The 224,004-nt window shown below is 58.1% G+C and carries 192 protein-coding genes, 4 tRNA genes and 2 pseudogenes (1 of these 198 running past the window's edge); 68 read left to right on the top strand and 130 right to left on the bottom strand.

The annotated features are described in order from the left end of the window. Positions 1-271: 271 nt before the first annotated feature. The 9 genes from purT to NLK58_RS20515 all read right to left on the bottom strand — a co-directional run bounded on the left by purT (position 272) and on the right by NLK58_RS20515 (position 8,741). On the bottom strand, positions 272-1,462 hold the full coding sequence (gene purT, locus NLK58_RS20555) for a formate-dependent phosphoribosylglycinamide formyltransferase (protein ID WP_117620135.1): 1,191 nt from the start codon (positions 1,460-1,462) through the stop codon (positions 272-274). 87 nt (positions 1,463-1,549) lie between these two features. Next, positions 1,550-1,732, bottom strand: a complete 183-nt coding sequence (locus NLK58_RS20550; RefSeq protein ID WP_117620485.1) for a DUF1289 domain-containing protein — start codon at positions 1,730-1,732, stop codon at positions 1,550-1,552. A gap of 285 nt (positions 1,733-2,017) precedes the next feature. Next, on the bottom strand, positions 2,018-2,575 hold the full coding sequence (locus NLK58_RS20545; RefSeq protein ID WP_117620134.1) for a cob(I)yrinic acid a,c-diamide adenosyltransferase: 558 nt from the start codon (positions 2,573-2,575) through the stop codon (positions 2,018-2,020). 42 nt (positions 2,576-2,617) lie between these two features. Continuing rightward, positions 2,618-4,315 carry a methylmalonyl-CoA mutase family protein gene (locus NLK58_RS20540; protein WP_341581637.1) on the bottom strand — a complete coding sequence of 566 codons (1,698 nt, stop codon included), beginning with the start codon at positions 4,313-4,315 and terminating at the stop codon, positions 2,618-2,620. Beyond that, on the bottom strand, positions 4,302-5,282 hold the full coding sequence (meaB, locus tag NLK58_RS20535; RefSeq protein ID WP_117620132.1) for a methylmalonyl Co-A mutase-associated GTPase MeaB: 981 nt from the start codon (positions 5,280-5,282) through the stop codon (positions 4,302-4,304). Before meaB ends, NLK58_RS20540 begins: the two co-directional genes overlap by 14 nt. Further along, a complete protein-coding gene (locus NLK58_RS20530) occupies positions 5,283-6,704 on the bottom strand; it encodes an AMP-binding protein (RefSeq protein ID WP_341581636.1) in 1,422 nt (473 codons plus the stop codon). 86 nt (positions 6,705-6,790) lie between these two features. Further along, positions 6,791-7,216: a cobalamin B12-binding domain-containing protein gene (locus NLK58_RS20525; RefSeq protein ID WP_117620130.1), complete on the bottom strand. Its 426-nt coding sequence runs from the start codon at positions 7,214-7,216 to the stop codon at positions 6,791-6,793. 15 nt (positions 7,217-7,231) lie between these two features. Then, positions 7,232-7,924 (bottom strand): GntR family transcriptional regulator, encoded by a 693-nt coding sequence (locus tag NLK58_RS20520; RefSeq protein ID WP_117620129.1) that lies wholly within the window; start codon positions 7,922-7,924, stop codon positions 7,232-7,234. Between the two features lie 229 nt (positions 7,925-8,153). Beyond that, positions 8,154-8,741, bottom strand: coding sequence for a CoA pyrophosphatase (locus NLK58_RS20515; protein WP_117620128.1), 588 nt, complete (start codon positions 8,739-8,741; stop codon positions 8,154-8,156). Positions 8,742-8,837: 96 nt separating this feature from the next. Here NLK58_RS20515 and NLK58_RS20510 point away from each other — a divergent pair, with 96 nt between their 5' ends. Further along, positions 8,838-9,389 carry an NUDIX hydrolase gene (locus tag NLK58_RS20510; protein ID WP_117620127.1) on the top strand — a complete coding sequence of 184 codons (552 nt, stop codon included), beginning with the start codon at positions 8,838-8,840 and terminating at the stop codon, positions 9,387-9,389. A gap of 9 nt (positions 9,390-9,398) precedes the next feature. Here the strand turns inward: NLK58_RS20510 and NLK58_RS20505 are convergent, their stop codons facing one another. Further along, positions 9,399-9,710, bottom strand: a complete 312-nt coding sequence (locus tag NLK58_RS20505; protein WP_117620126.1) for a YqfO family protein — start codon at positions 9,708-9,710, stop codon at positions 9,399-9,401. A gap of 415 nt (positions 9,711-10,125) precedes the next feature. Further along, on the bottom strand, positions 10,126-14,031 hold the full coding sequence (gene purL, locus NLK58_RS20500) for a phosphoribosylformylglycinamidine synthase (protein WP_341581633.1): 3,906 nt from the start codon (positions 14,029-14,031) through the stop codon (positions 10,126-10,128). Positions 14,032-14,312: 281 nt separating this feature from the next. Between purL and mltF the strand changes: the two genes are divergently transcribed. Beyond that, positions 14,313-15,830, top strand: coding sequence for a membrane-bound lytic murein transglycosylase MltF (gene mltF, locus NLK58_RS20495; RefSeq protein WP_117620124.1), 1,518 nt, complete (start codon positions 14,313-14,315; stop codon positions 15,828-15,830). A gap of 18 nt (positions 15,831-15,848) precedes the next feature. Here the strand turns inward: mltF and NLK58_RS20490 are convergent, their stop codons facing one another. Continuing rightward, on the bottom strand, positions 15,849-16,319 hold the full coding sequence (locus NLK58_RS20490; protein ID WP_117620123.1) for a regulatory protein RecX: 471 nt from the start codon (positions 16,317-16,319) through the stop codon (positions 15,849-15,851). 174 nt (positions 16,320-16,493) lie between these two features. On the opposite strand from NLK58_RS20490, the gene NLK58_RS20485 reads away from it, so the two are divergent. Beyond that, entirely contained in the window at positions 16,494-18,959 is a 2,466-nt protein-coding gene (locus tag NLK58_RS20485; protein ID WP_117620122.1) for a DUF349 domain-containing protein, read from the top strand. Between the two features lie 13 nt (positions 18,960-18,972). Here NLK58_RS20485 and NLK58_RS20480 read toward each other — a convergent pair whose 3' ends face one another. After that, positions 18,973-19,236 carry a late competence development ComFB family protein gene (locus NLK58_RS20480; RefSeq protein ID WP_117620121.1) on the bottom strand — a complete coding sequence of 88 codons (264 nt, stop codon included), beginning with the start codon at positions 19,234-19,236 and terminating at the stop codon, positions 18,973-18,975. A gap of 188 nt (positions 19,237-19,424) precedes the next feature. Between NLK58_RS20480 and NLK58_RS20475 the strand changes: the two genes are divergently transcribed. The 4 genes from NLK58_RS20475 (at position 19,425) to NLK58_RS20460 (ending at position 26,059) form a co-directional block, all read left to right on the top strand. Continuing rightward, positions 19,425-20,633 carry an acetyl-CoA C-acetyltransferase gene (locus NLK58_RS20475; RefSeq protein ID WP_117620120.1) on the top strand — a complete coding sequence of 403 codons (1,209 nt, stop codon included), beginning with the start codon at positions 19,425-19,427 and terminating at the stop codon, positions 20,631-20,633. Positions 20,634-20,663: 30 nt separating this feature from the next. After that, positions 20,664-22,814, top strand: a complete 2,151-nt coding sequence (locus NLK58_RS20470) for a 3-hydroxyacyl-CoA dehydrogenase NAD-binding domain-containing protein (protein ID WP_341581632.1) — start codon at positions 20,664-20,666, stop codon at positions 22,812-22,814. A 247-nt stretch (positions 22,815-23,061) separates the two neighbouring features. Next, entirely contained in the window at positions 23,062-25,233 is a 2,172-nt protein-coding gene (locus tag NLK58_RS20465) for a carboxy terminal-processing peptidase (RefSeq protein WP_341581631.1), read from the top strand. A 25-nt stretch (positions 25,234-25,258) separates the two neighbouring features. Beyond that, positions 25,259-26,059 carry a helix-turn-helix transcriptional regulator gene (locus NLK58_RS20460; RefSeq protein ID WP_117620117.1) on the top strand — a complete coding sequence of 267 codons (801 nt, stop codon included), beginning with the start codon at positions 25,259-25,261 and terminating at the stop codon, positions 26,057-26,059. Here the strand turns inward: NLK58_RS20460 and mtnA are convergent. Next, entirely contained in the window at positions 26,048-27,112 is a 1,065-nt protein-coding gene (mtnA, locus tag NLK58_RS20455) for an S-methyl-5-thioribose-1-phosphate isomerase (RefSeq protein WP_117620116.1), read from the bottom strand. The genes NLK58_RS20460 and mtnA overlap by 12 nt on opposite strands. A gap of 109 nt (positions 27,113-27,221) precedes the next feature. Here mtnA and NLK58_RS20450 point away from each other — a divergent pair, with 109 nt between their 5' ends. From NLK58_RS20450 to rdgC, 8 genes are read left to right on the top strand one after another with little or no spacing between them, the layout of a single operon-like run. Beyond that, the gene (locus NLK58_RS20450) at positions 27,222-28,574 is read left to right on the top strand and encodes a TRZ/ATZ family hydrolase (RefSeq protein WP_117620115.1); all 1,353 of its coding nucleotides are present in this window, start codon (positions 27,222-27,224) and stop codon (positions 28,572-28,574) included. A 20-nt stretch (positions 28,575-28,594) separates the two neighbouring features. Next, entirely contained in the window at positions 28,595-29,311 is a 717-nt protein-coding gene (ubiG, locus tag NLK58_RS20445; RefSeq protein WP_117620114.1) for a bifunctional 2-polyprenyl-6-hydroxyphenol methylase/3-demethylubiquinol 3-O-methyltransferase UbiG, read from the top strand. Continuing rightward, positions 29,286-29,960, top strand: coding sequence for a phosphoglycolate phosphatase (gene gph, locus NLK58_RS20440; RefSeq protein WP_117620113.1), 675 nt, complete (start codon positions 29,286-29,288; stop codon positions 29,958-29,960). Before ubiG ends, gph begins: the two co-directional genes overlap by 26 nt. A 58-nt stretch (positions 29,961-30,018) precedes the next feature. Continuing rightward, entirely contained in the window at positions 30,019-30,768 is a 750-nt protein-coding gene (locus NLK58_RS20435) for a YciK family oxidoreductase (protein WP_117620112.1), read from the top strand. Then, positions 30,768-31,001, top strand: coding sequence for a glutaredoxin family protein (locus tag NLK58_RS20430; protein WP_117620111.1), 234 nt, complete (start codon positions 30,768-30,770; stop codon positions 30,999-31,001). The genes NLK58_RS20435 and NLK58_RS20430 overlap by 1 nt, the downstream gene beginning before the upstream one ends. Positions 31,002-31,013: 12 nt before the next feature. Continuing rightward, positions 31,014-31,784: a peroxide stress protein YaaA gene (gene yaaA / locus NLK58_RS20425; RefSeq protein ID WP_341581629.1), complete on the top strand. Its 771-nt coding sequence runs from the start codon at positions 31,014-31,016 to the stop codon at positions 31,782-31,784. Positions 31,785-31,831: 47 nt separating this feature from the next. After that, entirely contained in the window at positions 31,832-32,032 is a 201-nt protein-coding gene (locus NLK58_RS20420; RefSeq protein ID WP_058090221.1) for a DUF2788 domain-containing protein, read from the top strand. 19 nt (positions 32,033-32,051) lie between these two features. Then, on the top strand, positions 32,052-32,975 hold the full coding sequence (gene rdgC / locus NLK58_RS20415) for a recombination-associated protein RdgC (protein WP_117620109.1): 924 nt from the start codon (positions 32,052-32,054) through the stop codon (positions 32,973-32,975). Positions 32,976-33,020: 45 nt separating this feature from the next. Here the strand turns inward: rdgC and NLK58_RS20410 are convergent, their stop codons facing one another. Further along, positions 33,021-35,783 (bottom strand): GNAT family N-acetyltransferase, encoded by a 2,763-nt coding sequence (locus tag NLK58_RS20410; RefSeq protein ID WP_341581628.1) that lies wholly within the window; start codon positions 35,781-35,783, stop codon positions 33,021-33,023. Between the two features lie 208 nt (positions 35,784-35,991). On the opposite strand from NLK58_RS20410, the gene NLK58_RS20405 reads away from it, so the two are divergent. Continuing rightward, positions 35,992-36,918, top strand: a complete 927-nt coding sequence (locus NLK58_RS20405; RefSeq protein ID WP_341581627.1) for a histone deacetylase family protein — start codon at positions 35,992-35,994, stop codon at positions 36,916-36,918. Between the two features lie 6 nt (positions 36,919-36,924). Here NLK58_RS20405 and NLK58_RS20400 read toward each other — a convergent pair whose 3' ends face one another. Further along, positions 36,925-37,842: an OmpA family protein gene (locus NLK58_RS20400; protein WP_117620484.1), complete on the bottom strand. Its 918-nt coding sequence runs from the start codon at positions 37,840-37,842 to the stop codon at positions 36,925-36,927. A 225-nt stretch (positions 37,843-38,067) separates the two neighbouring features. On the opposite strand from NLK58_RS20400, the gene pyrC reads away from it, so the two are divergent. The 4 genes from pyrC (at position 38,068) to NLK58_RS20380 (ending at position 40,736) form a co-directional block, all read left to right on the top strand. Next, the gene (pyrC, locus tag NLK58_RS20395; RefSeq protein WP_341581626.1) at positions 38,068-39,108 is read left to right on the top strand and encodes a dihydroorotase; all 1,041 of its coding nucleotides are present in this window, start codon (positions 38,068-38,070) and stop codon (positions 39,106-39,108) included. A gap of 34 nt (positions 39,109-39,142) precedes the next feature. Continuing rightward, positions 39,143-39,799 (top strand): ribonuclease T, encoded by a 657-nt coding sequence (rnt, locus tag NLK58_RS20390; RefSeq protein ID WP_341581625.1) that lies wholly within the window; start codon positions 39,143-39,145, stop codon positions 39,797-39,799. 284 nt (positions 39,800-40,083) lie between these two features. Next, a complete protein-coding gene (locus NLK58_RS20385; protein ID WP_341581624.1) occupies positions 40,084-40,317 on the top strand; it encodes an AbrB/MazE/SpoVT family DNA-binding domain-containing protein in 234 nt (77 codons plus the stop codon). Beyond that, on the top strand, positions 40,314-40,736 hold the full coding sequence (locus NLK58_RS20380) for a type II toxin-antitoxin system VapC family toxin (RefSeq protein WP_341581623.1): 423 nt from the start codon (positions 40,314-40,316) through the stop codon (positions 40,734-40,736). Before NLK58_RS20385 ends, NLK58_RS20380 begins: the two co-directional genes overlap by 4 nt. Positions 40,737-40,910: 174 nt before the next feature. Here the strand turns inward: NLK58_RS20380 and NLK58_RS20375 are convergent, their stop codons facing one another. Beyond that, on the bottom strand, positions 40,911-42,896 hold the full coding sequence (locus NLK58_RS20375) for an SDR family oxidoreductase (protein WP_341582835.1): 1,986 nt from the start codon (positions 42,894-42,896) through the stop codon (positions 40,911-40,913). Positions 42,897-43,281: 385 nt separating this feature from the next. On the opposite strand from NLK58_RS20375, the gene NLK58_RS20370 reads away from it, so the two are divergent. Continuing rightward, complete coding sequence (locus NLK58_RS20370) at positions 43,282-43,581, top strand: hypothetical protein (protein ID WP_341581622.1); 300 nt, start codon at positions 43,282-43,284, stop codon at positions 43,579-43,581. A 64-nt stretch (positions 43,582-43,645) separates the two neighbouring features. Further along, positions 43,646-46,468, top strand: coding sequence for an insulinase family protein (locus tag NLK58_RS20365; protein ID WP_341581621.1), 2,823 nt, complete (start codon positions 43,646-43,648; stop codon positions 46,466-46,468). 5 nt (positions 46,469-46,473) lie between these two features. Here the strand turns inward: NLK58_RS20365 and NLK58_RS20360 are convergent, their stop codons facing one another. Next, complete coding sequence (locus NLK58_RS20360; RefSeq protein WP_117620099.1) at positions 46,474-47,106, bottom strand: TIGR04282 family arsenosugar biosynthesis glycosyltransferase; 633 nt, start codon at positions 47,104-47,106, stop codon at positions 46,474-46,476. After that, on the bottom strand, positions 47,093-47,800 hold the full coding sequence (locus NLK58_RS20355) for a TIGR04283 family arsenosugar biosynthesis glycosyltransferase (RefSeq protein ID WP_117620098.1): 708 nt from the start codon (positions 47,798-47,800) through the stop codon (positions 47,093-47,095). The genes NLK58_RS20360 and NLK58_RS20355 overlap by 14 nt, the downstream gene beginning before the upstream one ends. An 87-nt stretch (positions 47,801-47,887) precedes the next feature. Here NLK58_RS20355 and NLK58_RS20350 point away from each other — a divergent pair. Further along, positions 47,888-47,964: transfer RNA gene (locus NLK58_RS20350), tRNA-Arg, on the top strand. Positions 47,965-48,439: 475 nt separating this feature from the next. Next, complete coding sequence (gene dmeF, locus NLK58_RS20345) at positions 48,440-49,363, top strand: CDF family Co(II)/Ni(II) efflux transporter DmeF (RefSeq protein ID WP_341581620.1); 924 nt, start codon at positions 48,440-48,442, stop codon at positions 49,361-49,363. 24 nt (positions 49,364-49,387) lie between these two features. On the opposite strand, the gene NLK58_RS20340 is transcribed toward dmeF, so the two are convergent. Next, entirely contained in the window at positions 49,388-49,666 is a 279-nt protein-coding gene (locus tag NLK58_RS20340; RefSeq protein ID WP_117620096.1) for a metal-sensing transcriptional repressor, read from the bottom strand. Positions 49,667-49,746: 80 nt separating this feature from the next. Here NLK58_RS20340 and NLK58_RS20335 point away from each other — a divergent pair, with 80 nt between their 5' ends. From NLK58_RS20335 to NLK58_RS20320, 4 genes and pseudogenes are all read left to right on the top strand, one after another. After that, positions 49,747-50,127 carry a hypothetical protein gene (locus tag NLK58_RS20335; RefSeq protein WP_341581619.1) on the top strand — a complete coding sequence of 127 codons (381 nt, stop codon included), beginning with the start codon at positions 49,747-49,749 and terminating at the stop codon, positions 50,125-50,127. Between the two features lie 48 nt (positions 50,128-50,175). Next, positions 50,176-50,910: a HupE/UreJ family protein gene (locus NLK58_RS20330; RefSeq protein WP_376788059.1), complete on the top strand. Its 735-nt coding sequence runs from the start codon at positions 50,176-50,178 to the stop codon at positions 50,908-50,910. Positions 50,911-50,925: 15 nt separating this feature from the next. Further along, positions 50,926-51,624: a hypothetical protein gene (locus tag NLK58_RS20325; protein ID WP_341581618.1), complete on the top strand. Its 699-nt coding sequence runs from the start codon at positions 50,926-50,928 to the stop codon at positions 51,622-51,624. Between the two features lie 67 nt (positions 51,625-51,691). After that, positions 51,692-51,832 (top strand): annotated as a pseudogene (locus NLK58_RS20320) (ISNCY family transposase); the annotation flags it as partial. An 87-nt stretch (positions 51,833-51,919) separates the two neighbouring features. On the opposite strand, the gene NLK58_RS20315 reads toward NLK58_RS20320, so the two are convergent. The 3 genes from NLK58_RS20315 to NLK58_RS20305 all read right to left on the bottom strand — a co-directional run bounded on the left by NLK58_RS20315 (position 51,920) and on the right by NLK58_RS20305 (position 53,926). Beyond that, positions 51,920-52,507 carry a hypothetical protein gene (locus tag NLK58_RS20315; RefSeq protein WP_341581617.1) on the bottom strand — a complete coding sequence of 196 codons (588 nt, stop codon included), beginning with the start codon at positions 52,505-52,507 and terminating at the stop codon, positions 51,920-51,922. A gap of 325 nt (positions 52,508-52,832) precedes the next feature. Then, complete coding sequence (locus tag NLK58_RS20310; protein WP_341582833.1) at positions 52,833-53,522, bottom strand: RES family NAD+ phosphorylase; 690 nt, start codon at positions 53,520-53,522, stop codon at positions 52,833-52,835. Further along, positions 53,522-53,926 (bottom strand): antitoxin Xre-like helix-turn-helix domain-containing protein, encoded by a 405-nt coding sequence (locus NLK58_RS20305; protein WP_376788101.1) that lies wholly within the window; start codon positions 53,924-53,926, stop codon positions 53,522-53,524. The genes NLK58_RS20310 and NLK58_RS20305 overlap by 1 nt, the downstream gene beginning before the upstream one ends. Positions 53,927-54,473: 547 nt before the next feature. On the opposite strand from NLK58_RS20305, the gene NLK58_RS20300 reads away from it, so the two are divergent. Together NLK58_RS20300 and NLK58_RS20295 are read left to right on the top strand one after the other, a co-directional pair. Further along, complete coding sequence (locus NLK58_RS20300) at positions 54,474-55,022, top strand: hypothetical protein (protein ID WP_205422239.1); 549 nt, start codon at positions 54,474-54,476, stop codon at positions 55,020-55,022. A gap of 214 nt (positions 55,023-55,236) precedes the next feature. After that, a complete protein-coding gene (locus NLK58_RS20295) occupies positions 55,237-55,911 on the top strand; it encodes a spermidine synthase (protein WP_117620091.1) in 675 nt (224 codons plus the stop codon). A 3-nt stretch (positions 55,912-55,914) separates the two neighbouring features. On the opposite strand, the gene NLK58_RS20290 is transcribed toward NLK58_RS20295, so the two are convergent. Further along, positions 55,915-57,552 (bottom strand): methyl-accepting chemotaxis protein, encoded by a 1,638-nt coding sequence (locus NLK58_RS20290; RefSeq protein ID WP_117620090.1) that lies wholly within the window; start codon positions 57,550-57,552, stop codon positions 55,915-55,917. 284 nt (positions 57,553-57,836) lie between these two features. Between NLK58_RS20290 and NLK58_RS20285 the strand changes: the two genes are divergently transcribed. Then, a complete protein-coding gene (locus NLK58_RS20285) occupies positions 57,837-58,502 on the top strand; it encodes a hypothetical protein (RefSeq protein ID WP_117620089.1) in 666 nt (221 codons plus the stop codon). A 28-nt stretch (positions 58,503-58,530) separates the two neighbouring features. On the opposite strand, the gene NLK58_RS20280 is transcribed toward NLK58_RS20285, so the two are convergent. Together NLK58_RS20280 and NLK58_RS20275 are read right to left on the bottom strand one after the other, a co-directional pair. After that, positions 58,531-59,154 (bottom strand): L-threonylcarbamoyladenylate synthase, encoded by a 624-nt coding sequence (locus tag NLK58_RS20280; protein ID WP_117620088.1) that lies wholly within the window; start codon positions 59,152-59,154, stop codon positions 58,531-58,533. Next, positions 59,154-59,507 carry a BolA family transcriptional regulator gene (locus tag NLK58_RS20275; RefSeq protein WP_117620087.1) on the bottom strand — a complete coding sequence of 118 codons (354 nt, stop codon included), beginning with the start codon at positions 59,505-59,507 and terminating at the stop codon, positions 59,154-59,156. Before NLK58_RS20275 ends, NLK58_RS20280 begins: the two co-directional genes overlap by 1 nt. A gap of 275 nt (positions 59,508-59,782) precedes the next feature. On the opposite strand from NLK58_RS20275, the gene NLK58_RS20270 reads away from it, so the two are divergent. The 4 genes from NLK58_RS20270 (at position 59,783) to NLK58_RS20255 (ending at position 67,046) form a co-directional block, all read left to right on the top strand. Continuing rightward, positions 59,783-61,966: a DNA topoisomerase 3 gene (locus tag NLK58_RS20270; protein WP_117620086.1), complete on the top strand. Its 2,184-nt coding sequence runs from the start codon at positions 59,783-59,785 to the stop codon at positions 61,964-61,966. Positions 61,967-62,081: 115 nt separating this feature from the next. Continuing rightward, positions 62,082-62,816, top strand: a complete 735-nt coding sequence (locus tag NLK58_RS20265) for a response regulator transcription factor (protein ID WP_117620085.1) — start codon at positions 62,082-62,084, stop codon at positions 62,814-62,816. Next, complete coding sequence (locus NLK58_RS20260; RefSeq protein WP_341581615.1) at positions 62,809-64,446, top strand: FecR domain-containing protein; 1,638 nt, start codon at positions 62,809-62,811, stop codon at positions 64,444-64,446. The genes NLK58_RS20265 and NLK58_RS20260 overlap by 8 nt, the downstream gene beginning before the upstream one ends. Positions 64,447-64,478: 32 nt before the next feature. Further along, a complete protein-coding gene (locus NLK58_RS20255) occupies positions 64,479-67,046 on the top strand; it encodes a CHASE2 domain-containing protein (RefSeq protein WP_341581614.1) in 2,568 nt (855 codons plus the stop codon). A 33-nt stretch (positions 67,047-67,079) separates the two neighbouring features. Here the strand turns inward: NLK58_RS20255 and NLK58_RS20250 are convergent, their stop codons facing one another. From NLK58_RS20250 to rpsB, 20 genes are all read right to left on the bottom strand, one after another. Then, the gene (locus NLK58_RS20250) at positions 67,080-67,457 is read right to left on the bottom strand and encodes a fibronectin type III domain-containing protein (RefSeq protein ID WP_341581613.1); all 378 of its coding nucleotides are present in this window, start codon (positions 67,455-67,457) and stop codon (positions 67,080-67,082) included. Between the two features lie 336 nt (positions 67,458-67,793). Beyond that, positions 67,794-70,451 (bottom strand): AAA family ATPase, encoded by a 2,658-nt coding sequence (locus NLK58_RS20245; RefSeq protein WP_341581612.1) that lies wholly within the window; start codon positions 70,449-70,451, stop codon positions 67,794-67,796. Further along, the gene (locus tag NLK58_RS20240; RefSeq protein WP_341581611.1) at positions 70,448-71,569 is read right to left on the bottom strand and encodes a DNA repair exonuclease; all 1,122 of its coding nucleotides are present in this window, start codon (positions 71,567-71,569) and stop codon (positions 70,448-70,450) included. The genes NLK58_RS20245 and NLK58_RS20240 overlap by 4 nt, the downstream gene beginning before the upstream one ends. Before the next feature lie 198 nt (positions 71,570-71,767). Then, the gene (locus NLK58_RS20235; RefSeq protein ID WP_341581610.1) at positions 71,768-72,988 is read right to left on the bottom strand and encodes a polyhydroxyalkanoate depolymerase; all 1,221 of its coding nucleotides are present in this window, start codon (positions 72,986-72,988) and stop codon (positions 71,768-71,770) included. 123 nt (positions 72,989-73,111) lie between these two features. Beyond that, positions 73,112-73,188 (bottom strand) — tRNA-Met (locus NLK58_RS20230). Positions 73,189-73,388: 200 nt separating this feature from the next. Continuing rightward, entirely contained in the window at positions 73,389-74,075 is a 687-nt protein-coding gene (gene rnhB / locus NLK58_RS20225) for a ribonuclease HII (RefSeq protein WP_117620079.1), read from the bottom strand. Continuing rightward, the gene (gene lpxB, locus NLK58_RS20220; RefSeq protein ID WP_117620078.1) at positions 74,075-75,259 is read right to left on the bottom strand and encodes a lipid-A-disaccharide synthase; all 1,185 of its coding nucleotides are present in this window, start codon (positions 75,257-75,259) and stop codon (positions 74,075-74,077) included. Before lpxB ends, rnhB begins: the two co-directional genes overlap by 1 nt. 18 nt (positions 75,260-75,277) lie before the next feature. Beyond that, a complete protein-coding gene (gene lpxA, locus NLK58_RS20215; RefSeq protein WP_117620077.1) occupies positions 75,278-76,069 on the bottom strand; it encodes an acyl-ACP--UDP-N-acetylglucosamine O-acyltransferase in 792 nt (263 codons plus the stop codon). After that, positions 76,069-76,506 (bottom strand): 3-hydroxyacyl-ACP dehydratase FabZ, encoded by a 438-nt coding sequence (gene fabZ / locus NLK58_RS20210; protein ID WP_117620076.1) that lies wholly within the window; start codon positions 76,504-76,506, stop codon positions 76,069-76,071. The genes lpxA and fabZ overlap by 1 nt, the downstream gene beginning before the upstream one ends. Then, entirely contained in the window at positions 76,503-77,543 is a 1,041-nt protein-coding gene (gene lpxD, locus NLK58_RS20205) for a UDP-3-O-(3-hydroxymyristoyl)glucosamine N-acyltransferase (protein WP_117620075.1), read from the bottom strand. The genes fabZ and lpxD overlap by 4 nt, the downstream gene beginning before the upstream one ends. Before the next feature lie 47 nt (positions 77,544-77,590). Beyond that, positions 77,591-78,088, bottom strand: a complete 498-nt coding sequence (locus NLK58_RS20200) for an OmpH family outer membrane protein (RefSeq protein ID WP_341581609.1) — start codon at positions 78,086-78,088, stop codon at positions 77,591-77,593. 45 nt (positions 78,089-78,133) lie between these two features. Beyond that, positions 78,134-80,452: an outer membrane protein assembly factor BamA gene (gene bamA, locus NLK58_RS20195; protein ID WP_341581608.1), complete on the bottom strand. Its 2,319-nt coding sequence runs from the start codon at positions 80,450-80,452 to the stop codon at positions 78,134-78,136. Positions 80,453-80,496: 44 nt separating this feature from the next. Next, the gene (gene rseP, locus NLK58_RS20190; protein WP_341581607.1) at positions 80,497-81,846 is read right to left on the bottom strand and encodes an RIP metalloprotease RseP; all 1,350 of its coding nucleotides are present in this window, start codon (positions 81,844-81,846) and stop codon (positions 80,497-80,499) included. A 48-nt stretch (positions 81,847-81,894) separates the two neighbouring features. Beyond that, positions 81,895-83,079 carry a 1-deoxy-D-xylulose-5-phosphate reductoisomerase gene (ispC, locus tag NLK58_RS20185; RefSeq protein ID WP_376788100.1) on the bottom strand — a complete coding sequence of 395 codons (1,185 nt, stop codon included), beginning with the start codon at positions 83,077-83,079 and terminating at the stop codon, positions 81,895-81,897. A 2-nt stretch (positions 83,080-83,081) separates the two neighbouring features. Further along, a complete protein-coding gene (locus NLK58_RS20180) occupies positions 83,082-83,921 on the bottom strand; it encodes a phosphatidate cytidylyltransferase (RefSeq protein ID WP_117620070.1) in 840 nt (279 codons plus the stop codon). A gap of 21 nt (positions 83,922-83,942) precedes the next feature. After that, positions 83,943-84,713, bottom strand: a complete 771-nt coding sequence (gene uppS, locus NLK58_RS20175; RefSeq protein WP_117620479.1) for a polyprenyl diphosphate synthase — start codon at positions 84,711-84,713, stop codon at positions 83,943-83,945. 71 nt (positions 84,714-84,784) lie between these two features. Further along, complete coding sequence (gene frr / locus NLK58_RS20170; protein ID WP_117620069.1) at positions 84,785-85,342, bottom strand: ribosome recycling factor; 558 nt, start codon at positions 85,340-85,342, stop codon at positions 84,785-84,787. Between the two features lie 85 nt (positions 85,343-85,427). Continuing rightward, on the bottom strand, positions 85,428-86,156 hold the full coding sequence (gene pyrH / locus NLK58_RS20165) for a UMP kinase (RefSeq protein ID WP_117620068.1): 729 nt from the start codon (positions 86,154-86,156) through the stop codon (positions 85,428-85,430). 184 nt (positions 86,157-86,340) lie between these two features. Next, positions 86,341-87,210 (bottom strand): translation elongation factor Ts, encoded by an 870-nt coding sequence (gene tsf, locus NLK58_RS20160; RefSeq protein WP_117620067.1) that lies wholly within the window; start codon positions 87,208-87,210, stop codon positions 86,341-86,343. 92 nt (positions 87,211-87,302) lie between these two features. Then, positions 87,303-88,055, bottom strand: a complete 753-nt coding sequence (gene rpsB / locus NLK58_RS20155; RefSeq protein WP_117620066.1) for a 30S ribosomal protein S2 — start codon at positions 88,053-88,055, stop codon at positions 87,303-87,305. 254 nt (positions 88,056-88,309) lie between these two features. Between rpsB and map the strand changes: the two genes are divergently transcribed. The 6 genes from map (at position 88,310) to dapE (ending at position 95,506) form a co-directional block, all read left to right on the top strand. Then, the gene (gene map / locus NLK58_RS20150; RefSeq protein WP_117620065.1) at positions 88,310-89,080 is read left to right on the top strand and encodes a type I methionyl aminopeptidase; all 771 of its coding nucleotides are present in this window, start codon (positions 88,310-88,312) and stop codon (positions 89,078-89,080) included. Continuing rightward, positions 89,081-91,726, top strand: a complete 2,646-nt coding sequence (locus NLK58_RS20145; protein WP_117620064.1) for a [protein-PII] uridylyltransferase — start codon at positions 89,081-89,083, stop codon at positions 91,724-91,726. It begins immediately after the preceding gene. Then, complete coding sequence (gene dapC, locus NLK58_RS20140) at positions 91,723-92,925, top strand: succinyldiaminopimelate transaminase (protein WP_341581606.1); 1,203 nt, start codon at positions 91,723-91,725, stop codon at positions 92,923-92,925. The genes NLK58_RS20145 and dapC overlap by 4 nt, the downstream gene beginning before the upstream one ends. Further along, positions 92,922-93,263, top strand: a complete 342-nt coding sequence (locus tag NLK58_RS20135) for an ArsC family reductase (protein ID WP_117620062.1) — start codon at positions 92,922-92,924, stop codon at positions 93,261-93,263. The genes dapC and NLK58_RS20135 overlap by 4 nt, the downstream gene beginning before the upstream one ends. 91 nt (positions 93,264-93,354) lie before the next feature. Continuing rightward, the gene (gene dapD, locus NLK58_RS20130; RefSeq protein WP_341581605.1) at positions 93,355-94,383 is read left to right on the top strand and encodes a 2,3,4,5-tetrahydropyridine-2,6-dicarboxylate N-succinyltransferase; all 1,029 of its coding nucleotides are present in this window, start codon (positions 93,355-93,357) and stop codon (positions 94,381-94,383) included. Then, a complete protein-coding gene (dapE, locus tag NLK58_RS20125; RefSeq protein WP_341581604.1) occupies positions 94,370-95,506 on the top strand; it encodes a succinyl-diaminopimelate desuccinylase in 1,137 nt (378 codons plus the stop codon). Before dapD ends, dapE begins: the two co-directional genes overlap by 14 nt. Positions 95,507-95,566: 60 nt before the next feature. Here the strand turns inward: dapE and NLK58_RS20120 are convergent, their stop codons facing one another. Further along, entirely contained in the window at positions 95,567-95,785 is a 219-nt protein-coding gene (locus tag NLK58_RS20120; protein ID WP_341581603.1) for a SlyX family protein, read from the bottom strand. A gap of 223 nt (positions 95,786-96,008) precedes the next feature. Here NLK58_RS20120 and NLK58_RS20115 point away from each other — a divergent pair, with 223 nt between their 5' ends. Further along, positions 96,009-96,542 carry a cold shock domain-containing protein gene (locus NLK58_RS20115; protein ID WP_341581602.1) on the top strand — a complete coding sequence of 178 codons (534 nt, stop codon included), beginning with the start codon at positions 96,009-96,011 and terminating at the stop codon, positions 96,540-96,542. 46 nt (positions 96,543-96,588) lie between these two features. Here the strand turns inward: NLK58_RS20115 and NLK58_RS20110 are convergent, their stop codons facing one another. From NLK58_RS20110 to NLK58_RS20100, 3 genes are all read right to left on the bottom strand, one after another. Beyond that, complete coding sequence (locus tag NLK58_RS20110; protein ID WP_117620057.1) at positions 96,589-96,963, bottom strand: hypothetical protein; 375 nt, start codon at positions 96,961-96,963, stop codon at positions 96,589-96,591. Then, a complete protein-coding gene (locus NLK58_RS20105; RefSeq protein ID WP_341581601.1) occupies positions 96,935-98,359 on the bottom strand; it encodes a hypothetical protein in 1,425 nt (474 codons plus the stop codon). The genes NLK58_RS20110 and NLK58_RS20105 overlap by 29 nt, the downstream gene beginning before the upstream one ends. A 107-nt stretch (positions 98,360-98,466) precedes the next feature. After that, positions 98,467-98,907: a VOC family protein gene (locus NLK58_RS20100; protein ID WP_117620055.1), complete on the bottom strand. Its 441-nt coding sequence runs from the start codon at positions 98,905-98,907 to the stop codon at positions 98,467-98,469. A 75-nt stretch (positions 98,908-98,982) separates the two neighbouring features. Between NLK58_RS20100 and NLK58_RS20095 the strand changes: the two genes are divergently transcribed. Continuing rightward, positions 98,983-99,879 (top strand): DUF1853 family protein, encoded by an 897-nt coding sequence (locus tag NLK58_RS20095; protein WP_117620054.1) that lies wholly within the window; start codon positions 98,983-98,985, stop codon positions 99,877-99,879. 7 nt (positions 99,880-99,886) lie between these two features. Here NLK58_RS20095 and NLK58_RS20090 read toward each other — a convergent pair whose 3' ends face one another. The 12 genes from NLK58_RS20090 to NLK58_RS20035 all read right to left on the bottom strand — a co-directional run bounded on the left by NLK58_RS20090 (position 99,887) and on the right by NLK58_RS20035 (position 115,708). After that, the gene (locus tag NLK58_RS20090) at positions 99,887-100,471 is read right to left on the bottom strand and encodes an AAA family ATPase (protein WP_227539365.1); all 585 of its coding nucleotides are present in this window, start codon (positions 100,469-100,471) and stop codon (positions 99,887-99,889) included. After that, on the bottom strand, positions 100,449-100,862 hold the full coding sequence (locus tag NLK58_RS20085) for a hypothetical protein (protein WP_117620052.1): 414 nt from the start codon (positions 100,860-100,862) through the stop codon (positions 100,449-100,451). The genes NLK58_RS20090 and NLK58_RS20085 overlap by 23 nt, the downstream gene beginning before the upstream one ends. A gap of 124 nt (positions 100,863-100,986) precedes the next feature. After that, positions 100,987-101,835 (bottom strand): transposase, encoded by an 849-nt coding sequence (locus NLK58_RS20080; protein ID WP_341581600.1) that lies wholly within the window; start codon positions 101,833-101,835, stop codon positions 100,987-100,989. Positions 101,836-102,009: 174 nt separating this feature from the next. Continuing rightward, positions 102,010-103,095 carry a hypothetical protein gene (locus NLK58_RS20075; protein WP_341581599.1) on the bottom strand — a complete coding sequence of 362 codons (1,086 nt, stop codon included), beginning with the start codon at positions 103,093-103,095 and terminating at the stop codon, positions 102,010-102,012. Continuing rightward, positions 103,092-106,469 (bottom strand): hypothetical protein, encoded by a 3,378-nt coding sequence (locus NLK58_RS20070; protein ID WP_341581598.1) that lies wholly within the window; start codon positions 106,467-106,469, stop codon positions 103,092-103,094. Before NLK58_RS20070 ends, NLK58_RS20075 begins: the two co-directional genes overlap by 4 nt. Beyond that, positions 106,466-108,586 (bottom strand): type VI secretion system tip protein TssI/VgrG, encoded by a 2,121-nt coding sequence (locus tag NLK58_RS20065; protein WP_341581597.1) that lies wholly within the window; start codon positions 108,584-108,586, stop codon positions 106,466-106,468. Before NLK58_RS20065 ends, NLK58_RS20070 begins: the two co-directional genes overlap by 4 nt. A 246-nt stretch (positions 108,587-108,832) precedes the next feature. Further along, complete coding sequence (locus NLK58_RS20060) at positions 108,833-109,801, bottom strand: NAD(P)H-quinone oxidoreductase (RefSeq protein ID WP_117620478.1); 969 nt, start codon at positions 109,799-109,801, stop codon at positions 108,833-108,835. Positions 109,802-109,831: 30 nt separating this feature from the next. Then, the gene (locus NLK58_RS20055) at positions 109,832-110,953 is read right to left on the bottom strand and encodes a DUF3524 domain-containing protein (protein ID WP_117620048.1); all 1,122 of its coding nucleotides are present in this window, start codon (positions 110,951-110,953) and stop codon (positions 109,832-109,834) included. 14 nt (positions 110,954-110,967) lie between these two features. Then, the gene (locus tag NLK58_RS20050; protein WP_341581596.1) at positions 110,968-112,698 is read right to left on the bottom strand and encodes a sugar phosphorylase; all 1,731 of its coding nucleotides are present in this window, start codon (positions 112,696-112,698) and stop codon (positions 110,968-110,970) included. Further along, complete coding sequence (locus NLK58_RS20045; RefSeq protein WP_341581595.1) at positions 112,695-113,918, bottom strand: glycosyl transferase; 1,224 nt, start codon at positions 113,916-113,918, stop codon at positions 112,695-112,697. The genes NLK58_RS20050 and NLK58_RS20045 overlap by 4 nt, the downstream gene beginning before the upstream one ends. Positions 113,919-113,953: 35 nt before the next feature. Continuing rightward, positions 113,954-114,757 (bottom strand): HAD-IIB family hydrolase, encoded by an 804-nt coding sequence (locus NLK58_RS20040; protein ID WP_341581594.1) that lies wholly within the window; start codon positions 114,755-114,757, stop codon positions 113,954-113,956. Positions 114,758-114,769: 12 nt separating this feature from the next. After that, a complete protein-coding gene (locus NLK58_RS20035) occupies positions 114,770-115,708 on the bottom strand; it encodes a hypothetical protein (protein WP_117620044.1) in 939 nt (312 codons plus the stop codon). A 77-nt stretch (positions 115,709-115,785) separates the two neighbouring features. Between NLK58_RS20035 and NLK58_RS20030 the strand changes: the two genes are divergently transcribed. Then, positions 115,786-117,240 (top strand): protein adenylyltransferase SelO family protein, encoded by a 1,455-nt coding sequence (locus NLK58_RS20030; protein WP_341581593.1) that lies wholly within the window; start codon positions 115,786-115,788, stop codon positions 117,238-117,240. Between the two features lie 85 nt (positions 117,241-117,325). Here NLK58_RS20030 and NLK58_RS20025 read toward each other — a convergent pair whose 3' ends face one another. Continuing rightward, positions 117,326-118,840 (bottom strand): fumarate hydratase, encoded by a 1,515-nt coding sequence (locus tag NLK58_RS20025; protein WP_341581592.1) that lies wholly within the window; start codon positions 118,838-118,840, stop codon positions 117,326-117,328. 690 nt (positions 118,841-119,530) lie between these two features. Here NLK58_RS20025 and NLK58_RS20020 point away from each other — a divergent pair. Both NLK58_RS20020 and NLK58_RS20015 read left to right on the top strand, forming a co-directional pair. Next, positions 119,531-122,779 (top strand): hypothetical protein, encoded by a 3,249-nt coding sequence (locus NLK58_RS20020; RefSeq protein WP_341581591.1) that lies wholly within the window; start codon positions 119,531-119,533, stop codon positions 122,777-122,779. A 454-nt stretch (positions 122,780-123,233) separates the two neighbouring features. Further along, positions 123,234-124,390: pseudogene (locus tag NLK58_RS20015) on the top strand (transposase). Positions 124,391-124,394: 4 nt separating this feature from the next. Here NLK58_RS20015 and NLK58_RS20010 read toward each other — a convergent pair. Further along, positions 124,395-125,516, bottom strand: a complete 1,122-nt coding sequence (locus NLK58_RS20010) for a CaiB/BaiF CoA-transferase family protein (protein WP_341581590.1) — start codon at positions 125,514-125,516, stop codon at positions 124,395-124,397. Positions 125,517-125,713: 197 nt separating this feature from the next. On the opposite strand from NLK58_RS20010, the gene NLK58_RS20005 reads away from it, so the two are divergent. Then, complete coding sequence (locus tag NLK58_RS20005) at positions 125,714-126,733, top strand: AraC family transcriptional regulator (RefSeq protein WP_117620038.1); 1,020 nt, start codon at positions 125,714-125,716, stop codon at positions 126,731-126,733. 1 nt (position 126,734) lies between these two features. Here NLK58_RS20005 and NLK58_RS20000 read toward each other — a convergent pair whose 3' ends face one another. Further along, complete coding sequence (locus NLK58_RS20000; protein ID WP_117620037.1) at positions 126,735-127,589, bottom strand: hypothetical protein; 855 nt, start codon at positions 127,587-127,589, stop codon at positions 126,735-126,737. A gap of 5 nt (positions 127,590-127,594) precedes the next feature. Beyond that, positions 127,595-129,208 (bottom strand): DNA recombination protein RmuC, encoded by a 1,614-nt coding sequence (gene rmuC, locus NLK58_RS19995; RefSeq protein WP_376788099.1) that lies wholly within the window; start codon positions 129,206-129,208, stop codon positions 127,595-127,597. 314 nt (positions 129,209-129,522) lie between these two features. Between rmuC and NLK58_RS19990 the strand changes: the two genes are divergently transcribed. The 4 genes from NLK58_RS19990 (at position 129,523) to NLK58_RS19975 (ending at position 133,319) form a co-directional block, all read left to right on the top strand. After that, positions 129,523-129,912: a hypothetical protein gene (locus tag NLK58_RS19990; RefSeq protein WP_341581589.1), complete on the top strand. Its 390-nt coding sequence runs from the start codon at positions 129,523-129,525 to the stop codon at positions 129,910-129,912. 146 nt (positions 129,913-130,058) lie between these two features. Beyond that, positions 130,059-130,856 (top strand): RimK/LysX family protein, encoded by a 798-nt coding sequence (locus NLK58_RS19985; protein ID WP_341581588.1) that lies wholly within the window; start codon positions 130,059-130,061, stop codon positions 130,854-130,856. Further along, positions 130,853-132,370, top strand: a complete 1,518-nt coding sequence (locus tag NLK58_RS19980) for an inactive transglutaminase family protein (protein ID WP_117620034.1) — start codon at positions 130,853-130,855, stop codon at positions 132,368-132,370. The genes NLK58_RS19985 and NLK58_RS19980 overlap by 4 nt, the downstream gene beginning before the upstream one ends. A gap of 1 nt (position 132,371) precedes the next feature. Beyond that, positions 132,372-133,319, top strand: a complete 948-nt coding sequence (locus NLK58_RS19975) for an alpha-L-glutamate ligase-like protein (protein WP_341581587.1) — start codon at positions 132,372-132,374, stop codon at positions 133,317-133,319. A gap of 64 nt (positions 133,320-133,383) precedes the next feature. On the opposite strand, the gene NLK58_RS19970 is transcribed toward NLK58_RS19975, so the two are convergent. Next, complete coding sequence (locus tag NLK58_RS19970; RefSeq protein WP_341581586.1) at positions 133,384-134,976, bottom strand: BCCT family transporter; 1,593 nt, start codon at positions 134,974-134,976, stop codon at positions 133,384-133,386. Positions 134,977-135,229: 253 nt separating this feature from the next. Between NLK58_RS19970 and NLK58_RS19965 the strand changes: the two genes are divergently transcribed. The 5 genes from NLK58_RS19965 to NLK58_RS19945 all read left to right on the top strand — a co-directional run bounded on the left by NLK58_RS19965 (position 135,230) and on the right by NLK58_RS19945 (position 139,475). Next, the gene (locus NLK58_RS19965) at positions 135,230-136,873 is read left to right on the top strand and encodes an FMN-binding glutamate synthase family protein (protein WP_117620031.1); all 1,644 of its coding nucleotides are present in this window, start codon (positions 135,230-135,232) and stop codon (positions 136,871-136,873) included. Positions 136,874-136,990: 117 nt separating this feature from the next. Further along, positions 136,991-137,067: transfer RNA gene (locus tag NLK58_RS19960), tRNA-Pro, on the top strand. A 265-nt stretch (positions 137,068-137,332) separates the two neighbouring features. Then, positions 137,333-137,545, top strand: coding sequence for an AlpA family transcriptional regulator (locus NLK58_RS19955; RefSeq protein WP_341581585.1), 213 nt, complete (start codon positions 137,333-137,335; stop codon positions 137,543-137,545). Positions 137,546-137,763: 218 nt separating this feature from the next. Further along, positions 137,764-138,414, top strand: a complete 651-nt coding sequence (locus NLK58_RS19950; protein WP_341581584.1) for a DUF4433 domain-containing protein — start codon at positions 137,764-137,766, stop codon at positions 138,412-138,414. Then, positions 138,411-139,475 (top strand): macro domain-containing protein, encoded by a 1,065-nt coding sequence (locus NLK58_RS19945; protein ID WP_341581583.1) that lies wholly within the window; start codon positions 138,411-138,413, stop codon positions 139,473-139,475. Before NLK58_RS19950 ends, NLK58_RS19945 begins: the two co-directional genes overlap by 4 nt. A 141-nt stretch (positions 139,476-139,616) precedes the next feature. Here the strand turns inward: NLK58_RS19945 and NLK58_RS19940 are convergent, their stop codons facing one another. Together NLK58_RS19940 and NLK58_RS19935 are read right to left on the bottom strand one after the other, a co-directional pair. Continuing rightward, positions 139,617-139,880, bottom strand: coding sequence for a hypothetical protein (locus NLK58_RS19940; RefSeq protein ID WP_341581582.1), 264 nt, complete (start codon positions 139,878-139,880; stop codon positions 139,617-139,619). Between the two features lie 48 nt (positions 139,881-139,928). Continuing rightward, a complete protein-coding gene (locus NLK58_RS19935) occupies positions 139,929-140,018 on the bottom strand; it encodes an ATP-binding protein (protein WP_341582831.1) in 90 nt (29 codons plus the stop codon). Between the two features lie 210 nt (positions 140,019-140,228). Between NLK58_RS19935 and NLK58_RS19930 the strand changes: the two genes are divergently transcribed. Both NLK58_RS19930 and NLK58_RS19925 read left to right on the top strand, forming a co-directional pair. Then, positions 140,229-141,023, top strand: coding sequence for a type IV toxin-antitoxin system AbiEi family antitoxin (locus tag NLK58_RS19930; RefSeq protein ID WP_303284838.1), 795 nt, complete (start codon positions 140,229-140,231; stop codon positions 141,021-141,023). Further along, on the top strand, positions 141,016-141,930 hold the full coding sequence (locus NLK58_RS19925) for a nucleotidyl transferase AbiEii/AbiGii toxin family protein (RefSeq protein ID WP_303284840.1): 915 nt from the start codon (positions 141,016-141,018) through the stop codon (positions 141,928-141,930). Before NLK58_RS19930 ends, NLK58_RS19925 begins: the two co-directional genes overlap by 8 nt. 64 nt (positions 141,931-141,994) lie before the next feature. On the opposite strand, the gene NLK58_RS19920 is transcribed toward NLK58_RS19925, so the two are convergent. From NLK58_RS19920 to NLK58_RS19695, 46 genes are all read right to left on the bottom strand, one after another. Further along, positions 141,995-143,146: a hypothetical protein gene (locus tag NLK58_RS19920; RefSeq protein ID WP_341581581.1), complete on the bottom strand. Its 1,152-nt coding sequence runs from the start codon at positions 143,144-143,146 to the stop codon at positions 141,995-141,997. Further along, positions 143,134-144,507, bottom strand: coding sequence for an NADH-quinone oxidoreductase subunit N (locus NLK58_RS19915; RefSeq protein WP_341581580.1), 1,374 nt, complete (start codon positions 144,505-144,507; stop codon positions 143,134-143,136). The genes NLK58_RS19920 and NLK58_RS19915 overlap by 13 nt, the downstream gene beginning before the upstream one ends. Continuing rightward, positions 144,507-145,976, bottom strand: a complete 1,470-nt coding sequence (locus NLK58_RS19910) for an NADH-quinone oxidoreductase subunit M (protein WP_341581579.1) — start codon at positions 145,974-145,976, stop codon at positions 144,507-144,509. The genes NLK58_RS19915 and NLK58_RS19910 overlap by 1 nt, the downstream gene beginning before the upstream one ends. Positions 145,977-146,007: 31 nt before the next feature. Next, positions 146,008-147,828: a proton-conducting transporter membrane subunit gene (locus NLK58_RS19905; RefSeq protein ID WP_341581578.1), complete on the bottom strand. Its 1,821-nt coding sequence runs from the start codon at positions 147,826-147,828 to the stop codon at positions 146,008-146,010. Next, on the bottom strand, positions 147,825-148,136 hold the full coding sequence (gene nuoK / locus NLK58_RS19900) for an NADH-quinone oxidoreductase subunit NuoK (RefSeq protein WP_341581577.1): 312 nt from the start codon (positions 148,134-148,136) through the stop codon (positions 147,825-147,827). The genes NLK58_RS19905 and nuoK (NLK58_RS19900) overlap by 4 nt, the downstream gene beginning before the upstream one ends. Beyond that, entirely contained in the window at positions 148,133-148,678 is a 546-nt protein-coding gene (locus NLK58_RS19895; RefSeq protein WP_341581576.1) for an NADH-quinone oxidoreductase subunit J, read from the bottom strand. The genes nuoK (NLK58_RS19900) and NLK58_RS19895 overlap by 4 nt, the downstream gene beginning before the upstream one ends. Continuing rightward, on the bottom strand, positions 148,678-149,574 hold the full coding sequence (locus tag NLK58_RS19890; protein ID WP_341581575.1) for a complex I subunit 1 family protein: 897 nt from the start codon (positions 149,572-149,574) through the stop codon (positions 148,678-148,680). The genes NLK58_RS19895 and NLK58_RS19890 overlap by 1 nt, the downstream gene beginning before the upstream one ends. Next, entirely contained in the window at positions 149,571-151,676 is a 2,106-nt protein-coding gene (locus NLK58_RS19885; protein WP_341581574.1) for a heavy metal-binding domain-containing protein, read from the bottom strand. The genes NLK58_RS19890 and NLK58_RS19885 overlap by 4 nt, the downstream gene beginning before the upstream one ends. Beyond that, on the bottom strand, positions 151,673-152,035 hold the full coding sequence (locus NLK58_RS19880) for an NADH-quinone oxidoreductase subunit A (RefSeq protein ID WP_117620019.1): 363 nt from the start codon (positions 152,033-152,035) through the stop codon (positions 151,673-151,675). The genes NLK58_RS19885 and NLK58_RS19880 overlap by 4 nt, the downstream gene beginning before the upstream one ends. A gap of 159 nt (positions 152,036-152,194) precedes the next feature. After that, positions 152,195-152,866 carry an isoprenylcysteine carboxylmethyltransferase family protein gene (locus NLK58_RS19875; RefSeq protein WP_341581573.1) on the bottom strand — a complete coding sequence of 224 codons (672 nt, stop codon included), beginning with the start codon at positions 152,864-152,866 and terminating at the stop codon, positions 152,195-152,197. Positions 152,867-152,900: 34 nt separating this feature from the next. After that, positions 152,901-154,079: an FAD-dependent monooxygenase gene (locus NLK58_RS19870; RefSeq protein ID WP_341581572.1), complete on the bottom strand. Its 1,179-nt coding sequence runs from the start codon at positions 154,077-154,079 to the stop codon at positions 152,901-152,903. A gap of 58 nt (positions 154,080-154,137) precedes the next feature. Next, entirely contained in the window at positions 154,138-154,458 is a 321-nt protein-coding gene (locus NLK58_RS19865) for a P-II family nitrogen regulator (protein WP_092031077.1), read from the bottom strand. Between the two features lie 240 nt (positions 154,459-154,698). Then, positions 154,699-156,135 (bottom strand): NADH-quinone oxidoreductase subunit NuoN, encoded by a 1,437-nt coding sequence (gene nuoN / locus NLK58_RS19860; protein WP_376788098.1) that lies wholly within the window; start codon positions 156,133-156,135, stop codon positions 154,699-154,701. Next, entirely contained in the window at positions 156,132-157,655 is a 1,524-nt protein-coding gene (gene nuoM / locus NLK58_RS19855; protein WP_341581570.1) for an NADH-quinone oxidoreductase subunit M, read from the bottom strand. The genes nuoN and nuoM overlap by 4 nt, the downstream gene beginning before the upstream one ends. Then, positions 157,652-159,514 (bottom strand): NADH-quinone oxidoreductase subunit L, encoded by a 1,863-nt coding sequence (gene nuoL, locus NLK58_RS19850; protein ID WP_376788097.1) that lies wholly within the window; start codon positions 159,512-159,514, stop codon positions 157,652-157,654. Before nuoL ends, nuoM begins: the two co-directional genes overlap by 4 nt. A gap of 2 nt (positions 159,515-159,516) precedes the next feature. After that, positions 159,517-159,825 (bottom strand): NADH-quinone oxidoreductase subunit NuoK, encoded by a 309-nt coding sequence (gene nuoK, locus NLK58_RS19845; RefSeq protein ID WP_303284860.1) that lies wholly within the window; start codon positions 159,823-159,825, stop codon positions 159,517-159,519. Then, positions 159,822-160,346, bottom strand: coding sequence for an NADH-quinone oxidoreductase subunit J (gene nuoJ / locus NLK58_RS19840; RefSeq protein ID WP_303284861.1), 525 nt, complete (start codon positions 160,344-160,346; stop codon positions 159,822-159,824). Before nuoJ ends, nuoK (NLK58_RS19845) begins: the two co-directional genes overlap by 4 nt. An 18-nt stretch (positions 160,347-160,364) precedes the next feature. Next, positions 160,365-160,925 (bottom strand): NADH-quinone oxidoreductase subunit NuoI, encoded by a 561-nt coding sequence (nuoI, locus tag NLK58_RS19835; protein ID WP_339752143.1) that lies wholly within the window; start codon positions 160,923-160,925, stop codon positions 160,365-160,367. A gap of 9 nt (positions 160,926-160,934) precedes the next feature. Then, entirely contained in the window at positions 160,935-161,912 is a 978-nt protein-coding gene (nuoH, locus tag NLK58_RS19830) for an NADH-quinone oxidoreductase subunit NuoH (RefSeq protein WP_341581568.1), read from the bottom strand. After that, positions 161,909-164,665, bottom strand: coding sequence for an NADH-quinone oxidoreductase subunit NuoG (nuoG, locus tag NLK58_RS19825; RefSeq protein WP_341581567.1), 2,757 nt, complete (start codon positions 164,663-164,665; stop codon positions 161,909-161,911). Before nuoG ends, nuoH begins: the two co-directional genes overlap by 4 nt. Before the next feature lie 60 nt (positions 164,666-164,725). Further along, positions 164,726-166,126, bottom strand: coding sequence for an NADH-quinone oxidoreductase subunit NuoF (gene nuoF / locus NLK58_RS19820; RefSeq protein WP_341581566.1), 1,401 nt, complete (start codon positions 166,124-166,126; stop codon positions 164,726-164,728). Continuing rightward, entirely contained in the window at positions 166,123-166,638 is a 516-nt protein-coding gene (nuoE, locus tag NLK58_RS19815) for an NADH-quinone oxidoreductase subunit NuoE (protein ID WP_008169459.1), read from the bottom strand. The genes nuoF and nuoE overlap by 4 nt, the downstream gene beginning before the upstream one ends. Then, entirely contained in the window at positions 166,638-168,416 is a 1,779-nt protein-coding gene (gene nuoC / locus NLK58_RS19810) for an NADH-quinone oxidoreductase subunit C/D (protein ID WP_008169457.1), read from the bottom strand. The genes nuoE and nuoC overlap by 1 nt, the downstream gene beginning before the upstream one ends. A gap of 48 nt (positions 168,417-168,464) precedes the next feature. After that, positions 168,465-169,142, bottom strand: a complete 678-nt coding sequence (locus tag NLK58_RS19805) for an NADH-quinone oxidoreductase subunit B (protein ID WP_341581565.1) — start codon at positions 169,140-169,142, stop codon at positions 168,465-168,467. An 85-nt stretch (positions 169,143-169,227) separates the two neighbouring features. Continuing rightward, positions 169,228-169,635 carry an NADH-quinone oxidoreductase subunit A gene (gene ndhC / locus NLK58_RS19800; protein WP_341581564.1) on the bottom strand — a complete coding sequence of 136 codons (408 nt, stop codon included), beginning with the start codon at positions 169,633-169,635 and terminating at the stop codon, positions 169,228-169,230. Positions 169,636-169,987: 352 nt separating this feature from the next. Then, positions 169,988-170,353, bottom strand: coding sequence for a MerR family transcriptional regulator (locus tag NLK58_RS19795; protein ID WP_341581563.1), 366 nt, complete (start codon positions 170,351-170,353; stop codon positions 169,988-169,990). Further along, complete coding sequence (ihfA, locus tag NLK58_RS19790) at positions 170,334-170,636, bottom strand: integration host factor subunit alpha (RefSeq protein WP_007151838.1); 303 nt, start codon at positions 170,634-170,636, stop codon at positions 170,334-170,336. The genes NLK58_RS19795 and ihfA overlap by 20 nt, the downstream gene beginning before the upstream one ends. 3 nt (positions 170,637-170,639) lie before the next feature. Next, positions 170,640-173,012, bottom strand: coding sequence for a phenylalanine--tRNA ligase subunit beta (pheT, locus tag NLK58_RS19785; RefSeq protein ID WP_341581562.1), 2,373 nt, complete (start codon positions 173,010-173,012; stop codon positions 170,640-170,642). 60 nt (positions 173,013-173,072) lie between these two features. Continuing rightward, complete coding sequence (gene pheS / locus NLK58_RS19780) at positions 173,073-174,071, bottom strand: phenylalanine--tRNA ligase subunit alpha (protein ID WP_341581561.1); 999 nt, start codon at positions 174,069-174,071, stop codon at positions 173,073-173,075. A gap of 149 nt (positions 174,072-174,220) precedes the next feature. Then, complete coding sequence (gene rplT / locus NLK58_RS19775) at positions 174,221-174,574, bottom strand: 50S ribosomal protein L20 (RefSeq protein ID WP_008170485.1); 354 nt, start codon at positions 174,572-174,574, stop codon at positions 174,221-174,223. 50 nt (positions 174,575-174,624) lie between these two features. Then, the gene (gene rpmI, locus NLK58_RS19770) at positions 174,625-174,816 is read right to left on the bottom strand and encodes a 50S ribosomal protein L35 (RefSeq protein ID WP_007151842.1); all 192 of its coding nucleotides are present in this window, start codon (positions 174,814-174,816) and stop codon (positions 174,625-174,627) included. 95 nt (positions 174,817-174,911) lie between these two features. Continuing rightward, positions 174,912-175,451: a translation initiation factor IF-3 gene (gene infC, locus NLK58_RS19765; protein ID WP_205422356.1), complete on the bottom strand. Its 540-nt coding sequence runs from the start codon at positions 175,449-175,451 to the stop codon at positions 174,912-174,914. 2 nt (positions 175,452-175,453) lie between these two features. Next, positions 175,454-177,379, bottom strand: a complete 1,926-nt coding sequence (gene thrS, locus NLK58_RS19760; protein WP_341581560.1) for a threonine--tRNA ligase — start codon at positions 177,377-177,379, stop codon at positions 175,454-175,456. Between the two features lie 153 nt (positions 177,380-177,532). After that, positions 177,533-180,139 carry a TRAP transporter permease gene (locus tag NLK58_RS19755; protein ID WP_341581559.1) on the bottom strand — a complete coding sequence of 869 codons (2,607 nt, stop codon included), beginning with the start codon at positions 180,137-180,139 and terminating at the stop codon, positions 177,533-177,535. 76 nt (positions 180,140-180,215) lie between these two features. After that, positions 180,216-181,199 (bottom strand): TAXI family TRAP transporter solute-binding subunit, encoded by a 984-nt coding sequence (locus tag NLK58_RS19750; RefSeq protein ID WP_341581558.1) that lies wholly within the window; start codon positions 181,197-181,199, stop codon positions 180,216-180,218. Between the two features lie 187 nt (positions 181,200-181,386). Next, positions 181,387-183,771, bottom strand: coding sequence for an MMPL family transporter (locus tag NLK58_RS19745; protein WP_341581557.1), 2,385 nt, complete (start codon positions 183,769-183,771; stop codon positions 181,387-181,389). A 46-nt stretch (positions 183,772-183,817) separates the two neighbouring features. Next, positions 183,818-184,966: a YCF48-related protein gene (locus NLK58_RS19740; protein ID WP_341581556.1), complete on the bottom strand. Its 1,149-nt coding sequence runs from the start codon at positions 184,964-184,966 to the stop codon at positions 183,818-183,820. A gap of 146 nt (positions 184,967-185,112) precedes the next feature. Beyond that, entirely contained in the window at positions 185,113-186,501 is a 1,389-nt protein-coding gene (locus NLK58_RS19735) for a DUF1329 domain-containing protein (RefSeq protein WP_341581555.1), read from the bottom strand. Between the two features lie 182 nt (positions 186,502-186,683). Next, complete coding sequence (gene pepN / locus NLK58_RS19730) at positions 186,684-189,326, bottom strand: aminopeptidase N (RefSeq protein ID WP_117619998.1); 2,643 nt, start codon at positions 189,324-189,326, stop codon at positions 186,684-186,686. Positions 189,327-189,409: 83 nt separating this feature from the next. Then, positions 189,410-190,249 carry a DUF2797 domain-containing protein gene (locus tag NLK58_RS19725; RefSeq protein WP_341581554.1) on the bottom strand — a complete coding sequence of 280 codons (840 nt, stop codon included), beginning with the start codon at positions 190,247-190,249 and terminating at the stop codon, positions 189,410-189,412. Continuing rightward, the gene (locus tag NLK58_RS19720) at positions 190,246-190,536 is read right to left on the bottom strand and encodes a DUF1315 family protein (RefSeq protein WP_341581553.1); all 291 of its coding nucleotides are present in this window, start codon (positions 190,534-190,536) and stop codon (positions 190,246-190,248) included. The genes NLK58_RS19725 and NLK58_RS19720 overlap by 4 nt, the downstream gene beginning before the upstream one ends. 165 nt (positions 190,537-190,701) lie before the next feature. Beyond that, positions 190,702-191,565, bottom strand: a complete 864-nt coding sequence (locus NLK58_RS19715) for a rhomboid family intramembrane serine protease (RefSeq protein ID WP_117619995.1) — start codon at positions 191,563-191,565, stop codon at positions 190,702-190,704. 46 nt (positions 191,566-191,611) lie between these two features. Beyond that, entirely contained in the window at positions 191,612-192,625 is a 1,014-nt protein-coding gene (locus tag NLK58_RS19710; RefSeq protein WP_117619994.1) for a metallophosphoesterase, read from the bottom strand. Positions 192,626-192,627: 2 nt separating this feature from the next. After that, a complete protein-coding gene (locus NLK58_RS19705) occupies positions 192,628-193,512 on the bottom strand; it encodes an NAD(+) kinase (RefSeq protein WP_117619993.1) in 885 nt (294 codons plus the stop codon). A gap of 113 nt (positions 193,513-193,625) precedes the next feature. Beyond that, complete coding sequence (locus tag NLK58_RS19700; RefSeq protein ID WP_341581552.1) at positions 193,626-194,873, bottom strand: DNA repair protein; 1,248 nt, start codon at positions 194,871-194,873, stop codon at positions 193,626-193,628. A gap of 108 nt (positions 194,874-194,981) precedes the next feature. Beyond that, positions 194,982-197,051: an NADPH-dependent 2,4-dienoyl-CoA reductase gene (locus NLK58_RS19695; protein ID WP_341581551.1), complete on the bottom strand. Its 2,070-nt coding sequence runs from the start codon at positions 197,049-197,051 to the stop codon at positions 194,982-194,984. Between the two features lie 144 nt (positions 197,052-197,195). On the opposite strand from NLK58_RS19695, the gene NLK58_RS19690 reads away from it, so the two are divergent. Further along, the gene (locus NLK58_RS19690; protein ID WP_117619990.1) at positions 197,196-198,254 is read left to right on the top strand and encodes an AraC family transcriptional regulator; all 1,059 of its coding nucleotides are present in this window, start codon (positions 197,196-197,198) and stop codon (positions 198,252-198,254) included. Between the two features lie 227 nt (positions 198,255-198,481). On the opposite strand, the gene NLK58_RS19685 is transcribed toward NLK58_RS19690, so the two are convergent. After that, positions 198,482-198,558, bottom strand: a tRNA-Asp gene (locus NLK58_RS19685). A 138-nt stretch (positions 198,559-198,696) separates the two neighbouring features. Beyond that, entirely contained in the window at positions 198,697-199,728 is a 1,032-nt protein-coding gene (locus NLK58_RS19680; protein ID WP_341581550.1) for an AraC family transcriptional regulator, read from the bottom strand. A gap of 274 nt (positions 199,729-200,002) precedes the next feature. On the opposite strand from NLK58_RS19680, the gene NLK58_RS19675 reads away from it, so the two are divergent. After that, positions 200,003-200,878, top strand: a complete 876-nt coding sequence (locus tag NLK58_RS19675; protein ID WP_341581549.1) for a MaoC/PaaZ C-terminal domain-containing protein — start codon at positions 200,003-200,005, stop codon at positions 200,876-200,878. 16 nt (positions 200,879-200,894) lie between these two features. On the opposite strand, the gene NLK58_RS19670 is transcribed toward NLK58_RS19675, so the two are convergent. From NLK58_RS19670 to NLK58_RS19660, 3 genes are read right to left on the bottom strand one after another with little or no spacing between them, the layout of a single operon-like run. Beyond that, a complete protein-coding gene (locus tag NLK58_RS19670; protein ID WP_341581548.1) occupies positions 200,895-202,478 on the bottom strand; it encodes a response regulator in 1,584 nt (527 codons plus the stop codon). A 45-nt stretch (positions 202,479-202,523) separates the two neighbouring features. Beyond that, positions 202,524-203,150: a response regulator FixJ gene (gene fixJ, locus NLK58_RS19665; protein ID WP_341581547.1), complete on the bottom strand. Its 627-nt coding sequence runs from the start codon at positions 203,148-203,150 to the stop codon at positions 202,524-202,526. Positions 203,151-203,189: 39 nt separating this feature from the next. Then, on the bottom strand, positions 203,190-205,598 hold the full coding sequence (locus tag NLK58_RS19660; RefSeq protein ID WP_341581546.1) for an ATP-binding protein: 2,409 nt from the start codon (positions 205,596-205,598) through the stop codon (positions 203,190-203,192). Positions 205,599-205,815: 217 nt separating this feature from the next. Between NLK58_RS19660 and NLK58_RS19655 the strand changes: the two genes are divergently transcribed. After that, positions 205,816-206,193: a PilZ domain-containing protein gene (locus NLK58_RS19655; protein ID WP_117619984.1), complete on the top strand. Its 378-nt coding sequence runs from the start codon at positions 205,816-205,818 to the stop codon at positions 206,191-206,193. 15 nt (positions 206,194-206,208) lie between these two features. On the opposite strand, the gene NLK58_RS19650 is transcribed toward NLK58_RS19655, so the two are convergent. The 3 genes from NLK58_RS19650 to NLK58_RS19640 all read right to left on the bottom strand — a co-directional run bounded on the left by NLK58_RS19650 (position 206,209) and on the right by NLK58_RS19640 (position 208,409). Further along, complete coding sequence (locus NLK58_RS19650; RefSeq protein ID WP_117619983.1) at positions 206,209-206,679, bottom strand: flavodoxin family protein; 471 nt, start codon at positions 206,677-206,679, stop codon at positions 206,209-206,211. Between the two features lie 17 nt (positions 206,680-206,696). Then, complete coding sequence (recA, locus tag NLK58_RS19645; RefSeq protein ID WP_117620475.1) at positions 206,697-207,743, bottom strand: recombinase RecA; 1,047 nt, start codon at positions 207,741-207,743, stop codon at positions 206,697-206,699. A gap of 165 nt (positions 207,744-207,908) precedes the next feature. Next, positions 207,909-208,409 (bottom strand): nicotinamide-nucleotide amidohydrolase family protein, encoded by a 501-nt coding sequence (locus tag NLK58_RS19640; RefSeq protein ID WP_117619982.1) that lies wholly within the window; start codon positions 208,407-208,409, stop codon positions 207,909-207,911. Between the two features lie 82 nt (positions 208,410-208,491). Between NLK58_RS19640 and mutS the strand changes: the two genes are divergently transcribed. Together mutS and fdxA are read left to right on the top strand one after the other, a co-directional pair. After that, on the top strand, positions 208,492-211,122 hold the full coding sequence (gene mutS / locus NLK58_RS19635; protein WP_117619981.1) for a DNA mismatch repair protein MutS: 2,631 nt from the start codon (positions 208,492-208,494) through the stop codon (positions 211,120-211,122). Positions 211,123-211,274: 152 nt separating this feature from the next. Beyond that, the gene (fdxA, locus tag NLK58_RS19630; protein ID WP_117620474.1) at positions 211,275-211,598 is read left to right on the top strand and encodes a ferredoxin FdxA; all 324 of its coding nucleotides are present in this window, start codon (positions 211,275-211,277) and stop codon (positions 211,596-211,598) included. 80 nt (positions 211,599-211,678) lie between these two features. Here the strand turns inward: fdxA and NLK58_RS19625 are convergent, their stop codons facing one another. The 6 genes from NLK58_RS19625 to NLK58_RS19600 form a co-directional block, all read right to left on the bottom strand. Beyond that, positions 211,679-212,317, bottom strand: a complete 639-nt coding sequence (locus NLK58_RS19625) for a LysE family translocator (RefSeq protein WP_117619980.1) — start codon at positions 212,315-212,317, stop codon at positions 211,679-211,681. A 33-nt stretch (positions 212,318-212,350) separates the two neighbouring features. Then, on the bottom strand, positions 212,351-213,385 hold the full coding sequence (locus NLK58_RS19620; RefSeq protein WP_117619979.1) for a hypothetical protein: 1,035 nt from the start codon (positions 213,383-213,385) through the stop codon (positions 212,351-212,353). A 140-nt stretch (positions 213,386-213,525) separates the two neighbouring features. Continuing rightward, entirely contained in the window at positions 213,526-214,476 is a 951-nt protein-coding gene (locus NLK58_RS19615; protein WP_117619978.1) for a DegV family protein, read from the bottom strand. A gap of 110 nt (positions 214,477-214,586) precedes the next feature. Continuing rightward, a complete protein-coding gene (locus NLK58_RS19610; protein ID WP_117619977.1) occupies positions 214,587-215,420 on the bottom strand; it encodes a metal-dependent hydrolase in 834 nt (277 codons plus the stop codon). 242 nt (positions 215,421-215,662) lie between these two features. Further along, positions 215,663-217,039, bottom strand: coding sequence for a solute carrier family 23 protein (locus tag NLK58_RS19605; protein ID WP_341581545.1), 1,377 nt, complete (start codon positions 217,037-217,039; stop codon positions 215,663-215,665). A gap of 95 nt (positions 217,040-217,134) precedes the next feature. Beyond that, the gene (locus NLK58_RS19600) at positions 217,135-218,763 is read right to left on the bottom strand and encodes an acyl-CoA synthetase (RefSeq protein WP_341581544.1); all 1,629 of its coding nucleotides are present in this window, start codon (positions 218,761-218,763) and stop codon (positions 217,135-217,137) included. Between the two features lie 152 nt (positions 218,764-218,915). Between NLK58_RS19600 and NLK58_RS19595 the strand changes: the two genes are divergently transcribed. Together NLK58_RS19595 and NLK58_RS19590 are read left to right on the top strand one after the other, a co-directional pair. Further along, positions 218,916-220,418, top strand: coding sequence for a PAS domain S-box protein (locus NLK58_RS19595; RefSeq protein WP_341581543.1), 1,503 nt, complete (start codon positions 218,916-218,918; stop codon positions 220,416-220,418). Then, positions 220,411-221,067: a response regulator gene (locus NLK58_RS19590; protein ID WP_341581542.1), complete on the top strand. Its 657-nt coding sequence runs from the start codon at positions 220,411-220,413 to the stop codon at positions 221,065-221,067. Before NLK58_RS19595 ends, NLK58_RS19590 begins: the two co-directional genes overlap by 8 nt. A 6-nt stretch (positions 221,068-221,073) precedes the next feature. Here the strand turns inward: NLK58_RS19590 and NLK58_RS19585 are convergent, their stop codons facing one another. Beyond that, a complete protein-coding gene (locus NLK58_RS19585; RefSeq protein ID WP_341581541.1) occupies positions 221,074-222,489 on the bottom strand; it encodes a PLP-dependent aminotransferase family protein in 1,416 nt (471 codons plus the stop codon). Positions 222,490-222,701: 212 nt separating this feature from the next. On the opposite strand from NLK58_RS19585, the gene NLK58_RS19580 reads away from it, so the two are divergent. The 3 genes in view from NLK58_RS19580 to NLK58_RS19570 are tightly spaced (at most 42 nt apart) and all read left to right on the top strand, a layout consistent with a single transcriptional unit that may run on beyond the window. Further along, positions 222,702-222,986, top strand: a complete 285-nt coding sequence (locus NLK58_RS19580; RefSeq protein ID WP_341581540.1) for a hypothetical protein — start codon at positions 222,702-222,704, stop codon at positions 222,984-222,986. Beyond that, positions 222,983-223,789, top strand: a complete 807-nt coding sequence (locus tag NLK58_RS19575; RefSeq protein ID WP_341581539.1) for a PhzF family phenazine biosynthesis protein — start codon at positions 222,983-222,985, stop codon at positions 223,787-223,789. Before NLK58_RS19580 ends, NLK58_RS19575 begins: the two co-directional genes overlap by 4 nt. A gap of 42 nt (positions 223,790-223,831) precedes the next feature. Next, on the top strand, positions 223,832-224,004 hold the 5' portion of the coding sequence (locus NLK58_RS19570) for an NAD(P)/FAD-dependent oxidoreductase (RefSeq protein WP_341581538.1). It continues 1,021 nt past the right edge of the window; the window shows 173 of its 1,194 coding nt (coding positions 1-173); its start codon is at positions 223,832-223,834; its stop codon lies beyond the right edge, outside the window.

Raw genomic sequence — 224,004 nt, 5'->3', positions numbered from 1 at the left:
ATTTTTCGCTGCTTCCGTCTCCGGAAATCGCCGAAAAACTTACCGGCTTACTACCTGTTTCGAGGCGCGCATTCTACAGCGAATCGCTTTCCTGTCAATCGCTTTCTGAAGAATTTTTTCAACTCAATTTCTTCAGCGCTTTCAAGCAGTTACTCCCTCAAGAAGCCCCTGTGTCAGTGGCTTGTCCCTCGAAAGAGAGGCGCATTCTACAGACCTGCTCAGAGGTGTCAACGGTTCGTTATAACTTTTTCGGTAAATCGACAATGTACCGTCAAAACTCGGTTTTTACCGCGGCCGCCGCCCGGGTCGCTTTTTCCCTCGCCTCGGCAATCGAACTACCGGTCGCAAGAGCCACCCCCATACGGCGGCGCCCTCTCAGTTCAGGTTTACCAAACAGCCTGAGAAAGATATCAGGCTCAGCTAACGCTTTTTCAAGCCCGGAGTAGGAAACGGCATCGGAATCTCCCTCAGGCAATATCACTGCGGAAGCAGATGGCCCCTGCTGGCGTATCGCCGGTATTGGCAGCCCCAGGATCGCGCGGGCATGCAACGCAAATTCTGACAAATCCTGGGAAACCAGGGTAACCAGCCCGGTGTCGTGGGGGCGCGGCGACACTTCGGAGAACCATACCTGGTCGCCCCGAACAAACAGCTCCACCCCATAGACCCCATAGCCACCAAGGTTGCCGGCAACAGCTTCGGCGATTTCCCGGGAACGGGCCAGGGCTTTTTCACTCATTGGCTGCGGCTGCCAGGACTCACGGTAATCCCCGTCTTGCTGACGGTGCCCGATCGGATCACAGAACGAAATGCCGTCGCGATGCTTTACGGTAAGCAAGGTGATTTCGTATTCGAAGTCCACGAACCCCTCAACGATCACCCTCCCCTTACCGGCGCGACCACCGGTCTGGGCATAATCCCAGGCAGCCTCAATATCATCGCTAGACCTGACCAGGCTTTGCCCCTTGCCGGACGAACTCATGACCGGCTTCACCACCAGGGGCAAACCGACGGCCTCGACCGCCGCGAGATATTCCTCTTTCGATTCCGCGAATCGGTACGGCGATGTAGCAAGCCCGAGCTCCTCGGCGGCCAGGCGACGGATACCTTCCCGGTTCATTGTCAGGTTAACGGCCCGTGCGGTGGGAATCACGTGATAGCCTTCGCGCTCCAGCCTCACCAGTTCGGGAGTGGCGATAGCTTCTATCTCAGGCACAATCAGGTTCGGCTTTTCCGCCTCAATAATGCGGCGAAGGGCCTCTCCATCCAGCATATCGACAACGTGGCTGCGATGGGCAACCTGCATGGCCGGAGCATTGGCATAACGGTCAACCGCGATGACCTCCACGCCAAAGCGCTGAAGCTCGATGACAACTTCCTTGCCCAGCTCTCCGGAACCACAAAAGAGAACCCTGAAGGCGTTTTCTTTCAGAGGAGTACCAATTCGAACTGTGTCAGTCATGATATTGCCTGTCCTGTGTGGTATCTACGAATGCCCAATATTGCCCGGCGACGCCATAAACGCGATTGCCCTAATGAACATAACAATCTAGACCAAAACCTTGCTTTCACGCTCGGCAACTTTTCGCAGCACGTCACGGCGTTCTTCGTTGCTCATCCGAGACCACCGCGTAATTTCCTCTCCGCTGCGATGACAACCAACACAAATGTCATTCTCGTCCAGCGCGCAAATGCTCACACAGGGCGAGCGTACCTTATCGGCGACTTTCATCCTGCCTACCTCACCTGACTGCTTAACCGTGACCAAGTGGAAAACTATGTGGCCCAAAGGCGCTCACTTTAACCTTTCCTGGCCTCTGCTTCTAATACCTGTTCGGTCAGGGGCTCCTCCAGATGTTGCCATACCCCAGATCCGACAGTGGGTACACTAGTGTCCCGTCTGGCTAATTCGCTAATCTACTGCGAATTAGCCAGACGGGACACTGCGGCGCGGCGCCGGCCACCGTGCTCGGGAGACGAGAATATCAAACCCCAGGACCTTCATCGTTAGCGGATGTCATTCACCGGGTACCCAGAGCACATCGCCTTTTCCCTTGGCATTCGAATAGCGGGCCATCACGAACAGCAAATCAGACAGGCGGTTCATATACTCCAGCACCGAGGGGCTAATCTCCTGCTCTTCCTTCAACTGAACAATGATCCTCTCAGCCCGGCGAGTCACTGTCCGGGCATGGTGAAGATACGTTGCTGCGGGATTGCCCGCCGGGAGAATGAAAGATCGCAGGGACGGAATATCCGCGTTGAACCGGTCTATTTCCTGCTCAAGCTCAAGGGTCTTGGAGTCTGCAAGCCTGAGTGGCGGATATTTCGGATTTTCCACAACAGGCGTGCAAAGATCGGCACCGACATCAAACAGATCGTTCTGGATGCGTGCCAGGATCCTGTCCAGCGTCTCGTCGACATGCAGCCGCGCCAGGCCAATAACGGCGTTTGCTTCGTCCACCGTGCCGTAGGCTTCCACACGCGGATCGTACTTGGCGACCCGGCTACCATCACCCAGGCCGGTATCGCCCTTATCTCCGGTTTTCGTATATATCTTGGTGAGCCTGACCATTCATTTCTCCCGTGACCCGGTTCCATCCATCAACGAAGCCGGTCAGATTACAGGTTTTTCCCGGTAGGTTCCCCAAATGCCTTTCAGGGTTTCAACAATATCGCCCATCGAAGCCCCTTCTTTGACCAATTCAATGGTTATGGGCATAAGGTTTACCGATTCGTCCTCGGCCTGCTCTTTCAACTGCGTGAGCAGACTCTGGACTTTTTCTTCATCGCGATTGTTCCTGACCTTGTTCAGGCGCTCAATCTGCCGGCGCTCGGTTTCCGGATCATGTGGGTGGGTTTCAATCTCAACATCCTCTTCCTCCTGGACGAACATATTGACGCCGATGACCGGTCGCTCCCCGCTGGCCTTGCGTAGCGCGAAATCATAGGCCGAATCGGATATGCCTCTCTGGAAGTAGCCATCGTCAATACACTGGAGGGTGCCACCAAGTTCTTCAACCTCATCAAGGATTTTCCAGACTTCCCGTTCAATCTCATCGGTAAGGCTTTCGACATAGTAGGAACCACCCAATGGATCCACCACCTGGGTGATGTTGGTTTCGTAGGCAATGATCTGCTGGGTTCGCAGGGCGATTCGCATCGCTTCCTCGGTGGGTATGGCAAAGGCCTCATCCATGCCATTGGTGTGCAGCGACTGAGCGCCACCCAGCACAGCAGACAGTGCCTGAAGCGCGGTGCGGATCGGGTTGATCGTATACTGCGGCTTGGTCAGGGTCGCTGCCGCGGTTTGTGCGTGGAAACGTAACCGGCTTGCCTCGGGTTTCGTGGCGCCGAATTTTTCCCGCATGATTTTGGCGTATACCCGCCTGGCCGCCCGGAACTTGGCAATCTCTTCAAAGAAGTCTGCCTGGCTCACGAAGAAGAACGAGAGGCGGGGACCAAACTCATTAACATCCACCCCGGCGTCGATTGCAGTCTGAACGTACTCCATGGTGGTCGCCATTGTGTACGCCACTTCCTGGACAGCGGTCGAACCGGCTTCCGATATGTGGTACCCGGAGATGTTGATGGCGTTGTACCGCTTCATGTTCTCGGATCCGTACTGAATGCAGTCACGGACCAGGCGAACCGACGGCCGCACCGGGAATATCCATTCCTTCTGGGCGATATACTCCTTGAGAATGTCGTTCTGGATGGTGCCCGAGAGGTCATTGAGGTCATAGCCGCGCTTCTGCGCCAGGGCAATGTACATGGCGTAGAGTATCCAGGCTGACGGGTTGATCGTCATGGAGACGGAAATTTTTGTCAGGTCAATGTCGTCGAACAACTCCTCCATATCCGCCAGAGTGTCGATGGCGACACCCTCGCGGCCCACCTCACCCTGGCTCATGGAATGGCCCGAGTCATACCCCATCAGGGTAGGCATGTCGAAGTCGATCGACAGCCCGGTCTGGCCCTGGGCAATGAGGTATTTGAAGCGCCCGTTGGTTTCCCTGGCAGTACCGAAACCGGCAATCTGGCGCATTGTCCAGTTCTTGCCACGGTACATGGTGGGGTAGGGCCCCCGGGTGAAGGGATATTGGCCGGGAAAACCAACGTCCTCAAACGGGGTGTCTTTGACATCCAGTGGCGTATACGTGCGCTTCGTCCGCATCCCCGACGCGGTGGTGTACTCTGACTTACTCTCCGGCGCCCGCTTTATGAAGGACGACACTTCGTTCTTTTCCCACTCGTTGAACTCTTTTTCAATATGCTTGAGTGCAGCGGGGTCATACTGGTCAGTGTGATTCATGAATCGTCTCCTTCATGGCTTTTAGCAAGATCACCGCGGCGCCGTGGGGATCCAGTTCGCGTTGAGTAACCTTTTTGAGCAGCTCTTCGGTTTGCGACCTGCTGTCACGTACAAAATTGTCCCGGACAATCTCTTCGGCGACCTTCACCACCCGGGTTAAAGCAATCTGGCGGCGCCGCTCGGTGATTTCGCCGCTTCGCTCCAGGTGCTCTGCGTGACGGTCAATCGCGGCCATCAGCTCGCCGAAACCGGTGTGCTTTTCAGAACTGGTCGGTACCACCGGCACCCGCCAGATGCCCTCACCCGGCTCCAAGCTCATCATCAGCATGGCCTTGAGTTCCTGGATGGTTTTGTTGGAGTCCGGCCGGTCGGCTTTGCTCACCACATGGACATCGGCTATCTCAAGCACCCCTGCCTTGATGGCCTGAATGTCATCGCCCAGACCAGGCGCGTTGACAACCACCGTGGTATGAGCCGCACGCACGATATCAACTTCGTCCTGGCCCACCCCGACCGTCTCGATCAGGACCACATCAAACCCACCTGCATCCAGGAGGTCGACGGCGTCCAGGGCCGGTCTCGCCAGGCCACCTAGGGTTCCCCGGGTGGCCATGCTGCGAATGAATACCCCGGGGTCGGAAACCAAGTCTCCCATGCGGATACGATCACCGAGGATCGCACCACCGGAAAACGGGCTTGAGGGGTCAATGGCAACGACACCGACCTTACGGCCACTGGCCCGGTATTCATGGACCAGCTGTGTAACGAGGGTCGACTTCCCTGCCCCCGGTACACCGGTAATGCCCACTACATGGGCGCGGCCGGTGCTCTTGTAGAGCGCCGCCAGGGCCTGGCGCACTTCAGGGTCGCCGCCACTTTCAACGCGGGTAATAAGCCTGGCGATGGCGCGGGGGTGTCCCTCCCCCACCCGTTCCGCCAGCGCCATCGAAGATATGCGGTTAATCATCTAACCCCCACGTTTCTGGTTAAGGCTGTGGTAAAGGTCCCGGTCGTCAACCACCCGTTGGGCCTTGAAGTCGGTGCGCGGAAAGGTGTCCGGCTCGACCATCACAATCCTTGCCCGGACACCCAGCACGCGACTGAATTCGGCCTCTACCCGTTCTGACAACGCCCTGACCGCATCCGGGCCTCTGCGCCTGGTCTCCTGGTCAAATTCTGCCTGCACGGCCAGCTCGTCCATTGAGCCACCACGGGAAATGATAATCCGGTGCTCACCACCATAACCCGCAAGGCCTTCCAGAATTTCAGCGATGGCGCTGGGGTAAACGTTTTCACCCCGGATCTGGAACATGTCGTCGATACGGCCATAGATGCCTTTGGGCAATTTCGGATAAGTTCGGCCACAGGGATTGTCTTCCATCACCCAATGGGTCAAATCGCCGGAGACCATGCGGATCATCGGCTGGGAGGTTCGCTCGAGATGGGTATAGATTGGCGTACCCTGCTCACCATAGGGAACTCGCCGGTTGGTATCGGGGTCTGCCACTTCCGTGTAGACAATGTCCTGCCACAGCAGCATACCCTCGGTGTCGGCACTGCCAGAGGCGTGCATCCAGGGCGTCAGCTCGGCCATGGTTCCGCAATCCACCACTTTGGCACCGTAGATATCCTGGATCTTATCCCGGATGGAGGGGATGGAACCGCCCGGCTCGCCGGAAAAGAACAGCACCCTGATACCGAACTCCCTGGGGTCAACGCCTTCTTCTCGGGCCACTTCCGCCAGCCTTAGCGCATAGGAAGGTGTGGAGTAGAGTCCAGCGGGTTTCATCATCCCTAACCAGGTGACCGCTCGCGCCGTCATTCCGGGAGCACCCGCGCCAAACGGGAAGGCTTTGCAGCCTAAGCGCTCAGCACCGATCAACGCGCCCCAGGATCCCATATAGAGACTCAGGATGGCAGCGACAAACACCGTATCTCCCGGCCGCAGGCCCATACCCCACATGATTCGGGCATGGTTGTTGGCAATGGTCTCCCAGTCACGCCGGGAAATACCAAAAGCGGTGGGCCGGCCGGTTGTGCCAGAGGTGCCGTGGATATGATGGATCTCGCTTTCCGGGCAGCAAAGATAGTCCCCGAATGGCGGTTTTTTCGCCTGGGAGTCACGCAGCTCCTGCTTGGTAACGGCGGGAACCTGTTCGAAGTCTGCAAGGGTACGGATGTCGTTGGCCGTTATACCGGCCTCGTCCCACTTGCTTTGGTAAAATGGCGAGTGATCGTAAGCATAGGCCATCACTTCGCGGATGCGCGCAACAATTAACTCATCTCGTTTTTCAGGATCCATCGTTTCGCGATCCCGAAACCAGTAGGGGTTGTTCGGGTCGGGGAAATAGTCGTTGCTGTAACTGGGGGGGAAATTCCACTCTTCCATCGGAGACTCCTGATATTGTTATTGGTTGTCATCTGAGGAAACCTGTTTTGAGCGCCCGGCTTTGCCCGACCGCCATAGTGCCGGATTTATCGGACACCACGGTCTGCGACCAATTGCCGGAACGAATCAATGATTTCCTGGGGAGGAGTGTCCTGCAGAAGAATCTTGTGGACGCCCATCTGGTACAGCTCTTCGACATCGTCGTCCGGAATGACACCACCACCCGCAACGATCATGTCTTCCGCTTCCCTGTCTTTCAGAAGCTCCAGTACCTTGGGGAAAATGTGCATGTGCGCACCCGAGAGCAAGCTGATACCCAGAATATCGACATCCTCCTGGATAGCGGCATCGACTACTTCCTCGGGCGTTCGATGCAGTCCGGTATACACCACATCCATGCCGGCATCTCTTAGAGCACGCGCGACCACCTTTATGCCTCGGTCATGACCATCAAGACCGATCTTTGCCAGCATTACCCGAATCACACCTGCATTATTGTCATTGTTTTGCATCGCATTCTCCTTGGATTAACTAGTTGCGCCACCGCTTCTTTTCAGAGGTTCACGGGAGTCTTGAATTTCTTGCTGAAGCCACTTTGATGCGGTTTCCACATGCTGCCTCGCAAGGGTTTCAGCCGTCCGGGCATCACCGGCCAATACCGCATCGAGTATTGCCGCATGCTCTTCCCAGATCTGTTTCTGGTTTTTTTCCACGATCAGGATGTCACTCATAACACGCCTTACATGGTTCCAATGGGCCTCCATTGAATCCAGAATGAAGGTGTTTCCCGCCAGCTCATAGATGAAGCCGTGAAAGCGCATATCGGCGTCGATAAGAGCGGGAAGGTCGTTTGCCTTTCCTGCTGCATAGCCATCCTCGATAATGGCCTCACCACGTTTTCGCGACCCGGCATCCGCCCGCTGGGCGGCGAGCCCTGCACTGATCAGGTCAATGCCGCATCGAAATTCGTACAACTGCGCCACAAAATTCTCATCAAGTACGGAAACCATCAGGCCCCGACGCCCCACGGCGGAGAGGAAACCGTCATCGCGTAGACGCTGCATTGCCTGGCTCACCGGCAACCGTGAGACATCCAGTCTTTCGGCCAGGCTTTCCTGGGTAACCCGCTCACCCGGCCTGAGCAAACCTTCAACGATGGCATTAACCACCGAATCGTAAATGAGCTCTGGAAGGTTCTTCTCGGTTTGGATTTTCTTCATTGAACAAACTCCACGACACAGCTCCTTCGATATCGTTTGCATACAGTATTCACCATGTAATACCTGTTCACCGATTAACCATATTAGACTTTAGCCTTATCTTTAAGTGTTTTTTTGAGCGCAAACATGCCCCCTCCGTTATTTTTCAAACGGCGGGACCAGAAAACACCTGAGATAGAAAGAGAGGGAGGGAGAAATCAGTGAACGAATAGAAGACCGAAAGATTCGGTCAGCTTCCTTCGGGCGGTTCAAGCAGATCAATTCCGGCATCGTACACAGCGTTGAGAAAATCCACCAGAACCACTGCGGACAGCCCCCATATCCGATAGCGCCCCCAACGGTAGCAGGGCACGTAAAACGTATGGTTCAGAAAATTCAAAGCGTCGGTTCTTTCCCGCCTGTCTTCCAGAAAAAAGGACAGCGGCACCCGGAATACGCTTTCAATCTCATGAGGGTTAGGCTTCAGGGGATGGTCACCGGGAATCACGCCAACATACGGAGTAACCAGGATTCCGTAACGGGACATCACCTGGCTGAGCGGAGCGATAATCTGCACCTGATCCGGCGGCAAACCAATCTCTTCGTGGGTTTCCCGCAACGCCGTCGCCGCAAGGGAGGGGTCGCCGGGATCGCGTTTTCCGCCCGGGTACGCCACCTGTCCCCGGTGCGTGCTCAGATTTTCAGATCTGAGCGTAAAGATCATTTCGGGGTTTCGATGATCATCGGTTACAGGTACCAGAATACCGGCTTCGGGATAATCCAGAGCAAGCTGTCTGGGCGCATAGCCGGCCAGGCGCTCGGCAAGTAGATCACGCAAGTTTTGTCTCCAAAGTACACCCTGATGTTGAATGAGACAGCGGCAGCCGGGATCGTTAAACTGACTACCAAACCAATAAAGTATACGGGGAAAATCATGAAGTACTGCAGCACATGCGGCCACCCGGTTGAACAACGCATCCCCGAAGGCGATAACCGGCACCGCTATGTCTGTGTCAGTTGCGATACCATACATTACCAGAACCCGCGCATTGTTGCCGGCACGGTTCCTGTCTGGGAAGGGAAGATACTCCTGTGCCGGCGGGCCATCGAACCGCGTTACGGCTACTGGACACTACCGGCCGGCTTCATGGAGAACGCCGAAACCACCATTGAAGCCGCGGAACGGGAAACCCTTGAGGAAGCACTGGCAGAAGTAAACATCGAGGGCCTCTACTCCATCATCGATGTTCCGCACATCAACCAGGTGCATATGTTCTATCGTGCCACCCTGAAGGACGGACAATTCGGCGCCGGTGAGGAGTCCCTGGAATCCAGGTTGTTCGAACTGGATGACATTCCCTGGGACGAAATCTCCTTCCCAACCGTGAAGCGAACCCTGGAGCTGTTCCTCACCGATTACAGGAGTGAGTCGTTCGGTGTTCATGTCAGTGATATCCGTCACCCGATGGCAAGAGATCGCCAGTAAAGCAGCCCGCTACAAATCCTCAAGGCGATAAATCTCATAAGCGGGCTCTTCATAAGGATGAGCCCGCTTTAGCGCAGCAAGGGCGTCTTTGATCAGATCATCCTCGCAAACCAGCTCCACCTTGTATTCATCCACCGCTTCAACCTCACCGGCTTTCCCCAGGAAAGGGTCACTCCCTTCCAGCGGGCGAAACTGCCCCCTGCCGAGGCACTGCCAGGCGCAACGATCATAATCACCAATGCGGCCCGCCCCGGCATCAAACAGCGCCTGTTTTGTCTGTTCGACATGAGTTTCCGGGACGAAATAACACATCTTGTACATCGAAGACCCTCCTTCAAATCGGATATTTTTTGTACAGATTAATAGCTTAGATACTTACCCACAGAATCTGTGGATAACTCTGGGGAAAGTTTTTGGGAACAAGCTCTCAAACCCCGCAATCACTGAACTCCCGTCAAATTGGCGACAAAATCACCTGATTGTTTTTTCATTTATTTTTCAATTAGTTATAGCTTTCAAGCAAAAGTTGAACCGAACTCCATGTTTTTGCTCACAGAACAAACAGGAAGGCACCACGAGTGTGCATAAAAATACTCAGTCAAGGGATTTTTTACCAATTTTTTCGTATTTTTATCTTGAAAAACGCTGAAAAACAGAGCAGCAAATAAAAAGCCGGCTTTGGAGTAAACGCTTCTTGCAAGCGCATCCAAAACCGGCTTGTTTTCCGGCCGATTAATCAGCCGAACCAGCGTCTCGCATTCCTGAACATCCGAATCCAGGAACCGTCTTCCTGCCACCCGGAGGGATGCCAGGAATGCTGAACAGCGCGGAACACACGCTCAGGGTGAGGCATCATGATGGTCACACGGCCGTCACGGGTAGTAACCCCGGTAATGCCGGCCTCTGAGCCGTTCGGGTTGTAGGGATAGCGAACAGTGGCTTCACCCCGGCTATCCACATAACGCAGGGCCACCAGTTCATTCTCAGACAAGCCCGCGGCAGATGTCCCGCCAGCGAACTCAACCCTGCCCTCACCATGAGCGACCGCGATAGGCATACGTGAACCGGCCATACCATCCATGAAGGCAGACGGCGACGGCATCACTTCAACCATCGCCAGGCGAGCCTCAAACTGCTCGGACTGATTGCGCACAAAACGCGGCCAGCCTTCACTGCCGGGAATCAGCTCGTGCAGATTGGAGAGCATCTGGCACCCGTTACAGACGCCGAGCGCCAGGGTGTCCTGCCGGTTAAAGAAAGCCGCGAACTGATCCCGGACACGGTCGCTGAACAAAATGGATTTCGCCCAGCCTTCGCCCGCGCCAAGAACGTCACCGTAAGAGAAGCCGCCACAGGCCACCAGGCTGTTAAACCCATCCAGAGTCACGCGGCCAGAGAGCAGATCACTCATGTGCACATCGACAGACTCGAAGCCGGCGCGATCAAACGCGGCCGCCATCTCCACTTGCCCGTTCACACCCTGCTCGCGCAGAACAGCCACCTTCGGACGTGCGCCCTTGTTGATGTAAGGCGCAGCCACATCGTCATTGATATCATAGGAAAGTTCGGCGTGAAGACCTGGATCTTCGGCATCCAGCAGGTTATCAAACTCTTCCCGGGCGCAATCGGCATTGTCACGCAGGGACTGGATACGGTAGCTCGTTTCAGCCCATAGGCGCTGCAACTCAACGCGCGCCTCATCAACAACCGTCGAGCCTTCAAAAGTCAGGCGCAGCCGGTCAGTGTCGTTCGGGCTGCCAATAACGCTGATGTAATCTCCAAGTCCGGCCGCCGAGAACTGCTGCAGCACAAAACCGGTGTCTTCCCGGCGCACCTGGATAACGGCGCCCAGCTCTTCGTTGAACAGCTCCCGTGCAAACTGGGTACGGTCTTCTGCCAGGCCATCAAGCTTGATGTCGACCCCGGAGTGGCCGGCAAAACACATCTCAGCCAGGGTTACGAACAAACCACCGTCCGAGCGGTCGTGGTAGGCCAGAAGCTTGTCGTCCGCATTGAGGCCCTGGATCACAGCGAAGAAGGCCTTGATATCCTCGGGGTCGTCCAGATCCGGCGCTACCGCCCCTACCGCGCGATAAACCTGGGTCAGCGCAGAGCCGCCCAGGCGGTTCTGGCCAGCGGCGAGATCCACCAGGATCAGATCGGTTTCGCCGGCCTCTTTCACCAACTGCGGGGTCAGGGTTTTCGCGACATCAGTGACCGGTGCAAAGCCGCTGACAATCAGCGAAAGCGGTGCGGTTACACTCTTCTGCTCACCGTTATCCTCTTCCCACATGGTCCTCATGGACATGGAGTCCTTGCCGACCGGGATCGTAATTCCAAGCTCCGGGCAGAGTTCCATGCCCACCGCGCGAACCGTTTCATAGAGGTTTTCGTCTTCGCCCGGGTGACCTGCCGCGGCCATCCAGTTGGCGGACAACCGGATGTCGGAAAGCTTGCCGATTGGCGCCGCAGCCAGATTGGTAATCACCTCACCCACGGCCATACGGCCGGATGCCGGCGCATCAATCGTGGCAACCGGCGTACGCTCGCCCATTGCCATGGCTTCACCGGTGCGGACATCAAATGAGCTGGCAGTGACTGCCACGTCGGCGACCGGAACCTGCCAGGGCCCTACCATCTGGTCACGGGCAACCAGGCCTGTGATGGTGCGGTCACCGATGGTGATCAGGAAGCTCTTGGAGCCCACGGACGGCAGGCGGAGAACCCGGCGGATGGCATCGTGCAGATCAACCTTCGTGGAATCAAAAACCGGTTTGGTAAACGAAGCGCGGCTGATACTGCGGTGCATGCGGGGCGGCTTGCCAAACAGCACCTCCATGGGCAGATCAACGGGCTTGTCATCAAAATAGGAATCGCCGAGCTCAAGATGGTGCGCTTCGGTCGCCTCACCAATCACCGCATAGGGGCAGCGCTCGCGGCGGCAGAGGGCATCGAACAGCTCCAGGTTTTCAGGCGCCACGGCCATGACATAACGTTCCTGGGATTCGTTACACCAGATCTCCAGTGGAGACATGCCCGGCTCGTCGCTCGGAATATCCCGCAGCTCGAACTTGCCACCACGGCCGCCATCTTTTACCAACTCCGGCATGGCGTTGGAGAGACCACCGGCGCCAACATCATGAATAAACGCGATGGGGTTTTTGTCACCCATCTGCCAGCAACGGTCGATAACTTCCTGACAGCGGCGTTCCATTTCAGGGTTATCACGCTGTACCGACGCAAAATCGAGATTTTCATTACTGGAGCCGGAATCCATGGAAGAGGCGGCACCACCACCGAGGCCGATCAGCATGGACGGCCCGCCGAGGACAATAAGCTTGGCCCCCACCGGAATGTTGCCCTTCTCCACATGCTCTTCACGAATATTACCGAGACCGCCGGCAATCATGATGGGCTTATGGTAACCGCGCACTTCCTCACCGGCAGCACCGGGCACCTTCTCTTCAAACGTTCGGAAATAGCCGGCCAGATTGGGGCGGCCAAATTCGTTATTGAACGCGGCACCACCAATCGGGCCTTCGATCATGATGTCGAGGGCCGAGGCAATCCGCTCTGGCTTGCCATAATTGATTTCCCAGGGCTGGGGATCATCGGGGAGGTTCAGGTTGGAGACCGAAAAGCCTGCCAGGCCTGCCTTGGGCTTGGAGCCACGGCCGGTCGCACCTTCATCCCGGATTTCACCGCCGGAACCGGTCGCTGCACCGGCCGCCGGCGCAATGGCCGTCGGGTGGTTATGGGTCTCCACCTTCATGAGAATGTGGATGTCTTCCTCATTATAGCCGTATACACCGGTCTCAGGATCCGGGTAGAAACGGCCACCACGACTGCCCCGAATGACGGAAGCGTTGTCCTTGTAGGCTGAGAGAACACCTTCGCTGTTCATTTCATAGGTGTTGCGGATCATGGCAAACAGGGATTTTTCCTGGCCCTCGCCGTCGATATCCCAGGAGGCATTGAAAATCTTGTGACGGCAATGCTCGGAGTTGGCCTGGGCGAACATCATCAGTTCAACATCCGTCGGATCCCGTTCAAGATCCGTAAAGGATTTGACCAGGTAGTCAATTTCATCTTCTGCAAGCGCCAGCCCGAGACGTGAGTTTGCCTCCACCAGCGCATCCCGGCCCCCAGCCAGGACCGGAACCCGTCCAAGCAGCCGTGGCTCTTCATGGCTGAACAGCAGTTCCGCGCCGCCCATTTCGTGAAACACCTTCTGGGTCATGCGGTCGTGCAGCAGTGCGGCAATTTTCTCACGCTGTGCCAGACCCAGCTTGCGGCCAGACCTCACATAGTAGGCGGTACCTCGCTCGATCCGGTGAATCTGCCGGAGCCCGCAGTTCCGGGCAATGTCTGTCGCCTTGCTGGACCAGGGTGAGAGGGTGCCGGGGCGTGGCACAACCAGGAACAGCACACCATCGGGCTCTTCCACTGGCACACTGGGTCCGTAGGTCAGAAGCCGGTCGAGTATGGCCTGCTCGGATTCTGAAAGGTCGGCCTCCAGATCAACGAAGTGCATGAACTCTGCATAGACATGCTCGATTTCAGGCACGATTTCCTGAATCCGGGAATGCAATTTGCGGGAGCGGAATGGCGAGAGCGCGGGTGCGCCGCGAAGTTCAAGCATGATATCAACCTGTATCGCGCGAAACGGGGAAGCCTGGGTGCAATTTGAAAGGCCGCCATGATACTCGAAAGCGGGGTCAGGATACAGCGCTGGAAACGTTAACCCCGGACAGTACAATTGACATTGTTTTGCATGTTAATTAACCAGATTTATTGACCAGACCTCCGACACCAAGGATCATCTAAAGGCTGGAAAGGGAATCCACTCTCGGGATAGGAAAGGATACGGTGCCCTCACGTTCGCCGTAACCAGATGATCCAGCTATAACGGAGACCAAGGATTTGTCGAGATTTCGTACTGCGATAGCAGGCGCACCTGCCAGGACCCTTCTTCTCCTTGGTGTGGCCTTTATTATTACCGGTTGCTCACGGCCCACCACCCTTCAGGAAATCCGGGAAGAGGGTGTTCTGCACGTTATCACTCGCGTCGCGCCCTCGATTTATGTTGAAGGAGAGGACGGGCCGACGGGCTACGACTATGAATTGGTAAAGCTCTTTGCCGAAGGGCTGGGCGTGAAACTCCGCATCCGCGTTGCCGAAGACAATACAGAAATCCTCTCGGTGCTGGAGAAAAACTACGCCCATATCGGCATGGCCGGGCTCTCCGGGCAACCGGCGCTTGCCGGCCAGTACCACACCGTACCGACAGGCATTACCGCTCAGTCTGTTCTGGTCTACAATCGAGACGTCGAAGGCCCTGACTCTCTGGCTGATCTTGCGGGAAAACCACTCCACGTTGTTGCCGAAAGCAACCACGAGGACTGGCTCGCCGAGGCACAGACGGAAATCCCTGACCTGCAGTGGCAAGTCCACCCCGGCCTCGATGCCGCAGGAGTACTGACCCGGGTCGAAAGCGGAGAATTTCCGTATGCGATCATCTCCTCCAACGAACTGGACCTGAACCACGTCTTCTACCCCATGGTGAAAGAGGCCTTTGCTATCGGGGAACCCCGGAAGCTTGCCTGGTTCTTTCCCGCAGCCCAGGACAAATCACTGGCCGCCGCCGCTGAGGAGTTCCTGGAAAAGCTCAGGGCCAACGGCACTCTGGCCCAGATTTCCGAACGCTTTTACGGTCATCTCGACCGCCTGAATTATGTCGGGGCACGCACCTTCATGCACCACGTGGAAAACCGGTTGCCCAAATACGAGTCCCTGTTCCGTGACTATGCCAGGGATTTCAGCATGGACTGGCGACTGCTCGCCGCCATCGGCTACCAGGAGTCCCATTGGCGCCCCAACGCTGTATCGCCCACGGGCGTAAGGGGCTTGATGATGCTGACACGCAACACGGCCAGCCACATCGGCATCAACAACCGGCTGGATGCGGAAGAAAGCATTCAGGGCGGCGCCAAGTATTTCAAGATAGTGCGTGAAAAAATTCCGGAGCGAATCCCGGAACCGGACCGGACCTGGTTTGCCCTGGCCTCCTACAATGTTGGCTTCGGGCACCTTGAGGATGCCAGAAGGCTAACGGAAGGCGCTGGAAAGGATCCCGACCGGTGGATGGACGTGAAAAAATTCCTGCCATTGCTGGCCCAGAAGGAGTGGTACACGAAAACCCGTTTCGGCTATGCCCGGGGCCAAGAGCCGGTGGTCTACGTTCAGAACATCAGACGTTACTATGATGTGCTGGCCCGCCTCAACGAACCGGGCACGCCGCCACCTCCCCCGGAAAAACCGCAATTCGTTCAGATGGAAGAAAAAAGGGATAACAACAATCCGGCGCAGGATGTGTACCCGGAATCCAAGCTCAGGGCGGGCCTGCCGCCGGAACTGGGCATGATCCCACCCACACTCTGAGTCATCGACTGCAAACGGCTACTGTGAACGGGCCTCCAGAGCTCTCTCCACTTGACTGGCCGAAAACCCGCGCCGGTTAAGAAAACGTGCCTGGCGAAGCTTCTCGTCCCAGTCTTCACTGAGATCCGCCAGACCAAACCGCTTCTCCCTGAGATCGATGGCCTTCTGACACCAGTCCTCCTCTGCCATGTCATCCAGGCATACCGGGCTGCGGTGAACCCCGCGTTGCTGGAGTTCCCCAAGAATTCGCAAGGGCCCATAGCCAAGGTCCATTCGCTGGCGGGCATAGACATCGGCAAAGCGGTTATTGTCGAGCCAGCCTTCACTCTCGTATTCGTCGAGCACAGCCTCGATAACGTCGCCCGGGACTTTCCTCTGGCGGAGTTTCAGGTTCAATTCCAGACGGCTGTGCTCCCGCCTGGCCAGCAACCTGAGGGCCGTTGCCCGAGCCTTGTATTCCTGATCGTCCTGATTTTCCTGTTTTGCCATACAGACCCTTTCCGCATACGCATACAAAACGCTAGACTAGCCGCGAATTTCTCCAGCTGGCCAGACAGACTGGCCGGTGAAACTACCCGGCATCCGAACCCGGGCGCCGATGGCCGGTGGCGGCTTAACTTTGCCCGACACCGTGAACTGGTTTCAATACCAAAGGATACTCTTATGGCCGCGTTCATCCAGAAACTGTTCAGATCCCGCAAGACACCCGATGCTGCCCCGAAAAGCCGGAAAGCCCCCCAACCTGCCCCGGTCGGGCAGGAAGACACGCGGGCCAGCCAGAGAGAGGAGCAGCTCAGAACGATGGAAGGCTCCCCGTCACAGGATGTCCTGGCAAAAATCGCGATTGAGGGCGCAACGGCTGATATCCGCCAGACTGCCGCCAGCCGGTTGACCGAAGAAAGCCGCCTGCAACAGGTTCAGAAGCGGGCCAAGAGCAAAGACAAAGGGGTGTATCAGACCGTCAAACTGACGCTCCAGAAACTGCGGGAGGAACAGGCCCGCCAGGAAGGTATCACCCAGACCATTGCCACGCTCATCAGCCACGCCCGGAATCAGGCACAGAGTGACGATACCAAACTCTACGAAGCCCGGCTGGATTCCTTGTTGAAACAATGGTCAGAGGTGGAAACTCACGCCTCCCCCGAACAGGCCCAGACTTTCCTGGAGGCGGTTCATCGGTGCAAGGAGAGGATAGCGGCCATCCAGTCTGCTGCCGAGGACGAAAAACGCCAGCGCGAGCAGACATTGCAGCGCCGGGAAACCCTGAACATGCTAACCAGCACTCTGGATGATCTCAAGGCGCAGTCGCCGCAGACCCTGCCCTCACAAGCGTCCCTGGATGCCTTGCAGAAGACCCAGGAAAACCGGTGGCTTGAGGCAACCCGGGATACCGCCGTCGAAAAGCAGGAGCAGAAAACTTACGAGACCGCCATGCTCGCCCTGCGCAACTATCTGAGTGCGGTGAGGCGCATCAACCAGGAGCGGGAAACGATTGCCGAGCTAAGCGCGGCCCTCGACAGCAAGCAGGACACATCCGAGGATCAGCGCGCCCAGGCAAAAACACTGATCCAGGAAATCCGTTGGCCGGAAGGCTATCCCAGTCCGGCACTGCTTGAGCCACTTCGCAAGCTGGCTGGAAAGCGCAAATCCCCCGTTGAAGCGCCGGCGGATCAGGAACGACAAAAAGCCCTGGCGGCTCGCCTGCACACCGATCTGCAACAATTGGAAGAGGCCCTTGAGGCAAAACAGCTCAAAGAATCGAAACAACTGTTCAAGACGGCCCAGCAGCACCTGAGGGACCTTGACCATCGCCATGGCAAACCCTTCCAGGCCCGGATGCAGCTTCTGACCGGACAACTGAGAGAGCTTACCGACTGGCAGGGCTTTGCCACAGAGCCAAAGCAGATTGCCCTGTGTGAGCAGATGGAATACCTGGCCGACCAGCCCATGGACCCGGAAGCCAAGGCGGAGCGGATCAAGGAATTGCAGAACGAATGGCGGGATCTGGGCGGATCTTCAGACCGAAGCCTCTGGTCCCGTTTCAAAGCCGCTTCGGACAAAGCCTACGAACCCTGCAAAGCGTATTTCTCCGCAAAATCCGGGTTGAAGCAGGCGAATCTGGAGAAGCGATCCGCCATTTGCGAGCAACTGGAAACCTTCCTGGACAATGCCGACTGGTCTTCCATCGACTGGAAAGCCACCGAACGCATTCACCAGACCGCCCGCCAGGAATGGAAGGAAGCCTGGCCGGTGGAGTTCCGGGACAACCGGCAGGTTCAGAAGCGGTTCGATGATCTGCTTAAAAGACTGGAAGCGCCGCTGGATGAGGAGCGCCGTAAAAACGAGGGCCTGAAACAGGAGATCGTCCAGACAGCCCAGGCGCTGGTGGATCACGAACCTCTGCAGGATGCCATGAATAAAGCCAAGGCACTGCAAACTGACTGGCAAGCCATTGGCATTACCCGTCACCGGGAAGACCGCAAACTCTGGCAGGCCTTCCGCAAGGCCTGCGATCAGATATTCGCCCGCCGGGATACCGAACGCAGCGAACAGCAACAGGCTTACCGTGCCGCTGACGAGGCTGCGAAAGCCAGCCTGCAGCAATCGTCCGGGGTGACTGGCGACAGCGACGAGGAGGCAATAATGGCAGCGCTCTCCGCCCTCCGGGAAATTGATGCCGCTGCCCTTTCAAAGGGTGTCAGGGAGCAGGTTCAGCAGGAAAAACAGCGCCTGGCCCAGATTCTGTCAGGCCTGCAATTGCAGTCAAAAATGACGTCCTGGCGGTCGCTTGTGCTCGCAGCTGCGACCGGTGAGGCTGTGATCGATGCGGCCCCGGAGCACTGGTCTGAACTGGCAGACGCTTCAGACGGCCAGGACCCGGCTGAGCTGGTGATCCGCGCCGAAATCCTGTGCGGCGTGCCGTCACCGGATTCGGATCAGCAACGCCGGATGGAAATCCAGGTGCAGCGCCTGGCCGACGGAATGGGGTCCCCGGATACCAGCGGCGATCAACTCAGGGACGTGGAAAAGCTGGTAGCGAACTGGTGCCTGGGCGCGACCGGCGAGGCCGCGAATCGCGAACTGGCAGAGCGCCTGAATGGTGCACTTTCCAACCTGATCAACTCCTGAGCAGATAAGCGGGTCACTGCCGCTGGTGCTCCCGGACAAATTCCCTGGCGTCTTTCACGGCGGCCAGGGATTTTTGTTTCATTTCCTTCAGCTCTTCATCCGCCAGATAGAACATCATATCGATGGAGTGGCGGTAATAGCGCGTGGGCAGGCGGTTTAGCGCCACACACATGACGTCGGTCAGATAATCTGCGGTATCGGACTCCTCACGGGTCGCGTCAATCGCATCCACCACCAACCGTTCGTAGAAATTGTCGATTGCATCTCGCAGAGACATGGCAAACGCCTCCTGAATTCATCTGCGGTTCTTAACACCATAGAAGCCACACCGCGGCTTGTCATGGTGCATGAGCAATTTCGCCAATGCGATTGGCAGACCGCGTCACTACACCCCACAGCTGCAACCGGCTATGGTTGTGTTATCGATAAATCAATCCCGAAAACAACATGGCCAGAGGACAAGCAATGACCACCGAGGCGTATATCTTCGATGCAGTCCGCACCCCCAGGGGGCGTGGAAAAAAAGACGGATCACTCCACAGCGTCAAACCCATCACGCTGTTGACCACGGTGCTCCGCGCGCTGCAGGAGAGGAACAGCCTGGACACCGCCCAGATCGACGACATTGTTATGGGCTGCGTGACCGCCGTTGGCGACCAGGGTGCGGATATTGCCAAGACTGCGGCCCTGGCGGCAGATTGGGATGAAAAGGTGGCGGGCGTCACCCTGAACCGTTTCTGCGCTTCCGGCCTCGAGGCGGTCAATCTCGCCGCCATGAAGGTGCGCTCGGGCTGGGAAGACATGGTGGTTGCCGGCGGCGTGGAAGCCATGTCACGGGTGCCCATGGGCTCCGATGGCGGCGCCTGGGCCACGGATCCGGAGACCAATCTGCACACCGGTTTCATGCCCCAGGGTATCGGCGCTGATCTGATCGCCACTCTTGAAGGCTTCAGCCGTGAAGATGTCGACGGTTTCGCCGTGAGATCCCAGCAGAAAGCCGCCAGCGCCTGGCAGAACGGCTACTTCGCAAAATCCATTATTCCGGTCACCGACCAGAATGGGGTTGTCATCCTAGACCGTGATGAGCACGTTCGCGGCAACACTACGGTTGAGTCCCTCGCCGGTCTCAAGCCCTCGTTCCAGATGATGGGCGAAATGGGCTTCGACGGCGTGGCCCGGGAAAAATACCACTACGTGGAAAAGATCGATCACGTGCATCACGCCGGCAACTCCTCCGGTATTGTCGACGGCGCCACCGCCCTGCTGATTGGCAGCGAAGCCAAGGGCAAGGCCATGGGCCTGAAGCCCCGCGCCCGCGTTGTCGCCACCGCGGTTACCAGTACAGACCCAACCATCATGCTCACCGGCCCTGCCCCCGCAGCCCGCAAGGCATTGGAAAAGGCAGGCATGACCGCCGACCAGATCGACCTGTTTGAAGTCAACGAAGCCTTCGCCTCAGTGGTGATGCGCTTCCAGCGGGAACTTTCGGTTCCCGACGAAAAAGTGAACGTGAACGGCGGCGCCATCGCCATGGGCCACCCGCTGGGTGCCACCGGTGCCATGATTCTCGGCACCCTGCTGGATGAGCTGGAGCGGCGAGAATTACGCTACGGCCTGGCCACCCTGTGCGTCGGTGGCGGCATGGGTATTGCCACCATCATCGAGCGCGTCTGAACCCGTCCACTTTTTTAAGGAGAACCGATTATGAGTGCCATCCGTTATGAACTGGATTCAGACCAGATCCTGACCCTCACCATCGACCTACCTGGCCAGTCCGCCAACACCATGAATGCCGTCTTCCGGGAAGCCCTCTCGGAAACCACCGCGAAGGTCAAAGGCGACCTGGACAACATCCGGGGCGTGATCATTGCCTCGGCCAAGAAAACCTTTTTTGCCGGCGGTGACCTGAAAGAACTTCACAAGGTCACCCGGGAAGACGCCAAGACCTTTGAGGATATGGTCAACGGCCTGAAAGCCGATATGCGCTTCCTGGAAACCAGCGGCAAGCCGGTGGTCGCCGCCATCAACGGCACCGCCCTTGGCGGCGGGCTCGAGATCGCCCTGGCCTGCCATCACCGTGTTGCCATTAACGATGACAGCATCCAGCTGGGCCTGCCGGAAGTGACCCTGGGGCTGCTGCCCGGAGGTGGCGGCACCCAGCGGCTTCCGCGGATGATTGGCCTTGAGGCTGCCTTCCCGTACCTGATGGAAGGCAAGAAGTTAAACCCGAAAGCCGCCCTGAAAGCCGGCATTGTCGATGAGTTGGCGGATTCCTACGAGGGCATGATCGCCAAGGCCCGTGCCTTTATCGACGCCCATCCCAAGTGTCAGCAACCCTGGGACCAGAAAGGCTTCAAAATCCCAGGCGGCGCCCCCCATCACCCCGCCATGGCCCAGAAGCTGGCCATTGCCCCGGCCATGCTGAAACAGAAAACCAAAGGCTGCTACCCCGCGCCGGAGCGCATACTCTCCGCCGCAGTGGAAGGCGCCCAGGTGGATTTCGATAATGGCAGCCTGATCGAAACCCGGTATTTTGCCGAGCTGGTGATTGGCCAGGTCGCCAAGAACATGACCGGGACCTTCTGGTTCCAACTGAACGCCATCAAGGCTGGGGGCAGCCGCCCCGACGGCGTTGAAAAGGAAACCTTCCGCAAGGTGGGTGTGCTCGGTGCAGGCATGATGGGAGCAGGTATCGCCTACTCTACGGCCTCCCGCGGTATTGAGGTGGTTCTTAAAGACGTCTCGATGGAAAACGCCGAGAAAGGTAAAAGTTATTCGGAGAATCTGCTGGCCAGGAAAGTCAGCCGTGGCCGGATGACCGATGGACAGAAAGCCGACATTCTCGGCCGCATCAAGGCCACCGACTCCGCTGAAGATCTGGAAGGCTGCGATCTGGTGATTGAGGCCGTGTTCGAGGACAGCGAACTGAAGGCCAGGGTAACACAGGAGGCGGAGCCCTGGCTGGTGAACAATGGCATCTTTGCCTCCAACACCTCCACCATACCCATTACCCAGCTCGCAGGAGCTTCGACAAAGCCTGAGAACTTTATCGGCCTGCACTTCTTCTCCCCGGTCGACAAAATGCAGCTGGTGGAAATCATCGTTGGCGAACAAACCTCCGATGAAACCTTGGCGCGCTCATTCGATTACGTGCAGCAGATTGGCAAGATCCCGGTGGCGGTGAACGACAGTCGGGGCTTCTTCACCTCCCGGGTATTCGGCACCTTCGTTAACGAGGGTATCTGCATGCTCGGCGAGGGCATTCACCCTTCCAGCATCGAAAACGCCGGGCTACTGGCGGGCATGCCTGTGGGGCCGCTGGCGATATCCGATGAAGTCAGCATGACCCTGATGCAGCACATCCGGAACCAGAGCAAAAAAGACACCGAAACCGCAGGGGGCACCTGGAACGCCCACCCGGCGGAAGCGGTGATTGATGCGATGGTTAACGAGCATGGCCGCAAAGGCAAAGCAGCAGGCGCCGGATTCTACGACTACCCCGCCAACGGCAAAAAACACTTGTGGCCAGAGCTGGAGAACCTGTTCGTGGATACGCGGAAGGCCCGAAATGTCAGACTGCAGGAACTGAAGGACCGGATCCTATTCATCCAGGCCATTGAAACCGTCCGTTGCCTGGAAGAAGGTGTTCTGCGTACGGTGGAAGACGCCAACATCGGCAGTATTTTCGGGATTGGCTATGCGCCCTGGACTGGTGGCACCCTACAATTCATTAATCAGTATGGCGTGAGAGCGTTCACAGAGCGGGCGACAGAGCTTGCCAGCGTTTATGGCGAGCGCTTTGCTCCACCCAGACTGCTGCTGGAGAGAGCCGAGAGCAACTCACCCTTCGCCTGAGGCCACCGCGCCGGGAGGAGGATGACAGCGCCTCCCGGCATTCTCACTGCGAGATTTCTCTGCTTTCTGCGCACCGCCAAAGGCTTTCCGGTTACTAACCTGCCGGCTTCATGGACAGATTGTCACGAACCGATACGTGCTGCCTATGGCAACGGGTGTAGCGCTTGCCTACAATAAATTTATTCGCTCACGGTCAGGCAAGCGTCTTTACTGTGCTTTTCTGCCCAACACCGTCAGGTATACATTTATGACCATTGCGGAAAGAATTATGGCCCGTCGCTCTCCGGCACAGAACATCCGGACAGGAGTATGCAAGGCAGTCACGGTTGCGCTGCTGCTCTCGACGCCACTGGGACTGCAGGCCAAAGTCGACTCTCCGTCGATCTACGAGCCGGTCGCGCCCACTATCGAGCAGGCACGGGCAAACATCCTGATTGCCCGCCAGCTGCAGTTTACCCATTTCCGCAATCTGGGCATCAGCGACAAGCTGTCCGGCGATGTGTTTGATGCCTATCTGGCTTATCTGGACGGCCAGCGAATCTACCTCACCAAAGGGGACATCCAGAAGTTCGACCGGATAAAAGGTCAGTTGGGTTCAGCCCTGAAAACCGGCCAGTTACAGCCCGGCTTCGATATCTACAATCTGGTCCAGCAGCGCATCATTGAGCGACTGCAGTTTGCCATTAGCGTGATCGACAATGGCATCAACAATCTGGATTTCTCGGAAAACGAGCGCATTCTCGTCGATCGCTCAGAAACGGACTGGGTACCTGATGCCCGGGCCCTGGACGAACTCTGGCGCAAGCGAATCAAGAACGCCGTCCTGGCACAACGACTCAGTGGCACCGAGGACGATGCTATTAAAGAAACGCTGCTTCGTCGCTACGAAGGTCAGCTAAAACGCGCCTACCAGGCCCGCAGTGAGGATGCGTTTCAGGCCTACATGAACGCGTTTACCGGCATGTGGGATCCACACACCTCTTATTTTTCGCCGCGCACATCCGAAAACTTCAACATCAACATGAGCCTTTCTCTCGAAGGGATCGGTGCGGTTCTGCAGTCAGACAACGAATACACCAAGGTGGTCCGGCTGGTTCCCGGCGGGCCGGCGTCCAAGCAGGGCCAGTTGCAACCGGCAGACCGGATCGTCGCGGTGTCCCAGGAAGATGAAAAACCCGTGAATGTCATTGGCTGGCGCCTTGATGAAGTCGTGGACCTGATCCGCGGCCCAAGGAACTCAACCGTGACCCTGGAAGTTATTCCGGCCACCGCCTCTGATGAAACCATGACCAAAACCATCGCCATCAAACGGGATGAGGTGAAACTGGAAGAGCAAAGCGCCAGCAAAGACACTCTCCAACTGGAGCGGGGCGGCAAGGAATACACCATTGGCGTTGTCACGATCCCTACCTTCTACGCTGACTTCCAGGCCATGCAGGCCGGTGACCCCAACTACAAGAGCACGACCCGGGATGTTCGCAAGCTGATTGCCGAGCTGCAGGCGGAAGGCGTCGACGGGCTGGTGATTGACCTGCGCAATAACGGCGGTGGCGCCCTGCATGAGGCCAATGACCTGGTCGGCCTGTTTATCGACAAAGGCCCAACCGTGCAGATCCGCAACGCCAACAACGACGTGCAGGTGCTCAACGATGACGATCCGTCCGTTGCTTATGACGGCCCTCTGGTGGTCCTGACCAACCGCATGAGTGCGTCCGCCTCCGAGATCTTCGCAGGGGCCATTCAGGACTATGGCCGTGGGCTGGTCGTCGGCTCGCAGACTTTCGGCAAGGGGACAGTGCAGGCCGTTCGCCCGCTGAACCATGGCCAGCTCAAGATTACCCAGTCGAAGTTCTACCGGGTATCCGGCGGTTCGACCCAGCACAAGGGAGTTATCCCGGATATCGAGATTCCGTCCCGCATCGACAAGACCCGAATCGGTGAAGACGCCCTTGATCATGCCCTTCCCTGGGACCAGATTGAGGCCGTGCCTCACACCCGCTACTACGATTTCAGCGGAATTATTGATGAGCTTCGCAAGCGTCATGAGGAGCGCTTCTCGACAAGCCCCGAGTTCAGTCTTTTGCAACAGGAAATCGACTTCCTGGCCGAACAGCGGGCGACAGACAGCGTCAGCCTTAATCAGGAAGAACGCCGCGAGCAGCACAAGCAGGTTGAGCGCACCCGCCTGGCGATTGCCAATGCCCGCCGGGAGCTCAAAGGAGAGCAGCCGTTCGATTCGCTGGACGATCTCGAAGACTGGCAGGACCAGCAGGCCGCGGACCTGAACTCAACCGATGAAGAACTCGATTTCGTCATTCGGGAAGGTGGACACATCATGGCGGACATGCTGGATCTGGATAGCCGCATGGCTTCTATTCTGACCCCACAGCAGTTTGCGGCCCAGGCTCCGGCCAGATAAGTGGCAGCAGAAGCCACCAGCTCCCATGACTGAAAACGGCGACGGCGGACAGGACAACCGGCAAAAGGCGCGAATGCTTCGGGACATGCTCCTGGACGCACTTCATGCCATGCGCTCTCTGGAAGAGGTTGACGGCCTTGAAAAACCGGCGGCCCAGGAACGAACGCAAGAGGGCCTGATTGACCGCCTGGCCAGCCTGACCGGCTCGGCGCTTCGTTTTGGGGTCAAGGCCACCGACACTTCCCGTCGGGTTGGCCGGGCCCTGATCAATTCCCAGGATCAGCTGCGGGCCATGCTAACCGCTGGTCAGTCCCTGAAAGATATCCGGGAAGTGGCCGGCCTGACCCTGTCGGAAATGAGCGAGGCCCTGAATCTCCGGGACAAATCGGTCCTGGAAGCCATTGAAAACGGCACCACCACCCTCTCGTTCGAATTGATCCTCCGGCTTGCTGCCCTTATCGCCCGGAACGACCCCATTCCGTTCATCATGCGCACCACGCGCAACTACAACCCCGAGGTCTGGCAGCTCCTGAATGACTGGGGTCTGGCAAGGCTGCCGCTGCAGTTCGAGCGCGAGCGGGAGTTCATCAATATCTTCCGCCGGCATGACGATGCCCGCACGCTTTCAGACGAAGGTTTCCAGAAGGTACTGGAGTTCACCCGCCACAGTTTCGAGATGTCCCTGCACTTTGTGGAAGAACAGGAAAGGCAGGTAGAGGAACTGCGTGCGGCTTATGAGGAACCGGAGCCCGCTGAGCCCGGCAAGCCTGAAAAGCAGCCAACGGCCAGGAAGCGACCAGCGGGCAAGAGTCCGTCAGCCAAATAGCGCCCGCATACCGGTAATATTCGGGTTATGCACCACCCCCTTTTCCGTAACGATGGCATCAATCAGGCTGGCCGGGGTTACATCAAACACCGGGTTGAACACCTTTACGCCTTCCGGCGCCAGCGGAATCCCCCGAATCTCCCGCACTTCCAGGCCTTCACGCTCTTCAATGGGGATGTCCGCGCCCGAGGCCAGGGACATATCCACCGTGCTGGAGGGGGCCACCACCATAAAGCCAACCTTATGGTGGCGTGCCAGAACCGCCAGGCTGTAGGTGCCGATCTTGTTGGCGACATCGCCATTGGCGGTGATGCGATCCGCACCGACAATGACCCATCGCACCTCTCCCCGAGCCAGGATCGCCGCCGCCGCACCATCGACATTCAGGGTGACAGGGATACCGTCGCGGGATAGCTCCCAGGCGGTCAGGCGACTGCCCTGAAGCCAGGGCCGGGTTTCATCGGCAAAGACTTCCTTCAGCAGCTTTTCCTCGTTCAGCCGGCGGATAACACCCAGCGCTGTGCCGTAGCCGCCTGTGGCCAGAGCTCCGGTATTGCAGTGGGTAAGCACCGATATGGGTTTGTCCGGCGCCATGAATTCCAGGGCATGGTCCGCCATGGCAACATTGGCGGCGAGATCTTCCTCGTGAATCGCCACCGCCTCTTTGGCCAGCCGCTTTTCCGCCTCGTCAAGGGAATGGCATTGGTGAAACACCTGCTCCATTCGCTGCAACGCCCAGAACAGGTTGACCGCCGTGGGTCGGGACGCTGCAAGCTCGCGGATAGACTGCTTTATTTCCGCCTTCCAGTCGCCGCCACCTGCATGCCGTGCCGCCAGAGCGATCCCGTAAGCCGCACTGATACCAATGGCCGGGGCGCCGCGAACCACCATATCCCGAATGCTCTGCGCCACACCGACTGCGCCTTCGAGGGTAATCCAGTGCGCCTCCCCGGGCAGCAGGCGCTGGTCCAGCAGTTCAAGACTGCTGCCGTGCCATCTTATGGCAACGGTGCCAATGCCACGCTCAGAAGACGGTTTCGGGGTTTGTGCCATAAAAATGCTCCGGTTTGCAGCGCTGAAAAGCTTCAGTATAACGGTTATACTTCCGGACTACATTTCCATAGCGCGGCGGCACCGCGCCAACCGCTGGAAGGCAGGGTTAATGACGGCCGACACCATCACCGCAGCCGATATTCGCATCAACGCACGCTGGCTGATCCCGATTGAGCCGGCGGGCATGGTGCTTGAGAACCAGGCAGTGATCATTCAGGGAACCCGGATTGCCGGGATTATTCCCCAACAGCAGGCAGACCGGGAGTTCAGAACCCGCGAAACGGTTGATCTGCCGCATCATGTGGTCATGCCTGGCCTGATCAATATGCACGGCCACGCGGCGATGACGCTCTTCAGGGGCATGGCGGATGACCTTCCGCTGATGACCTGGCTGAACGATCACATCTGGCCGGCCGAGGGTCGCTTTATCAGCGAGCCGTTCATTGCCGATGGCACCCAGCTGGCCATGGCCGAAATGCTGCGCACAGGCACCACCACTTTCTCGGACATGTACTTCTTCCCCGAGATTGCGGCCCAGGTCGCCCACGACGCCGGTATCCGCGCCCAGATCTGCTTTCCGTTACTGGATGCCCCCACCCCCTGGGGTTCAGGACCGGAGGAGTATCTGAGTAAAGGGCGAGCGTTTATCGACACCTGGAAGGCCGATGACTACATCATGTCGGCCATTGGCCCCCATGCGCCCTATACTGTGTCAGACGGCCCCATGGCCGAAGCGGTCCGGCTGTCAGAAGACACCGGCGCACGGATCCAGATACACCTGCATGAAACGGCTTTCGAAGTGGCCGAGGCCAGTAAAAAACTCGGCAAGCGCCCAACAGCCCGGTTGGCAGAGCTTGGCGTGTTGCGCCCGGAAACCCAGTGCGTACACATGACCCAGATCGATGACAGCGATATCAGCCTGCTTCAGCAGTCTGGGGCCCAGGTTATCCATTGCCCGGAATCCAACCTGAAGCTGGCCAGTGGCCTGTGTCCGGTCCAGAAACTCCTCGATAGCGGAGTAAACGTTGCCATCGGTACGGACGGTGCCGCCAGCAACAACGATCTGGACCTGTTCGGTGAAATGCGCACCGCTGCCATGGTGGCCAAGGTTGTGGCCGGGGACGCTGCCGCGCTGTCGGCGCACCGGGCCCTGGAAATAGCCACCATCAACGGTGCCCGGGCCCTCGGCCGGGATCACGAGCTGGGCTCCCTGGTTTCGGGCAAGCTGGCCGACATCATAGCCATTGACCTGAGCGACCCGTTCCTGCAGCCGGTTTATGACCCCGCCTCCCACCTCGTGTACAGCAACCACGGCCGGTCAGTAAGCCACAGCTGGATAAACGGCGTACCGCAACTACAGGATGGCCGGCTTACCCGAATTGATGTCGCCGATCTCATGCTTCGGGTCGATGACTGGGCCGGGCGAATCCGCAAACGCACTGACCAACCGATTTTCTATTGATTCACCAGGCAGAACCAACCATGACAAACCAGAACGTAGACCGGAATGAAATCGCCAAGTTTGAAGCCCTGGCCAGCCGCTGGTGGGATCCCACCAGCGAATTCAAGCCGCTGCACGACATCAATCCCCTGCGCCTGAACTACATTGACGAGCGGGTCTCCCTGGCTGGCAAGCGAGCACTGGATGTCGGCTGCGGCGGCGGCCTGCTGTCCGAGGGTATGGCCCGGCGCGGCGCCCACGTAACCGGCATCGACATGGGCGAGGCGCCACTCTCCGTGGCGCGGCTGCACGGCCTGGAAAGCGGGGTTGATGTAGATTATCGCCAGATAACCGTGGAAGAACTGGCCCAGGACAGCGAGCATGCCGGCCAGTACGATGTGGTCACCTGCCTGGAAATGCTGGAACACGTGCCGGACCCCGCATCGGTGATCAGGGCCTGTGCCGCCATGCTCAAGCCCGGCGGCCATCTGTTCGTCTCAACCATCAACCGCAATCCGAAGTCGTTCCTGTTCGCCATTGTCGGTGCCGAATACGTGCTCAGGCTGCTGCCGAAGGGAACCCACGAGTGGAAAAAATTCATCCGGCCCTCGGAGATGTCCGATCACCTGCGTCACGCCGGACTGGATGTCCGTGAGCTTACCGGCATGACCTATAACCCGGTCACCAGGATCTACAAACTGAGCCGGGATGTGGACGTGAACTACCTGATGCATGCCAGGGATATCCGTGAAGACTGAGCCCTCTGCTGTCCTGTTTGACCTGGACGGAACGCTGATTGACACGGCACCGGATTTTATCCGCTGCCTGAACCAGTTGCGGGAACAGCATGGACTGCCTGCCCTGCCCCCGGAACACATTCGCCGCTCGGTCTCCAACGGCGCCCGGGCGATGATCCGGGTCGGGCTCGGGCTGAAACCGGAAGATCCGGATTATCTGGAAAAGCACACGGCCTTCCTGGATCTCTACGAAACAGGCGTGGCGGTTGAAACCACACTGTTTGAGGGCATGGACGAGCTTCTGAAAGCCCTCGAGGCGCGGGGAATACCCTGGGGCATTGTCACCAACAAGCCGGCCCGGTTCGCCGTACCGCTGATCCAGGCACTGGATCTGGCAGACCGCTGTGCGGCGCTGGTCTGCCCGGATCACGTTGCCCAACGCAAACCTCACCCCGAAGCTCTGATCCTGGCCTGCCACCAAATGGGCACGGAGCCCGGCACAGGAATTTATGTGGGCGACCACGAACGTGATATCGAAGCCGGGCGTAATGCCGGCATGAAAACCATTGCGGTGCGCTACGGTTACATCGAGCAACCGGAGAGCATTGACCTGTGGCAAGCCGACCTGATCGCCGACACCGTCACCGATCTGGCAAAGCTGTTACAATAGCCAGCCAATTTGACGATCCGGCTTCCAGGCCGGGAAAAGCTTGACACGGAGACAGATTATGCATGATTACCAAGCACCCGCGGATCTTCTGAAAGACCGTATCGTCATGGTTACCGGTGCCGGAAGCGGCATTGGCAGGGCCGCCGCCAAAGCCTATGCCGCCCATGGTGCGACTGTCGTACTTGTGGGCCGCACTGTCAGCAAGCTGGAAACGGTTTACGACGAAATCGAGGCCGCGGGCCACCCGAAACCTGCCATTGTGCCAATGAACTTCGAGGGGGCGGCAGTCAAGGATTACGAAGAACTTGCGATGACCCTGGAAGATAATTTCGGCCAGTTGGACGGCTTGCTGCACAACGCCGCCATCCTGGGTAACCTATGCCCGGTGGAGTTGTACGACCCGGAAACCTGGAACAAGGTCATGCACGTGAACACCACGGCCCCCTTTCTCCTGAGCCGGGCGATGATTCCCCTGTTGCGCAAATCCGGCGATGCCTCGGTGATCTTCACCTCCTCCAGCGTCGGCCGGAAAGCAAGGGCCTACTGGGGCGCTTACGCAGTCTCCAAGTTTGCGGTAGAGGGCCTCAGCCAGTTGCTGTCCGAAGAGCTGGATGACGAGCGTCACAATGTGCGGGTAAACAGTCTGAATCCGGGCGCCACCCGTACCAATATGAGAGCCCACGCCTACCCGGCGGAGAACCCACAGCAGAATCCGGCGCCGGAAGACCTTATGCCGATTTACCTGTATCTCATGGGCAGGGACAGCCAGGGTGTCAACGGCCAAAAACTGGACGCACAACCGAAATAATGGAACTGCTTTTTTACACTACGTCTCAGTGCCATTTGTGCGAACTGGCCGAAGCCCTGCTTGTAAATACGCCGATGCCGGAACCCATACCGGTAGACGTGGTGGACATTGCCCAGTCCGAAGAGCTGGTGGAACGCTACGGCACCCGGATACCGGTGTTGCGACGTAACGACACCGGCGAGGAACTGGACTGGCCTTTTACCAGGGATGAATTACTCACATTCCTGCAATGAGGATTGCCTGACATGCTGATGGTTATTTCCCCTGCCAAGACGCTGGACTATGAAAGCCCGCTGGCGACCAGCACCTACAGCCAGCCGGACTTTCTCGATGAAGCCTGTGAGCTGGTCGATCAGCTCAAGGAACTGGAACCGCACCAGATCAGCAACCTGATGGGCATCAGCGACAAGCTGGGCCAGCTGAACGCCGGGCGCTTCCGGAACTGGCACACGCCGTTTACGCCCGAGAACGCCCGCCAGGCCGTACTGGCTTTCAAGGGCGACGTGTACACCGGCCTGGACGCCGAAAGCTTCAGTGAGCAGGATTTCGAGTTCGCCCAGCAACACCTGCGCATGCTCTCAGGCCTGTACGGGGTACTGAAACCTCTGGACCTGATGCAGCCCTATCGCCTGGAAATGGGTACCCGGTTCGAGAACCGCCGTGGCAAGGATCTCTATGCGTTCTGGGGCAGCAAGATCACAGACGAGATCAACCGCCTGCTGGCAGACGATGACGGCGTACTGGTGAACCTTGCCTCCAACGAGTATTTCAAAAGCGTAAAGAAGAAAGACCTTGAAGGCCGGCTGGTTACCCCCCAATTCAAGGACTGGAAGAATGGTCAGTACAAGATGATCAGCTTCTACGCCAAGAAAGCCCGCGGCCAGATGTGTCGGTTTGCCATTCAGAACCGCATTAAACAAGCCGACGACCTCAAGGGGTTCAACCTCGAAGGCTACTACTTCAGCGAAGACCAATCCGATAAGAACAACTGGGTTTTCCTGCGGGATGAACAATAGGGAGTCAACCTGAGGCTTCCTGATCCACGTTGATATCGGAGTAAACAATGAACGAAGCAGTGTTTTCCCAGATCGCCATGCTGGTGTTTCTGACCGGCCTGATTGTCTGGATGGGTTTCATCGTCTGGGATCTGGCCAAGAAATCACAGGCCGGAAAATTCGGCACCATTGCCCTGTTTACCGTACTGGGCGCCGGTGTTGTGGGCTTTATCGTTAAAACCGTACTCGTAGAGATCATGCAAATATGAAAGACAAGGACCAGCCCTGATGTGGTTTCGCAACGCTCGCGTATTCCGTTTTACCAAACCGTTTGATATCTCCGCCGAAGAGCTGGAAGAAAAGCTCCGGGAGGACGCCTTCAAGCCCTGCGGTCCCCAGGAAACCAGCCGCCAGGGTTGGGTGCCGCCGCTGGGCAAGCATGGTGAGCTGCTGGTTCACAGCGCCAACGGCTACCATCTGATTGCCCTGCGCAAGGAAGAGAAGATTCTTCCCGGCCCGGTGGTCAAGGAAGCGGTTGAAGAAAAAGCAGAAGCCATTGAATTCGAGCAGGGCCGCAAAGTTCGCCGCAAGGAAAAGGACGAGATCAAGGAACAGGTGATGCTGGAGATGCTACCGCAGGCCTTCTCCAGGAATCGCCGCTGTTTTGCCTATCTCGCACCACAGGACGGTGTGCTGGTCGTTGACGCCGGCTCTGCGAAACAGGCCGAAGATCTGGCCTCAACCCTGCGCAAGAGCCTGGGTTCGCTACCGGTGCGCCCACCGGCCGTGGAGCAGGCACCCGCCTTCACCTTTACCGGCTGGCTGAACGAATCCATTGATTTACCCGGCACAGTGGTTCTGGGCAGTGAATGCGAACTGAAAGATCCGTCCGAGGACGGCGGCGTGGTGCGCTGCAAAGGCCTGGACCTGAAAGCGGACGAAATCCGCAATCATCTGGACGCCGGCATGCAGGTTACCAAACTGTCTCTCACCTGGGATGACAACGTCTCGTTCGTGCTGGATGAGGAACTGGGCATCCGCCGCCTGAAATTCGGCGAAACCCTCCAGGACCAGCTCGACGACGTCGATGCGGACGACGCGGCGGCCAAGTTCGACGCAGCCTTCACCCTGATGACCCTGGAGCTGTCCAGGCTGATTCCGGGACTGCTGGAAGCCCTGGGCGGCGAAGACCGCTCGGCGATTGTCGCCTGAACTCGTGAACTCGGGGTCAGATGAAAATGGGGTCAGATGAACTTTTCATCTGACCCCATTTTCATCTGACCCCATTTTCCCCAACCGCTCCCGCTGCCAGTCCTTTTCCGGTTCATTCAGAACCAGCCGCAGATCCATCACTTCCTCTTCCGTGTTGAACTTGATCTCGAAACCCAGATGCTCCGCCAGTTGCAACATCGGGCGGTTGTCCGGCAGCACGTTTCCGACCATTTCCATGGTGCCCCGGGCACGGCAGTAGTCGATCATTTTCTGCATCAGTGCAACGCCCAGGCCTTCACCCTTCATTTTGTCGTGCACCATCACCGCAAACTCGCATTGTAGGTTGTCGGCGTCGGTCCACGTTCGCACGGTTCCAAGGGTTTCCTCACCCTCGCCGTCTTCCTTTGGCGCGTTGGCGATGAACACCATTTCCCGGTCGTAATCAATCTGCACCATCTGGGCCACGTCTTCCCGGGAGAAGTGCTTGCGGTACTGGAAGAACCGGTAGCGGATGGATTCGGGCGACTGCAACTCATGGAAGGCCCGGTGGGCAGGTTCATCCTCGGCCAGTACCGGCCGGATAATCACCCGCCGGCCGGATTTCGGTAGCACAATCCACTCTTCGAGCTCTCTGGGGTAAGGCTGGATAATCGGCCGGCCGGGCTTGTCCGCCAGGTTGATGGCGATATTCACGGCTACAGCCCCCTGTTCGTTAAACAGCAAGGGCGCGATCTCCAGGCCCTGAATCTCCGGAATGTCGATCACAATCTGGGACAGTGTCACCAGGGTTTCAGAAACCGCCCGGATATCCTCCTCCGGCTTCAGGCTGTGTTCCTTGAGCAGCTTGTACATATAGGTGCGGCGCAGAAGCTCCCTTGCCAGCACCATGTTCAGAGGCGGCAAAGCGATCTGGCGGTCGGTCATCACGTTGATCTGGGCACCGGCGGCACCGCAGACCACGAGTGGGCCAAACAGCGCGTCCCGGGTGATGCCAACGCTGAACTCGATACCACCCACATGCTGGTAGGAACGCTGCACCGCAAACCCAAGAAAGCCACTGTCCGGGAAGTGACTCTGATATTCCTCCATCAGGTAGCGGCAGGAATCCATGATGGCTGCTTCACTGTTCAGCTTCTGCACGGTGCCCTTGTAGCGCCGTTGTGTCGGACTGAGATTCAGGAATGGGTGGCAGGCCTGCTCATGAATGATGGTGATATCAATCGGCCTGCGTTCAACCGCAAAGGCCTCCAGCACCTCTTCCATGTCATCGCAGTAAATCGTGTCAATGGTGCTGACCCCATAGTCCCGAACAAGATCACGGGCTTCGCGGTTGGACAAGTGGCAGCGCCCCGAACGCAATGCCCTCATGACCACCTTACGAGTGTGAGTGCGGTCGGCAAAATGATCGGTAAAGGATTCCGGGGTTTCCGTCAGCAGCCGCTGAACCCGCTGATGGCGAACATGCTGCATGAACGCCATCACCGCCTTCTCCGGATTGAAGAACGACGGCAACCCGGCCCGATAGAACTCCTCCCGGGCATCCATGACCGTACTCTGGCCCAACCAGCAGGTGAACACATTCAGGCGGGTGCCCTTGGAAGCCTGCACCACCGCGTCAGCAATCTGGAGACTGTCTTCGGTCAGGCTGGGTGCGTACATCACCAGCACATTCGCCACTTCCGGATCCTTGGCCAGGATCTTGATGGCCTTGCCGTAAAGCTCAGGAGACGCATCGTAGTTAAGGTCAATGGGGTTTTTGCGGGTCCAGTATGGGGGCAGCAGCTGGGCCAACGCCTTGATGCTGGATTCCGACAACTCCGCCAGCTCGCCGCCCAGGTCCGCCAGCCGGTCCACCGCCAGCACCCCCGGCCCTACTCCATTGGCCATGATCGCCAACGTTTCCCGCCGGAGCGGTCGCATTCGCGTCAGGGTTTCCAGGGCATCGAACATCTGCCCCAGACCGTCAACCCGCAGCACACCGGCACGCTGCAGCATGGCATCATAGATCGGGTCACTGCGTTTGAGCCCGGCCGGTAATTCATGGGGAAACCACTCGGATTCCGGCACCCGGCCGGATTTCACCGCAATCACTGGCTTGGTGCGGGAAGCCACCCGGACCGCCGACATGAAACGACGGGCGTTGGGAATGTTCTCGATGTGAAGCAGAATAGCGCGGGTCTGGGTGTCCTGGGCCAGGTAATCAATCAGATCGTCATGATCGATGTCCATGCCATCGCCAAGGGTCAAAAAATAGGAAAACCCGACACCCCGGGCGAAAGCCCAGTCAATCACCGAGCTGGCAATGGTGCCCGACTGGCCAACGAAAGCCACCCGGCCAGGAATCACCCCCATGTGGGCATAGGTGGCGTTCAGGCTGCGGGCCGGCACCATCAGACCGATGGTGTTGGGGCCAAGAACCCGTATACCGGTTTCCCGGGCCGCCTCCCGTACCGAATACATCAGGGGCTGCCCGGTTTTACTGTGAGTACGGGACATGCCACCGGTCATCACAATGGCGGTGCGAACACCGGCCTCACCCAGTCGTTTTATGGTCTTGGCTACGGTGTCCGGCGGGGTGCAGATAATGGCCAGATCCGGGGAAAATTCCATTTTCGAGACTTTCCTGACGCACGGCACCCCGTGGACGTTCTCGTAATCGTTCTGGTTAACCACCAGCAACCGTCCGGGATAACCGCCCCCCATCAGGTTCCTTAATACCATGCCGCCAAGGTTATCCGCCCGCTCCGACGCACCGATCACCACAATGGACGCGGGGTTGAACAGGCTTTCCAGATACCGGGTGCTCAAGCTGACTCTCCTTCTGTCCGGCCGGAAGGCCGTTGAGGTAATAAATGCAATAAAACAGGTTACTTATGGATGCGACCCTTATCTTATGCCGTGAACCGCAGATGTGAAATGGCTATCGTCTCTATAAGACCAAAGAAACACGGCACCCTGTGGTTTTCCCTGATAAGCTTGGAGAAAATATAAGCATATTGAAGGCAGCCCGAGACGTATGACCACGGCATTCTTTTCCCACGATGACTTCATGAGACACAACATGGGCCCGGAGCACCCGGAGAGCCCGGAGCGACTTGCGGCCATCATCAGTTATCTGGCGGATACCGGGCTGGACCAGAAGCTCGACTGGGTCCGGCCGGAGGAAATTACCCGTGATCAGCTTCTGACGGTGCACCCGGAAAAATACCTGCACCAGCTCGACCTGATGCAACCGACCCGGGGCCGGGTGTTTACCGCCCCGGATACCGCCATGATGCCGGATACCCTTCGCGCCGCCCGCCTGGCCGCCGGCGCCAATATCCAGGCGGTGGATATGGTCATGAGCAGCCAGGTAACCAATGCCTTTGTCTGTGCCCGCCCGCCAGGCCACCATGCCGAGCGCGCCAAATCCATGGGCTTCTGTTTTTACAACAACGTCGCCCTGGCCGCCATGCGCGCGCTGACCTTCCATCATCTCGAACGGGTCGCGATCATCGATTTTGATGTGCACCAGGGCAACGGCACGGTGGATATTGTCAGTGGTGATGAACGGATCCTGATGTGCTCCAGCTTCCAGCACCCCTTCTACCCGCACTCCCACGTGCACCGGCAAGCGGAAAATATTGTGAACATTCCGATTGAGGCGAACTGTTCCTCAGAGGAGTACCGGAAGCGGGTGGAGGCGGGCTGGCTGAAGCGGCTGAACGACTTCAAACCCCAGTTGATCGTTATTTCAGCGGGCTTTGACGCCCACCGACTGGACCCGATGGCGGAGCTGAACCTGGATGCTGAAGACTACCGCTGGCTGACAGAAATGATTGTGGGCGTTGCCCATGAACATAGCAACGACCGGATCATTTCAACGCTGGAAGGCGGGTACCACCTGCGTGCTCTGGCGGAGAGTGTGAACGCCCATCTGGAAGTGCTGAATTCGGTTTACTGATCCCGGTTATCCCCGGAGATCCCCGCCGTAGCCGTTGGCCTGTTGCAGTTCCGGCTGGTCACCGGCCCGCTGCAGGCGAATGTTGGTTCGGCGATTGTCCGCCGGGCGGTTTGATACCGGGTACTGATCGCCATGGGCCCTGACGGTAATCATGTTTTCATCAAGCCCCCGGGCCTTGAGGTAATCCGCCACCACATTGGCACGATCTTCCGAGAGGGCCCGGTTGTTGATCCGGCTGCCAATACTGTCACTGTGGCCATCCACGAAAATCCGTTCCACTGTCGAGTCCGCAATCACATAGGTCACAATATTTTCCAGCAACTTCCTGTCCCGATCCGACAACTGGCTGCTGCCGCTGGCAAACGGAATGCGTGAGCGGCGGATCTGGTCAAAATTCACCGGCAGCAGGTTGGAAGTACAGCGCTGGTATTGCTGATACTCGCCGGAAAAATTGATGTTGGACACATATACCCGCACCGGCCGGCCGTCAAACCAGGACTCCCGGGTAACGACGGGGCGCATGCCATCAAGCAGGCCGCGAGCCAGAACAAAGGCCAGGCGGGTATCCAGAGTGACCTGGCGGCGATCATCCGAGACATTGACCGTTCCCAAGGGCCGCGGCGCCACACCCGGGCGCCAGGATGGCGCTTCTGCTACCAGGCTACCCCGCCCCGGGCGCATCAGCGGCGATTCAGATTCCAGAAAGAACGACAGGCTTTCGCCGGCGCGATGATAGAAAACCGCTCGCCCATAACCGGGCACTTCGTGCACCAGGCGACATTCGAAAACCGACTCGGCCAGGTACCACTGGCTATTTTCAATACCAGCACCATAGCTCGCAGCCTGCCCACTTGCGGGCAAAAACACACTGAAAAGGCAGGCGGCCAGCACAGTCATCGGATTGTTGCGGGGGCGGAATCCCATATCGGTTGCCATCGGTATCAGGGAGTTAAAAAGCTTTGAGTGTTTAACGGCCTTCGTCCGTGTTTCTTTAGCCCCCAGGCGAAAACAATCGCCGGCCCCTTCTGGTATAATCCGGCAAATTTTTTCAAGGTCCTTTAATTTCAGCCCCGGCCTTGCCAATTTTTCAGCCCCGGCCTTGCCAATTTTTCCGGCCCGGCCTCGCCAAAGGTATTGCGGACAACTGCCATGACAGACCAGCTTACTCTTACCCGCCCCGACGACTGGCACCTCCACGTCCGGGACGGCGATATCCTGAGGGACGTCGTGCCTGCCACTGCGGCCTGTTTCGGACGGGCCATCATCATGCCCAACCTGGCACCACCGGTAACAACCGCAGCGGATGCCACCGCCTACCGGGACCGGATCCTTGCAGCCGCCAGCGGCACCGGCTTTGAACCACTGATGACCCTGTACCTGACCGAAAGCACTACCCCGGAAACCATCCGGGAGGCCACAGCCGCTGGCCTCGTGGCCGCAAAGCTCTACCCGGCCGGCGCCACCACCAATTCCGCCTCCGGCGTGAAGGACATCCGGAACATCTACCCGGTACTGGAAGCCATGGCCGACTGCGGCATGCTGCTTCTGGTGCATGGCGAGGTGACCGATGCCGATATCGACATTTTCGACCGGGAGAAGGTCTTTCTGGAGCGGGTGCTGGCCCCGACTCTGGAAGCATTCCCGAACCTCCGGATAGTACTGGAGCACATCACCACGGCCGATTCGGCGGACTTTGTGAGACAGCATAGCGGTGATAACCTGGGCGCCACCCTGACGCCCCAGCATCTGATGTACAACCGCAACCACATGCTTGTAGGTGGCATTCGCCCACATCTTTACTGCCTGCCAATCCTCAAGCGCAACCGCCATCAGCAGGCCCTGCGGGACGCCGTTGCCAGCGGTGACCAACGCTTCTTCCTGGGAACCGATTCCGCGCCCCACGCCAAAGATCGCAAGGAAGCGGCCTGCGGCTGTGCCGGGTGTTACTCCGCCTACGGCGCCATCGGCCTGTATGCCGACATCTTCGAAGAATTGGGCATTCTCGACAAACTCGAGGCCTTCGCGAGCTTCAACGGCGCCGATTTCTATGGCCTGCCGCGCAACACCGACACCATCACCCTGGTTCGTGAGCCCTGGACCATGCCCAGGGAGCTGCCCCTGGCTGAGGGCACCATTGTGCCGCTGAAAGCCGGTGAAACTGTTCACTGGCGGCTGGCGAAACATAGCTGATTCCTTCTCACACACGGCCAAGACCGGAGCTTGAGTGACTGACGAAAACAAACCACCGCACCCTATGTCCCGCCGTTTCCGCGGCTTTTTGCCCGTTGTTGTCGATGTGGAAACCGCCGGTTTCAATCCCGAGCGAGACGCGTTACTGGAAGTGGCAGCCGTTATCCTGACCATGGACGACGACGGCTGGTTGCGCCGCACCGAAACCCACGTTCAGCAGATTGATCCCTTTGAAGGCGCCAACCTGGAGCAGTCCGCCCTGGACTTTACCGGCATTGACCCCTGGAATCCGGAACGGGAGGCGGTGCCCGAGCGGGAAGGCCTGAGCGAAATCTTCAATCCGATCCGTAAGGCCGTCAAAAACCACGACTGCAAACGGGCGGTTCTGGTTGGCCACAACGCCTCCTTTGACCATAACTTCATCTTCGCAGCCGCACTGCGTTCCGATATCCGGCGCAATCCGTTCCATCCCTTTTCGACCTTCGACACCGCTACCCTGGCGGGCCTCGCCTACGGCCATACCGTCCTGGCCCAGGCCTGCAAGCTGGCCGGCATTCCGTTCAGTAACAAGGAAGCCCACTCTGCCGCCTACGATGCCGAAAAAACGGCAGACCTGTTCTGCGGTATCGTCAATCGCTGGAAGCAACTGGGCGGCTTTCCGCCTCCCCTGATCCCGGAAAAGACCGGATAACAGCCACAAAAAACCCGCCAAGGCGCAAGCCGTTCACTTAAAGTGGATTCAGGCAAGAGGGCCGTGCTACAAAGGTACCAATTCTGTGCAGCCATACAGTGTTGGTGCCTTTTTCCAATAGAAAGATATCTTTCCAGATCTCCCACTTGCCGGCCATGAACACTTCGTTATGGCCGAAACCGAGGCGCTTAAACCCGACAGGAAAACATGAGTCAGCGCTGGCTATTTTTTTGCCTAATTGATACCTTACCTATAGTAAGGATTTTGATAAGAGGAAAGGTGAAATGACTACAGCAACGATTACCAGTAAAGGACAAATTACGATCCCGGCTAACGTCCGCACCGACATGAAGGTTGGCCCTGGAGATCGAGTGGAGTTTGTGAAAGTGGCGGAAGGTCACTGGGAAGTGCTTGCCGCTGTTGAGGATGTTAGTCGGCTGAAGGGAATGATTACGCCTACCCGGATCGTCAGCATAGAGGAAATGGACTCAGCGATCCGGCAAAGGGCGGGTCTATGATTGGGCTGGATACCAATGTTCTCGTGCGCTACCTAACCCAGGACGACCCAGGTCAAGCGGCTATTACTAACAGGCTGGTTGAGGAGCGGTTGACCTCGCGCAATCCAGGCTTCGTTACATCGATTGTGCTGGTTGAGGTTATCTGGGTTTTGGAGACGTGCTACCAGCAACCGAAAAATGCCATTCAAAATGTTGTCAACGCACTATTGACCACCAAACAGTTGATGATCGACGAAGCCGATTTGGTGTATCTGGCGCTCAAGCGGTTCTCAACCGGGAACGCCGATTTTAGCGATGCACTCATAACTGTTATTTGCGAAAGCCGTGGTTGCACCTCGACAGTGAGCTTTAACAAAAAAGCACGCTCAGTAGGGATGATTGATATAAATGATGCAGGCAAGAGCGGTGGCAAATCCTGATCCAGCTAATGGCATTACCATGCAGGGGTTTTTCCTGCTTTTTGTGATCAGATGCCGAAAAGGGCCGCTGGGAAATCCAGCGGCCCTTTCTACTAACCGACTGGGCCAAGCCAGATCCACTTTAAGTGAACGGCTAGGCCGAGGCGGGTTTTTTCATTTCGGGGCACATTACGATTACCAGTAAATGCCTCGCATGATGGCAGCAAAGGCTACCTGCTCGGAAGACACCCTGGGCTTCTCGCCAGACTTGCTGCCTGCGGCAGACGGTGAATCCGGGAACATCCGGTAACCCGTGTTCATGACAATCTCGCCCATCTTCGGCGCCAGGGCATGCAGCACCTGGGCAAAGATACCCAGACGGGTCGCAATGCGCTTCGGCCGGTAAACGATGGCATCGGCCACCATAGTTGCTGCTTCATCCGGCGACAGCGTTGGCACCGAATCGTAGATCTTTGTTGGTGCGATCATCGGCGTTTTTACCAACGGCATGTTAATGGTGGTGAAGGTTACGTTGCGGTCAGACCACTCAGAGGCGGCACAACGGCTGAACGCATCCAGCGCGGACTTTGAGGCGACGTAGGCGGAGAACCTGGGTGCATTAGTCAGTACACCGATGGAGGAAATATTCACCACGTGGCCGCGGCGACGCTCCAGCATCTTGGGTGCAAAGCCCATGATCAGGCGCACAGAGCCGAAATAGTTCAGCTGCATGGTGCGCTCAAAGTCATGGAAACGGTCGAAGGACAGATCCAGTGAGCGGCGGATGGAGCGGCCGGCGTTGTTGATCAGCACATCGACATGGCCGTGGTTATCCAGAACGGTTTTCACGAACTCATCGCAGGCTTCCATATCCGAGAAATCGCACGGATACGCATGCACGCTGGCACCACGGGACTCCAGCTCCGCCGATACTTCTTTCAGGCGCTCCAGTTTACGGGCGCCGATAACGAGGATGGCGCCTGCGTCAGCCAGTTTCTGGGCCGTGGCCAGACCGATACCGGAGGTTGCACCAGTAACCACACAAACGCGGCCTTCAACTGTGCCCCGCAGTGTGCGGTCCTTGAACAGGTCCGGATCCAGGTTGCGCTCCCAGTAATCCCAGATAACCGGTGCGTAATCCGGCAGGCGCGGCACTTCGATACCGGTACCCTGCAGAACGCGCTCGGTTTCGCGGGCATCAAAACGGGTCGGATAGTTGATGAAGGACATCACCGAAGGCGGAATGCCCATATCGTCCAGAACCGCTGCTGTCAGCCGTTTCACCGGCGGCAGGTTCTTCAGGCTCTGACGGATGAATGGCGGAATAAAGCCAAACATACGGGAATCGATACGCATGCCCATTTTGGGAGCGTGACCCGCCTCGCTGAAGATATTGAGAATCTCACCAACCTTGTACGGGTCTGAATCCACCAGGTGGAAGCACTTGCCGTCTTCACCCTCAAGGTGGGCGATATGGTCCATGGCCTTGACCACGAAATCCACCGGCACAATGTTCAGCCGGCCGCCTTCAATGCCAATGGTGGGAACCCACTGGGGCAGTGCGTGGCGGATTTTCTGGATCATCTTGAAGAAATAATAGGGGCCATCCACTTTGTCCATTTCGCCGGTGGCGGAATGACCGATGACCATGCCCGGACGGTAGATGCGGAACGGCACCTTGCACTCTTCGCGCACGACCTTCTCGGACTCGTGCTTGGTGCGCAGGTACGGATGATCCAGCTTCTCCGCTTCCTCGAACATGTCCTCACGGAAAATACCCTTGAACAGACCGGCCGCGGCGATGGAAGACACGTGATGGAAATGCTTCGCGCCCATGGCTTCGGCCGCATTGACCGCAGCCCGGGTGCCCTCAATGTTGGTTGCCTGCTGGGCCTCTTCATCGGCACCCATGTCGTACACCGCCGCCAGATGGAAGAAATGATCAACCTGTCCCTTCAGGGCGTTGAGCGTTTTGGCATCGATACCCAGATTTTTACTGGTCAGGTCGCCGATAACGGCCTTTACCTGGGTTTCGTCTGCGCCCCAGCGTTCGCGCAGTTGTTCGAGTTTATCCTGGGACTGCTCACGTACCAGCACATGTACCGTGCCACCGCGTGCCAGCAGCTTCTCTACGAGAAATCGGCCAATAAATCCGGTGCCACCGGTCAGGAAATAATTCATCAATCGTCCACCCTGCTTGTTGCTCGGTTGTTGTCTATCCATGCCGGCCCCCATGCGACTAAAGTCTTAGGTCAATCCGGAAACGCCGGCATTGTACTTAATTGCAACCTTCATGTATCGAACTTTTTTAGAGCTTTTACTCTGCAAGCCTTTGTTTTTAATAGAGCTATTACTCTAACTTTTCGGGCCGGGGCCTTTAAAAGGCGTGTCCGGTTCACCGACACAATGCTTTTGAGACTAGCACAGGAATTGCCGCCTGCCTGCCCCATTGCAGGATTACCACAAAGCAATGAAACACCCCGCCAGCAATGACATAATCAGGAACTTATCGCGCCTTTTGGCATCTCTTCACTTCACAGGAAAACCGACCGCCGGAATCCCGATCATGCAAAAAGACAACCCCAACGCGGAACGCTACATTTCTATTGCCCGGGCCTGCCTGAAGGCCATTAACGATACGGCCGAAAACGCCGGGGCCCGCGAGCAGAAAATTCAGGCGGTTTACGAAGCCATCGACAGCGCCTTTCAGGCCGAGTTTTCCGATTACCGCCAGTCCGTTGCCATTATGGCAACCGTCCTTGAGCGCATTGCCTCCGGTCAGCTGGATGGTGAGAAGGCCGCTGACCTGGCTCGTAAGACCCTTGACCAGCAGCCGGAAAGTACCCGCAAAGCGCTGATGCACTGAACCCAGAACACATTCACAGGATAACAGAGAGCCTATGAGCACCCGCATCGCCAGGAAACACCCAATGCAAAGCCAGATGATACGCCTGTTTGCCCTGCTCACACTCCTGCTGTTCAGCACCTTTACTCTTGCCGCCCAGATTCCGGAAAAAAGCCCCAATGATGACAACCAGTACCGGTTCATCGAACTGGAGAATGGCCTGAAGGTTATCCTGGTTTCGGACAAGGAGGCAGACAAGGCAGCGGCCTCAATGAATGTGGCCGTTGGCAGCGGAGACGATCCGGAAAATCGCGAGGGGCTCTCCCACTTCCTGGAGCACATGCTGTTTCTTGGCACCGAAAAATACCCGGCGCCGGGTGAATACCAGCAGTTCATCAAGAGCCATGGCGGCCAGCACAATGCCTTTACCGCATTCCAGGACACCAACTATTTCTTTGATATTCAGGCTGAATTTCTGAAACCGGCACTGGACCGGTTCGCCCAGCAGTTTGCGGCACCGCTGTTCACTGCCGAACTGGTGGACCGTGAACGCAATGCCGTCCATTCGGAGTTCAGCGCCAAACAGAAAGACGATGGCCGCAGGTTCTATTCCGTTAAAAAGGCGGTCAGCAATCCGAACCACGCCTTCAGCCAGTTTGCCGTTGGCAATTTGAGCACGCTTGAAAACACCGACGACAACCCGCTGCGCCCGGACCTCATCGAATTCTGGAAGCAGCACTATTCCGCCAACCTTATGTCTCTGGCGGTTTACGGGCCGCAAACCCTGGACGATCTGGAAGCCATGGTGCGTGGCCGCTTTGACACCATCGAAAACCGCAGTCTCCAACCCAGGCGCCATACCGCCAGTCTCTTTGAACAGGATGCACTGCCGGCCAAGGTAACAGTGGAAGCACTCAAGGATGTGCGAAGCCTCTCGCTGACCTTCCCTATTCCCTCGCAAGAGAATAACTACCGAACCAAGCCCGCCAGTTACGTGGCCAACCTGCTCGGCCATGAGGGGCCTGGCAGCCTGTTTGATGTCCTCAAACGGGCCGGCCTTGCTGAAAGTTTGTCAGCCGGTCTGGGAATGGACACCGGCGAAAACGCCACTCTGGAAATCAGCATCTCCCTGACCCCGGAAGGGCTGAGCCGCCACGAGGAAATCCTGCCACTGGTGTTCGATTACATCGAAAAGATTCGCCAGAAAGGCATCAGTGAGCAACGCTTCCTGGAGATGCAGAACCTGGCCCGCATTGATTTCCGGTTCCGTGAACAGGGCAGCCCACTGCATGAGGCCATGCGACTGTCCAGCCAGCTCATGGATTATCCGCCGGAGGACCTGCTTCGTGCACCCTGGCTGGTTGAACGTTATGCGCCGGAGCAGTACCGGGATATTCTGAACCGGCTGACGCCGGATAATGTCCTCGCATTTGTTCTGGCGCCGAACCCCGGGCTGGAAAATCCGAACCGCACCGACTGGTACGAGGCTGCCTGGAGCCGCGAGCCACTGGATCCGAACGCGCTGACAACCCCGCAGCTGCCGGAGCTTGCCGCCCAGCTGCAATTGCCGTCCGCCAATCCCTTTGTACCAGAAGACCTGGAGATGGTGCCGGGGGGCACCATGAAAAAGCCGACATCACTGGGCTCACTCCGGGGCATGGAGGTCTGGTTTGCCCGGGATACCCGGTTTGATACGCCCAGGGCCAACGTGTTCATCAGCCTGCGAACACCGGCCGCACCGGCATCTGCCCGCAGCAATGTACTGACCCAGCTGCTGGTGGACTCCATCAACGCCAACCTCAATGCCTGGGCCTACTCCGCCAGCCTGGCCGGCCTGGATTACAGTGTTTATACACACCTGCGCGGCATCACGGTTCGTGTGGGCGGTTACAACGACAAACTGCACACCCTGATGAACCGGATCCTGCTTCAGGTAGCGGCACCGGAGCTGACCAGACAGCGTTTCGATATTGCCCGGCAGAACCTGATCGACAGCCTGCAGAACAAGGCGAAAGACCGCCCGGTTGAGCAAACCTCTGAATTTGTCCAGACCTCCCTGATCGAAGGCGCCTGGAGCACGGACGAAAAGCTCAGGGCAGCCCGGGAAGTGACGTTCGATGAACTGCGCTCGTTCTCGAAGGCGGCATTCTCGCAAGTAGACCCGGTGATGCTCGCCCACGGAAATCTCACTGAGGCATCGGCTCTCAATCTGGCCCGGCAGATCGACGCCATGGTCCTGCGAAACACCGAAAACGCCCGGGTAGCACGCAGCCAGGTGCGCCAACTGCCAGAGCGGGAAACCGAAGTTTCCCTGACCGTAGACCACCCGGACACCGGCTACACGCTCTACATGCAGGGAGACAACACCAGTTTCCAGGAGCGGGCCCGTTTCCGCCTGCTGGCGCAGATCATCAGCAGCCCCTTCTACGAGGAGATCCGAACCAGCCGCCAGCTGGGCTACATCGTTTACGCCACCCCCTATGAAATGCTGGAGACCCCGGCACTGGGCTTTGTAGTGCAGTCACCGTCCGCCTCACAAACCGAGATTGACCAGGCGGTAACGGAATTCTCCGTAGAATTCGAGAGCACACTGGCCGGGCTGAGCAGTGAGCGGCTGAACCAGGAAAAACAGGCCGTGATCAGCAAACTGCTCGAACAGGACCGGCAACTGGGCGAGATCTCCAGCCGTTACTGGCGTGAGATTGATCGTGGTGCGGAAAGCTTCAACTCCCGGGAGCAACTGGCCGAAGCGGTGAGGAATGTCCGTCTGCAGGAGCTTCTGGACACCTTCCGGAAAGCCGTACTTAAGCGGGAACAGTCACTTCGGGTGGTCACCGGTGGCAACGGCCTGCAAGCGGATCAGGCCCTGGGCAAGTTGACCGAACTACCGCCAGTGCCCGCCAGCTGACAGTCTCAGCAGGTACGGAGAAAACGGGCCCAGTCTTCGGGCTCGTCCACATCCCAGCGGGGCTCCAGCACGAAATAGCTGAGCCCTGCAGCATCAAGCTGTTCACAGGTTTGGATCAGAACATCCGGCGAACCCCAGGCAATGTTATCCAGCATTCCCTCGGCTACCCGTGAAGCGCCAATCAGGACATAACCGCCATCATCAGACGGCCCCAGCACAACATCGTAATCCGCCAGACTGGCCACCGCCTTGCGGGCATAATCCGGATCCACAGAGGGACAGTCGCTGCCAACCACCAGGACCCTGTCATAGTCGCGAAGGGATTGGCTGAGTGCCGCGTGCATTCTCTCCCCGAGCGTGCTGCCCTGCTGCACCCCCTGAACCAGCCCCGCACCGTTCACTTCTTCAAGAATGGTGGCAGCTTCCCCTGGCCGGTCATCCACCGGCCGGTCCCACCAGAACTCCACCGGATACCCGGTAGCGCACAGGTTGTCCAGAACCGCCAGCGTGAGCCTTATATGGGCTTCGAGCGCACCTATCGCGCCCAATTCCGGCATCAACCGGGTTTTGACCCGACCGGCTTCCGGCCACTTGGCAAACTGGAGAAATACCGCCGAGGGGGGATTACTTTGAGGCATTACGGACATCCGATCGGTAGATTTGGGCCAGAGACTCCGGCGATTCACCGCGCCAATAACGCCAGCGCAACCGCCACATCAGGAAAATCGTCCGCCAGGCACCGTGCTCTTCCCACCGGCGGCTATCGGTAACGACAGGTTCTTTTATACAGAAGGGACGGGACACCAGGCAAAGGCGGCGGGAAAATTCCACATCTTCCATCAAAGGCATGGGATGAAAACCCGCCAGCGCCTCGAATGCATCCCGGCGCACAAACATCGCCTGATCGCCGGTGCAGATACCGGTCAGGCGGGAGCGCTGGTTCATAAACCAGGCAATCACCCGGAACGTCGGCCGCTGGCCACTCAGGCGCACATTAAACCGGCCCCAGGCACGGTGCGAGCGGGCAAATTCCACGAGATGATCCAGGGCATTGTCCGGAAGCCGGGTGTCTGCGTGCAGGAAAAGAAACACGTCCCCCTTGGCAACAGCCGCACCGGCGTTCATCTGAACCGCCCGACCCTTCCCGGAAACCACCAACCGATCGCACAGAGGCCTTGCCAGTTCGGCGGTGCGATCACTGCTGCCAGCATCCACCACAATAACCTCATGCCCCCGAGCGCGAATCGGCTGCAGAGCCCGGAGCGTATCAGCAACGCTCGCAGCCTCCATCCAGACCGGGACAATCACGCTCAACGAGAAAGGTTCAGGCAAAACGCACTCCGTGAAATTCACCGAAACAAAGCTGCACCTTGAGCCTAAGAGCTCAGCCCGCTATCATACCGCCCTTCTCGCGATAATGCCCCCGTAGCTCATCTGGATAGAGCGTCCCCCTCCTAAGGGGAAGGTAGCAGGTTCGAGTCCTGCCGGGGGTACCACCGAAGTCCTCGCCACCTCCCTGCGGGATGCACAGGCCTTCCCCGCCGCCGACTTTGCCCCGCTTTACCACCGTCGCTGGGGCATCGAAACCGACTACCTGCGCCTCAAGCAAACCCTGCAGATCGCCTCATCCGGCGCTGACCGTTGCCACATCACCCCGGTGACGCTGTTTATCCCCTGCCCATGACGTCCGACAGGCTGCCAGGGCTGGCTTTTGGCTTGTCCGGGGCTTAAGTTGATGACGTCGGCCCCGTACCCAGCAATGCAACCACCTGGACCAGGAACAAATGGCGATAGGTTCGGTGTTTTAGGATCTCAAGCATCGCCTCTCCAGTGACATGGTCAGGACTGAAAGGTTGTGGTAGTCATCTGACTACAGTAGCATTCTCATGCTATCCCCCTTGGGGGGATGTGTCAAAAGCTCGATCTTGGCCCTCAGGCTCACTATTCGTCATCCTTGCCAGGAATACTGTTATGCACCACGAACGACTCGACCATTGGCAACATAATCACATCTTCGGTCAGGATCTGAAGCGCTCTGGCGAAATCCGAACACTCATCGTGGTGGGCCTGACGTTGGCGATGATGGCCTGGGAAATCCTGGCAGGGATCGTTTACGGCTCAATGGCCTTGCTGGCCGATGGCCTGCACATGGGATCGCACGCGGTGGCTCTGGGCATTGCCGCCTTCGCGTATGCGTACGCCAGGAAAAATGCAGGCAACGCTCGGTTCTCTTTTGGTACGGGGAAGGTCAATGCGCTGGGCGGCTTTACCGGTGCGATTCTACTGGCTGTCTTTGCTCTCTACATGGTCATCGAGAGCGTTGGGCGTTTTATCCAGCCAGTCCCCATTTCCTTCGATGGTGCAATTTTCGTGGCCATCATCGGCCTCGTGGTCAATGGGGTGTCAGCCTGGATACTGGGGGATGCGGGGCATGACCATGGCCACAGTCACGGGCATGATCACGGCCATCACCACCATGACCACAACCGCCGGGCGGCCTACCTTCATGTGCTTGCCGATGCCCTGACCTCAGTCCTGGCCATTGTTGCCCTTGTAGCCGGTAAATATGCGGGATGGAACTGGATGGACCCGATGATGGGTATTATCGGTGCCATTCTGGTAACACGCTGGTCCTGGCACCTGTTGAAAGACACGTCAAAAGTGCTCCTCGATGAGCAACATCAAGACATGGAGGAAACCGTCAAACTGGCAGTGGAAGACGACGATGCCAAAGTCAGTGATCTGCATGTGTGGGCGATTGGCCCAAACATTCATGCGGCTATTGTCTCAGTGGTCTCCCACCAGCCCGAGTCGCCCACAGTCTACAAGGAACGCATTCAGGCCCGCTGCCACTCCCTGGTCCACGTGACGGTGGAACCTTTGCGGTGTGAGTAACACAGAGAAGCAACAGTGATGGAATCAAAGATACCGGGCGATTGCCTTGAATTCATCGACGCGCCGCTGCTGGTCCGGCTCCAGCGGCCCGATGGCATCGTCCAGGCAATGCTCAATGTGGTCCTGTACCAGTACGCGCTTGGCTTGCTGAATGGCCTTTTCCACAGCGTGAAGCTGCTGCGCCAGTTCCAGGCAGGGTTTTCCCTGATCAATCATGCCAATCACGCTTTCAAGATGGCCGCTGGCCCGCTTCAGGCGTTTGATGATGTTCGAGTGCGATTGATGCGTATGATCATTTACCATGTTTAATTCCTATCCCCCACGGGGGGATGTTATCCTTTGTTTTCGCTGAAATCCAACAACCGACTCGACGCAACAAACTGATGATTTCGGCCATTCACCAAAGAAAACTGCTTCCGACGCTCGTCATGCTGTTCGCATTGGCGGGCCTGTCACTGTCGGTGATTGGCGAGGTGTTCTCTCACGGCGTGGCTGAGTTGGCAAGTGATTGGGAATCACGACTCAGCGGCCATTCAGACAGTCATGGTGGGCATGGGCACAGCCATGATTTTGACGAAGAACCAGAGGTCTCACTGCACCACGATGCGGGAAATCACACCCACGAGACAGTGGACCAGCTAAGGGTTCCCCTGGTTTCCCAAAGCCTTACCGTTCTCCGGCAACAGGTGCCCTTTGCCGGTGATTCCCCCCGCAGCTTGCGCTATCGGCTCGAACGCCCTCCAAAAGCACTCCTTCCTGCTTGATTCTTGCCGCTTAGGCGGCCCACGGAAATAAATTCGATTGGAGTCTTTATGTTGTCAAGTTTGCTTGGCGGTTGCCGTATTATGTCCTCGACGGGCGCAGGCAGTCGTCTCTTCTGGATATTTCTGACACTGGGCTTGCTGGGCCTGAGTACCGATGTGCTGGCCCATTCTGTCGCCCAGGGCGATAAGGGGTACATTCAGGAAATTACCGGTGTAAACCTCATTGCGTTCACCTACCTCGGGGCCAAACACATGGTCACCGGTTATGACCACCTGCTGTTCCTGCTGGGTGTGATCTTCTTCCTCTACCAAATGAAGCACATCGCGATCTACGTGAGCCTGTTTGCCCTGGGGCATTCCACCACGATGCTGCTGGGGGTGTATTTCAACGTGGGCATCAACAGCTACATCATTGATGCAATTATCGGTCTCTCCATCGTGTACAAGGCACTGGACAATATTGGTGCTTATCAGCGCTGGTTTGGATTTCAGCCTAACACCAAGGCGGCCACGCTCATTTTCGGTTTCTTCCATGGCTTTGGCCTGTCCACCAAGATCATCGAATACGACATCTCACCGGATGGGCTAATCCCGAACCTCCTCGCCTTCAACGTAGGCGTGGAAATCGGACAACTCATCGCCCTGGCCATGATCCTGATCGGCATCAGCTTCTGGCGTAAAACCGACGGCTTTTTCCGCCACGCCTACACCGCCAACGCGGCCATGATGAGCGCAGGTTTCCTGCTCTTTGGCTATCAGCTCACCGGTTATTTTGCCGCCTAATTCTGGAGATTCAGTATGTACAACACCGATACACCAAGCCGTGAAGAATTGCCCAGCGCCGCCAAACTGATTCGATCAACCATCATCGCTGCCATTGTGGCACTGGTTCTGCTGGTTACTGTGGTAATGCCCGCCGAGTACGCCCTGGACCCGACCGGAGCGGGCCAACTGCTGGGATTGACCGAGATGGGCGAGATCAAGGAACAGCTCGCCGAAGAGGCCGCCGCTGACGAGGCCGCCCAGATGGTTGCCGTTCAATCCTCAGGCGATCAGCAGGCAGCAGCAGAAGTAGCACAACCTGTAGCTAAAGAACCCACCCAGGAAGCAGCCTCGAACCTGGAGCCAGAAACTGCGCCCCTCGAGGCGCAAACAGCATCAGAAGCAGTACCTGCGGAACCGCAGTGGCAGGATGAAGTGCGCGTGGTTCTCACGCCTGGCGAAGGTACTGAGTTCAAGCTCACCATGGAAGAAAGTGCCGTGGCTCGGTTCTCTTGGGCATCCGAGGGTGGCCCCATCAACTACGACACCCATGGCGATGGGGGCGGCCAGTCAATTTCATACGAGAAAGGCCGGGGCGTGCCGGAAGACGAAGGCAAACTGGAAGCCGCTTTTACCGGCAACCATGGCTGGTTCTTCAGAAACCGGAATGACAACGACATCACCCTGGTGCTCCGTACCGGCGGAGATTACGGACAGCTGAAAAAAATGCTGTAATAGAGACAGCCTGCAGAGGGCTGGCAGGACGCCAGTTCTTTGCCTTGCCCAGATTGGACGCCCGCGGGACACGGGGGTGGCTTCTCTGGATAAGCTGCGCATCGACAGTACCGTGGTGGCCAGCCCTACTGCTCAGCCCAGTGACAGCCAGTTGCTGAATGATGGCGTGCATGTGATCAGTCGGCTGCTGGCAAAAAGCAAAACCGACATCCAGGGATGAGCCAAACTGGTTGAAAACGCGTGTTTCTGGATGGGCACTGGCGAGCAGGCCTTCTTCTCACAGGGCCGCAACCGGTCACTGCACTCCTTTTCTTTTCTCGATATCTTCCGCGGCCTCACGCAGAAACGACTCCACGGTTTCGTCCGGCAGCAGTAACTGTTGTTCAATCATGGAATCCCGCCATTCCGTTGCTTTAAAAATACAGCGGTACTCGTTGGGAAACTCGATGTAAAGCCGCTTGAAGAACTCCCTGGCCAGTATTTTTTTGGGTGCATGCCTGCGTGATTGCAAAACCGCCATGTTATACAGAGCACCAGCCCGAACGTTATCCGGCTGACTCTCGTCTTCATAGATGCCCTCAAGCCTTTTGTAAACCTCTTTCAGGCCTGTAAGCCTGTATTTTTTAAGAATTTCGACCGCCGAGGTCATCACCCGGTCCTCCCCATACTTGCAAGGCGATTCGGCGTGGTCTCTCACATACCTGTCGACAGCACGGTCTACTTCACCCTTGTGTTTGTAGTCCTGTTTCTGATCCCAGATGAAAGCGGTGCCTGCGGCAGTTTCAATTGTACCCGGCATACATCCGGCGAGCAGTGAGCCAAGCAAAAGTAAAACAGCAAGCAACCAAGCCTTTCGAAATTCGGGTTTGAGATGAGTGATCATGGAATTCTTCCCTGACAACGTTTGATCTGGTTTTCACAACCCGCAAACGTTAACGGTTTATGGCGAGCGAAAACGTGAGCCTTGTATGAAAACTGCCAAGACACCGCGTAAACCGCTGAAGGTTGCCACCCATTCCACGTGAAGCCTGCCCGCATGAGCCCCCCAGAGAATAAATGCCGGCGAGCATCGGCCCGGTACCCGTAATTGGTGCGGGCAGGCTAAGATGCCGCTCCATCCCGCCACATACACTTAGTCCAGAGTGCCCCCCGTATCTCTGTAACTGGAGGCCGGGCTTAGGTTAATTTTTTAGCGTTTTTGGAAAAACTCATATACCGAGAACTTTATTTCTGTCTACGATCTCCCCGCCACACACGATGAATTCGAAATGCGCAGCCTGTACAACCGAATGAACGTGTCTTGGTGTAAATAACCCCCAGCAAGTGGCACCGGAATTTCGCACTGACCAGTACTGGATTCCCTCAGAATCGCCAGCACGAAGGTGCGCACCCAACACACGAGACGCGGAATAGTCGTCAGGTTGGTATATCCCGTGGGTCGCCGCCAACGCGGTGGCATCATGAATTACGCCCCCGGTAAACGTGCAGGCGAGGCCACGGAAGATCATTCGGTCGAATTTCAGGTCCTCGATATTCGCCAGGTATCGGCCCTGGTGATATTCAACCTCAGCGAGCGCTGTCTCCATGGTGTCGCCGATATACAACATTCCGTACTCGCCGTTACTGAACCGACTTCCGTCCGGGGAAACATGGGTAAAGGGCGACGCAGCATAGGGACAACCGGGAATGCCCCAGGGAATTTCCTCCAGGTCGATGTAATTGAGGTCACCGACTTCCTGCTTGAGGCGAGGGTTTGTCATGGCCTGCAGGTCGAAAAGATCCTGAAACTCATCGGGATCGGCCACATCGTTGAATATATCAATGGGAGGAAGCTTGGAGTTGACCAGGCGAAAGCCCTTTGTTTTCGGAACCGTTATGACCGGGAGGTTCAACTCCATCACCAGAGACCACCACGCAGGGCGTCAATGCGCCTGAACGTCTCGTATAGCGCTGCAAAATCTCCGCTTTCGATCACCTCCAGCGGAGCCCTACCATGGAAATAGGGGTTGTGGTTCCTCTTTCGCATGAATCCATACACGTTCTCCGGATTTTCAAACACAATCCGCAGGGCCTGATGCATGTTCAGCAGGTAGCTGATGCGCGTGACCTGATCCCGGTCCAGACGGGCGCTCTCGGGATCGTTCCGGTACTTGTAAAAGGTTGCCTTCGGGAGCCTCAGAATAGCCTGCATCTGTTCGGCACCACATCCCCATTTATCGAGAATGTTGAACGCAGTTTTTAGGCCACTGACACCCATGCGACGGGCTTCAGCGAGTGATTTTTTCTCTGCAATCGCACTCATCATACTAACCCCGCTTTATGCGCATCAACAGTCTCATATTAGACTTTTAATCTCATAAAGTCTATTAAGGGACAGAATTCAGTGGGGCCCTCTTCACGCCACCGCGCGGTTCTTGGGGACAGCAGGACCGGCTTCGGAAAGCGACCTTCTCGAACCATCGCCAAATGCTCTTGGAGCAAACACGGTAACGTTGACTTACTTCTTTGATGCCATAAATAATCCCCTGTCGGGCGTTTCCGGGGAAACTTTCCGGTGTAGGCACGCCGGGCATAAACCAATCCGCTTGCCGCATCAACACTGGATGTCGTCAACACAGTTCGTGTGATTAAGCCGACCAGAAGTATCGACTCTCCTCCCTCCTTAAATCCCCTTTTCAGCCTCCTGTGTGTGCTTGCGAACAGACAGACGAGCGGTCAAACACTGATCCTGAGAGCCTGTGCTGGCGTCCGCTGACTGCCTTGGCATCTGCTGCGTAACGGGTCCGGGCCGAGCACGTAATAGCGCATTTCGGAAATGCAATCTGAAAAATGCAAGTAAGGAGCTTCTCATGATCAGAGTCTACACTGCGGCAATCACACTCTGTTTTCTGGGTACCCTGCCTATGGCAGCATCCGCACAATCCCCAGAGTTCGGCCCGAATGAAGGCGACCGCGAATTCTCCCTCTCCGGCACAGGCAGTAACGACCGGGATTTCAACAGCGGCAGCTTCGGCGTGACCGGCGATCTGGGCTGGTATTTGCGGGATAACATGGTTGCCGGTGCCCGGCAAAGCATCAATTACGCCAGCATCGAAGGAGAAAGTGTCAAGGATGATTTCTGGAACGGCTCAACCCGTGGTTACTTCAACTATCAGTTTCTCGCTGATCGCGCGCGCCCCTTTGTCGGCGGCAGTCTCGGCGGGATCTACGGCGATGGCGTCAAGGACAGCGCCTTCGCCGGCCTGGAAACGGGAATAAAGTACTACGTGCGGACGAAGACCTATTTCCTCGCCCGAGCCGAATACCAGTTCTTCTTCAGCGACACCAACGACGCATCGGATGCCTTCCAGGACGACGGAGCCTGGGCTTATACGGTGGGTCTGGGTTACAACTTCTAATCCACAGCGAGCGCTGACGAAGTAGAGGAAGTCCTGAAACCTACTTCGTCGTCGCATCGCTGGCTGATTAAAGTTTTCTGTCCATCAGTGTTTCGCCAGATAGTCCTTTTGCCCTGGATCATCCGATAAATCGTAAGAATGTTCATCGTTGTATTCCGTTTTTTTGGATTCTCTAAGTTAAGATGCGAGTCCGACCCACCAAACGGAACCCCAAATGGCCCGCTTCACCGAAATCGGCACCGCAATCATTCCCGGCAAGGGAACCCGATTACGCCTGCTTCAGCGCAACGATGAGTTCTCTATCAAGATTGCCGGCACTACCGGTGAGTTGATGAACAGCCGGATACACGGCTCGGAAGATGCGCTCGCCACGCTGGCATGCGAGCGGATTGCAGATCAACCCTCCCCCCGGGTACTGATTGGCGGGCTGGGAATGGGGTTTACTCTGGCCGCAGCGCTGTCAGCACTGGGCGAGGATGCGCAGGTAACGGTGGCTGAACTGGTTCCCGAAGTTGAAGTGTGGAACCGGGGGCCGCTGGGCGCTGCTGCCAGGAACCCGTTGAACGATCCCAGGGCCAGCGTTCATGTTGGTGATGTGGCGGAATTGCTTAGAAGCAGCGATGGCGAATGGGATGCCATCCTGCTGGATGTCGACAACGGCCCGGAAGGGATGACCCGCAAGGAGAACAACTGGATTTACTCCCCGGATGGTATTGCCGCGGCCCAGAAATCCCTGCGCCCCGAGGGCATCCTGGCTTACTGGTCCGCCGGCCCGGAGCACGCATTTACCGAGAGGCTGCGCCGCGCCGGGTTTTCCGTGGAGCCGGTTACGGTGCGGGCTTTGCGCCCTGGCAAGGGCGCTCGTCACGTTATCTGGCTGGCGTGGTAACTGTTAACGCGCCGGTTTATGGCGACCGCCCTGGTTAAGCCGGAACTGCTCGATGGTTTTTCGCAGGTTTTCCGCCATGGAGAGCAAGTCTCCCGCAATGCGGGCCGTCTCCTTGGCGTCGCCGGAGGTCTGCTCCGCCGAACGGCTGATTTCGATTACGTTGTGATTGATGGATTCGGCAACCTCGCTCTGCTCATTGGCAGCGCTTTCCATTTCCTGGTTGAGATCGGTAATCTGGCGCACCGCCGCCGCAATGGCCTGTAGCTCGGATTCCACCTTGAGAATCGCGGATACCTGCTGTTCCGCCATCTCCGAGGCGTGTCGCATGGTGGCCACGCAGTCCACCACTTCGCCCTTAAGCCCATTGATGGTGTTACGGATTTCCTCGGTGGAATCCTGGGTGCGTGAGGCAAGTGCGCGCACTTCATCGGCGACCACCGAGAAGCCACGGCCCTGCTCACCGGCCCGCGCGGCCTCAATGGCGGCGTTCAGCGCCAGCAGGTTGGTCTGGTCGGCAATGTTGGAGATTACCTCCAGCATATCCGACATCTGACTAGTGCGCTGATCCAGCTGTTCGATGCGTTGTGCGCCGCTCTGTACTTCGCTGTTCAGCGCCCCGATGCCTTCCACCGCGTTGCGGGCGAGGCTCTCACCCTTAGTGGCGGATTCTGCTGTGTCCGCCGATTTACGGGTGGTGTGAATGGCGTTTTCCCGGACCTGCACGGCGGAAGCCGCCATTTCCGTGGTGGCGCTGGCCACCTGGTCGGTGTTGTCCCGCTGGGCCAGCACCTCGCGCTCGGTGGTGTCCGCCTTGCCAGCAATACTGCGGGCCGCCTGCTCCACTTGCTCGGCGTTGTCCATCACGGTGTTCATGCTCTCCCTGATCTTCGCCATCATCCGGTTAAACGCGCGGGAGACAGAGCCAATTTCGTCATTACGGGTTACTTCCAGCTCAATGGTCAGGTCGGAATTGCGGGAGATCTCGTCCATCCTGTCGTGGAGCCGGCGCAGACGGGAAAACACCAGCCGGCCCAAGGCCGCTGCCGTCAGGAAAAACACGGCGACGAATATGGCCACCTGGATGCCACCACTGGTGAGCAGCTGTTGGTGCAAACGGGCATCGCTTCCCGCCAGGGAATAATCCACCCGGATAGCGCCAAGTACGTCCCCTTCCCTGGCCTGGTGGCAACCCAGGCAGTTAACGCCCTGATAGTTCTCCCGGGCAATCACCGGCTCAATCAGGGTGTAGACCCGGCCCTCCTCATTTTTGGAATAAGCCTCCACCCGCTCGCCGGACAGCGCTTTCCTGTCCAGGGGCTCCCGTTTCTGTTCGGACTCCTTGCCGGTACCAAAGACCCGGTTCAGCAGATCACTTCGAATCACCCGCACATCCAGAACATCCTCGGGGGCCTTCACCTTTTCCCGAAGCACATCCCGGTTGCCAATGGTGCCGGTGATCATCATGGTGTTCAGCCCGTCGAAATAGGACTTGGCCAGCCCGTCGACATACTTGTGGCTGAACTCTTCAACATGGGCACGCTGTGAATTCGCGCTATAGAGCACGGTAAACACAAGTACCAGCGAGAAAGCCGTCGCCAGGGCAACGAGTAACAGGAATCGAATGGAGTAGTGTTTTTTCATGATAACCCGACTCAGGAACCGCTCTGCGGGCGGCTTGAAAATTGGTTTGACTGGATAAAATAACGGCCAACTGTCGCCGGACTTTATAGATATGTGTCATTTTTTTCCTGACTTGGGTCAGATCGGGGAGAGGTCAATGACACTCCCTGCATGGAAAAAGCAAACCGGGGAAAGTTCGGTGGAGTTGGCCTGAAAGCTGCAGGAACCAGTGGTAAGTACCAGAAATCTCAAGCACTGACTGTTCGGCAACCGCTCTCGGGCAAGCCGAAGGAGGAAAACCATCCATGTCCCTACTGACTTCACTGATCCGGGCAAGCACCCAGTTCCAGCAGGCCATGGAAAAGCGCCAGACACCGGCCACAGGCCCGGAAACCGCAGCGGCCAAGGCCCAAACAAAAACCGTAGAAGCCGAGCCGACCGCCGGTGATGACCGCTTCACACCCTCGGACAACAGTCAGACCGACCTCGGCCGCCTGAAGGCCCGCCGGCTCGCCATGGCCGACTACAAACAAACCGTGGGGCAGGATCTTGCCTTCGTGCGGGAGACACTTCGGCATAAACTTGCCGAATACAACCTGCACCCGGCAACCGCGCTCAACGTAAGCAAATATGAAAACGGCAGCGTTGCCGTGGAAGGAAAAATTGCAGACAAAACCCGGGCACTGATTGAAAAAGACCTGAACGTGAACAAAAACTTCAAGGAAGCGTTCAATCGCCTGAGCGTCAACGAACCGACGCTTGATTTCATGGACAACGCGCTCAAGCTGAACCAGGCCTACGGGGTCAACAACCCGCTACTGGACACACTGATCAGTGAAAACCAGCAGTTCAACGGCCTTCAGGACCTGGTTCACCGGTACGATACCCTGCGGCGCTCGGTGGGCGCCGGGCAGATAGAAGCGGCGGGCAATACTCGGGCGTACGCTTTCAACCTGAACGCCCGGGCATAGGATGGCCGACAGCGCCCCATCCGGGTAATCAAACTTCGAAAGGCGCCGGATCCCCTTTGCCAACCCGGGTCACCACCGGCGCTTCGCCGGTGAAGTCCACCACCGTGGTTGCCTCCATGCCGCAGAACCCGCCGTCAATAATCAGATCCAGCTCATGCTCCAGGGTATCCCGGATGTCGTAGGGATCGGTCATCGGCTCTGTCTCACCGGGCAGGATCAGCGTGCTGCTCATAATCGGCTCACCGAGCTCACCCAGCAACTCCTGAACAATGGCATTGTCCGGCACCCGCACACCGACAGTCCGCCGCTTGGGATGAAGCAACCGGCGCGGCACCTCACTGGTGGCATCCAGAATGAAGGTGTAGGGCCCCGGCGTGAAATTCTTCAGCAACCGGTACTGGGTGTTGTCTACCTTGGCATACACGCCAATATCGGAAAGATCCCGGCACACCAGCGTGAAATTGTGCTTGTCATCCAGCCTGCGAATCCGCTTGATCCGGTCCGCCGCCTGCTTGTCACCGAGGTGGCAACCAATGGCATAGGCGGAATCCGTGGGGTACACAATCACCCCCCCGCGGCGAAGGATATCCACCGCCTGGTTAATCAGACGCTTCTGCGGCGTCTCCGGATGGATCTGGAAAAACTGACTCATTAACCCTCTCCCTGAGCGGATCGTGCCGCCATCGCCGGACCCTTCTTGGACCCGCCCATACAATTCGGAGACTCCGGCGCCACCTGCCCGGACGCCTCCCACTCCTCTGGAGAATACAGATGCAGCGCCAACGCATGCACCTCCCCCTCCAGTTCCTCGGCCAGCACCTTATAAATCGCCTGATGCCGCCGCACCCTCATCTGCCCCTCAAACTCCGGTGACACCAGCGTCACCTTGAAATGAGTTTCAGAATTCGGCGGCACACTGTGCTTGTGGCTCTCGTTCTCCACCTGAAGAAAGCGCGCATCGAACGCCTCGTTCAGTTTGGTTTCAATTGCGTTTTGAATTTTCATGTTTTAGGACTCCTACTGCTCAACCCGAGGTTAAGGGGGCGAATTGCATGTGACCCGACGCGGGTATGGAGATAGCTTTCCCAAAAGTGTGTGTTGCCATGGATGGCAACACCAAGCCCCCATGGAAGGGTTCACGGCGTCTTTTGGGAAAGCTACTTCCACAGCCGCCTCCCCCATGCCCACCAGTCTACTACACATATCAGGCACCGCCCGAACCTTGACAGCTCAAAGCCAAAGCGCCACATTCCCATCCCGTTTCCAAAACACCAGACCCCATGCACCTGTACATCGCCGAAAAACCAAGCCTGGGCCGCGCCATCGCCGCCGCCCTCCCCGGCCCGCACCAGAAAGGCCAGGGCTGGATTCGCTGTGGCCAGGGCGAACAGGCTGCCACTGTCAGCTGGTGCATCGGCCACCTCCTGGAACCGGCGGAACCGGCCCGCTACAACCCGGCCTGGAAAAAATGGCGCCAGGAAGACCTGCCCATGTTTCCCGAAAAATGGCAAGTCATGCCCAAGGACAGCGTGCGGCAACAGCTCAATGTCCTCGAATCCCTGATCCGCCAGGCCGAAACCATCACCCATGCCGGCGACCCGGACCGCGAAGGCCAGCTTCTGGTAGACGAAGTTATCCGCTATTTTGGCGCCCGCGCACCGGTAAAGCGGATCCTGATCAACGATTTGACCCCGGCAGCCGTGGCCAAAGCCCTCCAGAGCCCGAAAGACAACCGCGAATTCCGGCGCCTGTCCCATTCGGCGCTGGCCCGGCAACGGGCCGACTGGCTCTACGGCATCAACCTCACCCGCTTCTACACCCTCAGCTATCAGCAACAGGGCGAACAAGGCGTCTATTCCGTTGGCCGGGTGCAAACCCCGGTGCTTGGCCTGGTGGTGGAACGGGACAACACCATCGAAAACTTCCGGCCCAAGCCCTATTTCCGGATTGAAGCCCGCTTCAAGGCCCAGGAAGAGGAAGCCGACCAGCAAACCTTCACCGCCCGCTGGCTGCCCGACGAACAATTCCGGGACCACCTGGACGAAGAAAACCGCCTGCTGAGCCGGGAAGTGGCCGAGCAGATAGCCGAGAGCGTACAAAGCCGGCCCGGCACCATCACCGAATCCCGCTTCCGCGACCGGCCGGAAGCACCGCCGCTACCACTGTCCCTGTCGGCGCTGCAGATCGAAGCCGGCCGGCTGTTCCGGATGGGTGCCAAAGACGTGCTTGATACCGCCCAGAACCTCTACGAGCGCCACCAACTGATCACCTACCCCCGTTCCGACTGCAGGTACTTGCCTGAGGGCCATTACGACCAGCGGGAACAGGTAGTGCGTGCCATTGGCCGGGTGGCACCGGATCTTCAGGAAGCCTGCAATGGCGCAGACCTGGGCAGGAAGACTGCCGCCTGGAACGATAAACAGGTCGATGCCCACCACGCCATCATTCCAACCAGCCGGCCGTCCCCCAACGGCAAACTCAGTGCGGCGGAACAGAAAATCTACGGCCTGATCAGCCGCTACTACCTGATGCAGTTCGCTGCAGACGCAGTTCACCGGGAAGGCAAGCTGACGGTACGAGTAGCGGAGCATCAGTTCCGCGCCACGGAAACGGCCATTCTGGTGCCCGGCTGGAAAGCCCTGGAGCTAAAACTCCGGGAAGGGCGTGCCGAGCCGGAGAAAACACCGCTGCCCCGGCTGGAGAAGGGCGAACCGGTGTTCTGCGAAGACAGCACCATCGCCGAACGCAAAACCCAACCACCCCAGCCTTTTACCGACGCCACGCTGCTCTCGGCGATGACCAACATCGCCCGTTTTGTAACCGATGCCGAGCTTCGCAAAACCCTGCGCGAGACCGATGGCCTGGGCACCGAAGCTACCCGGGCTACCATCATCGACACCCTGTTCAAACGGGATTATCTGTACCGGGACAGCCGGCACATCCGCGCCACCGACAAAGGCAAAGCCCTGATCCGTGCCTTGCCCGAATCGGTCAGCAAGCCGGATCGCACGGCGGTGTGGGAGGCCACCCTGGAGGGCATCCGCCGTGGCGAGGGCGACCCGAGACAGTTTCTGGAGACCCTGAAACGGGAAATCCGCGGCTTCCTGAACCGGCCCCAGGGGCAGCCAGCCGGCGGCTCCACGCCCCCGGACACAGACGCACCCGAGAACCCGCCCCACTGCCCAAAATGCCGGGCCCCCATGCTCGAACGGGACGGCAAGTTCGGGCGCTTCTATGCCTGCACCCGCTATCCGGACTGCCGCGGCACCCGGCCACTGGAAGAGGCCAGCCCCCAGGACGGCACCAGCCAGAAACCGATCCCCTGCCCCCACTGCTTCTCGCCCCTGGTTCGGCGAAAAGGCAAAAAAGGCTGGTTCTGGGGCTGCAGTAATTTCCCCGGCTGCCGACAAACACTGGATGACGACAACGGAAAGCCCGCCGTCCGTTTACGCAAGTCTACATAACGATACTGAACACAGATGCACATTTTGTGATAATTGATTGATATAGCAGAGCACTCTGCCCAAAGCTCGGCGCCATGCCAGGCAAAAAAAGAAGCAACACTCCGGGAGAGACTTAATGCGTATTGCCTTGCTTGAAGACGAAACCGAACAGGCACAGCACATCCAGTCGATTCTGTCTGAGCGCGGACACCACTGCGACAGCTTCCCTACCGGCCAGAGCTTTCTGAGCGCGGTATTGCACCGCAGTTATGACCTCCTGATTCTGGACTGGCAGATTCCGGACATGACCGGCATTGATGTTCTTGAAAGCATACGGGCCCAACTGAACTGGCCGATTCCCGTGGTTTTCCTCACCCAACGGGACAGTGAAGCGGATATCGTCCGCGCCCTGGATGCGGGTGCCGACGATTACCTCGCCAAGCCTGCCCGGGCGGCGGAACTGGTGGCACGTATCAACGCCCTGGCCAGACGCACAAACCCGGACAGCGAGAAAGAAGCACTTCGCTACGGGCCCTTCGAAATCAACACTCAGCACCGGATCATTTCTCTGCACGGCGAAGGACTCACGCTGACGGACAAGGATTTCGACCTGACCCTGTTCCTGTTCCAGAACCAGGGCCGCCTGCTTACCCGGGAAATGCTTCTGGAGCGCGTCTGGGGCCTGGCCCGCGACATCAACACCCGCACGGTTGACACCCACATGAGCCGCCTTCGCCGTCGTCTGGGTCTGAATCCGGAAAACGGTTTCCGGATCAAAACCATTTACCAGCGCGGCTACCGCCTGGAAGCCATGAAAGCCCGGGAGCAGGATGTTGATCCGACTGAGACAGACACGGTAACCAATGATTGATGCCCCGGCGCCAAAGCTGCCTGCACTGCTGCTGATAATTGTCCTCCTGGCCTGTGCGTTTCCGGCGGGCGCGGAGCTGTCGGTAACCCGTGGGTCCGCCGGGCAGTCTGACGCTTCATCTGCCAGCCTGGTGCCGGAATGGATCTATACCCTGCACCCGGGCGAGAGTTTCCCGGAAGTGGCAAACGACTTGCTCGCACAGAAGTACAGCGCCAACCGCCTGCTTCAGTACAATAAGATCACCAATGGTGCCACCCTCGGAGCCGGCGACGCCATTCGCATTCCCCTGGCCTGGCTGAAGCGCCAGCCCCAACCGGCGAAGGCCGCCACCGTCTCGGGAACCGTTCAACTGATTTCAGGCAACACTGGCCGCAAGATTCGCCTGACCGAAGACACCCTGATTCAAGTAGGCGACGAGATTCTGTCTGCCTCTGGTACCGCGACCATCGAACTGGCCGACGGCTCGGAAGTACGGATCTCGCCTAACTCCCGCCTGATATTCAACCGTCTGACCCAATACGGCAAAGCCGGTATGGTCGACACCCGCCTGCGGCTCAACCACGGTGAAATCCACACCCGGGTGAAACCGATAATGGAAGGCGGAGCACGTTTTGAGATTGAAACTCCGTCCGCCGTGGCCGCCGTGCGCGGCACCGCATTTGCCCTCCAGGCCTCAGCCAAAGGCACCAGCCTGCAGGTAACCAAGGGCGAGGTGGATTTCGGCGCGCCGGGCAAAACCCGCCGCATCCCAGCCGGGTTCGGCGCCAGCCTGTCTACCAATAGCAGCAGTGGCCTGAGTATTCGCCGCCTGCCGCCCGCTCCGGAAATTAACCCTCTGCCACCCACGCTGACCCAACTGCCATCAACCATGACCTGGCGGGAAAGCCGGGCCCCCATGCACCGGGTGGACATCTTTGAAGCCGACAGCGGCCGTTGGGTGGAGAGCCGGGAAATCACCGGCAACAGCTTTGATATCGGCCGGCTGGACAACGGCAGCTACGAAATTCACCTGGCCGCCCTGGACAGCCGTGGCACTGCCGGTATGCCCGGTGTGATTCCGGTCGAAGTCGACCTGCAGGCCAGAATAGCAAGTCTGATGTCGCCCTCAGACGGTGATACCGTAAACGATGACATGCCGGAATTCCGCTGGCAGCTCAATGGCGATAACGAAGTGGCCCGGGTGGAAATCGCCGAAGACAAAGACTTCCGGAACCTGGTCGCCACCAGCGAATGGGCACCGGAAACCTCCGCCCTGCCGTCTCGCCCCCTTGGGCCGGGCAAATATTACTGGCGGGTGGTGACCGAGGCCGGCGGCAACTCCGTGGCCACCACCGGGCCCCGGCAACTGGTGGTAAACGGCAGCCTGCCGCCGGTGCGCATCATCAGCGTCAACTACATCGACAGCCAGGTGCGGGTGTTCTGGGAAAAGATCGTCACGGCCACAGATTACCGCTTGCAGCTGTCTGAAGAGCCGGGATTCAACAACATCATCAAGGAAGCCACGCTGTCTGATACCACAGCAGCCTTGCGTCTGATTCCCGGAAGGCGGTATTTTGTGCGCCTGAAAGCTCTTTCTGACGGTCCGCTGCAAAGCCGCTGGGGACCCGGGAGGGAATTGTACCTGGAATAATCCTTTGATCGACGAAACACACAGCAGGGCTCATGAACCGGGATTGGCTGCCAATAAAAACGACCCCCTGGACACTGGGCCTGATACTGCTGGCACTCCTTCTGCTCATCCAGACCACCACCCTGCCCCAGCGCCTCGATTACTGGCTGTACGACAGGGCCATCACCGCCAGCCCGGTGCACGCCTCTGACGACGTTGTTCTGGTTACCATCGACGAACTCAGCCTGAACCGTCTGGGCCGTTGGCCATGGCCCAGGAACCTGCACGCGGAACTGATCGCCAAACTCAACCAGGCAGGTGCCGAGACGATCGTGTTGGACATCCTGTTTGCCGAGCCCTCATCAGATGATGATGAACTGGCCGAACAGATGCGCAACCACGACAATGTGATTCTGCCCGTTTACCTGTCACCGCCCACCTCCCAGTACTTGTTAAGCGAACAACTGCCCGTCAGCAAACTTGCTTCGGCGGCTGCTGGCCTTGGCCACGCCCATGTAGAGCTGGACAACGACGGCGTCGCCCGCGGCCTTTATCTCTATAACGGCCTCGGCGAGCGCCTCTGGCCCAGCCTTTCCCTGGCCGCCACGGGCGAAGGGCCGCAACGCGCAGAAACCAGGGACACACCCCCTTACGTGAACGTACGGGATCAGTACCGGGCGGTTCCGCTGATCGGCGGTGCTGGCTCCCTGCCGGCGTACTCGTTCGCGCAGGTACTGACGCAACCACCCTCGCCGGAACTGTTCAACGGCAAGACGGTGTTTGTAGGTGCCACAGCTGCCGGCTTCGGAGACATACTGCCAACGCCCTTCTCCGGCCTCAGCCGCCCCATGTCCGGCGTTGAATTCCACGCCAACGTGTTTTCCGCCCAGGCCAGGGGGCTGCTTATTCGCCCGGCACCGGAGTGGGCATCTGCTTTTCTGGCGTTGGCAACCATTCTGGCACTCGCGCTTGCCCTTCCCTCCATGCGGCCGGCACGTACCCTCCTGGCCTGCACAACTGCCGTGATTGCGCTGGCCGGGTTCTACCTGTTCATGCTGTTGGTTCTCCGATGGTGGGTACCACTCTCCAGCGCGATGATCGTTCCTTTCCTGGCCTTCCCGGTATCCAGCGGCCTTCGCCTGGCCATGACCAACCGCTTCCTGAACCGCCAGCTGGATGATCTGGCCAGAAGCCCCCAGGTTGCCCTGCCTGCGCCTTCAGGCCGGCATCCGACACAACTGCTGGAGCATTTCCAGGCCCTGTTCCAGCCCACCGGATGGCTACTCACAGAGGAGAGCGACATTTTGTCCAGGCGGGACCTCTCCCCCGCCGACATTCCACAAGACCTGACCCCTGGCCACTGGCTCCACGACAGCAACCGCAGCTGGATTCAGCTCTTGCGCGGAGGCACCCGCTACCATCTTGGCCTGGTACTGCCCAACGACCTCGGCCGCGAAGTCATCCAGCGCTATCTTCGAAGACTCCACCTTGAGCAGACCGCACCGGCAAACCGCATCGCCCGGCCCAGCGAGAACATCTCCGCACGGATCGAACGGGTTCGCGCTGCCACGGATCGGCTGAATCATATGCAGCAGTTCATCCGCAGGAGCTTCGAGCGAATGCCCGATGGCATCATAGTGACCGACGAGCTGGGTGTTATCCGCTTCGCCAACGGCCATATCGAAGAATGGTTCCAGGAACCCATGCCAAGCCTGGGCGGCCTGCCTCTCGTTAAACTCCTTGAAGGCCACGACCCCCGGGAAACCCCTCCCTGGCATGAAACGGTTTCAGACACCCTCACGCTGCGGCAGAGCCGCACCGTGGACCTGAGAATTCGCGACAAGGACTTTTTGATCCACTTCGCCCCGTTTTCACTGCCCGACAGCGACCAGCAAGGCATCATCGCCAACATTTCCGACATCTCGGAACTGCGAGAGCAGCAGCGCCAGCATCGCGAGGCCATCGACTTTATTTCCCACGATGTCCGTTCGCCGCTGGTCTCCCAGCTGGCGCTGATCGAGCAGCTCAAACGCGACCCCAGCCACATTGAGCAAAGCCAGTTGGAACAATTGGGCAGACTCGCCCGGCGAAGCTATCACCTGGCCGAGGAATTCGTGCAGCTTGCCCGGGCCGAACAGCTCACCGAGACCCGGTTTTACGAATGCGAGTTCCTCGCCATCGTTGAAAACGCCCGGGACAGCGTCAGTGAACAGGCGGTGGAGAAACAGATACAGCTTCAGCTGCAGGGCACGGAAGATCTCTGGCTCCGGGGTAACGCGGAGCTATTGGAGCGAGCGGTGATCAACCTGCTCACCAACGCGGTTCAGTACAGCCCGGAAGGTTCCGCCGTCAGCATTCAGGTATTCCGGGCGGGCCATCAGGCGTGCCTTGCCATCGCTGATGAGGGCTCCGGCATCGATCCGGAAGAACTGCCATACCTGTTTGACCGTTACCGGCGGCAGAAAAGCAGCGAGCTGGCAGGAGTACACGGCACCGGACTCGGGCTTTCCTTCGTGAAAACCGTGGTAGAAAAACACAAAGGGGAAATTTCGGTATCGTCTACGCCGGGCGAAGGCTCTTCCTTCACCCTGAAACTGCCGATCGCCGACCCAATGGCCTGAGGCTAAATACCTTCAGGCAACGGGTTGCGGACTTCAGGAACTGAAGGCCTTACTTACTACTTCGGAGGGCTCGCTGATCAGCCCATTGACGTCCTGAACCTGAATGGTGAAGTACCAGGTGCCGTTCTCCAGCCCGCTTACTTCGTAAGACATCTCCGCCTCGGCAGCCGCATTGGTGACAATTACTTCCTTGCTGAGGTTATCGGTATCCTGACCGTACCGGATAACGTACTTGTCCAGTTCGCCCATCGGGATGCTCTCACCGTTAACCCGGGTAAGCGGCGCACTCCAACTCAGAACCGCAGAGCTCTCCGGTGACGAGGCTGGCGCACTGGAAGCGCTGGAACCACCTCCCCCACACCCTGTAAGCAGCACTCCAAGAACAAACGCGGCAATCCATGCCTTAGACAATTTTATGACGCGTTTCATATTAACTCGGCACCTGTTTTTCGTCGAATTTGTGAAATTCTATAAAACGAGGCGGATTATCGACGTGATATCTGTCATTTTTCCAATTAATAAATTGTCAATTTTTCGTCAGGTAGCAGTAATAAAGTAAGGAAAGGTACTGATATGGCAGGCAATTTTTTGCCTGGGCAAGCCGATGATGGTGAGCGGTGTTGTAGGAAAGTCTAAGGCGCCCGGGAAAACGACAGATGTTGTTGGAGCATAGCCTCAAATACGCCATCAACGGCGCGCCCCCCAACAGCGCTTGTAAGTGGACGAATTATTGTCCCTGGCAGCTTTCTAGCCCAGGTTACCAGTAGCCTGCTCTTTCATTGCCTGAATATCCCTGGGCGCAACACCCAGGTCACTCCACTTTTCCGGATGGCAGGTAAACAGCAGTATCTGGTGCCGGTTGGCGGCGTCGAACAGAATGCGTTTCATGTCTTCCAGGCGATCCGTGTCGCTGTGCACCAGAGTGTCGTCCAGTATCACCAGAGTGGGCCTTCCGGCTTCCCGCAGCAGGTCTGCGTAGGCGAGGCGGCTGATCAGCCCCATTTGTTCGCGGGCGCCATAGCTTAACTCGGCAATCTGCCCCAGTTCGGTGCCCCGAGTGAACGTGCCCGGCCTTAAGTGTTCATCAACTTCCAGGGTGGCTTGCGGGAACAGTAGTGAAAGGTAGTGGTTCAGGTGTTTTTGCAAAGGTGCCTGCAGGCGCCGGGTCAGTGCCTGCCGTTTTTCTGTCAGCAATGAGAGCAGAAGGTTCAGCGCCTGGGCGCGACGATGCAGCTCCTGGTAGCGTCGATTGCACTGTTCAAGCCCGGCCACTTTGTCGCTGAACTGCTCTTCCAGGCCTTCGGCACCCCAGGCTTCCAGCCTCACCTGTATATCTCTCAATTCCCGCTGCCGCTCTTCCTGGGTCTGGCGCAGGTTGGTGATGCTGCGCTGATAGCGTTCGATGTCCTGCTTCAGGATCGCCGGGCGGGCTTCCTGTATTTCCTGCTCACGGGCCTGCAGGGTGGCCTCCAGACGAACCCGCTTTTCTTCAATTTCCGCCAGCTCTGTTGAGAGCCTCTGGAGCTGTTTCCGGTGCTCCGGGTTTTGCACTTCGTCCTGCAGCTGTTGCCACTCGGATTTAGCATTGTCGCGGGTCTGGCGGCGGGTCAAAAGCTCCGTTTGGTGCTTCCGTTCCTCGGCCTCCGCTTCGGCCAGCCGGGTTTCCGCCTGGGCACGCCCTGCTTCCGCTGAGGCAAGGTTGGTTACCTGTGGCTGCTGACCCAGCTCTGGGGCCGGGCTGTTTTGCAGTTCGGTTTTTGCATTTTGCAGCTGGGATTCGGTTTCTTTCTGGTCCGCCAGTAGCTGATCGATACCCATAGGTGCAACAGACTTGAGCAACTCGCGGGTATGCCGCAGCGTCCTTTCGGCGGCCTCATAGGTTGCCACGCGATACTCAGCCTGCTGAACGGAGCTCACCCCGAGCGTTTTCATCTGTTCGGTCAGGCTTTGCTCCAGCGCCGAAAGTTTACGGCGGGTACTGGCGAGATCCGCTCCACCAGGGGTGATTCCCAACGTGCCCACACCCGGAATCACCAGGCTGGATTCCTCCAGCAATTGTCTCTCGCCCTGCCCCTCCAGCGGTTCCTCATTCAGAGCCAACCTGGCGCCTGGCTCCAGCCGCCAGGTTAATCGGGTTGCGATGGTCTGCGAGCGAATGTTCTCGTCTTTCAGTTCATGCCCGGTGTCCTTCAGGATTTTCACCGCCTGGGCATCAATCTGATTCTGCCGCGCCTGGTCTCTCGCTTGTTCGAGCTCATGTTGGTACTGCCGGGCGTTCGCAAGGTTCCGGGCCAGTGTCTGGGATTGCTGTTCGAGCCGGCGGATGTTCTGCTCCAGCCGGGAACGGATTTCCTGCAGGCGGGCCTGGTCGACCTGCTTTGTGGCGACTTCATAGGCAGACTTTGCCTCCCGGACCTTACTCGCAATGGACGGGCTGCGGGCCTCAGCCCGCTCCAGCTCCCGCTGGGCTTTATCAAGTTCCACCTTGCGGACATCCAGTTTCTTGCTCAGGCTTTGCAGCTGTTCCTGGTTCTGCCGTAACAGTTGCTGGTTGTTCCGCAGGTGGGTCAGGGTTTCCTTTTCCCGGACCTGTTGTTGCTCGAGCCTCTCGACTTGCCGGTACCGCTCCTTCGCCTGTTCAAGCTGGCGCTCGGCCTCTTCCCAGGGGCGCTCATGCCGGGTGCGTTCGTAGTCCTGGGTCAGTTTGCCAAGCCGGTCTACCTGCTCCTGGTAATTCTGGATGCGCGCCTGCAGTTCGTCGATTTCCTGCCGGTGTTTTTCCCGCTCTTTCTCCAGTTTCTGGTAATCGCCACGGGGTTTGCCGGTCGGTGTGAACAGTTCACTCCAGCGGGCTTTGACCTGTTCGATCAGTTCGTCACCACCAGTGCTGGCCACTTCACCGACCAGGGAATTGAGCGCTGACTTGAGGTGATCGCCCGCATGCTCCACCGCCTGTTCGATGTTCTGCCCGGTACCCTGCTCAACCCACAGCAGCCCGGGCACGCCCCAGTGCTCGGGCTTGCTGACGCCCTTGGCGGAGAACTGGAAGCCAAGGAGTTCTGCGAGTTTTTCTTCGGCCTCGTCTTCGCTGTAGCTGTCCAAATCGATCTTGAGGTCGCAGCGCTTGCGCTGGAGAAAGCTTTTTACCAGATGCCAGGACTTCTGCTGGGCCTCAAACTCCAATGTAATGGTAGGGGCTGCCGCAGAATCGCCCCAGGGGCGAAGATCCTCCACAGAGCTGGTCCGGTAACGCTCAAAGAAGGCGGCACGAATGGCCCGCACCAGGGTGCTCTTGCCGGACTCATTAGGGCCGTGAATCAGATTCAGCCCCGGCTGCAGGTCGTCCATCACAAACGGCTGCCGGAACTGGCGAAGCTGCTCCACCTTCAGACGACGAAGTTTCATTCGCTGGCCTCCAGTTTCCGGTCTTTCAGCAGCCCGGCGAGAATGGCAAGGGCATCCCGTGCAACTTCAGCGTCGCCGTCCTTTTGTTGGGTTCTGAGATGTTCGATGACTTCCCCTACGTATCCATCCGCCTTCAGGGCAGCGATGTCCTCGTCGGTGGGCTCCAGCTGTAACCCGCTTCGATCACACTGGATGCTCCGGAACCTGGCCTCGGCCACGGACAACGCATTAATCAGTTTCTCCTCACCGGCCAGAGTGACCGATCCTTCCAGGCGAAGATCAACCACGGATGACTCGGGTAGCGCCTGGAGTCTTTCCAGCATTTGGTCCAGATCGGATTCAACAGTCAGGGTTTCACGCCACTGGTGCCACTGGTAGCGGGCGGTTTCCAGAGGCGTTACCTTCGGCAACTCTCCTGGCCCGGGCACATCGACGATCAGGGCGTAGCCGGCACCGTTGTTCCGAAACCGTTCCGGCTCCGGTGTGCCGCTGTACCAGGTGCGCTCATCAATCTGTTTGGTACCGTGCCAGTCACCAAGAGCGAGATAATCCAGACGGGCTGCTTCGGCACGGTTTGGCAATATGGGATTGGCGGAGTCAATGTCGTCGGGCAACACACCTTGCACGCTGCCGTGGGCAAGGCCAACCCGGATCAGGCGTTCCGGGGTTTCCCACGTATTGAAGATTTCAGTGAGATCGCTGTAGGTGTTGCGTTGCGTCAGAGGGGCGCAGAGGATCGCCAGGCCTTGAGGTTCGAGACGGATAATGCCCGGTTCCAAAGCCAGATGGACATTTTCTGGCACCGCGCCGAGGCGCTTCGCTCTTGTCCAGACGCTTTCCACCAAGGCCGCATCGTGGTTCCCGGGCAGCATTACCCAAGGGCCCGTAAATGCTTTGATAGCGTTGAATACGCGGCGAATGGTTCGGTCTGCGACGATCTGGGCGTCAAAGACATCTCCTGCCACCAGGACCGCATCGCACTGGTGCTCGTTAGCCAGGCGAGCGATTCTTTCAATGGCCTCAAAGCGGGCTTCAACCAGCGCCGCGCCGTCTTCTGTTTCGAAGCGACTGAATGCCCGCCCCATTTGCCAGTCTGCTGTGTGTAAAAACGTGGGCATCTTGCCTCCCCCAGATCAGTACGAAACGGTGTGCAGCCTTAGCCGCCGGGGACTTTTTAGCAGATATCGCACCAACAGTCAGCGACAAATCATGTCGTAACGGCCGTGCATCACGGCCCAGCAAGTAGTTGTTGAAAGCAGTGCTTTCAAGCTTGCAGAGGGAGGCGGGCGCAACAACAAACCTGAGCGATGGTCCGCTCAGGCTTTGCGAATGAATTCCTGCAGGCGAGGCGCGATTTCCTCTCGCCAGCGGCGGCCGTTAAACGTGCCGTAATGGCCGACTCCCGGCTGCAAGTGGTGCACCCGGCGGTTGTCGGGAATGTTGGTGCAGAGCGTGTGGGCGGCACGGGTCTGGCCGGGGCTGGAAATATCGTCTTTTTCCCCCTCTATGGTCATCAGCGCCGTTTTTCGGATGGCCCCGGGGTCTACCAGCCTGCCGCGGTGCCTGAAGCAGCCACGAGCCAGGTGAAACTCCTGGAAGACACGTTCGATGGTGTCGAGATAGTAGGCATCGGGCAGATCCATCACCGCCAGATATTCGTCGTAAAACTCTCTGTGGCGGGCGACCTCTTGCGCGTCATCATCGCGAATAGACCGGAACAGCCCCCGATAGGCACCCAGGTGACGGTCGAAGTTCATATTGATGAACCCCGTCAGCTGTAAAAAACCGGGGTAAACCTTGCGCATGGTACCCGGATAAGGCGCCGGCACGGTATGGATCAGGTTGCGTCTGAACCAGGAAAGTTTGTGTTTGCTGGCCAGCTCGCAGGGTTCTGTCGGATCAACGCGTCCGTCCACCGGGCCACTCATCAGGGCCAGAGAACGGGGCGCCGACGGGTGATCATCCTGGGCCATCAGTGCGGTAGCCGCCAGCACCGGCACGACCGGCTGGCAGACCGCGAGAACGTGGGTATCTTGGCCTATATTGTCAATAAAATCAATAACATAATCAATGTAGTCGTCGAGCCCGAAATTGCCTTCCGAAATTGGCACCAGGCTGGCGTCACGCCAGTCTGTGATGTAAACATCATGCCCCGGCAACATGGCTTCCACAGTACCTCTTAGAAGCGAAGCAAAATGGCCGGACAGTGGCGCCACGATTAGCAGCTTTGGGTCATCGGGACGATCAATGTTGCGCTGGAAGTGCTTCAGTTGGCAGAAGGGCTTGCGTTTGACGATGGTCTCTCTGACCAGAACCGTCTCGCCGTCGCAAACCGTTGCCTCCAGATTGAAGGCGGGCTTCGGATAACGCCTGGTGAGATCCTCAAACACGTTGAGCGCCGAGGCAATACTGCGGGTTCCGGGAATTCTGGACCAGGGACTCAGCCGGTGTCGAAGCATTTTGCTCTGGGGGCCGGCCAGCATGCGGGCCGGAGTCAACGCCAGACGGCTCATTTCGTGCGTGTAGTACATCATCATGCGCATTATCCTGTATGAGTTCAGTTGTTCTTCTGGACAATGCGTTCAGCATACGCCTGTTTGTCGATCAGTGCGAAGACGCAAAAAAAAACAGATCAGTCGTTGACTGATCTGTTTTTTAAATGGTAGCGGGGGCTGGATTCGAACCAACGACCTTCGGGTTATGAGCCCGACGAGCTACCAGACTGCTCCACCCCGCATCAAACTTTTCATCAATTTTTTTCTTCAGAGTCCGCCTCTTGGTCGGGCTCATAAGCCGAAGGTCGATGACTCCCTTCGGCTTTCTCGGGATTGGGAGCCCGACGAGCTACCAGACTGCTCCACCCCGCATCAAAACTGGTTGTTTACCGGGTTACCCCCGATCAACGTGCGCGTATATTAAGGATTCGATCTGGCGCTGTCAATCGATATCTTCAAAAAGGTCTGTGCGGTATTGGAGCTCTTCCGATTCCGTCGGCAGGCTTTGCTGGTAGAGGCCCACTTCGTCAATAACTTCCTGAACCGGTCGGAAGGAGCGGCGGTGTTCGGGGGTTGCGCCGAGGCGGCGCAGTGCTTTCAGATGGACCGGGGTTGGGTAGCCTTTGTGCTGTGCCAGGCCGAAGCCGGGGAATCGGGTTTCCAGCGCTTCCATCTCGCGGTCACGGGTTACCTTGGCGATGATGGAGGCAGCGCTGATTGCCTCTACGCGGCTATCGCCCTTGATCACGGGCTCCGAGGGCCAGTGCCACTGGGGGCAGCGATTGCCGTCTACCAGCACGTACTCCGGAGCAATAACGAGGCCGGAAACGGCCCGCTTCATCGCCAGCATGGTGGCCTGGTAGATGTTCAGCTTATCAATCTCACGGGCCTCACATCGGCCGATGCCCCAGGCTTGAGCATGCTCGATGATTTCCTCGTAGAGGGCATTTCGGCGCTTTTCAGTGAGTTTCTTGGAGTCGGCCAGGCCAGCGATGGGCCGTTCCGGGTCCAGAATTACGGCAGCAGTGACGACTGCGCCGATCAGCGGGCCTCGACCTACTTCGTCTACACCAGCCAGGAGCGAACCGGTGTAGCGGCATTCAAATGGCGGCAAGGGTGCCTTGGGCATCAGTTTGCCCCCCCTTCCACCAGTTCCGAGATAGCCCGGGCCGCTTTCTCGTCTGCGCCCTGCTTCAGGGTGTGGTGCAGTTCGGTAAATGCTTCCTTGAGCCGGACCCGTTCTTCGCTGTGCTCCAGGCTCTGGAGTACAGCGGTACCAAGGCTTTCGGCAGTGGCGTCGTCCTGGAGCAGCTCAGGCACCAGTTGGCGCCTGGCCAGCAGGTTGGGTAACGCCACGTAGGGCACCTTGACCAGCCTGGAGAGCAAAGCGTAGCTGAACCCGCTCAGGCGGTAACCCACTACCATGGGCTTTTTCAGCAGCATCGCTTCCAGGGTGGCAGTACCGGAAGCGAGCAGAACCACATCGGAAGCGGCCATCACATCCCGGGAGCGACCCCGGACAATGGTGACCGGCAGCTTCACATCCAGCGCATCCACCAGGTCCCGGACCTGCTTCTCGCGATCCCGGTTCACACAGGGAATCACCAGTTGAAGATCCGGACGCTTTTCCTGAATCCAGCGGGAGGCTTCCAGAAACAGGGTGCCAAGGCGCTCCACCTCCCCTGCCCGACTGCCGGGTAGAACCGCCAGAACCGGCGCGTTGGCATCAAGACCAAGGGACGCCCTCATCTTCAGGGTATCCGGCTCCATGGGGATGCGATCGGCCAGGGGGTGGCCCACGAAAGCTACCGGAACCTGGTGATCTTCGTAGAACCGGGCTTCGAAGGGAAACAGGGTGAGCATGAGATTAACGGATTTGGCGATCTTCAAGATCCGCTTCTGGCGCCAGGCCCACACCGAGGGGCTCACATAATGCACGGAGAGTATGCCCGCTTCCCGGCAGCGCCGTTCGATGGCCAGGGTGAAATCCGGGGAATCAATGCCGATGACCACATCCGGTGGTGTGGTAAAAAAATAATCGAGTAACCGAACGCGGATGCTGAACAGCTCGCGGATTCTGCCCAGCACTTCCACCAGGCCCATCACCGACAGGCGCTCCATTGGCACCAGGGAATGGAAGCCTTCGGCGACCATTTCCTCACCGCCGATCCCCACAAAACGGGCATTGGGGTAACGATATCGGAGGGAACGGATCAGGCCGGCACCGAGAATGTCTCCCGACGCCTCGCCGGCAATGATTCCGAAGGTGATATTACGCTCGCTGATGATCGCGCTTGAAGGATGGTCCGTCACCGACTGGCTCCCGCCGGGTTAGCGGATGATGCCGCGGTCTGCTCCACGCAGGGAGTCTATGAGAGGCCGCACTTCGGCCACATCGGAATAGGCTTTTTCCAGTTCTGCCACAGCCTGCTCGGTGGTCAGGCCCTGGCGGTAAATAATCTTGTAGGCCCGGCGCAGCACCAGCAACACTTCCTTGCTGAATCCGCGGCGTTTCAGGCCTTCGAAGTTCATGCCATGGGGCTGGGCAGACTGGCCGCTGGCCATCACGTATGCGGGTATGTCTTTCAGTACGATACTGCCGCCCGCAGCCATGCTGTGCGTGCCGATGTGGCAGAACTGGTGCACCATGGTGCCACCACCCAGAATCGCGTAATCGCCTATCGATACATGGCCTGCAAGGGTCGCGCAATTGGCCAGGATGGTGTTGTCACCCACGATGCAGTCATGGGCCACATGCACGTATGCCATCAGCAGGTTGCCGCTGCCAATCCGGGTTTCGCCACGGTCCTGGACGGTGCCCCGGTGAATGGTGCAGTTCTCGCGAATAACGTTGTTGTCACCGATCACCAGAGTTGTAGGCTCGCCCGCGTACTTCTTGTCCTGGCACGCTTCGCCAATGCTCGAAAACTGGAAAATACGGTTGTTGCGGCCGATAACGGCAGGGCCCTTGACCACCACATGGGAAAGAATCTCGGTACCGTCTCCGATTTCCACATCCGGGCCAATGTAGCTCCAGGGGCCAACAGTAACGTTATCCCCGAGCCTGGCTGACGGGTCTACAATCGCCTGAGGATGGACACCCGACCAGTCATTTGTCGCCATCAAACTTCTCTCTCAGCGGTCAGAATCTCTGCCACGCAGACGACGTCACCGTCGACCAGCGCGCGACAATCGAATTTGTAGATACCACGTTTTCCGGAGATGAGTTCCGACTCCATACAGAGTTGGTCTCCCGGCAAAACGGGGCGTTTCCAGCGCGCCTTGCTGGATCCAGCCAAGTATTGTACCACGCCATCAGAGGGTTTCCGGCCCACGGTCACAAAACCGAGAATGCCTGAAAGCTGGGCCATGGCTTCAATGATCAGAACACCCGGCATGATCGGGTTGTTCGGGAAATGGCCCTGGAAGAACTCCTCGTTAAACGAAAGATTCTTGTAGCCCTTGATCGACTTTCCCTTTTCGAGCTCCGTTACCCGATCCACCAGCAAAAACGGGTATCGGTGCGGCAGGTATTCCAGTATTTCTTTGGTGTTCATCATGTTGATTGGCCTCGGCTCTCTGATTTCTTTTCCAGTTCTTTAATACGTCGCGCCAAGGCATCAAGCTGGCGAAAACGTACGGCGTTCTTGCGCCACTGACGGTTGGTATCCGCGCTGGTTCCGGAAGAGTACACGCCCGGCTCCCGGATATCACCGGTCACCAGGGTCATGCCCGTCAGGTGAACCTGATCACCAATCTCGAGGTGGCCCGCCACTCCGGAAGCGCCGCCAAATACACAATGCCGGCCAATTCGGGTACTACCCGCAATCCCCACCATAGCGGCCATGGCGCTGTGATCACCAATGCAGACGTTGTGAGCAATCTGAATAAGGTTGTCGAGTTTCACACCGTTACCAATGACGGTGTCGTCGAGGGCGCCCCTATCGATGGTGGTATTCGCGCCCACTTCCACATCATCCCCGAGAACAACGCGGCCCAGTTGCGCAATGCGGTGCCATACGCCCTTCTCGTTGGCAAAGCCAAAACCATCGGAGCCGATAACAGCGCCGCTGAGAATGTGACAACGCTGGCCAACCACAACGTCGTGAGCCAAGGTCACCCGTGGCCGGATCACAGTCCGGGCGCCAATGCGAGCGCGGGCACCAATGACCGAGCCGGCGCCGATCACCACTTTTTCGCCAATATCGGCCTCCGCTTCCACGACCACGTTGGGACCGATGCAGGCGTCGTCAGCCAGGGTTGCCGAGGGGTCAACCACGGCAGTCGGATGAACGCCCGGAAAGGCAACCGGTGCCGGATCAAACCAGTGACTGAGGCGAGCATAACCGAGATAAGGGTTGTCCAGTAACAGGACGTTGGTAGGAGCGCCTTTTGCAGTGGCGGGCGACGCAATGACCGCCGAAGCACGGGTATCAGCCAGATACCTGGCATAGGACGGGTTTGCCAGGAAACTGATCTGGCCAGGCCCGGCTGCCTGTAGTGTTGCCAAACCTGAAACCCGCACATCAGGATCGCCCCGCAGCTCTGCACCCAGGGCGCTGGCAATCTCCCCCAGGCAGTAAGACCTATCTGTCATTGCGTGCTCCCAAGCAACTTTCAGGGCACCCGGGTGCCCGTCACGGATTAACGATTCAGTTTTTCCAGAAGCTGAGAGGTCAGATTCATTTCCGGTTTCACATAAACAACCGCTTCGCTCGGCAGAATCAGGTCGAGCTCATTTTCCTCAAGAAGTTCTTTGACAGCCGCGTCCACTTCCGGGCGAGCCTCTTCCAGGAACGCCTGCTTGCGCTGATTGACGGCGGTATCGAGCCGCTGCTTGAGGAAGTTGAACTCTTTCACTTTTTCCTGGAACTCACCGGCAAGTTTGTTACGTTCGGTCTCGTTCATCATGGCGCCGTCCTTTTCGAGGCGATCCTTGAGCTTGTGAGCCTCTTCCTGCGCCTCGCGGACCTTGGCTTCATCGCCGGAAAAATCCTTCTGGAGCGATTCGCTGAAGGCCTTGGCATCATTTGAGGAAAACAGTGCCTGCCTCAGGTCGACCACACCGATGCGGGTTTCTGCCATGGCCGGGACTGAAAACGCCATAACCATGGCGGCGAATATCAACATGAATCGGGACATTGGTTTTCTCCTGATTTTCATCCGTAGGTTGTTATTATCCATGCTCTAGAAGGTCTGGCCCAGCGAGAACTGGAATACCTGGGTGTCATCACCCGGCTTGTCGTTCAGCGGCTTCGCCAGACTGAAGGCCAGCGGGCCAACAGCGGTAATCCACTGGAAGCCAATACCGGCGGACATTCTGATTTCGCTCAGTTCCGGATCGAAACCGCGCGCAGTGTCGAACACCTGACCTGCGTCCAGGAAAAACGCCGTTCTCATGGAGCGGGTATCACCGGCAAAGGGCGTGGGGAATATCAGCTCAACACCACCTTCAGTGAGCAGGTTACCGCCGAACGGATCCGGGTCTGAGAGGTCGTTGACGTTGTTCGTAGCAAGGCGACCCAAGGAGTTGGCCCGGTACCCCCGAACCGATCCGTAGCCCCCTGTATAGAAGTGCTCGTAAAACGGCATCTGGGTCCGATCTCCGTAACCATCACCATAACCGATCTCTGAACGCGCCCGTAAGATCCAGCGATTATCGTCAGTCACCGGATAGTAGAAATCGGTCTTGTGTGTCACCTTGTAAAAGGTCAGATCGCTGCCCGGCACTGCTACGTCAAGCGACAACGACTGGCTATGGCCATCACTGGGCAGAACACCCCGGTTGAGAGTACTGCGGCGCCAGCTGCCGAAGAGGAAGAAGTTATTGAACGAATCCCCTTCCTCATCAATGAACTGAATGACCTCCTGTGAGGTGAACAGGCCTTCCTTAAGATTGGACTGGGTAAACCCGGCCCCGAAGTTCAAACGGGTGATATTGTCCGTGGGATAACCGAAGGTGATACGGCCGCCATATTCGTCCAGCAGGAAGGCGGAGATATCCTCTTCCTCATAATCGGTTTGCCGGGCAAAAAGACTGTAGCCACGGCTTACGCCGTCAACCGTGTAGTAAGGGTCCAGGTAGGAAACGTTTGCGCTTTTGACATAATCACTCACATTGACACCGAAAGAGACGCGCTTCCCGGTACCGAAAAAATTGTTCTCGGACACGTTGGCGCCAAGAATCACACCGGATTGCTGCGAGAAGCCGACGGAAGCGGAAAGGCTGCCTGTCGGTTGTTCTTCAACGGAGTAGTTCACATCGACCAGATCATCCGTGCCTGGCACCGGAACCGTCTCAACGTTCACCGTCTGGAAGAAGCCGAGACGCTCCAGCTTGGTCTTGGAAAACTCGATACGATCCGAAGAAGCCACGCCCCCTTCCATCTGGGTCATTTCCTGGCGGAGAACGTCGTCACGAGTCGATACGTTACCCTCGAAATTGATGCGTCGCACATAGGCCCGCTTGCCCGGTTCAACAAAGAAGGTGACGGCAGCTGTGTTGTTTTCTCCCGGCTCGGGGACGGCATTGACGCTGGCGAAGGCGTAGCCCTCGCGTCCGAGCCGGAATGCCAGGGCTTCGGATATGGCTGTCATGTGGGAGCGGGAGAACACGTCGCCCTCCGTAACCGGAATCAGCGAGCGCAACTCTTCCTCGCCCACAATCAGCTCTCCACGCAGGTTTATCTCCGAGATGGTGTACTGGGGCCCCTCATTCAGAGCAATGGCGATGAAGACCTTTTGCTTGTCCGGAGAGATGGAAACCTGACTGGACTCGACATTGAAATCCAGGTAACCGCGGTCCAGATAGAATGAACGCAGGGATTCCAGGTCGCCGCTGAGACGCTCTCGCGCGTATTTGTCGGAATTGGTGATCGAGTTCCACCAGCTCGTGGTCTGCAACTCAAACAGCCCCTGCAACTCCTCGTCGCTGAAGTCTTCGTTGCCGATCAGATTGATGTGGTGTATCGCCGCCACAGAGCCTTCGTTGATGTCCAGGCGAATTGAAACGCGATTCCGTGGAAGTTCCTCCGCCGTTGCCTTCACCCGGGCGTTGTAACGCCCTTGGGCGATGTAAGACCGCAGAATCTCCAGCTCAAGGCGCTCGAGGGTCGCGCGCCGGAAAACCTGGCCTTCCTGAAGGCCGGCACCTGCCAGGGCATCCATCAACATCTCTGTTTCGATGTTCTTGTTGCCCTCGATCTCGATATTGCTAATGGAAGGTCGTTCGCGAACCGTCAGGATGAGAACACCTGCATCACGGCTAACCTCAATGTCCGTAAACAACCCGGTCCGGAACAGGGACCTGATCGCATCGGCCAGCTCGGTCTCGTCAACCTGCTCACCGATATTCACGGGGAACGCAGAAAAAACGGTGCCCGCAGAAACCCTCTGCAGGCCCTCTACCTCGATATCTGCAACTGTGAACTGGTCTGCAAGCGCTGGCTTCATGCCAGACAGGGCCACAGCGAGGCCAACGGCTACACCTAGAAGAGAACGTCTCATTCAAATATTTCGCCTGGTTAATGCGCGTAAGAAGTTCGCAATTCTCACAACCGCATCAGGTCGTTGTAAAGAGCAAACACCATTAATGTGAGAATCATTGCCATACCAATTCGTAATCCAAACGCCTGGGCCTGCTCGGAGAGCGGCTTTCCGCGGAGCGCTTCGATGGTGTAATAGACAATATGACCACCATCGAGCACCGGCACCGGCAGAAGGTTCAGGATACCCAGACTCACGCTGAGATAGGCCAGGAAACGCACGAAATCTTCAAATCCGGAGCTGACACTGGCTTCGGCAACCCTGGCAATAGTGATTGGCCCGCTGAGGTTGGTGGGCGACAGCAGGCCAGTGGCCATTTTCTTTATGGCCACGAGGGTCAGTCGGGTGTCGGCCCAGGTTTCACTGAAAGCAACGGGAATCGCAGCAAACGGGCCATAGCTAACTTCGCGCAGCACTTCATCCGGCCATGAGATGGCTTCAACGCCAGCGCCAATAAAGCCAATTGTTTCACCGCTCTCTTCGCTTTTCGCTTCCGGCGTAACGCGGATTGAGCGTTCCGAGCCATTGCGCTTAACGGTTACCTGTAACGTCTGTTCAGGGGCATTGCGAATGAACTCGACCAGATCAAACCAACTGCTGATGGGCTCGCCGTTAACGGCAACCACACGATCCCCGGTTTGCAGGCCGGCCACTTGGGCCCGGCCACCCTCGGAAATCTGGCCCAGCACCGGAGGAACCGCGGGGCGCCAGGGTGTGATGCCGAATTCCGCCAGCGGATTCGGGGTATCGTCGCCCAGACTCCAGCCGGCAAGTTCTCCCCTGACCGTGCCCCGGGCACCGCCGTCAGACACCTCCATGGAAATCAGGCCCTGCTCGCCGGTTCGCTCCAGGATACGCATGTTGACATCGCGCCAGGAGCTAACCCGATGGCCGTCCACAGAGTGAATTTCCATGCCTTCCTGTAAGCCGACACGCGCTGCCGCACTGCCATCGGCCACCTGCCCTACGATGGGGGCAACGTGGGTAACTCCGACCACGCTTAGCAGCCAGTAGGCGAAAACCGCAAAAATAAAGTTAGCCAGCGGACCCGCCGCTGCAATGGCTATACGCCGGGACGGTGGCTTGGAAGTAAAGGCCTGGTCTTTCAGTTCTTCGGGCACCGGCCCTTCCCGCTCGTCCAGCATTTTGACATAGCCGCCAAGTGGAATGGCGGCGATGGCGAATTCGGTGCCGTGCCTGTCGTACCAGGAATACAGCGGCTTTCCGAAACCAACGGAGAAACGGAGCACTTTCACACCGCAACGGCGGGCAACCCAAAAATGACCGTATTCATGCAGGGTCACGAGAATACCCAGGGTCAGCGCCAGTGCGAGGACGGATTCAATAATCTGCATAGCATTCCTGATTGATGGCTTCAGCCGGGCAGCAAACCGCTGCGAGTGTCAGACAGTTAACAGACCAATCTGTTCCCATGCCCGGGCCCGTGCTTCGGTGTCCTTGGCGAAGATAACCTCGAAACTGTCAGCTGGTTCAACCGCGGTAGCAACCAGCGTGCGCTCTATAATAACGGGGATATCCGTAAAACAAAGGTTACCTTCAAGAAAAGCAGCAACCGCCACTTCATTTGCTGCGTTCAATACGGCCGGAGCTGTGCCTCCGGCCTCGAAGGCTTCCGCAGCCAGGCGAAGGCAGGGGAAGCGAACCAGGTCGGGGCGCTCGAAATGGAAACGGCCGATGGCGAACAGATCCAGCGGCGCGACACCTGCATCGATACGCTCCGGCCAGGCCAGACCATTGGCAATCGGGGTTCTCATATCCGGGCTGCCAAGCTGGGCGAGCACAGAACCGTCCGCATACTCTACCATGGAGTGAATAATGCTCTCCGGGTGAACATGCACTTCCACCCACTCCGGGGTTGTATTAAACAGCCAGCAGGCCTCGATCAGCTCCAGGCCTTTGTTCATCAGCGTTGCTGAATCCACGGAAATCTTCTGCCCCATGGACCAGTTCGGATGGGCACAGGCTTGCGAAGGCGTGACTGATCGAAGCGCCTCGGCACTGTGTTCCCGGAACGGCCCACCGGAGGCTGTCAGCAGAATTCGGGTAATACCGGCGGCGGCGGGATCCCGGATTTTATCGGCCGGCATACACTGGAAAATGGCGTTGTGCTCAGAATCGATAGGCAGGAGCTCGGCGCCGGCCTCGGCCACGGCGTCCATAAACAGCTTGCCGGACATCACCAGGGCTTCCTTGTTGGCCAGCAATACCCGCTTGCCGGCACGCACAGCTGCAAGGGTCGGCGACAGGCCCGCGGCGCCGACAATGGCGGCCATCACGGTATCAATTTCCGGGGCCGAGGCAACTTCGCACAACCCTTCCATGCCACCCAGAACTCGAATATCCGGCAAATCGGAGAGTAACCCGACAAGCGTTTGCGCAGCCCCGGGGTCCGCCATAACCGCTACCCGGGGTCGGAATTCGCGACACAAAATCGCCAGCTCTTCCGCACGGGTACTGGCCGTCAGGGCATAGACCGAGAACCGGTCAGGGTGCCGGCGAATGACATCCAGGGTACTCAGACCGATGGAGCCAGTCGCTCCCAATACGCTGATATGACGGGTTACCATAATCACCAGTGCCCGGCTGTCAGCCAACCCAACTGGGTAATGATCAGAGCAAACACAGGAATGGCTGCGGTAAGGCTGTCAATCCGGTCCATTATGCCCCCATGACCGGGCAGCAGCTGGCTGCTGTCCTTGATGCCACGAAAGCGTTTAAGCATGCTTTCCAGCAAATCCCCCAGCACCGAGACAAACCCGGTAATCAGGCTGGCAGCGACCAGCAGCAGGGTCTCGACAGTTCCGGCGGATGCCAGGAAGCTCACCACCAGGGCGAAAACGCCCACGGCCACAAGCCCACCCCAGACACCCGCCCAGGATTTACCAGGACTGACCCGGGGCGCCAGCTTGGCCTTGCCAAATGCCCGCCCGGCGAAGTAGGCACCGATATCCGCAACCCAGACCACACACAACACATACAGGATAAGGAGAAGGTTATTGGTGCTGTCGCCAAACTGGAAGCCGCCAGTGCGTAAATGGTTCAGTCCGACCCATGCGGGCACCAGAACAAGCAGCCCCATAACCGCTCGTGCGGGCAGGCTGCCCCATTTTTCTGAGCCACCAGGGTAGCTGCGAACCATCAGGAAACAGATAAACCACCAGGCGAGCGCCAGCCAGAGCACCGCAACAAAAGGAACGTTCAGCAAACCATAAAGAATGGCGGCAGTCACCAAGGCGTACGCCACACGGCCCGGAGAATTCTCAATGCCGGACATGTTCGCCCACTCCCAGGCACCCACGGTAATGATGGCGCCGGTAAAGAACGCGAAACCCAGGGGCGGGAGGAAGAAAATTCCGCCAATGGCAATGGGGGCAAGGATCAGTGCGGTGATAATTCGGGTTTTTAACACGGTTAACGTCGCTATCGTTCGTTATTGTTGTGGGGCCTTGGCCGTGATCTGATCATCCGTCTGGCCAAAACGACGCTGGCGACCGGCATAGGCCTGCAGGGCCTTGCGCATTTCCTCTTCCCGGAAATCAGGCCAGTACACCGGTGAGAAGTAAAGTTCTGTGTAAGCCAGGTGCCACAGCATGAAATTGCTGATCCGCTGTTCACCCGCTGTCCGGATCATCAGATCCGGCATCGGCAGATCACCAATACTGAGGTGCTGCTGGATAAGGTCATCGGTGATATCCGAAGGTGCCAGCTGCCCTGCCCGCACCTGCTCAGCAACCTGACGCGTCGCCTGCGTGATATCCCAGTGGCCACCGTAATTCGCAGCTATCACCAGTGTCATACGGGAATTATAGCGGGTCAGTTCTTCCGCCGCTGCCATATGCTCATGCAAGGCCGGGCTGAAGGCGGAACGGTCGCCGATGATTCTGAGGCGAATGTCGTTGCGATGGAGCTTGCGTACTTCCCGTTCCAGGGCGAACAGGAAAAGCTTCATCAGCGCCGAGACTTCATCCTTGGGGCGACGCCAGTTTTCACTGGAGAAGGCGAACAGGGTGAGCACTTCCACACCTTCGCGTGCGCAGGTTTCCACCACCGCCCTGACTGCATCCACCCCGGCCTTGTGGCCGGCTACTCCCGTGAGCCGGCGGGCCTTGGCCCACCGGTTGTTACCATCCATGATAATAGCCACATGCCGGGGCCGGCTGTCTGCCGACACCGGAATCTCTGCGGATACAGTTCCCGTCATGAAATCCCCTGTGCGGCCGGGGCGCATGGTTGCACCGGCCTTTCAATTCGCTTGCAAGTGAACCCGGGCAGTTAAACCGCCATCAGGTCCTCTTCTTTGGCCTTGAGCATTTTCTCGACTTCGGCGATGTAGCGATCGGTCAGCTTCTGGATCTCTTCCTCGCCCTTGCGCTCGTCGTCTTCGGTGATTTCCTTTTCCTTCAACAGCTCCTTGATCATGCTGTTGGCGTCACGGCGAGCGTTGCGAACAGACACACGGCCGTGCTCGGCATCGGCTTTCGCCTGCTTGACCATTTCCTTGCGGGTTTCTTCGGTCAGCATGGGCATCGGAATGCGAATAATGTCGCCACTGGTGGCCGGGTTGAGGCCCAGATCAGAGCTCATGATGGCCTTCTCGATAGTCGGCATCAGGTTTTTCTCCCAGGGGGAGACGGTCAGAGTCCGGTTGTCCTCGACATTGACACTGGCCACCTGTTTCAGCGGTGTCTCCTGGCCGTAGTAGTTCACCATAACGCTGTCCAGGATGGACGGGTGGGCCCGGCCGGTACGGATCTTGTTAAACGCCGAGTGCAGAGACTCCAGGCTCTTCTTCATTTTCTTTTCGGCTTCTGCTTTGATGTCGTTGATCACTTCAGCATCCTCAATTCGTTCGTCATGTCATTCAGTAACCTGGTCCTCTTGAAAGGCACGGATCAAAGGGACCCGGACAACCAGGTTATTCGATCAGCGTACCTTCTCTTTCGCCGGTTACGATGCGAGTCAGCGCGCCTGCGCGGTTCATGTCGAATACCCGCAGCGGCATACCGTGATCCCGGGCGAGGCAGATGGCCGTCAGATCCATCACCCCCAGTTTTTTGTCCAGCACCTCATCGTAGGTGAGGTGATCGTATTTCTCGGCACTGCTGTCCAGATGCGGATCAGCAGAGTATACGCCATCTACCTTGGTGGCCTTGAGTACCGCATCGGCCTCAATTTCGATACCACGGAGGCAAGCGGCGGAATCTGTGGTGAAGAAGGGGTTGCCGGTGCCGGCGCAGAAGATCACCACATCTCCGTCCTTAAGGTCCCGCACCGCCCGACGGCGGTCATAATGCTCGACAATCCCGCTCATGGGGATTGCGGACATTACGCGGGTCCGGATATTGGAACGCTCAAGGGCATCCCGCATGGCGAGGCCATTCATAACGGTTGCCAGCATGCCCATGTGGTCACCGGTCACCCGGTCCATGCCAGCCGCATTCAGGGCTGCACCCCGAAACAGGTTGCCACCACCGATGACCAGGCCAACCTGAACACCAATACCAATCAGCGCGCCAATTTCCAGGGCCATACGATCAAGAACTTTGGGATCAATACCGAAATCGTGCTCCCCCATCAGGGCCTCGCCACTGAGCTTGAGCAGAACACGCTTGTATCTGGGCTGGGTTTTCGATGATGTCGGCATGGTGATCCCCTTTTCGTCTGTTGGCTGCTATCCGGCGTGATACCCGTTGCAGGCTTGTATCTGACATACTCCTCGCAAAAGGGGTATCTCAGATACAAGCCCGCCACGTTAGCCGGGAATTCCCGGCTAACGTGGCAGACTCAGCTGGCGCAGCGGCAATGAGCCCGCTGCACCAAAAGAAGGATCAGGCCTTGCCTGTGCCGGCTGCGGCAGCAACCTCGGCAGCAAAGTCCACCTCTTCCTTCTCGATGCCTTCACCCACTTCCAGGCGAACGAAGCCGACCAGTTCGCCACCGGCGGACTTGATCAGTTCACCCACGGTCTGGTCCGGGTTTTTAACGAAAGGCTGCTCAACAAGGCTGTTTTCCTTGAGGAACTTCTTGATGCGGCCGCCCATCATCTTCTCGACGATTTCGGCAGGCTTACCTTCCATATCCGGCTGGGCCTTGATGACGTCTTTCTCTTTCTCAAGCTCATCGGCAGGCATGTCTTCCGGTTTGCCAACGCGCGGGTTAACAGCCGCAGCGTGCATGGCGACGTCGCGGGCCACTTCCGGATCACCGGCAGTCAGCGCAACAACGGAAGCAATCTTGTTGTTGCTGTGGACATAGCCACCAACAACCGGACCTTCAACCTTAACGATGCGACGCACGGTGATGTTCTCGCCGATCTTCTGAACCAGCGCCTCGCGCTTGGCTTCCAGATCGCCATCCATCAGCCTGGCAACGTCAGTTTCGCCTTTTTCGAAAGCGACATTCAGAACATCGTTGGCGAAGTTGACGAAGTTGTCGTCACGGGCAACGAAGTCTGTTTCTGAGTTAACTTCCAGAATGTAGGCGACGGTGTTGTCGTCAGAGATCTTGATCAGAGACACGCCTTCAGCGGCGGTACGGCCGGCTTTCTTGGCAGCCTTCAGGCCGGAAGACTTGCGCAGCTCTTCGATCGCAGCGTCAACACTGCCTTCAGCTTCCACGAGTGCCTTCTTGCACTCCATCATGCCAAGGCCGGTACGCTCACGCAGCTCTTTGACCATTGCAGCGGTAATTGCAGCCATGTTCAATCCTCTCAACTGTTCCGAATTCGGTGGGGAGGTATGCCCGAAGCAAACCCGGGCACACCTTACATCTCAAACGTGAAGATAAAGCATCACTCAGCGGCTGGAGCAGCGCCTTCGGCGTCTTCGCTGACTTCAATAAACTCGTCAGCTCCGGCACCGCCAGCCTGGGCGGCCTCAATGCAGGTGTTGGCCACGGCTTGCACGTAAATCTGGATAGCGCGGATGGCGTCATCATTGCCCGGAATGACGTAATCAACACCGTCAGGATCGCTGTTGGTATCCACAACACCGATAACAGGGATGCCCAGCTTGTTGGCTTCCTTGATAGCAATACGCTCGTGGTCAACGTCGATCACAAACATGGCGTCCGGCAGGCCGCCCATGTCCTTGATACCACCAATAGAACGCTCAAGGCGGTCCATTTCACGGGTACGGTCCAGCGCTTCTTTCTTGGTCAGCTTGTCGAATGTGCCGTCCTTGCTCTGGGCTTCCAGATCACGGTAGCGACGGATAGACTGACGGATGGTCTTGTAGTTGGTCAGCATGCCACCGAGCCAGCGGTGGTTTACGAAGGGCTGACCGGCACGCTCGGCTTCTTCCTTGATGATCTTGGCCGCGGCACGCTTGGTACCAACGAACAGGATCTTGTTCTTGTTCTCTGCCAGCTGCTGAACGAATTTCAGCGCATCGTTCATGGCAGGAACAGTCTGCTCAAGGTTGATGATATGAATCTTGTTACGGGCGCCGAAGATGAACTTCGACATTTTCGGGTTCCAGTAGCGGGTCTGGTGACCGAAGTGAGCACCTGCCTTGAGCAGGTCACGCATATTTACCTGAGCCATGATAGTTACCTTTTTAGCTTCGGGTTAGTCCTCCACGTATCCGATTACCCCAACCTGGCCCCTTTATAAAGCAGGAGCAGGCACCCTGGGATAACGTGCCGACACGTGTGTGAATTTGCCGGATTTGTTTCCAGCGGGCGCGTTTATACCACAAACGGGCCAACAAACGCCATTATTTTTGAGGGCCTGCTTCCTTGTACCCGGGCATCAGGCCCCTTAAAATGCCGGTTTGATACAAATCAACGGGAAGCCCAATGCAGGTATCGATCAAGACTCCGGAAGAAATCGAAAAGATGCGCGTCGCAGGCCGCCTGGCGGCCAATGTTCTCGAGATGATCGGTGAACACGTCAAGCCTGGCGTAACCACCGAAGAGCTCGACCGGATTTGCCACGATTACATTGTAAACGAGCAGAAGGCCATCCCGGCCCCGCTCAACTACAAGGGTTTTCCGAAATCCATCTGCACCTCGGTCAACCACGTCATCTGCCACGGCATTCCTTCCGAGCAGAAAATTCTCAAGGACGGAGACATCCTGAACATCGATGTCACCGTAATAAAGGAGGGCTACCACGGCGACACCAGCAAGATGTGGATTGTCGGCAAGCCGAAACCGGGTACCGAGCGCCTGATCCAGATAACCCAGGAGTGCCTATATAAAGGTATTGAGCTGGTAAGGCCGGGAACCCGTCTCGGTGATATCGGCAACGTTATCCAACAGCATGCCGAGAAACATCGTTACTCGGTGGTGCGTGACTACTGTGGCCATGGTATCGGCGCGGTATTCCATGAGGAACCACAAGTGATGCACTACGGAAAACCCGGCACCGGCATGGAATTACAGGAAGGCATGACCTTCACCATTGAGCCGATGATCAATCAGGGCAAATACCAGACCAAGCTGCTGCCAGACGGATGGACGGTGGTCACCAAGGACCACAAGCTGTCCGCCCAGTGGGAACACACCATCCTCGTGACCGCAGACGGCCACGAGGTTCTTACCAAGCGATCGGAAGAGTCCTTCTAAGTGGACCGAAGCGAGCTGGAATCCCGCATCAGTAAAGACCCTTCTCCGGTGAAGGCGGCCCGGGAGCTGTTGAAGGGGAGGTACAACGCCGATGCCGAGGCCTTCCGGCAGGGTGCCGATGTTCGCGCTCTTGTCCAATCCAGGGCCGGCACGGTCGATACCGTTCTCAGACTGATCTGGAACCGTTATTCCTTTTCCAGCTCACCGGATATTGCCCTGATTGCGGTAGGCGGCTACGGTCGGGGCGAGCTTCACCCCCACTCTGACATCGACCTGCTTATCCTCACCCGGAATGGCATTGAAGACAGCTGGCACGAAGACCTCGGCGCCTTCGTTACGCTGCTCTGGGACCTGAGGCTCGATATTGGCCACAGCGTTCGCAGTATCGAGGAAAGCAAAGCCGCCGCCCGCGAAGACGTCACCATCCTGACCAATCTGCTTGAGACCCGCACCATTGCGGGGCCGGATGAGCTGCGCATGGAGCTCAGCGAGCAGGTGTATTCCGATGGTGTCAGTACCGATCGCGACTATTTCATTGCCAAGCGGGAAGAGCAGCAACAACGGCACCAGAAATACGGCGATACCGAGTACAACCTGGAACCCAACGTGAAAGGCTCACCGGGCGCCCTTCGTGATATCCAGACCATCGGCTGGATTACCAAGCGGCATTTCGGCCTGCAGAATATAGCCGACCTCACCCGCTTCAGCATCCTTACCGAAGAAGAGCACCAGATCCTGTTCCAGGGTGAGACCTTCCTGTGGCAGCTGCGTTACGGCCTTCAGCTTCTGGCAGACAGAAACGAGAACCGACTCCTGTTTGATCACCAGCGGGCCCTGGCCCAGATGCTTGGCTACAAGGATGAAGGCAAACGCCTCGGTGTAGAGCTGATGATGCAGTCCTACTACCGGACCGTTCTCGCCCTCGCCGAGCTGGCCGATGTGATCCTGCAGTATTACGACGAGGCGATCCTCGGCAGCGCTTCGGAGGATGCGATCCAGCCGATCAACAAACGCTTCCAGATTCGCAACTACTATATAGAAGCCGTCAACAATCAGGTCTTTGCCTACGCGCCTTACGCCATCATGGAAATCTTCGTGCTGATGGCGCAGCATCCCGAAATCAAGGGTATCCGGGCCACCACGATTCGTTCCCTGCGAGCACACCGGCACCTGATTGATGACGCCTTCCGTTCAGACTTGGCGGTAACCACGCTGTTCATGGAGTTGTTGAGAACCCCCCACGCGCTGGACCAGACCCTGTCCGCCATGAAGAAGTACAGCGTGCTTGGCCGGTATCTGCCTGAGTTCGGCCAGATCATCGGCCAGATGCAGCACGACCTGTTCCACATTTACACGGTGGATGCCCACACCATGCGGGTGATCCGGAACATGGTCCGACTCAACGGTACAGAAGCACAGACAGAGTACCCCCTCGCCTCCCGCCTGATTCACCGGCTGCCAAAACTGGAAACCCTCTACATTGCCGGCATCTACCATGATGTGGCCAAGGGCCGTGGCGGCGACCACTCAGAACTGGGCGCCATGGATGCCGAGGCCTTCTGCAAACGGCATCACCTCAGCGAGCGGGATACCCAGTTGATTTCCTGGCTGGTAGAAAACCATCTGTTGATGTCCATGACCGCTCAGCGCAAGGACATCTCGGACCCGGACATTATCCACGGTTTTGCCAGGGCAGTGCCAAGCCAGGCACATCTGGACTACCTGTACATCCTGACCGTGTGCGACATCAGCGCCACTAACCCCAAGCTCTGGAATACCTGGCGCGCTTCCCTCCTGCGCCAGCTCTACATCGAAGCCAAGCGGGCATTGCGGCGGGGCACTGAAACGCCCATCGACCGGCAGGAGTGGGTGCGCGCCACCCAGTCCGAGGCCCGGGAGATCCTGCACGCCCAGAACATGACCGACGAGCAGATTGATGCCATCTGGGACACCGTGGACGAGGACTACTTCCTCCAGGATTCCACTGTGGATATCGCTTGGCAAACGGCCGCCATCATCCGCCATGGCGACAACCCGGACCCGTTGGTACTGATTCGCGACACCCGGGGCGGCCCCACCGACGGTTATTCCCAGATCATCATTTACATGAAGGACCGGGTGGCCCTGTTTGCCGCGACCACGGCGGTGCTGGAGCAACTCAATCTGAACATCGTAGATGCCCGGATCAGCTCCAGCGAAGGGCCCTACTCCATCAGCTCCTACGTAGTGCTGGACGAGAAAAGCCAGCCACTGGGCATTGACCCTGCCCGCAAGGAGCGCACACGCAAGCGGCTGATTGAGGAGCTGGACGACCCAGACGACTACCCGGACATCATCCACCGGCGAACACCACGGCAACTGAAACATTTCGCTTTCCCGACGGAAGTGACGTTTTCCAACGACACCATCAACCAGCGCACGGTGATGGAGGTGATCACTCCGGACCGCCCCGGCCTTCTGGCACGGATCGGCCAGGTATTGCTGGAGCACCGCGTTCGCCTTAGCAATGCCAAGATTGCCACCCTGGGTGAGCGGGTTGAAGACGTATTCTTCGTCACCGACGAGCAGGGCGAACCTATCCGGGACCCGGCCATGTGCCAGGCCCTGCAGCAAGACCTCTGTAAAATGCTGGACGACATTCAATGAATCCGAACCTGGACAGACTCCACCCCTACCCGTTTGAAAAACTGGCCAGACTCAAGGCCGGCATCACCGTGCCCGACCACCTCCGGCCGATTTCACTCGGTATTGGTGAACCCAAACATCCGTCGCCAGACTTCGTTAAGCAGATCATTGCGAACAATCTCGACAAGCTTGCCAATTACCCGACCACCCGGGGAACCGACGAACTCCGTGAAGCCATCAGCCGGTGGGCAACCCGCCGATTCAATCTGGCACCCGGCAGCCTGAGCCCGGCCCGCCATATCGTGCCGGTGAATGGAACCCGGGAGGCCATCTTCTCCCTGGTTCAGGCCGTGGTAGACGCCAGCAAACCGGCCACCGTGATAAGCCCGAATCCGTTTTACCAGGTGTACGAAGGAGCTGCCTTCCTGGCGGGCGCCACGCCCGTGTACCTGCCCTGCGACGGTTCCAACGGCTTTATTCCGGATTTTGATTCGGTGCCAGAGCCTGTCTGGCAGGACTGCCAGGTGCTGTTCCTTTGCTCGCCGGGCAATCCGAGCGGTGCGGTCATTCCCAGAGAAACACTGGCAAACGTGATTGCGCTTGCCGACAAGTATGATTTCATCGTTGCCTCAGACGAGTGCTACTCCGAGCTCTACCCGGACGAAGCCAATCCACCCGAAGGCCTGTTGCAGACCTGCGCCGCCATTGGCCGCGATGATTACGCCCGATGCGTGGTATTCCACAGCCTGTCCAAGCGCAGCAACCTGCCGGGGCTGCGGTCCGGATTTGTTGCCGGTGACGCCCGGATTCTCGAAGGCTACCTGAAGTACCGAACCTATCATGGTTGCGCGATGCCGGCCCACAACCAACTGGCCAGCATTGCCGCCTGGAACGACGAAGACCATGTGCGGGAAAACCGCGCGGCCTATCGCGCCAAGTTCGAAGCGGTTGTCCCCATCCTGCGTGAAGTGATGGACGTGGATTTCCCGGATGCCGGTTTCTATCTATGGCCGGTCACTCCGATGGATGATGAAACCTTCGCCCGGGAGCTTTCATCACAGCAGAATGTACACGTGCTTCCGGGCCGATACCTGTCCCGGACCGCAGATGGCCATAATCCGGGCGAAAACCGGGTGCGGATGGCCCTGGTGGCGCCCCTGGAAGAATGCGTGGAAGCAGCGCGCCGGATTGCTGAATTTGTTAAGGCGAATAAGACATGAAGCTTTATGGCATAAAAAACTGCGACACCGTCAAGAAAGCCCGCAAATGGCTGGATGAGAATGGCGTTGACTACGAATTCCACGATTTCAAAAAGGACGGACTGGACGGCGAGATGCTATCCCGCTGGGAACAGGCCGTTGGCTGGGAGACCCTGCTGAACCGTCGCGGAACCACCTGGCGCAAACTCTCCGAGGAGGTTCGTGATACCATTAGCGCCCAGAGCGCCCACGAGATCATGCTGGAGAATCCTTCCATCATTAAGCGCCCCGTCGTCGAACGGGGCGGGAATGTGTCCGCGGGCTTTAATGCAGACGAATGGGCTTCATGGCTAGCCTGAATTCCAGGTCCAACCCAACGTCAAAATTTAACTCCGGGGTCAGAAGAACGCTTTCTTCTGACCCCATATTCAGAACAGGAGCAACCACCTGATGAGTTTTGCATTCGGTATCGGTATCGGCACCCAGAACAACCAGGGCGAATGGCTGGAAGTCTTCTACCAGCAGCCGGTCATGACACCTGACGACACCCTCATGGAAGTCATTCGCAATGCAATGGACTACAAGGGTGGCAACCAGGTGATCAGCGCCACTACCGAACACCTCAGCCAGCTTGCCAACGCCCTGCGCCAGGTTGGCGAGACCGACCAGGCAACCCTGGCGGAAAAAGCCGCCAACAGCAAGCGCCCGGTGGCGATCACAATCCTGGAAACCGATACCACTGCCTCAAGCACGCCCGAGGTTTACCTGAAGCTGCACCTGATCTCCCATCGCCTGGCAAAACCGCACGGTGTAAAGCTGGACGGCATTTTCGGTCTGCTGCCGAACCTGGCCTGGACCAACGAAGGCGCTATCGATCTGAACGAGCTGTCAGAGCGCCAGCTACAGGCTCGCCTGGAAGGCCGTACCCTGGAGGTGAAATCGGTAGACAAGTTCCCGCAAATGACCGACTACGTGGTGCCCAAAGGCGTGCGTATCGCCGATACCGCCCGTGTCCGTCTGGGCGCCTATGTGGGTGAAGGCACCACGGTCATGCATGAAGGCTTCATCAACTTCAATGCCGGTACCGAAGGCACCAGCATGATTGAAGGCCGCATTTCCGCCGGCGTTATGGTTGGCAAGGGCTCGGACCTGGGCGGCGGCTGCTCCACCATGGGCACTCTCTCGGGCGGTGGTAACATCATCATTGCCGTTGGCGAGAACTGCCTGATCGGTGCCAACGCCGGCATTGGTATCCCGCTGGGCGACCGTTGCAAGGTTGAAGCCGGGCTGTACATCACTGCGGGCACGAAGGTTGCCCTTCTGGACGACAACAACGAGCTGGTGGAAGTGATCAAGGCCCGGGATCTGGCCAACCAGACCGACCTGCTGTTCCGTCGTAACAGCCAGACTGGCGCGGTGGAGTGCAAAACCAACAAGTCCGCCATCGAGCTGAATGAAGAGCTGCATGCGAACAACTGATTCTCCGACACTCGATCTTGCCATCGATCTGATCAGCCGGCGATCCGTCACCCCGGACGATGCCGGCTGCCAGGAACTGATGATGTCTCGCCTGGTGCCTCTGGGCTTTGCCGGAGAAAACCTGCGTTTTGGCGATACCGATAACCTCTGGGCCCGCAAGGGCTCCGAAGGCCCGGTGCTCGCCTTTGCCGGGCATACCGACGTGGTGCCACCCGGGCCGGAGAAGAACTGGGCTCACCCGCCCTTTAATCCGGTCATCAAGGACGGTTACCTGTACGGCCGGGGCGCTGCCGATATGAAAGGCAGCCTCGCTGCGTTCATCACTGCTTGTGAGCGGTTTGTAGCGAACTACCCGGATCATCGGGGCTCGATTGCCCTGCTGATCACCAGTGACGAAGAAGGCCCCGCCCAGCACGGCACCGTGAAAGTGGTGGAAACCCTTGAAACCAGGAAAGAGAAAATCGACTGGTGCCTGATTGGCGAACCGTCCAGCACCCATGAGGTGGGCGACGTGATCAAGAACGGGCGCCGGGGCTCCCTCCATGGTTACCTGACGGTTCGAGGCGTGCAGGGCCACGTGGCTTATCCGCATAGGGCCGAGAACCCGGTCCATTCGGTCGCCCCGGCGCTGGATGCACTGGCGAACGAGTTCTGGGATAACGGCAACGATTACTTCCCGCCGACCACCTTCCAGATCACCAAAGTGGAAGCCGGCACCGGCAGTAACATCATTCCCGGAGAGTGCCTGGTGCACTTCAACTTCCGCTACTGCACCGAAAATACAGCAGAAAGCCTGGAGGAACGGGTAGTCGCGATTCTGGACCGCCACAACCTGAAGTACGACCTGCAGTGGCACCTGAGCGGGCGGCCCTTCCTGACCGACAAGGGCGCACTGGTGTCCGCCAGCCAGGATGCCATTCGTTCGGTTACCGGACGGGAAACCGAGCTTTCGACCTCAGGCGGTACGTCAGATGGCCGGTTCATTGCACCGACCGGCGCACAGGTGGTCGAACTTGGCCCCATCAACGCCACCATTCATAAAGTGGATGAGTGTGTGAAGGCCGAGGATCTGGACACGCTATCGGAGATTTACGAGCAGATTCTGATCGAGCTTCTGGCGTAAAGCGTGAACCTGGGGTCAGATGAAAATGGGGTCAGATGAAATTTTCATCTGACCCCATTTTCAGTAGTGAGGCGGAGGGGTTTCGTCCTGTTCCGATTTGATATCGGACGGGGATACATCCTTCAGCTGTTTGTGCAACAAGCGCTTAGCCTCCCACAACTCCCGAATGTCCATTTCCTGCTTCGCCACCTGCTCGCTCAGAGTGTTGATAACGTCATCCTGAAACGCCAGCCGTGTTTCCAGCTCGTCCAGTCGGGTTTCCAGATCGTTCTGGCTCATTGGGTATTGGCACTCCCCTGGGTGGATCTCTGAAGAATATGATAGATGACACTGCTTACCCCGTTGCTTGGTCAGCGCTCGGGATAATCTGGTATCATGCCGCCTTTGCCCGCCAGCGCTCCCGTTTTCCGGGGAACTGACGGTTTTCACCGGCCGGATGCCCGATTTTACCCGATATCCGGTTTTTATCGTTAGCGTTACACGAATGGAGAAATTTCACTCAATGCGTAATCCATCCAAAGCGATCCTTGTTGCTCTCCTGATCGCCATTCCCGCACCCTTGGTACTTGCCCTGTTGCTGTCGTTCACCCCCGAGCCACTTCGTCTTATTGCCGTTGGCGAATTTGTTGAAGCACTGGGAAGCACCCGTGGCATCGCTGCTTACGTTATTGCCCTCGTTCTTTTCGGCGTTGCGGGCTTCCTGGCCATTGCGCTCTCAGCCAAACAACCGGCCAGCCAGCGCAGCACTTCCCGGCCCGACAACCGCGCACCGAGCCAGAACTACGATGAGGACGAAGACGACAGCTACGACGAGAACAGCCCTGAGGGTGACGAGGAAGGTACCGTCAAGTGGTTTAACGTCAAGAAAGGCTTTGGCTTTATCGTGCGTGACAGTGGCGATGAGGTTTTCGTTCACTTCCGTGCTATCCGTGGTCGCGGCCGCCGGGTTCTCCGCCAGGGACAACTGGTTCGCTTTAATGTTGTGGAAGCCGACAAGGGGCTGCAAGCCGACAACGTTTCCATCCTGAGTGACTGAATCACGGTCCACTGAAAACAAAGAGGCAGCCCGCGGGCTGCCTCTTTCAGTTCCAGGCGACCTGTTGTTCACCCCGGTGATCCAGGCGCCACCACTTTTCTTCCTCAACCGGCTCGCCTTCTTTCCAGTCTCCCGGGCTGCAACGAATCTCGGTATCCATGGCCCGCCAGGCACTGCGGGCGCAGTCCAGATCGCTGCTCCAGGGCAGACGCTCACCCTCAATGACCAGTGACGTAAAGCGCTTTCCAAAAGCCCCCGGATACAGGGCTATCCGAAGCGACTCGCCTTCATAACGGGCCAAACCCTTGACCACGCCTGTAACCTCACTGTCGTCCAGTTTCAATTCGTCGACGTGGCTCTCGAGCCATCCCGAAACCGCACCCGCTTCCAGATCACGAATATAAATTTCCAGGTCCTGCACCCGCTGAATCTCCATCCTGCTGCTCACAATGCAGCACATAGTGAACCGGCCCGCGCCGCGCTGCAACCCAGCGCTCCAGTTCCTGCCGCAAATCCTCGATGCTGAGCTGACGCACCGTTCCCGCCGCCTTGCGCTCATGCCAGACCACCTCGGCAGCCGCACGCTGGAGCTGGATTTCGCCCAGCGAGGTCTCAATCTCTTCGACCGGTTCTTTCCGCGCCAGCGCCACCAGAGACTGACGCCGCAGGGTGTCTGCCTGCCCCGCGAGAGCCAATGCATCTGTCGGCCCCCTACGGGCAAACAGACTCAGCCGGGCGGCGGCCCGCTCCAGCCACTGCAGCATTCCACCCGGGGTGCTGACACACCGGCTGCGCCTGGAAGAGACAAAACGGATCACCGCCCCCGGAACCTGCACGTTCCACTGTTTCTCGATGGCCGCCTGATGGGCGATCAGAATCGCCTGGCGCTGAACCGTGCTTGCAACGGGCATGTCAAAGGTGTCCAGGGATCGGCCAAGGCGATGTTGAAGCGTCGACACACCCTGACTGTTACAGGGCTCGTCCGGACCCAATAACAGAATCGGCCCCGCCCATTGCAGTGTCATGGCAGCGGCCAGGCCATCGGGCAACTCCATCAGGGCAACCAGATCGGCCGGAGACACATTATCCAGCACCAGGACCGGCCAACGTGAGCAGTCGTCCGGCGCGCACCCATCAACCCGACGCCCCGGAAGAACCGGCAAATCACTGGCCATGACCTCCGCTTCACGCCTCAGGTCCAACTCAACGTAATCCAGCTCCATCTCAGATAGAAGCGACTGCAGCCACGCCGTTTTCCCTGCGCCGCGCTCGCCGCGCACCCAGACCAGGGCTGTCGGCGAGGCTGCGAGGCTGACCGCAACATCCTCGGCAAGCTCAAGCCAGGCGACATCCGTCACCACCACAGGCGCACGCTGCACTTCGTCCAGGGGGAATGGTTCCCGCTCTTCCGTGTGCTCAGGCCATTGGCTGACCAATTCAAGAACCGCCACATAGGCCTTTTCCTGCAACCGCTCGGCATGGCGAGCCAGAGATTCCAGCAACTGTGGCCACCCCAGCCAGGGCAACTCAGTGGCCTCACGGGTCGCTGCAAACCAGTACATCAGCTGGGAGGAAAGCTGCCCCTCACCACCGACTTCGGTCACGATAGGCTGCTCACACTGGATGGTTCGGGTGAGTTCGTCCATATCCACACCGCAACCTCGCAGAAAGCGAGTAATGTCAGGGCCGGAATCCAGAAGGGCAAGCAAATAGTCTTCTACGGTAATTACGGAGCCCCCGCGGTGCTCAACACATTCGCGGGCATGTAACAAAGCAGTCTGGCACTGGGGATCCAGGCATCCTTGCCAATCTTCCATCAAACATCTCCATGTTCTGAATGCATCATCCTGATGCAAAAGCTGTTTTGCGGAGTGCTATCATAACACTTTCGGGCGGTTGGCGGCCCGTACCAGGATCTCACCCTTTACCAGATACCGGTGTTTTCCATGCTGGCCCAGGGCTCTTTCGGCGGCAACGCCTCACCTTTTTGCAGCAATTCGATAGAAATGTTGTCCGGCGTGCGGATAAAGGCCATGTAACCATCCCGCGGCGGCCGGTTAATAGTGACGCCATTGGCCTTCAGGTGCTCGCAAAGTGCGTAAATGTTATCAACACGATAAGCGAGGTGACCGAAGTTCCGCCCGCCGGTGTACTCCTCCGGATCCCAGTTGTAGGTGAGCTCGATCATTGGCGCCTTGTCCTCAAGGGCACGGGCCTCGTCTTCAGGAGCTGCCAGGAACACTAGGGTAAATCGGCCCTTATCGCTGCTTTTCCGATTGATTTCAACCATCCCCAGCAGATCGCAGAAGAAATGAAGAGTCTCGTCCAGGTTACTCACCCGGATCATGGTGTGCAGATATTGCATGGCGCCTCCTTCGGAACAGGATTAATCGCAAATTCATCATCTTACTATGGGGACATTTTACGGTATTCTGGCCCCATGGATGCAAAAACAGCGGACAACCACCTCTCGGAGCTGAATACACCGGCAATCCGACATCTCGCTTGGCTGTGCCGGGCGCCTCAGCTGTTACACTCGCCACTGACCTTTGAGCCAGCCCGATACCTCTCCGGAGCTTTGGACAGCACATTCTGGGCATGGGACAGCAACCCCGGTGCGGCTCCGGCGCTACTGAGAGAAGCGCCCCTGAAGCGACTGGGCTTTTATTTCGAGCGACTTTACCGGGTATTGCTGGAAGACCTGCTTGGCTGGGACATTATTCTGCAGAACCGGCAGATACAGTCGAACGGGCGAACCATTGGCGAGCTGGATTTTGTGGTGCACAATCGGACCGATGACCGGATAGAGCACCACGAAATTGCCATCAAGTATTACCTGGGTGTGCCCGAGCCGAATGGGAAGACCCTGTGGTACGGCCCTAACGCCAGGGACCGACTTGACCTGAAAACCGACCGGATGCTGCACCAGCAAAGCCAGCGGACCCAGTTGCCGGAGGCCCGAACCTTACTGGATGAGGTCGGGATTACGAGGCCGGTGACGCCCAGAATTTTTATGCCGGGATACCTGTTTTATCCTACCGCACAAGAAGCTATCGCTCCCGACTATGTACCCGCCAATCACCTGCACGGGCAATGGTGCTATCTTTCGCAGGTGACGTCATCGAACATTCCCGGTTGGGTGGTACTGAACAAACCCCACTGGATTGGGCGCTGGCGCCAGAGTAAGGCGCCCGAAACGGAAGATGTATTGGCTGCGCTGAACATAATCGAGCGCCACGCCATGCCTCTGTTGTTCGCCAACCTCGAGAAAGATTCAACCACCGGACTCTGGCAGGAAACCGACCGGTTATTCGTGGTGCCGGACACTTGGCCCTAGTGGTCAATCAGGTATCGATCAGATCCTTTGCCCACTGAGGCAAGACTTCCTGACAGGAACGCCACTGCCCCGCCTGCCAGACCGCGACGCGCAAGTAGGGTTGATCAAGGCTGGTGTTATCGACCAGGTGCAGTTCATCCGCCAGGCCTATGCATTGGCGAAGATTCGCCAGGGCTCTTGGAATTCGCGCCTCTATCTTGGTCTCCGGTACATTGTGCCCTCCGGATTTTACGCGGGAGGCCACCCGGGCCTTATTCAATGATGCCAGTTCCAGGTGGAAATAGAACAGCCGAATGCGAAACCCTGCCGCTTTGGCAGCGCCCACGAAGTCCACCTTCGACGGATGGGAGAAGACGGTCTCGAAGCAGAAACCCTGACGTTCCTCAAGCAGTCGAAACCGTTCCCGTTCTGCGATCAGCGCCGCCTCATAACTGTGTTTCTCGGGCGCATCCGGCCAAACGCTGCGGGCAATGTTATCGGCATTCACCAAAGGGATCTTCCGGCGGGCCAGAAAACGCTCATAGAAGGTTGTCTTGCCGGCACCGTTACCGCCAACCAGCAGCCAGAGCTCAGGCCGCGTTGTCACGGTCACTCAGTGCCTCAAAACGCCCGTTGCGAAACTGCCCGACTTCCCGGGAGCCATCCGGATAAATGGCCTCCAGATACCCGGGCTTGTCGCCAGAGGCCTGATACACCGTGCGCCCCCGGGCAATGGACCGGCTCAACTCGCCACTTTCACGGGCCTGATCCACCTCCGCCCAAAGGTCATCACTGGAAACCGACTCAGCCACCACCGGCTCAACCCTCACCTGGCGAATACCCTGGATGATGGCAATCAGATCCTCGGCACTCACCTCACCGGCAACGGCGCGCCCTATCTCGGCCCAGTACTCAATCTGCTTGGGCGTTGAACGCCGATGAACCGCGCCCTCGGCTGCGGCGTGGCCGACCAGGGTGTCGTCGAGACGGACAGCGGTTGTCATGATGGCCTCCTGAGGTATGACTTGGTGCTTGTTACAGGTTACCACGGGTGTTGCGAGTTGCAACACCTGAGACTTGCTTCTTCGACCAGGTCTGGACATGGGGTCAGGTCTAGTGGACATGGGGTCAGGTCTTGCCTTTGCGCTCTTTTACTATCCGACCAATGCGCGAATAACTCAGCCCTAAGTAATCTCCAATTTCCTTCAGCGTATACCCACCGCTGGCATAGGCTTTCGCGATAGCGGCATTACGATCTTCAGTTTTGCAAAAATATGCTTCCAGGGACAACGGCTCAGGGCGGCGCTGAGCTGCGGGGACTTCGCTCAAACGGTCCGGCTCGTCAAGGTGTTCCAGCATGCGTTCACGAAACTGGTGGTTACTTCCCAGGTAAATCTGCCCTTTAAGGTCATCCCAGGGTGAACTTTTGGGACAGGCATTACTGACGAAGTCGACGTAAGCCTGCTGTGCCTGACTTCTGGTTGTTCCGAATACCGAAAGCAACCAATCTGTAGTCAGGTGGTCCAACGGAGGAACCTCACCGGCAGTGGCCCGGTAACTGCTCCACGGCCACTCAGGTGGGAATGAAACCATTTCGGCCCTGACGGGGTTCAGAACAATGTAACGGGCAAGTTCCCGCAAATAGGTTTCCTTCTCAACCAAAATGGCCTTGTATCGCCCCTGAAAAACGTGCCCCACCCGACCATGGGCCCTGTTGAAATACTGAGTGTACAGGCCGTTGAGCTGGCGCATGCCTTTGGAAAGGTTCGCCTCAGGGGTTTCGATCAAGAGGTGGTAGTGGTTCCCCATCAGACAATAGGCATGGCAAAGCCAGTTATACCTTTCGCAGGTGCTCCCCAGAATATCGAGGTAACTTTCCCGGTCATCGGGTGTCTCGTAGATGGCTTCCTGTCGATTGCCTCGGGAGGTGACGTTGTAGAGCGCGCCTTCAAATTCCAGGCGTAGTGGTCTGGCCATTCCTTGGCTCCCTGTCGGTTACGAGTTGGGAGAGTTCCTTTCTCTCAAGATCAAAGAGCAAGACCTGACCCCTGATCTGTGTGCCCCCTGATCCATGACCCTGATCTGGCCTGTTACAGGTTACCACGGTTGTTGCGTGTTGCAACAATTGAGACTTGCTTCTTCGATCAGGCCTTAAATTGGTGATGCGCCAGCCGGGCGTTGTTTCCGATATTCCTCCATCGATATCTTGCCCAGTTGCGGAGTAAGCTTGCAGAATCGGGTTCCCCAGGGGTATTCATTCTGATGTCTATAAACTTCTGCCCAGCCCTCACCGTCCTTCCAGGATTCCAGGTCAAGGTCTCGCCAGTACCGGGGATTGCGTCCTGTCCTCCTGTCGTGTTCTGCCGTTACCGGGTCCAGGTGACGGAAAGGTTCGAGGCGAGGGGTATCAGGTAGCGGCTGACTCACATCCATGTAACGCTGCAGCATATCCCAGGTAGCCAGTACTTCATTCTTGTTTGACTCAATGGTGCTAAAGGCCGTTTTGTTGAAGGTTTTCTGGGTATAGCGGTGCACCAACATTAACCGGTAAAAGACGCCACTTTCCTGGATAACCCGGTCCACATAGGCATCGAATTCCACAAAGGGAACTTCGAAAAAGCGTTTTCGTCCCAAAGCAATCCGGACCTGGCCGGTGACTCGGTTGAATTCACTGCAGCCGTCCTCCATTGTCTCGTTTAACCGTTTGTTGAGTGTCTTTTCGAATGGTTTGAGAAGGAAGCCTAGGCCGGTGCTCATGATCCAGTTGGTGGTGACGGGGGTCACCCAGATCGCAAATGCAAACCAACTTAATGTCAGAAGAAAGGCTGTTGCAATCACGATGATAGCAATGGCATCAGACAGGTTAGGTTGTTCGAGGAACTCTACAACCCCCCAGCAAACCATTCCCACTCCGCTCAGCCACAGAAAAATTATCCAAGTAAGAGGTATGATTAAGATCAAGAACTTAAGCCCCAGCTTCCCGTTCAAAAACCGTATCCGCTGATGATCCCACCACCAATCCTCATCCCGGAATTCCGGATCGCTCTTTTCGCAGTCCTGAAGTGCCTCAACATCCTGAATCGTGCCAAGGTAAGGAACGGCCCCCGCATAGCTGCCAAAAGGCTGCAACTCTTCGCCAATGCGGGTGCGTTTAGTCGGGGCCTCGGGCAAGGGGCCAATGGCCGATGCCCGGAAGGCTGTGTCCATGAACACGGATTGTTCGTGTTCGCTGTTCATGTGCTGACCTCGGTGAAGTACCAGTAAGGGGATTGAGGCTGGGAATAGGGGTTCAGGACCGACCGAACTTTGGAAGGTGGTTGACTATGCTGTGTAACATCGAACGGCTCGTAGTCCCCGAGCACCGGGGCGGGGAACACCAGCGGTCCCAGTTCGGTATCCAGGGTGGCCTGAAGCCCAACTCGGACCTGAGTCGTTACAGTCTCCTCGTAAAACAAACCCTGATAACTGCTGTCCTGGATTTCACGCCGCACAAGGAATCGAACCGCTGACTGGTTGGGCAGGGACTGCCGGGCGGTGACCTTGGTCAGCGGTGTGACCTTAAGCATCTGGGTATCACTTACCGAATCTGTCGAGCCGGGAGCGACAGCTGTAGCTGTCGAGGACTGGTAGGCTACCTCCTGGACTACCAAACGGAATGGGCTGTCAGTTAGGCCGCCACCACCCTTTCGGTATATCCTCAAGCGACTAACGAGCGGGAACTGGAGCGTAATCACGTAATCATCCGCTTTCGGCGGATAGTCAGGGTGGGCGAGCGCAGGGTCTTGCTCCACCTCCTCATACCGCTGGGCCGTCACCTGAACAGGCGACAAAAGGGCCAGCAACTGGCTGTAGTAGGCTTGATCATCCCGCCCCGGCAACGCTCCATCAGGGTAAGTGCCCCAAGGGCCACGTTTGAGCAGTTTTTCAAAGGCATCATCGGTGGCAGCCCCCGCATACAGCCCGCCACCAACCGTCATCACTAAACCAAAAATAGCCCAGCCCCAACCTGGTATTGCCAGCAAGCCATGCATAAGGGGAGACGACAAAACAACCAAGCTTCCGGTCATGGCGATTGCATGCCCTGTCGCGGTATCGAAGTCCTTATTGGTCATGCTGATTCGCATGTCCCAATAGCTCAGGCCAGCTCCGACCCCGCCAGCGACGAATGTTGCCAGGCCGGCGACACGGACCAGCGTAGAGGCTCCACTACGTTTCAGCAAGCTCCCAATAAATGTCCAGTTTTTCATATCAAACAGAGGTCGGACCGCGATCTGATGTACTCTTGCAGTAGCCCCAGTCGCAGCGGAGGATCTGCCCAACACTTCGCTGAGTTTGAGTGATGCAGCAAGTAGCTCACTCCCCGCACCAGCCAAGAGCTTCGTAACTGCTAGAGGTACATTTCCCTGATCAGATTTTACTGCTTTTCGAAGTGACTGAGCTTCCAAAAAAACATTAAAAGCAGCCAATACCACCAACCCATGAGACACCGCCGGACCATCCACTACCTGCCCAACCTGCTTGGCATAATCCACCTTAAGCAAACTCAGTTTATGGGCTTCAGGGTGCCCCGCTGGAGCAGAAAAAACAAAGGCCGAGCCGGCGACCTTTTTAATGGCCTCATCCAATGCTTCTGCGGCACGCCCGGGACTGGTCGAAGCCATCCGGTTGCCTGTCTCATCTAACAGATCCGCGTACAGGTAATCCTTGCTCCGTGTAAGCAAGCCCTCCGTTCGGTCGAAATCCGTAAGGCCACGTTTGAGACCATGACCAGATACTCCCACGATAATTCGTTGCTCCATAGCCCCGGTCCGCCCCATCACATCGATGCCCCTGAGCGTCGGGTCAGCCAGCACAAGATTCGAACTGACTCTCTGCATAATCCGCTGTATTTCGAGGGACTGAATCACGTCTTCTTCGACAAGGCGTTTGCATACTGTCAGTATCGAAGTGCTCCATTCGTTAAGGGCACCAGAAATCATGCCTCCTACCTTGCCTGCGTTAGCAACCCCCTTGATCGCACTGCTATTGCCTGCATCGTTTTCTCTGACCTGCTTCTCAAGGTGCACCAAAGACTGAACATTCAGTCGATTTAACAACGCTTCATCAATCTCAGCCTGCTGCTGGGCAAGTTGTCGCAAGCGCTCAAATGGGGATATTGCAGAAGAATCGCTCTCATGCTCTTTCGTTGATTCGTCTGCTGCCGGAGCCCACTTTTCCAGGAAATCGCCAGCAACTATCCATTGCCGTAAACCGGTGAACACGTGATTGCGGCTTGCCACACCCTGTGCTTTAAGGACCCCCGGAATCTGCTGCAGGATGTTCAGCTTGTCAGCAATCAGCAAGTATGCTTCACAGATCGCAACATCCCTGCATTCACGGTAGTCGTCGAAGACCGGGTCGAGCTTTCTTCCTTTTATCATGTCCAGAAGCCCGTCAACGTGTCTTTCAATTATGCGGATAGCATGATTTTTTTCCGCAGTGTGCAACACATTATCCAACTTCTCCCGGTCTATAGCTTTTGCGTAATTGGCCAGGGCACTGGGACTTCCATTTGGCAAAGGATCAAACACGGCTTGCCTAATCAGCATGGCTGAGTGAGCCATAGGGTTTTTCTGAATCGACACATCCACCGCATCCAGATAATGCAATGCCAACTGCAACTGGGCGAGGCTGTGACGCAATCTGAACAGTGGATCCGGCAGCGCCACACAGGCCAGGCCTCTCTGGCCTCGCAAGTCGGCCAGCATGTCGTTCCCAGGATCGCATTGGATACCCAGTCCAACTGACTCGTCACCCTCTTCCTGGTTGTCTTTCAGCCGTTTAGCGAGTTTTGAACAGAGCTCTGAATCTGAGGGTTGTTCAAAGGTTGGCAAGAAATCCCGGGGGTTCTCCAGCATCAGCTCAACGCCAAGATCCCGAGCTCGCAATTCGGGCACATCCTCAATTCGAGAAGCCGGGAATCCGGTCCTAAAGCTCAGCGAGTCCACCGTGGTAACGGCCCATGCGTGCCCTACACCAGTTGTACGGGCAGTCCGTGTGCGCTCATCTTCTTCCAACGCCTGGATGTAACTCCAGTCCCACTGAACTTCGCTGTAAGCCATTCGGAAATCGTGCAAAACCGCCTGACTCTCCAGAAATACCGGTAGTAGTACATCATCCAACCACTCGCCCTCTGCGGGGCGCTCTATCCTTAAACTGCTGTTTAGATCGTTGATCGATTCCCGAGCGTTGGCCAGGTCAACATCACTTAGTCTGGAATCCGGACCGATCTGCAGCTCACGCCATAACCTATCGCGACAAAAAACATAAAGGAAACCGGGCCGAAGCATCGCAACTGCCTTTCCCTGATTGACGGGCGCACCATAACCGACAGTAACGGGTAGCGTGCTCTCGACCTCTGCAAGAGGCTTCACACGTAGCAGAGTGTTCTCCTGATGATCTTCCCGCTCGACATTCGACCGCGCGTTCTTGATGAGCGGAATGGCGATTTGGCCTCCCTTACGCTTTGGAATCGTGAGGACGAGATCGTGCGGGTTGGTTTCATCGTATTCGGCTTTGCGACACACGGAGCGCTCTTTACACTCATCTGAAAACGCCACAGTATCAGTCATTCGTTGTCCTCCTTTGACACCCCTTTCCAGGCCTCCACGGTGTCCCTGTCGAGTTTGCCGCCGATAACATCGACAATCAGCTTTCGCTCGCTGCCAGGCAACTCCTGTAGAGGGGCGTCGGCTGAAGAACCATTTTGGCGAGTGCTGACATTCGCAAGCCTCACTTCAGACGCCGCTACTGGTTTGTCTTTTTCCAGAATCTGCGGAAACTGAGTATTCTGAGGAAAAGTGCCAGTACCACCCCCCGGACTCCCCCCAGAATTGATCCCCACCCCCGGCCCCGCCAGCGTCACGCCACTCGGATCCAGCTTGAGCAAACTGCCACCCGCCGAAATAGTGAGCTCTGCTCCGGCGTCCAGCACCACTTTGGCGCCGGCCTTGTGGTGTACTTCAGTACCGGCTTCGCTGAGGGTGCCCTTGCCGGATTTCTGGTGGAAGGTGCCGCCGATGTTCTGAGGGCAATCGCCGCCCACGGATTCGCGCTTTTCTCCGTCGACAGTGCAGTGTTCATTGGCTTTTGTGTGGCTGAAGCGGTTGTTCTCGACGGTGAGGTGGCTATCGTTCCGGATCACCTCGGTCCGGTTGTTCTCGGTAAGCAAGTCCAGGTCTTTCTGGGCGTGGAGGTAGATCTGCTCCTGGTCGGCTTCGTCTTCAAACCTCAGTTCGTTGCTGCCCTCGCCCTTGTGGGTTTTGGTTTTCAGGGTGGTGCGGGTTTTGTGTTCCGGCAGCGCATAGGGCGGCGTGTTGGTGACGTGGTGGGTGCGACCGGTGATGATGGGCTGGTCCGGGTCGCCGTCCAGGAAGGAGACAATCACTTCGTGGCCCATCCTGGGCAGTGCCATGAAGCCGTACTGGCCGCCGGCCCAGCCCTGGCTGACCCGTAGCCAGGCGCTGCTGTGTTCGTTATTGCGGCTGTATCTATCCCACGGAAAGCGGACTTTTACCCGGCCGTGCTTATCACAGTGAATCTCTTCACCCTCGGGCCCGGTGACCATGGCAATCTGCGGGCCGTCCATCCGGGGGCGGTGTTGGGTTTGTGGCCGCCAGGGGATGTCGGCGGGCACCGCGCGGAATTGGTTATGGTAGGTGGTCGGCTCGCTGCCGCCCTCTTCTTCCAGGGCCTGGGGTTGGGTGCCGGTGTGGATGATCGCCGTCAGCAGCCATTCCCGGTTCAGGGCATCGCTGCCGTGGTCAGTCAGTTCTACCTTGGCACCCGCACAGAAATCCGGGCGGTTGCTCTCCCCGGTGGCGGTGCGGGCGTCGTTGCGCAGGGACTGAAGTCTGGCTTCGGTGAAGGGCTGGCCACTGGCGTCGGCCTTGAAGCGGCCGGGGTAGTCGTAGTGCTGGTAGTCCTCGCGATGATGCAATCCGCCGGTGGCATTCTCGTGCATCAGGGCGTAGGCCGGATTCCTGAAGGTGTAGTCCTTCATGGCCACGGAGGCCACCCGCACCCGTTCCTCGTATCGGAAGCGATACACCACCGGGCGCCGGGTGCTGCCGCCCGCGTTGGCGTTGTACTCCGCGGGAGCCAGTGTCGGGGCATCGCCGTGGTGGTCGGCGATGACCAGGACCGGTTGAATCTCCCCGTCCACGCTGCCGTGTTCGTAGCGGTAGTGCCAGCCTTCCTCGGCGGCCAGGCGTTCGACAAAGGCCCGGTCGCTTTCCCGGTGCTGGACGCAATACTCCCGCTCTTGCGGTGGGCGTTTGAAATCAAAGACCGAATCGATAATGCCCCGCTCCTCCAACAGGGTCCGCACGATGGCATCGGTGCCTTGGGCCTGGAAGATCCGGCTGTTGTGCATCAGGCCCAAACGCCAGAGCGGGGGCTGGATGACCAGTTCGTAGCGGGTGCGCCGGTGGCCGGAACCGCCCCGGGCGAATTCGCTGACCACGCCGGTGAAACGCCGAAGCGGCACGCCGTCCTGCCAGACGGCGAGATCGACCGGTTGTTCCAGAATGTCCGCAGCCTGAATCGACCGGTCGGTACTGGCCAGCTCGAGATGGCCGTGGAACACCTCGGAAAGGCGTTCGGCCAGGGTGAAGCCAACCACTGAGAATAGATCCGGGGGGAGTTCGCCAACACGGGCGGTAAACTGCAATCCGCTTGCCTGGGGCATATCTTCAATCCCTGAAGTTGGGGTCAGATGAACTTTCATCTGACCCCGAATTCCACGCCAACCACATCCTGGTCGGGTTGACGAACAACAACTGGCGGGGAAAGTACCAGCACTGGTTCAGAAAATCCAGTGGTGAGGGCTGAACATGGGGTCAGATGAAAATGGGGTCAGATGAAAAGTTCATCTGACCCCATTTTCATCTGACCCCGATTTCAACCGATCAGCTTTCCTGCAAGGCCTGCCGGATCAGTCTGAGACTTTCAGGAGCACCTTTCCGGTGTTCTTGTTTTCGGAGACGTAGGCCATTGCCTCTTCTACCTGCTCAATCGGCCAGGTGCTGTCGATCAGCGGTTCGATCTGGCAGGCACTGAGCAGTGGCCAGACATGCCGGTACAGGGCCTGCATCACCTCGCCTTTGTCTGCGACGGTGCGGGAGCGAAGCGTGGAGCCGATCAGGCGCTGGCGCTTGATCAGCATCAGCCCCAGATCCACTTCGGCCATTCGCCCGCCCATCAGTCCGATCAGCACAATGCGGCCGTCGACATTCAGCACCTTCTGGTCGTCCGCAATGTAACTGCCGCCGACCGGGTCCAGCACCATATCCACCCCGCCCCAGCTCTTAACCGCGTCAACAAAGGAACCCGCTTTCCGGTTCCAGACACCACTGGCTCCCAGGTTCCGGCAGGTCTCCAGCTTGGCGTCATCGCCGGCGGTCGCAAACACCGGGTTGCCAAACGCCGTGGCCAGTTGAATAACAGCGGTGCCCAGTCCGCTGGCGCCTGCGTGCAGAAGCACCCGCTCACCGGGTTTCAGCGCTGCCTCGTGGTAGAGGTTCAGCCAGGCCGTGGCAAAAACTTCCGGAATCGCCGCGGCTTTCTCCAGAGTCAGGCCCTTGGGTATTGGCAATACCTGAATGTCCGGTACAACCACGCGGGTGGCGTAGCCCCCGCCCGTCAGCAAGGCACACACTTCATCCCCGGGCTGAAAGCGGCTAACGCCCGGGCCAACCGAGGCAATCCGGCCACTCACTTCCAGGCCCAGGATGTCGGAGGCACCCGGCGGAGGCGGGTAAACACCGGCCCGCTGCATAAGGTCCGCCCGGTTGATTGCTGTCCAGACTACTTCGATTTCTACGTGATCTGCCGGTGGCTCACCCGGCCCTTCCCAGGTTTCCCAGCGGAGGTTGGCCCCCGTCATCTTGATTGCTTTGCTCATGTCTGATATCTCGGCCTTGCTCATATCCGCTCAGGATACCCCATGTTTTTCAAGCGTTGCACGAATGATATCGCCATAGCGAGTGGCAAGCGACGAAACCCGCCACTCACCCGGGCAACTGGGCAAGGGAGGATTTGCCAACAGTTCCGCAAGCCGGTCAGCCGCGGCCAAAGCCTCGGCTTCTGGCTCGCCCGGATGGCTTGGGTAGCGCTGATTCCGGGGGACGTATTCCGGATAAGCAAGCCGGTCCGGAGCGAGCGCAAGGCAGCCAGAAGCCATGGCCTCCAGCATCGCCAGTCCCTGAAAATCGTGCAGCGCCGTGGAAACAGCCACATCCGCCTGCCTGAGCAGCCGGTTGTAATCGTCGCGGCTTGCCATGAAACCAAAATTGACCAGCCGTTCGCTGTGTCGCTGCTCGATCAACCGGAACGCCTCAGGTGCGTTGCGGAACTGCTCACCCACTACACTGATACGAAACGGCTGGCCACGGGCGACCAGTGCATCCAGCAGAAGCAGCAGCCGGTCCGGCCCCTTGTCGTATTCCCAGCGATGGTTCCACACCAGATGCGGGCACTGTCGATCAACGCCACAATGATCGCCTGCAAACAGGCTGTCTTCAACCGGTACAGGAAGCACCCTGGATTTTTCATCAATAGTGCGGATCAGGCCTTCAGGTACACCATCAGGCAGCTTGTCCAGAAAAGCCTGGGCCTGCTCAAGAAAGCTGCGTCGGTTCCAGTCGCTGTTGAACAGAACCGTATCCGCGGCGACCACACTGTACAGGTTCACCATTTTAGGCTCAGCGCTGGAATGCTGGTTGCCGGAATCCGGGTAGGCGAACTGGTTCTCGTGCATGTACAGGATGGCAGGCGTTGCGGCGAGATGGGGGTGGATTCCCCGGAGGCTGGCAAGATCCACCATGGAGGTAACCAGCAACAGATCCCAGGATTCCTGCAGCAAGGGTTCCCGAAACCAGCTCAGCGCATTACCACGAATCCGCCACTGGAAGAACCGGGGCGGCAGGGCCAGGGTATGCCAGTCGAACTCCGGATGCGTTGCCACCAGCTGTTCCCGCCAGCGTCGGTGGCTGCCTGCATCGTAGGCCGAAAGCAGGAGTATTCGGGGTCGGTTCGTTGCTGTGTGTTCGGGCATGGGCGCATTCTGCCCTACTCCCGGTTCGACAACCAGACGCTTTGATAGGGCTTAAGTGTGATCGAGCCGGACAGGTCATCGATCTTCATACCCGAGATCAGGTCCTGCCAGTGATCGGTTCCTATGAGATTGATATCACTCAAAGCCACTGGCTGAACCTCATCGCTGATGTTGTGAATGCAGAAGATCGACTGATCCCGCCGCATGCTCTGCCGCCAGAAGCCAAATAACTGAAGGCCCAGATGCAGGGTGAACTGGGTGGCATTGGGGTGGAATGCGGGCTGTTTTCGACGGATGGCAATCAGGCGCTTCAACTCCTGGAAGGCCTTGCTGTGATGGCTCAGGGGGTCCGCGAGCTTCTGCTCCAGCTCATCCAGTTGCCACTGGCTGCGGTTAATGGACCGCAGCCGACCGGTGTGCTCCACCCGCTCCAGATCGTTCTCAGTCGCCAGCAGGCTGTGGATGTAGAACGCCGGAATCCCCTCCAGCGCCAGCATCACGGTGTGAGCGCAGACAAAGCGCTGCAACTGCCAGTGATCCCGGCCAGACTCCGCCGTGCCCTGAAGTGCATCGTACAGGGCAATGTTGATTTCGTAGGGCTGGTCCCGGCCATCCGGCGTGCGCCGGTACGATACCTTGCCACCGAACGAGTCCATGGTGTTGATCAGCCGCTGCTTCTCTTCCTCAGTCAGCAGACCATCCGTCGGCCGCATACCGACGCCATCGTGAGACGCAATAAAGTTCAGATACGTGGTGCCCATCTGTGCCGGCGGCATGCTCATCAGCCAGGTTTTCAGGTGCTTGCAGTCGCCGGTAACCAGGGTATTGATCAGCAGTGGCGGCAGGGAGAAGTTATAGATGACATGGGCTTCGTTGGCGTTGCCGAAATAGGTCAGGTTTTCCCGGTTGGGCACGTTGGTCTCGGTAATGACCACCGCATCCGGACTGTGATGCTCGATCAGAAGGCGCAGGATCTTGATCAGCTCGTGGGTCTGCCTGAGGTGGATGCTGGGCGTGCCCGGCTCTTTCCACAGGAAAGCCACCGCATCCAGTCTGAACAGGGTAATGCCCCGCTCCAGGTATTGCCGAATGATCGCCGCGAACTCCATCAACACCTTCGGGTTGGCAAAGTTCAGATCGACCTGGTCCTCACTAAAGGTACACCAGACGTACCGCTCACCATCGTCGGTCTGCACCGGATTCAGCAGCGGTGAGGTGCGGGGCCTCACCACGGCACTCAGATCATCCCGGGGATTGCCCTCAAAGAAATAGTCCTTGCCCGGATCCACCCGTTTTCGGAAATTCTCAAACCAACGGCTGCGGGCCGACATGTGGTTAACAACCAAATCCGCCATGAGCCGGTAATCCCGGGCGATGCGCTCGATGTCTTCCCAGGTTCCGTGGGATTCGTTGACAGCCAGGTAATCCATCACCGAGAAACCATCGTCTGAGCTGTAGGGGAAAAACGGCAGGATATGGACGGACGACAGGCTGTCAGCCAGGCAGTCACTGAGGAACCGGTGCAAAGTGACCAGAGGCTTCTCCCCTGGCTGCTGCACCGTATCGGCATAGGTGATCAGCACCACATCCGATTCATCCCAGTTGTTCTGATGGGCCGGGGGCGGCGGCTGGTTGGCCGCCAGACCCATGGTAATCAGCAGCTGTTCCGAAAGGAAATCGCAATCCAGTTCCGGGTAGACCACGTCCAGCATGGCCACCAGCTTGGCTTTCAGCGGCTGGTTCATGGCCGGAATTCCTCGTTATCCACCTCGACCGCCTCCAGCAACTGTTCCTTGATATCCGGGAGGGCGCTGGTTACCCGGTTCCAGCTGGGAATGAAGGGGGTATCCATGGGGTTATCCAGAAAATAGGCGCCGGCCCGCATCACATTCTGGGCGAACAGCTCCACGGCTTTCTCTTCCTTGTGCCGGTCAAAGGTCAGGCCGTTGATTATGGCGTCGTTCTGGTAGGTTTCGACAAAATCCAGGGCGATCCGGAAATAGGTGGCCTTGATGGTGCGAAATTTCTCGTTGGAGAAAATCTCGCCGTTGGTCGCCAGCTTGCGGAACAGGGCCTTGGCGATGTCCATGCTCATTTTTGAGAGCCCCCTGCTGGCATCCTCGGGGGACAGTTCCTGATGTTTGTGATCGTACACATCGGCGATGTCCACCTGGCACAGACGGTTGGTCGCGTAGTTGCGCTTCATTTCCGAAAGCACTCCGATCTCCAGGCCCCAGTCGCTGGGGATGCGCAGATCGTTGATCACGTCGGTACGGAACGAGAATTCACCGGCCAGGGGATAGCGGTAACTGTCCAGGTAATCCAGAAAATCGTTGGGGCCGCACACCTTTTTCAGGGCCCGGATCAGTGGTGTCACCAACAGGCGGCTGACCCGACCGTTCATTTTGCTATCGGCCACCCGGGCGTAATAGCCTTTGCAGAACATATAGTTGAAGCCCGGGTTCGCCACCGGGTATATCAGCCGCGCCACCAGGTCCCTGGAATAGGTCAGGATGTCGCAATCGTGCAGCGCAACCGATTTACTCACCCCAGACGCCAGCACATAGCCGAAGCAGTACCAGACATTTCGTCCCTTGCCCATTTCCGTCGGTGCCAGATTTTGCTCACGAAGCTGGAGATCAATGGCCCTCAGTCGCGGCCCGTCGTTCCACAACACTTTGAAGTTCTGGGGCAACTCAGAGAAATACTCGAGGGCATGGCGATATTGCTCCTCGTTCGCCCGGTCCAGGCCGATAACAACCTGATCCAGATAGGACACCTTGCCAAGTTCCTGCACGATGTTTTTCAGGGCCGGGCCTTCCAGCTCGGAATAGAGCGACGGCAGCACCAGGGACATGGGGCGGGATTTGCGGAAGTTCATCAACTCCGCTTCGAGGTCCTCCACCGGGCGGCGAACCAGGTTATGGAGGGTGGTGATAATGCCATTCTGGTAAAAGTCGCCCATGGCGGCTCTCCTTTTTATACCCTTACTTAAACAGGTCAGTACCCGTACTCAAACAAGAGATTGAGCACACACTCATTCCAGCCTTCGGGGCCGGGCTTGAGGGAGCGCATGGCGTGCTTTGCCGAAGGTAACGTCACCTCTTCGCTTTTTACGCCCCGGATCACCACCGGTATATCCGCCGATTCGAGCATTCGCTGATCGTTGGGGCTGTCGCCGAGGGCGATGGCCACCAGCGGCTGCTCGCCGTAACGCTCCCGGTATTTGCCCAGCAAGAAACGGGCCCCATCGGCTTTATCGAAAATGCCCATGGCGTGAAGGAAACGTCCTCCCGGCACCAGCCGGAGATTTTCGTTCGCCAGGGCCGCTTTAAATTCGGCCAGTCCCTCGTCGGCACCCTGCCAGATTAACGGCTCGGTACCCAGGCGCTGTTTCGCCCGTTCTGCCGCGGCCGGATCGAGACCCGTTTCACCGGCCAGCTCTTCGGCAGACATGTCATCGAAGCCCCGAAACTGCGCACCCGCGGTCCGTTGGGCGCCAAGGACTTCGAGCACCCGGTCCCGGGTTGCACCAAAATTCACCATTTCCTCAGCGGTATTGCCGAAGGTGTGAGGCGGAATAATGACCGCTGCACCGTTTTCGACAATAAAGGGGGCGGTATTTCCAAGCTCCTCCCGCAACGCCCGTATTTCCGGCAGGGTCTTGCTGGAGTTGAGCACCAGCGGAATCGCCGCCGCCCGGAGCTTTGCCAGCGCGGGGCGCGCCGGCTGCCAGCGATAATCGTCGTGGTCAAGCAGGGTGCCATCCAGGTCTGAAAAAATAAGCAAACGGGGTCTGGCCATGGTGGGTCTCCGTTAACCTGCGCGGAACTGCGGAAGGCCCAGGGAGTGATCCTCGGCCACCTTAATCAGAACATCAGCCCGGCCCGGCATTTCAGCAAGACAGGCCCGGGTAACGCGTTCGTAATGCATGACGAATCGGGCGACTTCGTCGTCATCCATAATGCGCAAGCCTTGGGCGCAGGCACCAGCATCGCCCCACTCTGGTGCGCCACGGATTTTCCGGGCCAGCTTCTGCTCCTGTAGACTGCGCCATTCCAGAACACACTCCATGGACGGGGCTTTCAGCATCACCAGGCAATCGATCTGGCCGAAAAAATCGCGGTACTGGCCTTTCAACTGCTCATTGACATACGTCCGCCAGGTTCCATCGGGGTCTTCGTCCGCCTCCAGCCGATTGATCGGAGACCTCAGCACTCCCTCATCCTCGGGCCGGGCATCCAGACACCAGCCTTCAATCAGGATCACCTCCGCCCGGCCCGGGAAGGCAGGCCAGCCATCGGTTGGAACCCGATCATCCCTGGATTTGTCGAAGGAAGGAATCGGGGTAGTGGCATCAGGCCCCGCGGAGCGAAGCTGGCCCAACACTCTTTGCCCGAGTGCAACATCGTGGGTGCCCGGCACACCCCGGGTTTTAAACAGGGGGTGGACCCGTTCGGCAAGGTCCTGGCGCTCAGCTCTGGTAAGGTAGATGTCATCAAGGGAAAAGCTGGCGGTGGGACAGTTCCGGTGCCGGGCGAGAATTTCCCGCAGAAACAGGGTCAGCGTGGACTTGCCAGTGCCCTGGGCTCCGTGAATGCCCGCCACTACCGGGCGTTTTTCCGTATCATGGAGCGCCAGGATATGGTCCGCCAGTGGCAAAATGGTCTGTTCCACGGTCTGGGCGTAGGTCTCGGGCAGGCCCTCCTGTTGAATCAGGGCCTTGATGGTTTGTTCGAGCGATCGGTCAGGCACGTTGGTTTTCCCGGTTTTGACAGATGGTTTAAGAAACAGGTCAGCAGAATTCGTACCAATGGGAGTATAGGCATTTTATGAGTGGCAACGGTTTTCGTGTGGAGCATCGCTACCTGGAACTCCCGGACAGCTTTTATACAAGAGTCCAACCCTCACCCCTGAGCGGCGCAAAGATGGTGTGCTTCAACCACACGCTGGCTGGGCAGATGGGCTTCCATGCCGAGTCCGAATCCGACTGGACCGGCGTGGGCGCAGGTACAGAGTTGCTTGAGGGCATGGACCCGGTGGCAATGAAATACACCGGCCACCAGTTCGGCGTATACAACCCCGAACTCGGCGACGGCCGGGGCCTCCTGCTATGGGAAACCGTGGGGCCGGACGGTCGCCGCTGGGACTGGCACCTGAAAGGCGCAGGCATGACCCCCTATTCCCGATTCGGCGACGGCCGGGCCGTTCTGCGCTCCACCATCCGCGAATACCTCTGCAGTGAGGCCATGCATGGCCTGGGCATCACCACTACCCGGGCTCTTTTTATGGTAAGCGCCAGAGACCCGGTTCGCCGGGAATCCATCGAAACCGCCGCAGCGCTGGTTCGGGTGGCCCAGAGCCATATCCGCTTCGGCCATTTCGAGTTCGCGGCCCATCATGAAGGACCGGAAACGGTCAAAACCCTGCTCGAACACGTCATCTCGCTGCACTTTCCCCATTTGATCAGCCTGCCGGATGACGAACGCCACAGCCGCTGGTTCGGGGAGGTGGTGGAGCTCACCGCCCGGATGATTGCAGACTGGCAGGCTGTGGGCTTCTGCCATGGCGTGATGAACAGCGACAATATGTCGATCATCGGCGACACCTTTGATTATGGCCCCTTCGCATTCCTCGACGATTTCGATGCTGGCTACATCTGCAACCACACCGACCAGGCCGGGCGATACGCCTACAACCGCCAGCCGCAGGTGGGCTTTGATAATTGCCAGTACCTGGCCCGTGCCCTCCTGCCGATTATGGATGAGGATGACGTGCGCCGGGGGCTGCGCCGCTACGAAACCGCCTACAACGAACGGTTCCTGCAGAACATGCGCGACAAACTGGGCCTGGCAATCGAGGATGAGGGAGACCTGAGCCTGATCATGGACACCTTCAGCATGCTGCATGAGCATCACGTGGACTACACCGCGTTCTTCCGGGCACTGTCCAATCTATATGCTAAAGGCCACGCGCCAGTCAGGGACCTGTTCGTGGATCGCAGCGTAGCGGACCAGTGGCTGGAGCGCTATGAAGAGAGACTCAAGAGCGAGACCCGTGCCCACGACGAACGAGAGTACGCCATGCGCGGGGTGAATCCGAAGTATGTGCTGAGAAACTATCTGGCCCAGCAGGTTATCCTGGAAGCACAGAACGGGGATTATGAACCGATGAAGGCACTGCTCAAGGTTCTGGAGAGCCCCTTCGATGAGCAGCCGGAAAACGAAGCTTACGCTGCTTTACCGCCAGACTGGGGCAAGCATCTGAATATCAGCTGTTCCAGCTGACCGTAGATAAAGACGGGGTCAGATGAAAATGGGGTCAGATGAAACTTCATCTGACCCCATTTTCATCTGACCCCAATTTCAGCTTTCAGACTGCCTTGGCCGCGATGATCTTCTCGTGCCATTCAGCCGGGCCGGTCTGGTGCACCGAAGAACCACGTGAGTCTACCGCTACCGTGACCGGCATATCTTCTACTTCGAACTCGTAAATCGCTTCCATACCCAGCTCCGGGAAGGCAACCACTTCGGCGTGCTTGATCGCCTTGGAAACCAGGTAGGCGGAACCACCCACGGCCATCAGGTAAACCGCACCGAATTCCTTGATGGCGTCGATGGCTACCTGGCCGCGCTCGGCCTTACCGATCATGCCGGTCAGGCCCGTTTTCTCCAGCATGGTGTGGGTGAACTTGTCCATACGGGTTGCAGTGGTCGGGCCGGCGGGACCAACTACTTCTTCGCGCACCGGATCCACTGGGCCCACGTAGTAGATGAAACGGCCCTTCAGATCCACCGGCAGCTCCTCGCCTTTTCCGATCATGTCCACCATCTTCTTGTGGGCGGCATCGCGGCCGGTCAGCATCTTGCCGGACAGCAGAACGGTTTCACCCGGCTGCCAGTCCTTCACATCTTCCGGTGTTACGGTATCCAGGTTCACGCGGCGAACGTTTTCACCCACTTCCCAGGTGATTTCCGGCCAGTCGTCCAGGCTCGGTGGGGTCTGCAGGGAGGGGCCGGTGCCATCCAGGGTAAAGTGAGCATGGCGGGTGGCCGCACAGTTCGGAATGATAGCCACGGGCTTGTTGGCGGCGTGAGTCGGGTAGTCCTTCACCTTTACATCCAGAACCGTGGTCAGGCCGCCGAGGCCCTGGGCACCAATGCCCAACTCGTTGACCTTGTCGAACAGCTCCAGGCGCAGCTCCTCTGCGCGGCTGGACGCGCCACGCTCTTGCAGATCGTGAATATCGATCGGGTCCAGCAAAGATTCTTTTGCCATTTCCATGGCTTTCTCCGCGGTACCACCGATACCAATACCCAGCATGCCCGGCGGGCACCAGCCAGCGCCCATTTGCGGCACCATCTTCAGCACCCAGTCCACGACCGAATCCGAAGGATTCAGCATGGCGAACTTGGATTTCGCCTCGGAACCGCCGCCCTTGGCGGCAACATGCACCTCAACCTTGTCGCCCGGCACCATCTTATAGTGGATGATGGCCGGCGTGTTATCACCGGTGTTCTGGCGCTTGCCATCCGGATCCGCCAGGATCGAAGCCCGCAGTACGTTATCCGGATGCGTGTACGCCCGGCGCACGCCTTCGTTGATCACCTCATCCAGCGGCAGCTCGCAATCCCACTGCACGTTCATTCCGATGTTCACGAATACGGTGACAATACCGGTGTCCTGGCACAGCGGCCGGTGACCCTGGGCACACATACGTGAATTGATCAGAATCTGGGCCATGGCATCCCTGGCCGCCTCGCTCTCTTCCCGCTGGTAGGCTTCATGAACCGCGTCAATGAAATCCTTCGGGTGGTAGTAGGAAATGAACTGCAGCGCGTCCGCTACGCTTTCAATCAGGTCGTCCTGGCGGATTACGGTGGTCATAGGCGCCTCATCAGCTTGATATCGTTATGTTGTGTCATCGGAAATCGGGAGGCGAGAGTTTACCAGAAAATCGGTTTGGCGAGTGATTCGACAGATGGCGAAGCCATTCGTGGAAAAACCGGAGCGCTACCGGCACCGAAGCTCGACAAACCGTTAACCGGCAACTATTTTTCACAAAGGCCGAGCTCCAACCGTGCGGGGAGGGTTCAAAGCATCAGTGTAGTGTAGTGCATTGCCTTATTTGGTACTTATAGAGCTCCGTACAGCCGCGAGCGCAAGACGGAGCTCGCCGGGAATGGCCGTAGCCCTTTCCAAGAGCTCCAACGCAGTGATCGCGGCTGTACGGAGCTCCCCCTCCGGGCGAGTACCTCAGGGGGGGCCATCTGCGGTGTTGCGACCGCTTGACGTAGCCCGCTATGCCTGCGCGATCGCGCCTTGCAGCTGGCCCCTGAGGTACTCGCTATAAGTATCAAATAAGGCAATGCACTACACTAGAATCACACTTTTGGCTGATCAACACTTGCCATACTGTCGCTATAGTCATAGATACAGAAATTGGCTTACAGCGCTGGCTACAATTTCAGAACAACCGTTTAAGCAGAACAGGCCACTGACAACGGGCTTACCGGATCAGACCGGCCCCGTCAGCTGCCGAACATAACGACACAACAACAGGAAAAGGTTCCACCCATGTTCAAGAAAACTCTAATAAGTCTTGCCGTGGCGTCTTCCGTTGGACTTACAGGCTGCCTTGAGGGCGGCAATACGGGGGCGAATGCCAATCCGGACTACAATATTTCGCAGTCTGACGCACAAGCGGAATTCCTGGCTCAGTTTGAGGGCAAGGTGTGGCCCGTTTTTGATCCTTTCCCGGCCGTATCAGATCTGCCAGTTCCCAACGATCTGATTTTTGGTTCAGTTGGTGACGGCACGTTTGAAGTTGCCGACACCAGCCCACCTGTTACGACTGCGCTTAACAACCTCAGCGGCGCATCCACCGTTGCGCCGATTGACATCAAAATGAGCGGACGCATTGAAGCAACGTCGTTGAAGGGCCCGGATTTGCAGGCCATCGCAGCACTGCTAAAAGGCTCAACTGATCCACAGCTGGTCCAGCGTGTGCTCGCGCAGAATGTTTTCCTTGTCGAGCTGGAATATGCCAGCGGAGCACCTTTGCAGGCGCTTCAGGCCAGCGAAAAGCCAACCGCGGCACCTTTCCTGGACTTTGAAGTGAAGGTCAAGGAGCTGAACGACTCGCGCCTGGGCCCGACTGATTTCATCAGGATCATCCCCACCAAGCCCCTCAACCCGAATAAACGCTACGTGGCTGTCGTGCTTAACAACATCCTTGACGCTGATGGAGAGCAGATCACTAACTCCCCAGCCTATGCAAATATCAAGGACGAAACCGAAGTACTTGGCGCCAGCGCTCTGAAGAGCGTAAGAACCTTGATAAACTCCTTATGGGAGCCGATTGCAACCAACGTAGTAACCGGTTTCCAGAAGACATTTAATCCTGCCGCACCCGGTGTTGGGACCGACGATATTGCACTTACCTACAGTTTCACCACCTCAAACGATGAGCAGGTGCTGAAATACATGGCTAACCCTGCTTTCTGGGCCGGCGATCAGGTCCTTGCCGCAGCAAAGCTTCGAGTCACCAAAAAGGTTACCGGTGCGGCACTTTTCTTCGCCAACCAGCAGGATCCCGAAAACAACGTTGCTCCAGGAAGCGCATTTGATCTCAACGACGATGACGCTGTCACGGTTGCGGACTTTGACAGGGATAGCGATGGCGCAATTACCCCGGCAGACTTCATCCTTGCCGACAGGGATGGCGACAGTACCATAACGCCTGCCGATTTCCAGGCAGCCCTGGCACCGAATAGCCAGCAGCCTTTTGGTTTTGTTGACCTGCAGGAAGCAGTTGATCAGGCGGAGATATCCGCAGTTCTTGGGAACCCTGCCCTGGCATCCTGTGACTCAGAGCCCTATCAGATTCCGGTACCGGACGTCGGTATGGTTCCTGTAGAAAGCCAATCCTTCTGTGTCGGCACCCTGATCAAAGGTTCTCTTGCTCAGTCCGGAATCAACCTGCCCTCGCCGAGCTCCGCTGGCGAAGATGGCATTGTTGCCGATTTCACTACAGCCGAGAGCGCCCCGCAGTTATCGGCCCTGCTGGGCTCTATCACCGGCTCTGACAACGTTAATGTCGTTCAGGGCTCAATTACCCTCCCGTACTATCTGGGCCTCCCCACAGGAAGTCTTTCAGCGGACAAAGACATCCTCACTGGGAGCTTCTGGAAGGCCGACAGCACACTTGCCGTCCAGCTGAATGGTTTCCTCAAAGCCGCAGGCCTTGATCTTGTGCTACCACAGGGCAAAGACGGCGAAGAAAGTTCCGACATCGTAAACTGGATATTCCCCTTCCCCGAAAAGAAAGGTGATGTCAGTGTACCCATGTTGGTGATGTACCCGAAGGCTCTGGATTCAAACAGCGACGGCACTCCCGATCTGCCCTTCGATCCAACTTCCGCAACCCCTCCGCAGATTCCGGTTGTCATCTACCAGCACGGCATTACCACTGACCGCACTGCTGCACTGACCTTTGGCAGCGCTCTTGCCGCTCAGGGTGTCGCGGTTGTCGCCATTGACCAGCCGTTCCACGGGGTGAGCCCGATCCCCCTAACCACAGATGATCCGGACGCTGGCCCCCTGGACAGCATCACAAGTACAGCCGGTGTAATCCTGACAGCGATCGAGAGTCAGAATAGCCTTCCCGAGGGGACATTGGTTCCAGGTTTGGTTGCCCCTCTGGTTGAGTCAGCTTTGGCATCAGATAACACTGCTTTTGTTACAGCAGTAAACGGTTCGGCGCTTCCGGCCAACCTGAAAACAGCATTGACCGCTCAGGCGCCCCTGCTGGTTGATACCGTTGGCAACGCTGGCAGTCAGATTGCCGGCATTGCGCCACGGTTTAAGGGCCAGGGCCTTAACCCAGAGGGAGCCACCGAGCGCCACTTCGGTTATGGCACAAATGCCCTGGGCCAGGTCATCCCCATGAACTTTGATCCGACGAATGCCCAGGGCGCCTCCGGCGATCTGTTCATCAACCTTCAGAACTTCATGAACGGGCGGGATATCCTTCGGCAGGGTGCCGTGGATCTGATGACCGTAAGGGCATCAATCCAGGACATCGCTCCAGCGTTCGACGCGACAAATGTCTACTTTGTAGGCCACTCACTCGGAACACTGAACGGCGGAGCCTTTGTGGCCGCAGCCAACTCCAGCGTGACTCCTCTGACCCCGTCGCTTGAGCTGAAGGGGGCTAACCTGCTCACGCCGGTTGCCGGTACGGTCCGCATGCTTGAAAACTCCCCAAGCTTCGGCCCAGAGATCCTTGGGGGCCTCAAGGCAAAATCAGGGCTGACCCAGGATGACGCGAACCTCCAGACCTTCCTGAATGTGCTCCAGGCTACGATTGATACCGTCGATCCGATAAATCATGCCGAGCTGCTGGACAATGTCCTGTTCTCGCAGATAAACGATGACTCCGTGGTCATCAACAACGGTCGCAATACTCTCGTCGAAGACACATCGTTCGAAACGCCTGGCGGCTCCATTCCGCTGAGCCTGAACGGTTCGCTCGCGCCGCTGTCCGGCAGTGAGCCGCTTGCGGCACTTGCGGAGGCCAACGCGCTCAATTCGAGCAACACGGCCGCCGACCCAGTGGAGCTCCCGGCGTTTGTGAAATTCTGGAACAAGGGCGTTCACAGCACACCTGTGCTACCGGCTGACGATGACGAAACAGCAGTCTTCACCCAGATGGTTGTTCAAACTCTGAGCATCATCGCGACAGATGGCGATGTCGCATCAGTGATGAGCACCGACGCAGTAGATCCAGCGGAGGACAGCCTGCGCTCTGTGGTAGATCAGTAAAAAGTGTGGAAACCGAAAGCCCCGCTCCGGCGCAAGCCGTTCACCTAAAGTGGATCTAGCTTGGCCAGGCTGGGTGAGCAAGAGGGCCGGTGGAAAAACCCACCGGCCCTTTTTTATGAACTAGTACATGGTTCCGTTAATACTATTGCATTAATATCACCAGCTACTAACCTTGCTCTCAAGGTAACTATTCAGTCGGTGTAACTATTCAGCTCATTCTCAGAAAAAAGTTCTTGACAGGGTTTTTGCCCGGTTTTGCAGAACTTCACCCACACTCGCCCCATTGCCGTAACATCGCGCTCAACCCCCCTGTTCTTCCTTCATTGCGGTCTTGAGCTGCCATACATCGAGCGTGCCGGCAACGAAAAGATCGTTCAAAACGGCCCTCAGGAGGAAAAATCCAGCCTGAAAAAGTCGTGCGATAATAGCCCATCACTCGACGGTACTCAGGTTCATGAAAATCAGCAACATCGATGTTGACGCCGCCTTGGCGGGCGTCAAGCAACAGCTCCAGAGCGACTCCTCGGTCTCGGTCTCGCCATCGCTGCGGGCGGCAATCGAGCTGCTGATGGTGCTGATCCAGATTCTGACCGGTCGGATCAACACCAACAGTGCCAACAGCAGCAAGCCCCCCTGCCAGGATCCCAACCGACTCAAGAAGAGCCGGCCCAAAAGCAAGCGCAAGCCGGGCGGACAGCCGGGCCGTATCGGCAAGACGCTGCAACCGGTGGAGGATCCGGATGCGATCCAGACCGTGAAGCTGGATCGGCGCACCCTACCCAAGGGCAGTTCGTTCCGTCTGGTGGGCCACGAAAAGCGCCAGGTCATCGACCTCGACATCAGTCGCTTTGTCACCGAGTACCAGGCCGAGATTTTGGAAAACGCCCAGGGCCGGCGCATCGTGGCGCCATTTCCAGCCGGCGTCGAGCGTCCGGTGCAGTACGGTCCCGGACTGAAGGCGCATGCGGTCTATCTGTCGCAGTATCAACTGCTGCCCTACGATCGCATTCGCGAGTACTTCGAAGATCAGGTCGGCATTCCCCTGAGCGCGGGGTCGCTGTTCAACTTCAATCGGGAAGCCGGCGACCGGGCTGCCGGCTTCGAGGTTTGGGTCAAAGATCGTCTGGCCGAGTCGGATCGGATCCACGCCGATGAAACCAGCATCAATATTGGCGGCAAGCGCCACTGGCTGCATTGTGCCTCCAATGACGACCTGACCTGGCTGTCACCCCATGCCCGGCGCCGGATGAAAGCCAGCGACAGGGCAAACGCGGCCGACTCAAACGCTCAAAGGCCCGCAACCTGCTGGAGCGGCTGCGCGATTACGAAGCGGATGTGCTGCGCTTCCTGGATGATCCGGCGGTACCCTTCACCAACAACCAGGGTGAGCGGGATATCCGTATGCTCAAGGTGCAGCAGAAAGTATCCGGCGGCTTCCGTTCAATCGAAGGCGCGGAGATCTTCTGCCGAGTGCGCAGCTATCTGTCCACGGCGCGCAAGCAGAAGCTGACGGCCTCCGATGCGCTGATGTCCCTGTTCGAGGGGCGTATGCCGGCCTTCATGACGGCGCCACCAGATAATGATCAGAACGTTTTAAATGAAACCGACTGAATAGTTACAGGAATTGTTCGTTATCAGCCCCAGGCATTTTGCCAATCCGGGACGTTTCCGATGGCGTTTTCTCGAACTTGATGGGAAACCCGATCTGCCTCTGTTGGGTGCCGTCACCCCGGTCCACACCAATCACCATCTCCCTTGCCTTAAGCTGCGGATGCTCAGCGGCCTCGGAGATTGTCAGAACCGGCTCCACGCAGGCATCCTGACCCGCAAAAATCTCCTGCCACTCGGCCAGGGTTTTCGAGGCAACCCTTTCTTTCAGGGCGGCTTTGAGCCGTTGCCGATGTTCGGGTTTCTGGCTCAGGGCGTCGCTTTTCAGGTCGGCAATCCCCAGGGTGTCGCACAGGCGTGCGGAGAACTGCGGTTCCAGACTGCCGACCGATAGCCAGCGGCCGTCACTGGTTTGGTAATAATCGTAGAAGGAGCCACCATTGAGCAGTGAGCTCTCCGGTTTCTGCTCTTGTCCACCCGCCAGGCAGGCGGCGCCGGACATGGCATTCAGGGCAAAGGCGGCATCGGTCATGCTGACATCAACGAACTGCCCCTCTCCGGTTTGCTGTCGGTGTATCACCGCCGCCAGAATACCCATCACAGCATGGTGAGAGCCGCCGGCAACATCGGCAATCTGTATTCCCATCGGGGGCGGACCGCTGTCCGCTCGGCCACAGTGGCTGCTGACGCCGGCCAGGGAAAGATAATTGATGTCATGGCCCGCACGGTCCTTGTATGGGCCGGTCTGGCCATAGCCGGTAATGGAGCAGTAGATGAGGCTCGGGTTGACGGCTTTGAGGGCTTCATACCCAATGCCAAGGCGGCCCATCACCCCGGGCCGGAATTGCTCGATCACGATGTCAAAGTCTTTTACCAGCTCCAGCACCTTGTCTGCACTGCCCTCTTCCTTCAGGTTAAGCGTCAGTGACTTCTTGCCACGGTTCAAAAAGCCGTGAGCGGTGCTCACTCCGGCATCATGGGGAGGCATTACCCGGATCAGGTCCACCCTGTCCGGCGCCTCGACACGCAACACATCCGCGCCCATATCCGCCAGCAACATGGTGGCATAGGGGCCAGGCAATAAAGTGCTGAAGTCGAGGACTTTGAGTGAGGTCAGTGGACCGGCCATGATGATCTCCTTTTGTTGTGAGAGTGGTTTCTCCACTCGTTGTTATCCCCATCATGCTGCCCGGTTTTGCCGGTGAGGCCAACTACTGCTTCGGTCATTCCAATTGGCGGTTTCTTCCATCCGGTTGGTCCGGCTTCGGTTGCATTGTTCCACGGGGGTTTTATGATGGGTCTCGTTTTCATGGAATGGCGAGCGTGATGTCCGATCTGACGGTTTCAAGGCACTTTGTTCAGGCCGCCCTGGTGGGCGCCGAAACGCTTGGTTTTGATACCCGAGAAATGCTCCGGGAGGCCGGTATTTCTCCGGATCTGCTGCGTATTGAGATGGCCAGGGTAAGCAGTGACCAGTTCAGCCATCTGATGCAGGTGCTGTGGAACCGGATGGGCGACGAGTTCATGGGGCTTGGCCCGAGACGGGCCCGGACCGGAACGTTTGCAACCATGTGCGCGCTGGTCATGGACTGCCCGAACCTGGAATCGGTGTACCGCCAGGCCTTCCGGTTTTCCCGTCTGTTTGAGCCCATGGTAGCGATGGAACTGGAAATCGGCGAGGACAAGGCGCAGTTGGTTACCCGGATTGAGGGCGAAATCCACGATCCCTGTTTTTTCCTGCGGGAGAGCATCCTGGTGATCTGGCATCGGCTCGGCAGCTGGCTGATCGGACAACCAATTGAACTGGAGAAGGCCGAGTTTGATTATCCCCGGCCAGCGCATGGGGATGAATACCGGCATATTTTTCATTGCCCACTGGCATTCGAGTCGGATAAAACCGCCCTCACTTTCGACAAGCGCTTCCTGTCTGCCCCGGTAATCCGGGACAAGCCGGAAATGCGGCAGTTCCTGAAAACCTCTCCGGCGGATCTGTTGTCCCGGCCGGATGAGAGCAACACGTTTACCGGACGAATCCGGGCGCTTATTGGCCGGGATTTCTCAAAACCGCTGCCGGATTTTGAATGGATCGCCGCAGAGCTGCACACCAGCCCGCAAACGCTCCGGCGCCGCCTGAAGCAGGAGAATACTTCGTTCCAGGAGATCAAGGATCTGTTGCGCCGGGACATGGCAATTTACTACCTGAGCCGGCAGGAGCTGCCCATTAACGACATCGCCGCCAAGGTCGGATTCACCGAGCCCTCAACCTTCCACCGGGCCTTCAAGAAGTGGACCGGGGTAACGCCGGGCGCCTACCGGGAGGGTGAGCGCGGTAACCTGTCGGGCTGAATCAGGAATCCGATGGTGCCTGAACGGTACGGATAAGGTGCCCCAGAGTGTCTGCAATCTCCTGAGCCTGATCCCGGTTCAAGGCAAGCTGGAACAGCCGGGAACCATCCCTGGGGTCGTATACCCAGCAGGTTGAGGTCGCTGGTTCACAGCGCCATTCCACTCTCGGATTTATGCCAAAAACCGACATCGGCTCGGTGCTTCGCCTGACCCGCCCGTCGTCACCACGCCTGATTTCCTGAATCTGGATTTCGCTACCCTGGCTGCTCAGGCGATATTCCACCTCAGCCGGCCGGTCAAGCCTGACCACCGTCTGATCACGCCGCCAGCCGGAAAGCTCCAGCAGGCTGTTGATGTGCAGGGTGAGCGCCTCCCGGTCCGAATCCGCAAGGTAGAGCTTTCGCAGGGATGCTACCCGGCTGTCCCCTGCCGGCTCGATTACCGCAACCCTCTCCGGCTCACCGGCGCCCTGAGGTGCAAGGGCACTTTCCTTTCTCGCCTTTTCAATATCGGTAATCAGCTTCAGGGACTCCTGATAATGGGCACCCTTGGCACCGGCGCGGGTCACATAGGTCTCCAGGGCCGACTGGGCCTCGTTGAGATGGGATGACTGCAACATCACCCGGCCACGGAAAAAGTAATAATCGACCGGTTTTTCCCCTTCCAGTTGCTGCAACCGGTTCAGGTACTCGGCGGCCTCACCCCATTTCTCCGCCACCACGGCTTCTTCCGTTGCCAGCATGAGCCTGCGGGTTTCGTGCTCTGGCGCCAGCGCCAGCGCCTGTCCGGCCAGAAGCACAGATGCAAGGACGGCTCCACGCGCCAACTGGCGACCTGTTCCAAACAATACTGCCATGGCATTTACTCCTGCTGGTTGTCTGCACCAATCGTCTGCTCTTCAGTATCAGGCAGATCATTGTCATCAGCGATTTCGGATTCCTCTCCGTCGTCCACTTCGGCCTGGTCCATGATCGCTTTCGGCAATTCCTTTTTAACCCGAACGCCAAGCTCAACAAAGCGGTTCGCCTGGGAAATCAGATTACCACGGCCCCGGGTCAGGTTATTCATGGCCGAATCATAGGTTCCCTGGGCGGTATGCAGTTGGCTGCCCAGCCGCTCCATTGCCTCCACAAACACCCGTAGTTTGTCATACACCGCGCCGGCCCGCTCGGCAATGCGCCTGGCATTCTGGCTCTGGCGCTCGTACCGCCAGATGTTTTCAATGGTTCTCAGTGTTGCCAGTAATGTGGTAGGTGTCACCACAATAATCTTTCGCTCAAAGGCTTCTGCGAAAAGGTTCTCGTCCTGCTGGAATGCTGCCACAAACGCCGGTTCAATAGGCATGAACAGCAGCACGAAATCCGGCGAATGCAGGCCGTGGAGCTGACTGTAATCTTTTTCGCTGAGGGTCTGGATATGGTTCCTTACCGCGTCAATGTGTTGTTTGAGGGCTTCGTCTCCTGCCCCGGAATCCTCTTCCTCGGTCACCCACCTCTGGTAGGCCAGCAGTGAGACCTTGGAATCAACAATCAGGTTCCGACGGTCCGGCAGGTGAACGATGACATCCGGCCGGTACAGCTGGTTGTCTCCATCCCGGTAGCTGCCCTGGGTATCGTATTCAACACCTTTTCTCAAACCGGACTTTTCCAGTACCCGCTCCAGGATCAACTCGCCCCAGTTGCCCTGAATTTTCTTGTCCCCCTTCAGTGCCCGGGTGAGATTGGAGGCTTCCTCGGTAATCTGGCGATTCAGATCCTGAAGTGATTTGATCTCACTACGCAGGGCCTGGCGATCCCGGGTTTCCGTGGTGTAAACGTCTTCAACCCGCTTCCGGAAATCCTGCAGCTGGTCACGGAACGGATTCAGAAGGGTATCCAGACTGGTGCGGGTCTGCTGGCTGAACCGTTCGCTTTTTTGCTCAAAAATCTTGTTGGCGAGGTTTTCGAACTCCTGCTTCAAAGCGTCCCGGTTACGCTCCAGCAGTTCGAGTTTCTCGGTGGTTGACCGGCGTTCCTTGTCGAGCGTTACCTCCTGCTCCCGAAGGGCAACACGGGCCTCGCCCAGTTCCCGGCTGAGGTCCTCCGCTTTTGCCTGCAGACTCTGGCGCTCGCCTTCCAGCTGTCCGATTCTCTGCTTTCGCCCTTCCAGGTCCGATTCCAGCGCCGCCACCCGGTTCTCCAGGCCCGCGGCCCGCTGCCGCCAACGCTCGATATCGCGCTCCATGCGTGCATTCTTTTCTCGCTGTTCAGCCACAGCATATTCAAGCTGTTCGGCGCGCTGAGCGCCCATGGCCTGATCGTGTTCGGTATCATTCAATTGCTTTTCGAGAACAGCCTTGGCCGCTTCCAGTTCATTGGCATCCCGAGTAACTCTCCGCTTTTCCGCTGCGGATTTAGCCAGCAGGCCTGCCAGCACAATTGCTGAAATGAAAAACACAACCATCAACCCGGCCATCAGATCAGTCCGGGACAACATCAATTCCGTGATGGCTTCATGCACTACACAGCACTCCCCTTGAAAATCACTGATCGATCGAACGATCACTGTTGTCGAAACTGCAAGACAGTCTACCTCAGGACGCGAACCTTTTGCCCGGGACGCCGCCACCCGGAATGGCAGCCCAAAAAGAGGACCACGACTGTTTAGCAATATTGCAAAGCTATGGAATCTATCTCTGGACGCCCGTCGTAATATCGTCTAAAAGGTTAAAATGTTCTTTGCCTGTGCGGTTATTTCCTTTTATTAATCGCACACCGGACAGGAACCCGATCAGAAACGGATAATCGATCATGCTGAAAGAACTGTGGCGAAAACTGGGGGCGGATTTTCTGCAGACGGACTGCTCCACGCAAGAGAGCCGCGGGAGTTTTTTTGGCAACGGTCCTTCTGGCGGCGGGGATGAGCCCGGAATCCTGCCCCACATCACTCACACCGGCGAGTTTCACCTCGAACGCCTGACCAATGTGCTAAAATCCCGCTATGGCAAGAGTTTCGGAATGCCCTCAAACCGAAATGACAGCGATGAGGGAATCCGGGAACTGATCAGCTTTGCCGCGCGGATTCAGGACCAGGACGTGCAACGGGAGCTGCTGCTTTTCTACCTGAATTGTTCGCCAATCATTCAGGAATATCTCCGATCAGAGACGGTGCTGGGTGAAGGACATCTGCTGTCGCGGTGAACACCGCGCGCCCTTAACCATCTGTAAATCAACCACACAGTTCGGATGTTGTATACTCCCCCTCCGTATTTACTTGGATTTACATGCACAGACCGTCACAGCTGCCAGATTCCGGGCGTGACAGGCTGCCGGCTCAGGGGTTTTTCATGGCTTTCAAACGTTTCCGGGCTGGTCTGCCAAAACTTCCCGTTACTGCTCTTGCAGGGCTCCTCCTGCTCACGGGATGCTCGGCAGACCGTTATTTTATGGTTCCCAAGACCGATCTGAATGAGCTCGGGGCATCCGTAAAAAGCCAGCGCGCCACCCTGGTTACCATGGAGAACAACGCCTCCGTTCGGCACCAGCAGGTGATTGAACAGAACCGCGCGGCTACCGACACCATACTGAACGCCATCGCCACCCGGGTGGAAAAGCCCGAATGCCCTCCCATACCCGCGCAGACGGCGTGCCCGGCTAAAGACACTTCGAAGGGCCGCGCAGACCGCCTCAAGGGAAAAGTCATCGTGGGCGAAGTAGAGAACTTCTATCTCGCCGGGCCAGGGCTGATCTATAAGGCCCGGATCGACAGTGGCGCGGAAACCTCGTCCATTGACGCCAGGAACATCACGCGCTTTGAACGTGATGGCAGCAACTGGGTGCGCTTTGATGTTCCGGTTCCGGGTACCGAGGAATTCATCACCCTCGAAAAAGAAATATCCCGCCGGGTCCGTGTCATACAGGCCAGCGCGGAAGAAGCGGAACGAAGAGTTGTGGTTGAGCTGCAGTTCACTATTGGCGACCACCAGCAGGTGGCCGAATTCACCCTCGCGGACCGGACGAATCTGACCTACGAAGTACTGATTGGCCGAAACATCCTGCGCGACGTCATGCTGATCGACGTCGGCAAGGAGTATGCGACCGAATTGCCTGAATCACTCCGCAACGGCAACGGGGACGGATCGTGACCACCCGCTCGCGCCTGCCATTTTACATCGCCGTCTTTCTCCTGATCGCCGCGGGTATTTCGCTTGCCGTCTGGAGGCACATGGAACTTGGCATCCCATGGCTCACCGGCGAGCAGCGGCCGGTCTGGATGGTTGAGGCCAGAATCGATTTCGACGCCGGTGATGCCTCCGTGCTTGCGAGCCTCAATGTTCCGGAGCAGCCTCCGGGTTTCCGGATTCTGACCGAACAGGCAGCGTCGCCTGGCTACGGCTTCTCGATCATCAACAGCTCCGGCAGCCGCCGTGCGGAGTGGAGCAAACGCAACGTCGCCGGGCCCCAGACCCTGTATTTCAAAGCACAGTTTGTTCCGGACCCCACAGCTCAGCCGGCGATTCCCGGCCGGGAGCCCAAGACCCGGAATGTATTCTGGGAGGAGCCTCAGGCAACAGCAGTGCAGGAGATTCTCGAACAGGCGAAGGCCCGCTCCAGCACTCCGGAAAGCATGACCCGGGAGCTCATCCGACTGATGCAACCGGACACCCGCACACAGAATACGACACTGCTGATCGCGGAAGAAAACTATCTGGACCTGCTGGTCGACATGCTCAACCACGCCGGCATCGCGGCCAGAATTGCCGACGGATTACGGCTTGAAGATGCCCGCCGCCGGCAACAGCTGATGCCCTACCTGCAGATTTATAATGGTAAGCAGTGGCTCACTTTCAACCCAAAAACCGCCGAACAGGGTGTTCCCGAGGACCTGCTGCTCTGGCGACAGGGTTCGGCCTCTTTGCTTGATGTTGTCGGCGGAGAAAACTCTGAAGTGAGCTTCTCCATGCTCCGGCAAACCGTTCCGGCCCTGCAACTTGCCACCATGCAGTCGGCATCCAATGGCCTCGGATTCCTGAGCTTTTACGAACTGCCCATTGAAGAACAGAGCATGTTCAGGATGCTTCTGCTGTTACCACTGGGAGCGCTCACGGTGGCCTTCATGCGGATCGTGATCGGCATTCGCACATCTGGCACCTTTATGCCGGTGCTGATTGCCGTGGCTTTCGTACAGACAACCCTTATCCCGGGTCTGATTGCGTTTTTATCGGTGGTCGCCATTGGCCTGTTAATGCGGGGCTACCTGTCCAGCCTGAACCTGCTACTGGTCTCCCGGATATCCGCACTGATCATCCTGGTGATTTTCATAACCGCCGGGTTGAGCATCATCGGCTATCAGATGGGCTTCAACACCGGGATGACGGTCACTTTTTTCCCGATGGTGATTATTGCCTGGACCATTGAGCGCATGTCTATCCTCTGGGAAGAGGAAGGTGCCCATGAGGTCATGATTCAGGGTGCCGGCAGCCTGTTCGTGGCCATCTGCGCCTACCTGCTTATGAGCACTCCTCTTGCCGGTCACCTCACCTTCAACTTTCCGGAATTGCACCTGGTTATCCTCGGACTGATCCTGCTGATGGGACAGTACACCGGCTACAAGCTGAGCGAGCTGAAGCGCTTCACGCCAATGAAGGTCTACGACTGACATGGACTGGATATCGCCGCGAGCGCTTAAACGGATGGGCATGCTCAATATGAACCGGCGCAATGTGGATTACATCGCTCGGTACAATGAGCGCTCCTCTTACCCCTTGGTGGACAACAAACTGAAGACCAAGCTGGTGGTTGCCGAATACGGCGTTAAAACCCCGGAACTTCTTCAGGTTGTTCGCCAGCAACATGAGATCTCCCGGTTCCGGGAAATGGCCCAGGGGCTTGCGGGATTCGCCATCAAACCGGCCAAGGGGTCCGGTGGCAAGGGCATCACCGTTATTACCGGTCGCGACGGCGAGGAATACATCAAGGCGTCGGGCTCCCGGGTAGACTCTCCCTTTCTGGAACGCCACCTGACCAATATCCTCGCCGGCCTCTATTCACTGGCTGGCACACCGGATGTTGCCATTGTCGAAAGCCTGGTGGAATCAGCGCCTTCTCTCGCCAAATATTCTCACCAGGGTGTGCCGGATATCCGGATTATCGTTTTCCGGGGCTATCCGGTGATGGCCATGCTCAGACTGGCCACTACCGCATCAGACGGCAAGGCCAACCTGCACCAGGGCGCTGTGGGCGTTGGCCTTGATATTGGGTCCGGAAGAAGCCTGAATGCCGTTCAGTTCAACCGCCCGATTACCCTCCACCCGGACACGGGCCTGGCGCTGGAAAATATCAACATTGAGGCCTGGGACGAGATGCTCGAAATGGCCTCTCGTTGCTATGAAGCAACAGGGCTGGGCTACATGGGTGTTGATCTGGTTGTCGATGCCAACAAGGGCCCGTTGTTGCTCGAACTCAACGCCCGGCCGGGGTTGGCGATTCAGATGGCGAACGGTCGGGGCCTGTTGCCTCGTCTGCGGGCGATTGAGGGCCTCAAGCGGCCACATTTCACTCCCAGAGAGCGGGCCAGCCACGCCATGGAGAGCTTTGCCAGTCTCTGAACCCTTCATCCAGGCGCAAAAAAAACCGGGGCCGAAACCCCGGTTTTTTCATTTCAGCCGACATTCACGTCATTTCGCCTCGGGCAATCAGAAGCTTACGCTCATGGCTCAGACCCTTCAGCAGACCCCAGGTCATGATCAGCAGGATCGCGGTGAATGGCAGGCCCGCGCTGATCGCGGTTGCCTGAATGGCGCCAAGCGCATCTTCACCGCCACCAAAAATCAGAGCGGCAGCAATGGCGCCTTCCGCCACAACCCAGAAGACACGCTGGGCAGTAGGAGCGTCAGTCTTGCCACCGGCGGTGATGCTGTCGATGACCAGCGAACCGGAGTCAGACGATGTCACGAAGAACACCAGTACCAGAACGATACCCACGAACGAGATAGTTCCGGTCAGCGGCAGATTGGCGAACATCTGGAACATGGCCAGTGATACATCGGTCAGGCCATTCTCAGCCAGGGCACCAATTCCTTGCTGGATCTGCTCCAGGGCAGAACCACCGAAGGCGCTCATCCAGACGACGGTAATCACAGTCGGTACGATCAGAACAGCTGTTATGAACTCGCGAACTGTACGCCCTTTGGACACACGCGCGATGAACATGCCTACGAACGGCGACCAGGAAATCCACCATGCCCAATAGAAGACAGTCCAGCCCTGGAACCAGGCTTCGTCTTCACGGCCGAACGGGTTGCTCAGCGGAAGCACATTGCCAACGTAGCTTGAGGAGGTTACCCAGAGGGTTTCCAGTATTGTCATTGTCGGGCCGGCGAAGATGATAAAGAACAGCAGAATGCCGGCAAGGCCCATGTTGATGTTACTCAGCACCTTCACACCGCCGTCAAGACCACGAAGCACGGAAATCAGAGCAAGAGCCGTGACACCCACGATGATTGCCATCTGAACGTTGGTGCCGCTTCCGGTATCGAACAGATAGTCGAACCCCGCAGAGGCTTGCTGGGCACCGAAACCAAGGGATGTGGCCAGACCAAAGATAGTCGCAACAACGGCCAGGATATCAATGATGTGTCCCGGCCAGCCCCAGACCCTGTCCTTAAGAAGAGGGAAGAAAGCTGAACGAATGGTCAGAGGCATGTTCTTGTTGAACGAAAAGAACGCCAGGGAAAGCGCTACAATCGCGTAAATGGCCCAAGGGTGAAGTCCCCAGTGGTACATGGTAGCCCCCATGGCCAGATTCGCGGCTTCCGGGGAGTTGGCTTCAACGTTGAACGGGGTCTCATACCAGCCCGTGTAGTAGGCCACAGGCTCGGCCACTGCCCAGAACATCAGACCGATACCCATACCCGCGGCAAACAGCATGGAAAACCAGGACAGTGTGGAGAACTCCGGCTTTGCATCCATGCCACCCAGGCGGATCTTGCCTACGGGCATCACAATCAAAGCCAGACACACCACCACAAAAATGTTGGCGCTGATCAGGAAAAACCAGTCAAAGGTCGCAATAATGTCCCATTTTGCACCGTCCAGCAGTTCTTTGGCCTGGCCGGGGAACATCAGGGTTCCTACTACAAACAACACCACCAGTATCGCCGTGATCGGAAATACCGGCGCATGAAGATCCAGCCCGAATGAAGTGATATTATCCTGGCCAGCCACGTAATCCGTCTGATATTCGTCTTTAACTACGTCGCCCACGGTTTGGCGCCTCCTGGGTTGATAAGTCTTTTATTCAGAATCGGAATTCAAACGTTACAAGCGCGTCATGATAATGTTTTGAGTTCAAAACATCAAAAGCCCAGCGGTTTTCCACACCAGCCATAAGCATAGACCATCATCCTGAGCGGGCCAGCCATGCCTTAAACTGATCGGTTAGCGATCAGTGCACGTATCGGTATACTTATGTTCCGATACGCAGGCCCAGAACTTCCCGGACTTACTGAGGAAATACATGGAAAAGACCAAAACCTTTCCGCTTCGATATACTGTCTATGTCCTGAGCATTGCCGGCTTTATCGGCTCCCTGCTTATGGAGTTGATGCTCGGTACGGGTTATCTGCTCCCGGTGATTTTTGGCGCCTTCGCCGCTCTTGGGACCTACGATCTGTTACAGCGGAAACATACGGTTAGCCGGAACTACCCGATCATGGCCAATTTCCGGTATCTGCTTGAGGCCGCCGGCCCGGAAATCCGGCAATATTTTATTCAGTCGGATACCGAAGAACGACCTTTCTCCCGGGAACAGCGCTCCGTGGTCTACCAACGGGCCAAAAACGTTCTCGATAAACGCCCTTACGGCTCCCAGCTGGACATGTACAACGAAGGCTTTGAATGGATGAACCATTCCCTCGCCCCAACCCGCCTGACCGACAGCGACTTCCGGATTCTGATCGGAAAGAACTGCGAGAAGCCGTACAGCGCCAGCGTCTTCAACATCTCGGCCATGAGTTTCGGGTCATTGTCGGCCAACGCCATCCTGAGCCTGAATACCGGCGCCCGGATGGGCCGCTTCTATCACGACACCGGCGAAGGTTCGATCTCCCGGTACCATCGGCAACCCGGCGGCGACCTGGTCTGGGAAATCGGCTCCGGCTATTTCGGATGTCGCCATAAAGACGGCTCATTCAATGAGGACATGTTTCGGGAAAGTGCCACCCTGGAACAGGTGAAAATGATAGAGGTCAAACTATCCCAGGGCGCAAAGCCCGGCCACGGAGGCATTCTGCCGGGCGCCAAGGTAACTCCCGAAATTGCGGAAGCCCGGGGCGTGGCGGTCGGCGAGGACTGCATATCCCCGGCCAGCCACTCCGCCTTCTCAACGCCCGTGGGGTTGCTGGAATTCATTGACCGGTTGCGGGAGTTGTCGGGCGGAAAACCCGTTGGATTCAAGCTGGCCATCGGCCATACCTGGGAATGGTTTGCCATCGTCAAAGCCATGCTGGAGACCGACAGAAAACCCGATTTTATCGTGGTCGATGGCGGCGAAGGTGGAACAGGCGCGGCGCCTCTGGAGTTCATCAACCGGCTGGGAACGCCAATGACGGAGGCTCTGCTGCTAGTCCACAACACCCTTGTGGGCACAAACCTTCGGGACGACATTGCCGTTGGTGCGGCGGGCAAAATCACCTCCGCGTTCAATATTGCCCGCACCCTCGCCCTCGGCGCCGACTGGTGCAACGCGGCACGGGGCTACATGTTTTCCCTGGGCTGTATCCAGGCACTCAATTGCCACACCGGGCGCTGCCCCAGCGGCGTTGCCACCCAGGACCCCAGGCGTGGCAACAAGCTTGATGTGGAGCATAAGAGCCAGCGGGTCTACAATTACCATAAGAATACCCTGGACGCCCTGCAGAACCTGCTGGAAGCTTCCGGCCTCAGACACCCATCGGAACTCGGTCCGGAGCATGTTGTGCGGCGAATTTCGAAAACCGAGGTTAATTCCTATATGGATCTCTTCCATTTCCTGGAACCCGGAGCTCTGCTGGAAGGCAAAACCGGCCTGACCGTGTTCGACAAGTACTGGGAATTCGCCCGCCCCGATACCTTTGAACCGCCCGAATTCATCCTGAAACTCCGGGAGACCAAGCTGCGCTAAAAATCGAACATCAAAATCGCCCAAGGCTGTTTATTTTTCCCATGGGCTCGTGTAGACTTCGCTCCCGCTAAGCCACTGAGAATACTCTTAAGTTTTCTTCTCTGGCCAACAGCGAATCGGGGCGTAGCGCAGCTTGGTAGCGCACCTGCATGGGGTGCAGGGGGTCGTAGGTTCAAATCCTACCGTCCCGACCAGATTTATCAGAAACTTGGCCCGGCATCGAAAGATCCGGGCTTTGTTGTTTCTGGAAAACAGCCTTTCTCGTCACCGTTTGGTCACCGTTTCTCAAACCCTTAAAATCTCGTCACCACTCGGTCACCGTTTCAGGTGCCTCTCAACCATCCCTTTTGTCGGAAACCGCTCAACCGACCGCCCGAAATCCTCTCGCCCTGGTTCTTCAAAATCCCGTTCTCTGGCGCGGGCCACACCGTAAATACTATGAGTGAGAGGAGTAATGTCATGAGAGTACTGAGACTGGCTGACGTAATGGAAAAAACTGGGCTGGCGCGATCGACTATATATAAGTACGCCGACGCAGGAACATTTCCCAGGCCTATTCCCCTTGGGGGCAAATCCGTAGGCTGGATTGATTCCGAGATTCACGATTGGTTGCAAGAAAAACAAATCGAACGTGATATGAAATACGGTCCATCCAGAGGCTGGGGCCTTTAATTTTTTCAGAAACACTGTGGACGGTGGTGGCCCTGCATAGACGGCAAAAGGGGCCGCCGCTGTAGCGAGGTGTCCATGCCAAAATGTTGGCCAAACCTCTCTTCTTGAACGCAACCTCGCTAGAGTGCAATATCCTCTCACCTGAGTCCGGCAAAAACTTCTGTCATCGAGGTTGTGTGGCTCTCCCAACTTCAACCATCAGATAACCAAGCGAGCCCATGGGATTTGAGCAAAGCTTACACCCGGATAAGGCGCTGATCTTCCGAATCACTCACCGGAAGAACGTACCGTGGCTTCTAGATCATGGGCTGCATTGCAGTTCGAGTGAACTACAAGATGGTAACTTTATTACCATCGGCAACCAGGATCTCATTCAGGACCGCAGTATACATGAGGTTCCTATTGATCCAGGTGGCGTGCTTTCAGACTACATCCCGTTTTATTTCACGCCCTACTCCCCCATGCTGCTCAATATCGTAACGGGTAGAAATGTCCAGAAGCGCTCTAAATCGGATATCGTAATACTCGTGAGCTCAATACCGAAAGTTGACGAAGCAGGTATCCCTTTCCTGTTTACCGACCGCCATGCTCGACTCATTAATGCAGCCTTTAGCAATCGAAAAGAAGATCTGGCGACAATGGTTCGCTGGGACTTGCTGCAAGCTCGTGATTTCAAAAAAGACCCTGAAGATCCTGAGAAATCAGAGCTGTATCAAGCAGAGGCACTCGTCCATCGTCATCTGCCGGTGGATGCTCTTCTCGGCATAGTAGCCTACAATGACTTAACAAAAGACGAGGTTCAGGCGCTGGTCGATGATCGGCAGCTTGATTTAAGCGTTTACAGCAGACCAACCTGGTTTTTCCGATGATTGAATACACGAAAGGCAACCTACTTGAGGCAGACGTCGATGCCCTGGTGAACACTGTCAATACGGTGGGCATCATGGGTAAAGGCATTGCGCTCATGTTCAAAGAAGCCTTTCCCGAGAACTTCAAAGCCTACGCTCAAGCTTGCAAGTCCGAGACAGTGCAGACCGGAAGGATGTTCGTCACTCAGCAATCGGACCTGATGGGACCTAAATGGATCATTAACTTTCCGACCAAGCAGCACTGGCGCTCGGCGTCCAAGCCTGGGTGGATTGCTGAGGGGCTTAAAGATCTGCGGCAGGTGATCGTGGAGAATAACATTAAGTCTATTGCCATCCCTCCCCTAGGAAGCGGCAATGGGGGCCTCAATTGGTCAACCGTGAAGCCAATGGTCGAAGAGGCACTTGGAGATCTGAGCGATGTGCACATCGTCGTATATGAACCAACAAGCGAATACCAGAACGTTGCTCGCAGGACTGGCGTTGAGAAGTTGACACCCCCACGAGCATTAATTTCTGAGCTTGTACGGCGCTACTGGGTGCTCGGTATCGAATGCTCACTGTTGGAGATTCAGAAACTGGCCTGGTTCATGGAACGGGCAATCACCATGTCTGGATTGAAAGACCCTATGGATCTCCGCTTTCAAGCCAACCGGTATGGCCCCTATGCGCATAGGCTGCATCATTTATTGGATACACTGGACGGAAGCTACCTGCAGTGTGAAAAGAAGCTAGGCGATGCGAAACCAGAGGATGTCATTTGGTTCGATCAGTCACGAAAACAAAAGGTGGCGGTCTATCTCAAATCTGCGGAAGCCGCCCCCTTCGTTCCAGCCCTGGATAAAGTGTCCGCCCTCATTGATGGATTCCAGTCACCTTTGGGCATGGAAGTGTTAGCGACCGTGGACTGGCTCATTCAACGGGAAGGATGCGAGCCAACAATGGAAAGCATAAAAAATGGACTGGCAAACTGGCCTGCCGGAGAACAGTCGTCTGAACGCAAGCTCCGCCTGTTCAGCGACCAGATGCTAGAACTTGCGATAGCTCGGGTAATGCAATTTTAAATCCAAATGGCAGCCGCTGAGCTGGAGAGATCATTTGAGTTCGCCTGCGCTAAGAGCATAATGCTTCCACGGATGTCATAGACATCAGCAATTGCTGGCCCTATTAGGCGCACAGTCGTATGCATGAACCCATTAACCCGCTTACTGAATTGTGGCATCCAGGTTAGCCATAGCTTCCTGGCATTCAATGGCCGCTTTTTCTAGATCGTCATCTCGAAAAAACTGATAGCTCCCTCCACCAAAATAAGGTGACTCCAGGGTCATGATGTTGCTTCCTCCGGTCTGAACTATCAGCTTTGTTCCGCCTTGGTTGAGAATCTCACCGTCCCGATATTTTATCTTTGACAACGGGCTACTGGTCGTGTTCGGTGACATACATTGTGTGCCGCTGCTGTCAATGGCCATTTATTTTGACCCACCTTTGGCCAATAAAATTGACCCACCTTTCATAGTCTAGTTTGTGGTTTTCTGCTTTAGCCGATAGCTTTCCCCTCCCAGCATAAAGATGTGTGAATGGTGGATGACCCGGTCAATGATCGGCACTGCCACGTTGTCGAATCTGAGACGCCTTCATTTAGCGCCGGTGTCCAGACCCTATGATGAGACCAGGTATCACCATGCGGTTTACCTATTCAATATTTCACGTCAATAATCGGCGTGGATTTCTTTTTCAATAAACATTGAATATTAAAATAGTTTCGGTAGCATGAAATTTACGTCAATAATTGCCGTGCAATCGGGAATTAGTAAACCATGCTCAACAAAGAAGCCCGCAAGAAACTTCAAGATCTGCTCCCCCTTTCCATGGTGGCCACCAAGCAGTGGTTGCGCCACCAGGGGCTAAGTCTGCATTTCCTGGACAATGCAATACGTAGCCAGACATTGATCCCCTTGGCAACAGGTGTGTACACCCTATATGGCCAATCCATAAACTGGCCGGGAATTGTCGCATCGCTCCAAAGAATGTCAGAGAAGCCCATCCATGTTGGCGGATTAGCTGCTTTGGACCTCGCCGGCTTAACTCATTTTTTGTCAGTGAGCGCAGAGACTCGGATCCAACTCTATTCCGGATCTCCGCTACCCGGATGGCTTGGGAGAATCCCTATCGACGTCCACCTCGAGCATCACAGCACAGTCCGACTCTGGTGCGAATCAGTAATGACAGATGCCAGGTTTACTCGGGAATATCACTGGCTGGATAAGCTCCCTCCAGTAACGTATTCATGTCCAGAGAAAGCCTTTTTGGAGGTTCTGGTCAACGTGCCCTCAGCAGTCAGCTTTGAGCATGCTGATGCGCTAATGCAGGGACTATCGAATCTATCACCACGAAAGATCGATGTTCTCCTGCGATCCTGCCGAAGCATCAAAGTAAAAAGACTATTTCTTTGGCTGGCTGAGCGAAACGACCATGCCTGGTTTAAACGCCTTGACCCCAGCGCATATGACCTCGGATCCGGCAAGAGGGTCTTAGCCGAGCAAGGCAGGCTTAGCACTCGATGGGCTATAACAGTCCCAAAAGGGATGCACGAGGACGATGAACATGGATAAACGAGAGCAATACACCCAACAGGTTAAATTATTACTGCGACTCATACCCTTCGTGGCCGAGTACCAATGCTTCGCTCTCAAGGGTGGCACTGCCATCAACTTGTTTGTTCGAAATTTCCCCCGACTCTCCGTGGACATTGATCTGGTCTTCCTTCCTATGATGGAACGCAAGGAGGCGCTGGACACGATCCGTCAGACCCTTTCAGAACTAGCCGACTCCATTCGGTCAGGAATAGGGGGCGCCAAAGTTGTGGAGTCGTTTCAAGTAAAACAGGATGCATTGCGCCTCACTGTAAGCACCGGCAATGCCCAGATTAAAATCGAGCTTTCACCAGTATTGCGAGGAACGGTTTATCCATCAGCTGTAATGGCCGTCAATGAGGGCGTGGAAGAGGATTTCGGATACGCCGAAATTCAAGTCGTCCATTTCGCAGATCTCTTCGCTGGAAAGATATGCGCAGCTCTTGACCGGCAACATCCCAGGGATTTGTTTGACGTCAAACTATTACTGGATACTGAAGGATTTGATCATAACCTGAGGCAAGCCCTACTGGTCTACCTGATTAGCCACAACCGGCCTATATCAGAGTTGCTGCGTCCGCGGCTCAAGGACATTTCCGGATTGTATGAGGGCGAATTTCGAAGCATGGCGCAAGAAGAAGTTTCCCTCCGTGATTTAGAAGAAACTCGGGGTAACCTTATCGAACTGATTAACTCCTCACTGACAGAGAGGGACCGAAAGTTCCTACTCACATTCAAGCACGGCACCCCCGATTGGTCTCTACTCGATGTCACAGACATCGAACACTTACCAGCCGTGCGCTGGAAACTGCAAAACCTTTCCAGAATGAGCGTAGCAAGTCATACCCAAGCCGTGCTGGAACTTGAGCGAGTACTCGAAACCTGATTCCCCATCTCTCCTGTGCCTACGGGCCGAAGGCCCCGACCTCTTCATTTTTCTGATGATTGAATCAACCGGCCGGCACCGCAAAAAGGAGGACAAAAATGAGTGCCAGCGCAACCAGGAAGAAACGTACCCGCTCACGCCGGTTGCGGCACACCGTCAGGGCCACCAGACATTGCAACAGGTAGTATAGGGCGAAGGCGCGTGACGCCAGCGCGATCACCGTAAAGGTGGAACCGGACCAGGCCAGCGCCATAGCCGCACCGCCTACCAGCAGGTAACCCCAACGCTGGGTGAGGCGCCGCCGCGTCACTTCCTCCAGGTTCGCCGCAGCCGCCAGGGTGTCCGCAACGGCAGCGGAGAACTGCGACAGGCCGGCGGCGAGGATAAGCGGCGCCGAAAGAAGTACCGAGACCGAGGCAACCAGTTGAATCAGGCTGTTGTCTGCGTATTGCCCGTCCAGAATTGGCACCAGGGGCAAGACCACGGCGACGAATGCCACGTAGACCGTGAGAGATACATATTGCGACCAGCGCGAGGCGTGGATCCGCGTCCAGGTATCAAAACTCTGGCCGAGATAGCGCGGCGTTTCGAAGCCCTGCACCACGATCAGGGTACCGGCCACCATGGTCACCATTTCCCAGCCGGAACGTTGCGGCATGGATGGCAGCACAAAGCGTCCGGTGTCCAGAAAGTCGCTGATGTCACGCAGGGCGAAGGCGGCCAACAGCACAGCGAGCACCAGGATGGTCACATACAGAGCCCACCGCTCCATCCGCTCCAACGGTCTCAAGCCACCCATGATGCCAATTGCAGTAATCACGCCGATCACCAGCGTGGTAAACAGGCTCTTGTTGAAGCCCGAATCCAGTCCGAAAGCCCCGAGCACGAAGGCGCTCAGGATATGAATGTAGAGGCACACGGACACAATATAAGCCAGGACCAGCGCCCCATCCGACAGTCGTTCGAGCGTGAGCGTCAGACGTTGACTGCCCGCTGCCAGCACCGGTTCAGCACACAGAATGTTATGGCGCACGACGGCACCGGTGTGAAAAGCGACAAAAGCCACCGCCAGCATCGCCCATAACGAATACGGCCCCACACTACTGGCCAGTACCGGTACGATTACCAGGAAGCCACTGCCGAAAATGGACGCCAGCGGTGTGCTCATGGCCGGCACGATGGCCAGCGTCGCCGGGCGGGGCACTAGGCCGGCCACTCCACCAGTCCCGCAAGAAAGAACTGGGCCGCCAGGCCGATGATCAGTGTGGCGGCAAAGGTGGTCACTACCACCGTGCCAAGACTTCTGCCCAATGGCGCGAATTCCGTCGCCGCCTGCTGGTACATGGGTACGACGATGCGCAGGTATACCGCTAGTGAAAGCACACTGTTGGCAATCGCCACCACCGCCAGCCAGGTGAACTGGACATCGATGGCGGCGGCGAAGAGCAGGAACTTGCCAACGAAGCCGGCGAGAGGCGGAATACCTACCAGCGACAGCAGGAAAACCACCATCGCGATTCCGGTCACCGGCTTTGCCCGGCCCAGCCCGCCAAAATCGTTCAGAGTGCGCCCGGTTGCGGCGGTAACGGCAAAAGCGCCCAGGTTCATGGCCGCGTAGGCGGCGGCGAACAGGATAACTGATGTCAGCGCGAGTTTGCTCGAGCCCACCGCGACGATGCCCAGCAGAAAATAGCCAGACTGGGCAATCGACGAGTAGGCCAGCAGCCGGATGACGTTATCCTGCACCAGCGCGGCGAGATAGCCGTAGGTCATGGTCAGAACGGCCAGACCCGCGATGACGGCAGTCCAACCACTTTCCGGGGGCAGACCGCGAACCACCTGAGCGAGTGCGAACAGAGCCCCGATCTTGGGCACCACGGACAGGTAAGCCGCTATCGACAGCGGCCCGCCCTCGTAGGCGTCCGGCGCCCAGAAATGAAACGGCACCAGCGATGCCTTGTAACCAAGCCCGATAATGACTGCCACCAGACCGATAATCACCGCCACCGGCATGGCATCCGTTGCCCGCAGATCAGCAAGCAGCGTGGAGCCACCGGCAGCGAACCAGTAGCTCAGGCCGAAAATCATGATGGCACCGGTAACCGAGGCGAACACAAAGTATTTCATGGCGGCTTCGGTGGCCGGGTCGGTATCCGGATAGGCGACCAGGGCGAAAGTGGCCAGGCCGGTCATCAGTGTGCCCAGCACCAGGAACATCGAATCGCCCGCGCCGGCCAGCACCAGGGCGCCGAGGGTGGCAAAACACAGCAGGGTGTAGAAAGTACCCTCCCGCACCGTGCCTCGCACATCCACCCGCGCCAGCAGCATGGAGAGTACGGTGGCCGGCAGCAGAATGAGTTTGGCCCAGACGCTCAGCTCGTCGATCCGGAAGCTGCCGCCAAACACTGTTGTATCCGCACCAATCAGTCGCACGGTCAGCCCCGTGGCGGCGAGCAGGCCGATGACGGAGACCGCCAGCGCGATTCGTGGCCGGCGCAGCATTTCCGCGAACAGCGCGCCGACCGCTGTTAACAGGGCGACAATTTCGGGGGTTAATAATGCGAGATCACGGCCCATTACAGCACCAGTGCCGATGTGGTCCGGTGAATGATATCCAGTACCCAGGACGGCGCGACGCCGGTGACAACGGTAAGCACCAGCAGTGGCCCCACGGCAAGCCATTCCCGCACGCTCAGATCCGGCATGGCCCGCCAGCGCTGCAGGGGCTCACCCAGAAAGGTTTCGCGCAGCGCCTTGAGAAAAACGGCGGCGATAATGGCAATACCCAGAATCACAATAATGGCCACGGGCGCGGCACTCAAGGTGGCGAGAAAGATCTGGAATTCAGCCGGAAAATGCGCCAGCCCCGGCAGGCCCAGGGACGCAAAGGCCGCCAATACAAATGACCAGCCAAGCATAGGAACCGTCTTGAGCAAACCGCCGAACTCCCCCATGTCGCGGGTGTGGGCGCGGTCCTGAATCATCCCCACCAGCAAGAACAGCGCACCGGTGACCAGGCCGTGACTGAACATCTGCAACACAGCCCCATCCAGCGCGACGGCGCGCACCGAGGGATCGAGTGTCAGAGCGGCCACGGCAACGCCGACGATTACATAGCCCATGTGATTAACTGAGGTGTAGGCAACCAGGCGCTTGAGGTCGCTCTGAGCCAGGGCGGCAAAAGCCCCGTAGAGCGCGCTGACGACACCGAAGATCAGAACAACGACCCCCGCTTCACGGAAAGCATCGGGGGTCATTTGCAGGGCAAAGCGGACCAATCCGTAAGTGCCGAACTTCAGCATGATGCCGGCCAGGATAACACTGCCGACGGTCGGCGCCTGCACGTGGGCGGCGGGCAACCAGGTATGCAGCGGCACCGCGGGGATCTTTACCGCAAAGGTGATCAGCATGGCCACCAATGCCCACATGGCCGCCGCTCCTGCCAATGGCGGATTCTCAATCCAGGCTCGCATGTCGAAGGTCGGATCAGGGCTGCCCAGGTAAAGCCCCAGGATGGCGAGTAGCAACGGCAGACTGCCAAGCAGCGTGTAGATAAAGAACATCATGGCTGCGCGCTGCCGGTCCTCATGCCCCCAATCGGCGATCATGAAGTACATCGAGACCAGGGAAACCTCGAAGAACACGTAGAACAAAATCCCGTCCAGAGCCGTAAACGTACCAATTGCCGCAGTCTCCAGAAGCAGCGCAAGGGCCACGTAGGCGCGCGGACGTTCGCGAAGCGACGACGCGTAGATGAACGCGATCATGAACAGTACGGCGCTCAGCAACACCAGCGGCAGGCTGATGCCGTCGACCCCCACCCGGTAGGCGGCACCGATGGCCGGAATCCACTGCAGTTCCTCGACCTGGGAAAAACCCGGGCCATCAACACCCCGCAGCCACATGGCAACGGCGAAGGCCAGGGTCAGGAAGGCGGTGGCAATGCCGATACCGTGCACGGTCCGTGCCGAGGGTCGTGGCAGGACCAGGATCAGGGCGGCGCCGGCCAGGGGCAGGAACAAGGTGGTGGATACAAGTGGTAACATGGATATCGGATTCCCTTTAGAAACGCAACAACTAGAAACGCAACAACGTTACAAGCACGACCAGCCCCACGGCCACAACCGAGACACTGACCGCCAGCTCACGGTGGATCAGACCACTTTGCAGAGCGCGGGCGCGGTCCCCCAAGGCCCGCATGCCCGCCACCAGGGCGAAGATCAGGCCATCGATGCGGCGCTCGTCGCTGGTGCGCGCCAGCCGTGCCACGGCGAGGCCGGACCGGCCAACATTGAGCACAGCCGCATACAACCGGCCCTCCAGCCAATCACATCCCCGGGCAACGGCCATGACCGGCCGGCCGACCCAGGCCGCGAGACCGCCGCCAATAGCAAGTCCACGCTGTGCCCAAGGGTAAACCGGCCCAAGCAGCCGGGGGGCTGGCACAAGCCAGCCCAGCGCCAGGCCGGTCACCGCCGCAAGCAGCCCCGCCACCACGACGACAGTGCTATCCGCATCAGCGGCAGGCAGGCCAAGCATCGCCTCAATGGGTCCGAAGGCCAGGCCCAGGGCAGTCGCCGGAACCACCAGACCCCAGATGCCCACGCGCATCCAGGCGTTTCCGGCAATCGCCCGGGTTTCCCCGGAACCTCGCCACAGCAGCCCCAGTGACCGGGCCATATAGGCGCCGGTCAGCAGGGTGCCCGCCAGCGCCAGGGGGCCGAGCCAGGCAGCGCCCGGGGCGGACAGGGCGGCAGCGATTATCGCATCCTTGGAGAAGAATCCGCTCAGTGGCGGGATGCCGGCCAGCGCCAGCGCCGCCAACGCAAAACCGGCAAAGGCCCAGGGTCTGGCGCGGCCAATGCCCTCCAGCCGGTCAAAACCGGTACCCCCACGGGCATGCTGGAACTCGCCGGCGGCAAGAAACAGGGTGCTCTTGATGGCGGCATGGGCGAGCAGGTGCAACAGGGCAGCCAGCGGGACGCCGGCGCCGACCGCAACCAGCATCAGGCCATACTGACTGGCAGTGGAAGCCGCAAGCAGGCGTTTGAGGTCAGGCTCGGCAAGGGCAATGATTCCGGCTGCCACCGTGGTAACACCACCGACAAGCCCCACAGCGAGCAGGACCTCAGGGCCCAGCAGCGGGGCCGAACGGATCAGCAGGATGGCGCCCGCCGCCACCAGCGTGGCCGAGTGCAGCAGCGCCGAGACCGGTGTCGGTCCCGCCATGGCACGCATAAGCCAGTCCTGCAAGGGGACTTGGGCCGACTTACCCATGGCAGCCAGCAGCAACAAAAGCCCCGCGGCGGTTGATGCACTGCTCCCGGCCTCCAGGGAGGCGGCGATCTCGCTGGTACCCGCCGAGCCGATAAGCATGAATACCGCGACATACAGACCCAGATCGGCGCTACGGGTACAGAGAAAGGCGCGACCGGCGGCATCGGCGGCCTCGGGCCGCTGGAACCAGAAGCCGATCAGCAGGTAACTGCACATACCGATCAACTCCCAGGCAGCCAGCAGCAGAACCCAGTCGCCGGCCAGCACCAGTGTCTGCATGGCAGCCAGGAACAGGGACATTGTGGCGTAGAAGCGGCACAGGCCGGACTCGCGCTTCATATAACCGACGGCATGAATCAGCGCGAACGTGCCCACGGTGGCCACGGCAACGGCCAGCAGCGCCGTCAGCGGCACCGCAACCAGCCGGAGTGGCATGTCCGGCAGAGCGGACAGAAGCAGGGTTTCGGCCTGGCCACCGGCGACCCGGGCCAAGAGCCAGAGGCTTCCCGCCAGGCTGAGTATTGCCCCGGCCAGGGCCAGCGCGGGCGCGGGCCGGCGTAGTATCAGCACAGCCAGGGCGGCGATCAGCGGCGGCAATATTGGCAGCAGTACCGCACTCATCCTTTCAGATCTCCGGCTTCTTCCATTTCCACCGAGCCCTTGGCCCGGAAGCGAGCGATCGCGACGCCGAAGCCAACCGCCAATTCAACCGCCATGACCGTCATTACCACCAGCACAAACATCTGGCCGGAGTAGCTCTCGGGGTGCAGGAAACGCCAGAAGGCGACCAGGTTCACCATTCCGGCGGAAAGAATCAGCTCCACTCCCATCATGATCATGACCAGATTGGTCTGGGACAGCGCACCGTAGACACCCACGCCAAACAGAATCGCGCCGGTCACAAGCGCCAGGATCAGGATCAACGTCATTCCGAGGTCTCCTTGGTTTCCTTGCCGCCGTTACCGGACAAGCTGTACACCGGTATCGCCACCGCCGTGGCCGCGATCATCGCGGTCAGGATAGTGACACCGGCGGTTTCGAAGATCATCATGGAACGCCCCAGCAACTCGATGCCCAGCGCCCGTGTCTGCATCTCGGCATCCGGCGCCTCGGCGGTCACCGGCCCCCAGTCAGCCAGCAGCGCGACCGCAATCGCCGCGCCACCGGCAATCACACCGGCGCCAATCGAAAAGCGCTTCTGGTGAGTCATCTCCATGCCGCCGAGCCCGCCTGGGTCCATCATGAACATCACCATGAAGATCGCCATGATGCTCATTTCCGTGGCCATCATCATAATCTGCAGCACGCCCAGGAATTCGGTCTGCAGCGCCAGGAACATCATGCCGACGGCAGTCTGCGAAAATAACAGCGCCAGCGCCGAACGAACCATGGATGATGTGCGAAACACCCCCACACCGAAGCCGATTGCGGCCAGCCCGAAAACGGCAACAAAAAAACCCTGAGCGTACATTATGGAACCACCAGAACCAGTAAACCGACAACAACGATATTGAGCAGTGCCAGGGGAATCCCCAGGGTCCAGCACCACTTCAGCAGATCCGCTTCGCGGATGCGCGGCAGGTAGCGACCGGCCAGGAGCATCGACACGGCCACGGCGAGGGTCTTGATCAGGCTCCAGGCCCAGGCCGGCAGCAGCGGCCCGTGCCAGCCACCGAGGTAAAACACGGTGATCGAAAAAGCCAGCGTAACCACCAGCGTCAGTCGGGCCAGGCGCAGCACCGCCAGGCGCGCACCGGTGTATTCGGCGTCGACACCCCCGGCCAATTCGCCCTCCGCGACAGGCAGATCAAACGGCGAGCGGAACGCCAGCGCCATGGCGGCAATAAAAAACAGCACGAAACCAAGCGGCTGGTAAATAATGTTCCATAAGCCGTCCTGGGAACCGACAATCGCGGTGTTCACCATGGATTCGGCGCGTATGGCCACCGCTGTGATGGGCATGACAATAAGCATGGCGTAGGCAATAAGCTGACCAAGGAATCGCCAGCCACCGATCATGGCATAGGCACCATTCGGGCCCCAACCGGCCATAATCAGGGCGACCAGCACATAAGCAAGCGCGGCATTGATGAACAGGGCACCTGTGGTCAGATCGGCGATGACCACGGTTGGAGCGAGCGGCAGAACCGCCACGCCAAGCACCGCGACAATCAGGAACAGCAACGGCGCAGCCTCGAAAAAGAGCCGGTCCGGCGTGCGTGGCACAACCGACTCACGACCGAGGTGCGCCAGGCCGCTGAGCAGAGGCGCGGCCGGACGCAGACGGCCAGTTGTCGCCCAGCTCTCGATCACAGCGAGCAGCCAGACGCTGCCAAACAACGCAAGCATCACAATGGCGACGTTCACGAGATCACCTCCCAGGGCGAAAGGTCAAGTGATCCGACCGCCACCAGTGCGTCGCCCAGCTCCCGGCCCTCGACAAGCTTTGCGACCAGGCCGATATGGTGACTACAGGCGGTGTCCAGCGTGTATGACTTCACCTGGCCGCGTTCCAGGTTCAGACTCAGTTGAGCCAGGCCGCGCGGGGTTTCCACGGTCGCCTCACCGATACCGGATACCTGACCGATGTTTCGCAGGGCCGGCAGCTCCGGTTCTCCGGTCGCCTTGATGACATCGAGGCTCGCCGTGATTTCGGCCAGGCGTTGCCACAGGCGCGTCCAGGCATCTCCGGCTTCGCCAGCAGCAAGCGCCACCGGCCCACGCAGGCCAGAAGAACCCGCTGGCAGTACGCCGGTCCCCTTCAATCGCGCCTTGAGCAAAGGCGTTCGCCCGAGACGGGTAGCCAATGCCTGCAGCGCCGGCTCCAGCTCAGCAAGCCGTTTCCGACTGGAGTCCCGGATTTCCAGTTGCAGGGTCGAAGCACGATACGTCAGCCAGGAGAAGCCGAGCTGACGCCCCAACTGGGCCAGCCACCCCAGGTGACTGGCGATGCGCTCACGCTCGAGGGCGCTGGCCCGGGCCCGGACGATCCCCGGATCATCCTCCAGCCCGGCCGCCCGCTCGATTGCCAGGCAGGCCAGCAGGCGGTAGCTCACGGGCGCCAGCGGCATGGCCGACGCCAGACGCTCGACAAAAGCCCCGGCATCCACCTCGTCACCTTCTGTGGCCATGCCCACCAGGGATGTGGCTTGCCCTTCGGTCACCCCGTCACCGTCGAGGGTCAGCGTCAACTTCAGTCCGCCAGGCAGGCCGGGGAAAACCGGACCGAACGGCACCTCGATCCAGTCCATTGCCAGCCCGTCGGCACTGCGGGGCAGGTCCTTGGTCACTTCAACCATGGACATGAACCCCATGGCACCATGGTCGTGCCCCGCGTGGCCCTGACCCGCATGATCATGTCCGGAGTGATCATGTCCGGCATGATCGTGTCCGGCATGATCGTGTCCGGAGTGATCGTGCGCTGAGTGGCCGTCGGCTCCACCGTGGTGGTGTTCGTGGTGGTGTTCGTGGTGGTGTTCGTGATGCTGGTGCTCGTGATCATGGCCGTGCGCGGGGGCCGGTTCCACACTCTCACGGGCGACCAGATCCATGCCGCACTTGGGACAACTGCCCGGCTCATCCCGGACAACTTCCGGGTGCATGGGGCAGGTATATTCAGTACCGGCCCGCTCCTGAGGCTGACCCTGTTGGTGTTGGTGTTGGTGTTGGTGTTGGTGACTGTGATCGTGCCTATGGTCCTGATGATGCCTGTGATCATGGATCTGTTCGTGATCATGGTGGTGCTCGTGCTTGCGCCCATGGTCCGGATGATGCTCATGCAGGTTCTGGTGCTCATGATGCTTGTGATCATGGCAGTGTTCGTGTTCGTGTTCGTGTTCGCGGTGCTCATGACCATGGTGCTGGCGCTCCTGATCGTGATGGTGTTCATGATCGTGCCCGTGCTCAGGCGTTGACTCCCCGGCCTCGCGGGCGACCAGATCCATGCCACACTTGGGACAGCTGCCCGGCTCGTCCTGGACAACTTCCGGATGCATGGGGCAGACATACTCGATCCTGGCATGCAGGACAGAGGCGTCGAAATCCTCGGGTGAGACTGCAAAGGCGCCCTCAGCCAGTGCGCGCTTCAGCCAGTCAACCGCGTCGGTCAGTTCCTCTTGCGAAAGACCTGCGGAAACATCGGCGTTTGGTAAAGATGACGGTGCCGGTCCGCCCAGCACGAGGATGGCGCGCGGGCGCGGCATCTGCGCGTAGAGCACCGCCACGGCCTCGCTCATTTTCTCGGACAATGGCCCGACAACCAGGAGCACCCCTGCATCGCGAGGCGTCCCGGTGATGCGCAGGCCGGCCGCCATCACATCCAGACCATGCGCCAGGGCCACTTCCGGCCCCGGGACGATCAGGCAGCTCAGGTTGCGCGCGAGGGCCCGGGAGACCCACTTCTGCAGCATTGCGGACCGCTTCTGTCGCTGTCGCGCGCCCGTGATGGTCATTGCCGGATCAGAAGTCATTGCCGCCTCAGAGCCCCCTGGCTCCATCCATAGAGCAGGCCGAGAAAAAGAATGGCCAGAAACACGCCCATATCAAGCAAGGCAACCAGCCCTACTTCCTTGTACACGACCGCCCATGGGTACATGAACGCCATCTCCATATCAAAGGCCAGAAACAGCAGCGCGTAACCGTAGAAGCGTGCGTGATAGCGCCCCCACACCGGATCCCGCGACAGCACACCGGAGCTCGCCGGCACATCCTTACCCGGCTCCCGCCGTGCAGGCCCCATCGCGCGGGCAAGACCATACAGACTCAAGACGACACCAGCGGTGCCAATCACCAGGCCCAGCAGCAGGCTGTATTGTTCCAGAGCACTCATCCTGTATTCTCCAGCTCGTGCAACCATGCGTTTCCGGGGTGGCTCTGAGACAAGACTGCCTCCAGCCGACAACCCCACTGACACCCCAACAACCTTACATTACCAAAATAGTCTTGCGAAATCCACCGCTTACCTTCGAGGGGTCGCCGCCGGACTCCGTCACTTCGGATCGCCCTGATCTGAGCGGTCCTGCGACGCATTCGCAAGCCGCCGCCACTGCCCCCAGCGGGGGATAAACATGGGCACTTGGCGTTGATAGGTCCGATAAGCATCGCCGAACCTGGCGACCACCTGTTCTTCCTCGCGATACGCCAGCCAGACGTAGACGAGCACGATTACCGGAAACAAGCTGATCGAGAACAATGTTGGCCAGTGCACCACACCCTCGCCGAACAAGGCGATGAACAAGCCAGTGTACTGAGGGTGTCGAACGTAGGCATAAAGGCCATCGGTGACCAGCCTGTCTTCCTTGCGCGCCCGGTACACCTGGCGCCACCCCTGGATGAACAGGCCCACGCCGAGAAATGCAATTGCGTAGCCAAGCAGCATCGAGACGAACATGCCGGTCTCACCCAGCCCGACCAGTGTGGACCAGAGACTTGCACTGACGTACTCACTGTCGAGCCCGAAAAAACGCACCAACAGATAAATGGTGAGCGGAAAACCGTACATCTCGGCATAGAGGGCGATAATAAAGGCCTGGACTGCCCCGGCGCCCGCCCACTCGCGCCAGTTCTTCGGTGCAAAATAGCGGTAGAAGAACCAGGATATCAGTACGATCACAATAATCGCGATGCCCCATGCTCCACTATGACTGATCGACTCATTCATTACTCAACTCCGGAGCCCTTGCCGACGGTTGTCATTATGTATGCGGCTCCCGGCCATGGCGACACCAGACACAGCTGCAATCGACATGATTGCAGCCTATATCCTCGCGCTGGCTCCGCAAATGCAAACCCGCCAACGGCGCCAGCAAACGTCTGGCAAGTGTGGGCCGGTAGAGACGGCGCAAGAACTCGCGCGCATCCAGATGGTTTTCCTGGCGGCGCATGCACCAGCGATAACCGCGGTTACCCAGCAGCCCATAAAATGCGCGGTTCACCAACGCCGCCGCCATCGGACGCTTCAGGGATTCTCGCCAGAGCCGGTTGTAGTCGTCACCATGCAGCAGACTGCGCGCTGCCAGCACACCGGAGGTGATGGCCGCACGCATCCCGAAGCCCCACAACGTATCCTGGAAGCCGGCCTGCTCGCCCGCTACCGGGTGCGCCCCGGACAGTGCGGTTGCAGGAATCCGGAAGTTCCCAACACCGCCGTGGGGCCGGGGATTCATCATCTCCATGCCGGCCAGCCTCTGGAACGCACTGACGGTACGCTCCACATACTTTGCTTCATCCCTGAAACCAGTAAACATGCAACTTTTTACCGTTCCCTTGCCACCCATTACCAACAGATAGGCATACCCTTTCGGGGCAAGGTTGTCATCACAAATTGCCCAGAAACCGTCCGGCATGGTTGTATCGAAATGATAGCCGACCGCGATGGCATCGGCGGCCTTTGGTCCGGTCGCCAGGATGGCCGGGCCCCGGGCATGCCGCAGCCGGCTTTTGAAATGCACCTGCACGCCAAGATCCCTGGCCTGTCTCAACAACGCCGTGTCCAATGTGTCTGGCCCGGAGCCACGCTCCACCAGATAGAACAGCGGCTCAACGCTCTCAATGGCGTACGGGGAATCCCAGGCATCGAAGGCGGTACCCCGGCGGCATGCAACTCGTTTGAAGTCGGTAGTAATTCCAAGCTCCTGCAACACCATCAGGGCATCCTGCTGCGTGGTCCAGTTCTCCAGACCCTGCAGGTCCCGTTTGAAGCGGTGCCCCACCTCGGCCCGGGCCTCATGCACAACCACCGCGCGTCCGGCGCGCGCCAGTGTGATGGCGGCCGCCAGCCCGGCCGGTCCGGCGCCGGCAATCTCGACCGCGCCATTTCTGTTGTCTGACATCATGGCTCCGATACCAGTCCCAGCCTCGTTGACGCCCATCATGTCCGCACCCGCCTTCCCCTCACCTTGTCACAAAGACATAAGACACAGCGATACCCGATCACTGGGCCTCCTTGAAGTCACGGATGTGCAGCAGGTCTTCCACCGGCAGCACGGCTATGATTCCGTCGCTGGCAAGCCCCTTGTGCACCGTTCGGGCAATGAGGTCAACGATCTCGTCTGCCTGCTCGGCTTCCGTGAATATCTCCACGCGAACGGAATCGGCCATGGTGTCCTTGGCATAGTAGTTTTTATATCGGCCACGGCCATGGGTTTTAGACACCGTCATACCGGAAAAACCAGCCGCGATCAGCGCATCCTCTACTTTCTTCAAGTCCAGACTGGAGAAGATCGCAGTCACTTTGCAAAACTTCGTATTCATTTCGCCTCCTCGTCAGTGAGCTGAAGAAGGATCTCTCCGATTCTTCAACCTTGCGGCCACAGTTAACCACCCAAAACTGAACTGACACTGAAAATAAGAATCAACCTGAAAAATCCGGTGCTATCCTCCTGCCCTGGGAGTCTGCGCGGCAGAAATCACGCAGACTCCCGGAGCAACAAAGCCCCGTCACCTCTCACCGGGCGCGGGACAATTCTCCGGAGGAAGCTCTGTTTCGGGCGCTCAGGCCGCCCAGGTAAGACCGGCCACCCAGTCAATCACCGGCGCCGGGTAAATGCCCAGCAGAAGTATGGAGGCGGCAATAATCAGAAGGGCAAGCTCGCCCATCCGCCCATGGCCGACCTCGGTAACGTTTTTCTGTATGCCAGGTTCACGCAGATACAGAGTGACGATCACCCGCAGGTAGTAGAACAGCCCGACAACACTACCAATAACGATCCCCCCAACGAGCCACCACCGGCTGCCCTCCACACCCAGGGCAATGATATAGAACTTGCCAATGAACCCGGCGGTCAGCGGAATACCGGCCAGGGACAACATACTCAGAGTCATTAGTGCCGCCAGCCAGGGACTGTGCCAGAACAGCCCCCTGTAATGGTGCAGCCCGGCGGCATCCTCGCCACTGAAGGGGCTGGAGACGTGCATAATCACGCCAAACGCCCCCATTGTGGCAACAAGGTAGGTGAACAGGTAAACACCGGTGGTTTCCACCGCCAGGGGACCGCCCACTATAACGGCCACCAGCAGGTAACCCATGTGGGCTATGGAGGAATAGCCCAGCAGTCGCTTCAGGTTAGACTGGAAGAGGGCCAGCAGGTTGCCACCCAACATACTGAGGAGGGCCAGCAGACTGATCAGGATAAGGAGCCACTCACTCTTGAACACCGGCGCCACCAGCACCAGCCGCAGCAGTACCAGAAACACCGCCAGTTTGCTCACCGTGGCCAGCACAGTGGTCGCCGGCGCCAGACCTCCCTGGTATACGTCCGGTGTCCACTGGTGAAACGGTATGATGGACAACTTGAACCCCAGCCCCACCAGTAACAGTGCGGCGCCGCCCAGAATCCAGGGGTCCGGACTGCCAGCAACCCCCGCGGCGAGTGCCGTCAGCTCAAGGTGGCCGGTGCGGGCATAGATCAACGCCATGCCAAACAGCAGAAAAGCGGTGGCGGCGGCGGACAATATGAGATATTTGATCCCCGCCTCCAGGGACCTTTCTGTCCGGAAACTGTATGCCACCATGCCGTACAAAGGCATTGACAGCAACTCCAGGCTGATGAACAGAATCGCCAGATGGTTGCTGGCCACCAGGCCCAGGGCACCCGTCACCGCGCAAAGCAACAGCAGGTAAAACTCTTCCTTCGGCCCCTGGTAGCCGGCCAGGTACCCCTGACTCAGAGCGGCGACAAACAGGCCGCTCACCAGCACAAGCACGCTGCCCATGAGGGCAAGGCCGTCCAGGGCCATCAGCGGCGGCGTCGAGGAGGCAGCCGAGGCCAGCGGCAGGCTCGCCAGGGCCAGGACCAGGCCAGTGACGGTTACGGCCGCCGTACCACCGTGATGACGCTGCCAGGCGACTCCCAGCATCACCAACACGGCTGTAGTGGCAACGATAAGCAGAGGCAACAGCCCTACGAGATCGCTCAGGGTCAGCATCAGTTCATCCCTCCTGCCCGGGCCGGGCCGGCCACAAACAACTCCGCCACCGGCTGCACCATTGAGACGGTCATCTCAAGCAGGGGTTGCGGGTTAAGGCCCACCGCCAGAGTGAGTCCAAGCAAGGCCAGCATCATGCTGTATTCCCGCACATCCGGGCCGGCGAGCCGCCCCGGATGCTGTTCGCGCCCGAAATGCACTTGCTGCATCATCAGCAGCGAATAGATCGCCGCCAGCACCAGCCCGGCGCTGGCGATGACCACTACGACCGGAGCACTGCGGAAAGTACCGAACAGCACCATGAACTCTCCTATGAAATTGGCTGTGGCGGGCATCCCCAGGGAGGCCGCCATGAAAAACAGAGTAAATCCAGGCAATGTCGGTATCCGGCCCCACAACCCGCCCATGCGACGCATATCCCGGGTGTGAATACGTTCATAGACCTGGCCGCTGAGGATAAAGAGAGCGGAGCTTGAGAACGCGTGGGCCACCATAATAATGATCGCCCCCTGAATCGCCAGCTCCGAACCTGAGTAAAGCGCAATCAGTATGAACCCCATATGGGATATACTGGCGTAGGCAATCAGCCGCTTTATGTCCTGCTGGCCGCAGGCCAGCACCGCGCCGTAGATGATGCCAACAACCCCCAAAGCCATGGCCACCGGCGCAAAGGCCTGTGACTGCTCCGGGAACAGCGGAATTGCAAAGCGCAGTATGCCGTAGGCGGCCGTTTTCAGCAGAATGCCGGCAAGGTCCACGCTGCCGGCGGTGGGCGCCTGGGCGTGCGCATCCGGCAGCCAGCCATGAAAAGGCACCACGGGAAGCTTCACCGCAAAGGCGACAAAAAACCCGAGCATAATCCAGAAGGACACGTTATCGGGCAAATCCGCGTTCAGCAGTGCTTCATAGCTGAAGGTTATCTCTCCAGAGCTGGCATAGTGCAGGAAAACCAGCGCAAGGATCGCCACCAGCATCAGCAGACCGCTGGCCTGGGTGTAGATGAAGAAGCGGATGGCCGCTCGAATCCGGGTTTGCCCCGGCGAGCCACTGTGCCCCCAGAGGGCGATCAGAAAATACATGGGCACCAGCATCAACTCCCAGAACAGGAAAAACAGGAACAGATCCAGCGCCAGAAAAACACCCACCACGCCGCCCAGGACAAACAGCAGGTTCAGATGAAAAAAGCCGACCCGCTCGACTATTTCTTTCCATGAGCAAAGTACCGCCAGCGTACCGAGAAAGCCGGTCAAGCCAATCAAAATCAGCGACAAGCCGTCCAGGGCCAGATGAACCTCAATACCAAAACGAGGAATCCAGGGTATCCGCCACTCCAGCAGCCACGGCCTTTCTCCGGCGCCGAGGGCGCTGAAATCGCCGCCTGCCCAAAGCACTATGCTGGCCACCAGCACGAACAGCATGGTGCCCAGGGCAATCCAGCGCGGCGCCTGTTCGCCCCAGCGCTCCGCCTGCCAGCATAGTAAGCCACCGAGGAAGGGAATCAGAATCAGCCAGAACAGAATCATGCGCCACCTCCCTGAGTCAGTGCCAGGCCAACCAGTATGATCGTGGCGCCGAACACCATCATTCTGGCGTAGGTCCGTATCTGGCCGTTCTGGGTCTTTACCAGGCCGGCGTTGCCAATGCGGGCAAGCAGGGCCGGCAGGTTCATACCCAGGTTAATGAAGTCGAAACGCAGCACACGTACCAACCCCTGCCAGGGGCGGACCAGTGTCCTGTCGAACAGGGCATCGAAGCCCCACGCCTGGTTGAACAGGGCCCAGAGTTGCGCCCCCAGGCCGCGACGGACCTGATCGTCAAGCCACCGGCGCCGCGCCAGGAACAGCCAGCCGGCCAGAGCGAGGCCAGAGAGTGCCGCTCCGATGGCCAGGAACTGAAACAGGGTGTAGCCGGCAGTTGTGGCGTCACCGGGCGGCGCCGGAAACAGCTCATCAAGCCCCGGATACAGCCAGGCACCGATGAAGGTTGAGAGCACGGCCAGAGTGGCCAAAGGCAGGTGATGAGTGAGAGGGCTGGTGCCGGGCCGGGGATGGCGTGCATGATCACTCCCGGGCTCGCCATGAAAAATACCCAGGATAAGCCGCACTGTGTAAAGGCCAGTAAGCACTGCTCCGATCAGGCCCGCTGCGAACAATCCGGAATGGCCCGAGGCCATGGCCTGCCAAAGAATCTCGTCCTTGCTGAAGAAGCCAGCGGTTACCCAAGGCAACGCCACCAGCGCGGCGCCCCCCACCAGAAAACCTCCGTAGGCGACCGGCAGTTTACGCCAGAGCCCCCCCAATCGGCCCATATCCTGCTCATGGTGACAACTGATGATGACAGCTCCGGCTGAAAGGAACAGCAACGCCTTGAAGAAGGCATGAATCATCAGGTGAAAAATCGCGGCGTCAAAGGCCCCGACCCCCAGGGCCAGGAACATATAGCCAATCTGACTCATGGTGGAGTAGGCCAGCACACGCTTGATGTCGGTCTGGGCCAGAGCCGCGAAGGCCGCCAGCAGTAGCGACACTGCACCGATGATGCCCACCAGCAACATGACAGCCGGTGCCTGCAGGAACAGCCCGTTCAGGCGGGCGATCAGATAAACCCCGGCGGTCACCATGGTCGCCGCGTGGATCAGGGCCGACACCGGGGTGGGGCCTGCCATGGCGTCCGGCAGCCAGGTGTGCAGCGGTACCTGCGCAGACTTGCCGAGGGCGCCGCCAAGGACCAGCAAGGCCGCAAGATTGGCCGTGACACTGCCCTCCGCCCAGACCCGTGGAGCCTGCTCCAGCACCAATCCAATATCAAGGGTGCCCAGTTCCACGAAAATCAGGAACAGCCCCAGGGCGAGGAACACGTCGCCTATGCGGGTGACGATAAACGCCTTGAACGCCGCCCGCCCATTAGCCTCATTCTGGTAGTAGTAGCCGATAAGCCCGTAGCTGCAGAGACCGACGCCTTCCCAGCCGAGGAACAGCAACAGCAGGTTATCGGCCAGCACCAACACCAGCATGCTGAACACAAACAGATTCATCCAGGCATAGAAGCGGGTTACGCCAGCCTCGCCCACCATGTACCAGGCAGCGAACAGGTGAATCAGGAAACCCACGCCGGTGATGATCGACATCATGACCAGCGAGAGACCGTCAACCGCCAGCCCCACGGTTGGCTGAAACTCTCCCACGGAAACCCAGGTCCAGAGCGTGAAGCCCTGGCTATCGCCGGAGAACGCCAGCAGCGCCCAGCCGGTGGCCAGCGCGGCCAGCCCCACACTGCCCACACCAATGGCCGTGCTGGCTCGCGGCCCCAGCCGGCCGCCGGAAAAGGCAAGAACAACCGCACCGGCCAGGGGCAACAGAAATGAGAGTAACGTTGCAGCCATCATCATCCACGCATCCTGCTGACTTCATGCAGCTCAAGTGAACGGAAGCGCTGGTACATCTGTATCATCAGCGCCAGGCCGATGCTGGCCTCGGCGGCTGCCAGGGTGATCACCAGCAGGAACATGGCCTGCCCGTCCGACTGATTCCAGGCGGTGCTGCCCACCACAAAGGCCAGCGCGGCGGCATTGAGCATTACTTCCAGGCTCATCAGGACGAACAGCATACTGCGCCTCAGCATCAACCCGGCCAGTCCCAGGCTGAACAGAATGGCGGCCAGGATCAGGCCATGCTCCATCGGGATACCAGTCATTGCGTGCCTCCACGGTTGCGATTGCCTCGGGGTTTGATGCGCCGGCCCACGTGGGAAGCCGTTACCAGCGCCGCCAGCAGCAGAATGGCCGCCAGTTCCACCACGATCAGCCAGGGGCCGAACAAGGTGAGACCGATGTCCCGGGCGGTTATCAGCTCACCGTCAATGGTCATGCCTGCGTGTCCGCCGTCGATGAGCGCCACCACTGCCACCAGCAATACCAGGGCCAGCAGCGACGGCCCAAGCCAGTAACCCGGACGTCGCCACGGGGAATCCCGTTTCGCCTCCGGACGCAGATTGAGCATCATTATCACGAACACGAACAGCACCATGATGGCGCCGGCATAGACGATAATCTCAAGCGCGCCCGCAAAGGGCGCGCCCAGGGCGAAGAACACCAGGGCGACCGCGATCAGCGAAACAATCAGGTACACCACCGCATGCACCGGACTGGAGCCGGTGATGAGACCAACCGTGGCCAACACCGCCACGAGGCCGCTAAGGTAGAATCCCAGTTCCATCAGTGCTTCCTTTTTGGGTCAGGGTAAAAGCGTACGGACATCTTCCGGGGCATCCTCATTCAGCGCCTCGCCTTTGTCCTTGCCGGCGATAGCCATGCCGGCAACCTTGTAAAAGTGGTAGTCGTGGTCCTTGCCGGGGCCATTGATCAGCAGGTCTTCCTTCTCGTATACCAGTTGCTGGCGCTGGTATTCACCCATCTCGAAATCCGGTGTCAGTTGGATGGCGGAGGTGGGGCAGGCCTCTTCACACATGCCACAGAAAATGCAGCGCGAAAAGTTGATACGGAAGAACTCCGGGTACCAGCGGCCGTCGTCTTTTTCACCTTTCTGCAGGGAAATACAGGCCACCGGGCAGGCCACCGCGCACAGGTTGCACGCCACGCATCGTTCTTCGCCGTCCGGATCCCGGGTGAGTATGATGCGGCCCCGGTACCGGGGAGGCAGATAGACCTCCTCTTCCGGATAATTCACGGTTTCGCGCTTGCGGAAGCCGTGCATGAATACCATGCCCATGGTACGCAGCAGTGACCAACTGGCCGGTATCAGCCAGAACACGGACAACACTTTGTTTTTACTCATCTTTCCTCCCTATGAGCCGGTCAGCAGTAATACCGCCCCGGTCGCCAGCAGGTTGACCAGGGTCAGCGGCAGACACACCCGCCAGCCAAAGCTCATTACCCGGTCATACCTGGGTCGTGGCAGCGATGCCCGGAGCAGAATGAACAGCATCAGGAAGAAGCTGGTCTTGAGGGCAAACCACACCACAGGTGGCAGCCAGGGGCCCTGCCAGCCACCGAAAAACAGCGTCACGATCAGCGCCGAAACCAGCACCATGCCCACGTATTCACCAATGAAAAACATGCCGAACTTCATACCGGAGTACTCGACATGGTAACCATCCGCCAGTTCCTGTTCCGCCTCCGGCTGGTCGAAGGGATGGCGGTGTGTCACGGCGATGCCGGCGATCAGAAAAGTGACGAAACCCAGGAACTGGGGGATCACGAACCACAGGCCTTCCTGGGCCGCAACGATATCACGCAGGTTGAAGGAGCCGGCCATGGCCACGACACCCATGAGCGACAGTCCCATGAACACTTCGTAGGACAGGGTCTGCGCCGAGGCCCGCAATGCGCCCAGCAAGGCATACTTATTGCCACTGGCCCAGCCACCGATTAACACCGCGTAGACATTGACGCCGGCCAGCGCCAGAAAGAACAGCAGTCCGATGTGCATGTCCGCCACCCCCCACCCGGGTGTTATGGGGATAATCGCGAAAGCCAGCAGCAGGGACGCGAAGGCAATGTTGGGTGCCAGCATAAACAGGCCGCGGCTGGCAAAGGGTGGAGTCCAGTCTTCCTTGAAAAAAATCTTCAGCATATCGGCAATCAGTTGAAGAGTGCCGAATGGCCCCACCCGGTTAGGACCATAACGATCCTGCCAGAGGCCAAGCAGCCGACGTTCCACCACGGTCAGTGCCCCTCCCACCACGACCACGACAAGCAGGATCACCAGCGCCTGGAACATGGCCCAGAGAGTGGCTGCCAGTTGCGGAGTCCACCAGCTCATGACTCACCTCCCGAGGGTTTTCCTAAAGTGAGTGTCGCGCCCTGCCCCAGGCCGGGCAACAGTCCCGCGGGCAGGCCAGCCCAGCCGGGGGGCCAGTCTTCCCGCTCTGATACCGTGACGACCAGGCCACCAAACAGCATCAGGCTGTCGCCCTCGCGCACACCAAGCAGCGTCAGGCTGTCGCCGTCACGTACGCCCAGCGCCTCGGCGTCCGGGTGGGCCAGCATGACCACCGGCGCGGTCATGCGCTGCCGGATAGGTTCAGCCAGGGCAGACGTCTCCTCCCCCCCGAACACGCGCGGCAACACCAGGGCCCGCAGCCCGCTACTATCAGTGGCACCATCATTAGAGACCGGGGCGGGGTATTCGCGATGGCCGGGCTGAGGCCGAATCAGTCTCACGCCCGGGTCCCCCCCGCGCAGGTGGCCGCCGACTTCATCGGTGAACTTGTTCCAGGCCTGAGGGGAATTCCAGCCCGGCGCCCAGGCGAAAGGTATCTGCTGCCGGGGCCGGTCAGATCCGCTGTAGCCTTCCATGGAGTACGCGAAGGGCGTATCGGTATCCTGTGGAGGGCGGGGCTCATTTACATCGAGGTTGGCTCGCATGGCGGTGCGGCCGCTGTAACGCTGGGGCTCACGGGCCAGCCGCAGGCCCTCTATACGATAATCGGAGCCGGGCGCAGCCTCCACAATCCCGGCCAGGCCTGGATGGGCCTCGGCACAGGCCCGGATGGCCATATCCAGGCTGATGTCTCCGGGGGCTTCCCCCCGCAGTCCGGCGGACAGGGCATGCAACCAGCGCCAACTCTCGTGAATTCGGGTCTCGGGGCGCAGGTAGGCCGGTTCGAACACCCGGAAGAAGCGCTGGGCCCGCCCTTCCAGATTTACCAGGGTTCCGCTCCCTTCCGCGAAACTGGCAGCAGGCAGGATGAAGTCCGCCCCCTCGGCGGTTCTCGTCCGCTGGTGGTCCAGCACCACGCGGGTGTTGGCACGGGCCAGGGCCTGCTCCACCCGGTCGGCGGGCAGGCGTTGATACAGGTCGTTCTCCAGCACCACCACCGCATCGGCCCGGCCCTCACTCAACTCATCCAGCGCCCAGTCCAGTGTCTGCCCCCCCATGAGCGACAGCCCGGTGCTGTTGGCCTCCCGCCGGATCAACACCAGCCCACCCTGCGCTGCCCGCCTGGACAGGGCCCGGGCAACCGCACCGGCGGCTTCCAGGATGGCCTCGCTGGCGAGGGAGCCGCCGCTGACAACCAGCGGCCGCGCCGCTTTTAACAGGCTGACGGCGATTTCTCCGGCCCGCTCCTGGCTGGCCGGGTCGAGGCCGTCCACCGGGGGCGCCGCCGGGTCGATGGCATGAGCCACCGCGAAACCGAGCCGGGCGATATCATCCGGCGCCAGGGCATGGCGGGCGACAGCGACACTGTCCAGCTCGGTGGGCGCTGGCCAGACAATGTGCAGCGGGTGGTACCGGTCCTGCCCCAGGGTCTTGACGGCCTCGGCATTCCAGGCCGGCACGCCGATCTTTTCAGCCAGTTCTTCCCGCCGTGACAGCACAGCCTGACGCAGATTCAGCCCCAGGCGCGCGGCGCTCTGGACCGGGTCCTCGCCCAGCACCAGAATGGCATCGTGGCGTTCTATTTCCCGGGGTGTCGGGGTGGGCAGTCCCGACGTTTCCTGCAGCCGGTTCATCATGGCCAGGCACGCCTGCTCCCGGGACTCTATCCCGGTGGAAAAGTTTTCCGGCCCCACCATGGCCAATAGCTGGTGATTGCTTTCCAGACTGGCCCGGGGCGATCCGATGCCGATGATGCGCCGGGCCTGACGCAGGGCGCCGGTGATACGCTCCAGGGCCGGATCTACCCCCAGCGTCACGGCCTCCTGCCCCGGCCGTTCGGTCCATTCCGGAACCCGTGGCCGGTCGGCGCGGTTGACGTATCCGTAACCAAACCGGCCGCGGTCACAGAGGAAGTGGCTGTTAACCTCACCGTGGTAGCGGTTTTCGATGCGGCGAATCTCGCCGTAGCGTTCCCCGGGGCTGATGTTGCAACCGACCGCGCACTGGTGGCAGATGCCGGGGGCATACTGCAGGTCCCACTTTCGGGTGTAGTGATCGGAATGACTCTGGTCGGTGAACACCCCAGTGGGGCAGACTTCGGTGAGGTTGCCGGAGAACGGGCTTTCCAGTGTGCCTTCGGCGTATCGTCCGAAGTAGATGTTGTCCCGGGCACCAAAGGCGCCCAGATCGGTGCCACCGGCGTAGTCATTGTAAAAGCGCACGCACCGGTAGCAGGTAATGCAGCGGTTCATTTCGTGGGCGATGAACGGCCCCAGGTACTGGTTGCGGCGAGTGCGCTTGTTGAACCGGTAGCGGCGGCGGTCATGGCCGGTCATTACCGTCATGTCCTGCAGGTGGCAATGGCCGCCCTCCTCGCACACCGGGCAGTCGTGGGGGTGATTGATCATCAGCCACTCCACCACACTGGCCCGGAAAGCCCGGGCTTCCTCGTCATCGATATCGATTCGGGTCTGGTCCGCCGCCGGGGTCATACAGGACATGACCAGAACGCCCTTGTTGTCGTCCTTGTCCTTGTACTGGCGCACCGCGCACTGGCGACAGGCGCCGACACTTCCCATGGCCGGATGCCAGCAGAAATAGGGAATATCCAGGCCCAGTGACAGACAGGCCTGGAGCAGGTTGTGCGCCCCGTTGACCTCGTAGGTTTTTCCGTCCACGTGAATCGTCGCCATGCTTGCTTCTGCCTTCACCTAGAAAGTACGATCACTGTTTGTTGAAAGTGACTGTTGAAACTAACGGTTGTTTGCCGGCGCGTCCGCTGCGACCCGGTCCGGAACGCCCCGGGTGTCGCCGCTTACCTTGCCAATGCCCTGCTCAAACTCCTGCCGGAAGTGCCGCAGCGCTGTTTCCAGCGGCATGGCGGCGCCAGGGGCAAGGGCGCAGAAGGTCAGCCCCGGGCCACAGTCCGCCGCCAGCTTGTCGAGCAATTCGATGTCGCCGGCCTGCCCCTGTCCCTTTTCCAGGTCCCGGAGCAGTTTTACCACCCAGGGCAGACCATCACGGCACGGAGTGCACCAGCCGCAGGATTCCCGGGCGAAGAACTCCTCCAGGTTGCGCATCAGCGATACCATGCTTCGGTCCTCGGGGACCGCCATCATCAGGCCGGTGCCCAGCCGGCTGCCGACATTGGCGATAGAGTCAAAGTCCAGGGGCAGCTCCAGATGCTCCGGCAACAGGAAGCCGGTGCTGGTGCCGCCAGGCAACCATGTCTTGAGCCGGAGGCCTTGCTGCAGCCCCCCGGCCCGGTCGAGCAGCTCGGCCCCGGTGACGCCCATGGGCAGCTCCCAGAGGCCCGGCTCCGCAACCGGCCCCGACACGCCATAAAGCTTGGTACCGCCGTCACCGGTACGGTTGCCGGACAGGTTCTGATACCAGTCAGCGCCATGGAGAATCACGGCGGGTATGTTGCACAGGGTCTCGACGTTGTTAACCACCGTGGGCCTGCCCCAGGCTCCGGACTGGCCGGGGAACGGCGGCTTGGCCCGGGGATTGGCGCGCTTCCCCTCCAGTGCATTGATCAGAGCCGTTTCCTCGCCGCAGATGTAGCGCCCCGCCCCGGTATGCACCGCGATGTCGAAATCGAACCCGCTGCCATCAATATCCGGCCCCAGCCAGCCGGCTTCGCGGGCCTCATCAATGGCGCGGTTCAGCACCCGGGCCGCCTCCACGTATTCACCCCGCAGAAAAATGTAGCCTTGCCGGGCGTTGTTGGCCCGGGCTCCGAGGATCATCCCCTCAATCAGCAGGTGGGGTTGCTGCTCCATCAGCAACCGGTCCTTGAAGGTGCCCGGTTCCATTTCATCCGCGTTGCAGATCAGGTAGCCCCGGGGCATGTCACCCCCCTGCAGCGTCAGGCTCCACTTGACGCCAGCGGAAAAACCGGCGCCGCCCCGGCCACGCACATTGGCGTCTTTCACCACGGTGATGATGCCCTGGGGGTCGCTCTCGGCCAATGCCCGGCGGACCGACTGATAACCATCCTTATCCAGATATTCGCCGAGCCAGACCACCTCGCCGTCGTCCCTCAGCCTCCAGGTCAGCGGATGGGTTTCGGGTTGACGCTCGGTACCGGATTGCCGTATCCGGCTGTGATAACGCAGCGGGTTGCCTTGACCTGAGGTGGATCCGCTCATTCGTAGCCCTCCAGCAGGTCGGACAGATCCTCCGGTGTGACCGGCCCGAAGGTTTCGCCGTCAATCATCAGCGCCGGGGCACCGTCACAGGCGCCGAGACAACACACGGGTAACAGGGTGAAGCGGCCATCGGCGGTGGTGGCGCCGTAGTCCACTCCCAGCTTCTCCACCAGGGCCTGTTTCAGCGTTTCATACCCGGTCAGGAAGCAGGAGCTGCTGTCGCAGACCAGGATCACATGGCGCCCTACCGGCTGACGGAAAATCAGGCTGTAAAAGGTAGCCACGCCGTCCACCGCGGCGAATCCCAGGCCCAGCAACCGCCCAACGGCCATGATGGCACCGTCGGGAACCCAGCCATGGCGGCGCTGGACGATTTTCAACGCCTCGATACAAGCGGCCTGGGGCTGCTCGTAGTGTTCCTTTTCCCGGAGAATCGCGGCTTCGTCGTCCGGGTGCAGTTCAAAACGGTCACTGCCGATCAGTTCGGTTGTGTGCGGGGTTGTTGCCATCATCAGCGATCCACGTCTGCCATTACGAAATCGATACTGCCCAGGTGGGCGATCATGTCCGGCACGAAGCCTCCGCGCATCAAGGACGGTATCTGCTGCAGGTGCGGAAAGCTCGGAGTCCGGATGCGGGTTCGGTAGCTCATGTTATTGCCGTCGCTGGTCAGGTAATAACTGTTTATGCCTTTGGTGGCCTCCACCATTTGCAGGGATTCGCCGGGTTTCAGAACCGGACCCCAGGACACCTGCAGAAAGTGCGTGATCAGCGTTTCGATGTGCTGCAACATCCGCTCCCTGGGTGGCGGGGTGGTCAACGGGTGGTCCGCCTTGTAGTCGCCCGCGGGCATGTGATCGACGCATTGCTGGATAATGCGCAGGCTCTGCCGCATTTCCTCAATACGCAGCTGACCCCGGTCAAAAACGTCTCCGTGCTGCCCCAGAGGCACCTCGAAGTCGAAGTTCTCATAGCCGGAATAGGGCCGCTGTTTGCGCAGATCGAAGTTGCAGCCAGTGGCCCGCAGGTTGGGACCGGTCACGCCCCATTCCAGGGCCTCGGTGGTGGTGAAGGCAGCCACATGCCGGGTCCGCTCCCGCACCAGGGCGTTTTTCATCATGGCCAGCTCGTATTCCCGCAGCCGCGGCGGCATCCAGTCAAGGAACTCCTGCACCAGTTGCTGCCAGCCCACGGGCAGGTCCTGGGCAAGGCCGCCGATCCGGTACCAGGCCGGATGCATGCGAAAACCGGTGATGCCCTCAATCACCTTGTAGGCCCGCTGGCGGTCAGTGAAGCTGTAGAACACCGGCGACATGGCGCCCAGATCCTGCAGGTAGGTCCCCAGGAACAGCAAATGGCTGCTAATACGGAACATCTCCGCCATCATCACCCGGACCGTCTTGACCCGGTCGGGCACCTCGATACCCGCCAGTTTCTCAACCGCAAGGACATAGGGAAGGTTGTTCATTACGCCGCCGGTGTAGTCGATGCGGTCGGTATAGGGAATGAAGCTGTGCCAGGTCTGGCGCTCGGCCATTTTTTCCGCGCCCCGGTGGTGATAGCCAATATCCGGCACGCAGTCGATGATCTCCTCGCCGTCCAGTTGAAGCACGATCCGGAAGGCACCGTGGGCAGAGGGATGATTGGGGCCCAGATTGAGGAACATGAACTCGCTGCCATCCCGCTCACGCTGCATGCCCCAGGCTTCCGGTTCGAATTTCAGCGCCTCCTGCTCCGTCTGCTGCCCCTCCACTGTCAGGGTGTAGGGGTCGAATTCCGTGGCCCGCGCGGGATAGTCCTTGCGTAACGGGTGGCCATGCCAGGTGGGCGGCATGAGCAGCCGTTGCAGATGGGGATGGCCGGTTGCGGTAATGCCGAACAGATCCCAGATTTCCCGCTCATACCAGTTGGCATTGGCAAACACCCGGGTCACGCTTGGCAGGTTCGGGTCGCCACCGGTCAGCGCCACCTTGATGATCAGGTCTTCATTACGATCCACCGACAGCAGATGATAGAAGACCGTGAAATCCGCGGCTGGTAGCCCGTCACGGTGGGCACGGAGCCGCTCGTCCACGGCAGAGAGATCGTAAAGCATGGAAAAAGACGCCGGCGGCGCCTTCAGGTGGCGCAGTATCTCCACTATCCGCTCACGTCGCACCCACAGCACCGGAAGCCCGGTCAGGGTAGGCTGAACGTGCTCGATGTGTTCCCGGAATCCGTCCAGAAGCCCGAGGGCCCGGTCAATGCCGGACTGGGCCGGTGCATGCCTGTCGAGAGCGTCTGTGCTCATGATGCTGACTCATCTCCTGTCAAGGTTGGGCAAATCGGGAGGCGGCGCTCAGAGTTTGTCCGGAGTCCTCAGTTCGGTGGCCTCGATTCGCTGGCTCCGTTTCTGCTCCCGCTGGGACCCCATCTCGGCCTTATAAACCCCTTGATCCCCCACGACCCAGGACAGCGGCCGGCGCTCCTCCTGAATCGAGTCCTGCAACAACTGAAGTGCCTGCAGGAAGGCCTCGGGCCGCGGCGGACAGCCCGCTACATAGACATCCACGGGCAAGAACTTGTCAACCCCCTGAACCACCGAATAGATGTCGTACATACCGCCAGAGTTGGCGCAGGAGCCCATGGAAATGACCCACTTGGGTTCCAGCATCTGATCGTAGAGCTGCTGAATAACCGGAGCCATTTTGATGAAACAGGTACCCGCTATCACCATAAAGTCGGCCTGCCTCGGCGAGGCGCGGATCACCTCCGACCCGAAGCGCGCAATGTCATGGGGCGAGGTAAATGCGGTAGTCATTTCCACGTAGCAGCAGGACAGACCGAAGTTATAGGGCCACAAGGAGTTCTTGCGCCCCCAGTTCACCGCCGAATTGAGGACGTCACTCAGCTTGCCGGTGAATACGTTGCGTTCAAGCTGGCTTTTGACGTATTCCTCCGATGACTGCCGGCGCCCCAGCGGGTAACGGTCACTGGATTCCGGCACTTCGTCGGCCCGGGTCAGTCTGTAAGGCATGGCTGGTCTCCATAAAGGTTTGCTGACAGTGATCAAGGCCCGGACGACAATCATCGGGGACTGAATACACCCTGGAACCGAACGATTAGCCCTCCCCGTGTCCCTGAGAACCCTCGGGGGCCCACTCCAACGCCCCGGAGCGACTGTCGTAGAGCAGGCCGGCAAGCAATATCAGTATAAAAACCGCCGCGCCCCAGAACCCGCTCCAGCCCGCTTCCGGAATCACAACCGCCCAGGCAAACAGAAACACCGCCTCAATATCGAAGATCACAAAGAGCATCGCGACCAGATAAAACTTGACGGAAAACCGCTGGCGGGCGTCACCGACACCGACAATACCGGACTCAAACGGGATGGTTTTGCTGACGCCATGGCTGCGCCCGCCAAGCAGGCTGGAAACGCCTGCCATGAAGGCACATAAGCCGAGGGCAGCGATCACAAAAAAACCGGTTGCCCAATAGTTGACCAGCAACTCATTGACCGTGTCCGACATACCCCCTCCTGTTCTGAATCATCACCCTATCCGCCCAGCCTGAAACGGAACTGAATCAGCAGAGCAATCGTTCTCAATTTTTGATCCCGATCAAATTCACAGACCCATCCCGTGGAAATTTGGGCCAGTGCCCTGGATGGCTATCCCCGACCTCCGGGGTTGCCCGGGCCCGGCGTGGATTTAACCACTGCGCTCTGGCCAGTAAAGCTGACAGATCTGTTCCCGGCAAGTCTCAGTCAGCAGAGCACTGCTCACTGCCGGACATCAAGACCTGCAGGAAACAGTAACCCTGCGGGCATAAAAAACCGGGCAGCGAATGCTTGTCCCGGTTTTTTTGGGGCCTGCAAGCGCCCTATCTGACCGGCGCGTTCAGAACCTCAAGCACGTCTTCCAGCTCGGTGATCATCTGGCGGATCAGCTGTTTGTACTGGGAGGTGTCGTCTTTTATCTCGTGGCTGCTCAGCTTCTGCTTGGCACCACCAATGGTATACCCCTGATCATACAGCAGGCTGCGAATCTGGCGGATGGTGATCACGTCCGCCCGCTGATAGTAGCGTCGGTTGCCCCGACGCTTGACCGGCGACAGTTGGGGAAATTCCTGTTCCCAATAACGCAGGACGTGTGCCTTGACCGCGCACAGCTCCGCCACTTCACCAATCGTGAAATAACGCTTTCCCGGAATTGCGGGAAGCTCGTTGTTATGACTGGGTTCCAGCATACGCTTCTACTTTTTGCTTTAGTTTTTGCCCGGGGCGAAAGGTCACAACACGCCGTGCACTGATCGGAATCTCCTCGCCGGTTTTCGGATTCCGTCCCGGCCGCTGTTTCTTGTCCCGCAGATCGAAGTTACCAAAACCCGACAACTTCACCTGCTCATTGTGACTGAGCGCGCCTCTGATCTCATCGAAAAAAGCTTCCACCATCTCCTTGGCTTCGCGTTTGTTCAGGCCCAATTCCTCATACAACCGCTCCGCCATTTCCGCTTTCGTCAAAGCCGCCATGTCTCAACTCCTCAGTGTCGCCCCCAGCTCTTCTTTCAATGCGTCGATCACACCGTTGAAGAGCGAATGCACTTCATCCTCGTTTAACGTACGCTCGGGATGCTGCCAGAACAGGCTCAGTGCCAGGCTTCGGTTATCCTCACCCAGGCTCTCACCTTCGTAGACATCGAACGCACGTAACGCTGTCAGGCGCTCACCAGCATGCTTTTTGGCCACACGCTCCACATCCGCAAACGCCACATCGCTCCCGATAATAATAGCCAAATCCCGACGAACTTCCGGGAATTTTGAAATTTCTTTGAAATTAGGCACATATCCGGTAACGACCGAATTCAAGAATAGCTCAAACATCAGGATCGTGCCATTAAGTTCAAGATTTTTCTGAACTTGTGGATGCAACGTGCCTAGCCAGCCGACATGTTCGCCGTCCCGCAGCAGCTCGGCGGTCTGCCCGGGGTGCAGGGCAGGATGCTGACTGCCGACAAAATGAATTTCGATGCCCAGCAAACGGAACAGACTCTCCAAATCCCCTTTTACATCAAAGAAATCTGCATTTCTGCGACCGTTGACCCAGTTTTCAGGATACTGGTTTCCAACAACTACACCCGCAAGCATGGGCTGCTGATCAATATGTTCGCCTTCCTTAAGGAAGCGAAGGCCCGTCTCAAACAGGCGAATACGGGACTGCTGACGGTTCTGGTTATAGACCACCGTTTTCAGCAGGCCACTCCAAAGGCTGGTGCGCATTACCGAGAGATCGGAGGAAATCGGATTCGCCAGAGCGATACCCTCGCGCTCAGGGTCAACCAGTTGCTGTACCTTCGGATCCACAAAGCTGTAGGTCACCGCTTCCTGGTAGCCATGGCCCACAAAGAAGTTGCGAATGGCCGATACCGGGCGGACAGCCTCTCTCTCCGGGCGCAGCCCAAGGGAACCCGTAGGCTCGGTCACAGGCAGGTTGTTGTAGCCGTAGATCCGCCCCACTTCTTCGATCAGGTCTTCTTCGATTGAGATGTCCGGACGGAAGCTGGGCACACTAACCCTCCACCCGTCTTTCAGCAGCTTCTCTACCCTAAGCCCGAGCCGGGCCAGGATTTCCTCGACCGTGGTGCGGTAAATTTCCATACCCAGAACGTCATTGAGGCGCCGGGCCCGGAGGTCGACTACACGATCCTCGGGAATATCCTCATCGCTGACTACCTCGACAATTTCGCCCGGCTCACCGCCGACGACGTCCATCAGCAGGCGGGTTGCACGCTCCATGGCTTCACGAGCCAGCCTGTAATCCACACCGCGCTCGAAGCGGTGAGAGGCATCGGTATGCAAGCCATAATGACGTGCCTTGCCGGCCAGGGTAATGGGGTCGAAGTAGGCCGACTCCAGAACCAGATCCCGGGTTTTCAGACCGACCCCGGAATGTTCGCCGCCCATAACGCCGGCAATGGCGATTGGCTTTTCATGATCAGCAATCACCAGTGTGCCCCGGGTCAGCTCCACTTCCTGGCCGTCGAGCAGCACCAGTTTCTCACCGACCCGGGCCATACGCACAACGATGCCACCACGAATCTCATCACGGTCAAACGCGTGCATAGGCTGACCGAGCTCCAGCATCACGTAGTTGGTTACATCCACAGCCGCATCGATGGAACGAATGCCGGAACGGCGCAGCTTCTCTTGCATCCACAGCGGCGACTCAGCCTGCAGGTTCACATTACGAAGAATCCGGCCGAGATAGCGCGGACAACCGGCCGGCGCCTCGACACGTATATCCGGGACTTCTGAGTGCACAGCTTCGACCGGCTCAATGGCCGGGGCCTCTACCGGCACGCTATTGAGCACCCCCACTTCCCGGGCAATGCCTTTGATAGAAAGGCAGTCGGCCCGGTTGGGGGTCAGATCCACATCAATGGTTACATCGTTCAGCCTGAGATAATCCGCGACATCCTGGCCAACCGGCGCATCGGCCGGCAACTCCATCAGTCCGTCATGATTCTCGGACAGCCCCAGCTCCGACCCGGAGCACAGCATACCTTCTGAAGGCTGACCACGGAGCCTGGCTTTCTTGATCCTGAAATCACCGGGCAGAACCGCACCAACCACAGCAAACGGTACCTTGAGACCTTCCCGAACATTGGCGGCACCGCAAACCACCTGCACGGTATTTTTGCCATCACTGACCTGGCAGACCCGGAGTTTGTCCGCATCCGGATGGGGCTGCACAGACTGAACCTCACCGACAACCACACCGCTAAACTGGCCCGCCACCGGTTCAAAACCGTCCACTTCCAGACCCGCCATGGTGATCTGGTCCATCAATTCCTGGGTACCGATTTGCGGATTAACCCACTCGCGTAGCCACTGTTCACTGAATTTCATGGTTATTGCCTTGTCCTGATGCGGTTATGCCTGTTTGTTTGGATGCCCTGGTGTCGCCTGTCAACGGAACTGGCGCAGGAAGCGCAGATCGTTCTCAAAGAACATACGCAGGTCGTTCACGCCGTAACGAAGCATGGCCAGGCGCTCTACACCCAGGCCGAATGCAAAACCACGGTATTCCTCGGCATCAATTCCGCAATATTCAAACACCTTGGGGTGTACCATTCCGCAACCCATGATTTCCAGCCACTTGATGCTGCCATCGGCTTCCCGCCCCCATTCAATATCCACTTCCGCGGAGGGTTCGGTGAAGGGGAAGTAGGACGGACGGAAGCGAACCTGCAAATCCCGCTCGAAGAACACCTGGAGAAACTCCTCCACAGTGCTTTTCAGATCCGCAAAGCTGACATTTTTCTCCACCAGTAAACCTTCCACCTGGTGGAACATGGGAGTGTGGGTCATGTCCGAATCGCAGCGGTACACCCGGCCCGGACAGATCATTCGGAACGGAGGCTTGCCGGCCTCCATGGTGCGGATCTGAACCGGCGAGGTATGGGTGCGCAGCAGGGTGCCCGGGTTGAAATAGAAAGTGTCGTGCATGGCACGGGCAGGATGGTGCCCGGGAATGTTCAGCGCCTCGAAGTTATGGTAATCATCTTCGATTTCCGGCCCCTGCTCAACGGTATAGCCGGCCCGGGAGAAAAACTGCTCAATCCGCTGCAGGGTACGGGTAACCGGATGCAAACCGCCAAGCTCCTGGCCACGGCCCGGGAGGGTAACGTCAATGGATTCACTGGCAAGTTTCTGCTCGATGGCGACGCGCTCAAGATCAGCGCGCTTCGCATTGATCGCGTCTTCCACCTGCCCCTTGGCTTCATTGATCTTCTGGCCGGCCGCCGGCCGCTCTTCAGCGGAAAGCTTACCCAGGGTTTTGGCCTGCTGGGTAATCACACCCTTTTTGCCAAGATACTCAACACGAATTTGATCAAGTGCCTGCAGACTGTCAGCTTTGTCTACTGCCGCCAAACCGTCCTGAACCAGTTGCTCCAGGTTTTCCATTGACCCTGCTCCAAACCAGAAATGGAAGTGCTAAAACGTAATTTATAAACAAAAATAGGGGAAGAGCGTGCCCTTCCCCTATCAGAAGGCGCCGTCATGATGTCATGAGACGCCCGTATCGATCAGTAATCGATGAAAGAGCTAAGCGATCACAGGGACGCCTTGGCCTTCTCAACAACAGCGGCAAACGCCTGCTGCTCGTTCATGGCCAGATCGGCCAGAACCTTACGATCGATTTCAACGTTTGCCTTTTTCAGGCCAGCAATCAGACGGCTGTATGACAGACCGTTAGCGCGGGCACCAGCATTGATACGGGCAATCCACAGAGCGCGGAAAGCACGCTTGCGGTTACGACGGTCGCGGTAAGCGTACTGACCGGCCTTGATAACCGCTTGCTTGGCTACACGGAATACCCGGCTACGAGCGCCGTAGTAACCTTTGGCCTGATTGAGAATCTTTTTGTGACGACGGCGTGCGACCACACCACGTTTTACACGAGCCATACTCTAATCCTTCTACCTGTACTTTCTAAGGAATGATTCTCGCGGCTGGATCAGCACGCGGTCATACGCTTGATAGATGCAACATCCGACTTGGCGATGAGCTTGGTGCCGCGCAGCTGACGCTTACGCTTCGGGCTCTTCTTGGTCAGGATGTGACTGGTGAAGGACTGCTTGTGCTTGAAGCCGGTGGCGGTTTTCTTGAACCGCTTGGTGGCTCCGCTTTTGGTTTTCATCTTAGGCATTTTTTAAAACTCCGCATTCTATTTTTAAATAAACAACGATGTGCCCCTGAACGACAAATCCCCCGCATGCGCGGGGGACAAGCACCCGATCAGGTTCACTTCTTCTTGCGGGGCGCCACGACCATGGTCATCTGCCGGCCTTCCATTTTCGGCCGCATCTCTACCTGGGCAAGCTCTTCCACATCTGCTTCTATGCGCTGCATGAGTTGCATACCAATTTCCTGGTGTGCCATCTCACGGCCACGGAAGCGGATCGTGATTTTGCCGCGGTCCCCGTTTTCAAGGAAACGTACCAGGTTGCGTAGTTTTACCTGATAATCCCCTTCTTCAGTTCCGGGACGGAACTTAAGCTCTTTGACCTGCGTCTGCTTCTGTTTTTTCTTGGCAGCCGCCTTGGCCTTCTTCTCGTCGAAGATTTTCTTGCCGTAGTCCATTATCTTACAGACGATCGGATCGGAATCCGTAACCTGAACCAGATCAAGAGACGCTTCTTCTGCCTGCTTGATTGCATCTTCAATCGGTACGACACCGACCTGATTGCCTTCGGCATCGATCAGACGGACTTCGGTTGCGTCAATATTCTCATTGATCGGCGCCTTTGGTGTACGCCCACCCCGATTCGCTCGCTGTTTAATAATTAGATCTCCGTCTTTGTTTTGCCCTTGCGCTCAACATCTTTCTGCAAAAGTTGCTCAAACGCTTCAAGCGATAGCGTTCCCAAATCTTCGCCTTTGCGGGTTCTCACCGCAACGGTGTTGTTGTCGACCTCTTTGTCGCCGACGATGACAAGATAGGGAACCTTGTTAAGAGTATGCTCGCGGATTTTAAAGCCGATCTTCTCGTTTCTCAAGTCAGCATTAACCCTAAAGCCCAAAGAATCCCACTTTTTCGCCAGATTCTGACAATAATCACGCTGATTATCGGTGATATTGAGGACCACAACCTGGGTTGGTGCCAGCCAGGTGGGAAATGCGCCTTCGTATTCTTCAATCAGAATACCGATGAACCGCTCGAACGACCCGAGTACCGCTCGGTGCAGCATGACCGGCGTCTTACGCTCGGAATTATCTGCCACATACTGGGCGCCAAGGCGGCCCGGCATGGAAAAATCGACCTGAATGGTACCGCATTGCCATACCCGGCCGATACAGTCTTTCAGGGAGAATTCGATTTTAGGGCCGTAGAAAGCACCTTCGCCCGGCAACAATTCCCAGTCCACGCCCTCACGATTCAGCGCCTCTTCCAGGGCGGCCTCGGCCTTGTCCCAGACTTCGTCGGAACCGACCCGCTTCTCAGGGCGAGTGGACAATTTGTACAGAATCTCGGTAAACCCGAAATCTGTGTAGATCTCGTGCAGCATTCCAATGAATGCCGATACTTCCTTCTGGATCGCGTCCTCTTCGCAGAAGATGTGGGCATCATCTTGGGTAAAACCGCGAACACGCATCAGGCCGTGCAGCGCACCCGACGCCTCGTTACGGTGACAGGAACCGAACTCTGCCAGTCGCAGGGGAAGATCCTTGTAGCTCTTCAGCCCCTGGTTAAAGACCTGAACGTGGCACGGACAGTTCATGGGCTTGATGGCGTAGTCGTGCTTCTCCGACTCCGTGGTGAACATGTCGTCTTTGAACTTGTCCCAGTGACCCGACTTTTCCCACAGAGTACGGGACACCACCTGGGGCGTCTTGATTTCCTTGTAACCATGCTCCTGCTGCTTGCGGCGCATGTACTGCTCAATTTCCTGGTACATCGACCAGCCGTCCGGGTGCCAGAACACCATCCCGGGCGCTTCTTCCTGCATATGGAACAGATTAAGCTTCTTACCAACCTTTCGGTGATCACGTTTTTCGGCTTCTTCCAGACGGTGCAGGTACGCCTTCAGGTCCTTCTTGTTGCCCCAGGCTGTACCGTAAACACGCTGCAGCTGTTCGTTGCTGGTGTCACCACGCCAGAAAGCGCCGGAAACCTTGGTCAGCTTGAAAGCCTTCAGCTTGCCGGTACTGGGCACGTGAGGGCCGCGGCACAGGTCGATGAAGTCGCCCTGGCGATAGAAGGACAGGTCCTCATCACCGGGAATGTCCTCAATGATGCGCACCTTGTACTCTTCCCCCATCTCCTCAAACAGCTTGACGGCGTCTTCCCGGGACATAACAGACCGGGAAACCGGAATATCCTGTTTCGAAAGCTCCTCCATACGCTTCTCGATCCGCGCCAGGTCCTCGTTGGTAAAGGGGCGATCGAACTTGAAGTCGTAATAGAAGCCGTTGTCGATGACCGGGCCGATGGTAACCTGGGCTGCCGGAAACAGCTCCTTGACGGCCATTGCCAGCAAATGGGCAGTGGAGTGACGGATGATATCGACGCCATCTTCATCACGCTCGGTGACAATGGCCAGCTCAGCATCGTCTTCAATGCGGTAGCTGGTGTCTACAAGCCGGCCATCCACCTTCCCGGCGAGAGCGGCTTTGGCGAGGCCAGCACCAATATCGGCGGCGACGTCATGGACGGTTACGGGTTCAGCAAAACTGCGATGGCTGCCATCGGGCAGGGTTACGACGGGCATGGAAAGCTCCTGTTGGTTACTCAGCGGTGATCTATACCAGAGACCACATGTTGACGGCACTGCGCGACACAAACCGCGGGCCGATTCGAGGCGAAGTCTAACAGAAAAAAACCCGACAGGTTAATGCCGGGCTTTTACGGACAGAAACATTGGTCAGGCTGGCTCCACTGCCCCCTCTTCCCTGGCCCGTCGGCGTAACTGCCCGAAGGCAACCAGCCCCAGAAGCACCAGTGCCGGAATGAACATCAGCTCCTTCGGCGGGCGCTCCAGCGGCACCTGAAAGGCATCGATCGTCCAGTCGAAGTACAGGCCAGCAGTTTCGGCCACACTGCCGTAGGACACAAAGTCCACAATCATCTGATCGCCGTCCCGGCGCAGACCAAGACCTGATTCCTGGAGCCGGGCTTCGGGAGTCTCGCCCGCAGGCAATGGCAGTTGCAGGAATGTTGACTTCTCATCGCCATCAATGGTCATACCCGTGGCCTTGATAACAATATCCTCACCCGCCGGAACAGCCTCGATGTATTCCATGATCTCGGTTCCGGGGCGGCTCTCAACCGGCGGATAGACCCTATCCCACCAGAACCCGGGCCGGAAAAGAGTGAACGTTATCAACAGCAGAAAAAGGGTTTCCCACCAGCGGGTGCGGGTAAACCAGAACCCCTGCGTTGCCGCGGAGAAAACCAGCATGGCCGTCACGGCACTGAATACGGTGACCAGAAGATCAAACCAGCCTGTCAGCCCGATCAGCAACAACTGGGTGTTGAAGATAAACATGAACGGCAGGATCGCGGTCCGGATATCGTAGGTGAACCCCTGAACACCCGTTCGAATGGGGTCGGCCCCGGAAATCGCAGCGGCGGCGTAGGCCGCAAGCCCCACCGGCGGCGTGTCGTCCGCCAGTATCCCGAAGTAGAACACGAACAGGTGCACAGCGATGAGCGGCACGATCAGCCCATTCTGGGCCCCCAGTGTCACAATAACCGGTGCCATCAGGGTCGACACCACAATGTAATTGGCGGTGGTCGGCAGCCCCATGCCCAGGATAAGACTGATCACAGCAGTGAAAACCAGCATAAGCATCAGGTTGCCGCCGGAGATAAACTCGACAAACTGGGCCATGACCAGGCCAATGCCCGTAAGCGTAACCGTGCCAACAACGATACCCGCTGATGCCGTCGCCACACCAATGCCAATCATGTTCCTGGCGCCGGTTGCCAGTGAATTCACGACATCCACAACGCCTTGTTTGGTCGCCCCTCCGATTTTTCCCCGTTTGCGGAACAGGTTCTTGAGTGGTACCTGGGTAACCACAATAAAGATCATGAACATGGTCGCCCAGAATGCAGAAAGCTGCGGTGAGAAACGTTCCACCGTAAGGCACCAGATCAGAACCACGACAGGCAAGAGATAATAAAGACCGGTTTTCACCGTGCGCCCCAGTGGTGGCAGCTCGTCCATTGAATCGGCCGGGTCATCTTCCTGCAAGTCCGGGAATTTGGCCGCATAACCCACCAATCCGATATAGATGGCCAACACAACGGGCCCCAGAACCCACACCGCCGCGGCACCAAATACCTCTTTCGTCCAGCCAATTCCGTAGTACACCGCCAGGGTCAGCACCGACAGGCCCAAGAGCATAAAGACCCAGGTCAGCAACCGCTGGGCAAGCGTCGGCTTGTTTGGCCGCTCCAGCCCCTGCATGTTCAGTTTGCAGGCCTCGAGGTGGACAATATAGATCAGGGCAATATAGGAAATCATTGCGGGAAGGATCGCGTGTTTCATCACCTCCAGATAGGAGATGCCCACGTACTCCACCATCAGGAACGCTGCCGCCCCCATTACTGGCGGCGTCAGTTGGCCATTGGTGGACGCAGCCACCTCTACGGCACCGGCTTTGGTGGCTGGGAATCCGACCCGCTTCATCAGCGGAATTGTGAAGGTGCCGGTGGTAACCACATTTGCAATGGAGGAGCCGGAGATGATCCCGCTCAAGCCACTGGACACCACCGCCGCCTTCGCCGGACCACCCTTCATGTGACCCAGGGAGGCATAGGCAACCTTGATGAAATAGTTACCCGCTCCAGCTCTCTCCAGCAAAGCACCAAAAAGCACAAACAAGAACACGAAGCTCGTGGAGACACCCAGGGCAACACCGAACACGCCCTCGGTACCCAACCACTGATGCGAGGCAAGTTTTTCCAGGCTGGCGCCGCCATGGGAAATCACATCCGGCATGTAGGGGCCCGCGAGCGAATAGAAAATGAACACGGCAGCCACAATTGTGAGTGGCAGGCCGAGGGCACGGCGGGTCGCCTCAAGCAGAAGCACCAGGCCGAGCATTGCGATGATCAGATCCTGCAGAATTGGCGCACCCGGCCGAGTCGACAGCTCCTTATAGAAGATGTACAGGTACGCCGACGAGAACGCTGCCAGAAGTGCAAGAATCCAGTCATAAAAGGGCACTGCGTTGGAGGTGTCGCGCCGCCCCTTGATCATGGGGAAGGCGGCAAACGCCAGGAAAGACGCAAACGCCAGGTGGATCGAACGTGCCTCTGTTGAGTTAAACACCCCTATTTCAAAAATGTAGGGCAGTGGCGAAGCAATCCACAATTGAAACAGAGACCAGACCACCGGAATAACAAACAGAAGCACCGCAGCATATCCGGTGCCGGCACGCCCGCCGGTTTCTGTTTGCAGGAACTGATCTACGGCTGAAGTATCTACGGAATCCCCGGAGTTAGGATCTTTGCCGGTCATAGGTATGTCCTGTGAAGGAGGGAAAGGAAACAACAATCGGGGTGGCACAGGCCACACCCGATTGCCCGGTCAGTCGTTATTTGATCAGACCCGCTTCCTTGTAGTACTTCAGGGCACCCGGATGCAGCGGCGCACTCAGGGCATCAGATACCATTTCTGACTTCTCCAGATTGGCAAATGCCGGATGCAGGCGCTTGAAACTGTCAAAGTTTTCGAACACTGCCTTGACCACTTCGTAAACCACCTTTTCGGACACATCGGTAGAGGACACAAAGGTCGCGGCTACCCCGAAGGTGGCCACATCCTCGTCGGTTCCGCGGTACATGCCACCGGGAATGATGGCTTTACGGTAGTACGGATTCTCATCGATCAGCTTTTTGGTGGCGGTGTTATCCACTTCAACGATGACGCTGTCACAGGAAGTGGTCGCTTCCTTGATGGCGCCGGAGGGATGCCCGACTGTGTAGAAGAAAGCATCAATGTTGCCATCACACAGCGCCTGGGACTGTTCTGCCGCTTTCAGTTCAGCAGCCAGTGAAAACTTGTCCATGGTCCAGCCCATCTCATCCATCAGCACTTCAGCCGTTGCACGCTGGCCGGAACCGGGGTTGCCCACGGACACACGCTTGCCTTCAAGGTCTTCAAAAGTCTTGATGCCGGAGCCCTTGCTGGCAACGACTGTGAACGGTTCCGGGTGCAGGGAGAAAACCGCACGAAGCTTCTTGTTGGCGCCGTCGTCTTTAAACTGGCTGGTGCCGTTGTAGGCATGGTACTGCCAGTCAGACTGGGCAACCGCCAGATCCAGCTCGCCCTGGCGAATGGCGTTCAGGTTGTAGACGGAACCGCCGGTGCTTTCTACGGAGCACCGAATGCCATGTTCCTTGCGATCCATGTTCACCAGACGGCAGATGGCACCGCCGGCCGGGTAATAGACCCCGGTCACACCGCCGGTACCGATGGTCACGAACTGTTGCTCCTGTGCGGTCACCGATGCTGAGGCCACACCCAGGCCAACAGCAGCAGCAACGGCAAATGCAGAGGCTTTGAGTTTCAGTGTCATGTGAGTTCTTCCTTTTTCTGGTCGTTATCATCAATTGCCCGCCTTTTGCTGCGAGCGGACATCGCGGTCGTCTTAGAACATAGACCACTTCACACCATAAATAAAGTGTGGATTAGCTCGCTAACCGATTGAGCAGACAACAAAAAAACCCGCAATGCGGGCTTTTTTGTTCGAGTCGCTGCGAATCTTATTTCGCAGTGCGCGCTTTTGCAAGCATTTGATCCGGCCTCAACAGGAACCGGGCGAGAGCCGGCAGCAGCCAGATGGCTCCAACCATGTTCCACAGGAACATAAAGAACAGGAGAAAGCCCATGTCTGCCTGGAACTTGATCGGGGAGAATATCCAGGTAACAACGCCGAGACCCAGTGTTACACCGGTGAACATAACAGCCTTACCGGTGGAGCGCAGCGTCTCGTAATAGGCCTCCTGAAGGGGTTTGCCCTCAAGAAGATACTTCTCCAGCTTGCTGTAGATATAGATGCCGTAGTCGACACCAATACCAACCCCCAGGGCGATAACCGGCAACGTCGCTACCTTGATGCCAATACCGGACACCGCCATGATCGCTTCGCCGAGGACAGAGGTCAGGCCAAGCGGTATCACAATGCAGAGCACCGCGCGGATCGAACGGAAGGTAACAAAGCACAGTAAACTCACCACGCCGTAAACCAGCAGCAGCATCTTGTCCTTGGCGCTGGAAATCACCTCGTTGGTCGCCGCTTCCACGCCTGAGTTGCCTGCTGCCAACAGGAACCTGTGCTCCTCGGTACTGTTGGCGCTGGCGAACTCCTCAACACGTTCAATGACCGTTTCCAGCGTTTCCGCCTTGTGATCCTCAAGAAACACAAGCACGGGTGTCAGACTGCAGTCGGTATTGATCAGCCCCGCCGGTGCCTCACGAATGGACGCGTTGATGATGGTCTGGTTACGGGAAATCTCGTACCACTTCCAGTTACCCTCATTCAGCGCCTTGGTCACCACTTTGGACACATCCGCCAGCGACACGGAAGACTGTATACCCGGTGTGTTCTGCAACTCCCACTGCAAGGCGTCCATGGCACGCAGCACGTTGTACTGGGTGCACTGCTCTTCCGGCGTTTTCACCATTACCACAAGCACATCGGCACTGGTGGAGTAGTTGTCGATGATGTAGGCGTTGTCCTTGTTGTATCTGGAATCCGCACGCAGCTCGGGTGCACCCCGGTCCAGATCGCCAATTTTGAGGTTTTGTTTGTAGTAGAGGCCGAGCCCAAGGCCAATCACGGCGATCAGCAGGGAGATCGGCGCCACGCCCGGATGTGAGAAGTAAGACATGACGCGCCACTTCCGGTCCTGCTTTTCCCCGTGGTTCTGCACATGGCGAATACCGCTCTGGGAGATCCCGATGTAAGACATGATCAGAACATGCAGCACCAGGTTGGTCAGGATAACGAAGGCCACGCCAATACCCGCTGCCACCGCCAGATCCCGGATTACGTCAATCTCAATGAAGATGAGCGTGAGAAAACCGAACGCATCAGAGATCAGTGCCAGCATACCCGGGATATAAAGGGCACGGAAGGCAAGGCGGGCAGCCGTCACCGAGTCAAAGCCCTTGGCCGCCTCAACCGCCATGGCGTTAACAATCTGGACGCCGTGACTGATACCAATCGCAAACACCAGGAACGGCACCAGAACGGAATACGGATCCAGGCCATAACCCATCAACCGCAGAGTTCCCAGCTGCAGGAAAACCGCAATGATCGAGGTAAAGACGGGAACCAGAGTTCCGGCAATCGAACGGGAATACCAGAATAGCAGCAGCGTGGTCAGCAGGATGGTGATGCCGGCAAACCAGGCGATGGAGCCAATCCCTTCAATCAGATCACCAACCTTTTTTGCAAATCCGACAATATGAATCTCAATGTTCGGATTCTGGGCCTCATACTTTTCACGGATCTTTTCTTCCAACTGACGAGAGAATTCGCCGTAGTCGAGAGCCTCACCGGTCTCCGGATTTTTTTCATACAACGGCGCGTAAACAATCGTTGACCGGAAGTTATCGGAAATCAGGCGCCCGACTTCATTGGAGCGCAGAACATTCTGACGCAACCGTTCAAGACTACCTCTTGAACCATCGTAGTTATCCGGAATGACGGTTCCACCCTGGAAACCCTGCTCGGTCACTTCCACCCAGCGAACGTTCGAGGTCCACAGGGATTTAAGACCCGATCGGTCCACGCCATCCAGATAGAAAACCTCGTCCGTGATCTGCTTCAGGGTTTCCATGTATTCCTGAGTAAAGATATCGCCATCTTCAACCTCCACGGCGATACGAACGAAGTTACCGAGATTTTCGAGATCGTCCCGATGCTCCAGCATGTTAACGATGTACGGATGTTCAAGCGGGATCATGCGCTCGAAACTGGCATCAGGCTGGATCTTGATGGCGTTGTAACCCAGAAACAGCGTCAACACGGTAAAGGCAATCAGAATGAGTGCCCGGTTGTTGAAAATCAGCCGCTCCAGGAATGGTTCTGCCTTGGGCGTCGTCAGGTAGTGTTCGCCCTTGTCATGCTTAGGGTTGGACATTCAAAAGCCCCTCTATTATTCGTTCGGTTGTTGCCACATCAGGGCGTTATTGAAGGTTCTTTCCACGGGCGTCTGTAATTTTTACGCCGCCTTCGCCGACAAGCAGCAGATCTGTCCCTGAAATGGGCACCACGCTCATGACCCCATCCCGATCACTACGGAAATTCTCCCGGAAGGTTTCTGCTCCGTCAGTACTGAGAAGGACGGCGCCACCGTTACCCACCAGAGTAATCCGGCCGTCTTTAGCAACGGCGCCGTCGTTGAGAGTTGCGCCAGCCGAATTGGGAATCATGCGCCAGCTCTTGCCAAGATCCGTTGAGAACAGCATGTTGCCTCTCAGGCCAAACGCCAGGACTTCGTTCACCTGGCCGGTACCGATCACCCCAAACAGGGAGCCTTCGTAAGGAGACTCGCGGCGCTCGAACGTCTCGCCGCCATCCACCGAGACATGGATCTGCCCAGCCTCACCAACCACTACCAAAGCGCCACCGGTGACCCGGGTAATGCCATTGAGGTGAAAATTCTGCCGGTTTTCGATCCGGGGTGCCCAGTCCTTCCAGGTTTCACCGCCATCCGTTGTTCGCAGGAACATTCCGTAGGCACCCACAACAAAACCGCGGTTCTCGTTCTCGAACCAGACATCCAGCAGTGGGTTTACCGGCCCGACATCCAGATCAGCCTGCAGGTTTTCCAGGGCAAAGTAGAGGTCGTCAAGTGCCCACTCCAGGTCACTTTTTTCAGATTCGGGAGCCCCTTCAATGCGCTCCTCCATCGCTGCAATCTGCTCTTCCCTGCTCTCGATGGCCAGTGCCGCTGCTCTGATACCGTCAAGCTGAAGGCTCCAGGTGGCACCGGCATCCTCGGTATGCAGAACCACACCACTGTGCCCTACCGCCCAGCCATGAGTTTCTGAACCGAAATCGATTCCGGTCAGGGTGACCGAGACAGGAACTTCACCCTGAACCCAGGTCTCCCCTTCATCATCCGAATAAATGATATGGCCTCGCTCTCCTACGGCCACGATACGATCTCCGGTCCGGGTCGCATCGTTCAGAAGATTCTCCGGGGCCAGATCGGTTGGCCGGGCCGGGGTTTCGATGACATCTGCAAGCGCAAACGCCGCAGGGGCGGACCACGCCATGGAAAGTCCGAGACAGGCCGCTCCCAGCGTCTTGCACATCAACCTATTAGCCATTCAGATTGCCTATTGTGTTGTATTGAACTGTATCTCTGACCGGCCAAGCCGGGAATAACTGTGAACATACCGGCCACCTCATGGTGGCCGGTATGTCGGGTCGCCACTTCCTATGGACGGGGGCGCATCCCTTGATCACCCAGGCCTTATCGAACGCTCCTGCGGCGCAGGGACGCGGGAGAGAAGTAACGCTTGTTCGGAACCTCGTTGGTGAACACCCGGGTATTGGCCTCTTCGGTATCAAGGCCAAGCACGTGATAACGCCGGGCCTGAAGGTCATGATAGACGTCCAGCACTGTCCACACACCCGGAAGTTCGTAATAATTTTTCGGCAGACCCATGGTCACCCGCCAGAGTTCGCCACGGCCGTCGTACTGGTCCAGCAGAACGGTGTTCCAGCTGTCCTCATCAATATAGAAGCGGCGCTTGCCGTAGATGTGGCGCTCACCCTCCTTCAGCGTGGCTTCAACCACATGGACCCGGTGCAACTCCCAGCGGGTAAGATCGGGATTCAGGTGGGAAACCCCCAGGATCTCCTCGTAAGGCGTACCCTTCTCGCCGATCCGGTAATTATTATAGGGGATATAGATTTCCCGCTTGCCCTCGTAGCGCCAGTTGTACCGGTCCAGGGCACCGTTAAAGATATCCGTGTCATCGGCGGTTCGCAGGTTGTCCGCGGCCGCGATCGGTGAATCATATCCCAGGTTCGGCGCCCGGCGCACACGGCGCTGGCCCGCGTTGTAACCCCATCCGTTCCGCGGATTGATGATCTGGTTCAGAGTCTCGTGAACGAGAATGGCACCGCCGGCAAGGCGGGGGGGAGACTGGGTGAACGACAGGTAGTAAAAAATTATGTTATCGAGATCTTCTTCACCACCTTCGGGGTTGTAGAAGTTGAAAAATGCTTCCTGCTGTGACGTAACCAGGGTGTAGGCACCATTGGTCTGGACAGCCACCTCACTGGAGCGACGGGTAAGCGATACACCGCGCCAACGGGTCAGATGGTTCCAGATTGCCTGCCAGGCTTTCTGCTCGTTGTCGCCATGCAGTATGGGAAAGGGGTAGCCCCCGAACGCGCCTTCGAGGCCCTCACCCTGGCCGACGATTTCCGCATTCACCGCGTTCTCGCGGGTGTTCTCCGCCACCCAGTCGGGAACTGCATGGGTTCGACGGGACTGGTACACCGGCACACGGAAAGTGGTCGGATAGGTTTCCAGCAACGCTTTCACACCATCCGTCAGATAGTCCCCGTACTGATCCATATTGGCAGGCGTGATGGTGAAAAGGACGTCATCGTCCGGAAACGGATTTATGTGGTGTTGCCCGCTGCCCTCATACCCGGGAGGTGGTTCTGTCAGCCCCCCGGTCCAGGCCGGAATAGTACCGGCACTGTTACCGGCCTTGGGGGAGCCAAAAGGGGTCAGGTCCTGGCCCAGACGGGCCGCTTCACTGGCGGAAACCGCCGACCAGGCAGGCGACGATGCCACGGAAAGAACCAGCAGACCGCCGAGAATCGCATTTTTGTTGTAACTCATTGTAAAACCTTAAGTGCGTCTGGAAGCCTCTGAAGAGGCATTTTATTGTCATCTGATGGAATTTCAGACCTTCAGCCAGATTAACGGATCACGCCTTAAAGTCTATCGACCGAAAGTGCGATTTTGTATCCGGCTGTGACAAAGCTCCCGGTCACAGCCGGCTACCTGAACCACCTTCGGATTCAACCGGCAAGGCTCTTGTGCACCACCTCATAGACATCCCGGGACAGGCCGTCTTTGTCGCGGATACGTTCCAGCGCGGACTTCATCGGCCCGCTGTAGGCCGGCGCAAACTTTTGCCACCGGGTCAGCGGCGTCACCAGGCGCGCCGCGATCTGCGGATTGCTGTCATCCAGCCGGCAAACCTGATCTGCCAGGAAGTCATAACCGGAACCGTCCGGATTGTGGAAAGCCGCCAGGTTCTGCCCGGCGAATGCACCTACCACTGAACGAATCTTGTTCGGATTCTTCCAGTCAAAGGCCGGATGCTCCAGCAACTTCCTGATATCCGGCAGCTGCCCGGCCCGGTCGCTGGCCGCCTGTACGGAGAACCACTGTTCAACAACCTGCGGATCGTCCCGGAAGCTGTTGTAAAACTCGTCCAGGGCCTGACGCCGGTCATCTTCATAGTCGGAGTTGACCAGCGCCTGCAGGGCACCCATCCGGTCTGTCATATTGTCGGCTTGGTTCAGCTGGCTCACCGCCAGAGTGCGGCCTTTCTCATCATTGATCACCAGCAGCCAGGCGAGCGCGGTATTACGCAGGCTGCGACGGGCAATGGCCTCTGGAGTCACCTCATAGGCACCGGTTTCGAGATTACGCTGGTAACACGCCAGTAGCTCGTTCCTCAGGGCGTGAGCCAGGCATTTAAGCACTGTTTCGCGGGCCTGGTGAATCGCGGGAACATCGGCATTTTCCGCCAACTCAATCAGATACGCCTCGGACGGCAGCTGAAGCATTTTTGCCACCAGTGCCTGATCAAGATCCGTATCGGAAACCAGTTTCCGGTAAGCCTCAACCAGCCTTGGCTCCACTTCCGAGCCATCCGCGGCACCCACCAGGGACTGAATCACGTCCACCGCCAGCCTCTGGCCGGCATCCCAGCGGTTGAATCCGTCCGGATCGTGACTCATCAGGAACAGCAACTGCTCGCGGGTCCACGGATAGCGAACCCGGACCGGCGCCGAGAAGTGCCGCAGCAGAGAGGGAACCGGCTTCGCCTCAACGCCATGGAAGTCAAAGGTATGGACGGCCTCGGTAAGCTCAAGCACGCGCTCTGTGGGCGCTTCAGACGCATCCGCCTCCAGCTGCAAGGGCAGTGGCTGACCATCCTGCCCCAGAAGTCCCAAAGAAAATGGAATGTGCTGGGGCTTTTTATTGGTCTGGCCCGGTGTATCCGGAATGTTCTGCTCAATCGTCAGTCGATAAATGCCCGGGCCGGCGTCGAATTCATCGGAAACGGTCAGCACCGGCGTTCCCGCCTGCTCGTACCACAACCGGAACTGGCTCAGATCACGGCCCGAAGCATCCTCCATGGCTTTTACGAAATCGTCGGTGGTGACCGCCTGGCCGTCATGGCGCTCAAAGTACAGATCACTGCCCTTGCGGAACATGTCCGGTCCCAGCAGGGTATGGATCATGCGCACCACTTCCTCCCCTTTCTCGTAAACGGTCAGGGTGTAGAAGTTGGTAATTTCCATATAGGAAGCTGGCCGAACCGGGTGCGCCATCGGGCCGCTGTCTTCGGCAAACTGGGCGGTGCGCAACAGGGTGACATCTTCAATCCGCTTGACGGTGGGCGAGCCCATATCTGCTGAAAACTGGGAATCCCGGAATACGGTGAAGCCTTCTTTCAGGCTCAGCTGGAACCAGTCACGGCAGGTGACCCGGTTCCCGGACCAGTTGTGGAAGTATTCGTGGGCGACGATGGCCTCGATGCGCTGAAACGCTATGTCCGTTGCCGTTTCCTGGCTGGCCAGCACGCATGAGGAGTTGAAGATATTGAGGCCCTTGTTTTCCATGGCGCCCATGTTGAAGTCGTCCACCGCCACGATCATGAAAATATCCAGATCGTATTCCCGACCGTAGACCTCCTCATCCCAGCGCATGGACCGTTTCAGGGAATCCATGGCGTGATCACATTTCCTGGCGTTCCGGGGCTCCACATACATACGCAGATCAATGTCACGGCCGGAGCAGGTGGTAAAGCTGTCACGCTTCTCCACAAGATCCCCGGCTACCAGGGCAAAGAGATAACAGGGTTTGGGGAACGGATCTTCCCAGGTCACGAAGTGGCGCCCGTTTTCCAGCTCGCCCTTCTCGACATCGTTACCATTGGACAACAGGATCGGATACGCCTCCTTGCTGGCCTCAATGCGGGTGCGGAAGCGTGCCATAACGTCGGGACGGTCCGGGAAGTAGGTAATACAGCGGAATCCCTCGGCCTCACACTGGGTACAGAACATGCCCGAGGATTTGTAGAGACCTTCGAGCCGGGTGTTATTCTGGGGCTCGATCCAGGTTACGGTGGTCAGACGGAACCGGTCCGGTACAGACCGGATGACCAGCTGATCGCCCCGGTCCTCGTAATCGCTCGCCGCCAGTTTGGCGCCATCCAGGGCAACGGACTCCAGCTTCAGGCTGTCACCGTCAAGCTCCAGGGGTGCCGATGCCTCGGCGGACTCAGGATTCCGACGAAGTTCAAGCGTGCTGTGTACCCGGGCACCATCTTCAAAAAGCTCGAAGGTCAGTTCCACGGTATCGACCAGATACGCGGGCACCTTGTAATCGCTCAGGTAAATGGTTTGTGGCTGGCTGGTACGCATTGGTTTTCTCCAGAATTCGCTGCCTGCATGGACCAAAAATCAGGGTCCGGAGGCATGAACGGAATGGCCGGGTGGGGAGCGGTTCAGCGCTCCGCAACCCGGAAACGGACTTCATAACCGGTGAACTTCCTGATGTTCATTACACCGGTATCAAGAATAAGGTACTGCCCCTTGATGCCTTCAAGGACGCCTTCAACTTCCGGCGTTTTGTCGAGGTTATGGGTTTTGATCTTCTCTGGCCAGACCTCAACGGGATAACTGAGGCCGAGCCCCTGCTCATCCACCTCACGGATAGACTCCTGGCCGTGAGTTTCTCTCAGTGCTTCAAGATCCCCGGCAATCAGCCCCAGAATTCTCCAGCGCTCTTCGGCCAGGTCCAGCTCCGGTACGTCGCCCTTGAGCATCGCCCGCCAGTTGGTTCGGTCGGCAACGTGGGCCTTGCAGGCAACTTCCACCAACCCGGCGATGTATCGGGTCGCAACCCGCACCATGGGAATGGCATCTACCGCGCCCTGGTCAATCCAGCGGGTCGGCACCTGGGAGGCTCGGGTGATGCCCACCTTGAGACCGGATGAATTCGCGAGGTAAACCACGTGCTCCACCATACAGTGGGTCTCGCCCCACTCCGGCTCACGACAGGTTCCCAGATGATAATGGCACTTTTCCGGGCTCATGATGCAACTGTCACAGGCTGCCAGCTTGCGAAAACAGGGGTAGCAAAACCCCTGGTTGAAGCTCTTTTTAGTGGTTCGGTCGCAATGGATACAACGAATGATGCCGTCGAAATCAAACCGCAACGGCCTGCCAATCAGTTCGTTCAGGGGTATACGGGTATCGCCGACGGCAATGGTGTAGGCCACCGGAGTTCTCGCCTCTGCCGGCATTTTCCGAAGCCGACCGGTTACATCAATGGTTTTGCTCAAGACTTGACCTCAACAAACTGGTCCGGATCTGCGTCGCCGTTACTCTGATTACGCTTTACGGAGGGATCGCAGGCGGTTCCCGCCTTGCTGCCTCTGTCGAGGTAACCCACACGCTCCTCTTCGGGAATGTTGTGCAGATTTTCGTAATAGATGACTGCCTCCAGGCTGATTTCCCGCTGCTCGGGAGTCAGCTTGCGGCCGTCGGGCCATTTTCCGAGCTCAATGGACTGCCGGAGGCTCCGGTACACATTGGGGTCCAGCCGATCAATCAGTTCTTCGTAAGTCATCCCGCTCTCCTGAAAAAACGTTCATAAAAAAGTGGCGGAATCGTTTGACAGAATCAAACGATAATGATTATCATTAACTCACCAAATGACGACGGTCGTATCATTTGGTCTCTCTCATCAGGAGCTTACAGCTCTTTTCACGCCCCACCTCTGGTGGGGCTTTTTTTATACTCCGCGTCTGGCTCTTACGGGCAAAATCACCGCAAGGGCCAATCCCGCGACAAATCCTCCCAGATGGGCTTCATTTGCCATACGCCCGAGACCGAGCATTTCAGGAAGCGCGGTAAAACCGATCACCATCCACACCACGGCAAAGGTTACCAATGCCGGCGGAAACTGGAACCTTGGCGCAGACCGCTGGCTCAGCCAGCAATAACCCAGAATACCGTAGACAAAGCCGGACAGCCCGCCAAAAAGGGGCCCGGAAACAAAGTACTGCAACCCGTTGGAGACCAGGCTGGTCACCAGGAAAAGAGTGACCAGCCGTCCCCGCCCGTCAAACCATTCAATCTGACTGCCCAGGAACCAGAGCATGACCGAGTTGAAAATTATATGGGTCCAGCTGAAGTGCAGAAAATCCGGAGTCAGCAGACGCCACACCTGGCCACTGGCGAGAGTCGCCGACAAGGCATCAATACGACCGGCCATGGTGCTCCAGTCATAATCACGCGGGTCAATCATCATCAGTGTGGCAGCGAGTTCATTCTGCCCCATGGCTGTGAGCCAGACCATAATCACTGCAAAGCCGATGATGCCCAGAACCAATGGCGCATGGCGAGGCGAAGGCTGCCAGCGCCCGCCAACAAAAACCGGCGACCGGTTCTGGCGATCAACCGCATCCCGGAGCTCCGGTTCCGCCATGAAGCGCTCAAGGGCTGCAAGCACCGGCTCAGCGTGGGCCGGATCCTCCAGCCAGATCACCTGAAAACCACCCTCCTCGGCAATCCGGTGAGTAACACCCTGCCCGTTCAGCCAGCGGCTGAAGCCGGCCAGATTCACCGTGGTATCCACCTGTTTGACTCGGTACACCGTTTTTTACTCCGCCTCCAAAAATGGTTGGGCCGTTCTATACGGACTAGCGTGCAACACTGTCTTCACTGGTGGGATAATCCGGCTGCTCCGGCCGTTCCACCTCTACCCAGACAAACTTGTCCCGGGAAAGTGCCCGCTCTCCGTCCATCCGGTAGGCCACCAGCCGACCGTACTTCACGGCGCTGAAATCAATACAGGCAACGTTGGACTTGAGCGGGGCTGGCTCACCCTCCATCCAGTAATGCCCGACGAAGACCGGCGGTGCGCCCAGGGGATAGCTGATCAACTGCTTTCGCTCGTTCTCCGTTAACACACGGCGCGCCACTTCCGGCGGCAGTGGGTCCGGCTGGAACACAACATCGGCATACGTGTGGGGATCGTCCGCCCAGAACTTGGTGCGGAAAAACTCGCGGACATAGCCGTCCTTTCCGGTAATTGACATGCCCTCGGGCAGCCGTAGATCCGTGCCACGGAGAAGGGTATCCATCACCTGCCCGGCGAAAGATTCAATGGCCGCCGAGGCGTGCAGGAAATCCTCATCAATACAGGCACCTCCCTGCACCCGCTTGAATTTCTCGATCAGGTCGCCATCCCAACAGGCATGAACCGCACGAAAACTCTCGTCCTCAATGAACAGGGGAATAGTGTAAAACCACTCAAGAAACTCATTCCACTCGTGGGGGTAGGCTTCAAACTGATCAAGTGTCTCCTTGATCAACCGGTCATGACGGGCGTTGTGCTCTCGCAACCACTTCTTGCCACTGCCCGGACGGGCTCGGGTACAGTAGCCCAGAGCGTTGTATTCGTGGTTACCCATAACAATCCGGGCCGAGCCGCGCTCCACCATGTCTCTGACAAGGTGCAGCGCTTCCCGGATACGGGGGCCCCGATCAATGATATCGCCAATGAAAATGGCCTGCCGGCGCGGGTGCCGGTACACACCGTTGACCTTGCGATAACCCATCTGATCCAGAAGCCTGGCGAGCGTGTTCGCACAGCCGTGTACATCGCCAATGATGTCATAACCGCGGCTTGCGGTTTGTCTGTTTCCAGCCATGATCAACTCGCTGATATTTCGCTAGCCCAGCCAAGCTTGTCACGGCAGGTGGCGTAGAAATTGTGATCGGTGGGATGAATCAACCGGATCTTGAACGGCTTTTTGGTGATGCGGATGATATCGCCCGGCGCACAGGCGATGTTCATCTGCCCGTCGAAACTGATTTGCGGATAGGTTTCGTTGGTCTCACCGATCACCAGCTTGATTTCACTCTTGCCGTCGACCACGATCGGCCGGCTGCTGAGAGTGTGGGGAAACATCGGCACCAGAACAATGGCGTCCAGCTTGGGATGCATGATCGGCCCGCCTGCCGACAGTGAGTACGCCGTCGATCCCGTGGGCGTGGAAACGATCAGGCCGTCCGAGCGCTGGCTGTAGACAAAGTGACCATCAATGAACAGGTCAAAACCGATCATCCGGGTGGATTTACCCGGGTGCAGCACCACATCATTCAGTGCAGTACCAAAGCCAAGGGGCTGACCGTTTCGCTCCACATTGCCATCCAGAAGAAACCGGGTTTCTTCCATGTATTCGCCCTGCAGCACCTTGCCAAGACGCTCCTCCAGGTCAGACGGAGAAATATCGGTCAGAAAGCCCAGCCGGCCACGGTTTACCCCAAGCAGGGGAATCTTGGATTTTGCCAGTTCCCGGGCGGCCCCCAGCAAACTGCCGTCGCCGCCAACCACGATCACCAGATCACAGATTTCGCCCAGCAGCTTTTTGCTCGCCACCTGCAGGCCGTGGCCAGGGAGCATACTCGCGGTATCTTCCTCGAGAATGACGTGGTAGTTGTTGGCGATCAGATACTGTTTGAGCTGGCGCAGTGATTCAACCACTTTAACGCTGCCCATCCGGCCAATCACACCAATGTTCCTGAACTGATCCATGAAGTTTCCTGTGGCGTCGGGATGCGGCGGGGCCAGACGAATCCGTTACCCCCGTGACAATCTGGCGTACAGTTTAACGAAAGTCACCCCGATACTGAAAAAACTTCCCACACTCAGTCCCGGTGTTTCTCGCAGCGGTCATCAATCCCCGGACGGAACTCCGCCGGCTGGCTTATCCGAAGGATGGGCTCTTCACAGAACTTGCCACCTTTGCCCTCGTGCTTGCAGACTGGGTTTTCGTAATGCTCCAGCCACTCCCGGTAGGCAGGCTCATTCATGCCGCAGCGTTCTGCCGCGTAGGCGGTGGGGTTATTGAAGTAGGTTTCGATGTCTTTGAAGGGCAGCGTCACATGGCCAACGCCGGGCTGATAAGCCACCAGGAAAACGGACTGGCGTTTAAGGTGATCGAGGATGGAATTTTCGGCGGGCTCCCGGTGCCGAAGCTCATGAATTTCCTGCTCAAGGGCTACAATCATGTCGTTCCGGAGTTCCAGCTCCCGCTGCCGGCGCTCAAGTTGCTCCCGCAACAGCACCAGCTCTGCATCCACGCTGGCATCGTCCTGCTGCTTGCCCTCACCGCTGGAGACCATCTGTTCCTGCATGGTCAGGTATTGCTCATTACGTTCCGACAGGCGCTTCTTGAGCTGCTCATTGCTAAGGCGCTGGCGCTCGTATTTCTGCTCAAGATTTGCCATTTCACTGCGCAGGCCCTGCATTTCCAGCCGATGCTCCCGCTGGATATCCGACAGGGAATCCCGGTGAACGCTTTGTAGTGTCTTGATCCGCAGGCGCTGTTCCCGGATAAGCTGTGCCAGGCGGGAGCGATTCGCGGCAGCCGCGGACTCTTCCGGATCGGCCGAATCCTCGGCCTGGGCACTTAGAACCGGAATGTTTTCTTCCTGAACCGGTTCAATCTTGCGGAATTTGAGGTTATTCGCCTCAACCGCTTTGCGAATCGCCTGAAAGTGGTTGTTCCCCGGCGTCATATCCGGGTCCCACAGATCTTCCTTGTACTGGGGATCAGGGCACTGGCTACGGCAAACAAGGCGGATAGCGCCACCACCCATGTCGGGCCCCTTGGCACCACGCCCTGCCAGCGCCTCAATAGGCACGTTCCAGTGGCTGTCTGCCCGGCCCTCCTCATCAAACCAGATCCGGAAAAACACCAGAGCCTGCACAAGAAGATCATCACTCAGCTCGACCAGAACCGCCCTGACTTCGGTTTCGGCGAGATCAGACAGGCCCACATAGCCGTCCAGGAAGGCGCCGAATTCGCTGGCACGCATCTCGCGCGCCACCTGGCTGCCCTCCATGAAAAATACCGCCGAATAACCCTCGGCTGCCTGGCCGGCAGACTCCATTGCTGACTCCCATGATTCAAAGATTGGACTGACTCAAACGTAATAGTCTAGCCAGACAATCCTTGCTGCACAGGGAAAAACTGCAACATTTTGTGATCGTGTTTGCGCTTACAGCTCCGCAGCCAGGCGACTTCCCTGATTGATGGCCCGCTTGGCATCCAGCTCCGCCGCGACATCCGAACCACCGATCAGATGAACCGGCAGCCCGGCAGCCTCCAGATCCGCCTGCAGTTCACGCAACGGCTCCTGCCCTGCACACACGATGATCGTATCCACGGGCAACACCCGATCCTCACCGTGCTCTGCCCCTTTCGGCGTAACCGTGATATGAAGCCCTTCGTCATCAATCTTGCGGTAGGTTACCCCGGGGACCATCTGAACCTCTCGATTCTTGAGAGAGGTACGGTGAATCCAGCCCGTGGTCTTGCCGAGGTTTTTGCCTACCTTGGAGGCCTTACGCTGGAGCAGGTAAACCTCGCGGGCAGGTTCGGGAACCTCTGGTGTAACGCCCTGGATGCCGCCGCGATGCTCAACGCTCAGATCGACACCCCACTCACGCATGAAGAGTTCGGTATCCAGCGCCGCAGAGGTCCCCTTGTGAACGATAAACTCGGAGACATCAAAGCCGATGCCACCGGCGCCGATAACCGCCACTCTCTGGCCAACCGGTTTGCGCTCCAGAAGAGCATCCAGATAGCCAATCACCTTCGGGTGATCAATTCCCTCAATGTCCGGGGTCCGCGGCTTGACGCCGGCAGCCAGAATCACCTCGTCAAAGCCGCCGGCCTTGAGATCATCGGCGCTGACCCGGGTATTCAGCCGCACATCCACCTGATACTTGTCCAGCATGACCCGGTAGTAGCGAAGGGTTTCAAAAAACTCTTCCTTGCCCGGAATCAGCTTGGCCACGTTGAACTGGCCACCAATTTCGCTGCCGGCGTCAAACAGGGTTACTTTGTGGCCCCGCTCCGCGGCCACAGAGGCAAACGCCAGGCCCGCAGGACCCGCACCGACCACCGCAATGGATTTCGGCGCAGACGTTTTCACGTAGGTCAGCTCGGTCTCGTGGCAGGCCCGGGGATTTACCAGGCAAGAAGTCAGCTTGCCGCTGAAGGTGTGGTCAAGACACGCCTGATTGCAGCCAATGCAGGTGTTGATCTCATCGGCCCGGTCTTCCGCGGCTTTCAGGACCAAGTCAGCGTCCGCGAGGAAAGGACGGGCCATGGACACCATATCGGCATCTCCTTCGGCCAGAATCTTTTCGGCAACATCCGGCATGTTGATCCGGTTGGTGGTTACCAGCGGAATACTCACCTCACCCTTCAGGCGCGCAGTCACCTTGGTAAAGGCACCGCGGGGAACCGACGTGGCGATGGTGGGCACACGGGCCTCATGCCAGCCGATACCGGTATTGATGATGGTCGCGCCGGCCTTTTCAATTTCTTTCGCCAGGTACACCACCTCTTCCCAGGTGCTGCCATCTTCAATGAGATCCAACATGGAGAGACGGTAAATCAGGATAAAGTTCTCACCCACCCGCTCACGAACCCTGCGCACAATTTCAATCGGCAGGCGGATACGATTCTCGTAGCTGCCACCCCAACGGTCGGTCCGATGGTTGGTATGGGAAACGATGAACTGGTTGATGAAATAGCCTTCCGAACCCATTACCTCAACGCCATCATATCCGGCTCTCTGGGCCAGGGCAGCACAATCTGCATAGTCCTGAATCTGCTTCTCAATCCCTTCCTCGTCCAGCTCTCTCGGCTTAAACGGGTTAATCGGTGCCTGAATGGCGGAAGGTGCGACCAGCTCAGGAGAATAGGCGTAACGGCCAGCATGAAGAATCTGCATACAGATCTTGCCGTCTGCGCCGTGCACCGCGTCGGTGATGATCCTATGCTTGTCTGACTCTTCTTCAGTGGTCATCTTGGCCGCATGCTGGAATACCCCGCCTTCGACGCTGGGCGCGATACCCCCGGTGACAATCAGGCCGGCACCGCCACGGGCGCGCTCTGCGTAAAACGCCGCCAGACGCTCAAATCCGTTCCTGGCCTCCTCAAGGCCGGTGTGCATGGAGCCCATCAGCGTACGGTTGCGCAGCTTGGTGAACCCAAGGTCCAGCGGCTCAAGCAGGTTCGGATATTTGGCAACGCCCGGCGTCGTACTTGCAGTCATATTCTGTCTCCTCATCGTGATCATCGGCGGGCTTGCAGAGCCCTGCTCATTATTGAGACCTAAATTACCGGTGTGCCTTGCCATCAACAATATCCCGGAATAACATTTTATTATCTTTGGATAACATGTCCGACAAAGGCTTCAATGAGCACGCAATCGACAGACGCCAGGCAATCCCGTAACTCCCTCGGAGACATCAGCGTTCTCTACGTGTCCGTACTGATGCGGGCTGCTGCGGCGGAGGGTGCGGATACGACGGAACTGGCATCCCATTTCCAGCTTGACCGGCAGACACTGACCTCGCCCGCCGCACGCATCAGCATCCCCCGCTTCATGCGTCTGGGGCACGCAGCGATCAGTGAAACCGGCAATCCGGCCCTGGGGTTGCGTATGGGCGCGTTGTCACGGCCTGTCGATGCCGGCATCGCCGGGCTTGCCGGGGAAACTGCCGGCACCGCTGGCGCGGCCATCAGCACGCTGATCCGTTACGCCCTGCTGACCAGCAGGAACAGCCGCGGCAACCCGACCATCAGGCCGGAAACCCGACAGGTACAGTTTTACTCGATACGTCCCTACAACGGCTTCAACTATTTTGTGGTGGATTCAGTGCTGGCAGCCTGGACCCAGTTCCTTCGTAACGTGACCGGCCGGTATGAGGTTCTGGAGAAGGTCACCATTGAATACCCTGCCATCGGCCTGGATGAAGTGTTCGAGAGCTGGTTCCGTTGCCCGGTACACTTCGGAGCACCGGCAAACAGCCTCACTGTCCGCCGGGATATCTGGCAAAGCCCGAGCCTGCAGGCGCAGCCGGCCATGCACGAAAAACTGTCGGAACTTTGCGAGCGGGAGATGCAGCAGATCCGGCGGGGCTGGACAACCGGAGACCGGGTAAAGAACCTTCTCACCCCTCTGTTCCGGGGCGAAACACCCGGCCTGGAAACCATTGCCATGAAACTTGGCATTACACCCTGGACACTGCAAAGACAGCTGGCGGCCGAAGGAACGGGGTTCCGGGAACTGGTGGATGACACGCGGAAAAGCCTGGCCCGGGACTATATCCGGGAGACCGACACGTCACTGGCAGAAATTGCCTGGCTTCTCGGGTTTGCCAATCCGGCGGCCTTTCACAAGGCGTATCGGCGATGGTTCAACCTGAGCCCTGGAGAGCATCGAAAACGGATCAGGCATTCCCGGGGCGCCTGACTCTGTTAGAACTCAGTGGGTTAGAGCTCAATGGCGTCGTCCCAGCCCTGGTCGTCTTCATATTCCTCGAACTGGCTTTCAATCAGCTCTTCTTCATAGTCCCGCATGGCTATTACCCTGTTTCCTGATTCAGAAACAGACTAGAGCGGATGTATGACAAGCAAATGACAAACATGCTGGCTTGCGAAGACTTAATGCAGGAAAAACGAAAAACAGGAGGGGGAAAATGGCGGAGCGGACGGGACTCGAACCCGCGACCCCCGGCGTGACAGGCCGGTATTCTAACCAGCTGAACTACCGCTCCGCGTGAGTTATCACGTCCTGCCTTTAGAAGGCGGTGCAATCAAGGGTGTGACTGCTCGGTGACAACGAGGGCGCATTATAAAGAGGCACCCCGTTATGTCAACGCTTTTCCTGAAAAAAGTTCAGAAGCCGCGCTCCGTTACATCGCATCAACCACGGCGCCCCTGCCCTGTGCGGTTTTGCGGTACTCGATCGGGGTCATACCAGACCAGCGCTTGAAAGCCCGGTAGAAAGTACTCGGCTCCGAGAAGCCGGTGAGATACACGATCTCATCAATGGATTCGTCAGTGGTTGCCAGCAGTTGGCGCGCCAGCCGGTAACGGAAATCAGCCAGCACCTGGTTAAAACTGGTTTCGGCTTCCGTCAGGCGGGTACGCAGGGTTCGCGGCTTGATGCCCAGACGCTCAGCCACCGCATCCAGAGTTACCTCGCCACTGTCCAGAAGCTCCGCCACAATCCGCTCTACCTGCCCGACAATATCTCTCTTTTCGAGCCGGGCCACCTGCTCGCTGGCGAAACGCTCATGGAGGTCCAGAAGCTCAGGCTCAGCATGAGGCGACGCGTGGGAAAGCAGAGCAGCAGGAAAGTAGAGACGATTCTCTTCAGCACCGAAGGAGACCTCACAGCCGAGCACCTCCCGCACATGATCCTGGCCATCGGCCCGCTCGTGCTCAAACTCGATGCGTGAGGGATGGAAGTTATCGTCGGTAATGGAGCGGAAAAAGGTAATCAGCCCCTGCACGAAGCATTCGTTGAAATGCCGCAGCCTGCGGACATCATCAGACGCAGCGTCCAGCACCATGCAGGCGTCGTCACCTTCAATAAAGAAATCCGTGTTGGCGGCATCGCTCAGCAACCGCTGGTAATTCTGCGCCCGCCGCAACCCTTCGCCGAAAGTCGGGCTGCTCAGGAAAAGATATTCCAGTACCTGGCCTTTGTAGACGGGCAACAATTGCCCCAGGTGCAACCCGACATCCGGATCGCCGGAGACGTCTTCGACGGCCTGCCAGAAGTACATCTGGGCACTGTGGGGGGTTCGGAGCTGCTCGGTATAGACGTAATTCTCATCCACCCCGAGACGGCTGAAGATGGCAGTGGTGTCGACCCCCTTCTTTTTCATCGCCTCATAGATCAGGCGTAACATCACTCCCGCGTCACGAAGTTCCTGCATAAGATCCCGCTTTTTTTATTGGATTGCTACTACTTTGACCGGCCGGACAATTGCCGTAGCACGCCAGGTCAATGCCAGATCTGGCAGGGTTTGCCAGACTTGTGGGGCCTGAAAACAGCCCCTGTTAGACTATCGTCTTATATTAGAGCATATCAGGCCACAGACACACAGTTGTACCAGTTTGTAAGAATGCCCATGACCTTCGCGATAAAATTTCCATTATGGTAGTGCCATACTGACCGTGACCGGCGAAGACGGTGAAGGAGAACGACCCATGCCAGAGACTCCCGTTTATCACAAATCACCACCATCATTGCTGCCGCTTTACGGCAAGGCATTGCTGGCAAAGCAAGGAAAGCACGGTGGCGACATTACTGTCCCGGAATTGTCTGCCAGCCTGCTGGGCGTCAGCACCGGCGGCGATAGCCTGAAACGCTACCAAAAGGTTTGCGGGTTCGCTCCGCACAACCACTTACCGCTCACCTGGCCCCATGTACTGGCTTTCCCCCTGCATCTGAAACTGCTGACCGAGAAGAGCTTTCCCTTGCCGCTACTCGGCCTGGTGCACCTGAGAAATATCATTACCCAGCACCGGCCAATCGGAGCCGGCGAAATCCTGGATATCAGCGTACGTCTGGGAAATTCGGTAAAGAGTAGTCGTGGGGTGGAGTTTGATCTGATCACTCAGGCCCGCTCTGCAGGCAAACCGGTCTGGGAGGAAACGAGCACGACCCTGTTCCGACAACCACAAGGTAATGGGAAATCATCGGGCCAAAAGGCCCCGCCTGAACTGGAACACTACCCCAACACACTGAGCCTGAAGGCGGGAGAATCCATTGGCCGCCAGTATGCCCGGGTGTCCGGGGACAGTAACCCGATTCACATGCACGCCCTGAGCGCCAGGGTCTTCGGTTTTCGCCAGGCAATCGCCCACGGCATGTGGACCAAGGCCCACGCACTGGCGCTACTGGAACAACAGGACGGTTGGCGACCGGGCGCCATCAGGGTCAGCTGTCAGTTCAAGAAACCACTGTTCCTGCCGGGCACAGCCCAATTGAACTGGCAAGCGGAGGACAAAGGCTGGGACTACCAGGTGCTGAATGCCAAAGGCGACGCGCCACACCTGAGTGGACGCATCGACTGGCTCTAACCCCGGGGGACTTCCTTTAACGCTGAGAAGTCTCGTTTTCCGGTGCACAGGGGGAACCCTGCGCACCGGCGACCGGAAGGGTGAAGTAGAAACAGGCGCCACCGTCTTCCGGGCGCACGAAACCGATGTCTCCGCCCTGGGCCTGAATCAGGGAGCGGCAGGTCGAGAGGCCGATGCCCATGCCCTCATCCTTGGTAGTAAAAAACGGCAGGAACAGTTTTTCCTCGGCGCCGTCAGGCAGGCCAACTCCGTGGTCGCGCACCTGGATTCGCACACAGCTGTCACCCTGAAGGCTGGCTGATACCTCAACAGGCGCCGTTGAATCCACGCAGCTGGTCGCTTCCAGGGCATTCCGGATCAGGTTCAGAGCAACCTGTTGCACCTGAACGGGGTCAGCCAGGATGTCTGGCATATCCCCTGGCACCGAAACCTCTATGGCACCCTTGTTATTGCGCATATCCACCTCGGCAAACTGCCGGGTGTCCTCCAGCAGCGCGGATACCGATAGCACTTCCTTGCCGGTTGCCGGCTTCTTCATGAACCGCCGGATTCGCCGGATGATCTCGCTGGCGCGGTGGGACTGGGCTTCGATCTTGTCCAGGGTCTCCTGGAGCAGGCCCATATCCGCCGATTCTTTCGCCATCATCCGCTTGGCGACCCGGGCGTAGTTGGTTATTGCCGTCAGCGGCTGATTGACCTCATGGGCGACGCCCGCGGCCATTTCACCCATGGTGGTCAGGCGCGAGGTATGAGCCAGCTGATCCCGCTGTTCCTGCACCAGTTGCCGGGCCTCTTCCAGGGCCTTCTCGTTATCCAGCTCGGCAGTGATGTCCCGAAACACCACAACGGCACCGTGGAGCCCGCCTCCATCCCGCTTTGGGGTTGAACGATACTCCGCCGGAAAGCCCGTTCCGTCAGCCCGGAGTATACGGATGTCCCGTCGGTTTTCAGCAACACCCTGCTGACAGGTGGCTTTTACCGGCAGGTCGTCCGGATTGTCCCCCGCCGTGGCGAAATGGGTTTCGAAGAAGTTTCGGCCGATCAGCTCTTCCACCGGGCAGCCGACAATCAGTGCCGCCGCTGGATTGGCAAACTCGATAACGCCGTTCTCATCAAGGCCGTAAATGCCCTCGCTGATGGAATTCAGGATGCGGGCCTGGTCGCTCTGGAGCTCACGGTTACGGGCCTGCAGCTCTCTTTCAAGGCGGATAACCGAGGCATGGGTTTTCACCCGGGCAATCACTTCCCGGGACTGGAACGGCTTGGAAATGTAGTCGGCTCCACCGAGCGAGAAGCCTTTAACCTTGGCCTGCAGATCATCGAGGGCGGAAAGGAACACCACGGCACAATCCGCCGTCTCGGGATCGGCTTTGAGGCGCTCACACACCTCATAACCATCCATCTCCGGCATCATAATATCCAGGAGAATCACTTCAGGCTGGTGGCGGTGGGCAAGGTCCAGGGCCTTTTCGCCTTCATTGGCTATCAGCAGCCGGTAGCCTTTGTCTTTCAGGGTCTCATAGAGGACTTTGAGGTTCTGCGGATTGTCATCCACGAGCAGAACCGTCACCTCCGAGTTCTCGCTGACAGGTTCAGTCATAGTTTTCGGGCCGGTTAAAAGCGTAACCGTATGATGCCGACAGGATCACCGTGCGTCGATAAGGTCCTTTACGGACAGGGCCATACGAACCAGATGTGCCAGGGAATGGGTGCCCATCTTGTGCATAACCCGGGAGCGGTGGATCTCCACCGTACGCTGACTGATCTCCAGCTCAATGGCAATCACCTTGTTGGCCTGGCCGGCGATCATCCGGTCCATGATCTCGTGCTCCCTGGGAGTCAGGCTCTTGATACGCCGGATGATCTCCTGCTTTTCATCCAGGGATTTGCGCTGCTCCAGATCCTGCTTCAGCGCCGCCTCGATTTTTTCCAGCAGCGCCTCTTCGCGGTAGGGCTTCTGGATAAAATCCACGGCCCCTTCTTTCATGGCATCAACCGCCATGGGCACATCACCGTGACCGGTCACAAAGATGATGGGCAGGATGGAGTGCTTTTCATTCAGCTTCTTCTGCAGCTCCATGCCGTCCATGCCGGGCATACGGATATCCAGCACAATGCATCCCGTCATTTTGTCGGAATAATCCTTCAGGAAAGCAGTTGCACTCTCATAGGGCCTGACCGGCTTGCCGTCGGATTTCAGCAGCAGCTCCAGGGAATCGCGGACTGCCTCATCGTCCTCTACGACGTATACGGTTTGCTGGGTATCAGTCATGGGCGTGTTCTCTCCTGTCCGTTTTCTTATGATTACCGGTCAGTGGATTGACGGGTCTTTGTGATCATCACGTGCATGTTCCTGCCGCTCGTGTTCCCGCATTTTTTCAAGTCGTTGCTGGATAATGCCAAAAACACTCTGCTTCGGGTACCTGCCTTTGTCATCGGCCTTGCCCGCGGGCTTACCCAGAAGCAGGGTAATAGCTTCCTCAACGCGGGCAACCGCGTACACCGCAAACCGGCCTTCACGCACCGCCTGCACCAATTCGCTATCGAGCATCAGGTTCTGCACGTTCGTGGTTGGCACGATCACGCCCTGGGTTCCTGAGAGCCCGCCCTTGAGCTGACAGGTTGTGAAAAAGCCTTCCACTTTCTCGTTCACACCGCCAATGGGCTGAACCTCACCAAACTGGTTTACGGATCCGGTAATCGCCAGATCCTGGCGGACCGGAATACCGGACAGGGAAGATACCAGCGCGCATAGTTCCGCAAGAGACGCACTGTCGCCATCCACCTCACCGTAGTTCTGCTCGAAGGTCAGACTGGCCGACAGATGCATCGGATCGTTAACCGCAAAATGGGAAGCCAGCCAGGAACTCAGGATCATCACGCCCTTGGAGTGAAGGTTGCCGCCGAGCTTCACATCGCGCTCAATATCCATAACCGCGCCATCTCCATAATAGCAGGTAGCAGTCACGCGGTTGGAAAGACCGAATTCAAACCCACCCGTGGACAACACCGACAACGCGTTCACCTGGCCAACACAGGTGCCGCCGGTCGTTACCAGCGTCGAGCCATCACGGATGGAATCGTAGAACTGGTCGCGGATCCGGCTGTCCCGGTATTTGGCGCTTTCCAGGGCCCGTTCAACATGAATATCCTGGATCAGCCTTGCCCCTGCCTGCCGGGCCCAGAAATCCGATTCCCTCAAAAGATTGGCGATATCCGCCGCATGCAGAGACAAACGGTCCTGATGCTCGGCCATGCGCGCACTGTGCTCAATAATCCGGGCGACCGCCTTGTTTGAGCAATGCAGCAGTGATTTCTCGCTTACCAGGCTGGCAATGAACTTGGCGTATAGCAACTGACTGTCATCAGAGCGGTACATCTCGTTCTCGAAATCCGCTGTTACCCGGAACAGCTCGGCAAATTCCGAGTCGTACTCCTGCAGCAGCATCCAGGTTTCGCGATCACCAAACAGGACAATTTTGACATCCAGCGGGACTGATTCCGGTTCGATGGAAATGGTGCCGGAAAGGGTCAGCTCCCGCTCCAGGGAGTTAATCTGTATCGATTTCGAACGCAGGGCACGCTTCAGCCCGTCCCACACGAAAGGCTGCTCCAGCACCTTGATGGCGTCCATCAACAGGTAACCGCCGTTGGCCCGATGCAGGCTGCCCGGGCGGATCAGTGAGAAATCGGTAAACACGGTGCCCTTGTAGGTAACGTTCTCCACGTACCCGAACAGGTTGTGGTAGGTGGGATTGTCCTCCACCACCATGGGAACCTCGTTGGTTTTCTGGTGCACCAGCACGTTCACCAGGTATCGGCGGGGCATTTTCTTGTCGAGGGACGCGTAGGCAATCGCCGCCTGCTCCTCGTTATCGTCCAGGAAAATCTCGAGGTTCTCCACCAGATCTGCCCGGACCGCCTCGAAAAAGGCGACCACGTCGGGAAGATCCTTGTACTTCTCGATCAGCTCATCAACCTGATGGCCCGAAATACTCTCCAGGGTCTCCTGATTCAGCGCCTGCTGTTTGTCAGCGTATTCCTGTTCCCAGTCAGCAAGTTTGCGCAGGGCTTGCCGAAGCTTTTTCTCCAGCTTGTTGATGATGTCTTCAAACTTGTCACGCTGCTCGTCTGTCAGCGCCTGGAAGGATTCCACGGTGTGAGGTTCCTCGCCATTCATGGCAACCAATCGGTAACCGCCGGGCGTGGTCACGGTCAGGCTGACTTTTTTGCGTTTGGCCTGGGCAGCCACTTTTTCCAGTTCATCTTCCTGTTTCTTGCCGTATTCATTCTTCAGCTGTTCCGAGCGCTCAAGAAAACTGTCGCTGTCGAAGGTCTGGGGAATCACCTTTACCAGGCGGCTCATCAGCTTTTCCATATCCTGCTTAAGCTGGGTCCCCTTGCCCGCCGGAAGCTGCAACAGCTTAGGAATACGGGGCTCCTCGAAGTTGGCTACATAGCACCAGTCATGGCTCTGCTGATCGGTATCCACATGGTGCTCCAGGTAACGCAGCATCATGGTGCGTTTGCCCAGGCCATTTCGGCCAACGGCGTACACGTTGTAACCGCCATGGGGCATCGCCAGGGCAAAACGCACGGCTTCCTGGGCACGGTTCTGGCCCACGATTTCGGCCAGAGGTTCCAGTTGCCTGGTGGTTTTGAATGGCAGATCTTTCAGAACACAGGCTTTGTAAAGCTGGTGCAGGGACAGTGACTTCAAGGTTCGGTCCTGTAACGGTTGACTCATTGGCCGGTCATTGTAGATTCTGCAGTCGGCCATGTCGCGTTCAGCGAGCAGATTTCTGGGGTTGCGCACAATGCGCAGGAATTTGTTGGTCAGTTCACAGTTTTGCCAGCGTTCATTTTTCAGGCAGTTGTTCCGGAACTACACTTCATCTCCCGGCAAAAAATACAATGCACGCAACGGATGCCAGCGTATGACCAGTGATTCCGCAGATCGCAGAATCAAGGATCGTTATCCCGCTTCCTGCCTGAAGGTTCAACTTCGGGAGCGCGGCTTTTTTAGCCGTGGCAAGCCCGCCACACCCGCCACCTGTCTGGATCTTAACCGCTACGGCATGGCAATACTGTGCCCCAGGCCAGTGGATCCGGGCGCCCGGCTATTCATGGATTTTGACGGCAAGTACATCAGTGAATCGAGGGTATGCGCCCGGGTGGTGGACTGCCAGCCGTTTCAGACCGGTTATCGCATCAGCGTGCAGTTCAGCTACTGCCGGGACAAGAAAGGGTATTCACGAGCGGTGGACAACGCCCTGTCACGAATCGAAGGCTTCTATAACCGGTTCGCCAGCTAAGCCATTTCCGCGTCGTCAGACAAGCCCGGCATCCAGGCTGGCAGCCACATACGTGCCCAGCTCCCGGCACTGTTCCTCGAACTCATTCCGGTATTCGCCCCGGCAGATCAGCGGGTCCTGAATCCGTTTCCAGCGCAACCCGGTAGTGATACTTTCGATCGCCCGGTTGGTACCGGTGCCGTCGTGACCAGCCCGGATGTAGTAGGCAAAGGGCAAACCCTGGGTTTTCTCCAGGCAGGGGTAGTAGCTGCGATCAAAGAAGTCCTTCAAAGCCCCGCTCATGTACCCGAGGTTTTCGGTGGTACCCAGGATGATCGCGTCGCAGGCAAGAACATCCTCAGGGCCGGCATCCAGGGGAGCAAGGACTGTTACTTCAACGTTCCCGACGTCTTCATGGCAAGCACCCTGCTCCACAGCTTCCCTCAGTTTGAGGGTATTCGGGGAAGGCGCATGGGCAACAATGAGCAGTTTCTTTTTGCTATCCATACCTCCCCCGCAGATGCTTAGAGCAATTCGCCGCTGGCTTCCGCCGGTGCCTCAACGGCTTCTTTCCTGGAGACCGGCTTCGGCATCAGCTTATCACGCACCGCAGCTTCGATTTCGTTGGCAATATCCAGGTTTTCTTCCAGGAACTTGCAGGCGTTAGCCTTACCCTGGCCGATCTTGTCACCCTTGTAGGCATACCAGGCGCCGGACTTGTCAACAAAGCCTTCTTTCACGCCCATATCGAGCACTTCGGCCATGTGGTAAATGCCCTTGCCGTACATGATCTGGAATTCAGCCTGCTTGAACGGCGGTGACACCTTGTTCTTGACCACTTTCACCCGGGTCTCATTGCCTACCACTTCATCGCCGTCTTTTACCGAGCCAATGCGGCGGATATCCAGACGCACGGAGGAGTAAAACTTCAGGGCGTTGCCGCCGGTGGTGGTTTCGGGGCTGCCGAACATAACACCGATTTTCATACGGATCTGGTTGATGAAGATCAACAGACAGTTGGCATGCTTGACGTTACCTGTCAGTTTACGCAGCGCCTGGGACATCAGCCGTGCCTGAAGGCCGACGTGGCTATCGCCCATTTCACCTTCGATTTCCGCTTTCGGCGTCAGGGCGGCAACGGAGTCGACGATGATCACGTCTACCGCGTTGGAGCGAACCAGCATATCGCAGATTTCCAGCGCCTGTTCACCGGTATCCGGCTGGGACACCAGCAGCTCGTTTACGTTGACACCCAGCTTTTCGGCGTAGATCGGGTCCAGGGCATGCTCAGCATCCACGAAGGCACAGGTTTTACCGGCCTTTTGGGCCTCGGCAATCACCTGCAGGGTCAATGTGGTTTTACCGGAACTTTCCGGACCGTAAATCTCACAGATACGACCGTAAGGCAGGCCGCCAATACCCAGGGCAACATCCAGCCCAAGGGAGCCCGTGGAGACCGCAGGAATGGCTTCACGGGGCTGGTCGCCCATTTTCATCACGGCGCCCTTGCCGAACTGGCGCTCAATCTGGCCAAGTGCTGCGCTCAATGCTTTCTTGCGGTTGTCTTCCATCAGTGCAAAACCCTCTGTCGCCCTGGCCACCGGAGCCGTGAGGACTCCGGCAGCGTAATAGTGAATCGGGAATCCGTACAGTGTAACCAGCCAATTCCCTGTATATTTGAACAGTATTAAAACATAACCGGCAAAGGAGACCAACCCCTCTTGATGTGAAAGCCGTCAGTGCTCATCCACAAACCCGTTAACCCCCTGAAGGGCAAAGAGAACCGCCTGTCGCCTGACCTGGTCCCGGTCCCCCTCAAAGTGCCTGACCACCGCTACAGTGTCAGCCGGGGTACTGCCCCAGGCAAACCAGACGGTACCAACGGGCTTTTCCTCGCCTCCCCCTCCGGGGCCAGCCACGCCACTGATGGCAACAGCCACACCTGCGCCAGTGGCCGCCAGGGCACCGGCAACCATCTCCCGCACAACCGGTTCGCTGACCGCACCGTGTTCATCCAGTGACTTCCGGGTTACCCCCAGCAGGGCCTGCTTGGCGTCGTTGCTGTAGGTTACCAGACCACCCAGCACATAGGCCGAGGAACCAGCCCGGTCGGTCAGCACCTTGGTAACCCAGCCACCCGTGCAGCTTTCGGCTGTTGCAACAGTACGCTCCAGTTCCAGCAGCCGTTCACCGAGGCGGTTACCCGCCTCTTCCAATTCGTGATCGCTGGCCAGCATAATGACCTCCTTCGTTTCATCACGGCCGTTATTTTCTTACAATTCACGCCTTCATCCAAAGCAAGGCAATCCGGACCCGTCCATGTCAGCAGCTCAGACCGATCTTTCCAAGCACACCCCAATGATGCAGCAATACCTGAAGATCAAGGGTCAGCACCCCAATGAACTGGTGTTCTACCGCATGGGGGATTTCTACGAGCTCTTCTACGAAGACGCCAAGAAAGCGGCCGAGCTGATGGACATTACCCTGACCGCCCGGGGCCAGTCCGGGGGCAACCCGATCCCCATGGCGGGCATTCCTTATCACTCGTCTGAAGGCTACATTGCCCGCCTGGTCCGGGCAGGTCAATCCATCGCCATCTGCGAACAGATTGGCGACCCGGCCACCAGCAAGGGACCGGTCGACCGACAGGTGGTAAGGATCGTTACACCGGGCACCCTGAGTGACGATGCCTACCTCGAAGACCGCCGGGACAACCTGCTGGTGGCCATCTATAACCACCGGGAACAGTTTGGTTTTGCCTCTCTGGACATTTCCAGCGGTCGTTTTGCCGTGTCTGAGCTGGAGAACCTGGAAGCCCTGCAAGGAGAACTCCAGCGGCTGCGACCGGCGGAAATCCTGATCAGCGAGGACTTCCCCTATCAGGAAATACTGGAAGGCTTTACCGGAATCCGGCGCCAGGGACCCTGGCTGTTCGAACTGGACACCGCCCGCCGGGTGATCACTCAGCAGCTGCAGGTGCGGGACCTGACCGGTTTCGGCTGTGAGGACCTGAATCTCGCGGTTTGTGCCGCCGGCTGTCTGCTGCAGTATGCCAGGGAAACCCAGCGCACCGCCCTGCCCCATATTCGCAAGCTTACCCGCGAACGACGGGATGAAGCCGTCATAATGGATGCCGCCAGCCGCCGCAATCTGGAGATCGACACCAACCTGATGGGCGGCCATCAGTACACCCTGGCCTGGGTGATGGATCGCACCGCAACCTCCATGGGCGGGCGGGAGCTTCGGCGCTGGCTGAACCGGCCGCTGCGGGATGTGGAGATTGTCCGCCAGCGCCAACAGGCGGTGTCCGCACTCCTCGACGGGTTTCATTACGAGCCGGTGCACGATCTGCTGAAAGCCGTTGGCGATATTGAGCGGGTACTGGCCCGGGTAGCCCTGCGATCTGCGCGCCCGCGCGACCTCGCCCGCCTGCGGGATGCCTTCCAGGCATTGCCGGATCTTCAGGAGACGCTGAAACCGGTGAACTCACACCACATCGTCAGACTCGCCACCATCATCGGCGAATACCCCGAACTGGCGGATCTCCTGGAACGGGCCATCATTGATAACCCGCCCGTGGTTATCCGGGAGGGCGGCGTCATCCAGGAAGGCTTCGACGAGGAACTGGACGAACTGCGCAACATCAGCGAGAACGCCGGCCAGTACCTGCTGGATGTGGAAACCCGGGAGCGGGAACGCACCGGAATCAGCACCCTGAAGGTGGGCTACAACCGGGTTCACGGCTATTACATCGAGATCAGCCGGGCCCAGTCCGATCAGGCCCCGGTAGATTATATCCGCCGGCAGACCCTGAAGAATGCCGAACGCTTCATCACCCCGGAACTGAAAGAATTCGAAGACAAGGCCCTGAGTGCCAAGAGCCGTGCCCTGGCCAGGGAGAAAGGGCTGTACGATGACGTGCTGGAAACCGTAGCCGGTCAACTGGCGCCGCTACAGGATGCGGCGCAGGCCCTGGCTGAGCTGGATGTGCTGAGCAATTTTGCGGAGCGGGCCACCTCACTTCGTTTTTCAGCGCCGGAATTCAGTGAAGCGCCAGGCTTTGACATTGAGGAAGGCCGCCACCCGGTAGTCGAGCAATTACTGGATGAACCTTTCGTACCCAACGATCTGCTGATGGACACCCAGCGACGCATGCTGGTGATCACCGGCCCGAACATGGGCGGCAAGTCCACCTACATGCGCCAGGCTGCGCTGATTGCCCTGCTCGCCTATACCGGCAGCTTCGTGCCCGCCAACCGCGCGGTAATCGGCCCGGTAGACCGGATCTTCACCCGGATGGGCTCCTCAGACGACATCGCCGGTGGCCGCTCCACCTTCATGGTGGAAATGACCGAAACCGCCAATATCCTGCACAATGCTACCGAACACAGCCTGGTACTGATGGACGAGGTTGGCCGTGGCACCAGTACCTTTGATGGCCTGTCGCTGGCCTGGGCCACCGCGGAGCACCTGGCCCGGGAAATCCGTTGCTACACCCTGTTTGCCACCCATTATTTCGAGCTTACGCAACTGGCGGATGAGCTGCAACACGCGGTGAACGTGCACCTTACGGCCACAGAGCACGACGACAGCATCGTGTTCCTGCACAACGTTCATGATGGCCCGGCCAGCCAGAGCTACGGGCTTCAGGTGGCCAAGCTGGCCGGCGTGCCCCAGGATGTGATCCGCAACGCCAAAACTCAGCTTTCTCACCTTGAGGGCAGCGCAACGCCTGCGGCACCGGCGGGCGCTGCTCATGATAAGCAGAGTGAAGCACCACACGGCAACGTTCCAAAGCATGTGAGTGAGCCGGCTTACCAGGGCGATATGTTCGCGAGTCTTGAGCCGAGCGCCGTGGAAGAAGCGCTCAAAGAGCTGGACCTGGACGGCCTGACTCCCCGGGATGCCATGAATCGGCTGTACGAGCTGAAGGCCCTGATGAAGAAATAGCGGAAAATTGATCTGTGTAATAAGGTTATAGCAGCCCAACGCTTGCGGCTATGCGGGTCGCTCCCTACAATATCGCGCACTAAAACATAACGGTGGCGCCCACGACGGCGCTCCTGATGAGACTGACCGACCACTGGACCAGGGATCTGACTATGGCGTTTATCGTTACTGATAACTGCATCAAGTGTAAATATACAGACTGCGTGGAAGTCTGCCCGGTAGACTGCTTCTACGAAGGCCCCAACTTTCTGGTAATCGACCCGGATGAATGTATCGACTGCGCCCTGTGCGAGCCTGAGTGCCCGGCCGAAGCCATTTTCTCGGAAGACGAGCTGCCTGCCGATCAGGTCCAGTTTGTGGAGATTAACGCCGATCTGGCCGCCAAATGGCCGAACATCACCGAGAAAAAAGATCCGCTGCCCGATGCCGAAGAATGGGATGGCAAGCCGAACAAGCTCCAGTATCTGGAGAAGTGATTTACCGGAACTGAATGTAACTAAATGTAAAGGGAAGCCGAGGCTTCCCTTTTTCTTTGCCTGCCCAGTGTCCGGAAGCCTCAGGTGCTTGCCAGCTTCGCCCCCATGGCCACAAAGAATCCGCCAGTGAGCCCGTTCAGCACTCGCTTCAGCCGCGCATTCGCGCCCAGGCTCCGAAAACTCACCACCACCCAGGCCAGGCCACACTGCCAGAGCATCGCCAGCAGGAAATGGACCCCAGCCAGCATCAGGGATTGCTGAAAGGCGTTACCGGCAGGGTCAACAAACTGTGGCAACAACGCCATATAGAACAGCGCGGTTTTCGGATTCAGCACGTTGGACAACAAGCCTTCCCGGAAAGAAGTCACCAGGGGGACACTCCGGCGCGCCACCGTCACGGCTTGCACCGAAGGCTCTCCCCCTCGCCTCAGGGCCAGACGCAACGAGCCGATTCCCAGCCACACCAGATAGCAGGCACCAGCCCACTTCAACGCCGAAAATGCCCAGGCGGTTTCTACCAGCAGGAGGGAAATACCCAGGGCCGAGAGAGTCGCGTGGATGAACAGGCCACCAGAGATGCCCACGCTGGTCACACAGCCATCCCTCAAGCCACCGCGGCCGGCATTACGCATCACCAGCAGCGTATCCACACCCGGCGTCATGGTGAGCAATGTGATGGCAACCAGATAGGCCCAGAACAGGTCCGAGAACAAAACCACGCCTCCCAGAACGGTCCACGGAGGCTGGAATAATCAGGCCTCCTGCTGGAGAATCTTGCGCGCCGCGGCAGACTTGTAAAAAGGCGTGAGCCGCCGGCGAACCAGGGCCTCAACATAACCCTCTTCCCGTAAAACGTCTATAACCGGAATTGCGTAGGCATCAACTTCCGCCTTCACCACTTCCCGGGTGACGCCCATGTCCCTGAGCAGGTCGGTGATCGGATGCTCGCCGTACTTCACAAACAGGTGGGAAACCACGGCCCAGGCACAGCCTTCAAAGTACCCGGTCTTGCGGAACTGCAGCCAGAACTCATACCCGAGCACCACAAATTCCTGCAGTTCGACCTCCCCCAGACCTTCACGCAGTTCCTCTATCGTGCGGTCCTCCAGTGACACCCAGGCGGCCATCACGCTGTCCCGCAACTCGTCATCAGACAGCGCCCGGTGCAGGAACTGCTCACTGCGGCTGATCAGGCCCGGCAGGCTGTCGGATAGCCAGATTTTGAGCCGCCGCTCGAAGGTTTCATCCAGGCCCGGCACCGCTCTGTTGGCCATGCGCCTGCCGAACTTCATCATCGAACCGACACCCGGTACGGATTTGGTGATCAGGTTGTCCTCGTACAGATAGTTCACCAGGCCGTGATACACCACATTGGACACCATCTCCTGATACACCGGATGAGCCATGATCTCACTGATCACCCGCTCCCGCTGGTGCTTCAGCTCCAGTGCCTGTTCCAGGAAGCCGGTGGCCTGCTCACGGGTAATAATCTCGCCCAGGGTTGTCCTGGACTGCACCCCGGCATTGAGCACCTCGGTGGCCATTTCGGCCGCCAGCTCGGGAATCCCCGCATCCAGCTCCATATCCATCACAATGCGCTGAATCACGCCCATCACCTGCTCTTCCGAGGTGAGGCGGTTCAGGGTTATCTCACCGGCATAATTCCAGAGCTCATCCAGTTCCTGCTCCAGAAACCTGTGTAGCCTGGCGCCCTTCAGTGATGCCAGCTCATGCTTCACATGCTGTTCCAGCAGCTCGGTGGCGAGATCCGTTTTGCCTTCGGTCATGGCGTCTGATGTCCTGTTGTTGGAATGAAACACACTGCACAAAGGCTAACACGGAGTCCCGGCTGACCGGTTTGCCAAAACTACAAGGGGGAGGCTGCGGCCGGGCCAGTCATAGCCGGCCGCAGCTCATAGCAGGCTGATTACTGGAAATCGTTGAAGCTGTGGGGCTCCGCGGCCAGCGCCAGGCAAAGGCTGCCGGGGCCAACATAGATACTGCTGGTTATACCCATTTGTGAGAGCAACAGTTCCACACCGTTGTGCTCACACGCGTCCCGCAAGCGATTGAGGCCGGGAAGATCCTCGATCTCGGTCCAGGTCAGGCCACAGGACAGGCTTACGTAGGGCGTCAGCAGGCCCGCTTCCACCCTAGCGGCCGCATAGTTCATCACCTTTTCCACCGCCGCATCGAAGCTGCGGGTCTTCGCTACCGGCTGCCCCCCGGCGCCCTGCCCGAAGATCACCGGCGTGATGTTCAATGCCTTGCCCAGGAAGGCAACCAGTGCCGACACGCTCTTATCACCTCGGCGCCTGGCCCGTTCACGGATGTAGTGCAGATCCCGGGGAATCACGCAGGTGTAGATCTTGTCGGTGAAGGTTTCCACCTCATGGCGCAGGGCATTCTTGGACATCTTCTGGTCGATCAGCTTCAGCGTATGCGCCGCCAGCAAACCCTGGCCGGCAAAAATCTGTTTGCTGTCGATCACCCGCATGAAAAACCGGCCCTTGCGGCCCGCGGCTTCCCGCGCACCTTCATAATGGGCCAGGACACCGTTCATGGCCTCGGTGGCATTCTGGAAAATCAGGCTTCGGGTTTTTGTGACCGTCTCGCAGATGGCCACATCAAACTGGGTAACGATCTTCTCCATGAACAGATCGTGGATCTGCCCGGCGGTGAACGCCCGGGTTTCCGCCTGGTGCCCCTTCTGCAGCAGGCCACTCTGGTAGAACTCCTGGGTCCGGACCGGGTCATGCTCGTCTATGTAGGTTTGGCCGTCGATCACAGCGGTAACGGGAAGGATGAACAAATCGTGCTTGCGGCTGAACTCATAAGGTAAATCACACGCAGAATCAACGATCAAACCAACTCGCATGGCGGGCCTCCAGCTCCGGGCCGCTCCTCGACCGGAAGCGCCCTTTATTGTCGTTATTCTTTATGCCGCTCAGTCTTACATAACCTGGCTGGAATTTCAGCAATCCCGGCTTACCCGGCAGGGGATATCACTTCCAGTTCCTTGAGATTTTGCTCCAGAAGCTCCCGGTTGTCCTGCTGCCAGGGATGAAACCCCTTGCGGAAATAGGCCAGAAATTCCGGCAGGCACTTGCGAAGAACCCCGGGTTTTCCCCACAGGAAATTAAAACCGCCTAGCCAAGTACGCAGGCTCCAGAGCTTGCCATCGGTTTTCAGCAGGCTGCAGGTATTGAGGAAGGTGTACTTGAAGAAGTTCCAGGTAACAAACAGGAAGACCACGCGGCGCAGACGCTCATTACCCACGCACGCCCGGTAAACGTCAAAGGCAACGGATTTGTGCTCGGTTTCCTCTATTGCATGCCAGCGCCACAGTTTCGCCATGGCCGGGGTGGCACCCTCCATCCATTCCGGATGGCTCAGGATGGCGTTCGCCAGTACAGCGGTGTAATGCTCGGCACCGCAGGTTCCCGCCAGCTGCCGGCTAGGCGGAAGCTGGCCCACCCACTCCATATGCTTCCCGAAACGCCGGTCAATGGCATCGATATCGTAGCCCCGCGCCCTCAACGCCTCATTGTAGTGCTTGTGCTCACGGCTGTGGAGGGCCTCCTGCCCGATAAAGCCACGAATCTCGGCCTGCAGCTTCGGGTCTTCGATTCTGTCCCGGTAGAGCCGTACAGCATTGATGAACTGTTGCTCACCATCGGGAAACTGGAGTGAAAGGGCATTGAAGAAAGCAGTCCGGAAGGCATCATTGCCGTGCCAGAGCGTTTTCAGGTCTTCACTGACATCAAACCGCAGATGCCTCGGCTCAACGGACACACCCTCGGGCGTGGAGCTGATGGTCATAACTGCCTCCTGTTTTTGTAATGTTGCTATCAGTAATGAACAGCGGACAAAAAATCATCAGTCAAGGCAGTTTAAACCTGAAAACCTGAGGGAAGGAAGGGAGCCAGGGGAAAAATCGGACATATTGTCACGAAATGACATTCTGTCAAAACAGAGCTCAGAGCGAAAAAAAGGAGGCACGAGGCCTCCCAAGGACACACAGGGGGTCAGCGCTTTCCAGTGCAGGGCCGGAAGGCGCAGGTTTAGTGCTCTTCTGCGGCTTTCACACCCGGCGCTTCCGGGTCCGCTGCAAAGCCAAGCAATTTGGTACGTTCAATCAGAAAGTAAAGGACGGCGCCGGTGGCCAGGCCCCAGCCTGCGCCATAGACCGCCAGAACTACGCCCATGGTGCCGGCAATTCCCCGCTCAGTGTTGTTCTCCAGTTGCTCCAGGCCGACCATCAAACAGATATAACCAGTAAGAAGCAGGGTCAGCGACAGGGCAATCGGCAACACCGGCTGGAAAAAGCTCACCAGGGGCAGAATAAACAGCGCAATAAAGCCGGTAATCCAGAAAGTACCGCCGCCGCTGTAGATGGAATCCATGGCATTGCGACCGTATTTGTAGCGCTCGGCCATGGTGGCGGTAACCGCCGTCCAGATCGGACCGGCCAGACCGGGATACGGAGCAAAAAAGGCATGACCACCGTTCCGGAGTGCGGTTACCAGGTGCACGCGGTCAATGCTGTTATCAATGTCTTCGTCTTTGCGCAGGTGATCCACACGGCTCATCAGTGACTGGCCAACAACGATATCGCCGAAGGCAATGACATACGCGATCACAGCGGTCGGGACGGCGTAGAGGAATACGCTGCTGTCCGGGAAGCCAACGGTAAACGGCAGATAGTTCCAGAGCTCGCCGAACGCCGGTCTGGTAATACCCCACTCCACATTGGGCACGGCGTATTCGCCCGCGGCAAACCCCACTAGGATAGCCACCACCATGCCCGGGACCATGCCGTAGTTGGCGATCTTGCGGGCAATGGAATTGCTTTCAACAAAGCCTTTGAAGGACACCGAAAACATCAGGTACAGGGAGACCAAGCCACCGATGATCAGGGAGATCGGTGTGTTGGCCAGGCGACCGCCGGCTTCGATTTCACCCATCAGGGCCGCAATACCGGCGCCGATGATGATCCCGCCTTTCATAGACCGGGGAATCAGTTCCACCAGCTTGCTGCCGAGGCGGGTAACACCGAGGACCAGAAAAATAATGAACACCAGGAACTGCAGGGCAAACAGCGCCTGAATGGCCTCCGGCCCGGGTTCGTAATCACTCAAGAACAGAAGCACCACGGGAATACCCGGCGTTATCCAGCCAGGCACCAGCGGCACTCCCAGCAGCGCCGGGAGCATAAAGCCGATCCCACAAACCACCACGTAAGCCAGAGCGACGTCGTAGGGAACACCCAGGTATTTCTCCAGCAGGGGGATCATGGCCAGGCTGACCACGAACATGATCAGGGCCTGCACCATCTCCGCGAATTCCCACCGATAGTGGACGAACGGCAGACGAACCTTAAAGGGACCCGCAGGCCAGTATGGCTGCTCTTCCCCGTTCTTCCGATGAAACATTTGCATAAAAAGGTCTCCGGGCTCACGCGGTGCGTGTGCCTGACAGCGTTGTTTTTCTGGTTAACATCGGCTGCGCCGGGCCGGCGCAGCCGTTAAGGGGCTCAGTCCAGTTCTTTGGCCTGGTCCCTCAGCACGAACTTCTGGATCTTGCCGGTGGACGTCTTGGGCAGCTCCGAGAAGACGATGGTTTTGGGCACCTTGAACCGGGCCAGATGCTCGCGACAGAAGCTGATGATGTCTTCCTCACTCACTTGTCCGGCCTCCGGCTTGAGGGTAATAAAGGCGCAGGGGGTTTCACCCCATTTCTCGTCTGGCCGGGCGACCACGGCAGCCTCCAGAACGGCCGGGTGCCGGTAGAGGGTATCTTCCACCTCAATGGTGGAAATGTTCTCGCCACCGGAGATGATGATATCCTTGAGCCGATCCTTGATCTCCATGTAGCCATCTTCGTACCACACCGCCAGATCACCGGTGTGGAACCAGCCACCGCGGAACGCCTCTTCGGTGGCCTTCGGGTTCTTCAGGTAACCTTTCATCACGGTGTTGCCGCGCAGGAAGATTTCACCGATGGTCTTGCCGTCTTTGGGCACCGGCTCCATGGAGTTCGGGTCGCCAACCATGGTACCGGCCAGGGTATGGTAACGAACGCCCTGGCGAGCCTTCTTGCGGGCGCGATCGTGCAGCGGCAGCGCATCCCACTCGGATTTCCAGGCACAGACGGTCACCGGGCCGTAGACTTCGGTCAGGCCGTAGACGTGAGTCACCTGAATGCCCATCTCCTCGATGGCCCCGATCACCTGGGCGGGGGGCGCCGCGCCGGCGGTCATGGACTTCACTTCGTGATCGATCCCCGCCTTGGCGGATTCCGGCACGTTCAGCAGGGCGTTGAGAACAATCGGAGCGCCGCACATATGGGTAACCTGATGGTCGCGGATCAGCTGCAGGATCTTCTCCGGGTCAACCCGGCGCAGGCAGACGTGGGTTCCTGCCATGGCGGTGATGGTCCAGGGAAAGCACCAGCCGTTGCAGTGGAACATCGGCAAGGTCCACAGGTACACGGGGTGCATGTCCATGGACCAGACTGCCTGGTTGCCGATGGCATTGATGTAGGCGCCACGATGGTGGTAAACCACGCCCTTCGGGTTCCCGGTCGTGCCGGATGTGTAGTTCAGGGAGATGGCGTCCCACTCGTTGTCGGGGAAGCTCCACTGGAACGCCGGATCCCCCTCCTGCAGGAAGGCATCGTAATCCAGATCGCTGACCTGAACGCCCTCGCCGTACTCGGGATCGTCCACATCAATCACCAGTGGCTTGGTGTCCAGCCGGCTGACGGCGTCTTTGATCACCTCACCGAATTCCCGGTCGGCAATTACAACCTTGGCCTCACCGTGTTCCAGCATGAAGGCAATGGCCTCGGCATCGAGGCGAACATTCAGGGTGTTTAACACCGCACCGATCATGGGCACCCCGAAGTGGGATTCCACCATCGCCGGAATATTTGGCAGCATCACCGCAACGGTATCACCAGGGCCGATACCGCGGCCTTTCAGGGCAGACGCTAGGCGCCGGCAGCGATCATAGGTCTGCGCCCAGTTGTAACGGATCGCCCCGTGAATAACCGCGGGATACTCCGGGTAAACAGTAGCGGTGCGCTCGATAAAATCGATGGGGGATTGAACGGCGTAGTTGGCATCAACGGGCGCTAGGCCCTGGTCAAATATTGAGGTCATTGTGTGGTCCTCTTGAGTGCTGTTGTTCTTATGGCGTATTCAGGAATATCGCTAAACTAGCTATACTTCGGGTTAGCAAAATAGTATTTGATATAATAAATGCTAGAAATTACACCAATGTATTATAGTGATAATACTATATTCTATGAGCCATGAACGATTCTTCCCCTCCCAGTGTATTTAGTTTGCACGACGCCGACCCGCAACCCGGATTGCTCCTGGATGCGGCGGGCGCCGTCCTCAAGGGGAACCGGGCGAGCCGGGATCTGTGCCAGGTTGCCGGTCTGGCTTCGCCCTCCAGGCTCCTGCCAATCAACATTCAGGCACTGGCCAAATCCTCCCTTGAACAGGGTCGGGCCATTGAAAATGTGGAAGCCCGGATTCCCGGAACCATCCTGATGTGGACGTTCGTCCCAGATGTCCGAAGCGGCAGGGTTCTGGCACGAGCGAGAGACGCCACAGATGAGGTTCTGACCCAGGAAGAGGCAACCCGCTCCAACCGCCTGTACCGATTGATCACCGAAAACACCACAGACCTGATCTCCCGCCACGCTCCGGACGGGCGCTTTATCGATGCTACCCCGGCGTCATGGCGGCTGCTGGGCTATTGGCCGGAAGAATTACGAGGCAAACCGCTCGAAGAGGTCTTTCGCGGCAACCATGTAGCCCAGAAACTGGCGGAGACCCGAAACCTGCTCAGGGATGACGGCTACGCCACCATGACCCTGGAGATCATCCACCGGGACGGATCCCGCCGCTGGTTCGAGATTGCCAGCCGGGCCATCCGTGAGACCTACACCGGCGCCGTGATTGAGGTCATCAGTGTATCCCGGGATATCACCGCCCGGGTGGAATCCGAGGAGAACAACCGCAGGCTGGCCGACGAACTGGCCCATACCGCCAGGCTCGCCACCCTAGGGGAGCTGGCCTCCAGCATTGCCCACGAGATGAACCAGCCCCTGGCCACCATCGTGAACTTTGCCAGTGCCAGCCAACGTTATCTGAAAAGCGCCCGAACCAACCCCGAATGCCTGGATCGCGTGGATGATGGCCTGCAGAAAATTGTTCACCATGCCAACCGCGCATCGGAAGTGATCAAGCGTCTACGGGCTTTCTTGCGCAAGGGCCAGAAGCGCACCGCGCCACTCGCCCTGAATGATGTCGTAAACAACGTCGCCCGCCTGTGTCAGTGGGAAGCCGAAAAGAACAACGTGCAGATCCGCGAGAAACTGGCCTGCTGCGCCCCGGTAATTACCGCCGATCCGGTGCTGCTGGAACAGGTGCTGATCAATCTGATCCGCAACGGTATTGAAGCCACAGTCGAAGCCCGTGGCGAACGAAGGCCGGGCTCGCCTTCGCAGATCGTCATAACCACCTGCGTCAACAATCAGAATGAAACCCTGATTGAAGTCACCGATGAGGGCCCGGGCCTGGATGAGCAAGGCATCCGCCAGATGTTTCAGCCGTTTTACACCAGCAAGCCCCAGGGGCTGGGCCTCGGGCTGTCCATGAGCCGCTCGATCATTGAGGGATTCGGAGGCTTCCTGGATGCCCGCCCGGCAGCAACTGGAGGCCTGTCCCTGATCTGCCGGTTCCCGGCCAGTCAGAGCCACAAGAACAGAATCACAACCACGGAGATCCAGCCTGATGAGTAATCACTCTGCCCCGGAAGCCACCACCGTCTACGTTGTTGACGACGACGCAGGCATGCTGGAATCCACCCAATGGTTGCTCGAATCCGTGGGCCTGAACGTCCAGGCCTACAGCGACGGCCGGAAATTTCTGGATGCCGTTGGCAACGGCAAAGCCGGCTGCGTGGTTCTGGATGTGAGGATGCCGGGGCTCGGCGGGCTGAACGTTCAGGAGGAGCTTCAGAAGCGAGGGCTGGACCTGCCCATCATCTTTGTCTCTGGCCACGCCGATGTGCCCATTGTGGTCAGGGCGTTCAAATCCGGCGCTTTCGATTTCATCGAAAAGCCTTTCAATGAACAGCTGCTGCTGGACAGCGTACAACAGGCCCTTCAGGAACATCGGCAATCCGGCGCACAGGCGCAGGGCGACGAAGCAACCGAGGCGCTGCTGGCCACCCTCACCCGAAGGGAGCGGGACGTTTTTCTGCCGCTGGCCAAAGGCTACACCAGCCGGGAAATCGCCGACCAGCTGGATGTCAGTGTAAAGACTATTGATCTCTACCGGGCGCGAGTGATGAAGCGCCTCGGTGCAGATCGCCTGCCGGATGTCACCGGCACAGCTATTGCCGCCGGGCTGCTCGACCCGCTGGACCTGCGTAGGGAAAAGAGCTGAACGGCCCTAACCCGCCGCAGCCTGAACATCGTGAGCCAACACTCCCAGTCTGGCCACGGCCTGCTCTATACGTTCACTCCAGGGGTTAGCGCTGTTCAGCCTCAGGCAATTTTCGTATTTGTCGGCGGTGGAGAACATCAGCCCCGGCGCCACGTTGATATCCTCCGCCCTGGCCCTGTGGTAAACCTCCGTGCCGGAAACGCCGTCCGGCAACTGCACCCAGAGTACAAACCCGCCCTGGGGTCGACTCACAGCGGTACCTTCCGGAAATGCCCGGGCCACGGCTGTACGCATTCGCTCGGTGGACTCGCGATAGTGCTGACGCGCTGAGCGCAGATAGCGATCGTAACCGCCCTGCTCCAGAAAATGCGCCACCGCCATCTGGGGAATCGAAGAGGTCGCGAGGTTGACGAAATACTTGTGCTGCCGGGCGCTCGCCATATGCCGCCCCGGCACCATCCAGCCCAGCCGCAGGCCCGGAGAGATGGTCTTCGAAAAGGAGCAGCAGTAAATCACGTTATCGGCCCGATCAAAGGCCTTCGCCGGTCGCGGCCGGTCCCCGGAGTGGTGCAGATCCCCATAAATATCGTCCTCAATCAGAGGCACAGCAGCAGCCGCCAGCATGGACACCAGCTGCTTCTTGCGCTCGTCGGACATTCGCGCGCCCATGGGATTGCTGTGATTGGTCACCACAACACAGGCTTTCAGGGGCCACTGTTCCAGGGCGAGCTGCAAACCTTCAAGGCTCAAGCCCTCGGAAGGATGGGTGGGAATTTCAATAACCTTCAGACCGACCACTTCCAGGGCCTGAAGAATGCCGGGGAAGGACGGCGATTCCACCGCCACAATGTCACCGGGCTGGGTCACGGCACGAAGCGCCAGGATGATGGCCTCCTGGGCACCGTTGGTGGCGAGCACATCATCCGGGGTTACCGGTACCCCGAGGGTCGCCATCCGCTGGGCGATCTGCCGCCGAAACGATTCTTTTCCGGGAAAGGCGTAGTCCAGGGTTTCCAGGCCCCGGCGTGCAGCCCAGAGTGTACTGTGCTGGATCTGCCGGAGCGGGAGGTAATCCGGATGAGGAATCGCCGTAGCCAGAGGCACCATGCGCTTCTGCTCGTCGGCGCACAGGTCCAGGGTCATTTCCCGGGCGCTGACCGGCACCGGACGACTGCGATGCCGGCGCATCACCGGCTCAGGTGCATCCACGGTCGGCAGCCTTACGAAGTAGCCACTGCGTTCCCGGGCCTGCAGAAAGCCCCGTGCTTCCAGAGTCTGGTGCGCTTGCAGAATGGTCGAAATACTGACGCCGAACTGCCGGCTCAGCATTCGCACGCCCGGTAATCGATCACCGTCGCGGTAGACACCGTCCCGGATCAACTCCTGGAGCTGATCCGCCACCTGATTGTAAAGAATGCCCATTGCCCGTCCCTCGTCACTGGTACCTCCGGAGTCACCACTCTATTGCACCAGACACCGCGCTTCTCCATGCAGTACAGATACAGTCGAATCTGACCGGCACAGATTCCAAAAACCACATTCTGTACCGGTTCAAAATGAGATTATCTGAATCTGTAATGACTGTCAGCGGGAGTCGACAATAAACGGAGAAAACACAGAAGAAGGAGTTTCACATGGGCATCGCCAACACACACCTGTCCCCACCCTCAGCAACTGCCAAGGACCTGTTCGGTTTGCAGGCCTGCGCCGCGCCTCTCTTGAAGGGCATGGAGGTAACACGGCAATGGCTTGACGACCTCGGGTTTTCGATCTCTCAACAGAGCCCGGACCATTGGGTGCTCACGCACCTGGCCCCTCTGCCGGAACTTCATTTTTACAGTGCCCTGGAACTGGAGCTGTTTGCCAGACACCGGGCGCACCACTACGCTAAACGATCTTTCAAGGAGAACAGACCATGACACAGCCCCTCTACCAGGTTGATGCTTTTACCAGCAGGATTTTCGGTGGCAACCCGGCCGCGGTCATGCCCCTGGAGCAATGGCTGCCGGACAATGTCATGCTCTCGCTTGCCATGGAGAACAACCTCTCGGAAACGGCCTTTTTCGTGCCGCTTCCGGACGACGAGGATGCCGATTTCCATATCCGCTGGTTTACTCCAGGCACAGAGGTGCCACTGTGTGGCCACGCCACCCTGGCCAGTGCCTGGGTTATTTTCAACAAATTTGGCTGGGATGATGAGCGAATACGCTTTCACTCCAAAAGCGGCCCGCTCTCCGTCCGGCAGGCGGATGATGGCTGGCTGGTACTGGATTTTCCGAATCTGGCCTTCGAGAAACAGCCAGCGCCGGCATTGATTCGGGAAGCTCTGGAAAGCGCACCGGAAACCGCGTTTTATGTTCCGAACGACACCAATTACATGGTGGTTCTGGACGATGAAACCGCCGTTCAGGCTGCCCAACCGGATATCCGGAAACTGAAACAGCTGGGCAATCAGGGGCTGATTATCACCGCGCCAGGCACAGACTGCGATTTCGTCAGCCGTTACTTTGCCCCCGGAGCAGGCATTGATGAAGACCCGGTCACAGGCTCCATCCACAGCGTGCTGGTGCCCTACTGGGCTGAAAAACTCGGAAAGAATCGGCTCGAGGCCCGTCAGGTTTCAGCCCGGGGCGGTGTGCTGCGCTGCGAGCTGAAAGGCGACCGCGTAGACATCGCCGGCCAGGCGGCCTTCTATTTGGAAGGCTCCGTCCACCTGCCTTGAGACTGGTATACTGCCCGCCCTTTCCTTCGATTGGCGGGCAGTATGGCGGCAGGTTCCACCTCACAGTACGACGTAATCATCATCGGTGCCGGAGCAGCGGGCCTGATGTGCGCGGCAACCGCCGGATACCGGGGCCGCCGCGTTCTGGTGCTGGATCATGCCAACAAACCGGGCAAGAAAATCCTGATGTCCGGCGGCGGGCGCTGCAACTTCAC

This window comes from Marinobacter metalliresistant (genome assembly GCF_038098645.1).
GTDB lineage: Bacteria > Pseudomonadota > Gammaproteobacteria > Pseudomonadales > Oleiphilaceae > Marinobacter > Marinobacter metalliresistant.
This window is presented reverse-complemented; position numbering and strand designations above follow the sequence as displayed.

Excerpts from the sequence above, each read along its gene's own strand:
- purT (WP_117620135.1), bottom strand. The coding sequence starts at position 1,462 with ATGACTGACACAGTTCGAATTGGTACTCCTCTGAAAGAAAACGCCTTC.
- NLK58_RS20550 (WP_117620485.1), bottom strand. The coding sequence starts at position 1,732 with ATGAAAGTCGCCGATAAGGTACGCTCGCCCTGTGTGAGCATTTGCGCG.
- NLK58_RS20545 (WP_117620134.1), bottom strand. The coding sequence starts at position 2,575 with ATGGTCAGGCTCACCAAGATATATACGAAAACCGGAGATAAGGGCGAT.
- NLK58_RS20540 (WP_341581637.1), bottom strand. The coding sequence starts at position 4,315 with ATGAATCACACTGACCAGTATGACCCCGCTGCACTCAAGCATATTGAA.
- meaB (WP_117620132.1), bottom strand. The coding sequence starts at position 5,282 with ATGATTAACCGCATATCTTCGATGGCGCTGGCGGAACGGGTGGGGGAG.
- NLK58_RS20530 (WP_341581636.1), bottom strand. The coding sequence starts at position 6,704 with ATGGAAGAGTGGAATTTCCCCCCCAGTTACAGCAACGACTATTTCCCC.
- NLK58_RS20525 (WP_117620130.1), bottom strand. The coding sequence starts at position 7,216 with ATGCAAAACAATGACAATAATGCAGGTGTGATTCGGGTAATGCTGGCA.
- NLK58_RS20520 (WP_117620129.1), bottom strand. The coding sequence starts at position 7,924 with ATGAAGAAAATCCAAACCGAGAAGAACCTTCCAGAGCTCATTTACGAT.
- NLK58_RS20510 (WP_117620127.1), top strand. The coding sequence starts at position 8,838 with ATGAAGTACTGCAGCACATGCGGCCACCCGGTTGAACAACGCATCCCC.
- NLK58_RS20505 (WP_117620126.1), bottom strand. The coding sequence starts at position 9,710 with ATGTACAAGATGTGTTATTTCGTCCCGGAAACTCATGTCGAACAGACA.
- purL (WP_341581633.1), bottom strand. The coding sequence starts at position 14,031 with ATGCTTGAACTTCGCGGCGCACCCGCGCTCTCGCCATTCCGCTCCCGC.
- NLK58_RS20490 (WP_117620123.1), bottom strand. The coding sequence starts at position 16,319 with ATGGCAAAACAGGAAAATCAGGACGATCAGGAATACAAGGCTCGGGCA.
- NLK58_RS20485 (WP_117620122.1), top strand. The coding sequence starts at position 16,494 with ATGGCCGCGTTCATCCAGAAACTGTTCAGATCCCGCAAGACACCCGAT.
- NLK58_RS20480 (WP_117620121.1), bottom strand. The coding sequence starts at position 19,236 with ATGTCTCTGCGAGATGCAATCGACAATTTCTACGAACGGTTGGTGGTG.
- NLK58_RS20475 (WP_117620120.1), top strand. The coding sequence starts at position 19,425 with ATGACCACCGAGGCGTATATCTTCGATGCAGTCCGCACCCCCAGGGGG.
- NLK58_RS20470 (WP_341581632.1), top strand. The coding sequence starts at position 20,664 with ATGAGTGCCATCCGTTATGAACTGGATTCAGACCAGATCCTGACCCTC.
- NLK58_RS20465 (WP_341581631.1), top strand. The coding sequence starts at position 23,062 with ATGACCATTGCGGAAAGAATTATGGCCCGTCGCTCTCCGGCACAGAAC.
- NLK58_RS20460 (WP_117620117.1), top strand. The coding sequence starts at position 25,259 with ATGACTGAAAACGGCGACGGCGGACAGGACAACCGGCAAAAGGCGCGA.
- mtnA (WP_117620116.1), bottom strand. The coding sequence starts at position 27,112 with ATGGCACAAACCCCGAAACCGTCTTCTGAGCGTGGCATTGGCACCGTT.
- NLK58_RS20450 (WP_117620115.1), top strand. The coding sequence starts at position 27,222 with ATGACGGCCGACACCATCACCGCAGCCGATATTCGCATCAACGCACGC.
- ubiG (WP_117620114.1), top strand. The coding sequence starts at position 28,595 with ATGACAAACCAGAACGTAGACCGGAATGAAATCGCCAAGTTTGAAGCC.
- gph (WP_117620113.1), top strand. The coding sequence starts at position 29,286 with ATGCCAGGGATATCCGTGAAGACTGAGCCCTCTGCTGTCCTGTTTGAC.
- NLK58_RS20435 (WP_117620112.1), top strand. The coding sequence starts at position 30,019 with ATGCATGATTACCAAGCACCCGCGGATCTTCTGAAAGACCGTATCGTC.
- NLK58_RS20430 (WP_117620111.1), top strand. The coding sequence starts at position 30,768 with ATGGAACTGCTTTTTTACACTACGTCTCAGTGCCATTTGTGCGAACTG.
- yaaA (WP_341581629.1), top strand. The coding sequence starts at position 31,014 with ATGCTGATGGTTATTTCCCCTGCCAAGACGCTGGACTATGAAAGCCCG.
- NLK58_RS20420 (WP_058090221.1), top strand. The coding sequence starts at position 31,832 with ATGAACGAAGCAGTGTTTTCCCAGATCGCCATGCTGGTGTTTCTGACC.
- rdgC (WP_117620109.1), top strand. The coding sequence starts at position 32,052 with ATGTGGTTTCGCAACGCTCGCGTATTCCGTTTTACCAAACCGTTTGAT.
- NLK58_RS20405 (WP_341581627.1), top strand. The coding sequence starts at position 35,992 with ATGACCACGGCATTCTTTTCCCACGATGACTTCATGAGACACAACATG.
- NLK58_RS20400 (WP_117620484.1), bottom strand. The coding sequence starts at position 37,842 with ATGGGATTCCGCCCCCGCAACAATCCGATGACTGTGCTGGCCGCCTGC.
- pyrC (WP_341581626.1), top strand. The coding sequence starts at position 38,068 with ATGACAGACCAGCTTACTCTTACCCGCCCCGACGACTGGCACCTCCAC.
- NLK58_RS20385 (WP_341581624.1), top strand. The coding sequence starts at position 40,084 with ATGACTACAGCAACGATTACCAGTAAAGGACAAATTACGATCCCGGCT.
- NLK58_RS20380 (WP_341581623.1), top strand. The coding sequence starts at position 40,314 with ATGATTGGGCTGGATACCAATGTTCTCGTGCGCTACCTAACCCAGGAC.
- NLK58_RS20375 (WP_341582835.1), bottom strand. The coding sequence starts at position 42,896 with ATGAATTATTTCCTGACCGGTGGCACCGGATTTATTGGCCGATTTCTC.
- NLK58_RS20370 (WP_341581622.1), top strand. The coding sequence starts at position 43,282 with ATGCAAAAAGACAACCCCAACGCGGAACGCTACATTTCTATTGCCCGG.
- NLK58_RS20365 (WP_341581621.1), top strand. The coding sequence starts at position 43,646 with ATGCAAAGCCAGATGATACGCCTGTTTGCCCTGCTCACACTCCTGCTG.
- NLK58_RS20360 (WP_117620099.1), bottom strand. The coding sequence starts at position 47,106 with ATGCCTCAAAGTAATCCCCCCTCGGCGGTATTTCTCCAGTTTGCCAAG.
- dmeF (WP_341581620.1), top strand. The coding sequence starts at position 48,440 with ATGCACCACGAACGACTCGACCATTGGCAACATAATCACATCTTCGGT.
- NLK58_RS20340 (WP_117620096.1), bottom strand. The coding sequence starts at position 49,666 with ATGGTAAATGATCATACGCATCAATCGCACTCGAACATCATCAAACGC.
- NLK58_RS20335 (WP_341581619.1), top strand. The coding sequence starts at position 49,747 with ATGATTTCGGCCATTCACCAAAGAAAACTGCTTCCGACGCTCGTCATG.
- NLK58_RS20330 (WP_376788059.1), top strand. The coding sequence starts at position 50,176 with ATGTTGTCAAGTTTGCTTGGCGGTTGCCGTATTATGTCCTCGACGGGC.
- NLK58_RS20325 (WP_341581618.1), top strand. The coding sequence starts at position 50,926 with ATGTACAACACCGATACACCAAGCCGTGAAGAATTGCCCAGCGCCGCC.
- NLK58_RS20315 (WP_341581617.1), bottom strand. The coding sequence starts at position 52,507 with ATGATCACTCATCTCAAACCCGAATTTCGAAAGGCTTGGTTGCTTGCT.
- NLK58_RS20310 (WP_341582833.1), bottom strand. The coding sequence starts at position 53,522 with ATGGAGTTGAACCTCCCGGTCATAACGGTTCCGAAAACAAAGGGCTTT.
- NLK58_RS20305 (WP_376788101.1), bottom strand. The coding sequence starts at position 53,926 with ATGAGTGCGATTGCAGAGAAAAAATCACTCGCTGAAGCCCGTCGCATG.
- NLK58_RS20300 (WP_205422239.1), top strand. The coding sequence starts at position 54,474 with ATGATCAGAGTCTACACTGCGGCAATCACACTCTGTTTTCTGGGTACC.
- NLK58_RS20295 (WP_117620091.1), top strand. The coding sequence starts at position 55,237 with ATGGCCCGCTTCACCGAAATCGGCACCGCAATCATTCCCGGCAAGGGA.
- NLK58_RS20290 (WP_117620090.1), bottom strand. The coding sequence starts at position 57,552 with ATGAAAAAACACTACTCCATTCGATTCCTGTTACTCGTTGCCCTGGCG.
- NLK58_RS20285 (WP_117620089.1), top strand. The coding sequence starts at position 57,837 with ATGTCCCTACTGACTTCACTGATCCGGGCAAGCACCCAGTTCCAGCAG.
- NLK58_RS20280 (WP_117620088.1), bottom strand. The coding sequence starts at position 59,154 with ATGAGTCAGTTTTTCCAGATCCATCCGGAGACGCCGCAGAAGCGTCTG.
- NLK58_RS20275 (WP_117620087.1), bottom strand. The coding sequence starts at position 59,507 with ATGAAAATTCAAAACGCAATTGAAACCAAACTGAACGAGGCGTTCGAT.
- NLK58_RS20270 (WP_117620086.1), top strand. The coding sequence starts at position 59,783 with ATGCACCTGTACATCGCCGAAAAACCAAGCCTGGGCCGCGCCATCGCC.
- NLK58_RS20265 (WP_117620085.1), top strand. The coding sequence starts at position 62,082 with ATGCGTATTGCCTTGCTTGAAGACGAAACCGAACAGGCACAGCACATC.
- NLK58_RS20260 (WP_341581615.1), top strand. The coding sequence starts at position 62,809 with ATGATTGATGCCCCGGCGCCAAAGCTGCCTGCACTGCTGCTGATAATT.
- NLK58_RS20255 (WP_341581614.1), top strand. The coding sequence starts at position 64,479 with ATGAACCGGGATTGGCTGCCAATAAAAACGACCCCCTGGACACTGGGC.
- NLK58_RS20245 (WP_341581612.1), bottom strand. The coding sequence starts at position 70,451 with ATGAAACTTCGTCGTCTGAAGGTGGAGCAGCTTCGCCAGTTCCGGCAG.
- NLK58_RS20240 (WP_341581611.1), bottom strand. The coding sequence starts at position 71,569 with ATGCCCACGTTTTTACACACAGCAGACTGGCAAATGGGGCGGGCATTC.
- NLK58_RS20235 (WP_341581610.1), bottom strand. The coding sequence starts at position 72,988 with ATGATGATGTACTACACGCACGAAATGAGCCGTCTGGCGTTGACTCCG.
- rnhB (WP_117620079.1), bottom strand. The coding sequence starts at position 74,075 with ATGCCCAAGGCACCCTTGCCGCCATTTGAATGCCGCTACACCGGTTCG.
- lpxA (WP_117620077.1), bottom strand. The coding sequence starts at position 76,069 with ATGGCGACAAATGACTGGTCGGGTGTCCATCCTCAGGCGATTGTAGAC.
- fabZ (WP_117620076.1), bottom strand. The coding sequence starts at position 76,506 with ATGATGAACACCAAAGAAATACTGGAATACCTGCCGCACCGATACCCG.
- lpxD (WP_117620075.1), bottom strand. The coding sequence starts at position 77,543 with ATGACAGATAGGTCTTACTGCCTGGGGGAGATTGCCAGCGCCCTGGGT.
- NLK58_RS20200 (WP_341581609.1), bottom strand. The coding sequence starts at position 78,088 with ATGTCCCGATTCATGTTGATATTCGCCGCCATGGTTATGGCGTTTTCA.
- bamA (WP_341581608.1), bottom strand. The coding sequence starts at position 80,452 with ATGAGACGTTCTCTTCTAGGTGTAGCCGTTGGCCTCGCTGTGGCCCTG.
- rseP (WP_341581607.1), bottom strand. The coding sequence starts at position 81,846 with ATGCAGATTATTGAATCCGTCCTCGCACTGGCGCTGACCCTGGGTATT.
- ispC (WP_376788100.1), bottom strand. The coding sequence starts at position 83,079 with ATGGTAACCCGTCATATCAGCGTATTGGGAGCGACTGGCTCCATCGGT.
- uppS (WP_117620479.1), bottom strand. The coding sequence starts at position 84,713 with ATGACGGGAACTGTATCCGCAGAGATTCCGGTGTCGGCAGACAGCCGG.
- pyrH (WP_117620068.1), bottom strand. The coding sequence starts at position 86,156 with ATGCCGACATCATCGAAAACCCAGCCCAGATACAAGCGTGTTCTGCTC.
- tsf (WP_117620067.1), bottom strand. The coding sequence starts at position 87,210 with ATGGCTGCAATTACCGCTGCAATGGTCAAAGAGCTGCGTGAGCGTACC.
- rpsB (WP_117620066.1), bottom strand. The coding sequence starts at position 88,055 with ATGGCTCAGGTAAATATGCGTGACCTGCTCAAGGCAGGTGCTCACTTC.
- map (WP_117620065.1), top strand. The coding sequence starts at position 88,310 with ATGCAGGTATCGATCAAGACTCCGGAAGAAATCGAAAAGATGCGCGTC.
- dapC (WP_341581606.1), top strand. The coding sequence starts at position 91,723 with ATGAATCCGAACCTGGACAGACTCCACCCCTACCCGTTTGAAAAACTG.
- NLK58_RS20135 (WP_117620062.1), top strand. The coding sequence starts at position 92,922 with ATGAAGCTTTATGGCATAAAAAACTGCGACACCGTCAAGAAAGCCCGC.
- dapD (WP_341581605.1), top strand. The coding sequence starts at position 93,355 with ATGAGTTTTGCATTCGGTATCGGTATCGGCACCCAGAACAACCAGGGC.
- dapE (WP_341581604.1), top strand. The coding sequence starts at position 94,370 with ATGCGAACAACTGATTCTCCGACACTCGATCTTGCCATCGATCTGATC.
- NLK58_RS20120 (WP_341581603.1), bottom strand. The coding sequence starts at position 95,785 with ATGAGCCAGAACGATCTGGAAACCCGACTGGACGAGCTGGAAACACGG.
- NLK58_RS20115 (WP_341581602.1), top strand. The coding sequence starts at position 96,009 with ATGCGTAATCCATCCAAAGCGATCCTTGTTGCTCTCCTGATCGCCATT.
- NLK58_RS20105 (WP_341581601.1), bottom strand. The coding sequence starts at position 98,359 with ATGGAAGATTGGCAAGGATGCCTGGATCCCCAGTGCCAGACTGCTTTG.
- NLK58_RS20100 (WP_117620055.1), bottom strand. The coding sequence starts at position 98,907 with ATGCAATATCTGCACACCATGATCCGGGTGAGTAACCTGGACGAGACT.
- NLK58_RS20095 (WP_117620054.1), top strand. The coding sequence starts at position 98,983 with ATGGATGCAAAAACAGCGGACAACCACCTCTCGGAGCTGAATACACCG.
- NLK58_RS20085 (WP_117620052.1), bottom strand. The coding sequence starts at position 100,862 with ATGACAACCGCTGTCCGTCTCGACGACACCCTGGTCGGCCACGCCGCA.
- NLK58_RS20080 (WP_341581600.1), bottom strand. The coding sequence starts at position 101,835 with ATGGCCAGACCACTACGCCTGGAATTTGAAGGCGCGCTCTACAACGTC.
- NLK58_RS20075 (WP_341581599.1), bottom strand. The coding sequence starts at position 103,095 with ATGAACAGCGAACACGAACAATCCGTGTTCATGGACACAGCCTTCCGG.
- NLK58_RS20070 (WP_341581598.1), bottom strand. The coding sequence starts at position 106,469 with ATGACTGATACTGTGGCGTTTTCAGATGAGTGTAAAGAGCGCTCCGTG.
- NLK58_RS20065 (WP_341581597.1), bottom strand. The coding sequence starts at position 108,586 with ATGCCCCAGGCAAGCGGATTGCAGTTTACCGCCCGTGTTGGCGAACTC.
- NLK58_RS20060 (WP_117620478.1), bottom strand. The coding sequence starts at position 109,801 with ATGAGCAAAGCAATCAAGATGACGGGGGCCAACCTCCGCTGGGAAACC.
- NLK58_RS20055 (WP_117620048.1), bottom strand. The coding sequence starts at position 110,953 with ATGCCCGAACACACAGCAACGAACCGACCCCGAATACTCCTGCTTTCG.
- NLK58_RS20050 (WP_341581596.1), bottom strand. The coding sequence starts at position 112,698 with ATGAACCAGCCGCTGAAAGCCAAGCTGGTGGCCATGCTGGACGTGGTC.
- NLK58_RS20045 (WP_341581595.1), bottom strand. The coding sequence starts at position 113,918 with ATGGGCGACTTTTACCAGAATGGCATTATCACCACCCTCCATAACCTG.
- NLK58_RS20040 (WP_341581594.1), bottom strand. The coding sequence starts at position 114,757 with ATGGCCAGACCCCGTTTGCTTATTTTTTCAGACCTGGATGGCACCCTG.
- NLK58_RS20030 (WP_341581593.1), top strand. The coding sequence starts at position 115,786 with ATGAGTGGCAACGGTTTTCGTGTGGAGCATCGCTACCTGGAACTCCCG.
- NLK58_RS20025 (WP_341581592.1), bottom strand. The coding sequence starts at position 118,840 with ATGACCACCGTAATCCGCCAGGACGACCTGATTGAAAGCGTAGCGGAC.
- NLK58_RS20020 (WP_341581591.1), top strand. The coding sequence starts at position 119,531 with ATGTTCAAGAAAACTCTAATAAGTCTTGCCGTGGCGTCTTCCGTTGGA.
- NLK58_RS20010 (WP_341581590.1), bottom strand. The coding sequence starts at position 125,516 with ATGGCCGGTCCACTGACCTCACTCAAAGTCCTCGACTTCAGCACTTTA.
- NLK58_RS20005 (WP_117620038.1), top strand. The coding sequence starts at position 125,714 with ATGTCCGATCTGACGGTTTCAAGGCACTTTGTTCAGGCCGCCCTGGTG.
- NLK58_RS20000 (WP_117620037.1), bottom strand. The coding sequence starts at position 127,589 with ATGGCAGTATTGTTTGGAACAGGTCGCCAGTTGGCGCGTGGAGCCGTC.
- rmuC (WP_376788099.1), bottom strand. The coding sequence starts at position 129,208 with ATGTTGTCCCGGACTGATCTGATGGCCGGGTTGATGGTTGTGTTTTTC.
- NLK58_RS19990 (WP_341581589.1), top strand. The coding sequence starts at position 129,523 with ATGCTGAAAGAACTGTGGCGAAAACTGGGGGCGGATTTTCTGCAGACG.
- NLK58_RS19985 (WP_341581588.1), top strand. The coding sequence starts at position 130,059 with ATGGCTTTCAAACGTTTCCGGGCTGGTCTGCCAAAACTTCCCGTTACT.
- NLK58_RS19975 (WP_341581587.1), top strand. The coding sequence starts at position 132,372 with ATGGACTGGATATCGCCGCGAGCGCTTAAACGGATGGGCATGCTCAAT.
- NLK58_RS19965 (WP_117620031.1), top strand. The coding sequence starts at position 135,230 with ATGGAAAAGACCAAAACCTTTCCGCTTCGATATACTGTCTATGTCCTG.
- NLK58_RS19955 (WP_341581585.1), top strand. The coding sequence starts at position 137,333 with ATGAGAGTACTGAGACTGGCTGACGTAATGGAAAAAACTGGGCTGGCG.
- NLK58_RS19950 (WP_341581584.1), top strand. The coding sequence starts at position 137,764 with ATGGGATTTGAGCAAAGCTTACACCCGGATAAGGCGCTGATCTTCCGA.
- NLK58_RS19945 (WP_341581583.1), top strand. The coding sequence starts at position 138,411 with ATGATTGAATACACGAAAGGCAACCTACTTGAGGCAGACGTCGATGCC.
- NLK58_RS19940 (WP_341581582.1), bottom strand. The coding sequence starts at position 139,880 with ATGGCCATTGACAGCAGCGGCACACAATGTATGTCACCGAACACGACC.
- NLK58_RS19930 (WP_303284838.1), top strand. The coding sequence starts at position 140,229 with ATGCTCAACAAAGAAGCCCGCAAGAAACTTCAAGATCTGCTCCCCCTT.
- NLK58_RS19925 (WP_303284840.1), top strand. The coding sequence starts at position 141,016 with ATGGATAAACGAGAGCAATACACCCAACAGGTTAAATTATTACTGCGA.
- NLK58_RS19915 (WP_341581580.1), bottom strand. The coding sequence starts at position 144,507 with ATGGGCCGTGATCTCGCATTATTAACCCCCGAAATTGTCGCCCTGTTA.
- NLK58_RS19910 (WP_341581579.1), bottom strand. The coding sequence starts at position 145,976 with ATGTTACCACTTGTATCCACCACCTTGTTCCTGCCCCTGGCCGGCGCC.
- NLK58_RS19905 (WP_341581578.1), bottom strand. The coding sequence starts at position 147,828 with ATGAGTGCGGTACTGCTGCCAATATTGCCGCCGCTGATCGCCGCCCTG.
- nuoK (WP_341581577.1), bottom strand. The coding sequence starts at position 148,136 with ATGACGTTGATCCTGATCCTGGCGCTTGTGACCGGCGCGATTCTGTTT.
- NLK58_RS19895 (WP_341581576.1), bottom strand. The coding sequence starts at position 148,678 with ATGTACGCTCAGGGTTTTTTTGTTGCCGTTTTCGGGCTGGCCGCAATC.
- NLK58_RS19885 (WP_341581574.1), bottom strand. The coding sequence starts at position 151,676 with ATGACTTCTGATCCGGCAATGACCATCACGGGCGCGCGACAGCGACAG.
- NLK58_RS19880 (WP_117620019.1), bottom strand. The coding sequence starts at position 152,035 with ATGAGTGCTCTGGAACAATACAGCCTGCTGCTGGGCCTGGTGATTGGC.
- NLK58_RS19875 (WP_341581573.1), bottom strand. The coding sequence starts at position 152,866 with ATGAATGAGTCGATCAGTCATAGTGGAGCATGGGGCATCGCGATTATT.
- NLK58_RS19870 (WP_341581572.1), bottom strand. The coding sequence starts at position 154,079 with ATGATGGGCGTCAACGAGGCTGGGACTGGTATCGGAGCCATGATGTCA.
- NLK58_RS19865 (WP_092031077.1), bottom strand. The coding sequence starts at position 154,458 with ATGAATACGAAGTTTTGCAAAGTGACTGCGATCTTCTCCAGTCTGGAC.
- nuoM (WP_341581570.1), bottom strand. The coding sequence starts at position 157,655 with ATGATTCTGTTCTGGCTGATTCTGATTCCCTTCCTCGGTGGCTTACTA.
- nuoL (WP_376788097.1), bottom strand. The coding sequence starts at position 159,514 with ATGGCTGCAACGTTACTCTCATTTCTGTTGCCCCTGGCCGGTGCGGTT.
- nuoK (WP_303284860.1), bottom strand. The coding sequence starts at position 159,825 with ATGACTGGTATCCCGATGGAGCATGGCCTGATCCTGGCCGCCATTCTG.
- nuoJ (WP_303284861.1), bottom strand. The coding sequence starts at position 160,346 with ATGGAACTGGGATTCTACCTTAGCGGCCTCGTGGCGGTGTTGGCCACG.
- nuoI (WP_339752143.1), bottom strand. The coding sequence starts at position 160,925 with ATGAGTAAAAACAAAGTGTTGTCCGTGTTCTGGCTGATACCGGCCAGT.
- nuoH (WP_341581568.1), bottom strand. The coding sequence starts at position 161,912 with ATGAGCTGGTGGACTCCGCAACTGGCAGCCACTCTCTGGGCCATGTTC.
- nuoG (WP_341581567.1), bottom strand. The coding sequence starts at position 164,665 with ATGGCGACGATTCACGTGGACGGAAAAACCTACGAGGTCAACGGGGCG.
- nuoF (WP_341581566.1), bottom strand. The coding sequence starts at position 166,126 with ATGAGCGGATCCACCTCAGGTCAAGGCAACCCGCTGCGTTATCACAGC.
- nuoE (WP_008169459.1), bottom strand. The coding sequence starts at position 166,638 with ATGATGGCAACAACCCCGCACACAACCGAACTGATCGGCAGTGACCGT.
- nuoC (WP_008169457.1), bottom strand. The coding sequence starts at position 168,416 with ATGAGCACAGACGCTCTCGACAGGCATGCACCGGCCCAGTCCGGCATT.
- NLK58_RS19805 (WP_341581565.1), bottom strand. The coding sequence starts at position 169,142 with ATGCCTTACAGACTGACCCGGGCCGACGAAGTGCCGGAATCCAGTGAC.
- ndhC (WP_341581564.1), bottom strand. The coding sequence starts at position 169,635 with ATGTCGGACACGGTCAATGAGTTGCTGGTCAACTATTGGGCAACCGGT.
- NLK58_RS19795 (WP_341581563.1), bottom strand. The coding sequence starts at position 170,353 with ATGCTGGAACCCAGTCATAACAACGAGCTTCCCGCAATTCCGGGAAAG.
- ihfA (WP_007151838.1), bottom strand. The coding sequence starts at position 170,636 with ATGGCGGCTTTGACGAAAGCGGAAATGGCGGAGCGGTTGTATGAGGAA.
- pheT (WP_341581562.1), bottom strand. The coding sequence starts at position 173,012 with ATGAAATTCAGTGAACAGTGGCTACGCGAGTGGGTTAATCCGCAAATC.
- pheS (WP_341581561.1), bottom strand. The coding sequence starts at position 174,071 with ATGGAAAACCTGGAGCAACTGGTTCAGGACGGTTTGGCGGCAGTAGAC.
- rplT (WP_008170485.1), bottom strand. The coding sequence starts at position 174,574 with ATGGCTCGTGTAAAACGTGGTGTGGTCGCACGCCGTCGTCACAAAAAG.
- rpmI (WP_007151842.1), bottom strand. The coding sequence starts at position 174,816 with ATGCCTAAGATGAAAACCAAAAGCGGAGCCACCAAGCGGTTCAAGAAA.
- thrS (WP_341581560.1), bottom strand. The coding sequence starts at position 177,379 with ATGCCCGTCGTAACCCTGCCCGATGGCAGCCATCGCAGTTTTGCTGAA.
- NLK58_RS19755 (WP_341581559.1), bottom strand. The coding sequence starts at position 180,139 with ATGACCGGCAAAGATCCTAACTCCGGGGATTCCGTAGATACTTCAGCC.
- NLK58_RS19750 (WP_341581558.1), bottom strand. The coding sequence starts at position 181,199 with ATGACACTGAAACTCAAAGCCTCTGCATTTGCCGTTGCTGCTGCTGTT.
- NLK58_RS19745 (WP_341581557.1), bottom strand. The coding sequence starts at position 183,771 with ATGTCCAACCCTAAGCATGACAAGGGCGAACACTACCTGACGACGCCC.
- NLK58_RS19740 (WP_341581556.1), bottom strand. The coding sequence starts at position 184,966 with ATGGCTAATAGGTTGATGTGCAAGACGCTGGGAGCGGCCTGTCTCGGA.
- NLK58_RS19735 (WP_341581555.1), bottom strand. The coding sequence starts at position 186,501 with ATGAGTTACAACAAAAATGCGATTCTCGGCGGTCTGCTGGTTCTTTCC.
- pepN (WP_117619998.1), bottom strand. The coding sequence starts at position 189,326 with ATGCGTACCAGCCAGCCACAAACCATTTACCTGAGCGATTACAAGGTG.
- NLK58_RS19720 (WP_341581553.1), bottom strand. The coding sequence starts at position 190,536 with ATGACTTACGAAGAACTGATTGATCGGCTGGACCCCAATGTGTACCGG.
- NLK58_RS19710 (WP_117619994.1), bottom strand. The coding sequence starts at position 192,625 with ATGGCTGGAAACAGACAAACCGCAAGCCGCGGTTATGACATCATTGGC.
- NLK58_RS19705 (WP_117619993.1), bottom strand. The coding sequence starts at position 193,512 with ATGGATCAGTTCAGGAACATTGGTGTGATTGGCCGGATGGGCAGCGTT.
- NLK58_RS19700 (WP_341581552.1), bottom strand. The coding sequence starts at position 194,873 with ATGGAGTCTGCCGGCCAGGCAGCCGAGGGTTATTCGGCGGTATTTTTC.
- NLK58_RS19695 (WP_341581551.1), bottom strand. The coding sequence starts at position 197,051 with ATGACTGCAAGTACGACGCCGGGCGTTGCCAAATATCCGAACCTGCTT.
- NLK58_RS19690 (WP_117619990.1), top strand. The coding sequence starts at position 197,196 with ATGAGCACGCAATCGACAGACGCCAGGCAATCCCGTAACTCCCTCGGA.
- NLK58_RS19680 (WP_341581550.1), bottom strand. The coding sequence starts at position 199,728 with ATGCAGGAACTTCGTGACGCGGGAGTGATGTTACGCCTGATCTATGAG.
- NLK58_RS19675 (WP_341581549.1), top strand. The coding sequence starts at position 200,003 with ATGCCAGAGACTCCCGTTTATCACAAATCACCACCATCATTGCTGCCG.
- NLK58_RS19670 (WP_341581548.1), bottom strand. The coding sequence starts at position 202,478 with ATGACTGAACCTGTCAGCGAGAACTCGGAGGTGACGGTTCTGCTCGTG.
- fixJ (WP_341581547.1), bottom strand. The coding sequence starts at position 203,150 with ATGACTGATACCCAGCAAACCGTATACGTCGTAGAGGACGATGAGGCA.
- NLK58_RS19655 (WP_117619984.1), top strand. The coding sequence starts at position 205,816 with ATGACCAGTGATTCCGCAGATCGCAGAATCAAGGATCGTTATCCCGCT.
- NLK58_RS19650 (WP_117619983.1), bottom strand. The coding sequence starts at position 206,679 with ATGGATAGCAAAAAGAAACTGCTCATTGTTGCCCATGCGCCTTCCCCG.
- recA (WP_117620475.1), bottom strand. The coding sequence starts at position 207,743 with ATGGAAGACAACCGCAAGAAAGCATTGAGCGCAGCACTTGGCCAGATT.
- NLK58_RS19640 (WP_117619982.1), bottom strand. The coding sequence starts at position 208,409 with ATGCTGGCCAGCGATCACGAATTGGAAGAGGCGGGTAACCGCCTCGGT.
- mutS (WP_117619981.1), top strand. The coding sequence starts at position 208,492 with ATGTCAGCAGCTCAGACCGATCTTTCCAAGCACACCCCAATGATGCAG.
- fdxA (WP_117620474.1), top strand. The coding sequence starts at position 211,275 with ATGGCGTTTATCGTTACTGATAACTGCATCAAGTGTAAATATACAGAC.
- NLK58_RS19620 (WP_117619979.1), bottom strand. The coding sequence starts at position 213,385 with ATGACCGAAGGCAAAACGGATCTCGCCACCGAGCTGCTGGAACAGCAT.
- NLK58_RS19615 (WP_117619978.1), bottom strand. The coding sequence starts at position 214,476 with ATGCGAGTTGGTTTGATCGTTGATTCTGCGTGTGATTTACCTTATGAG.
- NLK58_RS19610 (WP_117619977.1), bottom strand. The coding sequence starts at position 215,420 with ATGACCATCAGCTCCACGCCCGAGGGTGTGTCCGTTGAGCCGAGGCAT.
- NLK58_RS19605 (WP_341581545.1), bottom strand. The coding sequence starts at position 217,039 with ATGCAAATGTTTCATCGGAAGAACGGGGAAGAGCAGCCATACTGGCCT.
- NLK58_RS19600 (WP_341581544.1), bottom strand. The coding sequence starts at position 218,763 with ATGACCTCAATATTTGACCAGGGCCTAGCGCCCGTTGATGCCAACTAC.
- NLK58_RS19595 (WP_341581543.1), top strand. The coding sequence starts at position 218,916 with ATGAACGATTCTTCCCCTCCCAGTGTATTTAGTTTGCACGACGCCGAC.
- NLK58_RS19590 (WP_341581542.1), top strand. The coding sequence starts at position 220,411 with ATGAGTAATCACTCTGCCCCGGAAGCCACCACCGTCTACGTTGTTGAC.
- NLK58_RS19585 (WP_341581541.1), bottom strand. The coding sequence starts at position 222,489 with ATGGGCATTCTTTACAATCAGGTGGCGGATCAGCTCCAGGAGTTGATC.
- NLK58_RS19580 (WP_341581540.1), top strand. The coding sequence starts at position 222,702 with ATGGGCATCGCCAACACACACCTGTCCCCACCCTCAGCAACTGCCAAG.
- NLK58_RS19575 (WP_341581539.1), top strand. The coding sequence starts at position 222,983 with ATGACACAGCCCCTCTACCAGGTTGATGCTTTTACCAGCAGGATTTTC.